235 protein-coding genes, 22 tRNA genes, 3 rRNA genes, 1 other RNA gene, 2 pseudogenes and 2 riboswitches (1 of these 265 running past the window's edge) are annotated in these 230686 nt (G+C 37.4%); of the genes and pseudogenes, 219 read left to right on the top strand and 44 right to left on the bottom strand.

The window, feature by feature from the left end; translation table 11 throughout:
* Positions 1-17: 17 nt before the first annotated feature.
* From MKY60_RS14980 to MKY60_RS14915, 14 genes are all read left to right on the top strand, one after another.
* A complete protein-coding gene (locus MKY60_RS14980) occupies positions 18-1196 on the top strand; it encodes an ATP phosphoribosyltransferase regulatory subunit (protein WP_340930418.1) in 1179 nt (392 codons plus the stop codon).
* Entirely contained in the window at positions 1189-1818 is a 630-nt protein-coding gene (hisG, locus tag MKY60_RS14975) for an ATP phosphoribosyltransferase (protein WP_090566740.1), read from the top strand. Before MKY60_RS14980 ends, hisG begins: the two co-directional genes overlap by 8 nt.
* Before the next feature lie 8 nt (positions 1819-1826).
* Positions 1827-3110 carry a histidinol dehydrogenase gene (gene hisD / locus MKY60_RS14970; protein ID WP_340930416.1) on the top strand — a complete coding sequence of 428 codons (1284 nt, stop codon included), beginning with the start codon at positions 1827-1829 and terminating at the stop codon, positions 3108-3110.
* A complete protein-coding gene (hisB, locus tag MKY60_RS14965) occupies positions 3107-3703 on the top strand; it encodes an imidazoleglycerol-phosphate dehydratase HisB (protein ID WP_241599034.1) in 597 nt (198 codons plus the stop codon). The genes hisD and hisB overlap by 4 nt, the downstream gene beginning before the upstream one ends.
* Before the next feature lie 15 nt (positions 3704-3718).
* Complete coding sequence (gene hisA, locus MKY60_RS14960; RefSeq protein WP_340930414.1) at positions 3719-4459, top strand: 1-(5-phosphoribosyl)-5-[(5-phosphoribosylamino)methylideneamino]imidazole-4-carboxamide isomerase; 741 nt, start codon at positions 3719-3721, stop codon at positions 4457-4459.
* A gap of 47 nt (positions 4460-4506) precedes the next feature.
* Positions 4507-5133, top strand: a complete 627-nt coding sequence (hisIE, locus tag MKY60_RS14955) for a bifunctional phosphoribosyl-AMP cyclohydrolase/phosphoribosyl-ATP diphosphatase HisIE (RefSeq protein WP_241599037.1) — start codon at positions 4507-4509, stop codon at positions 5131-5133.
* A 78-nt stretch (positions 5134-5211) separates the two neighbouring features.
* The gene (locus MKY60_RS14950; protein ID WP_090566753.1) at positions 5212-6738 is read left to right on the top strand and encodes a tetratricopeptide repeat protein; all 1527 of its coding nucleotides are present in this window, start codon (positions 5212-5214) and stop codon (positions 6736-6738) included.
* Positions 6739-6806: 68 nt separating this feature from the next.
* Positions 6807-7757, top strand: a complete 951-nt coding sequence (trxB, locus tag MKY60_RS14945) for a thioredoxin-disulfide reductase (RefSeq protein ID WP_093495009.1) — start codon at positions 6807-6809, stop codon at positions 7755-7757.
* Between the two features lie 196 nt (positions 7758-7953).
* Positions 7954-8424, top strand: a complete 471-nt coding sequence (locus MKY60_RS14940; RefSeq protein WP_090566759.1) for an NUDIX hydrolase — start codon at positions 7954-7956, stop codon at positions 8422-8424.
* Between the two features lie 3 nt (positions 8425-8427).
* The gene (gene rapZ, locus MKY60_RS14935) at positions 8428-9312 is read left to right on the top strand and encodes an RNase adapter RapZ (RefSeq protein ID WP_090566762.1); all 885 of its coding nucleotides are present in this window, start codon (positions 8428-8430) and stop codon (positions 9310-9312) included.
* A gap of 4 nt (positions 9313-9316) precedes the next feature.
* Entirely contained in the window at positions 9317-10288 is a 972-nt protein-coding gene (locus MKY60_RS14930) for a gluconeogenesis factor YvcK family protein (RefSeq protein WP_090567241.1), read from the top strand.
* A 28-nt stretch (positions 10289-10316) separates the two neighbouring features.
* Positions 10317-11258 (top strand): DNA-binding protein WhiA, encoded by a 942-nt coding sequence (gene whiA, locus MKY60_RS14925; protein ID WP_093495007.1) that lies wholly within the window; start codon positions 10317-10319, stop codon positions 11256-11258.
* Positions 11259-11276: 18 nt separating this feature from the next.
* Positions 11277-11534, top strand: coding sequence for an HPr family phosphocarrier protein (locus MKY60_RS14920; protein WP_090566768.1), 258 nt, complete (start codon positions 11277-11279; stop codon positions 11532-11534).
* A gap of 504 nt (positions 11535-12038) precedes the next feature.
* Positions 12039-12359, top strand: a complete 321-nt coding sequence (locus tag MKY60_RS14915; protein WP_340930412.1) for a hypothetical protein — start codon at positions 12039-12041, stop codon at positions 12357-12359.
* A 478-nt stretch (positions 12360-12837) separates the two neighbouring features.
* On the opposite strand, the gene clpP is transcribed toward MKY60_RS14915, so the two are convergent.
* Entirely contained in the window at positions 12838-13434 is a 597-nt protein-coding gene (gene clpP, locus MKY60_RS14910; RefSeq protein WP_090566771.1) for an ATP-dependent Clp endopeptidase proteolytic subunit ClpP, read from the bottom strand.
* A 165-nt stretch (positions 13435-13599) separates the two neighbouring features.
* On the opposite strand from clpP, the gene MKY60_RS14905 reads away from it, so the two are divergent.
* The 3 genes from MKY60_RS14905 to MKY60_RS14895 all read left to right on the top strand — a co-directional run bounded on the left by MKY60_RS14905 (position 13600) and on the right by MKY60_RS14895 (position 15632).
* Positions 13600-13671, top strand: a tRNA-Arg gene (locus tag MKY60_RS14905).
* Positions 13672-13861: 190 nt separating this feature from the next.
* On the top strand, positions 13862-14752 hold the full coding sequence (locus MKY60_RS14900) for a tyrosine-type recombinase/integrase (RefSeq protein WP_340930410.1): 891 nt from the start codon (positions 13862-13864) through the stop codon (positions 14750-14752).
* Positions 14753-15242: 490 nt separating this feature from the next.
* Positions 15243-15632 carry a hypothetical protein gene (locus MKY60_RS14895; protein ID WP_340930408.1) on the top strand — a complete coding sequence of 130 codons (390 nt, stop codon included), beginning with the start codon at positions 15243-15245 and terminating at the stop codon, positions 15630-15632.
* 64 nt (positions 15633-15696) lie between these two features.
* Here MKY60_RS14895 and MKY60_RS14890 read toward each other — a convergent pair whose 3' ends face one another.
* Positions 15697-15912 (bottom strand): helix-turn-helix domain-containing protein, encoded by a 216-nt coding sequence (locus MKY60_RS14890; protein ID WP_340930406.1) that lies wholly within the window; start codon positions 15910-15912, stop codon positions 15697-15699.
* A 255-nt stretch (positions 15913-16167) separates the two neighbouring features.
* On the opposite strand from MKY60_RS14890, the gene MKY60_RS14885 reads away from it, so the two are divergent.
* The 4 genes from MKY60_RS14885 to MKY60_RS14870 all read left to right on the top strand — a co-directional run bounded on the left by MKY60_RS14885 (position 16168) and on the right by MKY60_RS14870 (position 19605).
* Complete coding sequence (locus tag MKY60_RS14885; RefSeq protein ID WP_340930405.1) at positions 16168-17439, top strand: FtsK/SpoIIIE domain-containing protein; 1272 nt, start codon at positions 16168-16170, stop codon at positions 17437-17439.
* Positions 17384-17974: a replication-relaxation family protein gene (locus MKY60_RS14880; protein ID WP_340930404.1), complete on the top strand. Its 591-nt coding sequence runs from the start codon at positions 17384-17386 to the stop codon at positions 17972-17974. The genes MKY60_RS14885 and MKY60_RS14880 overlap by 56 nt, the downstream gene beginning before the upstream one ends.
* 13 nt (positions 17975-17987) lie before the next feature.
* Complete coding sequence (locus MKY60_RS14875; RefSeq protein ID WP_340930402.1) at positions 17988-18539, top strand: hypothetical protein; 552 nt, start codon at positions 17988-17990, stop codon at positions 18537-18539.
* A gap of 106 nt (positions 18540-18645) precedes the next feature.
* The gene (locus MKY60_RS14870) at positions 18646-19605 is read left to right on the top strand and encodes a tyrosine-type recombinase/integrase (protein ID WP_340930400.1); all 960 of its coding nucleotides are present in this window, start codon (positions 18646-18648) and stop codon (positions 19603-19605) included.
* A 53-nt stretch (positions 19606-19658) separates the two neighbouring features.
* Here MKY60_RS14870 and MKY60_RS14865 read toward each other — a convergent pair whose 3' ends face one another.
* Positions 19659-19883, bottom strand: coding sequence for a hypothetical protein (locus MKY60_RS14865; RefSeq protein WP_340930399.1), 225 nt, complete (start codon positions 19881-19883; stop codon positions 19659-19661).
* Between the two features lie 194 nt (positions 19884-20077).
* Here MKY60_RS14865 and MKY60_RS14860 point away from each other — a divergent pair, with 194 nt between their 5' ends.
* From MKY60_RS14860 to MKY60_RS14755, 22 genes are all read left to right on the top strand, one after another.
* Positions 20078-20377 (top strand): hypothetical protein, encoded by a 300-nt coding sequence (locus MKY60_RS14860; RefSeq protein ID WP_340930398.1) that lies wholly within the window; start codon positions 20078-20080, stop codon positions 20375-20377.
* 17 nt (positions 20378-20394) lie between these two features.
* On the top strand, positions 20395-20661 hold the full coding sequence (locus tag MKY60_RS14855; protein WP_340930396.1) for a hypothetical protein: 267 nt from the start codon (positions 20395-20397) through the stop codon (positions 20659-20661).
* A 595-nt stretch (positions 20662-21256) separates the two neighbouring features.
* A complete protein-coding gene (locus MKY60_RS14850; RefSeq protein ID WP_340930395.1) occupies positions 21257-21448 on the top strand; it encodes a hypothetical protein in 192 nt (63 codons plus the stop codon).
* Positions 21445-21921: a helix-turn-helix domain-containing protein gene (locus tag MKY60_RS14845; RefSeq protein ID WP_340930393.1), complete on the top strand. Its 477-nt coding sequence runs from the start codon at positions 21445-21447 to the stop codon at positions 21919-21921. The genes MKY60_RS14850 and MKY60_RS14845 overlap by 4 nt, the downstream gene beginning before the upstream one ends.
* Before the next feature lie 253 nt (positions 21922-22174).
* Positions 22175-23059, top strand: a complete 885-nt coding sequence (locus MKY60_RS14840; RefSeq protein ID WP_340930391.1) for a hypothetical protein — start codon at positions 22175-22177, stop codon at positions 23057-23059.
* A gap of 87 nt (positions 23060-23146) precedes the next feature.
* Positions 23147-23359 carry a helix-turn-helix domain-containing protein gene (locus MKY60_RS14835; protein WP_340930389.1) on the top strand — a complete coding sequence of 71 codons (213 nt, stop codon included), beginning with the start codon at positions 23147-23149 and terminating at the stop codon, positions 23357-23359.
* A 76-nt stretch (positions 23360-23435) separates the two neighbouring features.
* Entirely contained in the window at positions 23436-23792 is a 357-nt protein-coding gene (locus MKY60_RS14830) for a hypothetical protein (RefSeq protein ID WP_340930386.1), read from the top strand.
* A gap of 40 nt (positions 23793-23832) precedes the next feature.
* Positions 23833-24180, top strand: coding sequence for a phage tail tape measure protein (locus MKY60_RS14825; RefSeq protein WP_340930385.1), 348 nt, complete (start codon positions 23833-23835; stop codon positions 24178-24180).
* Positions 24181-24431: 251 nt separating this feature from the next.
* Positions 24432-26450: a phage tail tape measure protein gene (locus MKY60_RS14820; RefSeq protein ID WP_340930382.1), complete on the top strand. Its 2019-nt coding sequence runs from the start codon at positions 24432-24434 to the stop codon at positions 26448-26450.
* A 64-nt stretch (positions 26451-26514) separates the two neighbouring features.
* Positions 26515-28317 carry a glycosyl hydrolase family 28-related protein gene (locus tag MKY60_RS14815; RefSeq protein ID WP_340930381.1) on the top strand — a complete coding sequence of 601 codons (1803 nt, stop codon included), beginning with the start codon at positions 26515-26517 and terminating at the stop codon, positions 28315-28317.
* 183 nt (positions 28318-28500) lie between these two features.
* Entirely contained in the window at positions 28501-29007 is a 507-nt protein-coding gene (locus MKY60_RS14810) for an HNH endonuclease (protein ID WP_340930380.1), read from the top strand.
* Positions 29008-29506: 499 nt separating this feature from the next.
* On the top strand, positions 29507-29779 hold the full coding sequence (locus tag MKY60_RS14805) for a hypothetical protein (RefSeq protein WP_340930378.1): 273 nt from the start codon (positions 29507-29509) through the stop codon (positions 29777-29779).
* Positions 29745-29951, top strand: a complete 207-nt coding sequence (locus MKY60_RS14800) for a hypothetical protein (RefSeq protein WP_340930377.1) — start codon at positions 29745-29747, stop codon at positions 29949-29951. The genes MKY60_RS14805 and MKY60_RS14800 overlap by 35 nt, the downstream gene beginning before the upstream one ends.
* 399 nt (positions 29952-30350) lie before the next feature.
* Entirely contained in the window at positions 30351-31175 is an 825-nt protein-coding gene (locus MKY60_RS14795) for a hypothetical protein (RefSeq protein WP_340930375.1), read from the top strand.
* Between the two features lie 59 nt (positions 31176-31234).
* Entirely contained in the window at positions 31235-31474 is a 240-nt protein-coding gene (locus MKY60_RS14790; protein ID WP_340930373.1) for a hypothetical protein, read from the top strand.
* 96 nt (positions 31475-31570) lie between these two features.
* Entirely contained in the window at positions 31571-31939 is a 369-nt protein-coding gene (locus MKY60_RS14785) for a phBC6A51 family helix-turn-helix protein (RefSeq protein WP_340930372.1), read from the top strand.
* A 5-nt stretch (positions 31940-31944) separates the two neighbouring features.
* Positions 31945-32115 carry a hypothetical protein gene (locus MKY60_RS14780; RefSeq protein ID WP_340930371.1) on the top strand — a complete coding sequence of 57 codons (171 nt, stop codon included), beginning with the start codon at positions 31945-31947 and terminating at the stop codon, positions 32113-32115.
* Between the two features lie 27 nt (positions 32116-32142).
* A complete protein-coding gene (locus MKY60_RS14775; protein ID WP_340930369.1) occupies positions 32143-32727 on the top strand; it encodes a hypothetical protein in 585 nt (194 codons plus the stop codon).
* A gap of 131 nt (positions 32728-32858) precedes the next feature.
* A complete protein-coding gene (locus MKY60_RS14770; RefSeq protein ID WP_340930368.1) occupies positions 32859-33110 on the top strand; it encodes a hypothetical protein in 252 nt (83 codons plus the stop codon).
* Between the two features lie 592 nt (positions 33111-33702).
* The gene (locus MKY60_RS14765) at positions 33703-34287 is read left to right on the top strand and encodes a recombinase family protein (protein WP_340930367.1); all 585 of its coding nucleotides are present in this window, start codon (positions 33703-33705) and stop codon (positions 34285-34287) included.
* Between the two features lie 437 nt (positions 34288-34724).
* Positions 34725-35078: a hypothetical protein gene (locus MKY60_RS14760; protein WP_340930365.1), complete on the top strand. Its 354-nt coding sequence runs from the start codon at positions 34725-34727 to the stop codon at positions 35076-35078.
* 186 nt (positions 35079-35264) lie between these two features.
* Positions 35265-35325: transfer RNA gene (locus MKY60_RS14755), tRNA-Arg, on the top strand.
* Between the two features lie 103 nt (positions 35326-35428).
* On the opposite strand, the gene MKY60_RS14750 is transcribed toward MKY60_RS14755, so the two are convergent.
* Positions 35429-36367, bottom strand: a complete 939-nt coding sequence (locus MKY60_RS14750; protein WP_340930364.1) for a catalase — start codon at positions 36365-36367, stop codon at positions 35429-35431.
* 269 nt (positions 36368-36636) lie between these two features.
* Between MKY60_RS14750 and MKY60_RS14745 the strand changes: the two genes are divergently transcribed.
* The 4 genes from MKY60_RS14745 to MKY60_RS14730 all read left to right on the top strand — a co-directional run bounded on the left by MKY60_RS14745 (position 36637) and on the right by MKY60_RS14730 (position 39213).
* On the top strand, positions 36637-36774 hold the full coding sequence (locus MKY60_RS14745) for a hypothetical protein (protein ID WP_340930362.1): 138 nt from the start codon (positions 36637-36639) through the stop codon (positions 36772-36774).
* A gap of 86 nt (positions 36775-36860) precedes the next feature.
* Positions 36861-37439, top strand: a complete 579-nt coding sequence (locus MKY60_RS14740; protein WP_241599047.1) for a LemA family protein — start codon at positions 36861-36863, stop codon at positions 37437-37439.
* Positions 37439-38239 carry a TPM domain-containing protein gene (locus tag MKY60_RS14735; RefSeq protein ID WP_340931104.1) on the top strand — a complete coding sequence of 267 codons (801 nt, stop codon included), beginning with the start codon at positions 37439-37441 and terminating at the stop codon, positions 38237-38239. Before MKY60_RS14740 ends, MKY60_RS14735 begins: the two co-directional genes overlap by 1 nt.
* Before the next feature lie 527 nt (positions 38240-38766).
* Positions 38767-39213 (top strand): GNAT family N-acetyltransferase, encoded by a 447-nt coding sequence (locus tag MKY60_RS14730; protein ID WP_340930360.1) that lies wholly within the window; start codon positions 38767-38769, stop codon positions 39211-39213.
* Positions 39214-39341: 128 nt separating this feature from the next.
* Here MKY60_RS14730 and MKY60_RS14725 read toward each other — a convergent pair whose 3' ends face one another.
* Together MKY60_RS14725 and MKY60_RS14720 are read right to left on the bottom strand one after the other, a co-directional pair.
* The gene (locus tag MKY60_RS14725; RefSeq protein WP_340930359.1) at positions 39342-40100 is read right to left on the bottom strand and encodes a hypothetical protein; all 759 of its coding nucleotides are present in this window, start codon (positions 40098-40100) and stop codon (positions 39342-39344) included.
* Positions 40075-40599, bottom strand: a complete 525-nt coding sequence (locus tag MKY60_RS14720) for an RNA polymerase sigma factor (protein WP_340930358.1) — start codon at positions 40597-40599, stop codon at positions 40075-40077. The genes MKY60_RS14725 and MKY60_RS14720 overlap by 26 nt, the downstream gene beginning before the upstream one ends.
* 165 nt (positions 40600-40764) lie before the next feature.
* On the opposite strand from MKY60_RS14720, the gene MKY60_RS14715 reads away from it, so the two are divergent.
* The 13 genes from MKY60_RS14715 (at position 40765) to MKY60_RS14655 (ending at position 54883) form a co-directional block, all read left to right on the top strand.
* Positions 40765-40995 (top strand): glutaredoxin family protein, encoded by a 231-nt coding sequence (locus MKY60_RS14715; RefSeq protein ID WP_241599053.1) that lies wholly within the window; start codon positions 40765-40767, stop codon positions 40993-40995.
* Positions 40996-41289: 294 nt separating this feature from the next.
* Positions 41290-42327: a sugar-binding transcriptional regulator gene (locus MKY60_RS14710; protein ID WP_090566792.1), complete on the top strand. Its 1038-nt coding sequence runs from the start codon at positions 41290-41292 to the stop codon at positions 42325-42327.
* A 12-nt stretch (positions 42328-42339) separates the two neighbouring features.
* Positions 42340-43347, top strand: coding sequence for a type I glyceraldehyde-3-phosphate dehydrogenase (gap, locus tag MKY60_RS14705; protein WP_090566796.1), 1008 nt, complete (start codon positions 42340-42342; stop codon positions 43345-43347).
* 281 nt (positions 43348-43628) lie between these two features.
* On the top strand, positions 43629-44795 hold the full coding sequence (locus tag MKY60_RS14700; RefSeq protein WP_445678009.1) for a phosphoglycerate kinase: 1167 nt from the start codon (positions 43629-43631) through the stop codon (positions 44793-44795).
* Between the two features lie 15 nt (positions 44796-44810).
* Positions 44811-45572: a triose-phosphate isomerase gene (gene tpiA / locus MKY60_RS14695; RefSeq protein ID WP_340930355.1), complete on the top strand. Its 762-nt coding sequence runs from the start codon at positions 44811-44813 to the stop codon at positions 45570-45572.
* Entirely contained in the window at positions 45565-47103 is a 1539-nt protein-coding gene (gene gpmI, locus MKY60_RS14690) for a 2,3-bisphosphoglycerate-independent phosphoglycerate mutase (RefSeq protein ID WP_241599058.1), read from the top strand. The genes tpiA and gpmI overlap by 8 nt, the downstream gene beginning before the upstream one ends.
* Before the next feature lie 2 nt (positions 47104-47105).
* On the top strand, positions 47106-48401 hold the full coding sequence (gene eno, locus MKY60_RS14685; RefSeq protein ID WP_090566807.1) for a phosphopyruvate hydratase: 1296 nt from the start codon (positions 47106-47108) through the stop codon (positions 48399-48401).
* A gap of 603 nt (positions 48402-49004) precedes the next feature.
* On the top strand, positions 49005-49232 hold the full coding sequence (gene secG, locus MKY60_RS14680; RefSeq protein ID WP_090566811.1) for a preprotein translocase subunit SecG: 228 nt from the start codon (positions 49005-49007) through the stop codon (positions 49230-49232).
* 478 nt (positions 49233-49710) lie between these two features.
* Positions 49711-50457 (top strand): alpha/beta hydrolase, encoded by a 747-nt coding sequence (locus MKY60_RS14675; protein ID WP_340930353.1) that lies wholly within the window; start codon positions 49711-49713, stop codon positions 50455-50457.
* Between the two features lie 42 nt (positions 50458-50499).
* A complete protein-coding gene (rnr, locus tag MKY60_RS14670) occupies positions 50500-52812 on the top strand; it encodes a ribonuclease R (protein ID WP_090566817.1) in 2313 nt (770 codons plus the stop codon).
* Positions 52813-52861: 49 nt separating this feature from the next.
* Positions 52862-53329, top strand: coding sequence for an SsrA-binding protein SmpB (gene smpB, locus MKY60_RS14665; RefSeq protein WP_340930351.1), 468 nt, complete (start codon positions 52862-52864; stop codon positions 53327-53329).
* Positions 53330-53421: 92 nt separating this feature from the next.
* Positions 53422-53776: a transfer-messenger RNA gene (gene ssrA / locus MKY60_RS14660) on the top strand.
* Between the two features lie 126 nt (positions 53777-53902).
* Entirely contained in the window at positions 53903-54883 is a 981-nt protein-coding gene (locus tag MKY60_RS14655) for a tyrosine-type recombinase/integrase (RefSeq protein WP_340930349.1), read from the top strand.
* 774 nt (positions 54884-55657) lie between these two features.
* Here the strand turns inward: MKY60_RS14655 and MKY60_RS14650 are convergent.
* A complete protein-coding gene (locus MKY60_RS14650; RefSeq protein WP_340930347.1) occupies positions 55658-55888 on the bottom strand; it encodes a helix-turn-helix domain-containing protein in 231 nt (76 codons plus the stop codon).
* Positions 55889-56035: 147 nt separating this feature from the next.
* On the opposite strand from MKY60_RS14650, the gene MKY60_RS14645 reads away from it, so the two are divergent.
* The 22 genes from MKY60_RS14645 (at position 56036) to MKY60_RS14540 (ending at position 68607) form a co-directional block, all read left to right on the top strand.
* Positions 56036-56161, top strand: coding sequence for a hypothetical protein (locus tag MKY60_RS14645; RefSeq protein WP_340930346.1), 126 nt, complete (start codon positions 56036-56038; stop codon positions 56159-56161).
* Between the two features lie 20 nt (positions 56162-56181).
* Positions 56182-56448 carry a hypothetical protein gene (locus tag MKY60_RS14640; RefSeq protein WP_340930344.1) on the top strand — a complete coding sequence of 89 codons (267 nt, stop codon included), beginning with the start codon at positions 56182-56184 and terminating at the stop codon, positions 56446-56448.
* Positions 56445-56618 carry a hypothetical protein gene (locus MKY60_RS14635; protein WP_340930342.1) on the top strand — a complete coding sequence of 58 codons (174 nt, stop codon included), beginning with the start codon at positions 56445-56447 and terminating at the stop codon, positions 56616-56618. Before MKY60_RS14640 ends, MKY60_RS14635 begins: the two co-directional genes overlap by 4 nt.
* 184 nt (positions 56619-56802) lie before the next feature.
* Positions 56803-57144 (top strand): hypothetical protein, encoded by a 342-nt coding sequence (locus tag MKY60_RS14630; RefSeq protein WP_340930340.1) that lies wholly within the window; start codon positions 56803-56805, stop codon positions 57142-57144.
* 2246 nt (positions 57145-59390) lie between these two features.
* The gene (locus tag MKY60_RS14625; RefSeq protein ID WP_340930338.1) at positions 59391-59618 is read left to right on the top strand and encodes a helix-turn-helix domain-containing protein; all 228 of its coding nucleotides are present in this window, start codon (positions 59391-59393) and stop codon (positions 59616-59618) included.
* A 14-nt stretch (positions 59619-59632) separates the two neighbouring features.
* A complete protein-coding gene (locus MKY60_RS14620; RefSeq protein ID WP_340930336.1) occupies positions 59633-60568 on the top strand; it encodes a hypothetical protein in 936 nt (311 codons plus the stop codon).
* A gap of 81 nt (positions 60569-60649) precedes the next feature.
* Complete coding sequence (locus MKY60_RS14615; protein WP_340930335.1) at positions 60650-60898, top strand: hypothetical protein; 249 nt, start codon at positions 60650-60652, stop codon at positions 60896-60898.
* An 11-nt stretch (positions 60899-60909) separates the two neighbouring features.
* On the top strand, positions 60910-61221 hold the full coding sequence (locus MKY60_RS14610; protein WP_340930334.1) for a hypothetical protein: 312 nt from the start codon (positions 60910-60912) through the stop codon (positions 61219-61221).
* 21 nt (positions 61222-61242) lie between these two features.
* Positions 61243-61383 carry a hypothetical protein gene (locus tag MKY60_RS14605; RefSeq protein ID WP_340930332.1) on the top strand — a complete coding sequence of 47 codons (141 nt, stop codon included), beginning with the start codon at positions 61243-61245 and terminating at the stop codon, positions 61381-61383.
* Positions 61384-61975: 592 nt separating this feature from the next.
* On the top strand, positions 61976-62191 hold the full coding sequence (locus MKY60_RS14600) for a hypothetical protein (protein WP_340930330.1): 216 nt from the start codon (positions 61976-61978) through the stop codon (positions 62189-62191).
* A complete protein-coding gene (locus tag MKY60_RS14595) occupies positions 62184-62312 on the top strand; it encodes a hypothetical protein (RefSeq protein ID WP_340930328.1) in 129 nt (42 codons plus the stop codon). The genes MKY60_RS14600 and MKY60_RS14595 overlap by 8 nt, the downstream gene beginning before the upstream one ends.
* A 47-nt stretch (positions 62313-62359) precedes the next feature.
* A complete protein-coding gene (locus tag MKY60_RS14590) occupies positions 62360-62584 on the top strand; it encodes a hypothetical protein (protein ID WP_340930327.1) in 225 nt (74 codons plus the stop codon).
* A gap of 1 nt (position 62585) precedes the next feature.
* A complete protein-coding gene (locus MKY60_RS14585; protein ID WP_340930325.1) occupies positions 62586-63314 on the top strand; it encodes a hypothetical protein in 729 nt (242 codons plus the stop codon).
* Positions 63311-63514, top strand: coding sequence for a hypothetical protein (locus tag MKY60_RS14580; protein WP_340930323.1), 204 nt, complete (start codon positions 63311-63313; stop codon positions 63512-63514). Before MKY60_RS14585 ends, MKY60_RS14580 begins: the two co-directional genes overlap by 4 nt.
* Positions 63515-63587: 73 nt before the next feature.
* Positions 63588-63899 (top strand): hypothetical protein, encoded by a 312-nt coding sequence (locus MKY60_RS14575; RefSeq protein ID WP_340930322.1) that lies wholly within the window; start codon positions 63588-63590, stop codon positions 63897-63899.
* Between the two features lie 51 nt (positions 63900-63950).
* Positions 63951-64523 (top strand): hypothetical protein, encoded by a 573-nt coding sequence (locus MKY60_RS14570; protein ID WP_340930319.1) that lies wholly within the window; start codon positions 63951-63953, stop codon positions 64521-64523.
* 263 nt (positions 64524-64786) lie between these two features.
* The gene (locus tag MKY60_RS14565) at positions 64787-64984 is read left to right on the top strand and encodes a hypothetical protein (protein ID WP_340930318.1); all 198 of its coding nucleotides are present in this window, start codon (positions 64787-64789) and stop codon (positions 64982-64984) included.
* Complete coding sequence (locus MKY60_RS14560; RefSeq protein ID WP_340930317.1) at positions 64977-65426, top strand: phBC6A51 family helix-turn-helix protein; 450 nt, start codon at positions 64977-64979, stop codon at positions 65424-65426. The genes MKY60_RS14565 and MKY60_RS14560 overlap by 8 nt, the downstream gene beginning before the upstream one ends.
* Before the next feature lie 380 nt (positions 65427-65806).
* Entirely contained in the window at positions 65807-66382 is a 576-nt protein-coding gene (locus MKY60_RS14555) for a recombinase family protein (protein ID WP_340930314.1), read from the top strand.
* A 268-nt stretch (positions 66383-66650) separates the two neighbouring features.
* Positions 66651-67001, top strand: a complete 351-nt coding sequence (locus MKY60_RS14550; RefSeq protein WP_340930312.1) for a hypothetical protein — start codon at positions 66651-66653, stop codon at positions 66999-67001.
* Between the two features lie 634 nt (positions 67002-67635).
* The gene (locus tag MKY60_RS14545; protein ID WP_340930311.1) at positions 67636-67812 is read left to right on the top strand and encodes a hypothetical protein; all 177 of its coding nucleotides are present in this window, start codon (positions 67636-67638) and stop codon (positions 67810-67812) included.
* A 15-nt stretch (positions 67813-67827) separates the two neighbouring features.
* Positions 67828-68607, top strand: coding sequence for a hypothetical protein (locus tag MKY60_RS14540; protein ID WP_340930310.1), 780 nt, complete (start codon positions 67828-67830; stop codon positions 68605-68607).
* Positions 68608-68739: 132 nt separating this feature from the next.
* Here MKY60_RS14540 and MKY60_RS14535 read toward each other — a convergent pair whose 3' ends face one another.
* Entirely contained in the window at positions 68740-69966 is a 1227-nt protein-coding gene (locus tag MKY60_RS14535; protein WP_340930308.1) for an RtcB family protein, read from the bottom strand.
* A gap of 1122 nt (positions 69967-71088) precedes the next feature.
* Between MKY60_RS14535 and MKY60_RS14530 the strand changes: the two genes are divergently transcribed.
* Complete coding sequence (locus MKY60_RS14530) at positions 71089-72588, top strand: T7SS effector LXG polymorphic toxin (protein ID WP_340930307.1); 1500 nt, start codon at positions 71089-71091, stop codon at positions 72586-72588.
* Between the two features lie 18 nt (positions 72589-72606).
* The gene (locus MKY60_RS14525) at positions 72607-73077 is read left to right on the top strand and encodes an SMI1/KNR4 family protein (protein ID WP_340930305.1); all 471 of its coding nucleotides are present in this window, start codon (positions 72607-72609) and stop codon (positions 73075-73077) included.
* A 320-nt stretch (positions 73078-73397) separates the two neighbouring features.
* Here MKY60_RS14525 and MKY60_RS14520 read toward each other — a convergent pair whose 3' ends face one another.
* On the bottom strand, positions 73398-73598 hold the full coding sequence (locus tag MKY60_RS14520; RefSeq protein WP_269921749.1) for a helix-turn-helix domain-containing protein: 201 nt from the start codon (positions 73596-73598) through the stop codon (positions 73398-73400).
* Positions 73599-73764: 166 nt separating this feature from the next.
* Between MKY60_RS14520 and MKY60_RS14515 the strand changes: the two are divergent.
* The 8 genes and pseudogenes from MKY60_RS14515 to MKY60_RS14480 form a co-directional block, all read left to right on the top strand.
* Positions 73765-73971, top strand: a pseudogene (locus MKY60_RS14515) (recombinase family protein); the annotation flags it as partial.
* An 847-nt stretch (positions 73972-74818) separates the two neighbouring features.
* A complete protein-coding gene (locus MKY60_RS14510) occupies positions 74819-75352 on the top strand; it encodes an SMI1/KNR4 family protein (RefSeq protein ID WP_340930303.1) in 534 nt (177 codons plus the stop codon).
* A gap of 165 nt (positions 75353-75517) precedes the next feature.
* Positions 75518-75925, top strand: a complete 408-nt coding sequence (locus MKY60_RS14505) for a hypothetical protein (protein ID WP_340930301.1) — start codon at positions 75518-75520, stop codon at positions 75923-75925.
* A gap of 39 nt (positions 75926-75964) precedes the next feature.
* Positions 75965-76465, top strand: a pseudogene (locus MKY60_RS14500) (LXG family T7SS effector ribonuclease toxin YxiD); the annotation flags it as partial.
* Positions 76465-76905: an SMI1/KNR4 family protein gene (locus MKY60_RS14495; protein WP_340930300.1), complete on the top strand. Its 441-nt coding sequence runs from the start codon at positions 76465-76467 to the stop codon at positions 76903-76905. The pseudogene MKY60_RS14500 and the gene MKY60_RS14495, both read left to right, overlap by 1 nt.
* A gap of 341 nt (positions 76906-77246) precedes the next feature.
* Positions 77247-77669, top strand: a complete 423-nt coding sequence (locus MKY60_RS14490) for a hypothetical protein (RefSeq protein ID WP_340930297.1) — start codon at positions 77247-77249, stop codon at positions 77667-77669.
* 392 nt (positions 77670-78061) lie between these two features.
* Entirely contained in the window at positions 78062-78499 is a 438-nt protein-coding gene (locus tag MKY60_RS14485) for a GMC oxidoreductase (protein WP_340930295.1), read from the top strand.
* A 163-nt stretch (positions 78500-78662) separates the two neighbouring features.
* The gene (locus MKY60_RS14480; protein ID WP_340930293.1) at positions 78663-80759 is read left to right on the top strand and encodes a HelD family protein; all 2097 of its coding nucleotides are present in this window, start codon (positions 78663-78665) and stop codon (positions 80757-80759) included.
* Between the two features lie 312 nt (positions 80760-81071).
* On the opposite strand, the gene MKY60_RS14475 is transcribed toward MKY60_RS14480, so the two are convergent.
* Positions 81072-81656, bottom strand: coding sequence for a 2OG-Fe(II) oxygenase (locus MKY60_RS14475; RefSeq protein ID WP_340931103.1), 585 nt, complete (start codon positions 81654-81656; stop codon positions 81072-81074).
* A gap of 481 nt (positions 81657-82137) precedes the next feature.
* Between MKY60_RS14475 and MKY60_RS14470 the strand changes: the two genes are divergently transcribed.
* The 3 genes from MKY60_RS14470 to MKY60_RS14460 are packed head-to-tail and all read left to right on the top strand — an operon-like array spanning position 82138 to position 83671.
* Positions 82138-82305, top strand: coding sequence for a hypothetical protein (locus tag MKY60_RS14470; RefSeq protein ID WP_340930291.1), 168 nt, complete (start codon positions 82138-82140; stop codon positions 82303-82305).
* A gap of 59 nt (positions 82306-82364) precedes the next feature.
* Complete coding sequence (locus MKY60_RS14465) at positions 82365-82649, top strand: DUF3219 family protein (protein ID WP_241599532.1); 285 nt, start codon at positions 82365-82367, stop codon at positions 82647-82649.
* Positions 82650-82666: 17 nt separating this feature from the next.
* The gene (locus tag MKY60_RS14460) at positions 82667-83671 is read left to right on the top strand and encodes an LLM class flavin-dependent oxidoreductase (RefSeq protein WP_340930289.1); all 1005 of its coding nucleotides are present in this window, start codon (positions 82667-82669) and stop codon (positions 83669-83671) included.
* Positions 83672-83798: 127 nt separating this feature from the next.
* Here the strand turns inward: MKY60_RS14460 and MKY60_RS14455 are convergent, their stop codons facing one another.
* From MKY60_RS14455 to MKY60_RS14440, 4 genes are read right to left on the bottom strand one after another with little or no spacing between them, the layout of a single operon-like run.
* Positions 83799-84572, bottom strand: coding sequence for a PHP domain-containing protein (locus MKY60_RS14455; RefSeq protein WP_340930287.1), 774 nt, complete (start codon positions 84570-84572; stop codon positions 83799-83801).
* 12 nt (positions 84573-84584) lie between these two features.
* The gene (locus tag MKY60_RS14450) at positions 84585-85403 is read right to left on the bottom strand and encodes an energy-coupling factor transporter transmembrane component T family protein (RefSeq protein WP_340930285.1); all 819 of its coding nucleotides are present in this window, start codon (positions 85401-85403) and stop codon (positions 84585-84587) included.
* The gene (locus tag MKY60_RS14445; protein WP_340930283.1) at positions 85390-87102 is read right to left on the bottom strand and encodes an ABC transporter ATP-binding protein; all 1713 of its coding nucleotides are present in this window, start codon (positions 87100-87102) and stop codon (positions 85390-85392) included. The genes MKY60_RS14450 and MKY60_RS14445 overlap by 14 nt, the downstream gene beginning before the upstream one ends.
* Entirely contained in the window at positions 87089-87946 is an 858-nt protein-coding gene (locus MKY60_RS14440; protein WP_340930281.1) for a cell division protein FtsQ, read from the bottom strand. The genes MKY60_RS14445 and MKY60_RS14440 overlap by 14 nt, the downstream gene beginning before the upstream one ends.
* A 151-nt stretch (positions 87947-88097) precedes the next feature.
* Between MKY60_RS14440 and MKY60_RS14435 the strand changes: the two genes are divergently transcribed.
* The 19 genes from MKY60_RS14435 (at position 88098) to MKY60_RS14345 (ending at position 108492) form a co-directional block, all read left to right on the top strand.
* The gene (locus MKY60_RS14435) at positions 88098-88928 is read left to right on the top strand and encodes a MurR/RpiR family transcriptional regulator (RefSeq protein WP_340930279.1); all 831 of its coding nucleotides are present in this window, start codon (positions 88098-88100) and stop codon (positions 88926-88928) included.
* 323 nt (positions 88929-89251) lie between these two features.
* The gene (locus MKY60_RS14430; protein WP_090566900.1) at positions 89252-89599 is read left to right on the top strand and encodes a PadR family transcriptional regulator; all 348 of its coding nucleotides are present in this window, start codon (positions 89252-89254) and stop codon (positions 89597-89599) included.
* Positions 89586-90596 carry an HAAS signaling domain-containing protein gene (locus MKY60_RS14425; protein WP_340930278.1) on the top strand — a complete coding sequence of 337 codons (1011 nt, stop codon included), beginning with the start codon at positions 89586-89588 and terminating at the stop codon, positions 90594-90596. Before MKY60_RS14430 ends, MKY60_RS14425 begins: the two co-directional genes overlap by 14 nt.
* Before the next feature lie 96 nt (positions 90597-90692).
* On the top strand, positions 90693-91832 hold the full coding sequence (locus MKY60_RS14420) for a YibE/F family protein (RefSeq protein WP_340930275.1): 1140 nt from the start codon (positions 90693-90695) through the stop codon (positions 91830-91832).
* On the top strand, positions 91829-92593 hold the full coding sequence (locus tag MKY60_RS14415; protein WP_340930273.1) for a YibE/F family protein: 765 nt from the start codon (positions 91829-91831) through the stop codon (positions 92591-92593). Before MKY60_RS14420 ends, MKY60_RS14415 begins: the two co-directional genes overlap by 4 nt.
* Before the next feature lie 348 nt (positions 92594-92941).
* Positions 92942-94012: an iron-siderophore ABC transporter substrate-binding protein gene (locus MKY60_RS14410; protein WP_090566912.1), complete on the top strand. Its 1071-nt coding sequence runs from the start codon at positions 92942-92944 to the stop codon at positions 94010-94012.
* Positions 94005-95045, top strand: coding sequence for a FecCD family ABC transporter permease (locus MKY60_RS14405; protein ID WP_090566915.1), 1041 nt, complete (start codon positions 94005-94007; stop codon positions 95043-95045). Before MKY60_RS14410 ends, MKY60_RS14405 begins: the two co-directional genes overlap by 8 nt.
* Positions 95042-96079 (top strand): FecCD family ABC transporter permease, encoded by a 1038-nt coding sequence (locus MKY60_RS14400; RefSeq protein WP_340930271.1) that lies wholly within the window; start codon positions 95042-95044, stop codon positions 96077-96079. The genes MKY60_RS14405 and MKY60_RS14400 overlap by 4 nt, the downstream gene beginning before the upstream one ends.
* Positions 96079-96882: an ABC transporter ATP-binding protein gene (locus MKY60_RS14395; RefSeq protein WP_090566921.1), complete on the top strand. Its 804-nt coding sequence runs from the start codon at positions 96079-96081 to the stop codon at positions 96880-96882. Before MKY60_RS14400 ends, MKY60_RS14395 begins: the two co-directional genes overlap by 1 nt.
* 207 nt (positions 96883-97089) lie before the next feature.
* A complete protein-coding gene (locus MKY60_RS14390) occupies positions 97090-97491 on the top strand; it encodes a hypothetical protein (RefSeq protein WP_340930270.1) in 402 nt (133 codons plus the stop codon).
* A 150-nt stretch (positions 97492-97641) separates the two neighbouring features.
* Positions 97642-98022: a gamma-type small acid-soluble spore protein gene (locus tag MKY60_RS14385; protein WP_090566928.1), complete on the top strand. Its 381-nt coding sequence runs from the start codon at positions 97642-97644 to the stop codon at positions 98020-98022.
* A 224-nt stretch (positions 98023-98246) separates the two neighbouring features.
* The gene (gene sstT / locus MKY60_RS14380; protein ID WP_340930268.1) at positions 98247-99479 is read left to right on the top strand and encodes a serine/threonine transporter SstT; all 1233 of its coding nucleotides are present in this window, start codon (positions 98247-98249) and stop codon (positions 99477-99479) included.
* Between the two features lie 409 nt (positions 99480-99888).
* A complete protein-coding gene (locus MKY60_RS14375) occupies positions 99889-100683 on the top strand; it encodes an ABC transporter ATP-binding protein (protein ID WP_340930266.1) in 795 nt (264 codons plus the stop codon).
* An 82-nt stretch (positions 100684-100765) separates the two neighbouring features.
* Positions 100766-101821, top strand: coding sequence for a FecCD family ABC transporter permease (locus MKY60_RS14370; RefSeq protein ID WP_340930264.1), 1056 nt, complete (start codon positions 100766-100768; stop codon positions 101819-101821).
* 38 nt (positions 101822-101859) lie between these two features.
* Positions 101860-102855, top strand: coding sequence for a FecCD family ABC transporter permease (locus MKY60_RS14365; protein ID WP_445678008.1), 996 nt, complete (start codon positions 101860-101862; stop codon positions 102853-102855).
* Positions 102856-103221: 366 nt separating this feature from the next.
* Positions 103222-104937 carry an ABC transporter ATP-binding protein gene (locus MKY60_RS14360; protein WP_340930262.1) on the top strand — a complete coding sequence of 572 codons (1716 nt, stop codon included), beginning with the start codon at positions 103222-103224 and terminating at the stop codon, positions 104935-104937.
* A gap of 233 nt (positions 104938-105170) precedes the next feature.
* Positions 105171-106766 carry an AraC family transcriptional regulator gene (locus MKY60_RS14355; protein ID WP_340930261.1) on the top strand — a complete coding sequence of 532 codons (1596 nt, stop codon included), beginning with the start codon at positions 105171-105173 and terminating at the stop codon, positions 106764-106766.
* A gap of 104 nt (positions 106767-106870) precedes the next feature.
* Entirely contained in the window at positions 106871-107854 is a 984-nt protein-coding gene (locus MKY60_RS14350) for an ABC transporter substrate-binding protein (protein WP_340880211.1), read from the top strand.
* A 428-nt stretch (positions 107855-108282) separates the two neighbouring features.
* The gene (locus MKY60_RS14345; protein ID WP_090566947.1) at positions 108283-108492 is read left to right on the top strand and encodes a hypothetical protein; all 210 of its coding nucleotides are present in this window, start codon (positions 108283-108285) and stop codon (positions 108490-108492) included.
* A gap of 85 nt (positions 108493-108577) precedes the next feature.
* Here MKY60_RS14345 and MKY60_RS14340 read toward each other — a convergent pair whose 3' ends face one another.
* The 3 genes from MKY60_RS14340 to MKY60_RS14330 form a co-directional block, all read right to left on the bottom strand.
* Positions 108578-108871 (bottom strand): spore coat protein, encoded by a 294-nt coding sequence (locus tag MKY60_RS14340; protein ID WP_340930259.1) that lies wholly within the window; start codon positions 108869-108871, stop codon positions 108578-108580.
* A gap of 20 nt (positions 108872-108891) precedes the next feature.
* Positions 108892-109095: a hypothetical protein gene (locus MKY60_RS14335; protein ID WP_340930258.1), complete on the bottom strand. Its 204-nt coding sequence runs from the start codon at positions 109093-109095 to the stop codon at positions 108892-108894.
* A gap of 98 nt (positions 109096-109193) precedes the next feature.
* The gene (locus MKY60_RS14330; protein ID WP_340930256.1) at positions 109194-109469 is read right to left on the bottom strand and encodes a hypothetical protein; all 276 of its coding nucleotides are present in this window, start codon (positions 109467-109469) and stop codon (positions 109194-109196) included.
* 564 nt (positions 109470-110033) lie between these two features.
* Between MKY60_RS14330 and MKY60_RS14325 the strand changes: the two genes are divergently transcribed.
* From MKY60_RS14325 to MKY60_RS14215, 23 genes are all read left to right on the top strand, one after another.
* Entirely contained in the window at positions 110034-111326 is a 1293-nt protein-coding gene (locus MKY60_RS14325) for an ABC transporter substrate-binding protein (protein ID WP_090566958.1), read from the top strand.
* 76 nt (positions 111327-111402) lie between these two features.
* Positions 111403-112350, top strand: a complete 948-nt coding sequence (locus MKY60_RS14320) for a carbohydrate ABC transporter permease (protein WP_090566961.1) — start codon at positions 111403-111405, stop codon at positions 112348-112350.
* Between the two features lie 44 nt (positions 112351-112394).
* Entirely contained in the window at positions 112395-113189 is a 795-nt protein-coding gene (locus MKY60_RS14315; RefSeq protein WP_090567268.1) for a carbohydrate ABC transporter permease, read from the top strand.
* Positions 113190-113223: 34 nt separating this feature from the next.
* A complete protein-coding gene (locus MKY60_RS14310) occupies positions 113224-114258 on the top strand; it encodes a LacI family DNA-binding transcriptional regulator (RefSeq protein ID WP_340930253.1) in 1035 nt (344 codons plus the stop codon).
* A gap of 18 nt (positions 114259-114276) precedes the next feature.
* Entirely contained in the window at positions 114277-115620 is a 1344-nt protein-coding gene (locus tag MKY60_RS14305; protein ID WP_340930251.1) for a GH1 family beta-glucosidase, read from the top strand.
* 854 nt (positions 115621-116474) lie between these two features.
* Positions 116475-116951, top strand: a complete 477-nt coding sequence (locus tag MKY60_RS14300) for an MgtC/SapB family protein (protein WP_340930250.1) — start codon at positions 116475-116477, stop codon at positions 116949-116951.
* Between the two features lie 260 nt (positions 116952-117211).
* A complete protein-coding gene (locus MKY60_RS14295; RefSeq protein ID WP_340930248.1) occupies positions 117212-118480 on the top strand; it encodes an ammonium transporter in 1269 nt (422 codons plus the stop codon).
* 53 nt (positions 118481-118533) lie between these two features.
* The gene (locus MKY60_RS14290; RefSeq protein ID WP_093494938.1) at positions 118534-119502 is read left to right on the top strand and encodes a DUF294 nucleotidyltransferase-like domain-containing protein; all 969 of its coding nucleotides are present in this window, start codon (positions 118534-118536) and stop codon (positions 119500-119502) included.
* Positions 119492-120214, top strand: coding sequence for an exonuclease domain-containing protein (locus MKY60_RS14285; RefSeq protein WP_093494937.1), 723 nt, complete (start codon positions 119492-119494; stop codon positions 120212-120214). Before MKY60_RS14290 ends, MKY60_RS14285 begins: the two co-directional genes overlap by 11 nt.
* 199 nt (positions 120215-120413) lie before the next feature.
* The gene (locus tag MKY60_RS14280) at positions 120414-121106 is read left to right on the top strand and encodes a sugar transferase (RefSeq protein ID WP_241599431.1); all 693 of its coding nucleotides are present in this window, start codon (positions 120414-120416) and stop codon (positions 121104-121106) included.
* A gap of 222 nt (positions 121107-121328) precedes the next feature.
* Positions 121329-122390, top strand: coding sequence for an acyltransferase family protein (locus MKY60_RS14275; protein ID WP_241599434.1), 1062 nt, complete (start codon positions 121329-121331; stop codon positions 122388-122390).
* A 1229-nt stretch (positions 122391-123619) separates the two neighbouring features.
* The gene (locus tag MKY60_RS14270; RefSeq protein ID WP_241599436.1) at positions 123620-124390 is read left to right on the top strand and encodes a tyrosine-protein phosphatase; all 771 of its coding nucleotides are present in this window, start codon (positions 123620-123622) and stop codon (positions 124388-124390) included.
* 39 nt (positions 124391-124429) lie between these two features.
* The gene (locus MKY60_RS14265) at positions 124430-125161 is read left to right on the top strand and encodes a YveK family protein (RefSeq protein WP_276517608.1); all 732 of its coding nucleotides are present in this window, start codon (positions 124430-124432) and stop codon (positions 125159-125161) included.
* Positions 125162-125163: 2 nt separating this feature from the next.
* Entirely contained in the window at positions 125164-125859 is a 696-nt protein-coding gene (locus MKY60_RS14260; RefSeq protein WP_276517609.1) for a CpsD/CapB family tyrosine-protein kinase, read from the top strand.
* 36 nt (positions 125860-125895) lie between these two features.
* Positions 125896-127188, top strand: a complete 1293-nt coding sequence (locus MKY60_RS14255) for an O-antigen ligase family protein (RefSeq protein WP_340930241.1) — start codon at positions 125896-125898, stop codon at positions 127186-127188.
* 9 nt (positions 127189-127197) lie between these two features.
* Complete coding sequence (locus MKY60_RS14250; RefSeq protein ID WP_340931101.1) at positions 127198-128139, top strand: glycosyltransferase family 2 protein; 942 nt, start codon at positions 127198-127200, stop codon at positions 128137-128139.
* Positions 128136-129233, top strand: a complete 1098-nt coding sequence (locus MKY60_RS14245) for a glycosyltransferase (RefSeq protein ID WP_340930239.1) — start codon at positions 128136-128138, stop codon at positions 129231-129233. Before MKY60_RS14250 ends, MKY60_RS14245 begins: the two co-directional genes overlap by 4 nt.
* A 99-nt stretch (positions 129234-129332) precedes the next feature.
* The gene (gene murJ / locus MKY60_RS14240; protein WP_340880202.1) at positions 129333-130850 is read left to right on the top strand and encodes a murein biosynthesis integral membrane protein MurJ; all 1518 of its coding nucleotides are present in this window, start codon (positions 129333-129335) and stop codon (positions 130848-130850) included.
* A gap of 214 nt (positions 130851-131064) precedes the next feature.
* A complete protein-coding gene (locus MKY60_RS14235; RefSeq protein ID WP_340930238.1) occupies positions 131065-132564 on the top strand; it encodes a GNAT family N-acetyltransferase in 1500 nt (499 codons plus the stop codon).
* Positions 132565-132611: 47 nt separating this feature from the next.
* Entirely contained in the window at positions 132612-133712 is a 1101-nt protein-coding gene (locus MKY60_RS14230; RefSeq protein ID WP_340930237.1) for a glycosyltransferase family 4 protein, read from the top strand.
* On the top strand, positions 133709-134617 hold the full coding sequence (locus MKY60_RS14225; protein WP_340930235.1) for an NAD-dependent epimerase/dehydratase family protein: 909 nt from the start codon (positions 133709-133711) through the stop codon (positions 134615-134617). Before MKY60_RS14230 ends, MKY60_RS14225 begins: the two co-directional genes overlap by 4 nt.
* Before the next feature lie 15 nt (positions 134618-134632).
* Positions 134633-135256, top strand: a complete 624-nt coding sequence (locus MKY60_RS14220) for a hypothetical protein (RefSeq protein WP_340930233.1) — start codon at positions 134633-134635, stop codon at positions 135254-135256.
* Between the two features lie 169 nt (positions 135257-135425).
* Positions 135426-136382 carry a polysaccharide deacetylase family protein gene (locus MKY60_RS14215; protein ID WP_340930231.1) on the top strand — a complete coding sequence of 319 codons (957 nt, stop codon included), beginning with the start codon at positions 135426-135428 and terminating at the stop codon, positions 136380-136382.
* A gap of 144 nt (positions 136383-136526) precedes the next feature.
* Here the strand turns inward: MKY60_RS14215 and MKY60_RS14210 are convergent, their stop codons facing one another.
* The gene (locus MKY60_RS14210) at positions 136527-137741 is read right to left on the bottom strand and encodes an NAD(P)/FAD-dependent oxidoreductase (RefSeq protein ID WP_340930229.1); all 1215 of its coding nucleotides are present in this window, start codon (positions 137739-137741) and stop codon (positions 136527-136529) included.
* A 105-nt stretch (positions 137742-137846) separates the two neighbouring features.
* On the opposite strand from MKY60_RS14210, the gene MKY60_RS14205 reads away from it, so the two are divergent.
* A complete protein-coding gene (locus MKY60_RS14205) occupies positions 137847-138722 on the top strand; it encodes a 5'-3' exonuclease (RefSeq protein ID WP_093494926.1) in 876 nt (291 codons plus the stop codon).
* On the opposite strand, the gene MKY60_RS14200 is transcribed toward MKY60_RS14205, so the two are convergent.
* The gene (locus MKY60_RS14200) at positions 138723-139238 is read right to left on the bottom strand and encodes a C39 family peptidase (RefSeq protein WP_340930228.1); all 516 of its coding nucleotides are present in this window, start codon (positions 139236-139238) and stop codon (positions 138723-138725) included.
* A gap of 150 nt (positions 139239-139388) precedes the next feature.
* Here MKY60_RS14200 and MKY60_RS14195 point away from each other — a divergent pair, with 150 nt between their 5' ends.
* Positions 139389-140645, top strand: a complete 1257-nt coding sequence (locus MKY60_RS14195; RefSeq protein WP_340930227.1) for a GNAT family N-acetyltransferase — start codon at positions 139389-139391, stop codon at positions 140643-140645.
* A gap of 63 nt (positions 140646-140708) precedes the next feature.
* Here MKY60_RS14195 and MKY60_RS14190 read toward each other — a convergent pair whose 3' ends face one another.
* Complete coding sequence (locus MKY60_RS14190; protein WP_093494923.1) at positions 140709-141173, bottom strand: STAS domain-containing protein; 465 nt, start codon at positions 141171-141173, stop codon at positions 140709-140711.
* Between the two features lie 394 nt (positions 141174-141567).
* Positions 141568-141933, bottom strand: coding sequence for a thioredoxin family protein (locus tag MKY60_RS14185; protein ID WP_340931100.1), 366 nt, complete (start codon positions 141931-141933; stop codon positions 141568-141570).
* Positions 141934-142127: 194 nt separating this feature from the next.
* Here MKY60_RS14185 and MKY60_RS14180 point away from each other — a divergent pair, with 194 nt between their 5' ends.
* From MKY60_RS14180 to MKY60_RS14090, 19 genes are all read left to right on the top strand, one after another.
* Complete coding sequence (locus MKY60_RS14180) at positions 142128-144467, top strand: 3-hydroxyacyl-CoA dehydrogenase/enoyl-CoA hydratase family protein (protein WP_340931099.1); 2340 nt, start codon at positions 142128-142130, stop codon at positions 144465-144467.
* A 29-nt stretch (positions 144468-144496) separates the two neighbouring features.
* On the top strand, positions 144497-145672 hold the full coding sequence (locus tag MKY60_RS14175) for an acetyl-CoA C-acetyltransferase (protein ID WP_241599468.1): 1176 nt from the start codon (positions 144497-144499) through the stop codon (positions 145670-145672).
* Between the two features lie 25 nt (positions 145673-145697).
* Positions 145698-147479 (top strand): acyl-CoA dehydrogenase family protein, encoded by a 1782-nt coding sequence (locus MKY60_RS14170; RefSeq protein ID WP_340930226.1) that lies wholly within the window; start codon positions 145698-145700, stop codon positions 147477-147479.
* Between the two features lie 1170 nt (positions 147480-148649).
* Complete coding sequence (locus tag MKY60_RS14165; RefSeq protein WP_090567034.1) at positions 148650-149012, top strand: arsenate reductase family protein; 363 nt, start codon at positions 148650-148652, stop codon at positions 149010-149012.
* A 73-nt stretch (positions 149013-149085) separates the two neighbouring features.
* Positions 149086-149466, top strand: coding sequence for a glycine cleavage system protein GcvH (gene gcvH, locus MKY60_RS14160; RefSeq protein ID WP_090567037.1), 381 nt, complete (start codon positions 149086-149088; stop codon positions 149464-149466).
* Between the two features lie 74 nt (positions 149467-149540).
* Positions 149541-149891, top strand: coding sequence for a toprim domain-containing protein (locus MKY60_RS14155; RefSeq protein ID WP_090567040.1), 351 nt, complete (start codon positions 149541-149543; stop codon positions 149889-149891).
* Positions 149892-149902: 11 nt separating this feature from the next.
* Positions 149903-150223 (top strand): thioredoxin family protein, encoded by a 321-nt coding sequence (locus MKY60_RS14150; RefSeq protein ID WP_090567043.1) that lies wholly within the window; start codon positions 149903-149905, stop codon positions 150221-150223.
* Positions 150224-150258: 35 nt separating this feature from the next.
* A riboswitch (SAM riboswitch) is annotated at positions 150259-150363 on the top strand.
* Positions 150364-150572: 209 nt separating this feature from the next.
* A complete protein-coding gene (locus MKY60_RS14145) occupies positions 150573-151598 on the top strand; it encodes a methionine ABC transporter ATP-binding protein (protein ID WP_093494919.1) in 1026 nt (341 codons plus the stop codon).
* Positions 151591-152259, top strand: a complete 669-nt coding sequence (locus tag MKY60_RS14140) for a methionine ABC transporter permease (RefSeq protein ID WP_090567049.1) — start codon at positions 151591-151593, stop codon at positions 152257-152259. Before MKY60_RS14145 ends, MKY60_RS14140 begins: the two co-directional genes overlap by 8 nt.
* Positions 152260-152321: 62 nt before the next feature.
* Positions 152322-153128 carry a MetQ/NlpA family ABC transporter substrate-binding protein gene (locus MKY60_RS14135; protein ID WP_093494918.1) on the top strand — a complete coding sequence of 269 codons (807 nt, stop codon included), beginning with the start codon at positions 152322-152324 and terminating at the stop codon, positions 153126-153128.
* Between the two features lie 1042 nt (positions 153129-154170).
* On the top strand, positions 154171-155088 hold the full coding sequence (locus MKY60_RS14130; protein WP_340930225.1) for a nuclease-related domain-containing protein: 918 nt from the start codon (positions 154171-154173) through the stop codon (positions 155086-155088).
* Positions 155089-155193: 105 nt separating this feature from the next.
* Positions 155194-156351 (top strand): dicarboxylate/amino acid:cation symporter, encoded by a 1158-nt coding sequence (locus MKY60_RS14125; protein ID WP_340930223.1) that lies wholly within the window; start codon positions 155194-155196, stop codon positions 156349-156351.
* Between the two features lie 556 nt (positions 156352-156907).
* Complete coding sequence (gene sufC, locus MKY60_RS14120) at positions 156908-157687, top strand: Fe-S cluster assembly ATPase SufC (RefSeq protein WP_090567061.1); 780 nt, start codon at positions 156908-156910, stop codon at positions 157685-157687.
* Positions 157688-157705: 18 nt separating this feature from the next.
* A complete protein-coding gene (gene sufD / locus MKY60_RS14115) occupies positions 157706-159013 on the top strand; it encodes a Fe-S cluster assembly protein SufD (RefSeq protein WP_093494915.1) in 1308 nt (435 codons plus the stop codon).
* The gene (locus MKY60_RS14110) at positions 159013-160245 is read left to right on the top strand and encodes a cysteine desulfurase (protein WP_340880193.1); all 1233 of its coding nucleotides are present in this window, start codon (positions 159013-159015) and stop codon (positions 160243-160245) included. Before sufD ends, MKY60_RS14110 begins: the two co-directional genes overlap by 1 nt.
* On the top strand, positions 160235-160669 hold the full coding sequence (gene sufU, locus MKY60_RS14105; protein ID WP_093494913.1) for a Fe-S cluster assembly sulfur transfer protein SufU: 435 nt from the start codon (positions 160235-160237) through the stop codon (positions 160667-160669). The genes MKY60_RS14110 and sufU overlap by 11 nt, the downstream gene beginning before the upstream one ends.
* Before the next feature lie 21 nt (positions 160670-160690).
* On the top strand, positions 160691-162088 hold the full coding sequence (gene sufB / locus MKY60_RS14100; protein WP_090567075.1) for a Fe-S cluster assembly protein SufB: 1398 nt from the start codon (positions 160691-160693) through the stop codon (positions 162086-162088).
* 293 nt (positions 162089-162381) lie between these two features.
* On the top strand, positions 162382-163098 hold the full coding sequence (locus tag MKY60_RS14095) for a hypothetical protein (RefSeq protein ID WP_340930221.1): 717 nt from the start codon (positions 162382-162384) through the stop codon (positions 163096-163098).
* A 304-nt stretch (positions 163099-163402) separates the two neighbouring features.
* A complete protein-coding gene (locus MKY60_RS14090; protein ID WP_340930220.1) occupies positions 163403-164167 on the top strand; it encodes a DUF3891 family protein in 765 nt (254 codons plus the stop codon).
* A 49-nt stretch (positions 164168-164216) separates the two neighbouring features.
* On the opposite strand, the gene MKY60_RS14085 is transcribed toward MKY60_RS14090, so the two are convergent.
* Positions 164217-165296 (bottom strand): FAD-dependent monooxygenase, encoded by a 1080-nt coding sequence (locus MKY60_RS14085; RefSeq protein WP_445678007.1) that lies wholly within the window; start codon positions 165294-165296, stop codon positions 164217-164219.
* A 218-nt stretch (positions 165297-165514) separates the two neighbouring features.
* Between MKY60_RS14085 and MKY60_RS14080 the strand changes: the two genes are divergently transcribed.
* From MKY60_RS14080 to MKY60_RS14050, 7 genes are all read left to right on the top strand, one after another.
* Entirely contained in the window at positions 165515-166366 is an 852-nt protein-coding gene (locus MKY60_RS14080; RefSeq protein ID WP_090567084.1) for a DUF72 domain-containing protein, read from the top strand.
* Entirely contained in the window at positions 166367-167185 is an 819-nt protein-coding gene (locus MKY60_RS14075) for a sulfite exporter TauE/SafE family protein (RefSeq protein ID WP_093494909.1), read from the top strand.
* A gap of 176 nt (positions 167186-167361) precedes the next feature.
* Positions 167362-168735, top strand: coding sequence for a bifunctional metallophosphatase/5'-nucleotidase (locus MKY60_RS14070; protein ID WP_340930219.1), 1374 nt, complete (start codon positions 167362-167364; stop codon positions 168733-168735).
* Between the two features lie 42 nt (positions 168736-168777).
* Positions 168778-169548 (top strand): sporulation protein YunB, encoded by a 771-nt coding sequence (gene yunB / locus MKY60_RS14065; protein ID WP_093494907.1) that lies wholly within the window; start codon positions 168778-168780, stop codon positions 169546-169548.
* A gap of 48 nt (positions 169549-169596) precedes the next feature.
* A riboswitch (Lysine riboswitch) is annotated at positions 169597-169779 on the top strand.
* An 80-nt stretch (positions 169780-169859) separates the two neighbouring features.
* Positions 169860-171419 carry a Na+/H+ antiporter NhaC family protein gene (locus MKY60_RS14060; protein ID WP_340930218.1) on the top strand — a complete coding sequence of 520 codons (1560 nt, stop codon included), beginning with the start codon at positions 169860-169862 and terminating at the stop codon, positions 171417-171419.
* 109 nt (positions 171420-171528) lie between these two features.
* Complete coding sequence (gene lipA, locus MKY60_RS14055) at positions 171529-172464, top strand: lipoyl synthase (RefSeq protein WP_093494905.1); 936 nt, start codon at positions 171529-171531, stop codon at positions 172462-172464.
* Between the two features lie 14 nt (positions 172465-172478).
* Positions 172479-172820: a YutD family protein gene (locus MKY60_RS14050; RefSeq protein WP_340930217.1), complete on the top strand. Its 342-nt coding sequence runs from the start codon at positions 172479-172481 to the stop codon at positions 172818-172820.
* A gap of 148 nt (positions 172821-172968) precedes the next feature.
* On the opposite strand, the gene MKY60_RS14045 is transcribed toward MKY60_RS14050, so the two are convergent.
* Complete coding sequence (locus MKY60_RS14045; protein WP_090567105.1) at positions 172969-173235, bottom strand: DUF3055 domain-containing protein; 267 nt, start codon at positions 173233-173235, stop codon at positions 172969-172971.
* An 84-nt stretch (positions 173236-173319) separates the two neighbouring features.
* Between MKY60_RS14045 and MKY60_RS14040 the strand changes: the two genes are divergently transcribed.
* Positions 173320-173781 (top strand): DUF86 domain-containing protein, encoded by a 462-nt coding sequence (locus tag MKY60_RS14040; protein WP_241599490.1) that lies wholly within the window; start codon positions 173320-173322, stop codon positions 173779-173781.
* Entirely contained in the window at positions 173768-174532 is a 765-nt protein-coding gene (locus MKY60_RS14035) for a TIGR01457 family HAD-type hydrolase (RefSeq protein ID WP_340930215.1), read from the top strand. The genes MKY60_RS14040 and MKY60_RS14035 overlap by 14 nt, the downstream gene beginning before the upstream one ends.
* Positions 174533-174560: 28 nt before the next feature.
* Here MKY60_RS14035 and MKY60_RS14030 read toward each other — a convergent pair whose 3' ends face one another.
* Positions 174561-174797 (bottom strand): YuzB family protein, encoded by a 237-nt coding sequence (locus MKY60_RS14030; RefSeq protein ID WP_090567114.1) that lies wholly within the window; start codon positions 174795-174797, stop codon positions 174561-174563.
* Positions 174798-174924: 127 nt separating this feature from the next.
* Here MKY60_RS14030 and MKY60_RS14025 point away from each other — a divergent pair, with 127 nt between their 5' ends.
* The 4 genes from MKY60_RS14025 (at position 174925) to MKY60_RS14010 (ending at position 177538) form a co-directional block, all read left to right on the top strand.
* Complete coding sequence (locus MKY60_RS14025; RefSeq protein WP_340930213.1) at positions 174925-175992, top strand: NAD(P)/FAD-dependent oxidoreductase; 1068 nt, start codon at positions 174925-174927, stop codon at positions 175990-175992.
* 217 nt (positions 175993-176209) lie between these two features.
* A complete protein-coding gene (locus MKY60_RS14020) occupies positions 176210-176413 on the top strand; it encodes a spore coat protein (protein ID WP_093494900.1) in 204 nt (67 codons plus the stop codon).
* Between the two features lie 138 nt (positions 176414-176551).
* A complete protein-coding gene (locus tag MKY60_RS14015) occupies positions 176552-177073 on the top strand; it encodes a spore coat protein (protein WP_269915738.1) in 522 nt (173 codons plus the stop codon).
* Positions 177074-177112: 39 nt separating this feature from the next.
* On the top strand, positions 177113-177538 hold the full coding sequence (locus MKY60_RS14010) for a spore coat protein (protein WP_241599498.1): 426 nt from the start codon (positions 177113-177115) through the stop codon (positions 177536-177538).
* Positions 177539-177819: 281 nt separating this feature from the next.
* Here MKY60_RS14010 and MKY60_RS14005 read toward each other — a convergent pair whose 3' ends face one another.
* Complete coding sequence (locus MKY60_RS14005; RefSeq protein ID WP_340930211.1) at positions 177820-178143, bottom strand: YuzD family protein; 324 nt, start codon at positions 178141-178143, stop codon at positions 177820-177822.
* A gap of 82 nt (positions 178144-178225) precedes the next feature.
* On the opposite strand from MKY60_RS14005, the gene MKY60_RS14000 reads away from it, so the two are divergent.
* Complete coding sequence (locus MKY60_RS14000; RefSeq protein ID WP_090567122.1) at positions 178226-178459, top strand: NifU family protein; 234 nt, start codon at positions 178226-178228, stop codon at positions 178457-178459.
* Between the two features lie 19 nt (positions 178460-178478).
* Here the strand turns inward: MKY60_RS14000 and MKY60_RS13995 are convergent, their stop codons facing one another.
* Positions 178479-179171 carry a DUF2225 domain-containing protein gene (locus tag MKY60_RS13995; RefSeq protein WP_093494897.1) on the bottom strand — a complete coding sequence of 231 codons (693 nt, stop codon included), beginning with the start codon at positions 179169-179171 and terminating at the stop codon, positions 178479-178481.
* 146 nt (positions 179172-179317) lie between these two features.
* Between MKY60_RS13995 and MKY60_RS13990 the strand changes: the two genes are divergently transcribed.
* The 4 genes from MKY60_RS13990 (at position 179318) to MKY60_RS13975 (ending at position 182397) form a co-directional block, all read left to right on the top strand.
* A complete protein-coding gene (locus tag MKY60_RS13990; protein WP_093494896.1) occupies positions 179318-179680 on the top strand; it encodes a HesB/IscA family protein in 363 nt (120 codons plus the stop codon).
* 357 nt (positions 179681-180037) lie between these two features.
* Entirely contained in the window at positions 180038-181249 is a 1212-nt protein-coding gene (locus MKY60_RS13985) for an NAD(P)/FAD-dependent oxidoreductase (RefSeq protein WP_090567135.1), read from the top strand.
* Positions 181250-181861: 612 nt separating this feature from the next.
* Positions 181862-181978 carry a YuiA family protein gene (locus MKY60_RS13980; protein WP_416235978.1) on the top strand — a complete coding sequence of 39 codons (117 nt, stop codon included), beginning with the start codon at positions 181862-181864 and terminating at the stop codon, positions 181976-181978.
* A 95-nt stretch (positions 181979-182073) separates the two neighbouring features.
* Complete coding sequence (locus MKY60_RS13975; protein WP_090567138.1) at positions 182074-182397, top strand: YuiB family protein; 324 nt, start codon at positions 182074-182076, stop codon at positions 182395-182397.
* A gap of 34 nt (positions 182398-182431) precedes the next feature.
* Here the strand turns inward: MKY60_RS13975 and MKY60_RS13970 are convergent, their stop codons facing one another.
* The gene (locus tag MKY60_RS13970; protein WP_241599503.1) at positions 182432-182908 is read right to left on the bottom strand and encodes a divergent PAP2 family protein; all 477 of its coding nucleotides are present in this window, start codon (positions 182906-182908) and stop codon (positions 182432-182434) included.
* Positions 182909-183029: 121 nt separating this feature from the next.
* Here MKY60_RS13970 and MKY60_RS13965 point away from each other — a divergent pair, with 121 nt between their 5' ends.
* Together MKY60_RS13965 and MKY60_RS13960 are read left to right on the top strand one after the other, a co-directional pair.
* Positions 183030-184532 carry a leucyl aminopeptidase gene (locus tag MKY60_RS13965; RefSeq protein ID WP_241599505.1) on the top strand — a complete coding sequence of 501 codons (1503 nt, stop codon included), beginning with the start codon at positions 183030-183032 and terminating at the stop codon, positions 184530-184532.
* Positions 184533-184591: 59 nt separating this feature from the next.
* The gene (locus MKY60_RS13960) at positions 184592-184810 is read left to right on the top strand and encodes a hypothetical protein (protein ID WP_090567147.1); all 219 of its coding nucleotides are present in this window, start codon (positions 184592-184594) and stop codon (positions 184808-184810) included.
* Positions 184811-185308: 498 nt separating this feature from the next.
* Here MKY60_RS13960 and MKY60_RS13955 read toward each other — a convergent pair whose 3' ends face one another.
* The 8 genes from MKY60_RS13955 to MKY60_RS13920 form a co-directional block, all read right to left on the bottom strand.
* Positions 185309-186781 carry a polysaccharide deacetylase family protein gene (locus MKY60_RS13955; protein WP_269915739.1) on the bottom strand — a complete coding sequence of 491 codons (1473 nt, stop codon included), beginning with the start codon at positions 186779-186781 and terminating at the stop codon, positions 185309-185311.
* 125 nt (positions 186782-186906) lie between these two features.
* A complete protein-coding gene (gene mnhG, locus MKY60_RS13950) occupies positions 186907-187269 on the bottom strand; it encodes a monovalent cation/H(+) antiporter subunit G (protein ID WP_269923211.1) in 363 nt (120 codons plus the stop codon).
* Entirely contained in the window at positions 187253-187534 is a 282-nt protein-coding gene (locus tag MKY60_RS13945; RefSeq protein WP_093494892.1) for a Na(+)/H(+) antiporter subunit F1, read from the bottom strand. Before MKY60_RS13945 ends, mnhG begins: the two co-directional genes overlap by 17 nt.
* On the bottom strand, positions 187531-188010 hold the full coding sequence (locus MKY60_RS13940) for a Na+/H+ antiporter subunit E (RefSeq protein ID WP_093494891.1): 480 nt from the start codon (positions 188008-188010) through the stop codon (positions 187531-187533). The genes MKY60_RS13945 and MKY60_RS13940 overlap by 4 nt, the downstream gene beginning before the upstream one ends.
* 1 nt (position 188011) lies before the next feature.
* Positions 188012-189499 (bottom strand): Na+/H+ antiporter subunit D, encoded by a 1488-nt coding sequence (locus tag MKY60_RS13935; protein WP_093494890.1) that lies wholly within the window; start codon positions 189497-189499, stop codon positions 188012-188014.
* Positions 189492-189833, bottom strand: a complete 342-nt coding sequence (locus tag MKY60_RS13930) for a Na(+)/H(+) antiporter subunit C (protein ID WP_340930209.1) — start codon at positions 189831-189833, stop codon at positions 189492-189494. Before MKY60_RS13930 ends, MKY60_RS13935 begins: the two co-directional genes overlap by 8 nt.
* The gene (locus MKY60_RS13925) at positions 189833-190255 is read right to left on the bottom strand and encodes a Na(+)/H(+) antiporter subunit B (RefSeq protein WP_093494889.1); all 423 of its coding nucleotides are present in this window, start codon (positions 190253-190255) and stop codon (positions 189833-189835) included. Before MKY60_RS13925 ends, MKY60_RS13930 begins: the two co-directional genes overlap by 1 nt.
* Positions 190242-192674 (bottom strand): Na+/H+ antiporter subunit A, encoded by a 2433-nt coding sequence (locus tag MKY60_RS13920; RefSeq protein ID WP_340930208.1) that lies wholly within the window; start codon positions 192672-192674, stop codon positions 190242-190244. The genes MKY60_RS13925 and MKY60_RS13920 overlap by 14 nt, the downstream gene beginning before the upstream one ends.
* A gap of 240 nt (positions 192675-192914) precedes the next feature.
* On the opposite strand from MKY60_RS13920, the gene MKY60_RS13915 reads away from it, so the two are divergent.
* Positions 192915-193475 (top strand): DUF5366 family protein, encoded by a 561-nt coding sequence (locus tag MKY60_RS13915; RefSeq protein WP_093494887.1) that lies wholly within the window; start codon positions 192915-192917, stop codon positions 193473-193475.
* Between the two features lie 249 nt (positions 193476-193724).
* Positions 193725-194276 (top strand): AAA family ATPase, encoded by a 552-nt coding sequence (locus MKY60_RS13910; protein ID WP_093494886.1) that lies wholly within the window; start codon positions 193725-193727, stop codon positions 194274-194276.
* 575 nt (positions 194277-194851) lie between these two features.
* Here MKY60_RS13910 and MKY60_RS13905 read toward each other — a convergent pair.
* Together MKY60_RS13905 and MKY60_RS13900 are read right to left on the bottom strand one after the other, a co-directional pair.
* Positions 194852-196705: a transglycosylase domain-containing protein gene (locus tag MKY60_RS13905; protein ID WP_340930206.1), complete on the bottom strand. Its 1854-nt coding sequence runs from the start codon at positions 196703-196705 to the stop codon at positions 194852-194854.
* Positions 196706-196895: 190 nt separating this feature from the next.
* Positions 196896-198131 (bottom strand): MFS transporter, encoded by a 1236-nt coding sequence (locus MKY60_RS13900; protein ID WP_090567182.1) that lies wholly within the window; start codon positions 198129-198131, stop codon positions 196896-196898.
* 136 nt (positions 198132-198267) lie between these two features.
* Between MKY60_RS13900 and MKY60_RS13895 the strand changes: the two genes are divergently transcribed.
* Both MKY60_RS13895 and MKY60_RS13890 read left to right on the top strand, forming a co-directional pair.
* Positions 198268-199005 (top strand): peptidylprolyl isomerase, encoded by a 738-nt coding sequence (locus tag MKY60_RS13895; protein ID WP_093494883.1) that lies wholly within the window; start codon positions 198268-198270, stop codon positions 199003-199005.
* Between the two features lie 16 nt (positions 199006-199021).
* Positions 199022-199225: a hypothetical protein gene (locus tag MKY60_RS13890; RefSeq protein WP_241599515.1), complete on the top strand. Its 204-nt coding sequence runs from the start codon at positions 199022-199024 to the stop codon at positions 199223-199225.
* A gap of 260 nt (positions 199226-199485) precedes the next feature.
* On the opposite strand, the gene MKY60_RS13885 is transcribed toward MKY60_RS13890, so the two are convergent.
* On the bottom strand, positions 199486-200652 hold the full coding sequence (locus MKY60_RS13885; protein WP_340930205.1) for a MalY/PatB family protein: 1167 nt from the start codon (positions 200650-200652) through the stop codon (positions 199486-199488).
* A gap of 75 nt (positions 200653-200727) precedes the next feature.
* On the opposite strand from MKY60_RS13885, the gene MKY60_RS13880 reads away from it, so the two are divergent.
* Positions 200728-200988, top strand: a complete 261-nt coding sequence (locus tag MKY60_RS13880; RefSeq protein ID WP_090567194.1) for a DUF1871 family protein — start codon at positions 200728-200730, stop codon at positions 200986-200988.
* Between the two features lie 45 nt (positions 200989-201033).
* Here the strand turns inward: MKY60_RS13880 and MKY60_RS13875 are convergent, their stop codons facing one another.
* Positions 201034-201246, bottom strand: a complete 213-nt coding sequence (locus MKY60_RS13875; RefSeq protein ID WP_090567197.1) for a helix-turn-helix domain-containing protein — start codon at positions 201244-201246, stop codon at positions 201034-201036.
* A gap of 90 nt (positions 201247-201336) precedes the next feature.
* Positions 201337-202674: a sodium-dependent transporter gene (locus MKY60_RS13870; RefSeq protein ID WP_340930204.1), complete on the bottom strand. Its 1338-nt coding sequence runs from the start codon at positions 202672-202674 to the stop codon at positions 201337-201339.
* A 128-nt stretch (positions 202675-202802) separates the two neighbouring features.
* Here MKY60_RS13870 and MKY60_RS13865 point away from each other — a divergent pair, with 128 nt between their 5' ends.
* From MKY60_RS13865 to yugI, 3 genes are all read left to right on the top strand, one after another.
* Positions 202803-203360, top strand: coding sequence for an RNA polymerase sigma factor (locus tag MKY60_RS13865; protein WP_241599521.1), 558 nt, complete (start codon positions 202803-202805; stop codon positions 203358-203360).
* On the top strand, positions 203350-205485 hold the full coding sequence (locus MKY60_RS13860; protein WP_340930203.1) for a hypothetical protein: 2136 nt from the start codon (positions 203350-203352) through the stop codon (positions 205483-205485). Before MKY60_RS13865 ends, MKY60_RS13860 begins: the two co-directional genes overlap by 11 nt.
* A 75-nt stretch (positions 205486-205560) precedes the next feature.
* Positions 205561-205935: a S1 domain-containing post-transcriptional regulator GSP13 gene (gene yugI, locus MKY60_RS13855; protein WP_090567210.1), complete on the top strand. Its 375-nt coding sequence runs from the start codon at positions 205561-205563 to the stop codon at positions 205933-205935.
* 248 nt (positions 205936-206183) lie between these two features.
* On the opposite strand, the gene MKY60_RS13850 is transcribed toward yugI, so the two are convergent.
* Positions 206184-207491 (bottom strand): sigma 54-interacting transcriptional regulator, encoded by a 1308-nt coding sequence (locus MKY60_RS13850; RefSeq protein ID WP_340930201.1) that lies wholly within the window; start codon positions 207489-207491, stop codon positions 206184-206186.
* A gap of 137 nt (positions 207492-207628) precedes the next feature.
* On the opposite strand from MKY60_RS13850, the gene pruA reads away from it, so the two are divergent.
* The 4 genes from pruA (at position 207629) to MKY60_RS13830 (ending at position 213002) form a co-directional block, all read left to right on the top strand.
* Positions 207629-209173 (top strand): L-glutamate gamma-semialdehyde dehydrogenase, encoded by a 1545-nt coding sequence (pruA, locus tag MKY60_RS13845; protein ID WP_090567215.1) that lies wholly within the window; start codon positions 207629-207631, stop codon positions 209171-209173.
* Between the two features lie 63 nt (positions 209174-209236).
* A complete protein-coding gene (locus MKY60_RS13840) occupies positions 209237-210430 on the top strand; it encodes an ornithine--oxo-acid transaminase (protein ID WP_090567218.1) in 1194 nt (397 codons plus the stop codon).
* An 82-nt stretch (positions 210431-210512) separates the two neighbouring features.
* Positions 210513-211757 carry a Glu/Leu/Phe/Val family dehydrogenase gene (locus tag MKY60_RS13835; protein WP_269923192.1) on the top strand — a complete coding sequence of 415 codons (1245 nt, stop codon included), beginning with the start codon at positions 210513-210515 and terminating at the stop codon, positions 211755-211757.
* A gap of 81 nt (positions 211758-211838) precedes the next feature.
* Positions 211839-213002 carry an iron-containing alcohol dehydrogenase gene (locus MKY60_RS13830; protein ID WP_340930199.1) on the top strand — a complete coding sequence of 388 codons (1164 nt, stop codon included), beginning with the start codon at positions 211839-211841 and terminating at the stop codon, positions 213000-213002.
* Positions 213003-213076: 74 nt separating this feature from the next.
* Here MKY60_RS13830 and MKY60_RS13825 read toward each other — a convergent pair whose 3' ends face one another.
* Together MKY60_RS13825 and MKY60_RS13820 are read right to left on the bottom strand one after the other, a co-directional pair.
* Positions 213077-214066, bottom strand: a complete 990-nt coding sequence (locus MKY60_RS13825) for a cation diffusion facilitator family transporter (RefSeq protein ID WP_090567227.1) — start codon at positions 214064-214066, stop codon at positions 213077-213079.
* 13 nt (positions 214067-214079) lie between these two features.
* Positions 214080-214799 (bottom strand): MgtC/SapB family protein, encoded by a 720-nt coding sequence (locus MKY60_RS13820; RefSeq protein WP_093494876.1) that lies wholly within the window; start codon positions 214797-214799, stop codon positions 214080-214082.
* A 794-nt stretch (positions 214800-215593) separates the two neighbouring features.
* Here MKY60_RS13820 and MKY60_RS13815 point away from each other — a divergent pair.
* The 24 genes from MKY60_RS13815 to MKY60_RS13700 all read left to right on the top strand — a co-directional run bounded on the left by MKY60_RS13815 (position 215594) and on the right by MKY60_RS13700 (position 223520).
* Positions 215594-217148: ribosomal RNA gene (locus MKY60_RS13815) — 16S ribosomal RNA — on the top strand.
* A 234-nt stretch (positions 217149-217382) separates the two neighbouring features.
* Positions 217383-220311, top strand: a 23S ribosomal RNA gene (locus tag MKY60_RS13810).
* 121 nt (positions 220312-220432) lie between these two features.
* Positions 220433-220548: ribosomal RNA gene (gene rrf, locus MKY60_RS13805) — 5S ribosomal RNA — on the top strand.
* The 16S, 23S and 5S rRNA genes sit together here with 20 tRNA genes alongside, the layout of an rRNA operon.
* 25 nt (positions 220549-220573) lie before the next feature.
* Positions 220574-220649: transfer RNA gene (locus MKY60_RS13800), tRNA-Val, on the top strand.
* A gap of 13 nt (positions 220650-220662) precedes the next feature.
* Positions 220663-220738 (top strand) — tRNA-Thr (locus tag MKY60_RS13795).
* Positions 220739-220744: 6 nt separating this feature from the next.
* A tRNA-Lys gene (locus tag MKY60_RS13790) sits at positions 220745-220817 on the top strand.
* Between the two features lie 23 nt (positions 220818-220840).
* A tRNA-Leu gene (locus MKY60_RS13785) sits at positions 220841-220925 on the top strand.
* Between the two features lie 17 nt (positions 220926-220942).
* Positions 220943-221017 (top strand) — tRNA-Gly (locus MKY60_RS13780).
* 15 nt (positions 221018-221032) lie between these two features.
* Positions 221033-221121 (top strand) — tRNA-Leu (locus tag MKY60_RS13775).
* A gap of 18 nt (positions 221122-221139) precedes the next feature.
* Positions 221140-221216, top strand: a tRNA-Arg gene (locus tag MKY60_RS13770).
* Between the two features lie 7 nt (positions 221217-221223).
* Positions 221224-221300 (top strand) — tRNA-Pro (locus tag MKY60_RS13765).
* 12 nt (positions 221301-221312) lie between these two features.
* A tRNA-Ala gene (locus MKY60_RS13760) sits at positions 221313-221388 on the top strand.
* A 22-nt stretch (positions 221389-221410) separates the two neighbouring features.
* A tRNA-Met gene (locus MKY60_RS13755) sits at positions 221411-221484 on the top strand.
* A gap of 6 nt (positions 221485-221490) precedes the next feature.
* A tRNA-Ile gene (locus MKY60_RS13750) sits at positions 221491-221567 on the top strand.
* A 10-nt stretch (positions 221568-221577) separates the two neighbouring features.
* Positions 221578-221670: transfer RNA gene (locus tag MKY60_RS13745), tRNA-Ser, on the top strand.
* A gap of 89 nt (positions 221671-221759) precedes the next feature.
* Positions 221760-221834, top strand: a tRNA-Met gene (locus MKY60_RS13740).
* A gap of 3 nt (positions 221835-221837) precedes the next feature.
* A tRNA-Asp gene (locus MKY60_RS13735) sits at positions 221838-221913 on the top strand.
* Between the two features lie 72 nt (positions 221914-221985).
* Positions 221986-222061: transfer RNA gene (locus MKY60_RS13730), tRNA-Phe, on the top strand.
* A 6-nt stretch (positions 222062-222067) separates the two neighbouring features.
* Positions 222068-222141 (top strand) — tRNA-Gly (locus MKY60_RS13725).
* Between the two features lie 7 nt (positions 222142-222148).
* Positions 222149-222225: transfer RNA gene (locus MKY60_RS13720), tRNA-Ile, on the top strand.
* Between the two features lie 4 nt (positions 222226-222229).
* A tRNA-Asn gene (locus MKY60_RS13715) sits at positions 222230-222304 on the top strand.
* 5 nt (positions 222305-222309) lie between these two features.
* A tRNA-Ser gene (locus MKY60_RS13710) sits at positions 222310-222400 on the top strand.
* Positions 222401-222406: 6 nt separating this feature from the next.
* Positions 222407-222478, top strand: a tRNA-Glu gene (locus MKY60_RS13705).
* A gap of 202 nt (positions 222479-222680) precedes the next feature.
* Complete coding sequence (locus MKY60_RS13700; protein WP_093496162.1) at positions 222681-223520, top strand: hypothetical protein; 840 nt, start codon at positions 222681-222683, stop codon at positions 223518-223520.
* 51 nt (positions 223521-223571) lie between these two features.
* Here the strand turns inward: MKY60_RS13700 and MKY60_RS13695 are convergent, their stop codons facing one another.
* Positions 223572-224483: a 1,4-dihydroxy-2-naphthoate polyprenyltransferase gene (locus MKY60_RS13695; protein WP_093496163.1), complete on the bottom strand. Its 912-nt coding sequence runs from the start codon at positions 224481-224483 to the stop codon at positions 223572-223574.
* 152 nt (positions 224484-224635) lie between these two features.
* Here MKY60_RS13695 and MKY60_RS13690 point away from each other — a divergent pair, with 152 nt between their 5' ends.
* The 5 genes from MKY60_RS13690 to MKY60_RS13670 form a co-directional block, all read left to right on the top strand.
* Entirely contained in the window at positions 224636-225997 is a 1362-nt protein-coding gene (locus tag MKY60_RS13690) for an isochorismate synthase (RefSeq protein WP_093496164.1), read from the top strand.
* On the top strand, positions 225990-227708 hold the full coding sequence (gene menD, locus MKY60_RS13685; protein WP_093496165.1) for a 2-succinyl-5-enolpyruvyl-6-hydroxy-3-cyclohexene-1-carboxylic-acid synthase: 1719 nt from the start codon (positions 225990-225992) through the stop codon (positions 227706-227708). Before MKY60_RS13690 ends, menD begins: the two co-directional genes overlap by 8 nt.
* On the top strand, positions 227690-228517 hold the full coding sequence (gene menH / locus MKY60_RS13680) for a 2-succinyl-6-hydroxy-2,4-cyclohexadiene-1-carboxylate synthase (RefSeq protein WP_241597142.1): 828 nt from the start codon (positions 227690-227692) through the stop codon (positions 228515-228517). Before menD ends, menH begins: the two co-directional genes overlap by 19 nt.
* The gene (gene menB / locus MKY60_RS13675; protein WP_090564459.1) at positions 228514-229332 is read left to right on the top strand and encodes a 1,4-dihydroxy-2-naphthoyl-CoA synthase; all 819 of its coding nucleotides are present in this window, start codon (positions 228514-228516) and stop codon (positions 229330-229332) included. Before menH ends, menB begins: the two co-directional genes overlap by 4 nt.
* Positions 229333-229417: 85 nt before the next feature.
* Positions 229418-230686, top strand: the 5' portion of a protein-coding gene (locus MKY60_RS13670) for an o-succinylbenzoate--CoA ligase (RefSeq protein ID WP_340930198.1). The gene runs 150 nt beyond the window's last position; only the first 1269 of its 1419 coding nucleotides appear in the window; it begins with the start codon at positions 229418-229420; its stop codon lies off the right edge, out of view.

The raw sequence follows: 230686 nt of genomic DNA, 5'->3' as shown, positions 1-230686 counted from the left end.
ATGTAAGGGGTGTTCAAATGAGCAAAATTCAAATGTTCGAGAAGCCACTTGGAATGAGAGATTCATTTCCTGAAGTAAACGAACAAAAAGAATCTATACGATCGATTGCAAGGGATTTTATACGTACAAAAGGGTATGACTTTATAAAAACGCCTTCCGTGGAGTATTTTGAAACAATCGGAAAGGCTTCTGCTATTGATGAGTCTTCTTTGTTTAAATTAGTAGACAATCAAGGCGAGATGCTTGTATTGCGTCCTGATATGACGACTCCGATTGCTAGAATAGCAGCTTCTAAGTTATTAAAGGAAAAAAATCCGTTACGATTAGCGTACTATGCAGATGTATTTCGTGCACAACAACGAGAAGGTGGGAGACCGGCAGAGTTTGAGCAGCTAGGACTTGAACTTGTTGGGGATTTTAGCCCATACGCAGATAGTGAAATAATATATACTGCGATAGAACTATTGAAGGCTTTAGGGGTAGAAAGCTTCCAAATTACAATTGGACATGCTGAAATCCTAACTGCTTTCTTAACAAACAACACAGATAATACGAAACAGGTAGAAATGCTAAGACAATTATTAGTAGAGAAAAATTTAGTAGGTTTCTCACAAAAGTTAGAAAGCATGAACTTATTAGAAGAACAAAAAGAACGTCTTATGAAAATAATAGATTATACAATAGAGTCCAATACATTTAGGGATTTCCGACAGTTCCTTAATGACGACCAACAATACCTAATTGATCAGGTGGAAGAACTTCAAAATTTATTAGAATTCCAATTGAATGACTTTTCGATTGTATCGTTCGATTTTTCATTAGCGAGTCATATGAGCTATTACACTGGTATGCTGTTTGAAATTCACGCTGCAGGAAGTGGATTCTCCATTGGGAATGGTGGACGATACGATGAGCTATTTAAAAAATTCGATGAAAAAGTTGGTGCTACTGGATTTGGAATTAGAGTAGATAGATTATTGGAGGTATTACCGAAACAAATAATAAAGGAAAAACATACACTTCTTTTATTTGATAAAGGGTCCTTTTCTAAAGCGAATGTATTAGCGGAAGCTAGAAGGAATGTATCGGAATACGTGACATTGCAATACATAGAAAGTGTAAATGATCTAGAAGCGTTTAAACAAATATTCGATGAAGTGGTTATCGTGTCCGAAGGTGGTTCTTTACGTGAATGAGTTAACAATTGCAATGCCAAAAGGTCGTATTTTTGAAGAAGCATATAAATTATTTGTGCAAGCGGGATTTAACTTGCCAGCAGAGATTAGTGATTCGAGAAAGTTAATCGTTGAGGCTCCAGATGAACGCATTCAATTCATATTGGCAAAACCGATGGATGTTCCTGTATATGTTGAACATGGTGTAGCAGACATCGGCATTGCGGGAAAGGATGTTTTATTGGAGCAGCACCGCGATGTCCATGAGTTATTGGATCTACATATTAGTAATTGTTATATAGCAACTGCTGGCATACCGAACACGAAAATGAATGAGATTGCTCCGCGTGTTGCAACAAAGTATCCAAGAATTGCTACAAACTTCTACAAGGAAAAAGGAGAGCAAGTGGAAATCATTGAGTTGAATGGTTCAATTGAACTCGCACCAATGATTGGTCTTGCGGATCGTATTGTAGATATTGTTTCCACTGGACAGACACTTAAGGAAAATGGCTTAGTTGAATATGAAAAGATTGTTTCTATCTCATCTCGATTGATCGTCAATCCTGTAAGCTATCGAGTGAAAAGTGAGCGAATCAATGTTTTCGTTGCACAATTAAAAAATGAATTGAACAAAAGGTAGGGAATCCTATGAAAATAGAAAAGCTTACAGATACAATTTCATTACTGCGTTCCGTTGAACAACCAGATCCAGATTATTTAATGACTGTTCGTGAGGTAATTGCGGATGTACGCCAGAACGGAGATGAAGCCCTTCTTCGTTACACGGAAAAATGGGATGGTGCCAAACTGGAGTCACTTAAAGTATCCAAAGAAGAAGTGGATGAAGCATACGCTAAGTTTGATAAACAATTGATAGGAGATTTAGAAGAGGCTGCAGCTAATATTAGAGCATTTCATACAGAGCAGGCTCGCAGGCAAATAGACTTCCCATTAGCTAAAAACTCATATATTCAATATAAAATTTCACCACTAGATGCGGTAGGTTTATATGTACCGGGTGGAACAGCGGCTTATCCCTCTTCAGTATTAATGAACGCTATTCCTGCAATTGTAGCTGGAGTAGAAAGAGTGGTCATCGTATCACCGCCAAATTTGGAAGGGAATCTACCTGATTCTGTATTAGTGGCAGCACGTATAGCAGGCATTACAGAAATATATAAGGTTGGTGGAGCACAAGCAATTGCGGCTCTTGCCTACGGTACTAAAACAATTAAAGCGGTAGATAAAATAACAGGACCGGGTAATAGTTTTGTAGCACTTGCTAAAAGAGAAGTATTTGGCAGGGTAGCAATCGATATGATAGCGGGTCCTAGTGAAATAGCGATTATTGCAGATGATACAGCCTATGCGGATGAACTAGCGGCTGACCTTCTTGCTCAAGCCGAGCATGATCGATTTGCAAGTTCCGTATTAATCACAACGAGTACATCCCTTGCAGAGCAAGTGTCAAAAGAAGTAGAAAAACAATTAAAGCTTCTTCCTAGAGAAGAAATTGCTCGCAGTTCTATCGAAAACTTTGGGTGTATTTATATCGCTGAATCCATGGAACAAGCGGTAGCAGCAGTGAATGAGCTAGCACCGGAACATTTGGAAATTATTACAGAGCAACCCGAAGAACTAAGTAAAAAGATTAAGCATGCAGGAGCTATTTTCATTGGGAGATTCAGTAGTGAACCAGTAGGAGATTACTTTGCTGGTACGAATCATGTACTACCGACAAATAGCACGGCAAGATTTTCAAGTGGGTTATGTGTGGATGATTTCGTGAAGAAAACAAGTGTTGTGTTCTATTCCAAAGAAATGTGGGAGGAGCAATATCCTAAAATTGCCCGCTTAGCTAGACTAGAGCAATTAGAAGGACATGCTAGGTCTGTAGAGTCGAGGAGCTGGAAAAAGGAGGATTCAAAATGACAAATAAAAGAGCAGCGAAAATAGAAAGAATGACGAATGAAACAAAAGTATGGGTTGAAATAGACTTAGATGGTGAAGGAAAAGCGGAAATAGATACAGGTGTCCCTTTTATGGATCATATGCTGGACTTATTTACTAAGCATGGTTTATTTGATGCTTCTATTAAAGCTAAGGGAGATACATATATCGATGATCACCATACGACTGAAGACATCGGAATTGTTCTAGGGCAAGCAGTGAAACAAGCATTAGGAGATAAAATAGGTATTAAACGCTACGGAAATGCTTTTGTACCAATGGATGATGCACTAGCGCAAGTGGTAATAGATATTTCAAATCGTCCGCATTTAGAGTTCCGTGCTCAATTCCCAACTCAAAAAGTTGGTAGTTTTGATACTGAGCTTGTACATGAGTTCCTTTGGAAATTTGCATTGGAAGCTCGTATGAATGTCCATGTCATCGTTCATTATGGAGCAAACACACATCATATGATCGAAGCGATCTTCAAAGCGTTAGCTCGAGCGATTGATGAAGCTATTACAAAAGACGATCGAGTGAAGGGCGTTCCTTCTACAAAAGGTCTACTTACATAAGAAGGAGAGAATAATATGACGTCCATTCAAGTTTACCCAGCAATCGATATGAAAGGTGGGAAATGCGTCCGCCTGTATCAAGGGGATTATGAGCAAGAAACCGTTTATGGCGATTCTCCATTCGAGATGGCTAAAAAATTTGCGGATGAAGGGGCAACTTGGATACATCTAGTAGATTTAGACGGTGCAAAAGACGGTGAGAAAATCCATGCTGATGAAGTTATTCGTATCGCCAAGGAGCTGCCAGTTAGTGTGCAAATTGGTGGAGGAATTCGTACGAAGGATGATGTTCAATTTTATTTGAATAACGGTGTAAATCGTGTAATTATAGGAAGTCTTGCTATTTCACAACCTGAATTAGTAGTGGGGTTAATAGAAGAATTCGGCGGTGATAGAATTGTCATCGGACTTGATGCAAAGGATGGAATGGTGGCTACACATGGATGGCTAGAAACCTCCACACAATCTGCCGTCGAAGTAGGACAGTATTTTGCTTCTAAAGGTGCTAAGCACGTAATTTTCACGGACATTGCAACAGATGGAACGCTTCAAGGTCCAAACTTAGTGGCAAATAAAGAACTAGCAGAAGAAACTGGACTATCTGTTATTGTATCGGGTGGAATAAGTTCCTTAGAAGATATTACAGCAGTAGCTAAATTAGCACAAACGACGACTGTTGCTGGTGTTATTACGGGTAAAGCATTGTACAATGAACGATTTTCTCTAACTGAAGCTCTACAAGAAGCGGCCAAATAAGTACACAAGCATTCGTATACTTCGAATGAAAGAGGAGTAGGACAATTATGACTAATTTAACTTATGATGAAAAAGGCTTAATACCTGTAATCGTACAGCATGCCATTACAAGAGAAGTGTTAACACTTGCTTACATGAACGAGGTAGCCTATGCAAAAACAGTTGAAACTGGAGAAACTTGGCTTTTTAGCCGTAGTAGACAACAACTTTGGCATAAAGGGGAAACCTCAGGGAATACTCAAAAGGTAGTTTCTATTAAGTCAGATTGTGATTCGGATGCATTAGTAGTAGAGGTACTACCAACAGGACCAGCATGCCATACTGGAGAAGATACATGTTTTCATAATATTTTAGAAAAACTAGATGACACCGTAGGATATAATACAATAACAACTCTCATCAATACTATAGAAGAAAGACAGCAGTCTATGCCAGAAGGTGCATATACGACGTACCTGTTTGAGAAAGGTGTAGATAAAATTTGTAAGAAAGTTGGAGAAGAAGCATCCGAAGTTATCATCGCTTCCAAAAATAATGATGGGGAAGAGTTGAAATGGGAAGCAGCAGATCTTCTTTATCATCTGTTAGTTCTTCTACAAAACCAACAAGTAAGCTTCTATGATCTACTGCAAGTACTGCAAAAAAGACATGATGCCAAAGCAGATAAAAAGTAAATATATGTGGTATACTGAAGGATATACTAATAAGGGACGTTTTTTTAAACGTTCCTTATTATTTTTCGGAGGATTATATTGAATAAAAAAAGTAAAAAAGTTCTTAGAGAAAATATAATTTCGTTTTTACCTACGGGTGAATACTACTATAAAAAAGCTTTAGATGAACTACAAAAAGAACAATATGAAAAAGCACATAAATATTTAAAACGAGCAGCAGAACTAAGTCCAAATGATCCCATGATATTACTACAGTACGCGATATTACAAATGGAAATAGATAATTTTGAACTAGCGCATGAGCTTTTGAGAAGTGCCCATGCAATTGACCATAACGAATCAGAAATTGTATTCTTTTTGGCGGAGGTAAATGCCCATCTAGGAAATTTTGTTGAAGCGAACAAATTCGCCCAAATGTATTTGGAGATGGATATCCAAGGGGAATACACGGAAGAAGCAATGGAGATTGTAGACTTCACGGAGCAAGAGGATGTGGTATCACTTCAGGTAGATACGCCTTCTGGTGAAGCGCTGTTTTTACAAGAAAAATCGAGACGATTGATGGAGCAAGGTAAGTTTGCTGAGGCGGTAGAATTATTAGAATCCATCGTAGTGGACCATCCAGATTTTTGGGCAGCATTCAATAATTTGGCACTTGCTTATTTTTATATTGGCGAAGAAGAACAGGCAAAGGCTTTGCTACATGATGTACTCAATGAAAATAGAGGAAATATCCACGCACTATGCAATTTAGCTGTGATTCATTACTATGAAAAAAATGAAGAAGAGCTGGAAGAAATCGTAGGATTACTAACCAAGATAAACCCTTATTTTGTTGAACATCGCTATAAGTTAGGTGCGACATTTGCGTTAATAGGCAAATATGAACAAGCATTTAAGTGGCTTAGAAGTTTACAACGAAAAGGTTTTGAAGGTGATCCAGGATTTTATTTTTGGCTTTCCCATTCGGCTTATTTTTCTGGGCATGAAGAGATAGCTAAAAATGCTTGGAAAGCACTATTGAAGCTAGATCCGGAAAAAGCTGGATTTGAACCGTGGCTACCAGTAAAAAGTGAATCTGATGAAGCTGCTTCTAAAATTCAAAAGGAATATATTTTAGAAAAGATAGAGCATAAGCATGTGAGTGAACGTATTTATGGATTTTATTTATTAGGAAAGTCTAAGCATCGTCAAGAAATTATTTCCCATCCTAAATGGATTGTTGTAGATGATCTAACAACGATGGAGAAACTATTCCTTGCTAATTCTTTAGGACATGATTTTGATGAAAAGTCTCCTGCAGAGAAAGCTTTTTTACGTGTTATTGCAGCAACAGACCTATTGTATGATAAATATAAGCCTTTAGAGCATGAAGATACATTTCTATTTCAAATGTGGTTTGTTCTAGTAGAACGTGGCTTAGAGAAAGCCTATGGATTCAAAAATCCACGTGCATTAGCAGCAGCAACGGAGTATATGTTTGAATCATCTCGATCTAAAAATGTAACCAAAAAATATTATGCAGAGCAATATGGCATCACAACAAATACACTGACTAAATATATTAACGAACTGATGCAATTTTTGCCCCTTTTCGACTCCTAAGCAAAATAGTTGAAGCGTATGAAAAAATCCTATAGATTGAAGATAGTAGCAATGTAGGAGGAATCTAAATGACTGAAGATAAAATTTATGATGTAATTATAATTGGGGCTGGACCTGCAGGAATGACAGCTGCAGTATATACATCTCGTGCAAACCTTTCCACATTAATGATCGAACGTGGGATTCCAGGTGGACAAATGGCGAACACAGAGGAAGTGGAAAACTATCCTGGATTTGAAATGATCTTAGGGCCAGAGCTTTCTACTAAAATGTTTGAACATGCGAAAAAGTTCGGTGCTGAATACGCATATGGAGACGTTTCGGAAATTGTTAATGGTGAGGATTACAAAACAGTTAAAGTTAGTGGAAAAGAATATAAAGCGTTAGCAGTTATTATTTCCTCTGGTGCGGAATATAAAAAAATGGGTATTCCAGGAGAAACAGAGTTAGGTGGACGTGGAGTTAGCTACTGTGCAGTCTGTGATGGGGCATTCTTCAAACAGAAAAACCTGGTAGTTGTAGGTGGAGGAGACTCTGCTGTTGAAGAAGGTGCATTCCTAACTAAATTTGCGAACAAAGTAACCATCGTGCATCGTCGTGACGAGCTACGTGCGCAAAAAATTCTTCAAGACCGTGCGTTTGCAAATGAGAAAATTGATTTTATCTGGAATACTACATTAAAAGAGATTCATGGAAAAGATGGAAAAGTAGCAAGTGTTACTTTAGTGTCTACTGTGGACGGTACCGAAAGAGAATTTGAAACAGACGGCGTATTCGTATATGTAGGGATGCTTCCATTAACGAAACCTTTTGCGAATTTAGGTATTTTAAATGACGGTGGATATATTGTAACAAACGAGAAAATGGAAACAACTGTACCTGGGATATTCGGCGCAGGGGATGTTCGTGAGAAAATGCTTCGTCAAATTGTCACTGCTACAGGAGATGGAAGTATTGCTGCACAAGCTGCGCAACACTATATTGAAAATTTGAAAGACAAAACAATTACAAACGCTTAATTTAATTTTATCTTAACCGGATTGTAATAGTCTTGAAATAAATAAAGTGTATAGTAAAGAATATAAATTGACCCCCTTTTTATATAAGAAACATTTGGACAGGCTGTTTCGCGATTTTAATCGTGAAGCAGCCTCTTTTTATGAAATTTAATGTATAATATAATTTATGAAGATGAAAGATGCGGAGTGATGATTTGTGCAAAGAATAGCAAACCTACTCGTATGTAAAGATGATAAAGTTTTATTATTAAAAAAACCAAGAAGAAATTGGTATGTAGCACCAGGTGGTAAAATGGAGATGGGTGAATCTATTTTAGTTTCCGCGGTACGTGAATTTACAGAAGAAACGAATACAGTGCCTGTACAACCTCATTTAAAAGGAATATATACAATGGTCATAGAGGAAGATGGAAAGCGTATAGATGAATGGATGTTATTTACTTTTGTCGCTAAAGACATAAAAGGAATACCTTTCGAAGTAACAACAGAAGGTGTATTAGAATGGCATTCTGTCGAAGACTTACACCATCTTCCAATGGCTGAAGGCGATAGAACAAATCTATTATTTGCAGCTCAAGAAAAAGGTACACAATATGGAACATTTGTATATACACCTGATTTTTCTTTGATAAAGGAAACGATTCAGCAATCAACGGAGGGAGAATGAGCAATGGATAGTCTTCAAAAGCACGAAACGGAAGTTGTAATAATTACTGGAATGTCGGGTGCTGGAAAGACAGTGGCTATCCAAAGTTTTGAAGATCTTGGCTATTACTGCATTGATAATTTACCACCGGAATTATTGAGTACGTTCATCAAACTAATGATAGATTCGAATAAACAACCTCGAAATATTGCAGTTGTGATGGACTTGCGTGGTGGGGAAATGTTCCATTCTTTAGCAGACTCTGTTAATGAGCTACAGGAGACAACAACTGTTACGCCTAAATTATTGTTTTTGGATTCCGGTGATGAAGTATTGGTAAGAAGGTATAAGGAAACACGTCGTTCTCATCCGCTTGCAAACTCTGGATTACCTTTAGAAGGTATTAAAAAAGAAAGACAAATGCTATCTGATTTAAAGGGGAGAGCACAATACATTTACAACACTTCCAAGATGAAACCTCGAGAACTGAGAGAAAAAATACAAGAAGAATTTTCTTCTAAAAGCAGTCAAGTATTTACTGTAAACGTTATGTCCTTTGGATTTAAGCATGGTATTCCAATAGATGCGGATTTAGTATTTGATGTACGTTTTCTTCCTAATCCATATTATATAGAAGAGCTGCGCTTGAAATCAGGACTTAACGAAGAGGTATCCAGCTACGTATTAAAATGGGTTGACACTAAAACATTAATCGAGAAGCTAACGGATTTGTTCAATTTCATGATTCCTCAATACAAAAGAGAAGGAAAAACCCAACTAGTAATTGCATTTGGATGTACCGGAGGGCAGCATCGCTCCGTTACATTAGCAGAATACTTTGGAAAGTCATTACGAGCAGAAGACAAAACCATTATTACGCATCGTGATGTCGTCATTAGAAAGGAATGAAGGAATGGAACCTACAAAACGCCGTAAAAAACTAGTTATACTCGGTGGAGGTACGGGTCTGTCTACGTTACTTCGTGGCTTGAAAAAATTTCCACTGGATATTACGGCAATCGTAACAGTCGCAGATGACGGAGGAAGCTCTGGGCGACTTCGCGATGAATATGATATACCACCTCCTGGAGATGTTCGAAATGTATTAGCGGCTCTTTCAGATGTCGAGCCATTAGTGGAGGAAATGTTCCAGTATAGATTTTCTCATTCAGCCGAATTGGAAGGGCATTCACTGGGGAATTTGATGCTAGCTGCATTAACATCCATAACAGGTGATTTTGCCCATGCCGTAACTGAAATGAGTCGAGTACTAAATATTCGAGGGAAAGTGCTACCAGCGGCCAATCAAATTGTAACTTTAAATGCTATATTTGAAGATCAAACGACCGTAAAGGGAGAATCTAAAATCCCGTGCTATGGCAAGAAAATTGAAAGAGTATTTATTACTCCTCCAGATGTGAAACCGTTACCAGAAACTATTAATGTCATTCGACAAGCTGATGTTATTGTTATTGGTCCAGGAAGTTTATATACAAGTATTTTGCCGAATTTATTAGTGCAAGATATACAAAAAGCGATTAGAAAATCTAAAGCGAAGAAAGTTTATATTTGTAATTTAATGACACAGGCTGGTGAGACTGGTAATTATTCGGCGTATGATCATGTAAATGCATTGATCGAACATGTCGGTGAGAACTTCTTGGATGCTGTGTTAATAAGTAAGGAAGAAATTCCTGAAAATGTGAGATATTTATATAAACAAGAACAGGCATCTCCTGTTAGAATAGATATTGACCAACTAGAAAAGTTGAATATTGATATAGTAAAAAAAGACATTTCAGTCGTTCATGACGGTGCTGTTCGGCACGATGCAACGGAAGTAGCGAAATGGCTTGTAGAATACGCAGACGGGTTAAAAGTTTAACCGTCGAGGAGAAAGGGGGAAACGGAATATGTCGTTTGCTTCTGAAACTAAAAAAGAGATGACTCAGGAAGAGTCAGAACCTTGTTGTGCACGAGCAGAGCTTTCTGCACTCATACGCATGAATGGTTCACTTTCATTTAGCAACAAAATGTTAAGCTTAGACGTTCAAACAGAAAATGCAGCTATAGCTAGAAGACTATATACATTAATAAAATCGTTATACCCATATCAAGTTGAATTACTTGTTCGAAAGAAAATGAGATTGAAAAAGAACAATATATATATTTGTCGTATTCGCGAAGGGGCAAAAAACCTGTTAGAGGATCTTCAAATTTTAATGGATGGTTTTCAATTTGAATACTCCATTTCCAAAGAGCTTGTGCAAAAGAGTTGCTGTAAACGAGCTTATTTAAGAGGAGCCTTTTTAGCAGGAGGGTCGGTTAATAATCCGGAAACCTCATCTTATCACTTAGAAATTTATTCTTCATATAAAACACATAGTGATGCACTGGTAGATTTAATGAATGAATATGAACTGAATGCGAAAACAATAGAACGAAAAAAAGGGTTTGTCGCATATTTAAAGGAAGCAGAAAAGATTTCTGACTTCTTAAGTATTGTGGGAGCCCATAGAGCTTTACTGAAATTTGAGGATGTCCGTATCATTCGAGATATGCGAAATAGTGTAAACCGTCTAGTTAATTGCGAAACGGCGAATCTGAATAAAACAATCAGTGCAGCCATTCGCCAGGTAGACAATATTCGGTTTATCGAGAATTCTATCGGCTTAGATCAATTACCAGAAAAACTTCGTGAAATAGCTAGGTTACGAGTAGAGTATCAAGATGTTACACTAAAAGAACTAGGTGAAATGGTTTCTACTGGCAATGTGAGTAAATCAGGTGTAAATCACCGATTGCGAAAAATAGATGAAATAGCAGATGCGCTTCGCAATGGAGAGACAATTTAAAGAAATGGGGAGTAGACAATGGCAGAACAGCAGGTAGAAGTAAAATTATCTTCAGGACTTCAAGCAAGACAGGCTGCACTTTTTGTACAAGAAGCAAATCGTTATATCGCAGACGTCTATTTAGAAAAAGATACTAAAAAAGTAAATGCGAAGAGTATTATGGGAATTATGAGCTTGGCAATCAGCAAAGGAACAAAGGTAAGTTTAAGTGCTGATGGTTCCGATGCAAAGGAAGCAGTAGAAGCTCTAGCTAATTTCATCTCTAGTGAATCTTAAAAATGAACGGCCTCACTAGTCAATTTAGACGAAAGGGCGGTTTTTTTTATTTGAGAAAAAATGTGTCTTGAAGAGTAAAGACTATATAATATTCTGCTTATTTTCGTTTCAGGTGGCCGCTTTCCGCGGGCGAGGTCGAGCCTCCTCGGGCGGCGCTACGCTTCTTCCCTGCGGGGTCTCAACATTCTCGCTTATCCCGCTGGAGTCGCCACCTTTCACTACAATCAATTAAGTGAGTAGTATCCAAATTGAAGATTTAGTATTGCTTTGTCTTGAACTCTTAACTAAGCTGAATTATCCAATATAAAGGAATTAGAAAGTATTTGCAGAATAACTATTTACATTGGGTGAAATAAACTGCTTACCATTCATTGAAGAGCAAAATAAGGTGGTGGTTGTATAAAAAATACTAAAAAAATATTCATTCTTGTGGTAATAACTCTCTTAATCTCAATTGTGTTAGTAAGAATTCAATTATCGAATAATATACAAATAGAAAACGTATTGACTGAGGAGTTTTTCAGAAGCGAAACTAGTTTAAGCATAGAGAAAATAAATAATTTAACTTTTACAGAAATTAATATATCTGAAAAAAATCAAACGGAAATTAAGGAACTATTTAAAGAATTGAAGCTAAAAAGAACGGATGATTCTTATTCTCCACTTGATGCAAAATACAGGATAGTATCAACATCGAATCCGGATGACCAAATGTATATATTTGTTGGTGAAAATAGAATTGTATTTCCCCATAAAATTAATGCAGGGTATAGCATAAATAATAATGATGAGCTTATAGAGGAAATAGAAAAGTTATTGAATTAAGTATTTTCATAAAAAGGGTGTATCAAAATTTAGGTGAACCTTTTATGTAGAAATGGAAATATAACTTGTTTGTAAAGGAGATATGGATTGGAAAATATTAATAAACCAAATATCGCACTAATTTTAAAGTGCGCAAAGAGCACTTTTTCGTGCTATAACTAAAAATAAAAAAGTCATTTACGCAAAAATTGAAAATAATAATCTTATTTGGAAAGTATATTTTGATGAAATTCCTACAGAGGAAGAAAAAGAAATGCTTAGTATAGCTGTGACAGAAATTATATGTGATTTTCCAGAGCTGATGAACAATATATTCACCATCCAGAACCAATAAACTTTAAAGATATTAAATATTATAATTGGCCATATACACGGTATTGATTGAGGATTAGATGCTTATAGTTAGTACCTAAATGAAAAATCAAGAATTATAAAAAACTCCCAAAGGAATATACCTTTAGGAGTTTAAATCAATTTATTATGATTTTTTCATTTCGCTACGATCGATAATGTGATCGATTAAACCGTATTCTTTTGCACGTTCAGCTGTCATGAAGTTATCACGATCTGTATCACGTGAAACGACTTCAATTGGTTGACCAGTGCGCTCAGCCATGATGTTATTTAATTTATCACGTAAGAATAAGATACGTTTTGCAGCAATTTCGATTTCCGTTGCTTGCCCTTGTGCTCCACCAAGTGGTTGGTGAATCATTACTTCAGCATTTGGAAGCGCATAGCGTTTACCTTTTGTACCAGCTGTAAGTAGGAAAGCACCCATAGAAGCTGCCATACCGATACAAATTGTTTGTACATCAGGTTTGATGAACTGCATTGTATCGTAAATTGCCATACCAGCTGTGATACTTCCGCCTGGGCTATTAATATAAATAGAGATGTCTTTTTCTGGATCTTCTGCTTCTAGGAATAATAATTGAGCAACGATTGAGTTAGATACGTTATCATCAATACCACTTCCAAGCATAATAATGCGATCTTTTAATAATCGAGAGTAGATGTCATATGCACGCTCTCCACGATTAGTTTGTTCAATAACAGTAGGAATTAAATTCATCCTGATTGCCTCCTTCAAAGGTGGTTTAAATTAGTTAGTTACTGAGAAAGGTTCCCTCAGTTGTAACTTTATCATACACATTATGGTCAAGGAAGGTCAAATATTAAGCTTGAAAAAGTTCGCTTGAATTATATTCCTTCTATTTGTATAATAGATAAGTCGCTTGCCCTTGTAGTGTAATGGATAACACACAAGCCTCCGAAGCTTGGAATGTGAGTTCGATCCTCGCCGAGGGCATACTGTTCCAACGTTTGTGTTAAACGACTACGGGTTATTATTTTGTCGAAAATAACTCGTAGAAATAACACGTAGTCCTCCCGTTTATCTTGCGATAAAGCTAACGGAGGTTTTTTTATTGGTTAAGAAAAAAATAGTGGACCCGGCGATACTAGCCGAAATAAACAAAGCGACAGGACGCAAAGAGTCTTTGATAACTTATGATAATGCAGTCGCAAAGTTCTTGCAACACGGAGAAGCTAAGGCGTTATCAGAGCATACGCTATGGTCCTATGCAAAAGAATTAAAATGTTTCCGTTTATCCCTTGTCGAACAAGGCGCACCGCTAAACGACATTGAGGCGATACGGTATGAACATTACGAATATTTCGTTACAAATATGCGGAAGAATAACTACGCTGGAAGCACGATAAACCAACGGCTACTTACGATTAAGATATTCGGAAACTACTGCGTTAAGCACCGTATACTTACTGCTAATCATGCATCGGAAATTCCGCAGTTAAAAGTACGAAAGCGTATTGGAGATTCGTTTAGTAAATCGCAGTTAAATCAGTTACTAGCCACACCGAATATTAGTACATTCGAAGGTTTGCGGGATATAACGATTATGACTATGTTTGCGGATACAGGAATACGTTTATCTGAACTCCACGCAATCAACGTACAAGATGTAATGTTCGATGATAACTCGGTTTTTATTCAACGGACGAAGAATAGACAAGCCCGGCGAATTCCGTTGACTAAGCGTTTAAAAACATTGTTGATTGCTTACATTAAAGTCCGTGGCGTTGTTGAGGATACAGATGCGCTATTCGTTACGATGATGGATACTCGTTTAGCGCGAGGTTCTATCGAATATCAGATACGCAGACATGGCAGAGACTGTGGAATAATCGATGATTTAAAGTGTGCGCCACATACTTTTCGTAGAACGTTTGCTAAGTTTAAGATTAAAGCCGGCGTGGACGTATTCACGTTGCAAGCATTAATGGGACATAGCGATATAAGTGAACTGCGTAATTATGTAGCTATCTATTCAACAGACTTGGACGATGCAATCGAGAAGGGAATCGACTAAGACGCGCATTTAACTTATTTCTAGCGTTGTATTATATAAAAATGAATATGAGTGTGTCGGAGTTTAATACGACTGTATTCATCTATATTTAAGGGTATCAGAGCAACCTCTCTGCATAATTGCGGACGGGTTGTTTTTTTTATATTTAGCATAATAGTTTTTTCGTTGTGATGGACGAAACTCTCACAAAAAGTTGACGCAACCTTAACGGCTCATAATCTTTGCGGTGTATTTTAGTTATAGAGTTGTTAAACTTATGCGAGAAAACCTTAATTAGGAGTTTTACTAGCATATAATAGTAGTTGACATTTATGGGAAAATACTACACATTATAAATAAGAAATTGGAGGGATAATCTATCGAAAAGAAACCGTTTTATAAGCGCTGGTGGTTTTATGCAATCATTGCCCTCGTTATTATCGGCATCATAGGTTCGCCAACAGACGAAGAGCGAGCAGTAATAGAAGCGGAAGAGGCTGCGGCAGCTACCGTGGCTAAAGAGAAAAGTGTAGCTAAAGAAAAAGCGAAGCTTGATGAAAGGAAAGCAGAGGCTGACGCTAAGAAAGCAGAAGAAGAAGCGATAGATGCTGCTATAGTTAATTTCGCCGAAGCTACAAAACTGCTAGTTACCGATTCTAACGGCGTGATTACCGATGCCGACATCGAACATCTAGGCGCTCATTTTAAAGTAAACGTCTACGTAGATGAAGTGACCTGGGCAGCTAGTACGGAAAGTGAAAAAGAATCGTTCGCTACTACGATAGGAACTGCGGTGCAAAAGTCGTTGCCGGATACGACGATAGTTGACTTTCGTTCTGCGGCTAATGACGATGTAATTGCAGAAGGTAAGCTACTCGGTGGTTACGATATAAAACGATAATACGATCTACGAAGTCCTATGCTAATTGTGTGGGACTTTTTTCGTTGGAATTTTTCTAAATTCATTATTTACTTTCAATTTTAAAATCAATTATCTCTCGTATATCATTAATTTCTAATGCTGTTGCGATCTTACATATTGCTAACTTTGGAATCCGTTCAACTTGGTTATTAACTAACTCGGAAATAGTTCGTGTAGTTAATCCAGTCATCTCCGATAATTGATACTGTTTTATGCCTCGTTCTTTTAATATTTGTTTTAATTTTATATCAATTTCCACACTGATCCACTCCAAAATAAAATTATGTTTTGTGTAATATTTTGATTACGGTTTGCGTAATATTACATTAATCGTAATAACAGATGCACTACCATAACCACGATTAAATCGACTATCACCCTACTACTTCTACTTGTTACACTAGAATTCCTTTATTATCAATAGTTTAAGCGTGATTTTGAAATAACAGATTGCCGCAACTCTTATTACATAAGAGAACCCGTGGCGTATCAAGTTTTGAAAAGGAGATGTTGTATGATTTTTGAAATAGTGACGACTGGAATTTTTGGCGGTTTAGCATTAAAAGCCTTGTTTAAAAAGCAAGGACTTGCGACAAACGATTCGGGGCGGATTCAACGGATTATCTCATTAAGTGGTCTGAATGTCCGTGACGGTAAAGATGTATTGTCGACCGTATTAATCCGCAAAAAGCAATACGATTTTGGATGGGAATATGCGTATAAGATTCCGTTAGGGCGCTCGTTTGACGACTACCTAGCTAAACAACGTGTATTAGAGGATGGCTTGAATAATCGGCGTCAACGGATAACCTTTGCGGACATAAAGTCGTTAAAACTTGAAGGTAACATTATTGCGGATTTAAAAGCGCTATATTCTCGCAAATTGACAGAACAAAAGGAAATCGAGATACTTTTCGACGGTCTACTAAAGATTCGCGTATACAACAAGCCATTATCAAAACAAATAAATTGGGATGAAAGTTATATAAAACCAGGTACGTGGTCAGTGCCAATTGGATATATGCGAAACGGGGATATCATTCGGCATAACTTCGATAAAGATAAACATTTAATTATTGCTGGTGCAACAGGGTACGGCAAGAGTGCTATTTTAAAACTTATTACCACAACGTTAATTAAACAACAACCCGATAATACGGAATTATCTTTAATTGATTTAAAGGGTGGTAGTGCCTTCCACAGATTTAAAGACTGTAAACAAGTTAAATATTATTCGCGAGAACCTCAAGAAGCTGAAGAAGTTTTAGAGGCAATTCAGATTGATATGAACAAATCATTTAAAAATGTTGTTGATAACGGTTTTGAGGACGTAAAAGAAGCAGGAGTAAAGAAACGTCATTACATCATCATAGATGAGGCTGCCGATTTAGCTGAATACGGAAAAGCAATGGCTATTATCACGGATATCGCTCGCCGAGGGCGTTCCGCTGGCTACTACCTTATATTTTGCACACAGTATCCGACGGCACAAGTCATTCCTTCGCAAACTAAAAGAAATATTATCGCGCGCTTGTGCTACGTAGTTGACACAGATACGGCTTCCCGTGTCGTCTTAGATGAAAGTGGTGCTGATAAATTACCTGATATTCCGGGGCGTGGAATTTATAAAAACAATGTAAAGCGTTATATCGTACAATCGCCTTTTATTTCAAACGAAACGATTCAACAACTAATTACACCTCAAATTAAGAAGGAGGTAAATATCGACAGTGAAACAGTTGAGTCAACGAGAAGAACAGATATTATTACTTTTAAAAAGACTTGATTTTCTTACCCGCGATCAACTGAATACTTATTTCAATTTAGGAAAAGTTTGCAATACAAACAGAGTCCTTAGAAACATATCGGAGTATCTAATGAGTATTCGTTTAGGCTATCAGAGCATTTATTATTTGTCTAAAATTGGTCGTGATTACGTGGATTGTGACAAGATACGAAAAAAAGGAAATCATGTTCAACATACTATTATGAGGAATCAGTTTTGGTTGTTTTATAAGTGCCCTCGTGATTGGCAGAATGAAATGAAAGCAGTAATAGATTCGAAAACTACTATTGTTGTAGATGCTATGTTCACACAAAACGGATTCCAACATTTCTTAGAAGTTGATAACCTGCAAACGATGAAAGAAAATCGAGAAAAGATTAAGCGTTATAGAGTGCTTATGGATACTCTTGTTAAGCAATATGGATATTATCCGACGCTTGTTTGGATAACAAAAACGGAACATCGAAAAAAGCAATTAGAAAAGGCTTCCGAGGGTTTAAAAGTTAAGGTCTACACTTTTGACGATATCAAATAAAGGAGGAAAAAGATTGTTTAAACGTAATCAAAAAATCGAGGTAGTTCCCGAAAGTGCTTATACAGATTTTTCCCACCGTGACCCGAGCGATGCTTATGCGACTAGAAAAGACCTAGCGATTGCAGCACTAGCACCCGTAGCCCTAGGAGCACCGTTTGTCGCATACCGCTTAATAAATACACCCGATACTTATACCGCAGCAACTATCCCCGTAACCGCACCCATAGTCGAGCCAGTCAATGTTATAGCGCAAACTACTCCACCACCGACAACCCTTCCGATTGAATTATCTTCAGTAGCAACGCCCGAAATGATTCCTACAGGATTTATTGCAGATTCCTCATTAACGATGATAGCCAACATATTAGATCCATTGGTTCAAATAATGGTCGCTTTTAGTTTTCCAATAGCTTCAGTCATTATGACCGGAGCTTGCTTCTTCTTCATGTTTAATAATTCTGAAAAGGCATGGGATGTAATTATGAAAGCCGGTTTAGGATATGTTTTATTTCAATTAATGCCAATGTTCCTTGAGATACTTCGTCAAGTGGGCGAGGCAGTTTGAATAAAGAAAACCTAACGCAAGGTTAACTCAAACCTCACGGACAGTAATCTTTGCGGTGATTTTACCTCACTGGATTGGTAGAATTTGAGGTATTGGGGGGAATTTTATGACGCATAAAAAAGCAATATATACAGTTGCAGAAGATTTATCAGGTGTATTCCGTAATTCGGCGATCAATCCGGAAATGAATGTTGTAGATGCGTTGGAGATAGTTGTAAAACAAATGAAAACGACGGGTTATCGCGAAAGGACTCTCTATGATTATGAATTACACATCAGCCACTTTATTAAGATTACAGGGGTAACTAATCTTTCTGATATAACGATTCATCATATTTACGAGTGGCTAGAAAGTATGAAAGTGAGTAATGGAACAAAATTAACTCGTTTGAAGTGTCTTAAAGCGTTTTTTAGTCGATGTCACAAACTAGGATGGTTTTCAGTTCAATTTTGGAGCGTAGTCAAAATAAAAGTTGATATTCCTGTTAAAGTGGGCGCTACAGACCAGGACGTCAATGCATTGCTAGGTTTATTAGACCTAAAAGATTTTTTTCAATTACGCGATGCTGCAGCTGTTTTAACTATGTATCAAACTGGCGTCCGGGTCGGTACGGTAACGAAAATCACCGAGGAACATATCGACTTAGAGGCACAAATGTTTCGTATACCAGGGTCGATCGTAAAGAATCACGAAGAATTAATACTGCCTTTTGACAACGTTCTAGCGCAATTACTTGTGGTGCTATATAAACAGAATGCTTTAGTACGCCAGCATAACGGAGTTCGCAATAAACTAATATTCATTACGAGGCAAGGGGGCTCTTGTCAAACTACTCCGACGAATAACATTATAGGGAAACGTATTACGACATACGCGAAACAATTTAACTTGAAAAACGTAAACCCACACGCTTTAAGACGTGGTTTTGCAATGAATCTACGAAAAAAGGGTGCGCATATATCACTAATCTCAAAAGCCCTCGGACATAGTGATTTAGCAGTAACAACTCGTTATCTACACTACGATAAACTGGAGGTAGCAGAGGACTTACGTAAATTTCTTTAATTCATTAACAAATAAAAACGCCCTACCCATTTTTTTTGGTAGAGGCGTTTTTTTTATTCAATAGTGATTATCTCGTTAAAATCGGTAATTTCTAGCCCCTGCATAACTAGAAGTAAATTCTTTTTATTAATCACGTCTTTGTTATTTCTATACATATCACTTATTGTCGCCGCCCGTAATACTACTCCGGTTTGCTTTTCGATCTCTTGTGCCAGTTGTATTTGTGTATATATCCCTCTTGATTTTGCAGCTTTATCTATCGTCAATTTGATTTCCATTTAAGTCGTTCCCTTCTAGATTCCTAGTCTTATTATGTGTCATTATACAGTATTTACGCAATGCCGTAAAAAAGGTTTCAAAAATAGATTAAAAATATTTAACTTTAGGGTTTACAACTCTATATATGCGTGATATAGTAATAACAGAATTACGTAATACGGTAATAACGCAAAACAAAAAAGGAGACTCGCACATGAAACCGATAAACTTAGAACACTCGGATTACGATTCGCTTAACTTCGAAAGTTGGACTGACGTACAACCAGGTTATTTAATCACATCAAACATTGTATTAACGACGAACGACACTGGAATTTGGTTTTACTGTTTCGGCGACGCTATCGCAGAAAATGCGGAGTCCGCCATCGCAAATCAAGCTAAAATAATACAACTTCATGTAGAAGGCGCAAGCGTCGTCAACATTGAACTTTCACTCTTATCGCAAATGTCACTGATAGATTTAGCGGAAGCTTTAGCAATACAATTACAATAAAATTGGGGGAATTGAAAATGTTTACAACAACAGAACAGGTTTTAATCGAAGAAGAATTTACAGTAGTAGTCGAATCAGCGGAAATTATCCCAGGTGTTAAATTAAGCGTTTACGATGGGGTAGAGGGCGTCCTAACTATAGGAGAGCATGATGTTACATTCGCTTGGTCGAAAGAAGCGTCGGTATTATTCAGCGATATTGATACCTGCGAGCCTATCGAGTTACTGGCTTTACTCGCGAAGAATTATAACGCTATAGCGAATGAATTGCAGGTAGTAGCGTAATGGTACCCGTTAAGGTAGGTAAATGGGAAATGTTAGTGCCTCGGTCAGTCGCCAATGATCCGGCGAAGTTAGATGTAATAATTAAGATGCTGCAGAAGATTAACGAAGTATAAATTTAAAGCCGGCGCCAAACGGCTTACAATACAACTCTCACACGACGGTCCTACGACAATAGGATCGTTTTTATTTTGCGTTAAAACTCCGAGATAGGTCATCGGCTTACGTTATAAGAAGTAGGGAGATTAATAAATCTAATGCCGCAACTTCGATATGTAGCGTCCCCTTCATAAGTATGAACGTAAAAACTTTCAGTGTGAATGTCGCAATTTCCGAAAGTTTAGTCGCAGTAATTAAGTAAGGAATGTCGCAAAATAGTAATTCTAGTGTGTACAGAGTAGTAGGGCGATGTCGCAATTTCGATATGTTTACTGTGAGTAAATAGTGAAACGGAAAACTTTTCAAAACTACTTCCGATATACCTCCGCACCTTCGATTCACAAACGATATGACTAGTGAAGGTAGTAATTCCGCAGGCGCTAGGGTGTCGGCGTTCATATAGCAGTAAACAAATAAAACAACTAAAGGAGTGTTAACAATGATGGCACAGGAAACAAAGCAAAAATGTATCAGAAGTATGAGAGTAGCACGCGAATTAATGTCACGGGGATTTCTACCAATGGATGTTGAAAAGGCGAGGAAGTCGAGAGGTTATCTTGTATTTGTATTCCGCGAAACGCCGGACTTAATCGAAACACTAGATGAAATTATGGGGGGACAAATCAAATGATAAAACGCAGCCAACAGAAAGACACGCAGCCAAAACGTAATACAGTAAATAAAGTCAATCCAGGAGTCGATGGGCGTACGTTTATTCCGTTCCCTAGTAACGCACTACACTACATTCACCACGATAAAATAACGTCGGATAAATTGTACTTGTATACGTTACTAATCGACTATCTCAACGTTGATGTGGGCGCAGCTTGGCCGAGTAATGAACGTTTATCGGTTGATTACGGCAGATCGTCCAAAACTACCGGATTACACATTCGAGATTTAGAAAGAGCGGGGCTAGTCGCTATCCCGAGTAAAGGTCGATATGTACCGTTGGAGCCGTTAAGTGCTGCCGAGTTCTATGCGAAATTTCCTGTGGCATGGTCAAACTATACGGAAGCCCTTGCAAAAGCAGAACAGCGCCAAGAGGATGACCGTCAGAGATTGCGCGAATATAGAGAGCGAATAGAGGATACACGTAAATGACGTTATTTTATACACGTAATTAAGGTATAAACGTACGTCGTCAACTACGTGTTAACTAGACTTACTTAACTAGATTTAATAACTAGATTTAAAAACATTGCGCCCCAATAAGCAAAGAACGCTTATTAGTTGCAGATGTAATATACGTATATATGTATTTATCGATAAAGAACTTATTCAAAGAATAAGGAGAGATAACCGGTACACGTAATTAACGCCGTACGCAGCTAAATATTAGTAGGGGGGCTTCCAAATGACGATTAAACTTATCAAAAATGCAGAAATCAAAAAGCCGATAACACTCGCTGAATTATATCCTGGATCAATCTACGATAATACTGAAAATAAGTTACTGCGTCCTCAGCATCGCGTGATATATAGCGCTGATTTTCCGAAGCCTAAAAAGCCGTCAATTCTTGAGCAATTTGCGAATGTCGAAGATGTCCCTTTAAAACGTGCGCCTTTGACGACTTTAGAAGGACAGGCTAATAAGCTACTACTCGATGCTGAACGCATGGAACAGGCGCTTGCTCGCATATGTCCGCCAGTAACAGACCGCGCATACGTGGAAAAATCCGATTTTACCGTTACGGATTTATACAACGATATTGTATCGCGTATGGAATGGACCGCTTTACGATGTCTAGCGTTAATTTCCGTATTTGGAATCGATGCTTTATCGACATTTGAAACCGTTCTCGACTGGGACTACTATCGCGAGGAACGCAAGAAGTGGCGTGGGTGCCGTTATAAATATTGCTTGAATATGTACGCAGTCAAGGGCGGTAACATCCGAGGGGAGTCTCCGAAGCGGTCAGACAGTCGCTATTGTTCCGAAGGTTGCCGTAAAGCGGCATACGAAGCCGAAGAACGTTATAGGTTGCACGGTTCCTTTCTACCGGTCTATTACTATACGGAGCAACTGGCTGATACGGTAGGAGATAAAACAAGGACGCATGAGGTCGCCTGCCCATCGGATAAAATCGATAAACAATACGCAAAAGGGAAAGTCACATCACCTATTAAAACGCCAAGAAGAATGGAATACAAGGGCGGTAAGATTACGGAATATAAATCATTAGAGGAGGCTAAAAAAGCCTATGAAATCGGGGAAAACAAAGGGAAAATACGTATCTAGCCGTCGGAAAAATCGCTATGAATGTAAGAGGGTGGAAAAGCCCGCTATATCTTTTTATAGACAAAGTGAGAAAAAGGAGGAATAGAAATGAACTCAACATCTTTCAAGGCATTGAGGATTAGAGAAGGTAAAACGCAGGCAGCCTTTGCTGAAATGCTAGGCGTCAGCGAAAGCACTGTAGCACAAATCGAAACAAATAAAAGGCCTATTAGTGCGAGAGTAAAAGTAAAACTTGCACAGAAGTTCAAAATGGATGATGAACTGGTTAATTTTTTTGCGGAAGTAAGAAAATATCAATAGTAACCCATCTAAACAATAACATACAAATCCAACCTACGTCAATTCCGAATACCAAATATGATGAATGAGGTGCTAAATGAATACTGGAAAAGACATTTTAAGAATAATTGGAGACCTCGAAACAGTTGCAATGTATGTAGCAACAAAAGAAGAAGGTAACGTAAAACCTGAAGAACTACAAGAAGCCTATATAAATGCAGCTAATAAAGTAGCGCAAGCTGAAAGAGAATTAAAGGCGCTTAAGTTATCTAAAGACGATAGTAAACATCTGTTTTGGATACGTGACGGTCTTAAGTTAACTCGTAAAGCATTGCTAGCATCCTCCAAAGGAAAAGGGTCATTAGCGAAATTATTAATGTCGGAAGCTAATACTAAAATAGCAGAATATGCGCACAGAAAATCAAAGAGTAATAGAAGGAGTCCTAACGGATAGATCGTTAGGCTCCTTTTTTAATTGAAAAAGGGGTGTAGGAATGAATGATAGCATTATCGTACAGGTAGGAGCTAATATCAGTCAGTTTCAGAATGCTATAAACCAGGTTTCGGGTGATTTACGAAACGTTGGAAACAATATGACTACGTTTGGAACTTCCATGGCAAAAGGTTTTGGCGCAGCTACCTTAGCAGTAGGTGCAGGTCTAGGATATGTAGTAAAACAAGCATCGGAATTCGATACAGAGATGCGTAAAGCTGGAGCAATTGCCGGGGCATCCGCGAAAGAACTCGATGCCATGAAAGCATCGGCGCTAGATTTAGGTGCGTCATCAAGTGAAAGTGCTAGCTCCGTTGCAACGGCTAAACATACATGGTCCGTTACGTAGAAATACGTAATTGAAATCGCGTGAATTCGGGGAAAGCTACGGCGCAAGCTATGCCAATCCCGAGCGAAGCCATAGTGAAAGCTACGGAACGTGTAACGACTAGGCTACGGAGTCCTAACGTAAAGACGAGGACAGTAAAAGCCCACGAGCGCGCGATGCCTAAACGTGTAACGACGTAGGTAAAGAGATAGTCTGACCTTACGGGAAACCGTAAGAAATAACGGATAAAGAACCGTTATGATAACAACGTGATGACAGAAATGGCGGCAAAAGGATTTACGGCTAATCAAACGATAGCAGCAATGCCGGGCGTAATCGCAGCAGCCGAAGCGTCGGGAGAAGATTTAGCATTAGCGGCAGATACAGTAGCTTCAGCGCTTAATATCTTCGGATTAGAGGCGGCAGAGTCGTCAAGAGTTGCGGATGTACTAGCAATGACGGCGAATATGTCAGCGGCAGGAATTACCGATATGCAATATGCGCTTAAATATGCGGGTGCGCCGGCGGCAGCGTTAGGTATTTCGATGGAAGAATTATCGGCATCCATAGGAATTTTAACTAATAGTGGACTTGACGGGAGTTCGGCTGGCACAAGCCTAAGAGCGTCATTATTAGCGTTAAACAATCCAGCGAAAGCACAAGCGAAAATAATGGATGAACTAGGATTCTCGATATTAGACTCGGAGGGTAAAGCGAAAAGTTTATCGGAGATGGTCGGGGACTTAGGTAGTGCACTAGAAGGCGAGACAGATGCGCAAAGAGTAGCTACGTTGAGTAAACTCGTAGGGACTGAAGCGGTATCCGGTTTCTTAGCGTTAATGAAAGCGGGCCCGGCAGAAATCGATAAGATGACGCTATCCCTTCAAAATAGCGGAGGTGCAGCAGCAGAAACAGCGGCTCAAATGAAAGACGGTATAGGCGGGGCGATGGAAAACCTATCCGGTGCGTTTGAAACTGCATCGATATTGATAGGAACCCAATTAATACCATACGTACAGAGTGCGGCGGAAGTCATAGCGGAATTAATTAATAAATTCAACGGCTTATCGGAAGGTACGCAAGCATTTATCACGAAAGCTGCGTTAGTTACCGCGGGAATTCTAGCAGTTGGAACAGGCGTCGGTATTCTCATAGCAGGAATCGGGATGGTTATTAGCGCAGTTGCAACGATAAGTGGAGCATTAACTGTGTTAGCGACTACGCTAGGGGTAACAGGCGGAGCAATGGGTCTCTTAAGCGCTGCATTTGCCGTGATAACGGGACCAATAGGCTTAACAGTCGCAGCAGTAACCGGAGTAATTGCCGTACTAGTCCTCGCTTACAACAAGATTGACTGGTTCCGCGACATGATAAATAGCGCATGGACGAAGATTAAGGAATTAACGGTAATCGCGTTCAATGCGATTAAAGACGCGATTAAAAATGCGGTTAAGGCAGTCTTAGACTTCGCAAAACCCCAGCTAGATAAATTTAAAGCGTTTTGGGACGAGAACGGTAAGGCGATTATGGCACTTGTAAAATTGTACTTCACAAATGTTCAGACCGTCATCCAAGGCGTAATGGGCGTTATAAAAGGCGTATTCCAAACGGTCTGGCCGATAATTTCAGCGGTGGTTAAGAATGCGTGGGAAACGATTAAACTAGCGGTATCAACTGCAATTAACATCGTACTCGGCGTTATTCAAACCGTAATGAAGATTTTACAAGGCGATTGGAAAGGCGCATGGACGACGATTAAAGACACGCTCAAAAATATTTGGAGCGACATCGGTAAGTATCTAAAGGGTATTAACTTAGCGGAAACCGGTAAAGACATCATCCGCGGTTTAATCAACGGTATTAAATCGATGGGTGGCGCAGTAATTGACGCAGTTAAGGGTGTTGCGGGTAACATCAGTAAAACGATTAAGAGTATGCTCGATATTAATTCGCCATCACGTATCACTGAAAAACTCGGTATCTTTACGGGTCAAGGTCTAGCGAATGGTATCGCAAGTATGAAAGGCGCAGTCGCTAGAGCATCACAATCGTTAGCGGATGTAGCTACGCCATCACTCGCTTACAACACACCAACAGTAAGCGGAGCAAGTGGCGGAGCATTACGCAAGCTAGAATCCGAAATGCAAGCGACGTTACAAGCGGACGAAGCAAGCCGTGGTGATATCGTATTGCAAGTCGATGGTTACGAAATGGCACGCGTTCAGCAGCCGCATTTAGACCGTATGCAAGGCAGTAACAACGCGTTAAGACTTTATACGAGAGGTAGATAAAAATATGGCTTTGCGGTTAGCCCGCAAAGCTTTTTATTATTTAAAAAACAAAGGGGCTAATCAAATGAGTATTCAAAATACGTTCTATTTAGATGTTGATATAAAGCGTGATAACTACGTAGAGGAACCGCAAGTCACACAGAGCGATGACATAGCGTTTGTACTGCGTTTAACAGACGATGGATCGGATATGGCGATAGAGGACGTTTCTACGTATACACTTGCATCGTTAAGACCGGATGGACAATCGGTGGTGACAGTCGGAACATTGACGGGACCTAGCGAAGTAACATTTGAACTAGGCTCAACAGAGGTAAGCGTACCTGGACGAGTGAAAGCGGCTATACAATTGTATAACGCGGAAGGACGTGTCAGTTCGATACCCTTTACGTATGAGGTTAATAAGGATTTAGCTATAGATTATATTCCTTCTGCGAATGAACAAACGCTAATTCAACTCGTATTGGGCGAAGGTCCTGTGATACTAGCAGCGGCAGAATTGGTTACTGCGGAGGCTAACGAGTTTCTAGCGCAGAACGTCCGTAAAGGCGAATACGATAATACTGTAACATACGAAAAAGGTAACGAAGTAGGCTACGAGGGTTCTTCGTATGTGGCGTTAGGGGCAACGTTAGGAAACTTACCTACTAATACTGCGTTTTGGGCGTTGCGTGCGCGTAAGGGGCAAGGTGACGTAAATTCGGTTAATGGCGTACTGCCTGACGGAACTGGCGACGTGACAATTATGATACCTGACCCGGATTTAAGTGGACTTGCGACAAAAACGGAGTTACAGACGTTGGATGACGAGGTTTCCGCGCAGTTGGAAGATATGATTATCAACGTGAAATCATTTGGCGCTAAAGGAGATGGAGTAACTGATGATACAATATTTATCCAAAATGCCATCAATTTCGTTAATTCTAAAGACGGTGGGGTTGTACTCATACCGAAAGGCAACTACGTTGTGAGTCAGATTCTTCTCTATGAAAATGTTACTCTGATGGGAGTAGGTAGAGAAATTACAACTTTAACAGCAAAATCCACTCAAGCTGTGCTTGTGAAAAATGCAGATGAAACGATACAACGGAGAAGTATTGTTATTAGGGATTTAGGTTTTTACTTACCTAATGACGGTGTAAATTTAGCCACAACAGCAATTAGGATTACAAATATTTCATATTCAACTATCCACAATTGTAGATTTAATGCACAAGGACAAGCGAATACAATCGCTATAGAAGTCAGTGGAATGAATGGGTTGAATTCTTATTATAATGAAATAAGTAATAACCAAATTCTCAATCATGCGTTGGGTATGAAACTTCACCAAATAGCAAACTCGCAGAGAATCACAGGGAATGTTTTTCTTGCTAATGTAGATGGGATAATTATTAATGAATCAGGTCATGTCACAGTATTAAATAATAACTTTCAGGATAATACGGGAGTAAATATTAGACTGTCACACAATGGTAGCGCGGCTAGAACTTCGGTAAATATTATTGCATTCAACTACATTGAGCGAGGTACACACGGAGTTATACTAGATAGCGGTGTTAACTTTAATGTAATAATGCAAAACAAATATTCTGTTTTAACTGGTGGAACTTATTACGTAGATAACAGCGGCGCTAGCGCGAACACAATATTTGAATATGTGCTAGGAAGCTTAAATGATGTTGGTCAATTTGCTCAAATAATGAAATTGTATCGTCGTCCAACTGCATTGACTGCAAGTAAAACATTTCAACATGGTATGTATATTTTAGAAGGTGATGGGTCAACTAAACCTGACAAGCTTTATGTCTGTTTAAGAAATACAAGCGGCACATATAGTTGGGTTGAGATTGCTTCAGGAATTTGATGTGAGTGTTATTCACGAAAGTAGGCGATGTTATGTGCTAACCGTCACAACGTTAAACGGCGCTACCACGGCGCCAATCACGCATTATAAAGACGATGAAATATACGAAGAAGTGTTAGGCGACTTTACGTTGTCCTTCGCTTCTTTTTTTACGCCACAAATCATGAAACGAGGCGAGCGATTGTGAGTGAAAAATCTTGTAGCATATGCAAAGAAACGAAGCCAATCGAACTATTTGAGAAGGAAAAACGCAAAAAAGACGGGCGAGGTGCTCGATGCTTACCTTGTAAGAATATTCGTAAAGGTAATGATAAAGCATATCGCGCTTTTTCGAGATTCAAAGAGAAAGCGAATAAATATCCTACGCCAATTGAAACAACTAAGGAAGAGGTCGCTCAAATATTCGAGTTATTTGAAGGTCGTTGCGCCTATTGTTACGTCGAGGAAACGGCAGAGACGGGCACGCATCATTTAGAGCACGTAATTCCTCTTATTAAGGGCGGGCGCCATCATAAATCGAATCTAGTAATTGCGTGCGACAAGTGTAATAGAGTCAAGGGAGATAGAACTTTAACGGAGTTCTTCAATATGCACGAACCTTTCACCTTTAGTTGTTTAGAGTTCGTCGTAAAATATATCGCTCGTTTTACTGGACTATCGGAAGAAGAAGTACAAAGGACGATGCTTTAATGAGTAAAGACATAAGCAAATACATTGCGAAGAATTGCGCTAACTATTCCGGGGGCGGTATGTGTCACTTAGAAACGTCAGAAAGTGGCTCGCGCTTATGCCCGTTCTTTCACGATTTAGGGCGGAAATGCAAGTACGCAGAGCAGTCCGTTATTCCTGGCAACGCTGAAATAGAGGCGCTCTATATGGCGGATAAAAAAGGCGAAGCTACTACCGACTATTGTGAGCGATGCAAAAAGCCGTTCAGTCGGACAAGTCCTCGACAGATTCGTTGTAAATCTTGCGCCGATACCGTAAGGAAAAACAAGAAACGGGTATACAACGCAGAGTATCGAAATAAGGGGCGAGCAACCAGTGAATAAAAGAACATTTTAAAGACTAAATCTCGCGTAATTAACGTCATTTCGATTGATTCTAACGACATATAAAGTTACCGGGTGTATTCCTTAGGGATGTGCCTATTTGTGTTGTCAAAGTGTACTTTATTGGAGGTGATTGTTTGCTAAGAATCGGAGTTGAACGAACGAAGAAAGAGACATTCGTAAAAGTTAAAACAGACGTAAAAGGCGAGCAACCTTTCTATTTCGAATCGCTAAGTCCTACGATTACTCGGGAGCATTTGCGATTAATACTTCCGTTAATGGTTGCAACGGAAAGAGAAAAACGGGCAAAGAGAGCGCACCGGAGAGAAGAACTAGCGACAATAAAAGCAGAAAAATTAGCAAGGAGTGAAAAACATGGCACGAAAATCGACGAAAAGAGCGAGGTTTGATTCGCTTACTCAGCGCGAGCAGAACCGAGAGCGCAAACGAAAGCAAAACGCAGGACGTAAAGACGCTGGGCGTTGGGCTAGTAAGGTACTCGATAAACTGAAGGAGGCTGACGTAAATGAACAAGCAGAAGAAAACGTATCCGAGACAGAAAGCACCGCAAAAAACGTTTAAGCTACACGAAATCATTGGCGAGGACATAACGTCACAACTACGTAAAGCGGTTCGATAATGGAACGGCTTTTTTTCGTGGCTGTAATTAAAAAGGAAGGTCAAACGGGAATAGCGATAATCGAACATAAAGACGACGTAAGGGTAAGCGGGCGGGGGCTATACTTCGACCGAGACTTACCGTTTAAGGCAGCGTCACAGGCTTACGGTGATTTAATACTCGGAGCGCTACACGAAGGAGAGTCGGCAGTTATAGCAACGTCACGCGCAGGCGTAACAAGTAAGAGCAAATATCCGTTTACGTTCACTTGTACCGAGAACGTACAGTATTACCGCGAGGCGAAAGGCTTTGCGAGATTGACATTACTAAACAAACAAAACATACAAATGGGGGAATTATAAATGACAAACGAACAACCATACTACGAAACTAGAGACGAAGAAAATCAATATGTAGAGGTGTATATGAGTAAAACAGAGAGTAACGGAGGGCAACCATTTCACGGAGGGAATATTTACTCAATCCCGAAATGGAGAGCAGATCAGCTAAAAGGAAATGGTTCAGCAATGCCGTTAGATATAGCGCCGTTGAAAGATACAACTCAAAAAATAGATGCTATAACGGCTACATTGAAAGTAGAAACGGAGAAAATAAAAGCCGATGACCACTTATCTGATTTAGGTAAAAAAGAAAAGATTAGGTTACTTGTTCAACAGGCTGAAGTAATGGCGGAGTCAGTACAAAATCAATATGCGAATGAAATCGAGGTATTGAAGCAGTACGAAACTAAAAAGGCGGCACAATCGGTAGGTACATCGAAAATGGACCCTCACGAAGCGCGTACACAAGCCGGACTATTAAAAGCTGAAGTCGCGGTGGCGCCAACTTTAGAGAAAGCAATCGATGCAGTTAAAGCGAAAATACCACATTTAGACAGTGCGGTTACACGCGAACTCTTAGCGCAGTATGCAGACATTAAGCGCGACCTAACATCGCTGACTAAAGGAGAAAGCGCTCATACGAAAGCTAAAGAATGGTTACTCATTAGCGGACTATACAATGATTTACTTGCAGCGTCCACATCACCGGAGCAAGCACAAGCAAGCGAAAAGGTGAAGTTACTAGAAGCTATCCAACAGCAACGAGGCGACGTACGTACAATGTTCAAACAAGTGACTCGCGGATTGACTAGATACGTTGACGGCTACAACAACGGCATCCGTTAATGATTATTGACCGCTCGGAATGGTTTCCCGTACATGAAATGGCGAAGGAGCAAGCGTTTATGTCGTTCGATTCAATGGACGATGTAGCGCTTTTCTTATTGGCCAATCCGAAATATACGCACCATGCCGTACTATCGCAAAACGAAAAGGCTATCGACGTAATCTTCTACAATTACGCGCTGGCTGAAACGTCGACCGATAACTACGGCTTGCGGTATGTTATCCGGTGGCTAAACGAAGAAGAATCCGATGCGCTAGGCGGAATTCATCACTCCGACCCAACATCGTTAAGCGGTTAATATCGGGGCAGTACGTCGGTAGCGCTGACACTATCGACAAAATGGAGCGTCCTTCGGGGCGTTCTTTTTTTAATTCTAACGAAGGAGGAAACGGAATTGAGTAACCGATTAAACGAAAAACAAATAGCTGCAATCGCTATATTATCGCAGCCAAAACGCACTATGACATACGAGGAAATAGCGAAAGAGGTAGGCGTAGCGAAATCAACGTTATTCGAGTGGAAGAAGCAAGAGATATTCGAAAAGGCGCTAAACAAGGAAATTGTAAGAGTTACGAAAGACAGGCTACCGGATATGTTCGATTCAATGATTGATAACATTATGGCTACAGGAAATGCAGCGGGATTTCGCACGGTAATTCAAGCGCACGGAATGTTAACAGACAAAATCGAGATTGAGTCGAAGTCTACCAACACAAATGCGGATGATATTCGCGCAGAAATTGAACGTCTAAGAGGGGAATAACAGCAATGAACGACATAAAGGTTTACTATAACGCAGTCACAAACAGTATATACATCGATAAGGGACCGCAGATAACCGAAATTAAGATGCCGGCTAATGTATCAGCTACGGAAGTCGTACAATTTATCACATCGTCGGCATTTGCGCCTACTATCGACGGAATCATATCAAAATAATAAACTACCGAAACGGAGGAATTACAAATGACATACTTACAAAAATACGAAGAACAAATTACACAGGACGTTAAAGCACTAAAAACATACGTTTTCACAGTAGAACGTTCCCGAGGCACGCAAGCACTAAAAGACACAGAAATCGCTAAAGCATGGGACCGCCTAGACGAGAAAGTCGCTAGAGCACGCGCTCAATACACCGATATTCGCGAGAGCCGTATTGCTGAAGCTAAGAAATTGGCTGCGATAAACTTCCATAACATTACTAACGGTGATCATACTAGAGTGAAAGCGGCGGGATCTAATTTCTCCCTAGACATACTAAGCGCATCGGATGCAGCGGCACAGAACGTCATACTGGCGAAATTAGCGGATTTTATTAAACTCTTAACGGATACCGAGAAAGCGTCGTTCGGTAAGATTATTTTTCAAATCAACGACTTATTAATCGATAAGGCTGCGTCGAAAACGGCATTACAGGCGGTCATTACCGAGGTCAGAAACGTTGATAATCCGCATGAGGCTGCGCTAGCAGAAGCCGAAGCATTACCAGCGGTTATCGGTGCGGAATACGATACGGCGAAAGCTGAATACGAAGCGTCACTAGCATAGAACAAACGCCCTGCCCATTGCGGTGGGGCTATTTTTTATTATGAAACGGAGGCAATCGAATGTATAAAGAATATCGCATTACAGTAGAAAAGACCGTATTCGGCTCGACTTCGGTAACAGGTCGCCCACGTATGCCAGGATTTCGCTATGTAGTAACGGTTGAATCCGATACAAGTCACCACAAGCTATCGGAAGTCGATAACAAATCTCAATACGACGCACTAGACGAGGGTTTAGCGGAGTTATTAATGATACTGGCGGTACGTAACGAGCAAGCTATCGTTAAAGTAGAACGCTACACATCGCCACTATCGGAAGGTGCGAAGCAGGCACTTGCGAATAAGTATGCGACCGAATCACAGTTCGCTAGCTTGAAGTTATAGAATTACGCGCAGTTTTCTGCGTGATACATAGCAAGAATGACGTATCGATACCGAATTGCAATCGTAGAGCGATGATGCATTCGATAATATACCGATAGTTCGATTAACGTTATATTGCGATACTATATAGAAGAAACTCCGTAGAGCCATCGTACTAGACCGAACTAGAAAGCGTGGTTTCAAGCCATCATAACGCATCATATATCGATATCGCACCGTCGGTATAGTACGGTATAATACGCCGTTTCTTCAGGCGACGCTCCGTTCCGTGGGGCAAGGTCAAACGCTTTGAGCGTGTAACATTACGACAACGATCCGAATACTATCGCAGTATATAGAAGGAACGCTACAATTGCCGTTGTTGCAACGTTACATGAGAGCGAATCACCAGGGTTCAGCTAGCGACTTGCGCACCGTCTGAAAACCGAGGGGTTCGAAATGAGTCGTCTAGAAGTGTTAACTTATATACTACCGATATAGCCTCGTAAATTAATCGATAAATAGCGTATATTTGTAGTTGCAATAGTATATAAGTTAGTCTATAATAAGAAGTATAGAAGTTAACCTAACTATTAGACGGAGGCAATGCGATATGAGAATCGGATATGCGAGGGTATCAACGGCAGGGCAAGAGTTAGAAGCGCAAGAGGTAGCGTTACGTGAGGCAAGGTGCGAGCGCCTATACGTAGAGAAGGTAACAGGTACATCGACCGCACCACGTACACAACTAACGGCTATGATCGACCAGGTGCGCGAGGGTGACACGGTAGTAGTAACGAAGATAGACCGCCTAGCACGCAGCATCATCGACCTTAACAAGATAGTAACGGAGTTAATCGACAAGGGTGTGAGCGTACAGTTCTTACGTGATAACATAACGTTTGAAGCGGGTAAGGGCGCAAGTAGTATCAATACGTTGTTGTTCAATATGCTCGGATCATTCGCACAGTTTGAGCGTGACATAATCGTGGAACGTACCACGGAAGGACGCGAGAGAGCGAAGGCAGCTGGCAAACATATGGGACGCAAGGGACAACCGGATAAGAATGTACAACAAGCGCTAGACTTGATGGCTAATCGACAATCGAATGGCATGAGTGTGAGCGACATCGTTAAAGTAACTGGAGTTCCGAAGCCAACTATCTACGCAAAGATAAAAGAACAAACGAAGGCGTGAGCGAATTTGCTTTCGTCTTTTTTATTTCGCGTGAAAATTTCAAACCCGGGGGCAGGGGTCAAAAGAAAAATCAGTTGCAAGGGGGTTCTTCTTTACGACCAATCTTCAAACACTCGGTAGTCACGTCTAAAATTTTTCCGCCAAAAATTATAACCTAGGGACTCCACGCAGAACACTTCGATATAAAACCACTATTCCGAAAAAGTCGTTTCATCCCGGTAAAAAATCGCGAATTTTAAAAATCACTTTGGTAATACGGTCGTACTATGGAATCCAGTTTACATAATACCGTTGTAATACAAGAAGTGGCGATGACATTGCGATTCTAAGCGTTTTAATTAACGTTATACGGAGACTTACCCGTTAAAAGTTGCGTATCTCCACGCTATACATACGAACATATATTCGCTATAATGATTCGTAAAGGGGGCTTGTAAATGCCGACTATAACTACGGAAGATTATCGTTATTTTGAATTCGGTATATATTTACCGATGCTCATTGCGGTAATTGAGCGTGATATCGAAATAATTAATAAGCAGCCGTTTAAATTACGTAGGCCATACCTTGCGATAGTGGAAAAAGCGCTAGGGTTGATTCGCAAGGACTTAAAACAAACGGAAGTCTATTTGCTACGTAGGAATATGCGATTAGTTATCGGAAAACCCGACGCAAATAAAATAACGGAATGTACGTTCATTAGTGGCGGTATTGAGGAACGTCGTAAATACTCAAGTGAAGAATTGCGTAGTAAATCCGAGGAATTGATAACGGAGTATTTTTCGAGGTAATAACTAAAAACGCCACCGCTCATATTTCGAGTTGGTTGCGTTTTTATTTGCGTATTTACGAATACCTACTATATACTAAGCATACGCAAGACTAACGGCTAACTACGGTATAACTCGCAGCCCTCCCGTGATATCTTACGTTTAAAGCTACGGAGAGTAAGCGTTGAAGCGAATAGCCGAGCGCAAAGTGTAATGGATAACACACAAGCCTCCGAAGCTTGGAATGTGAGTTCGATCCTCGCCGAGGGCATAAAGTAAAACTACCAACAGTGCGGATTTTTCATCCCCCACCTACTTTTCTCATAAAAGTGACGGTAGGTATAACAAGTTATGTAAAGCACCCTATATGCTTAGGGTGTTTTTTTGTTTTCTTTATTTCTTCTATCGTACGATACTGCATAAGACTCATGTCTAAAATGGAGAATTGGATCATCGGGTAATTCAATGCCTTTTCCAACGATAGTAGGGTCGAACAATAGGCTTTCTGTAGGAAATATTTTTTTATTAATTGTTAATTGACCGATTAAAATCTTTTGTCTGTCTGTTGGCCAAGTATCGGTAGGATCATCTGTTGCGTCTGTATCCTCTGCTAAACGTATAAATAACTCGAATGATACAGTTCCTTTATCGAGTCGTTTCTCTAAATCCTCACTTAAATAATTAGTGGACAAATTTATGCTGCTAAGGAAGGAAGATGATTTTTTCTCCTTTAAGGGACGCCACTCGTATTTTATGGCTTGCCGCTTACCTTCAGCATCAACAAGATAGAAAGCATGTATAGGATAATAATGCAGGGCAGCGTAACTAATAGGGGGCTGCTTTAGCTGTTCTTTTAGTGCGAGTAATGTTTTTTTGTGCTCCGGGAAGGTAGTGAGAAGTTGTACAATTCCTAGACCTAGATCAATTGAATGAACCCCCGTTTTATGAGAGCCTAAAATTTTCAGCATTTCAATAAAAGTTTTTGGATCTTTTGTTATGAACATCGGAATGGTGGTACATACTTGATGACTAGTAGAACCATCTGGTTGATGAAAATGAATAGACATTCCTTTTGCCGGAGATAGGAAATCTGCTGCAGTAGGATCTGGTGGGCTATTAGAAAAACGGACTGTAGCGGGCACTGGTTCTGATTGAAGATGGGGTGCTGTTGTATAAGGAATCGCTTTACCGTTTGGAGTAAAAACGGCTTCATAAAATTCACCTTTTGCATGTGCACGACGATGGCCAGGGAATTTCCCTTGAAGTTGTTCCAATGTATTAATAGCATCTTGTGGTAATGTATTGCTCATCAAAATCACCTCATTTTTTAGAATGCAAAGAAAGATATCATTTAATAATCATTACCACTGAATAAATTAACTAAACAATGAAGTACTGAAAAGTAGTCATTTCCAGCAAAAAGAATGCTCAGTTTGGAAAATCCAAACCTTTTTTATATCCAATAATGTATTTACTTGCGGAAGATGTTGGCTTACTTGCGCTTAAGAAAGAGTTACTTGCACTTTTTATCGGATACTTGCGTTCTGCCGATGTTTACTTGCTTTCAAGAGGAGTTTACTTGCTAAACGGAAATTTCATCCAATTGGTATTCCCTCTTAACGATGACCACTCGTTTATTAAAGAAATAAAAGAATGGATCCAATATTTAAAAGTAGTAATACATCAATTGAACATCATTACGGTAATTGAAACTTAAATTTCCTTATTCCGTAAATAATATTAGGTTTTGTATTTTCGAATTAAAGGTACAATAATACTATATTTACTGAAGAGGTGAGAGAGATGAAAAAGTTACTAGTGCCAATTATTATTGTCATTGTAATTATTGCTATTATTGCGGGCGTATTTATGGCAAGCTATAACGGATTTGTTGACAAAGAAGAAAATGTTAATAATGCGTATGCACAAGTGGAGAATCAGCTACAACGAAGAATGGATCTAATCCCAAACTTAGTTAATACTGTTAAAGGTTTTGCAGCACATGAAGAGGAAGTGCTTGGGAATATCGCAGACGCACGAACTAAGTTGGCAGGGGCTGGGACACCAGAAGAACAAGCGGAGGCGAATGATGAATTATCAGGAGCTTTGAGCAGATTATTAGTAGTTGTAGAGAATTATCCAGATCTTAAGGCGGACGCTAACTTTAGACAATTGATGGACGAGCTTGCTGGGACAGAAAATAGACTATCTGTAGCTAGACAAGATTATAATACAGTTGTTTCGGATTACAATAAAAAAGTAAAGCGTATGCCAGGGAGTATAGTAGCTTCTATGTTTGGCTTTGATGAGAAAGAATACTTCCAATCAGCCGAGGGAGCGGAGGAAGCACCTGTAGTCGATTTTGAAGGAGATGGAGAGTGATGAAGAAAAGTGCTCGTGTCCTATCATTTGCACTTCTCCTCACTTTATTATTCCCATTATTAACACTCGCTGAATCTAATTATCCAGCTGCTATACCTGGGGAACTATATGTCCAGGATTTCTATGATGTTCTATCAGAAGAGCAGGAGCAGGAGATTGAAGCACTTGGACAAAACTTAGAAAATGCTACTGGTTCTCAAATTGTTGTAATGACAGTCGAGTCTTTAGATGGACAGGATGTTGCGACCTATGCAGTAGATGTAATGCGTGGATATGGTATTGGTGATGAGGAAAAAGATAATGGGGTCCTATTAATCCTGGAAATGGATCCAAATAAAAGCGGTAATCGTGATGTTTATATTGGCGTTGGCTACGGTTTAGAGGGTGCCTTACCTGATGGAAAAGTTGGAAGAATAATAAATGAGTATACATTACCATTTTTAGAGCAAGGAAATGCACCGGGAGCTATTTTATCTACATATCAACTTTTATATAACCAGGTAGCTACTGAGTATGGTTGGGATGGCGAGTTGGCGAGTCCCCAGGAACCTTCCCCACTTGCAGGTTCTTCTGGTGGTGGATTCTCATTTCCTATGATTATCGTCGGCATAGTTGTTATTTATTTGATTATGCAGATGATGTCTGGAGGCGGTGGTGGTACCGGTTCAGGTAGAAGACGGGTATTCGGTCCAGGAGGCTTCGGTGGAGGTTTTGGCGGAGGAGGAAGAAGTTCTGGTGGTGGCTTTGGAGGTTTCGGCGGCGGTAGCTCCGGAGGTGGAGGAGCAGGTCGTAAGTGGTGAATTTAATGAAAAAAGACTGAGACATAATTAGTTTCAGGCTTCATTTGGAATATTTTTGGCCAAACGGTGAATGAAAAAAGCAATATCATTTTTGTAATTTCAGATTTAAAAACTAGCGTTAAAATTAGTTGATTCATGTTAAAAGTCTTTAAACAATAGGGCACTTCTTTCGTTTAGAATTTGGTAGTAGGATACTTAAATTTAAACAGAAGGTGTCCTTTTTTGATACTTGAAATTATGCAGGGATTTTCTTGATATAGAAGGGATAATAGTTGTCTGGAGTGAAGGCGGCTACTCCTAGGGGGCAAGCGCGTGGGAGAGACTACAAGCTCGACCCGTGCCCCCAGGAAAGCGTCCGCCGTAACTGAAAACAATGGCTAAGAAGTATAAATAAAAATAAAGCAATTCAAATTTTGTGGGTTTTGTACCAACCTCTTTTCTTATTTTGGATCTCCGATTTATGTGATTACTTAAACTATTGTGATAAAGTAATATAATAGTAAAAAGTAATGTGTGGGGGATGTAGGATGAAACTAGTAGAGATCAACAAGGATAATTGGCTAAAAACGGTTCTTTTGACGACTAATGAAGATGGGAAGGCTACTGTAGTAGAAAAATTTGTAGCTTCCAATGCGCTGTCTATTGTGCAATCGATTTATGAAACTGGTTGGAATGTTAGAGGTATTCAGTTAGATGGTAAGATTATTGGCTTCACCATGTATGGATTAGATGAAGATACTAAGAATTACTGGATATGTCGATTAATGATTGATTACACCCAGCAGGGGAAAGGCTATGGTAGAAAAGTCATTCAATTGATCTTAGACGAAATGAAACAACTACATGATTGTAGATCAATTTATCTATCAACAGAGCCAGACAATGAAGTAGCCATAAAACTATACGAAAGCTTTGGTTTCCAAAAAACAGGCAAGATGAATGAAGGAGAGGCAGAGTTTGTATTGAATTTATGAGTAGGATACATATCGATAAGAAAAACAAAAAACCAACAAATAAATGTTGGTTTTTTATTTGAAACCGAAATCCGATGCCGATTAACAGCACCACACAGCCATTGGAGTAGGCGTCGATTAATCGCGTATTACTTCCCATTATCTCCAACAAATGCATTAAAGTTCTCTATTTTCTCTCGAAGTTCTAAGCCCCCACCATCTTTAATTCCATTATAGCTGCCTAATTTTCCAGGCTCTGATGTAGAAAATATAAATTCTTCTCTTAATGTATGAAAAATTTTCTCTCCTTGGCTATTTGTTAGGGAGACCTCTATCGTGGGGCGATAGATATTGGGATGTTCTTTCTCCTGTGCCATTTTGACGTTTTCTAGATGCATTTCTATATCATTATCTATTAAGGAATAGTTGTATTTAAACACCAAATTCGAACTGATTGCATTTGTTAGCATGTTCTCCGTGAAGTACTCACCAAAAGTGGTTGGATAATAATTCATTAAATCTTTATATTCCTTTGATTCTAGAAGTTGATTGTACTCTTCTTGGCTATCTGTTTTAGTTGTACTTTGAAGATTCCACCAATCGTCCATTAAGCGAGAAATCTCCATATTTGGACCATTGTATTCTCTTTCTAGCACTGCTGTAATAACTTCTTCATTGGATAGAGGCTGAGCTGTTTGTTCTGTCTCGGAGGGATTAGTAAAAGTAATGAATAGAAAGGAGGCAATGGCTACAATTGCCAATGAAATAAAAGCTGGAATGATATTGCGTTTTTTCTTTGTTTCAATTCTACCCTTTAAGGCTATCCATGTATTATGCTTTGCTTCCGTTGAGCGCTCTACATCTTTCATTTCCTTAAAAAGCTTATCGAATTCGTTTGATGGTTCCATTTTCACGTCCTCCTTCCTGATGAAATTCCTTTTTAAGTGCCTCAAGTGCTCGTGTCATTTTCATCTTTACTTTTGCCTCTGTCCAGCCCAAAATATAGGATGTTTCTTGAATCGAACATTCTTGTATCTTGCGTAACAGCAGTACTTCCTGATAATCTTTTTTTAGTTTAAGTAGTGAGTCGTACATTTTAATAAGCTGTTCCTTTTGTTCATATCGATTCTCTGGTGATAGTAGCTTAGTTTCTATATCATGTTCTTTTTCGAAGGTGAAAAAATGTACCACCCTTTTCCTCCGAAAATAGTCGTAAGTGACATTACGTGCAATTTTTAATAGCCAGGTAGCAGTTGAAGCTTGCTTGTTAAAAGTGTCTAGTCCTTTATATGCTTTATAAAATGTTTCTTGCGTAAGATCTTCAGCACTTTCTCTATGCCGGACAAGAAAGTAAATATAGCTATAAACTCTATCGCTATGCTCTTTGTATAGCTGTTCCATTTCCATCTTCTGACCTCCCCTTATTGCTATAGACGAACGGATGACTGAAAAGTATCGCTATTACTGTATGTTAAAAACTAATTTGTATTAGAGTAATCATAACAAACGAATTTCTTTGTCAAAAAGACTATAATAAGATGTATAAAATGTTTTTTTGGGAGGGATAGTAAAATGATTGTCCATTTTTACACAAGACCAGGCTGTCATTTATGTGATGATGCAAGACTAATGTTGAAGCTTGTAAGGGAAGATGTTGTATTTGATATAAATGAAGTAAATATTGAAGAAGATGATGCACTGCATGAAAAATATATGCTGATGATTCCTGTCATCGTATTGGAAGACAAAGTTATACAATATGGACAAGTAGATTACGCGACTATTCTGGAAGCATTACTTTGACGGTAGTTAACAAGCTCAATCGCAAGATCTATTTTTCAAATCGCAATAAAGGAACTTATAATCACAATATCCAAGGTGGAAACCGCAATATACGATAGTAGTATCGCAACAAAAGCCATTCATATAGATATACTAAAAGAATTTTTGGGAAAATTGAGCATTTTTAAGTTTCAAAATCTTGCTATTGGGAATATAATACTGTATTCTTAATTTAGAAATTAATTTTTTTTAAGTACATGGGACAAAAAAAGTAGTGGTGGGACAAAAACGTCACAGGTAGTTGGGATGTGAAAAATGGATTCGTTATTACAGGCTCAGTTAAAGTTAATGCCTGAGATGAGTATCTTGTTACAGAAAAGATATCGAATACTTCAAATGATTCAATTATCTGCTGGGTCCGGCCGTCGAGTAATCGGTGAACTTTTAGGGTTGTCGGAAAGAGAAACTAGAAAAGAATTAGACTTTTTGCGCAATCAAGGATTCATTGAAATATCGAGAGATGGAGCTAGTATAACTTCTTCTGGAAATGATTTATTGATAGAGCTTAAAGAAGTTGTACGAGAATGGTCTGGTAGATTGCAGCTCGAACAATCACTTGCAAGTTATTTAAATATAAAAGAAGTGATAATTGTTCCGGGAAATGTAGATACTAATACGAATACTGCGTTGCTCCAGTCAAAAGAAGCAGCAAAATATTTGGAAAGTATATTATCAGATGAGTCCATCATTGCTGTTACTGGCGGAACAACGATTGCTTCCATTTCGAACTATGTTCATCAAACTGACAAGTGGAAGCAACTATTATTTATAGCTGCAAGAGGTGGGGTTGGTAAGGATGTTCGACTTCAAGCTAACACAATAGCCTCACTATTTGCGAACAAAATGAATGGTTCTTATCGAACATTATACATGCCAGATAGCTTAAGTGAAGAAGCTTATTCTACGATGAAAAATGAACCATTTATAAAAGAAATGATGGATTTATACGAACGAACTAATATCATCATTCATGGTATTGGGGACGCACTTGAGATGGCTCACCGAAGAAATTCTAGTGTAGAAGAAATGCAACGCTTGAAAGAAATTGGTGCAGTTAGTGAAGCTTTTGGGTATTACTTTAATAACCAAGGGGAAGCTGTACACAGAATTCGCACGATTGGTGTACAACTCAAGCAATTAGAAAATATGGAGCATCTTCTGGCAGTAGCTGGGGGCACAAAAAAAGCAAATGCTCTACTTTCATATTTTAAGCAAGCACCAGCCCAAACGGTTTTAGTAACCGATGAAGGTGCCGCACAAGAAATGATGCAAATAATTGAACAAAACAACTAGGAGGAATTTAAAATGACAGTAAAATTAGCGATTAATGGTTTTGGACGTATTGGACGTAAAGTATTCAGAGAAGCTTTAGAACAAACAGAGATTGAAGTAGTAGCGATCAATGACTTAACGGATGCTGCAATGCTTGCTCATTTACTGAAATATGATTCAGTTCACGGAATCTTCAATGCAGAAGTTTCTTCTGAAGGAGATTACCTTGTAGTAAATGGCAAAAACATTCGCGTATTCGCTGAAAAAGATCCTGCAGCATTACCGTGGAAAGAACAACAAGTAGATATCGTTATTGAGTGTACAGGAATTTTCAGTACAACTGATAAAGCTAGCAAGCATATTGAAGCTGGAGCTAAAAAAGTAATTTTATCACAACCTGCTAAAGACGATATGCCTACATTCGTTATGGGTGTAAATGCTGATCAATACAACCCAGCAACTGACCATGTAATTTCAAACGCTTCTTGTACGACTAACTGTTTATCACCAATTGCAAAAGTTTTACAAGATCAATTTGGTATCAAACGTGGAATGATGACAACAATCCATTCATACACAAATGACCAACGTATTTTAGACTTACCGCATAGCGATTACCGTCGTGCTCGTGCAGCAGCAGAATCTATGATTCCTACAACAACAGGAGCAGCTGCAGCAGTAGCTAAAGTACTTCCTGAGTTGAAAGGGAAATTAGATGGTATGGCAGTTCGTGTACCAACTCCAAACGTATCAATCGTAGACTTTGTTGCTGAATTAGATAAAAACGTTACAGTAGAAGAATTGAATGCAGCTTTAAAACAAGCTTCTGACAATGAGTTAAAAGGAATCTTGGATTATAATGAACTTCCATTAGTTTCTAGAGACTATAACGGAAATACAGCTTCATCTACAGTTGATGGACTTTCTACTATGGTACTTGAAGATAATTTAGTAAAAGTATTAGCATGGTATGACAATGAATCAGGATATTCTGCACGTTGTATCGACCTAGCACTACTTATGGCTAATAAAGGACTATAAGATTTTCGTATTTGACTAGGAAAGACACATAAGATGAATGTGATTTTACGTGGCGAATCGATAGAATTACCTCTATAATAAAAGAGGGTAAAGGAGCCAGGGATTACCCCTAGCTCCTTTTTTTAACAGAATATCTGTCTAGCTACAGCGCCTAGCCCACAAGATGTGGGGCAGTTAGTCATTGCGACACGATGTCACGAACATAAATTGACGTCTAAAACGTAGGCGCTTGCGCTTTTCAGAAATATAAGGAGGCTTATCTCATGAAGGTAAAACAAACAATGAGCGATGTAGCTTTACAAGGAAAACGTGTATTTTGTCGTGTAGACTTCAATGTACCAATGGAAGATGGAGCAATCACAGATGATACGAGAATTCGTGCAGCATTACCAACGATTAATAATTTAATCGAACAGGGTGCTAAAGTAATTCTTGCTAGTCATATGGGACGTCCTAAAGGTGAAGTAAAGGAAGATTTACGTTTGACTAAAGTTGGAGAGCATTTAGCAAAACTTTTGGATAAGCCAGTAAAAAAACTAGATGAATCTATTGGAGGAACTGTAGAGAATGCAGTTTCAGCTATGAATGATGGAGACATCTTATTATTAGAAAATGTTCGCTTTCATGCAGGTGAAGAGAAGAATGATGCGGAACTAGCAAAGTCCTTTGCAAAGCTTGCTGATGTTTATGTTAATGATGCATTTGGTGCAGCACATCGTGCACATGCTACGACAGAAGGTATCGCAAAATTACTTCCTGCGGTTTCAGGGCTATTGATGCAAAAAGAGTTGGATGTATTAGGCAAAGCTTTAGCAGATCCTGAGCGTCCTTTTACTGCCATTATTGGTGGTGCAAAAGTAAAAGATAAAATCGGTGTAATTGATCATCTATTGGACAAGGTTGATAATATTTTAATAGGTGGCGGCCTTTCTTATACATTTACAAAGGCACAAGGGCATGAGATTGGTACATCTCTTCTAGAAGAAGATAAACTGGACCTTGCAAGAGGCTTCCTTGAAAAAGCAAAAGAAAAAGGTGTTTCTTTCTATTTGCCAGTAGATGTAGTAGTTGCAGATGAATTTTCAAAGGATGCTAAAACAAAAGTAGTAAATATCGATCAAATTCCTTCTGATTGGATGGGATTAGATATTGGTCCAAAAACAAGAGAGCTTTATGCGGACGTTATTAAAAATAGTAACCTAATTATTTGGAATGGACCTATGGGAGTATTCGAAATGGAAGCATTTGCAGAAGGTACAAAAGCGGTAGCAAATGCAATGACTGAAACAGCAGGTTATACGATTATCGGAGGCGGCGATTCTGCGGCAGCTGTAGAAAAGTTCGAAGTCGGCGAGAAAATGGATCATATTTCGACTGGTGGAGGAGCTTCCTTAGAGTTTATGGAAGGTAAGGACTTACCAGGAGTTACTGCTTTAAACGATAAGTAATGGAGGAGATGTCATATGCGTAAACCAGTAATAGCAGGGAATTGGAAGATGTATAAAACACTTGGTGAGGCAAAGGAATTCGCGCTTAAGTTAAAAGAACTACAAGTGGATAGCACAAAAGTTGATGCAGTAATCTGTGCTCCAGCGCTATTTTTAGATCAGCTTGTTCAAGCGACAAAAGGTTCATTCATTTCTATCGGTGCTCAAACAATGCACGAGGAAAAAGAGGGAGCCTTCACTGGCGAAGTTAGTGGTCATCAGCTGAAAGATTTAGGAGTAGACTATGTAGTGATTGGTCACTCTGAACGTCGCCAGTATTTCAATGAAACAGATGAATCGGTCAATAAAAAAGTAAAATCTGCATTTGAAAATAGCTTAACACCAATCATTTGTGTAGGTGAAACATTAGAGCAACGTGAACAAAATGAAACAGAAACTATTGTTTCCAACCAAGTAATGGCAGCAATTGAAGGATTAACAGAAGAGCAACTGATCCAGTCCATTATTGCTTATGAACCTATTTGGGCGATTGGAACTGGGAAAACGGCTACTGCAGAAGATGCAAATGACGTATGCCAAGCAATTCGTGAAACTATTTTAGATGGTTTTGGAGAAGAAGTGGCAAGTAAAGTTCGCATCCAATATGGTGGTAGTGTGAAACCTGAAAATATTGAAGAACTTCTTTCAAAGGAGCATATTGACGGTGCGTTAGTAGGAGGAGCAAGCCTGCAAGCAGATTCTTTTGTAAAACTATTGGAGGCTGGTGCAAATGCCTAAAAGTCCAGTAGCATTAATCATTCTTGATGGCTTCGGATTGCGTCATGAAACCTTTGGAAATGCAGTTGCTCAAGCAAACAAACCCAATTTCGATCGATATTGGAAAAGCTTTCCGAATGCAACACTTACAGCTTCTGGAGAAGCAGTTGGCTTACCAGAAGGTCAAATGGGTAACTCAGAGGTTGGTCATTTAAATATTGGTGCAGGTAGAGTAGTATACCAAAACCTAACTCGAATTCATAAATCAATTCGAGAAGGTGAATTTTTCTTAGAACCTAAGCTTTTAGCAGCTATTGAGCATGTGAAGCAAACAGGTGGGAAATTACACTTGATGGGCTTACTGTCAGATGGTGGCGTTCATAGTCACTATACGCATTTATTTGCTTTATTGAAGCTTGCAAAAGAACAAGGACTAGAGGACGTATTTGTCCATGGCTTTTTGGATGGTCGCGATGTAGGACCTCGAACTGCGGTTGGTTATGTAGCAGAAACAGAGAAACAAATGAAGGATATCGGTATCGGAAGGTTTGCTTCCATTAGTGGTAGATACTATGCAATGGATCGGGATCGACGCTGGGAAAGAGTTTTAATAGCATATAAAGCAATTGTAGACGGGTTAGGTAGAACAGCAGAATCAGCAACAGCTGGTATTTTAGCTTCTTATGAAGAGGATATTGTAGATGAATTTGTTGTTCCTTTCGTTATTGAAGAAGATGCGAAGCCTGCTGTTACGATTGATACAAATGATGCTGTTATTTTCTTTAATTTCCGTCCTGACCGCGCTATTCAATTATCGATGGCATTGAACACGCCATCCTTTGATAGTCTTCCTTTAAGTGACAAGCATCCAACGAATTTAAAATTTGTTACATTTACACATTATAGTGATGATGTTGTGGCAGATGTGGTATTCGAGAAAGCAGATCTCTACAACACAGTAGGAGAAGTTCTTTCAAAGCATGACAAAACACAATTACGTATTGCTGAAACAGAGAAGTATCCACATGTAACATTCTTTATGAGTGGTGGTAGAGAAGCAACCTTCCCAGGAGAAGAGCGTATACTGATCAACTCTCCAAAGGTCGCAACATATGATTTACAGCCTGAAATGAGCGCATATGAAGTAACAGATGCGCTGTTAGATGCAATTGCCAATGATCGCTTTGATGCAATTATCTTAAATTTTGCTAACCCCGATATGGTGGGACATAGTGGAATGCTAGAACCGACGATTAAAGCTATTGAAGCAGTAGACGATTGTTTAGGTAAAGTTGTCGATGCCATTTTAGCTAAGGGCGGACATGCAATTATTACAGCAGATCATGGTAATTCTGATGAAGTAACAACGATGGAAGGGCAACCAATGACAGCCCATACGACAAATCCTGTTCCTGTAGTTGTTACTGTTAAAAATGAAACACTAAGAAGTGATGGAATTTTAGCCGATTTGGCTCCAACCATGTTACACTTATTAGGGATAGAAACACCGCCTGAAATGACAGGTAAAACACTAATCGAAACGGAGAGTTAAAAATGCCAATTATTACACAAATTCAAGCACGTGAAGTATTAGATTCACGCGGTAACCCAACAGTAGAAGTGGAAGTATTTACAGAAAGCGGTGGATTTGGACGCGCAATCGTTCCGTCTGGTGCATCTACTGGTGAATATGAAGCAGTAGAACTTCGTGATGGTGACAAGTCAAGATATCTAGGCAAAGGTGTTTTAAAAGCAGTTGAAAATGTGAATAACATTATTGCAGCTGAATTAGAAGAGAATTACTCCGTGTTGGATCAGGTAGAAATTGACCATGCAATGATCGAACTAGACGGAACTGAAAATAAAGGGAATTTAGGTGCAAACGCTATTCTTGGTGTATCTATCGCTGTTGCACATGCAGCTGCAGATTACTTAGATATTCCACTTTATCAATACTTAGGTGGATTCAACTCGAAACAATTACCAGTTCCAATGATGAATATCGTAAACGGTGGAGAACATGCGGATAACAACGTAGATATCCAAGAATTTATGGTAATGCCAGTAGGCGCAGAATCTTTCCGTCATGCATTACGTATGGGCGCTGAAATTTTCCATAGCCTAAAATCAGTATTAAAAGAAGCAGGACTAAACACAGCAGTTGGGGATGAGGGCGGATTTGCTCCGAACTTAAAATCTAACGAAGAAGCTCTTTCTACTATCGTAACTGCGATTGAAAAAGCTGGATATAAACCAGGAGAAGAAGTACTTCTTGCAATGGACGTTGCCGCTTCTGAGCTATTCAACAAAGAAGATGGCAAATACCACTTATCTGGTGAAGGCGTTGTAAAAACTTCTGAGGAAATGGTTGCTTGGTATGAAGAGCTTTGCGAAAAATACCCAATCATTTCAATCGAAGACGGCTTAGACGAAAACGACTGGGATGGTCATAAACTATTAACAGAGCGTTTAGGTAACAAAGTACAATTGGTTGGAGATGATTTATTCGTAACAAATACGAAAAAATTAGCGCAAGGAATTGAACAAGGTGTAGCTAACTCAATTCTTGTAAAAGTAAACCAAATTGGTACACTTACAGAAACATTTGATGCAATTGAAATGGCAAAACGTGCTGGTTATACAGCAGTTATCTCTCACCGTTCTGGTGAATCAGAGGATGTAACAATTGCAGATATCGCAGTTGCAACAAACGCTGGCCAAATCAAAACTGGTGCACCATCTCGTTCAGACCGTGTAGCAAAATACAACCAATTACTACGTATTGAAGATCAGTTATATGAAACTGCTCAGTACCTAGGCAAAGAAACATTCTACAACTTAAAAAAATAATAAAACGAAGCAGTTAGCGAAAGTTGCTAACTGCTTTTTTTAATGCTAAAGAAAGTATAAAATTTCCTGAATTCAATGCTACTGCTGATTTCCGTTTCGGGTGGAAGCTTTCCACGGGCGTTGCCTCAGCCTCCTCGCTGCGCTGCGGGGTCTTCGCCTAACGCTTTTCCCGTTGGAGTCCCCACCTTTCACTTCAATCTATGTAGTGAGTATTTCTTAACGATAAGATTTAGCACAGGCTATCGTTAAGGTGAATGGATTACATTAAGTCTATGTAGGAAAATACAAACTTGTAATCGTTATTGTCTTCTATACTTGTTGAAGGAGTGAAAGAAAAAAAGTGGAAAGATTTCCCGTTTCGCAAGTAAAGTGCACAGGAGAGCAAGTATTTAAACTGTGAGCGCAAGTAAGTTATGGATGAAGGTAAGTAAACTTCTTGTGAACGCAAGTAACGGTCATATAAGAGCAAGTAAATAAGCTTCTAGCAACAACATAGAGGAGTCAGATTTTTTTAACTAAATATTTTGGCGATAGGTTGTCAATGTTCCTGTTTTTTGGTAAAATTATTTATGTTGTGAACGTTCTTATCAGGAGGTGGAATAAATGCACGCATTATTAATGACTTTACTTGTCATCGTTGCGATCGCATTAATCGTTGTTGTATTGTTACAATCAGGGAAAAGTGCTGGTCTCTCAGGAGCCATCTCTGGTGGGGCTGAACAACTTTTTGGAAAACAAAAAGCTCGAGGTATGGACTTAGTCTTACATAGAGTAACGATTGTACTTGCAGTTCTATTTTTTATATTGACTATTGCCGTAACTAAATTTTAATCCTAATCTTTTGATAGGATAATTTATTCTGGCGAGTGTATTATAGACCAAAGCCTTTTTGAATATAAAACAGATGCGAACCGCCTGACCGACTTCTGATTGGTTAGGCGTTTTCTTTTAAGTAAAATTATTTAAACATATATCAATTTAATTTTAAAACAAGTATTCCGTTGATTTTCGCTTCAGGCGCACGCTTTCCGCGGGCACGGCTTCAATCTCCTCGTCACTACGAAAACATATGCTCTTGCGGGGCTTTCAGCTCGCGCTATTCCCGCTGGAGTCGTCGCCTTACGCTTCAACCAACGAGAGCCGCTTAATAACGGAAGATTACATAAATATTTGTGTTTTATTCTTAAAATAAGTATTAATTACATTACATATGAAATATAAGACATTATTCGGGCATATTAAACTAATTAATGAAATAATTAGTATGGTGAATAATGCGAAAAGCTTATTATTGATGGAGGTTTTACATATGCGAATTTCAACTCCTAAGCCATTTTTCTTTGAAGCTGGAAAACGTGCCGTATTGCTGTTACACGGTTTTACTGGAAATTCCTCAGATGTTCGTATGCTTGGACGTTTTTTAGAAAAAAACGGATACACATCATTGGCTCCACACTACAAAGGACATGGTGTGCCACCGGAAGAGCTGTTGGAAACAGGACCACAAGACTGGTGGAAAGATGTCATGAAAGGATATGACCGACTAAAAGCAGCAGGCTATGAGGAAATTGCTGTTGCTGGATTATCACTTGGAGGAGTATTTTCACTGAAGTTAGGGTATACAGTACCTGTAAAAGGTATTGTCACGATGTGCTCCCCGATGACGATGAAAACGACGGATATTATGTTTGAAGGTGTACTAAAATACGCAAAAGAATATAAGAAATATGAAGGAAAATCCGAACAGCAAATAGAAGAAGAAGTAGAGGCTATTAGAAAAACACCGATGGAGACATTGGCTGAGCTAAGAGAATTTGTTTACAACGTCCGTGATCATGTAGATCATGTATACGCACCGCTTTTAGTAACTCAAGGGAATGAAGATAAGGTCATCGATATTACTTCTGCCAATTATATCTTTGAACAGGCAGAGTCCTTTGAGAAAAAACTAAATTGGTATGAGAACTCCGGGCATGTAATCACACTTGGCCCAGAAAAAGAACAATTACACGAAGATATATTAAACTTTTTAGAGTCGCTCGATTGGAATGTGTAAAACAGTTCAAATGTGCACACGCTGAAAAAGGAGGGATGTTAGATGGAAAACATGAAAGAACAATTACTCGAATTACTAAACACAGAAGAATATAAACCATTAACAACAAAAGAGTTAGAACAGCATTTTAATCTGGTAGATGCAGATGATTTTAAAGAACTAGTGAAAACGCTTGTTCAAATGGAGGAGCACGGTTTAGTCGTACGCTCTAGATCCAACAGATATGGGATTCCTTCCCGTATGAATCTAATAGTCGGGAAATTCATAGGACATGCAAAAGGATTCGGTTTCGTTACCCCTGAAGAGAGTGGAATGGATGATATATTCATCCCCCCAACGGAAGTAAACGGAGCAGTCAACGGAGACAAAGTACTTGTACGAGTTTCCAAGGATTCATCGGGAGACCGCAGAGAAGGTTCTATTATTAAAATTACCCAACGTGGCATGACGCAAGTTGTTGGAACATTCCAAGACAATAAAGGCTTTGGATTTGTTATACCAGACGATAAGAAGGTCCCTATGGATGTATTTATCGCTAAAGGAGATACATTAGGAGCGATTGAGGGGCATAAGGTAGTCGTAGAAATTACGGAATGGCCGAATGAAAGAAAATCCGCTACTGGGATGGTAACGCAAATCCTAGGTCACAAAAATGATCCAGGCGTCGATATACTTTCTATTATTTATAAGCATGGAATTACGATCGATTTCCCAGAAGAAGTGATTAACCAAGCAGAAGCTGTTCCAGATCAAATTGATGAGAAAGACTTAAACGATCGTAGAGATCTTCGAAATGAAGTAATCGTAACAATCGACGGAGCAGATGCTAAAGACTTGGATGATGCAGTAACTGTTACAAAAAATTCTGATGGTACATATAAACTTGGCGTCCACATTGCTGACGTAAGTCATTATGTAACGGAAGGATCTCCATTGGACCGTGAAGCATATGACCGTGGAACAAGTGTATATTTAGCTGACCGAGTTATTCCAATGATTCCTCATCGTCTGTCCAACGGAATTTGTTCATTAAATCCGCAAGTAGATCGTTTAACATTATCCTGTGAAATGATTATTGATGGTTCAGGTATGGTTACCTCTCATGAAATTTTCCAAAGTGTTATCCGAACGACAGAAAGAATGACGTATTCGGATGTATATAAGATTGTAGAGGAGAAGGACGAAGCGTTAATAGAACGTTATAAGGACTTAGTGCCAATGTTCGAATTAATGGCTGAACTTGCAGAAGTTCTTCGTACGAAACGTGAGAGACGTGGAGCAATTGACTTTGATTTCCCGGAAGCGAAAATTATTGTCGATGAAGATGGCTGGCCAACAGATATTGCAACAAGAGAACGTACAGTTGCAGAGCGTCTGATTGAGGAGTTTATGCTTGCTGCCAATGAAACAGTCGCTGAGCATTTTAAATGGATGGATGTACCTTTCATCTACCGTATTCATGAAGATCCAAAGCCTGAAAAACTAGAACGATTCTTTAATTTCTTAACGAACTTTGGAATAGTTGTTAAAGGTACCGGAAATGAAGTTCATCCAAAAGCGTTACAGGAAATTATCGAAAACATTGAAGGAATGCCAGAAGAACCGGTTATTTCTACAATGCTTTTACGTTCATTACAGCAAGCGAAATACTATGCTGAATGTCTAGGACATTTTGGTTTATCAACCGAATTTTATACACACTTCACGTCACCAATTCGTCGTTATCCGGATTTAATCGTCCATCGTTTAATACGTACTTACTTGGTAAATGAAGACGTGTCACAGCCTACCATTAATCATTGGGGAGCTATAATGGACGATATTGCAGAGCATACGTCTAAACGTGAACGTCGCGCAGTAGATGCAGAGCGTGATACTGATGCCCTTAAAAAAGCGCAGTATATGGCTGACAAGATCGGTGAAGAGTTTGAAGGTATTGTTAGTTCCGTAACGAACTTTGGTCTATTTATCGAGCTTCCGAATACAATTGAAGGTCTAGTACATGTCACGAATATGACCGATGATTATTATCGTTTTGACGATCGTCAAATGATGATGATTGGGGAGCGTGCTGGCAAGCAGTTCCGTATCGGTGATGAGGTGACGGTACGAGTATCTGCCGTAAAACCAGAAGAAGCTTCGATTGATTTTGAAATCGTAGGGATGAAAAAAGCATTCCAACGTACTAGAAAAGAAACTCCAAAAGTTATACACGCATCCAAAAAGGGCAGCGGTGGTTCTGGAAAAAGAGAACAATCTCAGCCAGGCCCGAAAAAAGGACCAAAACAGAAACAAAAGTTTTACGAGTCCGTTGCGAAAAAATCACAACGCCGTAAACGTCCAAAGAAAAAATAAAAGAGCGATAATCAAATCGCTCTTTCTCAGTTTTTGAGGGGTGAATGAAATGGCTAAAAAGCATGACGACAAGGTACTTGCACAGAACAAAAAAGCAAACCATGATTATTATATTGAAGAAACGATCGAAGCAGGGATAGTTCTCCAAGGTACAGAGATAAAATCTATTCGTAATGGGAAGGTGCAATTGAAGGATGCTTTCATACGTATTCGCAATAACGAAGCATGGATCTCCAACATGCATATCAGTCCGTATGAGCAAGGAAATCGATTTAACCACGACCCGTTAAGAACAAGAAAACTATTGTTACACAAAAAACAAATCAGTACGTTAATCGGCGAAACAAAAAGAGATGGCTATACGATCGTGCCGCTGAAGATGTACTTGAAAAGTGGCTATGCCAAAGTATTGATTGGTTTAGGTAAAGGGAAGAAAGATTACGATAAACGGGATGTCTTGAAGAAAAAAGAGGCAAAACGTGATATCGAAAGAGCGTTTAAAGAACGTAATCAGTAAGACTGTAACCATAACTGGTAGAATGTCTCACTTGAATTTTGACCATATTTGATGTATAGTAAGCTATGTAACTAAGCTTACATTCCATAAACGGGGACGTTATGGATTCGACAGGGATAGTCTGAGCTTGAGTTGCGCGTCGGAGGCTCGGCTCCGTAAAAACGGAACTTATAACAACAGGCAAAACAAACAACAACTTAGCATTCGCAGCGTAAGCTCGGATCTGCTTTATCTATCCATCGTCCATGTGGCTAGGTAGAGCTCAACTTTAGTGGGATACGGTAGCCAGTGCAACTTGAGCTGTCTGCAAGAGATTTCCAAGTTAGCGTACAGGACGCCCGCTTATCGGCATAATGCTACGCGAAACTTTAAATAGGTAAGATACACGCGTAGAAGCTTAAGTGTTAGAGTTTCTGGACGCGGGTTCAAATCCCGCCGTCTCCATATTTTTCCAGTCGTTGAAACACACGATTGGTACGGTAATTTAATAGTATTCGGAGTGATAACGCTTGCTATACGCAGGTTCTTATCGCTACACAACCGACCTTCTAATCTAAACGATTGGAGGGTTTTTTGTTGTCTAAAAATAATCGGAGACATGGCGTATTCGCGGTAGAACAGCGTTTTGACGAGATTACATTACAAAGTACGAACAATAAACGCGATGTACTCGCTATAGCTGATGCGCTAAAAATCGTATTTAAACAGATGGAAATAGGCGGAAGTAGACCGCGTACCATTCAAAGCTACGAATATGTATTCAACGATTTTATTAAGCGGACAGGCTTACGCTACGTGGACGAAATCGACGCAAATAGTATTTACGATTATCTCAACGAGTTGCAAGTCGCTAACACTACGAAGCTACTACGACTGAAATCAGTCAAGGCGGTATTAAGCCGTTTCTTTGATAATCGGTGGATAGAGTATAAGTTTTGGCGGACGATTCAAATAAAAATAGATAAGAAAGTTAAGAAGGGCGCCAGCGAGAACGATATAGAAATACTACTTTCGTTAATCGACAAGTCTACGTTTATAGGATTCCGAGATACGGTCGCTATTATGCTTATGTATAAGACAGGTATAAGGATTCGGACGTTAGGAGAATTACGGGAGCGTCACGTAGATTTCGATAAACTCGTTTTAGATATGGACGGCGCGATATTAAAGAATCACGAATTTTTAAAGCTACCGATAGACGAGCAAATGGCGGGCTTGTTTCAGACACTTATCGAACTGAATAAAAAGATTCGCAAGCAATATAAGCAGCAGAATGACTTTATATTTATTACGCAGAACGGTCTAGGAATCAACGCAAGCGATCGTTCTAATAATGCCATATCGAAGCAATTAACGAAGTATTCAAGGACTTACGGATTTAAGAACATTAACGCCCATTCTATACGCCGTGCCTATGCGAAGAATTTACTGGAGAAGGGCGCAAACGTTGCTTTAATTAGTAAGGCGCTAGGTCATGCAAGTTTAGAAACGACTACGCAGTATTTAGATTTATCGAAGGAGGAAGTAGCACAAAGTTTACGAGATTATTTATAGACAAAAAAAGAAGGCAAGGTGTTGACGCACCCGACCTTCTAACTGAATATGAATACTTCGAAAAAGTATTTAATGTAATCTCATTTTATCAAAAAAAGTGAGAAAGGGCAAGGCTTATTTAAGTGTGCCTATTTTCGGAGTTGTTCTGTCGTGGTCGCCCAATAACACGACATTAATCGAAACTGGAAAGGTTGCCGGACCGTCGCAAATAACCGGATATATCGCTGTCAGACCGATTCCTTGTTTACGGTGCGATGAAATAGGTGAGCGCTACCTTTAAAGGCGCGGTATGGATCAACGGCTAGCTACGGCTAGGGTAATCATATTCAAGCGGACAAGCAACACGACTACCGCACATAACGGACGATGATGTTATGAGGATATGACAGACGAAAGTCTACAACTAAACAAGGGCGACTAGAAACTTCGGACATCACTATGACGCCTATCGCAGTTGTTACTTTATATCTCGCTTACTTTCGTAGTTTGCTAGATGTAAGGTAACACCTCTACGCCCATTTCTTGGAGCAAGCATCTAATCTGCCAAAATAGGGCGTTATAGTCAAGCGTAATACATATGAAAATCGTAATATATTTATAGAAATAACGGTAAAAATGACGTCCCGATTGATGACCACCCCGTCCATTGATCAGGACCATTGCCGAACCATACACCGCAAGGCTTCAAGACCGTTTTAAAATGTCCCGTTTGCTGCAACTTATACTACGTATAATAACCGTGGCGATATAAAAAAGACCCAACGCTATTACACGTCAAGCCTTCGTTTCTTCTTCAACAAGCGTTAGAATATCGTTAATATCAATGATGTTTAATACTTCCGCGATCCGCTCAATAGCATCTTTGGGATAGCGTTTCATCTTACCGTTTACCAGTTCGCTAATGGTGCGTTCTGTAAGTCCTGTTTCATCCGCAAGCCTTTTCTGATCATAGCCCTTAGATTGTAAGACATTCCGTAAATTTACTTTAATAATTCTTTTAGGCATCTAATAACCCTCGCTTCCTATTTCAGTATACAACAAAATATAATTACGGTAAATGTAATTTAGTTGTTGACAATTACGTTAAACGGAATTATAGTATAAATATAGGTTACGTTAAACGTAATTATAAAAATAGATAGGGGTAATGAAATGAGGTTGATACGAAAATTTGATAATTACTTTTTAGGTGCAAACGAAGGAAACTGGACGGATAGATTATATTTTTACGGGACCTATGCAGCTTGTATAACAATCGTAACTATTATCGCAATATAACTTAAAAGGGGCGGGATAAAATGAACGCAGTTACTCAATACGATATAGACGGAACGGCACTAGGGGTAAGTACAACGGTTACACTTACGGAAGGTATCACGGTCACATACTTCACGGAACTAGGAGCAAGCAAGCCACACGAAGTAGCTTTACGGATCGGGGATAGCGATTGTATTGAAATGAATTATTCCGAGGAACTGGCGGACTTATTCGCAAGAGTGGACGAAGTGCCTGCCGTTGAATTCCTTGCAACTTGCTACGCTAACTTATGGAGGCTGAAACAATGAAGGTAACGTTTGAAATATGGGGCGACAAGCTAGAGCGCTTTAAAGCACTAAAGGTAGCGATGGAAAAGGAAAGCAACAACGACTGGAAGCTAGACGAGGTTGTAATGGTCAGCGCGTTAGAAGGCTTATCGAAGTTAGAATCGCTATATCTTAATACATCAGACAAGTAAACAATACGCTTTAACGAACTAAAATAATAACGACTACGCCAATAGTCGAAGCTGATTCGTACCACAAGCCGCCATTTATATAGAACGATTAAGGACGTCTAGCCAGCGTTCTTTTTTGCATTATTAGGTATTTGGAATAATGTTCAAGGAATTTATTGTAAAATAGTAGGGAAAGAATTATAATTTGCGTATATACAAACAAAGGGGTGTAAGGGGAATGGAACTAGCGACATTAACGGTACAAAGGAAGAAAGACGGGCTAGGCGGAATCATCGGACGAGCAATCTCGCTAATGGTAGGCGGTACATTAACGCTGATAGGCGCGCTAGTATTTATTACGATCATCGGAATATTACCGGGGTTAGGCTTAATGATGATCGGCATACTAATGCTAGGCGCTGCAATAAAGAACTCGCAGACAGTCGTATGTCCCGAATGTAAAAAGAAAGCGAACGTACAGAAGGATAGTGAGGAATATAAATGCCTACGTTGCGAGAAAGTGATCATACTTAATTGGCAACGCTAAAGGCACCGCCTAACTGAATACGAAATAATCTGAAGCCCTACGCTTATTAGCCACAGGGCTTTTTTAATTTCCGAAAAGAATCTGCGAATTGCCTCCGAGTTAGGTGATTTCAAACGATATAACTTGGGTAGGGCGAAGTTTGTCCGCAGACACTACGTAGGGCGCCTATAGGTAACGGATGTATAAGAGAAAAGTAATTCCGCTACTTCGGCTATCGCCTTCGTATCGGGGATGTTTGTTATTGTTATTCAACGCTGGCACTTAAAGAATACGATACAAGATTGTATTAACGTATCCGCACTAGCTTTAGCTAGGGCAATGTCTTAGGTTGTTTACAACAAACGTTGATAGCGCTATATCTTTATATGTATTCTTCGATGGCACTTAAACAAAGTGATTAGACTGATATAGATACATAGGAAACGCCTAAAATCGCTGTAACCGTTGGGGGAGTAAGGCTAGAGGTTGTTTTGAAAGCGGACCTCAAGGGCTTGTAATTTTAAGATAAACGGACCTCAAGGGCTTATAATTTTTTGATAATTATATCACATTTTTAATATCACCTTATAGAATGGTGAAAAACACCTCGTTTGAAGGCTATACATATAGAGAGGTACATTCAAGTTTTACCATCTTTTGTGCCTTTACATTATGAGGGTACAAAGAATCAATTTTAACTAAGTGACCTCCTTTTTGGGGCGTCAGTTGGACTAGTATTATGTAAAGAAGTATTTTACGAAGCAACGTCATTAAAAGAGCAAAACGTCGGTACTAGTATATAGATGGTGTTAGTATATTTAATCGGTTTTAACGGCTATACATATAAAGATACATTCAAGTTTTACCGCTTCAGCTGGCTATACATACGTATCCAGCCTTATATGAGAAGTACTTACGTTTTACATCATTTTGCGCCTTACCTTATAGGAGCACCCTACATTTATAACGGTTAGTTATCTATGCTTATAGAGAGGTACTATCCATACTTTACGACGTTTGAAGGCTATACATTATAAGAAAGAATTTATTTTTAGTAGATGGTTGTTTTTTAACCGTTTAGTTACCTATAGGTGTGGAAAAGAATCGCACTTGTACAATGCACGAAATTGTATCAGGATAAGTGGAAAGTAATAACCGAACTTTTGCCTCGTTAGTTACCTATATAGGTGTGGTAAGGTACTTACGTTTTACGTAGTAGGTTGTAAAACGACTGTTTAGTCCGCTTAAGGTGTGAGAAGTACTTGTATTTTACGTCGTCAGTTGGCTATATGTTATAGAAGGAAGTTAAACGCCACTTTTTAGCGCTACAAACACCTATAGTATGAGAGGCTATCCATACTTTACCTCGTCAGCTACCTATACATTATAAGAAGAGAATTTATTTTTCGTATATCCCATATTTTAACCGTTTAGCTACCTATAGAGGTGAGGAAAGGTACTTGTTATTTTTTCGCTACCTATGCTTACTTTTAGGGCGCCAGTTGGACTAGTATATGAGAAGGTATCGTACAATTTACGATGACTATTGCATATTGCCGGTTTAGTTACCTATAGGTGTGGGAAGAGTACTTACGTTTTACGCCGTCAGCTGTGCTATACGTTATAGATAGCCGTACTTTTTAGGACGTCAGTTACCTATAAGGTTAGGAAAAGCCGTACAAATATAACGCTCTCACGTTTATATAAGCGTAGGATATACCAAAACATAGCGCCAGTTGTCTATACATTATAGGAAAGCTTTTTCACGTAGTTAAGTAGGTAATAAAGCCGTTCTCGACACCTATAGAATGAGAAGGTACTTACCTTTTCGCTTAAACGTCTGTACTAGTATATATATAGGAACATTATTGCTTTTTACCTCGTCAGCTGGCTATACATATAGAGAGGTTGCTTTTTCGTCTAAACGTCTGTACTAGTATATGAGGGACATTAGTATATTTTACCTCTTCAGTTGGCTATACATTATGAGGAATGGTGAAAAACGCCGCCTTTTGTGCCTATACATTATAGAAGCACCCCATATTATTCTAAAAACGTATCTAGCCTACTATGAGGGCGTACCCATAAAAGTACCGAGTTTCTAGTTTAGTGTATGAGGAAGTAAAAACCCTACATTACATACGAGTTTCTATCTTAGTTATTGAAGAACTAAATAATATAAACAAGGAGCGTCCATTTGGGCGTTCTTTTTATTTCACCTAGTAGTTGAGTAATTTACACAACAAATATTAAAAGGAGGGCTAAGCATGAAACTTACACCGGAATCACTACAGAAAATCCGCACTAACTTAGGAATTACGCAAGGCGAACTCGCTCGTCAAGTAGGCGTATCTAGTTCCTTTCTAAGCGCCATCGAGCGCAATGAAAGACGATTAACGCCGAGGCTTGAATTCGAGATACTGGAAGAGTTCAGAGCGGTATCCGCCGAATTAAAAGTAATAATCGACGAGTTCGACCAATTAAACGAAAAATAAGAGGAGGAAAAGCGATGGTGAGCAGAATGACTAAACAACAATGGGCGAATTTACACCCGAATGTAAAACGAGGAGTATACGCAGCACAAGAGAACATGAAGGTAGTAGACGGCAAGGCATTTAACGCAGAAGGTCGCGATATAACGCATATGGTCGAGGTTGTGCCGAAAACAACGGACAAGCAGATACGAGGACTACAGGCAATCGACGACCTATCCGCACATGAAATAGATAACGGCGGCTTCGTATTCGCCTTCTTCAAGCAGTCGCGTACAATCGTAGAGCGTTTCCCTACATTAACGCAACAAGATACAGCGCGCTTAATGTTCATCGGAACTTACGTAGCGTGGGAGAATGGTCGATTACAATACGAAAACGGTCGCTATATCAATAAAAAAGCGCTAGAGAAAATGGTTGATATGAGTACGAAGCATTTTAACCTATTCTTTAAACGCCTAGAAGCCGAGGACATTATTCGTGAGGATGTAGAAACGGGCGACATTACGATAAATCCTTCCGTATTCTATCGCGGATCAATCAAAGAAATCGGCTTCGATGTCAGTCACCTTACGTATTCAAGGTTATTCCGTGATACTGTACGTAAGTTATATTCGCAATTTAAAGGACGTACGCTCGGACAACTAGCGCTAATCTACTCGGTAATGCCGTTCCTTAGTTTCAATACGAATATCGTCTGCTATAATCCCGAAGAAAAAGACGGCGAGCGTATTCGACCGATGGATTTAGATAAACTTTCGGTGCTACTAGGCTACGAGAATCCGCAGAAACTAAAAAGAGCGCTGAATTCGGTAAAAGTGGAAGATAAGCCGGTATTCGGATTCTTTGAAAACGTAAACGACCGTAGAAAGTTACGTGTCACTGTAAATCCTAGAGTAATCTATAACGGAAACGGTAAAGGGTTAGACGTACTACTAGCGCAATTTAATTAACGAACTAAGGAACTTAATAAATAGTTATGTCAGCGGCGAAGTCAGTCGGTGGCTTATTTGCATTTTAGGGAGGTGAGAGAAATGTATTACGGAGAAGATGACGTCCACCTGTATTTATCAGATACTGCGGATTATATAAGAAAGACCACGGTGTTAAAGAACTACAGAGCAATGACCGAAGAAACAAAGCTTCGTTACGTCGAGAGAGTAGTAATTGACATATGCAAGCAGACAAGCCCTAGACGGAATTACGGCATTACAAAAGATTTATTGCGGCGATACGTTAGGGATGTACTAGGCGACATGGTAGAAGAAGAAAACAACAAATAGGGGGAAATAAAATGCAAAAGCACATTGATATGCAAATCACTCGTAAGGACAGCGCTATTTATATTGTAGACGCGAAAATAACGGATGAAGAAGGAAACGCAAAAGAATATAGCCGTACTTATGAAAACTCGAATAGTATCTATCCGATGTACCGCACGCTAAAAGTTTTATTAAGCGGCTATAAAGGATGCACGGTGACTATAACGACGAATTCCAAACAGTTTAACGAGGAAATAGCTTCATTGTCATATATAAACGGCACGCTTGCAAATATGCTAAGCGACACGATTACACGTAACGAAATCACTTTAATTCAAGCGTAAAAAAGAGAGGGAGCGAATGAAATGCAAATGCAACTACTACGGGAAGAAGTAGAAATATTACTATCGGAGATAAATACTATCAACGCGCAAACTTTAGCAACTATCGAAAAGATGGAAGCTAACGGAAATGAACTACAACACTACGAAAAAGGGGCTAACTAAAATGAAAACTAATAAAAGTCTACGGGTCGCGCCGGTATATACGCAGATGGGATTGTTCAACAAATGGATAAACGCAAACGCGACACTTTAAGGAACAAGCTAGCACGAACGGCAAGAAATAACTGCGCTAACTATCAAGGTTGTAATGAATGTCCGCTATTCGCGGCGGGTTGCATCGTACAAATTCCTACCGATACTATGCGCGGTAACGTATGCCCTTACTTCATGCGTTACGTACTGCCAGTCGATCCGGAATTAATGGACGACTATCTACAATACTTTCCCGACGATTACCCACTAAAGAAAGCGAAAGGTGCTAAGCGTTGCGATCGTTGCAAGCAGTCATATACGCCAACGAGTAACCGTCAAAAGTATTGCAAAGGCTGCGGAACAATTAACGAGAAGGAACAGGCATTGATAAGACAACGTAAGAAGCGTTTGAACGACGCCATTAATGCTACGGTTTAGATACTCGTAAACGTAGTAATAGCAAGGGTTTTAATATGCGAGAATGGCGGGTTAATACGATTGCCCACATATGTCATTTTCGCACATTATAAACGTGACATACTGAAACGGAGGCAATACAAATATGGCTAGGAAATCGACTAAGCAAGCACGTTTTGACGCACTAACACAAAGACAACAACGGAAGCAATTAAAGAAAAAACAATATACGAAGAAAGAGGACGGAGGCAACCGCTGGGGCGATAAGATGCTAACACGGTTGCACGCCTTAAAAGCGGAGGATGAAACGGATGTATCAACAAGTGAAGAAGAATTGAAAGGGATTGATACAAATGAGTGAATATAAAAGACGCAATGAACGACCAAAAACAGAAAGAAAGCCAGTTGAAAAGAATAAGAACGGTATTTCTATTCAGGTACCACGACCGGAAAAATTAACATGGGTAAAAGAAAAAGACTAATACTCACTAACAAGCAATATCAAAAAACAGACAGGGGCGATTTAACAATGACAGAAATTAACTTTAGAAATCCGAAAGAAGTAGCAGAGGCTTTTAAAAGTATTGGAAAACAAGAGGCTGCACATGAACAAGAGGCATTTATATCAAAGATTGAAAAAGGTTTATTTGAGCAATTCACGCCGGACTTTATAGAAACGATTAAGTTAATAGCACGGGGCGACGAGAGCGGAATAACAAAACTAAATGACTTTATGAAATCGGAGGAACTATAAAATGAGCGAATACAAAGAGATTTACGTAACAAAAACAACGCAAGAAGGCGGAAACCTAACAGCCGGCAGCGCATACTTATTACCGGAAGAAGTAGCCGATAAATTAATCGAAGGTGGAAAAGCGGAAGCAATCAGCTTCACGGCGATAGATACGATTAAACAAGAAGCGGACGCAATCGCAGATAGTTATAAAAAGCAACTCGACGAATTGAAAACATCGCCTCGCTTTGTAGATAACGAAGCCGAACGTCGCTATCAAATCGAGCAGCTAGAACAAGAAACGGCGTTCAAAATTGCAGAACACGAACGCAGCATAAAAGCGGAAATACAGGCGATCCGAATTGACGCAGCCTCTAAGGCATTATCGCCAGTAGGTACGCCGGAAGAAGTCGCAACCGCTAAGCAAGAAGTAGACGCAATTGTAACACAGGTACTTATAGCGAGTAACCCTTCCGACGTTTACGGCTTACTAGAACTTAAGTTAAATACGATGACGGCTGCGGAGAAAGTAGAAACATTGAAGCGCTTCGGGGAAATTAAAGCACGGGCTAAAAGTGACGATAAAACGGTACTAGAGCGAATTGAAAGTGGGCTACGTACTATTGATAACGAACACCTTCGAGCGCTTCGCCATGTTAAAGCGTTAGAACATAGCGGAGTAAGCGCATCGCAAAAATACAAGACGACTAAGCTAGTGCAACAGCACGCAAAAGGCGGTGGTATCTTATGACCGAGGAAGAAAAGGAAGAACAACGGTTATTTGACGCAGAGGTAAAGAAACGCCTTGACCAAAAGCAAGGCAATACGCAGCCAGTGGATCCGTCTACTGGTTGGGGCTTCCGCACAAAACCTTCAATCAAAGATGGCACGGAGTTAGGGCGTGAGATGTTTAGGCGGCTAGTTAAACAAGGTTATATCAAAAAGAACTAAAACAACGCGGGCTGCAAACTGCAATCCGCTAACAATAATACAAAACTATAAAACTAAAAGGGGACTACTAACCATGAAACAAACAATTACAATCACAACTATCAAGCACAACTACGAGCAACGCGAATTAACAACGGCTGCAACAGGTTACGCAACAACAATCGAAAATAACAACGGTACAAGACTAGCCTTCGGATTCCGCAAGCCATTCCTCGAAGTATTAGACGTAGCATTAGCGAAGCAACTCGATATTTTGGCCATTGCTTACAATACTGCGGACATTACGATTAATACGGCACCTTATGTATTATCAGCAGCGCAACAGACGGCTATCAAGGATAAATACGAATTAGAATCACAATTTGAAAGTATCACATTCGCATAAAACAATAGCGCGGGCGCAAGTCCGCAATTATTTCAAAAGGAGGTTACGAGGATGCACAACGTTAGTACCGAAAAGGTTAAAGCGCAAATTGCCGAATGGAAACAACAGGATGTTATCGAAGGAAGATCCGGCAAAGAATACGAGGTACATCAAGAACTATCGCCAGTCGCACCTTATCGGCTTAGATTACGATGTTATAGCGAAATAATTCCACTATACGAATTTCTCGTAGGCTATGCGCAGAAGTGCGCTCATTCAGGGCAACCGGTCGAGTTTGACATAAAACTATTTGACCGCTTCGAGCGTTATCTAAGAGTAATTCAGAGTTTACGGCAAGTAGATACGATGGGTATGGACGCAATGCAAATCGCTATCATGGTCGATAGAGTTAAAAGGATGCTAAGCAGTGAAACGCCATTTCATTATACGATGGAGCGCCTAGTCAAAGAATTAGACTGGGGATATTCGCAATTTCCTTCATCGCATATCAGCCGAAAAAAGCAATACAACGGAAAGCACTTCGAGGCATTAGTAGACCGCTACTGCGAAAGAATCGACGCACACATAGAGGAAAGAAAACGAATAGCCGAAGAGAACGTTAGAAAGCGAGGTCTAGCGGAATGAAGGAGATGCAACGAGAAATAGACGAGGCAATAGCGAGAGGACTACCGGACATACCGCCTAGAATAGTCGAAGATACACACGCCTTGCGCTTGTTTGAGGACGTACAGCCATTACATCGCTTTGTTATCGGCTATTTGGAATTACTATCTAAAGCGGGCGTTTCTGTACCTTATGATACTTCGGAGTACGACCGTTACAAGCCGTTATTGCACGTACTAAGCAACGCCAAGAACTTCTATATTCACATATACGGGCTATGCCTAATGAGCACGCTAGATTGTATCGAAGAATTACAACGGGGCGAAATCGGATACGAGGAAGCCTTACGAGGCATATACGGAGTTGCTCGCATGATGGCAGACGAAAGAGGTATTTCGTTGCAAGGTCCGGCATATGCAGGCGATGACTTCGACGAGGTTATACGAGATTACGAGAAAAGGATAGGTGGAGAAAATGAGTAATACGCGATCATTGCAACAACTAACAAGCGAACTTACACCGCAACAATTAAAGGCGGCGGAATTGATTGTAGAGAATCAGTTTGATACGGCGCTAGGCGGTACTAAGCGCACACTAGAAGAAATAGGCGAAGAATTGGGAGTAAGTCGCCAGTCAATCAGTAAGTGGAAGAAACTGCCCGCCTTTGTCGAGTATAGTTCGTATATTTCCTCACAACATACTGCAAGCCTACGACCACTAGCCGATAGCGCCCTCGCTAAGATGATTTCGGGGACAAGTAACAATGGACTAATTTCCGTTAAGAGCCTGGAACTTTATTACAAGATAACGGGTATCCTAGTCGAGAAGCGCGAGCAAGTCTACGTTGACGGTAACAAGCCGCAACTCTCACCGGAACAAATAGCGACCGGCATAGACGAACTAGCAGCGAAATTAAAGAGGTAATAACGGCGCTTGTAGGCTTAACGGCTTACAGGCGTCTTTTTTGCGTTGTAGTGCTGAGGTTGACCATAAGAGAGCGCTAAGAATGACGAGATGCTGCGACTGGCACAACGTACACACATACGAATAATAGCAATAAATACATACGATTTAATCAGGCGCGCGTGTCCCGAGCGTACGCCTCGCTGAAACTCCGACGTTCAACTAATCGCCTCTAAACGCCTACACTTTAACGATTTAGCGTGATAAAGGATATATAACGAAGTAGTAGCGTGTAAACTTGTAGCGTAATCACAACTGTTAAGTATTGACTACGATGTACCGACGTGATAAGATAGGGTTATAAACGTACTCATAACTCATAATCATAGGAGGACATCAGAATGACACGATACGGATACGCTAGGGTCAGCGGTACATCGCAAGACTTAACGGAACAGATAGCACGACTACAAGACGCAGGCTGCACCGACATACTAAGCGAGAAGCACACCGGTACTAAGAAGGATCGCCCCGAGTTCCAACGACTGCTATCGCTACTAACGGAAGGTGATACGCTAGTGGTGACTAAGCTAGACCGGTTCGCTAGGTCAGCAGAGGACGGCATAACGATCATCAAGGCGCTTATACGACGTGGTGTTAGCGTGCATATACTCAACATGGGCGTAGTAGAGGATACGGCAACAGGACGCCTACTGCTTACGATACTAAGTGGATTCGCTGAATTCGAACGGGATATGATCGTGGAGAGATTAGCGGAAGGTAAGGCACAAGCGAAGCTGAAGGACGACTATCGCGAAGGACGTAAGCCGACATACTCGAAGAAGCAACTCGACCACGCTATGACGCTATTAGAAACGAATAGTTATACGGAGGTAGAGCGTATGACTGGCATAAGTAAAGCGACACTAACGAGGTATAAACGAAAAGTTAAATTGAAAGAAATCGAAAAGGCATGACGGAAATAAATCGTCGTGTCTTTTTTTTGATGGCGGGGGGCATGAGCGAAATTCAAACTTCGGACAAGGCCAACAATATACGCAAAAGCCTACTTTCAACCTCCTGGGTAAAAATACCGCAAACTATTTTTAGAATCTACGGGGTACAGTGTCGCCTATTGCGATTCTAAGCGCGATAACTTTACTTATGCGGATAGTTGGTCGTAACTTAATCGCTATACATACGAACGTATATTCGATATAATAGACGTAAAAAGGAGCGTTTACTATGCCGTCGATAAGTAAGGACGATTACCGTTATTATGAAATGAAGGCGTACTTGCCGATGCTAATTACGATACTTGAACGTGACTTAGTAACGATCGCTAAGCTGCCGATTAAATTAAAGCGTCCTTACATTACGATAATGGAGAGCGCGCTAAAACGGATTCGAGCGGACTTGAAGGCTACTAACGTCTATTTACTTCGTCGCAATATGCGGCTGGTTATAGAGAAATCTACGAAGGAATCAACGACATACGTTTTTATTAGTACGGGATACGAGGAACGCCATACATTTACGAGTGAAGAATTACGTAATAAGTGCGAGGAATTAATGACGGAATTTTTAACGAAGTAGTTTCCATAATTTGCTTTACAATCTACGTTTATTAACGTATCATTATTCGTAATAGAATTGTCGGTTGTGCCGAGTACGGAAATGGTACAACGTTGAATCGTTAAATTACCGAGGAAACTAACGCCCGCTTATCGGCATAATGCTACGCGAAACTTTAAATAGGTAAGATACACGCGTAGAAGCTTAAGTGTTAGAGTTTCTGGACGCGGGTTCAAATCCCGCCGTCTCCATACTACGAAATCATATGATTTAAGACATTGTCTGTGACGTAAAGCATAAAGTTTCCTTTTGGAAACTTTATGCTTTATTTTATTTTAGGAAATTTTATGTTTAATTTTTTTGATAAGGAAGCTAGAGACACTCTTATGAATTCGTCCTCTTTAGGTTGTCTATAGATTCAATGATGGAAATACCGACAACCAGAGAGAAAGAGCATATGAATAACAATCAACGCTTACAGATGGGAGCTTGGGGATTGAGTTAGATCGCAGGAAATCATCTACTTACAGGAGAATGGACTAAAAGGGGTATTATAAATTCATTAGACAAGAAGAAAGCCATATAACAAACTGGATTATCTTTAATGGAAACAATAACAGATAATCCTAGACAATAGGCAAGGGGGTTGAAGAAAATGGAATATTTAAATATAAACACTAGGACAATGAAACTAGAAATTGATATAATGGCACTACCTACAAGTTATGTAATTGATATTTGCGACTGCAAAGGGGGACTAAGAGAATTTCAGACACATGGGGAATATAAAATTTGTGAGGCGTTAAGGGAAAGTGAAGAGGATTCAGACTGAGCTGGGGGAAGAATTTTGAACAGAATAATAGAGTTTTTATATTTTAAAGAATTGAATTGTAGTGATTATAGATTTTGTGTCTTACTAATAATACTTCCAGTAATTATAACAACAATACCACTGAATCCAACATTGAGAATTATAACATTGTTGTTAATTCTTTATGGAGTCTGTCTACTTGCTAATCATTTGATTTTGAATATTAGTCAGGAACGTTATGACAGTTTACCTATAGATTATAAATACTACGTATGTTTAATTGTTTTTACACTTTTTGGCATCTTAATATTTTTAATAGGTTTAGTAAATAATTTAAACGAAACAAGTCAGTATTTTTATTTAGTAGTAGTGGTGTTTGCATTTACTATAATTGCATATTTATTGTGTCTGGGAATAATAGTTAAAGCAATAATTACATACATATATTATTTCGCATTAAAAAAATTTTTTTTGAATGAGAGTTCAACTGAAGAGCCCTTTATCTCAAGAGATGAGCTATCGAAATACATAACTATCAATGATCAAGTAAAATTCTTTAATACAGTGATTGTAAATTTGGTTTTTTATTTTGGTTTAGTTGGTTATATGTTTTTATGGGTTTTGACGCTTATTAAAAGTCACGAACCTATAATAAAAGCACTCGTAAACTTCGCTGAAAAATACAGTATTGCAAGCTTTGGAAATACTGTAGGATTAATATCATTAGTAATTACAATTTATACGGTAACATATTCATCACAGAATAAAATTTATGATAAGGCTGTGGAGATGTACAAAGAAAAAACTGGTAATTAAAATTTAAGACGGTCATCAATGATTTTTCAAATAATTTAATATCCAAAGGAAGATTTGAACCAGTTCGAGATTAAAGAAAATTCTATTAGTAAGCTTAATTAAAAGGAGCAGGGATTAATTTCCCCGCTCCTTTTAATCTGTTGTATCTACTATTTTTCTATAACCGATATACTCCGAAGACTTAAAATTGTAAATAGGTTTTAGAATATGCTTCACTTCAATAGTTTCCTTAGTGTTTTCAATAATTTCATTCATTGTTTTGTAAGCAAATGGAGATTCATCGATCGTGTCAATATCAACAGAAGTGGTGAATACATCTTTCATGGTTTCCTTAAAGTCTTCCATATTGAGAGTAGCTCTAGCTTTTGTTCTACTAAATATCCGCCCCGCTCCGTGAGGGCCCGAGTAATTCCAGTCTTCGTTTCCTTTCCCTTCGGCCAATAAAGAACCATCTCGCATATTGATGGGAATCAATACAAGTTCACCTTTTTGAGCAGATATTGCCCCTTTTCTTAATATCATATTGTCTAGGTCTACATAGTTATGAACTGTATCTATTCTGCCGACTTCTACGAAATTCATATTTTCTAAGATAACCTGTGCCATTGCTGCGCGATTCCACTTAGCATAATCCTGTGCTATTTTTAAATCGTGAAAGTATTCTTCCATTTGTAACCCTTCCAGATAAGATAGCTCTGCAGGAACAACTACTTCTTTTGTTTTAAAAGATTGAATGGCCTTTTGTATTTCGTTTTGTTTTCCTTCTTTTTTCAAGTTCTCTATCATTTCTTTTAATTCTTCTTTATTGAATCTTAAAGTATCTATTGCTCGTTTTTGGTGAAATCTTGCTACTTTAGCTCCTAAATGTCTAGAACCAGAGTGGATAACTAAAAATAGTCTTCCATCTTCTGTTTGATTTACTTCGATAAAGTGGTTGCCACCACCAAGTGTACCTAGCGAAAGGATAGCAGTATCAAGTGAGAAGGGAGCAATTACCTTAGAAAGTTCAATATCGGATGTAAATGAGTGAGGGTTCTGTCTAATATCTTGACCTGCTGGTACAAAGAGACGAATTACTCGATCAAGTTTTTCAAAATCTATATCACTTTTCTGAATCTCCATACATAACATGCCGCAACCAATATCGACTCCTACTAGATTAGGAACGATTTTGTCTTTTATTTTCATTGTAGTACCAATAACTGCCCCTTTTCCTGCATGGCAGTCTGGCATAATACGAACATTACCACCAGCCACAAACTGCTGATCTAAGAAGGTGCTAATTTGTTCAATTGTCACATCATCAATATTTTCTGTAAATACTTTTGCATTATCAAATTTACCTTTAATTATTTTCATCGCTTCAAAACTCCTCCTTTTAAACTCCTATGTAACCATTCGGGTTCGGAGCAGGAATCCCTTTTTCTTTTTTGCTACTTTAAAAAATAATAAAAAAGCGTAGGGGGAAAAGTACTTGCCTCCGCAATGTAAATTTTATCAAACGTACACAATTTTATGTTAGCTAAAAACCTTCTAATCCAAAGCGAGAATTAGAAGGTTTTAGAAGTATAATAGTAAATGGTATGCTCTACAAGAATAACTATTCCGATGTAACATTTCACTATAGTATACTACAACAGATTAATTGAATTAAAAAAAAGAATATACGTGTGGTGTAATGAGAAGATAATAGCAGGTGACTCAAAAGGTGGTTGGCTCACTCCCATTTCGTGTTAGAAAAGGGCGGATTAAGTGCACCACATCCTGTGGCAACATCCGCATGACCCGCATCGTGCGGGCCTGTGGTGCCGGTGACAGTATTTGAAGCATTAATGTTCGTAGTAACATTCGCAGCATTGATTGTATCAATTCTTTCATTTAACCATAAAAAATAACCCATCCTTGAGTTGAGTGCACTGATGGGTTATTACCTAATCAATAGTCAATCCCCTTGAAGGGAACCTGCTCCTGCGATTACTCGTCGCAAAAAGAATTTTGCTATTTTACTTGGCCGATTGATGCGCAAACATCAATTGGTCTTTTTTATTGTACTCTGATGTTAATGTTAGTATACGTTTTTATTTCACCTTTTCAAGTGTGATGGGTGCCAGGTACTCAAACAAGACTTTTGCAACTTTACTTTATAAAGGTACTTTACAAGTTTCTGTTCTAGACTCAGTTTTGTCTTTTCGGGGATGGGCGAAGAAAGTACTTATTGAATTCATTTAAATCGTTCCAATTTAACCACTATTTCCCTTGGAATATAGTGTAAGAGTCACAGGTGATTTTATTATATTAATCCGTAAGGTTTATTTTTGTAAATATTGTAACTTTTCCCTTTACCTTCGTGAGTATAAATGGAATATTATAACTATTAATAGTTTGCTAGAGGGGGAGAAGAATGTTCACCTGTGGGGTAATATTGTATAATATAGAATATTGTGAAGTGGCTATCTCTATATGCTTGATGAGGCAAAGTCTATGAAAATATTAGATGTAGATTTATTTCAAGATGGGTTAAAGCTCAACATAACTATGTTAGACAGGCTAAGCAGTGAAATGAAAGCAATCCACCATGCAGTGGAGGGTCTAGTTCAGATGGAGGATCAATTAAAGGGAGCGGGAGGTAATGCCATCCGCTCTTTTTACCAGGAATGCCATTTACCGTTTCTTCACTTTTTCCAGTTGTTTTCTGAACAGTTTAAACAAGTGCTTAATCAGATGGAAGCAGCACTTCATTCACTGGAACCTGATTCCTCCGGTTACATACTCGAAACATTCCTTGATGGAGAGCTAGAACAGGGACTTACGCTTATTGGTGAACTCACTGCTAGCTTAACAGATGAGGCAAATAGTATCATGGATCAAGTGAGTGATATTGTTGCCCTGCCTCATTTAGACGATAGTGGAGTGCAGGAGGGCGTTATTAGTTCTAAAAGAAAACGTGATGATACCTTAATGCAACTTTATGAATTTGATGCTCTCCAGACATATGCACTAAATCCAATTGAACAAGGCTTGCAGACGATGGACACGTGGCTGACGGATATAGAAGGACTGTTTACGGACGGAGTCACAGACATAGATTTTCGATCGAACCAATGGGCTGCGATATCAATGAATAGTGGATTGAAGACGGCTATTGAACAACAGACCTCTCGGATTAATGGAGGCCTAGAGTCCAGCAATCAGGAAAATCTGATAGGTACGGAAATCACGCCAGGAACGTTTCGGGCACTCGAGGGTAAAAAGACCAAGACAATCCATAGAGGTGCTTATGGAAGCTTTAACCTGTTAAAATTCCACCTGTACGAAAATGGTCTGATCATCAAAGAATACCAGCTTGGGACAAGCAAGCCAATTCAATATGAAGTGGTCAACGAAGTAGAAGAGGAATTCGAAGACGGTGGTGTCCGAGAGCTCGATGGGTACTTTGAAGGTACAAAACTTGCATTTGTTGATTATCTAAGACCGCATGCGATTGTCAAAAAAGGCTTCAAGCTCGCTTTCATCTCCGGAGCCAAGATATCTAAATATAAAGGGGATCTTTCTGTAAAGAAGACTCCTACAGTTGAAAACAAGTCTAAGGGTAGTGTGAATGGTAGTAAAGAGGCGGGAAATCCTAATAAGGGTATAGGAAATGGTTATCACTACTGGAATAAAACCACCCAATTTAAAAACGTGAAAGTTTACCAAAGAGATGATATTATAAATCCAAATATGAAAGACGCACGAGGTAGAACTAACCTTGAAAGGATGCAGAAGGGATTAGCCCCACTTGGTCCAGATGGAAAGTCTATAAACCTTCATCACATGACACAAAGAAATGAAAGTTCGATAGCAGAGGTTACACAGACGTTTCATAAAGATAACAGTTCTGTAATTCACATCAATCCTAATACTATACCTTCAGGTATAAATAGGTCTGAGTTTAATAAATGGCGAACTGATTACTGGAAAAATAGAGCCAATGACTTTTAATGTTAAAGGGGAATGGAAATGAGTGTAGAAAATTATCAAAAAGCAAAGGAAATTATTGTGAGTGAAGAAGAGATTGCAGACTTTGTGGGTGGTCATACAGATGAATTAATTAGTTTGGCTGAAGAAAAATTAGGGTTAAAGTTTACTGGTTTATATCTTGATTATTTAAAGACATTTGGAGCAGGTAATTTCGGAGCACAAGAAATATACGGAATTATTAATGCTGATTTTGAAAATTCATCAGTTCCAGACGCTATATGGTACACTTTAACAGAACGAAGAGAAATTAATCTACCTAATAATCTACTGGTTATATATGATACAGGGAGTGACGAAATTTTTTGTTTAGACTATAATCAACTTGATGATGATGGTGAACCAAAAGTAGTATCTTTTGTACCTGGAGTTGACTTAGAGAGTCAAACATATGAAATAATAGCTAATGACTTTGGTGATTTTTTATTAGACTTAGTTAAGCTAGAAGTATAGATTTGAAAAACCTTGATTGGCTATATGCCTTTCAAGGTTTCTTTTTTATTGGGGGGCTATCCAGTGACGAATAGTTCACTTTTTATTCAGAGAATATGAGTAACTCTTGTAAGCCCTATAGTATGTTCTTACAAATTATAAAGTACGTACAACACCTATAAAACGTATAACCTATTTAATGTATCCTAGCTATTAGAAGTAATCACAAAACCATCAGTTACCACCATCTATATTCTCCAATACTATACCTTTGCTTTCCCCCTGCCTTTTAAATTTTTCGCAACTTTTACGTACAAAAGAACGATTACTATGGCGAGAGGCTACTCCACCTCGATTAACTCCTGAATGTCGATGTCTAACACTTTGCATACTCTTTCTAATGTTGAGAGGTAAACTCTGTCCACATTGTCTGAACAAAGATGGCTTATTGTATTAGGGCGTAGCCCTGTCATTCGTGCCAATTCACGCTGTGAAAGGTCTCGTTCTTTAAGGATTTCCTTTAGCTTGATTGTAATAGGCATGGTACTTCCCTTCCTCTTATTCATGTTACCTTTTACGATACATCACAAACTTGTATCGGTAAAGGGGTTGATTGTATCGCTAAAGACGCATACAATGAATTTATATTAATTATAGCGGCTAAGCGTTACGTTAATTGAGATTAGCGTAACGGAGGGGGAAAATACCATGAAAGTTATCGGATATATTCGAGTATCTACACAAGGACAAGCAAGAGATGGATACAGTCTTGCTTACCAAGAAGATGAAATCAAGACTTACTGTCAGACTCATGGATACACGCTTTTACGCTTGTTTAAGGACGAAGGTATCAGTGGGGCTAAGGTGGACGAAGAAGCGTTAGAAGTTGACAGATTAGGCTTTCAGGAGATGGTAAAGAGTGAAAATGACGAAATTCTTTATTATGAAGGTGGTATACCGACTAACTCTGCTTATATTTCAGAAATGAAAAAAGATTGGTCGAATGTTCCAGAATCAATTATGGAGTTCTACGAAAAGTTACATAATGGGTTTTATTATCTACCAAGTAGAGCTATGGGACTTGTACAAGTGGAACGCATTACTCATTTTGAGGGTCATGAATGGGGAATACTTGAAGAATTAGATGAACCATTAGGAATTAATATGTCTACAACATATGGATTTTTTGAAAATGGCATGGGGGATATGTTGCTATAGATTTAAACAACTGTATTGGTGATGTAGCGACATTATGGTTTACCAATGATAAGCCTGAATATAATTTGAATTTCTGGGATATTGTCGATGAATGGATTGTAATAGGGCTTCAAGATAATTAAAAAATAATTTGGAAATGGCAATATTTTTTAGTTTACTACTCACAAAGTAATCTAACTCAGGTTATTCAAAATCAATAACTCATGAAGATTGTACCAAAGAATACTTTGTTTATGAAATGAAAAATAAGTATGATAACTGGGCGATACGACATTTTAAACTTACGAAATATTGTTACAGGGAACAAGCCAAAAACTTACGAAATTAAAAAGGCTCATGGGTTTACAGATAGAAATAGTAATGAGTTGCTTTGTATAGCTAACCATAAAGCACTTGGTTGATAGAGGTGAAGATGTAAGATATCTATCAATTCCAATTTATGAGGCAATACTTTAATGCCAAAAGTGTTACATTAAAAGCAAGGGGAACAAATGGCTTTTCTTTAGATGTAACAATATTAAATAAAAAGTAGGAGTGTATATATTTGAAAGAATTAATTAAAATTCTTCCTCCCCCAGAATTCCCACAAAAAACTGGAGATAAAGAACAATGGCGAAATTTTTTTGATACACTTGGTACGGAATTGCCTTCAGATTATGTGGAATTTATCGAAACTTATGGTACTGGTGGTATTGACCGATTTTTGTGGATATTAACTCCATTTGTAAATGATGATAATGTAAATTATCTTGGTAGGCAGAAGGAAATGACGGATGCTTATATTAAATCTAAAAAAAGTTATCCTCAATATTATAAACATGATGTTTACCCTTCAAACGGTGGCTTACTTCCTTGGGGATACACAGATAACGGTGATGAATTATACTGGTTAACCAATGGAGAGCCTGACGAGTGGGAAATTGTGGTGTATGAATCAAGATCACCTGAGAACTATACTTATTCAATTACAATGGTAGAGTTTTTATATCAAATACTAACGAAAGAATTAGTATGCAATGCTTTTCCAGATGACTTTCCAAGTGATGAAACTGCTTTTATTTCAGTAAAAGTTGAATAGTTTACTTTAACCTTGATTGGCTTATGCCTTTCGAGGTTTTTTTACTTTAAAAAAGACTAATATAGAAGTAGAAGTATGAGAAAGGTTGCATTGTTATTTATATTTATATTACAGTGCATGTATTGTTATCAAAAATTTCGGAAATACTAAACGTCGCCTATTGGATTGAAAACAGCCATTGAACAACAGACCTCTCTGGTTAATGGAGGCCTAGAGTCCAGCCATCAGGAAAATCTGATAGGTACGGAAATCACGCCAGGAACGTTTCGGGCACTCGAGGGGAAAAGGACCAAGACCATCAATAGAGAAGCATATGGAAGCTTTAACCTGTTAAAATTCCACCTGTACGAAAATGGTCTGATCATCAAAGAATACCAGATTGGGATAAGCAATCTACTTCAATATGAAGTGGTCAACGAAGTAGAAGAGGAATTCGTTGACGGTGGTGTCCGAGTGCTCGATGGGTACTTTGAAGAGACACCCCTTGCCTCTCTTGATTATCTAAGACCGCATGCACTTCTCAAAAAAGGCTTAAAGAGCGCTTTTGTCACCTTGACCAAGCCATCTAAGTAAAAAGGGGATCTTTCTGTACAGAAGACTCCTACGGTTGAAAACAAGTCTAAGGGTAGTGTGAATGGTAGTAAAGAGGCGGGAAATCCTAATAAGGGTACGGGTAAAAAGATAGATTCTGATACAATAAAAAAATATATTAGAGATATTGAAGGGCGTACTGGCAGAGAGTTACCTAAAAACCAAATAGAAAAGTTGAAGGAAGCTTTAAGAGATAAAGAATATAAAAAAATGTCACCAATAGAAACAGCTAAGCATAGGGCAGAATTTGATAAAGTGAAAAATAAAGTAATCAAAGAGTGGGAAGAAAATACTGGGCAAAAGTGGCCCGTGTATAATGAAAATGTTATTTCAGAAAAAACAGGTAAAATAATTAGGAAACACGGAGATAAGTATGATGCGCATCATATAATTGAAAATACTATTGGAGGAGAACATGAATGGTGGAATATGCATCCTGCAAAATTCCCAAATGAGCATCAAGCTGGTATTCATGGAACAGGATCACCAGCAAATACACTATTTAAAGGGGGTAAAAAATAATGGGTTATGAACTTATTAAGGCAAACGAAGAAAACAGTTTTTATCCAGTGACTGAAAACGAAATAAAAGTAGTTGAGAAGGAACTCGATTTAAAATTTCCTAAGGAGTTAGTTAATTTTTATATAGAGGTTGGCTACGGGTTTATTAAAGGTTCAGAGTTTAATATTAATCGTATTATGGACCCTTATTCCGTAAGAGATTTTCGGTTAAGAGTTAATGATTTTGAGTTTTACCCCGACATAGAAATTTATGATGAATTTGAAAATAACAAACTAATATTTTTTGAAGGTAGTGAATCAGCTTTAATGTCAATCGACTTGAAAGGAAAGAATAGCAGTCCGGTTTACTATTATGATATTCAAATTGCGACTTCTCTTGAAGAATTTTTAAGAAAAATAGAAGAAAATGATAAATATTACTTGGAGTTACTAGTTGATTAAAAAACATAATAATATTCATACCTTGATTGGCTATATGCCTATTAAGGTTTTTTTACTTTAATTTATAGAAAGTCAGATGACGACCAGGCTTCAAACATTTTTAGCTGGAGCATGTCCATGAGGGTGCAAAATATGAATTTATACTTGCCGATGGACAAAAGGCTATTATTCGATGGCATTCTCCAGACCCTGTAGCGGCAAGCAAATATCCAGGATCAGCATCAGGTTCAAAATGGATTGCACAGATAAAAATCGGAAATAAACAGCTAAAATCTGACGGAACATGGACAAAAAATCAATCTTTAAATGAGGTTCATATTCCAATAGAAGGGAAATAAAATATGGATATAAATGAAATTAAGAATCTACCTGATAGAATACCAACTGGAACCCTAATATCAATGTTTCAAAATGCATTAGATCAATTTAGAAATAATAAAATTGAAAAAGCTGGTTTTTTAGTAATACTTAGTCAACTAACAGACCGGCAAGTTATGACATACGAGTTATTAAGAAGTGATATAAGATATGATATTGATAGAACTCTCTCTAGATTATGGAATACAGAGTCCTATGATGAAGTAGATATTATTCTTTCTATCGTAGTAAATCTTGGTCTAGAAATTTGCTTTAATAAAATAAAAGAATCACTGGAACAGTATAAGGGTATAGATAAATCAATCCTAGATGAAATACAGGAAACAATAGATGAAGTAGGCGAGAATATCTCTAATCCGTATTATAGTTTGGAAAAATTTAAATAGTCTGTTACTAGTGTGGAATGCCAAACAACAAATTTACAATGGTTAAAATGGATCTTTAATTACTATCTTCCCTAAATTTAAAGAGAAGTATACAATTGCTGAGGAATACATTGATTAAATTTAGGGTATCAGAGTTTTGAATCCTAAAGTTTCTTTAGAAGATACAAATAATGAATTTTTATAGCAAGTGTAATTAACCCTGACTCGAAGCAAACCTTGATTTGCTAGATGCCTTTCAAGGTTTTTTTATTATACTGAAAACTGATAGAATGTATAATTTATTGAATTAATAATTATTAATTAATGGTGGACAGCAATGACACTTGAAAATGCTTTCTGTTAGAAAAGACTAAGATGACATTTAAGGGCGTAAAAGATAGTGGGACAAAGCTATGATGCCGAACCGCTACAACTACTTAAGCTTAGACCCAATCTATAAAGATGAATATGGGATGCCTTTACTTCGTATGACGGTTAATTACGCTCAAACAGATCATAATGCTCATAAATTCATGACTCGAAAATGTTTAGAAATTATGGAGAATTTGGGTGCTGATCAAACGATGGCATTTGATCAAATGGGTGATTATAATATCGGTGCGTTTGTTCCAGAGCATAGCGGTGGAGGAACAATTATGGGGGCAGATCCAGAAACCTCTGTAGTGAATAATTACTCGCAGGTTTGGGATGTGAATAACATATTTGTATTAGGAGCATCTACTTTCGCAAACCAATCCGGTGTTAATCCAACAGGTACTCTAGGTGCTCTTGCTTATCGTGCTGCTGAAGGCATTGAAAAATATTTTAAAGAAGGTAACTTATTAGTTTAGTTTTTACAATATATAAAAAGGGGATCAGGTACAGCCTGATCCTTTTTTTGTCTTTTGTTAATTGTTCCTGACACAGGGACCGAATTTTATTGACTTTGTATATACATATTTTATACAATTGTAATTCGACTGAAATTTTAGAAATTTTAGGGGGAGTATCATAATGAGCAATATATATGAAGAGGAATTAAAGAGATTGCAGGAAGTTTTATCTACACTGGATGACCGAATACACAAGCTAGAAAGTATTCCAGTTTATCACGGGGATAACTATACTGAGCAAGTACTTGAAAGTATGAGGGAGTTAAATCGGCAAAACTTACGAATTGGTGTACAAGAGCCATACTTTGGTCGGTTAGATTTTAAGGAGGATGGCCATTTAGAGCCAAATCCATTATATATTGGGAAAGTCGGTGTTTCGGATGAGGAAGCGAAGAAGCCAATAGTTATTGATTGGCGTGCACCAGTTGCCAGTATGTTTTACTCCTTCAATGGCGGAGAAGAGCTGGCTTATTATCAATCGCCTGATGGATTGGTAGAGGGAGAAGTGTATTTAAAAAGAAACATAGCCATTCGTAAACGAGACCTAGAGCGTGTTGTTGATACGTATGTAAAGGGGAGTGAAGATGTATCCCTGACAGACGAATTTCTCTTATACCGATTAGGTGAAAATAAAGATAATAAATTAAAAGATATCGTTTCAACAATACAATCTGAGCAAAATGAAATTATCCGAGCTGAGAAAAATATACCGTTATTGATCCAAGGGGTTGCAGGGAGTGGGAAAACAACTGTCGCTTTACATCGCCTTGCTTTTTTGATATATGAATATCGTGAACAGCTACAAGCAGATAGAATGATCATTTTCGCTCCAAACAGTTTGTTTTTAGACTATATTTCTGGTGTACTTCCTGAACTGGGAGTAGGAAATATTAAACAAACAACTTTTCCAGAGTGGGCGTTAAGTCTTTTAGATAATACGGTGAAATTAAAACATCCAGAAGAAAAGTTAAATGAAGCTTTTTCCATGAATCGAGACAATCATAAAGTTATGCAGGGTAAATTAAAGGGGTCAATCAAGTTTAAGTCATTTATTGAAAGAAGTCTCATTCAATTTGAAGAAAATCTAGTACCAACAACTAATCTCGAACTATGGGATCAAGCTGTGATAATAGTAGATGAAATTAAGAAGTGGTTATTGGTTGAATATAAGCATTATCCATTAACAAAGCGCAGGGAACGATTAGTTGCACGAATCAAGCGTTGGATAGAGATAGAACTTAAAAAGGTCGAAGGAACCGATGAGAAGAAGCTATTGAAAAAAGAAGCGAACAATAGATTGAATGTATATATGAAGTTTTGGCCAAAAATGAGTGCATTATCATTTTATACATCTTTGATGAATCAAAAAGAAATAATAGAATTATTACCTGAAGCACTTGTCCAAGAAACAGCGAAGAATTGCCAAAAGAAAGAAGTAAATGTAGAAGATTTAGCACCACTCGTCTATATTTATCATCAGCTAACAGGAATAGAAGGCAAACAAAAATTTCATCATGTTGTGATTGATGAAGCACAAGACTTTTCGCCGTTTCAAATTTCTATACTGAAAGAGATTACACAAGGTAATTCTTTTACTATTTTAGGTGATTTATCTCAGGCAATCTATAATTATCAGGGAATAGAGGACTGGAATGACTTTAAAGAAGTGTTTCAAGAAACGGGTTATTATGAACTGACGAGAAGCTACCGTTCTACAAAGGAAATTATCGAATTTGCCAATGAGGTCATTAAGCATGCCGAAGTTCCCGTGGGACTTGCAACACCAGTTTTCCGTAGCGGTGAAAAAGTGAAAGTGATTGCTACAGATGATCAAATTACCGAAATCATTAAGGTACTACAAGATTTACAAAAAGAAAATCTCAAGACGATTGCGATTATTGGTAGAACAGAAGCTGAATGCCGTTCCATACATAAGCAGTTACAAATAGCAGGGATTGACGTGAACGTCATTGAAGCAAATCAAAAGAAATACGAAGGTGGTATTTCTGTAGTTCCTGTGTATTTAGCTAAGGGATTGGAATTTGATGCAGTGTTACTTATAGATGTGGACGCAAGTCACTATAAAGATTCAAAGTATGATGCCAAATTATTATACGTAGGCTGCACGAGGTCACTCCACGATTTACTTATTTTCTATACTGGTGAACCATCACCATTAATTCAAGGAATACCAAAAGAATTTTACGAAAGTAATTAATAGATCTTTGAAGAAGATTACTCAGTGATATGTTAGAGGACCTATTGAATTCAACTCAACAACGAACCTTGTTGACGCTAACGGAAACGCAGTAAAACAAGGCATTGTTTCTAAATAAGGATTAATGGAACAGGTACCTTGTGCGGTTGATAATAGATAACAAGGTATTTACACATTTTAAAAACCTCTAATTCAAATGATGAATTAGAGGTTTTTTCTATTTGAGCTAATACTAACCTGGTTTAGGATAAAGTTTTAAAACTATCTCTTGCATACTAATCTTTTATTTAATTAGTCGAACTAGGGCATCTTTTATCTTACTTTTTGCTTTCTCATCCACTGTGTTGCAACCCATTTTTCACCAGTTATAACTGGTGCTCCACCATGTAAAGTTAAATCGTTTAGGTTTTGCTCGTTATAGAAATACTCGAAATAAACGGCCATACCTTTTTTGGGTGTTACTGAAAAGTTCAGTTTAGGGAAAAAAGTTTCCCCGCCTTGTTCTACGTCGTTTAAGTACATTACGAGTGTACTAATTCTATTATTGCTTGCTACTTTACTTGTTGATGAAAAGAAATCATGATGAGCTTTATATTCCTGACCAGGGGTATACCGAAGAATTTGAAGACCTTCTCCATGTTCAATTGGGATATTCATAATAGATGAGACCCTTTTTTCGACTCTAGCTATAATTTCATTTTCACTTTCTTCCAAAAACATACTACTACTTGTTCTCAGTTCATTTTCTTCTCGTGTCGTTCCAATTTTTGAACGTTTCATTTTGTCCTTAGACAATCTGACTAGTTCATCGCATTCCTCGTTACTTAAAACATTGCCTAAAATCACTATCAGTGGCTCCTCTAATCTAGTGACTATGTCAATCTCTCTATCTGTCATTATTTTGTTCCCAGCGTGATCAAATATAGTTTGCTCTTTTTTCTTCGTTATCAACTTGAAACCACCCTAAACTATTAAATTTTCAAAACTAGTACGTTTACTTGTCGTAATATTTTATGTGAAAATGATTTTTCTTTTACTTCAATTACTTGAATAAAAAGGTAAATTGTTATGATTTAATTTGGAATTAATTTCAATTTATTTTATCATACTATTTTTATAAATCTAAAATATGAGAATATTATAACAATATATTTTACAGCAATAGTTGTTGGTTGAGGATGAAAATAGCTATAAATAAATTCGCTTCATTGGTTCTAATAAAATACTTCATGTATGCTTAAGATAGAGAATTAACAAACCTTGTCTGGTATCGTACGGTATAGAAGAATGGTCACAAATAAGAGAAAGGTGTGCCAAATATAACCTCCCTTTTATTTAATGTCATACTACAGAAATCTGTTTAATGAGGAGGATGCTCATGAAATGCGGAGCGAAATGCTTTATAGTTGAGGCTGAAATTAACGGTAAAGTGCAAACAATACCCGTGACAGCGAGAACTACAATACAAGCTAGAAAAGTTGTATCCCTCGAGTATAGTGATCAATTAAAGATTATTGGCGTGAAGGTTAACAAAGATACACTGTGACCTATATCCAGTATATAAATCAGGAGGTGTTAGGGATGAGCGAAAACGTAGAAGATAATATGGTGAAGGAAATAATTTTAGATAATACATTAATCAAAGTGAATCACTATGAAGAAGAAAAAGTAAATGGTTTACACCAAATTTCAGTCGTATTTGATGTAACAAGTGAAGATTATCATGATATTGCTACTTTACTGTATAGAGGTACTTTTGAAGTTACTGTTCCGGACGCTGTTTTATTTTTCCGAGGAACGATTATTAATTACTCTACATCCATTACTAACTTATATGAGGAAGGGCAAGTTGGAGAATATAAGCTGAGTTTGCTGGAGACGGAGATATAAGAAGGGGGAATGGACAGTTGAAGTTAAGTATTCTAGATCAATCACCGATCTCTTCAAATCAAACAGCCAAAGAGGCTCTGGATGAATCGTTGAAGTTAGCACAGGCCGGAGAGGCCCTAGGTTATACTCGCTATTGGGTTACGGAACATCATGACTTACCTGGATTAGCAAGTTCAGTTCCTGAGGTGATTTTAAGTTATATCGGGGCAAATACAAAAACAATTCGCATTGGTTCGGGAGCTGTTTTATTGCCTCATTATAAACCGTTTAAAGTTGCAGAAATTTATAATACACTTGCTACTTTATTTCCTAATCGTATTGATGTGGGTATAGGACGTGCTTCAGGAGGATCAGCTGAAGTAACGAATGCTTTATCGGATAACTTTTTACAGAACGTCTATAAAATGCCTAGCTTAGTGAAAGATTTACTCCATTTTCTAGATGATGATTTTCCAGCTGAACAGGAGTACTCTAAAATTTCTGCTACACCAATTCCAGAGGTGTCACCGCTACCCTGGCTGCTTGGGACTAGTAAAAAAAGTGCTTTACTTGCTGCGGAAAATGGGATTGCTTATGCATTCGGTCAATTTATGAGTAACAATGATGGGATTTCTATTATTCAGGATTACCTAGATGCTTTTACTCCTAGAAAACAAGGACAAACAGCTCAAGTTATCATAACCGTTTCAGTCATTTGTGCAGAAACAACTGAAAAAGCAAATGAAATATCATTAAGTGCACTCATCTGGGAACTGCAAAAAGCTAAAGGTGAAGGTGGTAGGGGAATTCCTTCTATAAAAGAAGCAATGCAATATAAGTTGGACGATCGAGAGAAAGATACATTCGATAAAATGAAAAAGAACATAATCATCGGTAATCCGCAGGTAGTAAAACAGAAATTAATCGAGTTGCAAGCTACATACAAAGCAGATGAAATCATGCTAAGTACCATTACATATTCTGCTGAGGATCGAAGAAATTCATATAAGCTAATAGCAAATGAATTACTTATGGAAGATTAATCAGGTTAGTGCAGTTACCCAGTATGTATTAAGTGAACTACAATCAAGGTAAGCGCCAAAAATGCTCGTGAAGTTAATACTTCACAAGCCTTTTATTTATGTTCAATGAAGGTACAGGGGTTTCTTATTACTTTCCGCTTTGTGTAAGAATCATCTCATTTTTGGCAATGTCCTTTAAGCGGACAGCTTCGGCAACGTGAATTGGTAGGTTTTCGTCAATATTGATTGTGAAAGCTTGGTCGATAATTTGTTTTTTTAGCTGTGCCACTGTTTCACATGTTGTGTGGAAGGTATTATATACGACCCCATATTGCATATAGTGATGGGTGTCGCTACCTGCGACTACCGGTTTATTTATTTGTTTGCTGAGCGCTTCTAAATCGGCGCAATTTTGTTTGATGCCACGGCTATATAAATCCTTGCCATTTAAATCGATAGCGTCGAGCTGACCAAGAAGTGCAGGGTCTAGATCTATTAAAGGTGTGCTTTCTCTAAACGGATGTGCTCCAATTACCAGCATGTCAGGATAAATCGCAGTTAACTGCAAAAGTGCAGCAAAGGGAATGAATTGTCGCTTGGTCTCATGACTATTCAGTGCCTCACGTAGTGCACGAATTTGTCCAAGCTCTCCTATGCACAATATATGACCGATCTCTCCGATATCAACCTCCATACCTGGAAATACCTTTAAGCCCTCCATTTCATAATAGTGACCATTATAATGATAGTGCTCATCTAATGTACGATAAACGTCTGCAAAGTTTTTCGTATTAAAATGCTCTGTAATAGCAATCGCGTCCAATCCGCGCTGTACGGCAACCTTCACCATTTCCTGAAAATATGCTAAAGAAAAATCAACCTTTTTAGATAACTTTGCATGCGTATGAAGATCTATATTCATCGTTTTCTCTCCTTAAAGTATAAGTTGTAGGCTGTGTACTATCACTACATAGCACACTGTTAATAGTAGGAACAGCCAGTCCATTTGTGATGTTTGTAAGTAATTTGTTTTCATCTTTAATACACGCTTATCCTTTGCAGCATAGCTAAAGCCTTTAATTTCTAACGCTTCCACTGTTGTGCGGGAGCGTTTAGCGCTGTTTAAAATGAGCGGATAAAACGATTTAATAAGCATCGTGATATAATAATAAATTTTCCGAAAGTAGAGCACACCATTCTTACTTGGTGCTAATCCACGTAGGCGATATGAAAGTATAATCTGCTGAAATTCCTCTAGTAATGTAGGTAAAATTCGATAGGCATACGCTACACTAAATGAAAATTGAGCTGGTGCACCAAGACGGAGGAGTGCATCGCTAAATTTCTCCGGATTAATGCTTGAAAATACAGTCACGCTTGCTAAAGATATAACAGCAAGTTTAATGGAGAGCCAAAACATTGGTGCAACAATACTTAAATCTCCACCAAATAGGAGCGCAATAAAGCCGAGGAGTAGTATTTCACCAGCTAGACCAACTGCAAGAACAGTCAAGATTAAAGGACTTACCCGAGCGATAACCGTTAAAATGACCATGAATAGCAAGTAACCAACTAGTGTAACATGCTCATAAATAAACCAAGGCACAATCGCAAAGTAGCCATACCATGCCAATAAAATGCGTGGGTCGAGCTGGGTGAAGAAACTTTTTTCGGTACTAAAAGCCGTACGGAGCAATTCCTGTTTGATATATTCTAGTGAAAGCTTATCCTCTAGTTTTTTAACCCATTCCAACGTGCACACCTCGCTCTAATTGCTGTAAATAGCCGGCTATAAATTGGCTAACCGATGAACAATAAGGTAGATTAAGCGCCGTTGTAAGCTCTACAACTTGAGGGGCTCTAATATGACCAGCAGCCATAATGCCGTGGTTTTGGAAAATGCGCTCGCTCGTATCATCAGCAAGTATACAGCCATTCGATAGCACAACGACACGGCTTGACCATTCTGCTACTAGCTCCATATCATGTGTTGCAATGACAATTGTCTGCACATATTTCTTCAACTCCAGTAGCATGGTAAGAACGTGCTGCTTCGTAGCGATATCGAGATTTGCAGTAGGCTCATCCAACAATAAAATTTTAGGGCGCATTGCAGCACCTATAGCTAACGAAACACGACGCTGCTGTCCACCGCTCAAAAGCCGAGCATCTTGATCCTGTAAATCAACTAGCTCAAATGTTTCCAATAATTCATCCACATAGGTTTCATAATCATTAACTTTGCGTGATTTTAAATAGAAGCTAATTTCCTTTCGCACACTATCCTCAATAAACATTTCTTCTGGGTTTTGAAAAATAAAACCCACATCTTGAGCTAGTCTTTCAGGCATTGCGCGTGCAATTAATTGCTCCTGAATGTACATTTCTCCACTTGTCGGTCGAACAATACCTGCAATGACCTTCAACAAAGTGGATTTCCCTGCGCCGTTATTGCCGACGAGTGCGATATGCTCATGCGTAGAAAGCTCTAAAGAGATATTTTGTAACACGAGTTTATTGTTCTCAAGCCTTTGGTTATAGGCTAACTCAATATTGTTGAGCTGTACCATTGGCTTTGTATGCTGGGCTATATGATGCACAGTAGCCTGCTGCTTCCACGGACTAGCTTCAAATTTTTGGATTGACTGCTTTAAGGTAACAGGGTATGGCTGCTTTAGCTGTAGGGAATGAGCGATTTGCGTAACCTGTGGTGGGAAAATATTCCGTTCCAATAATTCCTCTACGCAATTGAGAGCAGCAACTGTTTCTTTCTTCCATAGAACCTGACCCTTATCAAGTAGCATCACATGACTACAATACTCTGCAATAAAGTCAGTATGATGCTCGATTACAACAATTGTCATACCGTAGTCTGTATGAAGTTTTTTTAACACTTCATAAATTTGCTCTGCATGATGTGGGTCGAGCTGTGCAATCGGTTCGTCAATAACTAATAGTTTTGGTCGCATTGCAATTGCACCGGCAAGTGCTAATAAGTGCTGCTGACCGCCACTTAGGCGCCAAATGAATTCGTTCTTTACATCGAGAAGGCCAGTAACTTCGAGAGCCCATAAACCACGCTCTTTATAATCGTCCAGTCCATAGTTCAAGGGCATAAAGCAAGCATCTTCTAAAGCGGTAGGACGTAGCAATTGGTTTTGAAAATCCTGATACACATAGCCAATTGACTGGGAAAGGGTGGCGACATCAGTTGTAGTAGTACAAACTCCGTCTAAAGTCACTTGTCCCGTATAATCGCCAACGTAAAAGTGTGGGATTAGCCCATTGAATGCCTTACATAATGTCGATTTTCCAGATCCATTGCCACCGATAATCGCTAGAAATTCCCCTTCATTAATTGTGCATGTGAGATCCTTTAATATAAATTTTTCTTCCCCAGGATAGCGAAAGGTCAAGTCTTGGCATTCAATTAGTGGTTTAAGAGAGTTCATGTGAATCTTCCCGTCCTTTTTTCATCATTAACCAAAGCGTTATACACACACATATAACAGCGACGCAAATAACTCCCCAAATAACCCCAATGCCATAAGTATCTACAAACTCTGGCTCCCAACTCCCTATGTTGAAGTCCATTTCAGATAACAAAGCAATACCAAATGCTAACAGGGAAAGAAGGGCACTCATGACTAAAAATTTTGGTGTAATTACATCACTCACTCGGAAATTGGTAGCAGTTCGTGGCTTTAATCCGAGCAATGGCTCCACTTTACCGTAAAGACGTGGCACTAAGTAAAGGGCAGGTAAAACTGTAAATAAAGTACCTGTTAATAAAAGATCCGTTAAAAACTCGACACCCTCCACAATGAAAATACTTTCTGCAAGACCAGATACAGCCTCGAATTCTTCTACCCCAATGACAACCTTTAAAATATCTACAATTGTGCTTAGAACAAGGAATAGTCCATAGCCTAAAATCGCCCCAACAGCGACCTGTGCTTTGCTTTTCGGATTTCGAACAAGCAAGCCGCCTACAATCATCCCAACTGAGAATAAGATGAATTTCTCGATTTCTCCGATTCCACCAAACTGTCCAAGCATAAGTTCACCAAAAATAATTTCTCCAGTTGCAGCACCGATTGCTGCGTAGAATGGGTGGAACAACATACAAAGTGCTAATGGAATAAATGCAAAACAATCAATTTGGAGTTCAATCGGACCGAGCTGAACAGATGGTATCAATTCTGTAAACATGTTACTTAATCCATAAAGCGACATAGACAAAATAAAGATCATCATTTTTTGAGACTGTGTAAAAGTTGCTTGTTCTTTTAACATATAAATCCTCCTCTAATATTTTTGAATTTATAGTCAGTATGAAGGTGCAATGTAAATGATTGATTACTAGAATATTTTTGATTTGTAAATTTTCAAAAAAATCATAAATGAAAAATATTTTTCATTTATACTATATAAAGAGGTGATCGATATGAATAATCAACAAAACTTTTCTGATTTTACGAAAAGTGAGCGAAAAATAGCCGACTTCATTGAAAAAAATAAGAATGCTGTCATGTATTTAAACGAAACGGAGCTAGCGTCCACTCTAGGGAGCAGCAATGCCACACTCTCCCGATTTTGGCGTAAAATTGGATACCGAAATTTTAAGGAATTCAAGAAAAGATATTTAGAGCAACAGGTGATCACTCCGAAAACAAAATTTGAACGTATTTTGGCAAAGGTAGAAGACAATGGCAAGTCACTTCAGCAATCGATATTCGATTTTGTACAATACCAGCTAACAGATACACTTGAACATATCGACGAAACGCAAAGTCAAATTTGTGTTAAGCGTATCGCTACATGTCGCAAGCTCTTTATATATGCACCAACCTCATCAACGGGGTTAGGCTTTTTACTGAAACATCGGCTAATGCGTTTCGGAATTGATGTAGTAATATTAGCGAGCTATGATCAGGAGCTTTTTGAGCAAATTCTACATTTACAAGAAAATGATTGTGTATTCGTATTTGGCTTTGTGAAGCTGACGAGGGAAGCGGCGATTTTACTGGATCATGCGAAAGAAATCCAGAGCCATAGCATAGTTCTTACCGATAACCTCGTGCATGAATTTCAAACACGTTGTACGCAAACTTTCTATGTGAACCGCGGCGATTTAGAGGAATTCCACTCTATGGTAGCAGCTACCTTTTTTATCGAACATTTAATCGTCTCATTAGGTCAAATGAAAAGTGAGAAAGCATTGGGCAATCTAGAGTATTTGAATAATTTACGTGAAAAATATAAAAATGGGAGGTAAGGGGAAGAATACGCTTGTCTTAATGTACTAAGTGAACAACACCCATGATTAAATTAAATGTAAGCCACGTATGAAAATGCTCAGGAAGTTATTAACTTCACGGGCATTTTTTCGTTCGTTAATTAGTTTCATAATTACTTAATCCAATTAATACTTTTTAGTCTTTTTTAGAGAGGTCGATCCAGTTGATTGGAGGGGGAGGAGGCGGCTCCAGCCTCCAGCGGAAACACTGTAATTAAAATATTGTTTTAAATTAAACAATAGTGTATTATACACAGTATAAGATAGTGTACGACGCATAGTATAAAGTAGTGAGGTGAAATATGGAAAAATTGCTAGGTTCATTAATAACTGAGTTACGCAGAGGAACATTGACGCTTGCTGTATTGAGTCAGCTCCGAACACCGCAATATGGATATTCATTAGTGCAATTACTAGAAGAATCGAGTGTTACCATCGAGCAAAGTACCTTATATCCTTTGCTTCGCCGATTAGAAAAACAAGAATTAGTTGAGAGCAGCTGGGATACAACGGAGAGCAGACCAAGAAAATATTACGTATTAAGCGAATATGGTGTTGAGATTTTGGAGCAGCTAAAAGCCGAGTGGGAAAAATCAACGAAGGAACTTCAAAATTTATTAAAAGGAGATGTGGGGAATGCAACTGATTGATATTTATATACAGGAAGTGACGAGAAGACTTCCGGAAAAAAGTCGTGGTGACATCGCTCTTGAATTAAGGTCAACTATTGAAGATATACTCCCAGAAAATTATTCGGAGAAAGAAGTGAAAGAGGTTCTCAAAAATCTAGGAAATCCAGCATCACTTGCTAGTGAATACTCGGAACGACCGATGCATTTAATAGGTCCTAGATATTTTGATATGTATACGACTCTTTTGAAAATAGTTACACCAATCGTGGCGATACTAACATTTTTTGTTTTTATTGTGGAAAATATCATAACTTATGGTGGAGAAGAAGACATTGTTAGCGGTAGTATTAACGTAATCATACTGATTCTAGGGCATGGTACTTGGAGTATAATCAGTGCAGTGATTCAGACTTTCTTTTGGATTACGCTCGTTTTTGCTATTTTGGAGCGCACGGATACTTCGAAGGAAAAATCACCGCTTACACCGGGTTGGACAGAATGGACACCTGATGACTTAAAAAGTCTTCCACTTATTTCAAAAGAGAAAAAAATTACCACTTTAGATATTTTTGGCAGCCTGTTGTGGATTGCCATTTTTATCGGAGTCTATTTTAATGCTAGTCATTTAATAGGTATTTATGAAAAAGTACAAGGCAAAATACAGCTAATTATCCCTACATTCAATCAGGAAGTATTACAATCCTTTTGGCTAATCATAATAGTTGCTTTAATAATAGAAATTGCTTTTGTATTTTATAAACTAATCGCTCGTCAATGGACATCTAAATTGGCAATTATGAATACGGTTAGAAATATAGTCTCTACCATTGTATTTATCGTTATTATTAGTACTGATCAGCTTATAAATGATGAGTTTTATATGTATTTAGAGGATTTGCTGAATCTATCATTTGAACTGAAAAACTCTGTCATCATCATTAGTATTGTGCTGTGGTTATTCATTAGCATTCTCGATATTGTGCAAGGATTTAGAAAAGGTAAGACGAAATTGTAATCTCCCCTGTGTAAGAAACATTCATGTTAATTCAAACAAACGTGAATGTTGTAATTTTCACGTTTGTTTCTTACACAGGGAACCGGAGGTCTATTCATGTATTTCTTTAGAAGCATATTTAAAAAGGTGAGCTTCAAGCAGAAAATCTTTTTTACTTTACTCCTATGTTGTTTTATAGGTTCAGTTATTTTTGTTTTTAATAACCACTCTTTCTATGAACGCCCACTAGCAAAGGTAGTAAAAACCACTATAGAAGATGTGTCGAAAGTAAATAGTGTAAATGGTATTGAAGATAAATTATATACACAGCATATTATTGCTGAATTAAGAAATGGTGAGAATAAAGGCAAGGAGATTCACTTGATAAATGAATACTCCCAATCTAAAGCCTATGACCATGAGTTTCAAATTGGAAATGAATTATTTATTAAAATAGATGAGCAGATGGAAAAAGATGCGGAATTAACTGGGACCATTCTGGAAGTTAAGCGTGATAAATATTTGTTGCTAGTTGGATGGTTATTTATTTTTATATTGTTGATAGTAGGTAAAAGGCAGGGGCTATTTTCATTCATTAGTTTAGCTTTTAATGCTGTAATATTATCATTTGCATTGGATATCTACATCCAAACCTCCAATCAAAGTCTATTATGGATTTGCGGGATTAGTGTAATTATATTTACGGTTGTTTCTCTGTTACTAGCTAACGGCTTAAACGATAAAACCTATGCAGCGATTATAGCTACTTTGCTAGGAACTTTTATTTCACTGTTGATTACATACCTGGTTCTATTAATAACAGGAGAAAAGGGGCTTCGATATGAGGAAATGCAGTTTATCACCCGCCCATATCGGCTAGTTTTTATGGCAGGGCTGTTCCTCGGCTCTTTAGGGGCTGTGATGGATGTAGCTATTACCATGTCTTCTTCAATTTTCGGATTGTATGAGAAAAATAATGACATCACAGTAAGAGCACTTATAACTTCAGGAATGGAAATTGGAAAAGATATTATGGGAACGATGACTAATATTTTGTTTTTTGCCTATGTAAGTGGTTCGATTCCCACTCTTGTTTTGTATTTTAAGAACGCCGCTCCGTTTGGTTATACGCTTTCCCTAACTCTTTCGTTGGAATTGGCTCGTGCGTTAGCTGGAGGAATTGGAATTGTGTTAACCATTCCTATTGGTCTCTATACGACATTATTTTTCGTGAATAGAAAGAGGGCAAGACAATGAATGTATTAGTGCTACTGGCAGGGATACTACTCTTCTTGATGACCATTATTGGAGGGAGAAAAGGAGTACGATCTTTTTTCGCTATATTTTTCAACTTTGGTGTCATCATGATCACGGTCGTTTTGATGAACGATCCGACTATTGATCCAGTGATATTAACAATAATTGCTTGTGTAGTAATTAGCTGCATCAATCTTTTCTATATTAATGGAGTGAACAGCAAAACAAAAACAGCTTTTCTCTCAACGATTATCTGTACCGTTATCTTACTTTTGTTTATTATCTTTATCACTAACAAGGCAATGATCCAAGGATTCGGGGAAGAAGAAATAGGGGAACTTGGAATGTTCTCTTTATTAGTAGAAGTAGATTTTGTGAAAATTACTGTATCTGTAATTATTATGAGTACGATTGGTGCTATAACCGATACAGCCATAGCCGTTTCATCTCCTATGCGGGAAATCCATTTTCATCATCCGAACATTACCCGAAAAGATTTGTTTCTTTCGGGATTAAGTATTGGTAGAGATATATTAGGAACAAGTGCAAATACATTGTTTTTTGCCTTCTTTGGAGGTTATTTAGCATTACTTATATGGTTTAAAGATTTATCTTACTCTATAGGGGAAGTTGTGAATTCCAAGATCTTTAGTTCCGAAATGATTACAATCCTTTGTGCTGGAATTGGAGTAACACTGGTTATCCCAATTACCACGTGGATTACTGCGTACTTTTTTGTGAGGAACAAAGAAAATAGCTAAGGATATTAGGTGAAAGTACCCTTATAAAGGGTATGCATTAAAATACCACACGTTTAACCTTCAAAATTTTTAGTTTGGAGGTTTTCTTTGTAGTCTACCCTGTGTAATAAACATTCATGTTAATTCAAACAAACGTGAATGTTGTAATTTTCACGTTTGTTTCTTACACAGGGAACATTAAGTTTAAATTTTTCTAAAAGAATATATTGACATGTTAACCAAAAAACATTAAATTTAAATGAGAATGATAATCAATATTATTTCATTGTATATGAGTATATTTAAGCATTAATAGAAATTATACATTTTAATATAGTTGATAATTTTATAGAAGAGGAAGGGTTACATATGCAAAACAAAAAATCTTTTATACTAATGCTTGCAATGGCTATTTTCGCTATTTTAGTACTAGTAGGATGTTCAGATGAGTCATCAACTAAAGAGGTAGATAGCAAAGAGAAAGATACTTCAACTGAAACTGAAAAAGCAACTGAAACAGAATCACAATATCCGATCACTATTAAACACGCTTTAGGGGAAGCAGTGCTTGAAAGTAAACCAGAGCGTGTTGTAACGATACAATGGGCAAACCACGATATCGCTTTAGCACTTGGTGTTGTTCCTGTTGGTTTTTCAGCAGCAAACTTCGGTGTTCAAGATGATAGTGGTTTATTACCATGGACGAAAGAAAAGTTAGATGAACTTAAAGTTACAGAACCAAACGTTTTTCAAGATACGGATGGCCTAGATTTTGAAGCCATTTCAGATGCAAATCCAGACGTAATTCTTGCTGCATACTCAGGTATTACTCCAGAAGATTATGAAACATTAACACAAATTGCACCAGTTGTAGCTTATCCAACTTCACCATGGACAACTACTTGGCGTGAACAGGTTGAATTTAATGCAGCAGGAATGGGAATGAAAGAAGAAGGCGAACAATTAATTAAAGACACAGAAAACTTAGTTGCTGAAAAATTAAAAGCTTATCCACAAATCGAAGGCAAAAAAGTAGTATGGGTTAACTTCTCAGCGCAAGACTTATCACAATTACACATTTATACACCAGTTGATTCACGTGTAGCGTTTTTAGAGGAATTAGGGCTAACAATTCCTGAAAGCATTTCATCATTAATTACGGATCCAAAAAGCTACTCATTAAATTTAAGTACAGAAAATGTGGAAGCTTTGTTTGATGCAGATATCATCGTTGGATATGGTGATGAGGAATTATACAATACAATTAAAGCGGATCCTTTACTTGGGAAAATTCCTGCAGTTGAAAGAGGTTCTGTAGCGTTTATTACTAGTGATACTCCATTGGTAGCAGCTGGAACTCCAAATCCACTTTCTATCGCATATACAATTGACGAGTATCTAGAACTAATCGGAGGAGCTATAGACAAAATCAATGAATAGCACCACTGATTCCAAGAAGAAGCGATTAGATTTACATTTTCCAAAGCATTTTACGATAATTTTGGTAATTGCGATTATATTGCTAGTTGTTAGTATCATTACCTCGCTAATGTTAGGGGCACGGGTTGTAAGTTACCAAGAGTTAATGGATGGCTTATTTTATACAAACCAAGATTCATATGGCGCAAACGTAGTGCGCAAACGAATTTCCCGTACTATTTTTAGCTTATGTTGCGGTGTTGCCTTAGGAATTGCAGGAGTGCTGATGCAAGCAGTTACGCGCAACCCATTAGCTGACCCTAGTATTCTAGGGGTAAATACAGGGGCAACCTTATTCGTAGTATGTGGTATAACATTTTTCAATATCACAACAGCGGGGGAGTATATTTGGTTAGCTTTAATCGGAGCGAGCATTACAGCAGTTTTCGTTTTTGGAATAGGTTCAATGGGGCGTGGTGGTGCTACACCTATAAAGTTACTATTAGCAGGGGCTGCAACAAGTGCAGCTCTTTCTTCACTTGTAACCGCAATTATCATTCCAAGCGCCTATGCCCAAGATCAGTTTAGATTTTGGCAAGTGGGAAGTGTTGGGTCAGGAAACTGGGATTCCATCAAGATTTTTATCCCGTTTTTAATCGTTGGACTCTTCATCGCGTTTCTTTCAGCACCTGCTTTGAATGCTTTAGCCTTAGGGGACGATGTGGCAACTAGTTTAGGTATACGACCTGGTGTACTTCGTTTTTTTGCGATTGTTGCTGGTGTTGTTTTATGTGGGACTGCTACTGCATTAGCAGGTCCAATCGGATTTATAGGTCTCTTGGCAACTCATGCTATGCGTTTTGTCATCGGGCCGGATTTACGCTTCTTAATACCTATGTCCGCACTAGCAGGAGCAATTATTTTAACGTTCTCTGATGTTGTTGGTCGACTTATAGCTAGTCCCGGAGAGCTCGAAGTTGGTATTCTTACAGCGTTTATTGGTGCACCAATACTCATCATTTTAGCTAAGAAATCGAAAGTGCGGTCATTATGAAAAATCAATCTGTTGAAGTTAATTTTATTATGGAAGGTATGCGTCGGAGAAAACGACGATGGCTTTTTGTTACGACGCTCCTCGTCATTTTAGCAGGAGTACTTTGCTGTGCAATGTTGTTGCTTGGCAATACAATTTATCCAATACATATTGTTGTTCGCTCCCTATTAGGAGAAGAGATTTCGGGAGCCAATTTTGCGGTGAATACTATTCGTCTTCCTAGAATGTTAGCAGGGGTATTTGCTGGGTTTGCTTTCGGTGTTGCAGGATATGTTTTTCAAACGATGCTGCGAAATCCTTTGGCAAATCCAAATATTTTAGGGATTACTTCTGGTTCTAGTGTAGCAGCGGTATTTTGTATTACTGTTCTTCATTCGAGTAATTCAGTGATATCTATTGCAGCAGTTATAGGCGGTTTACTTACTGTTATTGCTATGTATTTATTAGCACGTGGTGGAGCATTTTCTATTGGTCGTATAATCATTATTGGGATTGGTATTCAAGCGATGTTAGATGCCGTCATTTCTTTTTTATTGCTTAAGAGTGCTCAACAAGATATTGCAGGAGCTATTAGATGGCTCGGTGGTAGTTTGAATGGCTCTAAAATGAGCGAGTTACCTCCATTAATATTAGTTGTCTTGCTTTTCACACCTGTAATTATTATATTTGGGAAGCAATTAAGTATTCTAGAGCTCGGTGAGCAAATGGCTTCTTCTCTTGGAGTTTCAACCGATAGAATGCGTATTATTTTAATAGTAAGTTCAGTTTTTATGATTGCTATTGCAACAGCAACAACGGGACCAATTGCCTTTGTATCATTTTTAACGGGACCAATCGCAAATCGACTAGTTGGTGTTAGCTCATCTAATATTCTTCCAGCAGGGTTAGTAGGGGTCAATCTTGTCTTATTTGCGGATCTTATTGGGCAATTTGCATTTGAATATAGATTTCCTGTAGGTGTTATAACTGGATTGCTAGGGGCTCCGTATTTAATATATTTACTAATCCGTATGAACCGAAAAGGGGAATTGTAATGGGGAACACACACAGTTTTCGAGCCGATAAATTGTTTTCGGGCTATGACAATAAAACAATTATTCAAGGAATTGACCTTGAAATACCTAAAAATAAAATTAGTGTAATTATTGGTGCAAATGGTTGTGGAAAATCTACTCTTCTTAAAACGGTGGCTAAGCTAATTAAGCCTTCAGAAGGTGATGTTACGCTCGATGGTAAAGCTATAAACAAATATCCACCTAAGCAATTAGCGCGTATTTTAGGTATACTTCCACAATCACCTGTTGTTCCAGAAGGGATTACTGTAGCCGATTTAGTTGGAAGAGGACGGTTTCCACATCAATCCTTGTTTAGTGGGTGGTCGAAGAAGGATTATGAGGCAGTAGAGGAAGCAATGGAGTTTATGAATATTACTGAGTTTGCTAATCATGACATCGATGAGCTATCCGGTGGTCAAAGGCAGCGAGTTTGGATTGCCATGGCTCTTGCACAGCAAACGGATATTTTACTCCTTGATGAACCAACCACGTTTCTAGATATCACATATCAAGTAGAAATTTTAGATTTACTTACTAGTCTTAATCGGAAGTATGGTACAACCATAGTTATGGTACTTCATGATATCAATCTATCTGCTCGTTATGCAGATTATATATTTGCACTTCATAAAGGTGAGCTTGTTGCTGAGGGAAAACCATCAGACGTCATAACAACTGACTTGGTAAAATCGATTTTTGACTTGAATTGTGTTGTGATACAAGATCCAATCTCAGATACACCTCTAGTTATACCAAAAGGTCGCTATCATGTGAAAAGTTAATAAAAGTAAGAAGACCAGTTGAACTAACTACTGGTCTTTTTTTATATGCAGGAATGAACTAGTGTAAAAAACAATTATTTAGTAAGTAAAACTAAATTGAATTGACGCTTTTAATGGTTGTCATATACAATAGTAAATGAAAGTGATAATCATTATCATTTGTTTGTTTGCAAACAGAGAAAACCAAAAATGAGGGAGGAACCTCTAGTGAATGAAAATTTTATAATACTAGAATTGTTTAAACAAGAAGTATTCTGTTGCTGTCCGGGACAGAAACACCAACATATCATTGAGTTCCATCAAGGTGATGTTTGGACAATAACAAATGAACAGAAGTACGATGATGTTCTAGGATGGCATTTTCTAGTGGCCGTTAATAGAGAGTTTCAATTTCTAATTCAAGTGGATGATATCGAGAAACTGTTTAGCGAAGGTAGAATTTGCTCCATCTTGGACTTGGAACTAAAAATTATTCATTTGAATCATCAAGTGAATAAAGCGCTCGATGAACATGATAAGGAGTCCTTTAGTTTATATGCAAATGAACTCAGCAACGCTAAGAAAGTCATTGATAATGGATATTTCTCTGTAGGTATACAAGCTTTTTAAATAAAAGAATCAATGAATATTCGTCTAAATATTATGAGTAAAATATATAATAGTATGTACTTTCAAAATAACTAAATCCGAACGTCTCCAACAATTGCTAATAATAATTATCTCCATTTTGGCAATCATAATTCTTGGAGGTGAAGGAAAATGGCAAATAACAATAACAACAAGCTTCCAAATGAAGCTCAAACAAATGCACAAGAAGTTAGAAAACAAAACGCACAATCTGCTCAAAAAGCTCAACAAAACGGACAAGGTGCGTCGCAAAACATGTTTAATGAATTTGGTTCGGAATTTGGCGTATCAATTGAACGTCAAACAAATGTCCAAGAAGTTAAACAACAAAATGCTCAAGCAAATCAAAAAGCACAACAAAATGGACAAGGTGCATCACAAAACTTGTCTAGTGAATTTGGTTCAGAATTTGGCGTATCAATTGAACGTCAAACAAATGCTCAAGAAGTGAAACAACAAAATGCTCAAGCTAATCGTAAAGCACAACAAAACGCAAACAACTTTAAGAAATAACAATTAGAGTTTAAAAACGCTGGGAGTTAAAATCCCCAGTGTTTTTTTATTTGGACTGGTAATAAGAATGCTAAATTATTTCTAACAAAAAATAACAATGCAAAATTCTAAAAATTTGTGCTAAAATAAAATATCAGTTTAATTAAAGTTAAAATAAGTATATATTATTTGACTGGGAGAAATTGATATTTTCATTTTTTATCAAAAATTTGGGGGAAAGTATCATGAAAAACTTATTAGTTAAATGGAATCAAGTAAGCCTTGTAAAAAGGATTGTTATCGGTATTATTATCGGTGCGATCTTAGCTTTAACTGTTCCAAGTGGTGCAAGTTGGATTTCCATTTTGGGGTCTTTGTTTGTAGGTGCATTAAAGGCAGTTGCGCCAGTATTAGTATTATTTATAGTAATGCATGCGATTGCTGTACATAAAAGTGGTAAGAAGACGAATATGAAATCTATTCTTGGGCTTTATGCTCTAGGGACATTCCTTGCTGGAGCTGTCGCTGTAGTTGCAAGTTTTCTGTTTCCAATTACTCTAACACTGACAACCGGTGTAGATAATCTAACTCCACCTGAAGGTATTGCTGAAGTTATTGAAACGCTGCTATTTAATCTAGTTGCGAATCCAATTGATGCAATAGTTAATGCTAATTATCTAGGTATATTAATATGGGCAGTCGTTCTTGGACTTGCGTTAAAAAATGCAAATCAACAGACAAAAGACATGTTGGGTAATTTTTCAGATGCAATCACAAAAGTGGTACAATGGGTGATTAATTTAGCGCCGCTTGGTATTATGGGGCTTGTATTCGATGCTATTGTAACTAGCGGTCTTTCTGCTTTGCTTGATTATGGTAGGTTAATATTAATATTAGTAGGGTGTATGCTGTTTATCGCACTTGTAGTGAATCCATTAATCGTATTCATCTATACACGAAAAAATCCTTATCCAATTGTTTTTATGGTTTTAAGAGAAAGTGGTATTACGGCATTCTTTACACGTAGTTCCGCTGCAAACATTCCAGTAAATATGAAAATATGTGAAAAACTTGGCTTAGATGAGGATACTTATGGAGTTTCAATTCCTCTTGGTGCTACTATTAATATGGCTGGTGCAGCAGTTACTATTGCAGTGCTGACTCTTGCAACAGTAAACACGCTAGGTATTGAAGTTGACTTCTTTACTTCACTGATTCTTGTAGTTGTTGCAGCTGTCTCAGCAGCAGGTGCATCGGGTGTTGCAGGTGGATCACTTTTACTTATCCCATTAGCATGTAATTTATTTGGTGTTCCAAATGATATTGCGATGCAGGTAGTTGGTGTTGGTTTTATCATTGGTGTGATTCAAGATTCTTGTGAAACTGCATTGAATTCATCTTCTGACGTATTGTTCACGGCTACCGCGGAGTATGCTAAAGAGCGTAAAGAAGGTAAAGTAGTTACGATGAATTCTTAGGATCTACAAAACTAGTAGGAAAACGATAAAATCTAATTATTTGTCCTAATGTCCATAAAACTATTAATTTGATTGATTGTGATACATTAAATTTTAAAGCCACGATTACCGAAGATTATTCGGTAATCGTGGCTTTTTTGGTGTAATAATATATCCGTCTGGTTGATGACGTTGTTTAGATAATGAAATATATTCTTATATTGACATTTCCTCCTAAAATAACTAATATTAGAAAGTGATATTGATAATCATTATCAATTATTTTTTGATCTTTTTTTCCTATTTCCTGATACATATTATTTTTATTTAACAGGATATATACGAATAGAAATTATTGAGTAGAGGTGACAGTAAGTTCCAGATATAACTAAAAATTAGTTGAGTAAGTCAGAGAAAGGAAGATCTATATATGACAGTATTGAATATAGACCATGTAGCTATTGGTTATTCAAACTCACTTATTGTTGAGGATTTAAGTGTAACTATTCCTAAAGGAAAAATAACAACTATTATTGGACCAAATGGATGTGGCAAATCCACATTATTAAAAGCTATTTCCAGGTTGTTAAAAACCCAAGGCGGTAATGTATACCTTGATGGGCGAGCGATTCATCAGCTTCCAACGAAGGAGGTGGCAAAACGAATGGCGATTTTGCCACAATCCGCTAATGCACCAGGTGGTTTAACAGTATTTGAATTGGTTTCATATGGTAGGTTCCCACATCAAAACGGCCTTGGCAATTTTAAAAAAGAAGACTATGAGCATATTCATTGGGCAATAGGTGTAACGGGGTTGGATGAGTTTAAGGATCGTCCTGTTGAAGCATTATCAGGTGGACAAAGGCAGCGAGTTTGGATTGCGATGGCCCTTGCACAGGGGACTGAAATACTCATTCTTGATGAGCCGACAACCTATTTGGACTTAGCGCATCAGCTAGATGTTTTGTTGCTTTTACAAAAACTAAATGAAGAGGAGGGCCGAACAATTGTAATGGTCCTTCATGACTTAAATCACGCTTCACGTTTCTCAGACTATATGATTGCAATGAAGAAAGGCTCATTAATAGAGGAGGGAAGACCTGAAGAAGTCATGACTCGCCTAAATTTACAGCGTGTGTTTAATATCGATGCAAGCATGGAGACATGTCCTTTTAGTAATAATCCTATATGTCTATCCTACCAACTCTATCAGAAGAGTGAATGAATGCTTATTCCGTTAAGAGGAATAGAAGAAGGTATCATGTCATAAAACAAAAAGTTATTTTTTAGGATAAAGGAGGGAAAGTATGACTACCTTAACAGAAGGATCTGCAGATATAGAAAAATTAGAAGAAATTAAAAAACATTCACATCCCCTAATAGCAATTTTTATTTTATTTGGAGGTATGGCTGCTTTAATAATTGCAATTGCCCTATCTATATCTTTTGGTGCAGCTGATATTAAATTAGTTACTGTCTGGACGGCCGTGTTTAATTTCAATCCAGAAATTACGGCACATCAAATTATAAGAGATATACGTATGCCACGTGTTCTGGGTGCTGCGATAGTTGGATCGTCCTTTGCGGTAGCAGGTGCATTAATGCAAGGAATGACGAGAAATCCACTAGCTGACTCGGGTCTTTTAGGTTTAAATGCAGGAGCTTCATTTATGCTTGCTCTGTGTTTTGCATTTCTTCCGGGTCTTCCTTTTATGTATTTAATCATGTACTCCTTTTTAGGTGCTGGTCTAGGTGTTCTCATTGTTTACGGTGTAGGTTCCTTGTCACGTGGAGGTTTAACACCTATGCGTCTGGTACTTGCTGGAGCAGCTGTTAGCGCATTGTTAGGTGCTCTTAGTGAAGGCATTGCTCTGCATTTTCAAATTGGTCAAGATCTAGCATTTTGGTATGCAGGAGGGGTATCAGGAACTAAGTGGATCAATCTTCAAATTATGTCCCCATGGATTATTGTTGCGATGCTCGGTGCTGTGATGTTATCTCGATCTATTACTTTGTTAAGTCTTGGCGAAGAGGTGGCTATAGGTCTCGGTCAGCGAATAAAAACTATTAAGGTGCTTGGTATGATTATAGTTTTAGTTTTGGCTGGAGCTGCTGTATCAGTAGTAGGTGCAGTAGGTTTTGTAGGATTAATAGTACCTCACCTTACCCGATCTTTAATAGGTCATGATTACCGCTGGATTATTCCTTGCTCGATTGTCCTTGGAGGTCTTTTAGTTGTATTAGCAGATTTAGCAGCAAGAATGATTAATCCTCCTTATGAGACACCGATTGGTGCATTGATAGCATTAATCGGAGTTCCATTCTTCCTTTATCTTGCTAGAAAAGGAGGTAAAGAACTTTGAAAGAACGGACATATATGACAGATAGCCAGCGGAAAACAATGAAGAAAAACCTTTTTATAATCAGTCTTCTTTTTATCCTTATAGTTATAGCTTTTATAATTAGTATGAATACAGGGTTTATACGATTATCCCCTATTGAAGTCATCCAAACTTTGTTTGGATATGGAAATGAGAAACAGCATCTTATTCTTTTTGAATTTCGATTGCCGAGAATAATAATCTCTGTACTGGTTGGTATGGGACTAGCTGTATCTGGATGTGTTTTACAAGGAATCTCTCGTAATTCCTTGGCTGATCCTGGAATATTAGGGATTAATGCAGGGGCGGGGCTAACTGTTATACTTTTTATCTCTTTCTTTCCATCTACTGCTGCTGCACCAGTTTTTTTACTTCCAGTCTTGGCATTCTTAGGTGCAGGAATAACAGCAACCATTATTTATACACTAGCATATAAACGTAATGAAGGAATTTCACCTATGAGGCTAATACTCACCGGAGTAGCGGTTGCCGCAGGGATAAGTTCTGCAATGATAGTTTTAACACTTCGTCTAAGCCCAGAGAATTATCATTTTGTAGCAACTTGGTTAGCAGGCAGTATTTGGGGATCAAATTGGATGTATGTCCTTTCTGTGCTGCCATGGATTATAGTTTTAATCCCATTTGTATTTTCAAAGGCAAGAGTACTAAATGTATTGAATTTAGGAGATTTAGCTGCTACTGGGCTAGGAGCATCCATTGAAAAAGAGCGACGTATATTGCTAGCTTCAGCAGTTGGATTAGCAGGAGCAAGTGTTTCCATCAGTGGGGGAATAGGATTCGTCGGATTAATAGGACCGCATCTGGCCCGTCAATTAGTTGGATCTAGACATCAATATTTAATACCCGCTTCAGCGTTGACTGGAGGTCTTTTGGTTCTTATTGCTGATACTATAGGACGGTGGATATTGCAACCTTCCGAGATTCCAGCAGGAATTATAGTTGCAGTTATAGGGGCACCTTATTTCCTTTATTTACTCTCCAAATTAAAAGATTAAAGAACAGAATTGAATAACTTAGTTTTATTTTTTGTTATAAACAGATTGGAATTATTTGTATTGACTTCCGCTATCACAGTTGATAATATTGAAAATGAAAATCATTATCAATTAGAAAGGGGATATATAAATAAAATATAGTAATTGTTGGATGCTCGTGATAGTATCTGCCATTTTATTATTGAGCGAAAAACCTGTCGGTGCTACGAAGGCAGACCTCTAGAATATACATAATTATTAATTTAAAACTTAAATTAGAGGCTGACTCTGCGACTACATAGATGTCAGAAATAGTCTCTTTTTTTGTAGACTGACTTATCAAAATATCAATTTCAAAATAAATTTCATAGAGGAATGTGATAGACATTGTTAAAACGTTTTTTTTCTTACTATCAACCATATAAAAGTCTATTCATTCTAGACTTTTCCTGTGCAATCATCGCTGCTGTTTTGGAGCTTGCTTTTCCGCTTGCTGTTAACCGCGTAGTGGATGATCTATTGCCAAGTTCAAATTGGAATTGGATTCTGTGGGGATGTATTTCGTTATTTGGGATATATATTATTAGTGCGGTACTTCATTATGTTGTCACTTATTGGGGACACAAACTGGGGATTAATATTGAGACTGATATGCGTAAAGAGCTATTTACACATGTCCAGAGATTGTCGTTCGGTTTTTTTGATAACAATAAAACAGGTCATTTAGTTTCTAGAATGACGAATGATTTAATGGATATCGGTGAAATTGCGCACCATGGACCTGAAGATTTATTTATCGCAATTATGACACTTACAGGTGCATTTGCTTTAATGTTCTCCATAAACTCGCAATTAGCCGTCCTTACATTCGTTATTGTTCCACTAATTATTTGTTTATCCTTATATTTCAGTAAAAAGATGACTGTAGCATTCAAACGCTTTTTTGCTGATATAGCTAATTTTAATGCACGTGTAGAAAATAATGTTAGTGGAATGCGAGTTGTTCAAGCCTTTGCTAATGAAGAGCATGAAATTGCTCAGTTTAATGAAAGCAATAGTCGTTTTCGTAAGTCTAAATTAGTAGCCTATAGAATTATGGCATGGAATTCATCCGTTAGCTATATTCTTATGAAAGTTGTCACTTTGTTCGTTTTACTATGTGGGACTTGGTTCGTTATTAATAAGCAAATGACATACGGAGAGTTTATTGCATTTGTTCTCTTATCAAATGTATTTTTAGGACCTATTCAACAAATTAATGCTGTAATTGAAATGTATCCAAAAGGAATTGCTGGATTTAAGCGTTATGTTGAAATGCTTGAAACAGAACCAGATGTAGCGGATGCCCCAGACGCAAGTGATGTTAAGCATTTAAAAGGAAATATAAAGTACAGAGATGTGTCGTTTAGCTATGAAGGGAAAGAGAATGTCTTAGATAACATCAACTTAACGATTCGTGCAGGTGAAACAATAGCTCTTGTTGGACCGTCTGGTGCAGGAAAAACTACTATTTGTAGCCTGTTACCCCGCTTTTATGATATTAACAGCGGTTCGTTAACAATTGATGGTATTGAAATTAAACAAATGACACTTAAATCTCTTCGGTCTCAAATTGGAATTGTGCAACAGGATGTTTATCTCTTTGATGGAACCATTCGAGAAAATATTGCTTATGGTAATTTGGATGCTTCTGAAGATGAGATATGGGAAGCAGCAAAAAGAGCCCAGTTAGAAGACATTATTCTTTCTCAAACAGAGGGGATGAATACATTGATCGGAGAGCGCGGAGTTAAACTGTCTGGAGGACAAAAACAACGCCTTTCAATTGCTCGTATGTTTCTTAAAAATCCATCTATTCTTATTTTAGATGAAGCGACATCTGCACTTGATACTGAAACAGAGGTAGCGATTCAACATGCTTTATCTGAATTATCTCAAGGGCGTACAACACTTGTTATAGCACATCGTTTAGCAACGATTAAAAATGCAGATCGCATAGTGGTTGTAACTGAGAATGGGATTGTGGAACAAGGGAATCATGATGAGTTATTAGCAGTGAAAGGAGCTTATAAAAGACTTCACCTAGCTCAGTTTGGGGTTTAATAGGAAAAAGAAATAGAGAGTAAGGGAAAAATACAATGGAAGAGTATGACTGTTTGTTGGACTCGTTAGTGTGGCTAATGGGAGATATAAGGCACAGGAACGATACATTATTAACTCGCTATAGTAATAATCCAAATTAAAAAATAGGTCACTATCCATATGTTAGTGGTAGTGACCTATTTTATACTTTTAAATTCCTAATAATCTATTACAAAGCTGAGAGGAGTATAACCATGATCAATAACACATTAGAAAAAATACCTTTACTACCCCATACATTTTATATACCTATAAGTTTAAACAGTATAAATGAATTCATGGACAGCAATTTGGAAGAAATCGATCCACACCCTAAAATTCTAATCGTATTTGGTGGGAGCGGAATAGTTAGTCTAAATGAAAAACAACATGCAGTATCACGTGGAAGTATATTACTTTGTGATTCCTTCTCGGTACTAGAGTATCAACAAAAGTCCTGTACTACATCTCCTCTTCAGGCTATTTTAATAGGTTATCGTTGCATAACTACAGATGGTTCCCAACCTCAGACAATAGAGAGTGATCAGCCATTTAAACAGACAGCCAAAATCATTAGGCTGGCAAAAGAATTTGAAAACGCCTGGAAGTACCGAAGTAGTAGAGGACCATTCTATATACAACAGATGTTCATTGAACTCTTAACCGAAATACATGGAGAGCTAATAGAAAATAAACAGTCCATTAGTACATGGATGGATCAAGTAATAAGTTACATTGATACTCACTATGAAGAGGATTTGAGTCGAGAAGAGATGGCTACCCTTGTACAGGTAAGCCCAGAGCATTTATCCCGTGCTTTTCGTAAGAGCACAGGTCGAACGTTTAGTGAATATCTCTCCTTAATAAGAATTCGGGAATCTCAAAAAAGACTATTATATGAGATGCCTAAATTAGATGATTTAGCACAGCAGGTCGGCTACAAAGAAGGCACCTATTTAAGTAGAAAATTCAAGCAAGTGGTCGGTCTTTCTCCGACTTCTTATCACAAAAAGCGCAAGAGAGTAGTAACGCTTAATACCAATCATACTGCAAGTTTATTAGCGTTAGGTATTACACCTGAACTTGGTGTGTACTCCACCTGGATGGAGAGTGTTAATCCAGTGAAAACGGAGCAAAAGTTAAATATATGGAAAAATAGTGAAGCATTAATATATGAGAAAATCGCTGCTGTTAATCCTGATTTAATTCTCGATTATAAAACAACAAAAGAAAACAAATCTTTGTTATCATTGGCTCCAATGGTTACCCTTCCTTTTATGGAAATGAGCTGGCGAGAACAATTTCGGCTTATAGCTGATATTGTGGAAAGACAGCAGCAAGCGGAGGAATGGCTTAGGGATTACGATAGAATGGTATGGAATTTTAATCAGAAACTAGATTGTCAGCTTGGAGAACGAGGGACAGCTGTTGTATGGGAAATTGGGACAAACTCGGCTTTCTGTATTAATAGTAGCCATGGTAGAGGTAGTCAAATCATATATGAAGATTTAGGATTTAGTTTACCGATCACACTACTAAATCACGGTATAGGAAATCGGGGCTACATTGAGGTGGAAATCGAAGCTATTAAAGATTATCCCGCTGATTACGTTTTTATCACAGGAATGCCTCTAAATATAGAGGGAATAGAGCGTATGAACCGCCTATTTCAGTCATACTCATGGATGAGCATGGAAGCATTCAAACAAAATCATGTTTATTTGATAGATAAATCAGATATATTCTTCGGCTATGACCCGTTATCCTCCCGTGCACAGATACACGAATTGATGAGATTATTGACATCATAAAAATGTATGGCAAGAGATTACTTTAGTGCATAGACACTATTGTAAAGACAACTTACAATTATGAATGAGAATGATTATCAATAATAGATGTGGAGGTTTTGAAGTTGAGTTTAAATAAAGACGTTTATAAAAAGAAAAAGATAGGGTTAATTTCTATTTTTCTACTTTTAGTATTACTTCTTTCCGCTTGCGGAAAGACGACAACAGCTGTAGATATTAATAAAGAAGAAACTACCGAGAATACAGGTACTACCAAGGATGACAAAATGAAAAAGATTTCCACAGTAAATGGAGAGATTGAAATTCCTGTTAACCCCCAACGTATAGTAGCAGAAGAATACTTAGGTAGTCTAATTGCATTAGATGTTATTCCGGTGGGTGCACCTGAACTTACGATCAACAATTATTATTTCAAAGATGATCTTACAGGTGTTTCGGATACTGGGGTGTATGGAAAACCGTCCGTTGAAAATATCCTTGCCCTTAGTCCAGACCTTATTATTACAGCGAATGGTGACAACTACGAAATGCTAAGTAAAATAGCACCTACTATAGTTATACCGTATGGTGATTTAAAAGGAGTTCATGAAGAGCTAACTTATTTCGGAAACTTATTCGACAAACAAGAGGAAGCGGAAGCATGGCTACTAGATTACGATGACCAAATAGCGGATGCCAAGGCAAAAGTTGATGCTGCAATACCAGTAGATGCAAGCTTTTCTATTATGGAGGATGGCGGTAAGACAACATGGGTATATGGTGATAACTTCGGACGGGGTGGACAGCCAGTATATCAGGCTCTAGGACGTAAGCCACCTGCTAAGGTTGCGGATGAAATAATGGAGAAACAGTGGGCGGAAATTTCGGAGGAAATTATACCAGATTACTCTGGTGATTATATTATTATGACTTCTAACAATCGTACAGTTGAAGACTTTAAGGCAGATCCTGTCTGGGGAAGTCTTCCAGCAATTAAAAATAATCATTTCTATGTTTGGCCAGAAGAACGTTCATGGTATTATGATCCAATTGCGGTCCTTGCTCAGTTGGAAGAACTAACTACTTGGCTTACAAATCTTGAGAAATAGAGATGTAGTAACTCTTGCATAGTATCAAAAGCTTTTTACTATTCCTGCTACTGATAGTAAATCTCTGTGTGCGAGTAAGATATAATGAAATCAAATTCATATAAAAAAGCATTATCTCCAAAGAGATAATGCTTTTTTTCTAAAGAATTCTTTGTTCCTAAAGAACTCTTGCGGGTTTGGCACCCATTGATGTCGACTAATATAGTAATCAATAGTATGGATGTCAAATCGTATTTGTTGTTAGTAATCTAGTATAGCACAGATATTTACTATAAACAATATTTCTTTGGAAAGATTGTACAAGGATACTCCAAGTGATGGTATAATAACACATTAAGGTGGATTTAAAATTCATAAATCTAATTGAACGGGAAGACTCTTAATGTTTCTTCCAGTACTTAAATAATTACACCATCGGAGGTGTCGAGTTGAATAAAAAATGGACGATAGATCAAATACGAGACTATGTTAGTAAAAATTCAGAATGTACTTTGCTTTCAAAAGAATATGTAGGGTATTCACAAAAGCTGCTATTCAAATGTTCATGTGGAACTAATTTTGAAAAAACATTAACGAAGTTTAAAGGCAGCAATCAGAAAAAATGTTCTAATTGTTTAGAACCAAGACCATCCCGTTAAATTTTGTGAGGGATAAAAAAGTCGCTCCACATTTGAGAAATCAGAGGTGGGGCGACTTTATATTTTCTGCGCTTTTAGGTAATTTCTATAACTGGTTATCGGGATGTAAGTTATTTTGCATAAGTTCCTGTACTTTGCCAACCTGTTCTTTAGAGGCAAGTTCGGTCTTGTACCATCCTTTATTTTCCATTATCTCAAAAAGTAGATAATGGTTTGAGCTCGCATTATCAAAAACTTGCTTATAAATTTCCCTTAGCTGCGGATGTTTAGTCTCTAATAAGGTGTTGCTGATGCTTCGGCAGCGTCCCTTCTCTAACTCCAAACAGAGCTGGAGCATTTCTCGGTCTGTTAAACCGCGTTCTGCGATATTATTTGGCATACTATATCCACCTTTTGCAATTATTGAATGTTGTTTGTTCGGTTAAAGTATTGGGATAGGTCCGCTATTTTTAACTGGTGTTTTTCTGCTATTTCTTCGAGTGTTGTTCTTAACTCCTGGTCTGTACATTGTGCTGCACACCAGTTCAACGTTTTTGCGGTTATCACCTCTGAACGGATTTCATCCTCCATAAATGCCAATTCTTTCATCGTTAGAACGGTCATCTTAATTCACCTCCAACCAGCATAATGTAAAGTTAGTATTGTTTGTATTGAGTTATTTTAACCTTTTACTATTCTGTTATTAGGAAAAAATAGAGAGATTAAGTTAGTCCATCCCTACATTGAAACTCATCATACTTCTTCATTTCAGCAATCGTTCCTTCCATTTCATCTAAATAATCAGCAAATTGCTGATCCTTATCCACTTCAATGAAACTTTGTTTATCAATAGAGTTAAGTAAAGCAATAATTGCTTTAAATTTTAGGTCATCTAAAGATGGTATTTCTGGTTTTCCTTGAATTTGACCGCTGACGACTAGCTCTTTATTGTCATTTTCCAAAATAAATCTAAATGTTTCTATAGGGTTCATCTCCAACTCAAATCCCTCCTTATATTATTAATATTTCCAAAATAGCTTTTTTTTACTCAAATAATGTTCTATTACTACTAGAGGTGGCACAGCTATTCAATCAAAAGGAGGTAGTTAAAATAGGTTCACAACTAGCATAGGAAAATAGTTTTTCACAAGAGTATAAAAAACAATGGACTTGGTTGTACATCTTCAAATTAAAAAATGCTTCAAGCACAGTGTCGAGTAATTGAGGAAATAGGTTAACAATAATTGGTCTTATGGAATACAACATTACATATAGTAAAATAAAATAGAAACCGGTTTATAAGAATTTTCTAAAAATTCATTGATTTTATTTTTAAAACGATTATAATGATAATTGAAAGCGCTTCATATTTTGGAAAACCTGGTTTATTACTTATTTTTTTTACTTTTATGGAAACCGGTTTCTATAAAAATATGAAGCAATACGACACCGAAGATGCAGATACTTGATGGACTAAATTAAAGATTGGAGGGCGTTTGGAGATAGGGTGGTTTTACTGGTATAAAAACTATTAAACTATTAAATTTCAGGGGGAAATCATAATGAAATTAAAAAAACTGCTAATCGCTTCACTATCCATTTTGTTCATATTTATCGTTGCAGCGTGTTCTTCTGATAATTCATCTGATGATTCAGATGAAGCGGGAGGAGATGGAGAAAAAATCACTTTAGATTTTTGGCTGTTTGGTGCTACCGGGTATGAGGAACTTGTCAAAGAGTATGAGAAACAAAATGAAAATATAAAAATTAAAATAAAAACTTCAGAAACAGCAGATCACCATAACAATTTATTTACAGCACTTTCTGCTGGTAGTGGTGCGCCGGATATAGCTGCACTTGAGCTTGACCAACTCGATCGCTTCCGCGATGCACAAGACCGCTTTGTCAATCTATATGATATGGGCGCGGATGATGTAAAAGGTGAATATTTGGACTGGAAATGGGAAATTGCAGAGAATGATGATGGCAAGTTCCTAATGGGTCTTCCAACTGATATCGGTCCTAAGGGTCTTTACTACAGACTAGATGTATTTGAAGAAGCAGGTTTACCAACAACTCCCGAAGAGGTTTCTGCTTTAATCGCAACTCCTGAAGATTTTAAGGAAGCTGCCATTCAAATAAAAGAAAAAACTGGTAAACCTATGGTTGCTAGTATGGAAATGATGTACCGAGCGCAGTTAGATGCGTTAGAGGAAAGTTATTTTGATAAGGAAGGTAACCTATTGATAGAAGAAAGTGGTAATGGAGTTAAAGAAGCGTATGACTTAGCTATCGAAATGAACGAACTTGGTTTGGTCGGAAATTATGCAATGTGGTCCGCTGAATGGGCAAGTGGAGTTGACAATGGAGACTTTGCAGTGGAATTAGGAGCTGCTTGGTTCAAAGGGTGGATGGAATCGAATGCTCCTGAAGCTACTGGAGAATTTAATATAGCTACATTACCGACTGAGTACAGCGGAAACTGGGGTGGCTCTTACATTTCTATCCCTAAAGAAACAAAACATGCAGAAGAAGCATATGAGTTTGTAAAATGGTTGGTTTCACCTGAAAACCAATTGGAATCCTTTAAGAGTAATGGTCTTTTCCCTTCTGCACCTGCTGTATATGATATGGCTGAATTTAAAGAAGCAAGCGATGATTATTTTGGTGGGCAGTCGACACAAACAGTATTTGCTGAATCTGCACAAAAGATTGGAAAGGTATACAAAGGGAAGGATTATACAAGCGTACACGATGAAATTCTTGCTGCTTTAGTTAACTCACAGGACGGAGCAGATGCAGAGAAAGAATGGACTGAAGCTATCAAACGTATTAAAACTAAACTAGATCGCTAAAGTTGAGAAAGTGAATGACATATTCGGCGGTTTTACCCGCCGAATATACTCTGTATGTAGGTAGGAGGACGAGTGTATGGTTTCTTTAGATGAAAAACAGCAAAAAGGACGAAGGAAAGGTTTTTCATCGCAAGAGATGAAGGAGATGCTTTCGGGGTATTTATATATATCACCTTTTTTTATCATATTTGCGATTATTGGTCTCTATCCGGCAATATTTAGTTTAATCCTAGCATTTCAAAAATGGAATGGCATGGGAGAAATGGAGTTTGTCGGGTTAAGTAATTTTCAAGTAATACTTAGTGATCCGTTATTTTGGAAATCTGTTTACAATACAATTATTCTTGGGTTAATGGGGACTGCTCCTCAACTTGTCATTGGGCTAATCTTGGCTTTTTTATTGAATTTGTCTTACTTACGTTTCAAAGCTTTTTTTAGGGTAACTATCTTTATGCCATATATTACTTCAATGGTAGCGGTTGCTTTAGTATTTAGTGTATTTTTTAGTAACAATGAAACGGCTTTAGTGAACTATATTATTGGTCTATTTGGATTTGACCCGGTCAGCTGGAAGACCTCTGAATGGGGAGCTAAAATAGCGATTTCGACAATGGTTTTTTGGCGCTGGCTTGGTTACAACACGATCATTTATTTAGCCGGTATGCAAAGCATTCCGAACGAACTATATGAAGCATCTAGAATTGATGGAGCTAGTATTTTCCAACAGCTTCGATATATTACGATTCCGTTACTGAAACCATTTATTATACTGACGGTATTCTTTTCGACAGTTGGAGCGATGCAATTATTTACGGAGCCAACTGTGTTTCTAGGTAATACTGCTTTTGCAAGAGATGAAGCAATGACAGTTGTTATGTATTTATATCGCGATGCGTTTAGGTTATCTTCCTTCGGGACGGCATCTGCAGCTGCTATTGTTCTGCTGTTATTCATCGTAGTTGCCTCTGCTTTTAATATGATGCTCACTAAAAGACTCGGTAAGGATGGGGGGAAACATGTGTGAAAAGTGATGTAGGAAGTAAAAAGTGGGGCATTGGACGTATTGGAATGTACTTGTTTTTAACGGTAATATCGCTCTTTTCGTTATTCCCTTTTTACTGGATGTTCGTTATGTCCACGAGTCATAGCTCTGCATACAATTCGATTCCCCCGGCGATGGTTCCAGGTGATCAGTTGAAAGAGAACTTCCAAAAAGTATTGGATATGATTCCGTTTTTTCAGTCCATGTTTAATACATTGATCGTCTGTCTTACTGTAACTATTGTTGTATTATTTATAAGTTCGTTAGCTGGATTTGCATTTTCAAAACTAAAGTTTCCAGGGAAGAATATTCTCTTCTTCGCTATATTATTCACTATTATAATACCGCCTCAATTAGGATTAATACCGCAGTATTTATTAGTTGCAAAAGCGGGATTATTGGATCATTTATTTGCAGCGATGGTCTTGTTTTTCTTAAATCCTTTAGGAATATTTTTAATGAGACAATATGTAAGTGAATCTGTGCCTGAAGAATTGATAGAAGCAGCAAGACTTGATGGTTGTTCTATATTCAGGATATATCGCAGTATTGTACTGCCTATCATTTTACCTGCTTTTGCAACGCTTGGAATTATTGTGTTTACCTCTGTTTGGGGAGAGTTCTTATGGCAATTTACGGTGCTTCGAGATCCTGAATCCTACACAATACAAGTTGCATTAGCATCATTGAATAATACATTTAAAGTAGATTTTGGTATGCTGCTGTCCGGTGTGTTCTGGGCTACGATACCATTGCTTATAGTGTTCTTACTGTTCAACAAATTGTTTATATCGAGTATTGCCGAGGGATCGGTTAAATAATAGTAATCAGTACATGGAATATGAGGGATGTAAAATGACTTTAACTATACGTGATATTGCTCAAATGGCGGGTGTCTCAAGAGGCACTGTCTCTAAGGTAATCAACAACTATGATGGTGTAAGTGAACAAACAAAGCGTAAAGTACTAGAAGTTATCGACAAAACTAATTATCAACCTACTTTTTCCGCAAAGTCCCTAGCGACGAAGAAATCTAGTCTAATTGGGCTGATATACGCGGGGAAGATAAACGTAGAGTTTAACCATCCCTTTTTCAATGAGGTTATATCATCTTTTCAAAAAACACTTGGTGCAATGGGTTATGATATTATCATTTTCTCCAATGAGATGTTTGATAAAGAAAATGTCGATTACTTAGCGAGAACAAGACATTTTCGTTTAGATGGCTGTCTAATAATCGCGGGTGAAGAAGTAGAGGATGCAGTGTCGAAGTTGGATGAAAGTGATGTCCCTTGTATGGGGATTGACCTTGAACTGACCGGGCAAAATTCTAGCTACGTTATGACAGATAACTATAAGGTATCTCAGCTTGCAGTAGAATACTTGTACTTAAACTCCGTTAGAGATGTTGGTTATATTGCTGGGAAAGAAAGTTCTGAAATATCAAACCAACGATTAGAGGGATTCCTACAGACGATGAATCAATTCGGTATGCCGGCTAACCATATATGGATTAAGCATGGAAACTTTTTTGAATCTAGTGGATACGAAGCAATGGAAGAAATTCTACAGGGTGAATCTTTGCCAAAAGCAATTATAGCTGCTTCTGATATGATGGCGCTGGGCGCAATGAGAGCGATAAAGGACTATGGACTTCGAATTCCGCAAGATATTCAAGTGATAGGATGTGATGATGTTGAGGCTTGTCGATATATGGAGCCTGCTCTCACAACTATTAAACAAGATAAACAGAAAATTGGTAGATTGGCAGCCATTAAGTTAAACGATTTGATAAATGGAGTAACTGGCTTAAGACCGTCACTCGTTGATCCGGAGTTGGTATTGAGAAATTCTTCCGGTGTTATAGGCGAAGCGTCGAAAGAACGATAAATGAAGGGTGGATTACAAATGGCGATTATAAAGTTTCCAAAGGATTTTAAATGGGGGGCGGCAACAGCATCTTATCAAATTGAAGGTGCAGCAAACGAAGATGGCAGAGGTGTCTCGATATGGGATACTTTTTCTAAAACACCGGGGAAGGTACATAATGGAGACACTGGTGATATTGCCTGTGATAGCTACCACCGATATGAAGAGGATGTAGATTTAATACATGACCTAGGTGCTGATGTGTACCGCTTTTCAGTTGCTTGGCCAAGGATCTTTCCAACTGGTACAGGAGAAGTGAATCAAAAAGGAGTCGACTATTATCACAAATTAGTAGACTCGATGTTAGCTAAAGGCATTGAACCGATGTGTACGTTGTATCATTGGGATTTACCACAGGTGTTACAGGATAAAGGTGGTTGGGATAATCGGGAAACAATCGAGGCATTTGTCCAATATGCGGACTTTATGTTTAAGGAATTTAATGGGAAGATAAAAAAGTGGATAACTATTAACGAGCCTTGGTGCTCATCTTTCCTATCCAATTATATTGGAGAACATGCTCCTGGCAATCAGGATCTACAGCTAGCTACCGATGTTGGCCATCACTTATTAGTTGCACACGGTCTTGCAGTGAAACGTTTTAGAGAAAGTAATGTAGAGGGTGAAATTGGATACGCTCCAAATGTTACATGGTTTGAACCATACAGTACAAAAGAGCAAGACGTAGATGCGTGTAATCGAGGAAACGCTTGGAATTTAGAGTGGTTCTTTGATCCAGTATTTAAAGGGAGCTACCCTCAATTCATGTTAGATTGGTTTAAAGAAAAAGGTGCTGTTCCAACTATTTTAAAAGGGGATTTGGAAATAATATCGCAACCTATTGATTTTTTAGGGGTAAATTATTACACTGGCAATGTAGGGCGCTACAAGGAAAATGAAGGATTATTCGATTTAGAAAGTATAGATATGGGATATGATAAAACAGATATTGACTGGTTTATCTATCCAGAAGGCTTCTATAAAGTTCTAGTTAAAATTAAAGATCTTTATGGTAGTGTGCCAATCTATATTACAGAGAATGGTGCTTGCTATAATGATGAACCAGAGAATGGTAAAGTCGCCGATCATAAACGAATTGACTATATAAAGACACACCTGACAGCTTTAAAACGAAGTATGGATTCTGGTGTTAATATAAAAGGGTTCTTATACTGGTCCCTATTGGATAACTTTGAATGGGCATTAGGGTATAGTATGCGTTTCGGTATTGTACATGTGAATTACGAAACATTAGAAAGAACAAAAAAGGATAGCTATCATTGGTATAATGAAACGATTAAAAAAGGTGAATTTGAATTATAATCTTATAATGAAGAGGCAAACACTAGGCAGACTAAGTGTTTGCCTTTTTTGGTGAGAGCAAGTAGAAGAAGCGACCGCAAGTAAAAGAAGCGACCGCAAGTAAATATGGAGCTAGAGCAAGTAAAAAAAACGACCGCAAGTAAATATGGACCTAGAGCAAGTAAATCCATTGCGTCCGCAAGTAAATCCCGGATGGAAGCAAGTAAACGATAGGTGAGAGCAAGTAAAAAAAACGACCGCAAGTAAATATGTGGCTAGAGCAAGTAAATCCTTTGCTTCCGCAAGTAAATCCCGGATGGAAGCAAGTAAACGATAGGTGAGAGCAAGTAAAAGAAGTGGTCGCAAGTAAAAATGGACCAAGAGCAAGTAAATCCTTTTCGTCCGCAAGTAAATCCCGGTTAGAAGCAAGTAAACGAGGGGTGAGAGCAAGTAAAAAAAGCGACCGCAAGTAAATATGTGGCTAGAGCAAGTAAATCCATTTCGTCCGCAAGTAAATCCCGGTTAGAAGCAAGTAAACGATAGGCGAGAGCAAGTAAAAGAAGCGACCGCAAGTAAATATGGACCTAGAGCAAGTAAATATGGACCAAGAGCAAGTAAATCCTTTACGTCCGCAAGTAAACTCCGGTTAGAGGCAAGTAAACGATGAACGAGAGCAAGTAAAAAAATGCAAGTCTGTGTCCGAAGGAACTTCACACATGATAGTCATAGGTTTGACTTCAAAGAGGCTTCCTGCGCCTTCCATATGAGAATTGTATTTAATAAAGTTTCCAGTGTATGATAGCAATTACCGTTGAAGGATTTTAGGAAGTTTTATAGAATGTTATCGGAATAGGAATTTAAGGAGGTTTTGCAAAATGGATTTCATCGCTACATTATTTAATTCGCATTATGACTTATATTTTCGTTTAGGTGTAGCAACTTTTATAGGGTTTTTTATTGGTCTAGAGCGAGCGATAAAAAATAAACCAGCTGGTATTAGAACGCATATTTTAGTATGTTTAGGATCGACCTTAGCTATGGCATTGTCGTCACTAAATCAAGGGGCGTATATGGATCCGATGCGTTTAGCTGCACAAGTAATCAGCGGTATTGGTTTTCTTGGAGCAGGTGTAATATGGTTAGATAAGGATAATGTAAAACGAGGACTTACAACGGCAGCGAACCTTTGGATTACTGCTTGTGTAGGATTAACCATTGGGTATGGTGCGTACGATTTAGCACTCATAACGGTTGTATTAATGTTCATTGCGATGAACTTACCAAAAGTAGCGGTTAAAATGGGCATTCTTCCTGTTCGAGGAACAGAAGAAGAGGATAGCGATGGGGAATAAAATTAGATAAATACATGATAGAAAAACTGTCATCACGCTGAAGAGCTGTGTAGGCAGTTTTTTTATGTGTAAATATAATTTTTGTAAGAAAAGTGCTTTAAATAAGGGGAAGTGAAGACTACTAAACTAAAAATAAAATATATTCAGAAAATTGTGTTGACAAATTTTCAGATTTGAATAGAATAAATAATATAAACGATGTTACTTTTTCTAACATAGAAAGATAGAAAATGTAACATCTCAAAAAAGGAGAGATGACAATGGAGGATGTAATGTATTTAATGAACAGCTTGTGGACAATGATAGCTGCAATTTTAGTTATATTTATGATTGGTGGATTTATATTACTGGAAGCTGGTTCGACTAGAATGAAAAATGCTGGTCATGTTGCCGGTAAAACCATATTCACATTTGGTTTAGCATCAATGGTGTTCTGGGCAGTAGGTTATGGATTTATCTTCGGGGGAGATGCGAACTTCTTCGTAGGTATGACAGATTTTTTCTATAGTGGAGAAATTATTGAGGGAGCAGGTCTTGCAACAACCGTTTTCTTTGTTTTCCAACTAGCATTTGCTGGTATTGCTGTAACTATCGCATTAGGTGGATTTGCTGAACGTGCAAAATTATCGGCATACGTAATTTTCACAATACTTTTTGGAATAATTGTTTACCCTGTAATTGCCCACTGGATTTGGGGTGGAGGTTGGTTAGCTGAACATGGCAAACAGGATTTTGCAGGATCAACGGTAGTTCATTTAACTGGTGCGATGGCTGCACTTGCTGCAACAATAATTCTTAAACCAAGAATTGGGAAGTTCAATAAAGACGGTTCATTAAACAATCTTGCTGGACATAACCAAGTTTATACAGCTTTAGGAGTACTCATCCTTTGGGTAGGTTGGTTTGGGTTTAATGCTGGAAGTACGGTATCTGTAGATGCTGCTTTTTTTGGATTTGTAGCATTAAATACAACACTTGCCGCTGGAGCAGGAGCTGTTGCAGCCACCCTTATTTCATGGGTTGTATTAGGTAAATCAGATATCCCAACGATTTTAAATGGAGCTTTAGCTGGATTAGTTGCCATTACTGCTTCCTGTGCATTCGTAGACGTTTGGGCATCTGTTGTCATTGGTTTAATCGCTGGAGTATTAGTTTTCTATAGCGCTAGATTTTTTGAAAAGAGAAAAGTCGATGATCCAATTTATGCGTTATCTGTTCATGGAGCTGCTGGAGTATGGGGAACATTATCTACTGGTTTCTTTGCTACACCAGAGCTTGCATCCGTTGGTAAAGCAGGATTATTTTATGGAGGCGGACTAGATCAATTAGGTGTTCAGCTAATGGGTGTTGTGTCTTGTGGTTTATTTGCTTTCGTAGTTTCCTATGCTATCCTTTTTACAATGAAAAAAGCTATGGGTGGTATTCGTGTAACGGAAGAAGAGGAACTAATGGGTCTAGATATGAGTGAACACGGCAACTATGGTTATCCCGAACAAATGGTTTTAGAGGAATCAAAATCACTTAATTAAATAAAAAAAGCCTCTGAAATTGGGAGGCTTTTTACATAAAAGGGCGTGTACTTGTGGAAACGTATGAATCTATTCGGAACTGGAAGGAACTAAATATTACAAACTTCCTAGATGACATCGTTTCTCTCAATGATTTTCATGATCAGGTGATGATTAAAGTTTTGGAAGAAGCGATTAAGAAAATAGGTTCACCTCCATGTGACTTTTCTTGGTTTATAACAGGCAGTGGGGGGCGATTAGAACAAGGATTAATAAGTGATCAAGATCATGGAATTGCCTATGAAATAGCTAATGATGAAAATGATGTGTATTTTCAGGTGTTTGGAACAGAAATTTCTAATGGTCTTTATGAAGTGGGCTATCCTTATTGCGAAGGTAAAGTTATGAGTTCTAATCCAGAGTGGTGTAAATCCTATGAAGGTTGGAACAAACAACTTCATGATTGGATGGTTGACGAAAGCTGGGAGTCCATGCGTTTTCTTCAAATCTTTTATGATGCCAGAGTGCTTCATGGAAAGGTAGGAATTATCCATCAGTTGAAAACATCCATATATGATTACCAATTACAACATCAAATTTTACTAAGTCGATTTACTGCTAATGTAGAACATATAAAAAATGTAATTGGTCCAGTTGGTCAGTTATTGTTGGAAAGACATGGTTTATACCAAGGTTGCGTAAACTTAAAATACTCTGGATTCCTACCATATGTAAATGCTGTTCGACTCCTTTCAATAAGAGAGGGAATAGTAGAAACTTCAACTCTAGTTCGGATGAGTTATCTGATTCAAATGAAAGAGTATACATGCTTACTAAAAAATAGTGAAAGAAATTTTTCGGATCTATTAAAATATCGTTTGTCATTAACTCAAGTGAAAAGCTACTCAGATACTCATTATTTACAGTTTGATAAACTGAGCAAAATCGAACAGAAAGATATTAAACGTATTATTAAAGGCGGAATTAACTTACATCGTGAAGTGATTGCTTTGATGAAAAAAGGTGTTCGCCATGGCATTTGAACCGTTCATGCAAATACTCAGAGGCATTCAAGGAAAACGTACGAATGTTGGCATAGGTGATATTCAAAGCGCCCAGCAAATGGCTTTTTTAAGAAACCTGCAAAAAGAATTGAAAAAAGAGGATTCACTAGAAATTCCCTTAGATGAGCTTAAAATTGTCGTGTTCGATATTGAGACAACTGGCTTTAATCCAGAGCAAGGAGATGAAATTATCTCCATTGGTGCCATTAAAATGCATGGCTCTTCTATACGAGAGGATGATACTTTCTACTCGCTTATATACTCAGAGAAAGAAATTCCTTTGGATATTGTAGAACTGACAGGCATTACAAATGAACAATTGGAGGATGCTAGTCTAGTTGGGGATGTACTAATTGAATTTCTTCAATATACAAAAGACTGTACACTTGTAGCACATCACGCTAATCACGAAAGAAATTTTATGCAATTCACTAGCAACAAAGTATTCCGCACACCTTTTAGAAATCGGATAGTTGATACATCTTTTCTTTATAAAATTGCTGAGCCCAAAATACAACTAAGTTCGTTAGAAGACTTGTGTGAACATAACAGCATTCCAATAGTAGGCCGACATAATGCATTAGAGGACGCAAGAATGGCGGCTAAGCTTTGGAGTATTTATATAGAAAAAGTTAAAATGCTTGGCTGTGAAACATTGCAGGATGTATACGAAAAGTTTGCAAGAATTTAAAAAGCACTACAGGTTAAATTTTCCTGTTGTGTTTTTTTGTTTGTGGAGAATTTTTTCTGTAGTTAATATACTAGCGCACAATCTTCATGAATAATATGCTCTACCCCATAAACTGTAAAAAACAGTTAGAATAACTTGTCCTAAGTACATAGAATTTAGTTCTTTTTTAAGGGGTATACTGAATATACTTTTTAGTACCTTGCTTTCTACAATATTATTAAAAGGAGAACAGCCCCTGGAGAGTATAGATCATACATTAACTCAATTACATGACACGCCTTTTTTTTATCGACGTTTTGCCAAACGAGCTTTAGACGTATTAGCTAGTTCCTTATTACTTTTTTTATTGTTTCCAGCTCTTATTTGTTTGTCCATAATTTTATTCATCTTTACAGGTGGTCCCGTTTTCTACAAGCAAAACAGGGCAGGGTTATATGATCGACCTTTTATCATCTGGAAGTTTCGAACAATGCAGACAGAGGATATGGAGTCAAGCTCACACCAATACGAATGGAAAGACGAAGTCCCGCAAGATTTTTCCTTTACAACACCGCCAACATTAACGATCACTAAGCTTGGGAAAATATATCGAAAATATAGTATAGATGAGATCCCACAGCTTTGGAATGTCTTAAAAGGTGAAATGAGTTTTGTAGGTCCAAGGCCAGAAATGATTGAAATTACTAATCATTATTCTCCTATCCAAAAGAAGCGTTTATTAGTAAAGCCTGGCATCACGGGGTATGCCCAGGTCCATGGTCGATCAGCAATCACCCATGGGGAAAAAGTTAACTATGATTTATATTATGTTAAGCATTGCTCTCTGTTTCTTGACCTGAAGATAGTGATACGAACGATATTTATAGTGATTATGGGAAAAGGGGCTTGGTGAGAGCTGGAGAGCCATGTCATTTTGACTTCTAAAAAAAGAACCCATATATATAAATTCCACCAGCACAATAAAGATTAAAATTGTGACATTTACACTCTGCTATTAAAAATTCCTTGTCTCTAACTTCTTAGAAATCTTATTCTACAAGCATTTGCATTATTAAAACGTATCAGTAGGGGCTAAGTCTTGCTAATATGTGGATTTAGGAAGGGGTGTAAATGATTGATTGTTAATGAAAGGCTTCGGGAAATTGATATTGTGAGAGGGATCACTATATTCTTGGTAGTTCTAGGGCATACTGGGGCTGCCGAGGTTTCGGAAGGATTAGTATCAGAAATACTAAGAGGTTTTAGAATGCCGTTATTTTTTATGGTTTCTGGCTATCTATTTAGTTCTTCAAAATATCTTGGAAATACTAAAAAACTAGTAATCGACAAAACCCGAACCTTGATTATACCTTATATCTCCTTCTGTTTCTTGTCAGCAGGAATATGGATTTTGTTACTAATTTTAAATAAACAAGAAATAGCATGGGGGCAACCCTTAATAGGGATGCTTTATGGAAATGGTAATTGGATAGTTGAAAATACTCCAATCTGGTTTTTGGTTTGTTTGTTTAGTGCTTTTATCATTTTTAATATTATTTTAAAGATTTCCATAAGATTATCTTTATTAAGTAAGACAGTTCTATTTATTGTTCTAGGTGTAATCGGTTATGGAGTGAGTAGAATAATCTGGATGCCCTGGAGCTTTGATATTGCTTTGGTAGCACTGTTATTTATGTATATTGGAAATATCCTAAAGGAGAAGCGCATTTTATATAATCATAAAATGATGTTAACACTTACTAGTATTTCTTTATGTATGTTTATTGCTGTGTTAATTTTTAATGTGCCTGCGGATATGAATAATAGAGTATATGGAAACGTCTTCTTGTTTTATATAGGAGGTATTTCTGGTAGTTTATTAATTTTGTTTATTTCCAAATATCTACTAACCAAAGTAAAACTAATTTACTCCGTACTCTCGTATTTGGGAAGACAATCTATACTAATTTTGGGTTTGCATTTCAGTGTAGGTTTTTATTTTGCTGATTGGCTAGCATATTTAACGAGGTTAAATAGTTCTTTGTTTATAGCGTCTATTGCGATTTCAATTTCTCTTTTGATGGGATTGGCAATAGATAGGATACCAATTTTCTCATTTTTATTTAAAGGAACGACTATATCAGTTGTAAAAATCTCTCCAATTTCACAACAAAGTATGTTAAAACAGGTAAAATGACTTAATAAAGGAATATTAAATAATTATAATGAGAAGAAAGTCTTGAAAAAGGCGTTCTTTTTTTTTGCGTCAGGTATGGCGACTATCTAGGTGGTGATAGTCCAAAGTGGAGGTACACTTATGTTTATTATCTACTGCAGCTTACAAATTAATATAAATTTCAAATTTCCCATTATTCTTCATGAATTGCCGTCTGGATCAGTTAAACAGATTTGTTTTATATTATTATCCTCTTTAAGTTTTTCCTTTATCGTATTTAATTGAATTCGTTCTATTGGGTTCCGTGATCTGGGCAACTTTACGAATTGAACCCTAAGCTCAATGCTTCGTTTAGCCTCAGTTTCGATAGCGCGGGACGAACGAATTCTATTCATTTAACAATAAATGTAAAAATGCTTCTTATAGATTTTTTGATCAGCCTTATTTCCAGAATATACTACAAATCCTAGTTCTTCTAAATCTAGACTATCAATATATGGATCAATTACTCTCACAGGATTCTCTTCATTTACAAAGTCATCCAAGTGTTGGGTTGAAGGTTTATTCGATAACGATATTCACCTCCACTAAATGCCATCTAATCAGCTCCCTTAAATTTATAAAAATTGTTAGACAGACTCACGTACGTTTGTATGAGAGGGGCGGAAAGTTATTAACTTTCCCTTCTACTCGATTGATATTTGTACTTAATCATATCAAGGATCGAAACTAAAACGAAGGAACTTATAGTGTAGCGCTTATTTTTGAAACGATTAACTTGTCCCAAAACAAAATTATTAGTTCTTTTTTAGTATAGTCCGTGAATATACTCTTTTAGTAGCTTTAATTAAAGGAGTCTGCTATGTGGAAAGTGTAAAGGAATTTGAGTTGCAGCAATATAATCAGTACCTAAATCACCGTGTTGGTAAGTGAATTCGGGATATATTATAGAAATATATTATGGAGACCCCGACCTGAAATAGTAGAAATTAAGAATCATAATTCAATTAAACGCAAGAGAAGTTTACTTGTAGGACCTGGAATCAGGAGTATGCTCAGATTTATGGGAGGGATTAGGCATGGAGAAAAAATCGTACATGATTTGTACTACTTACAACACTACTCGTTTTTAATTAGATTTAAAAACTGTAATTCGAACCACTTTACTAGTTCTACTAGGAAAAGGAATCTATTAAATATATAAATAATGTAGGAAGAAGAGATGATGATTATGGGGGGAGAAGGAGTGAATGATTGTTGATATTCATAATCATGTCTTACCAGGACTAGATGATGGCCCAGAGTCTTTGGAAGAGGCAATTCTACTTGCTGCTAACGCGGTTGCTAATGGTGTAACACATATTATAGCCACTCCTCATCATAGAAATGGTAGATTTACTAATTCATCAAACGTAATAAAAGAGAATGTTGTTAATTTATACAGAGAGCTTTCCCAAAAAAATATTCGTGTAAAAATACTTCCAGGGCAAGAAATATATTTATATAAGAACATTCTCGATGATATAGACGTAGACCTTATAACTTTAGCTAACAGTAGAAAATATCTATTAATAGAGCTACCAAGAAATTACCTCCCTACAGATACATTTGAGGTTCTTTATAAAATACAGCTTAGAGGATATATTCCAATCATTGCGCACCCAGAAAAAAACTCCGTACTTAGAAAGGACAATCAAAAGCTTTACGAATTGGTAAGTAAAGGTGCTCTTATTCAAATAACAGCAGCAAGTTTGGTTGGTGTCCATGGAAGATGTTTAAAGAGGTACACCAAGATTTTAATAAAACACAATTTGGTACACTTCATCTCTTCGGATGCGCACCATTATAAAAAGCGTCCATTTTTATTAAAAGATGCTTATCAATATGTCGGGAAAAAGTATTCGGAAAATCTTGTTGCTTATTTTATTGAAAATGCAAAACATGTAGTTTTCGGTACAGATATTCAAGCGTTGCAACCAATAAGTTTTAATAAAGATTATAAGTTAATAAGCTATAGTTAATACTTTTTGGTATGTCGAACAGAAAGGATCATGACTCTTATGGAGGAAACATTTAGTCTACAGGAACTATTAAAAATAATGAAGAAACGTTTTGTACTCATAATAAGTATCTTCGTTCTAGCAGTATCGATTACAGGAGTGATTAGTTACTTCTTTTGGACACCAATTTACGAAGCATCAACACAAATTCTTATTAATCAGAAAGAACTCGATCAAAATCTATATAGCAGTCAAGACATAGAAACGAATCTTCAATTAATAAACACATATAATGTCATTATTAAAAGCCCAGTTATTCTTTCAAAAGTGATCGATAATTTGGATCTAAGTATTACTCCAGAATTACTAAATAAGAAAATAACCGTGAGTAATGAGCAAAATTCACAAGTTATTAACGTTAGTGTAGAAGATCCAGAATTACAAAAAGCAATAGATATCGCCAATATGACTGCCGAAGTCTTTCAAGAGGATATTAGGACATTGATGAACGTAGATAATGTCAATATTCTTTCCATGGCAGCAAAATCAAAAAATGGTCTTCCTGTTAAACCGATTCCACTACTTAACATGGCAATAGCTGCAGGAATTGGATTAATACTTGGTATTGGAATAACCTTTCTAATAGAGTATTTGGATACTACTGTAAAAACAGAGCAGGATATTGATGATTTATTAGAGTTACCTATTCTCGGACTCATAAGTCCAATCTCCTACAAGCAATTAAAAAGAAAAGAAAAAATTATTAATCTCAATAGAAAGAGGGAGATCTAAGTTTGTTTAAAAAGAAAAAAAAAATGAAACAAATAGCAACAAGAAAGCTAGTTACATCTGTTGCTCCGACCTCAATTATTTCCGAGCAATTCCGAAAAGTTCGTACGAACATCAATTTCTCGATGGTAGAAAATGAGCTTCAGACGCTTCTTTTTACTTCTACATCCATTGGAGAAGGAAAGTCTACAATAGCAGCAAATGTTGGAATTGTTTTTGCACAAGAAGGAAAAAAAGTGCTTCTCGTCGATGCAGATTTGAGAAAACCGACAATGCATTATACTTTCCATAAGCCAAACTCACCAGGTTTAACTAACTTATTGTCAAGTCATTGCAGTCTTGATCAAGTAGTTAAAGAATCAGGGATTGATGGATTATATCTAATTACCTGTGGTCCGATACCTTTCAATCCTGCAGAACTTCTGAGCTCGACTTCTATGGATATTTTTATAAAGGAAGTAAGAGCAAAGTACGACATAATAATTTTCGATGCCCCACCAACCCTTTCAGTTTCAGATGCGCAGATTCTTTCAAATAAATGTGATGGCACTATTCTAGTTATTAGCTCAGGGGAAGCGGAAAAAATTGATGTTTTAAAAGCTAAAGAAGCTTTGCTAAGTTCAAAAGCAAATATAATCGGGACAATCTTAAATAACTATAAAATTGACAAGAATCATTACTATTATCAATATTACGGTTAGTGGAGAGTATTCTATCAAAGAAAGGGAATATTTATTTTGAATATTAATAGTAAAAAAGTGAAGCAAATTTCATTTCAACTACTATTTATTACTATCTATGTACTTTTTCTTTTTATTCAAGATAAAACTTTTTTCTTTTTGCCGATAAGTATTATCTTCTTCATGACTGTATATAAAATATATCGTTCTAGATTTAATACAATAAGTGAAATTTTCGTTGTATTGCTAATATATTCTATTCCAATATCATTTTTTAATATCTTTGGTATGTCATATGGTTCGTTTCCCTTATCTTGGTTTAATCTCTTTTTTCTTCTATTTCTATTTTCATTCATTGTAAATAAGTCTATATCAAGCATTATGTTGAATAGACTTTCATTAGTTTCTATTATGTATAGTTTATATTTATGCTTATTGATTTTAATATCTTTCGACAAAATAGATGCGATCCACCAATTAATAAATTTAATAATGTTTATTGTAACAATTACTTTAGTAAACAATAAAAATATTTCTATAAATAGTAGAGATTTCTTAACAATTTTTAGTGATGTAACCTTTTTTGTATCTGTGGCAGTGATTTTCCAATATGGATATTTTTTATTTTCTGGAAACATTATTGGAAACATAATGTTCTTTTCGTCAAGGCTTGCTATTGGTTATTTATTTAGTGATTTCAGCTTTTTGTCTATATATTTAGCATCTGGTTTATTAATAATTATTTTAACGAACAAGAGATACTATTTACATTATTATTTTCCAGTTATATTTATAGCTTGTATTATTACATCCGCAAGAACAGGAATCGTAGCCCTTGCAATCATTTATGTTGTGATTCTTATTATTAAATCTTTAAAACATTTAACTAGTAATCCTTTAAAATACTTTTTCTCATTATTAATAACACCGGCTATTTTATTATTTCTATTATTTATCATCAAGCAATTTAGACCTAATGATTTTAATCTTTCCTCTGGCAGATTTGAAAGCTATATTTCTAGTTTTCACCTATTAAAGGAGAACTGGGCTTTAGGATTGGGACTAGGAGTCGGTTCCTACTCGATAAATACAGGACAAGTTATTCCACATAATATTTTTATTCAATTTTTAGTTCAAACAGGTGTTTTAGGTGTTACTTTCCTAATTATCATTCTTTCATTGATAACTATTAATATTTATCAAAGCAATAGAAAATATCTTTGGATATGGTTTTTAATTTTATTAGGCGCTCAATTTATTCCAGATATATTCCATTCAAGATTTATTATTGTTGTTGCAATTATTTTATTGTCAAACAATACTTCTACCATAAAGGGAAAGGATGACTAGTTGGAATTGGTGACCGTTATTATAACTGTTTTTAATAAAGAGAAGGATTTAAGTAGTTCAATAAAAAGTGTTTTGAATCAAAGTTATCAAAACTTAGAGATAGTAATTATCAATGATGGTTCAACTGATCGTAGTGAGGAGATAATCCTAAACTTTCAAGTAAAAGATTCTAGAATCAAATATATCAAACAAAAAAATCAAGGAGTATCCGCTGCAAGAAATACCGGAATTGAGCTTGCGCAAGGAAAGTATCTTAGTTTTCTAGATGCGGATGATTATTTTGATCCATTCTTTATAGAAAAAATGGTTGGGAAAATAGGGAAATGCACCGCTTGTTATTGTGGTCATTATTTTGTCTATCCAGATAATAGAAAAAAAAAGAGTTGGCAAAATTTTTTGAAAGGGGATGTTTTAGAAGAATATCTACTAAATAAATGTAGTCCTCATACAAATTCTTGGCTAATTAGCAGGGATTTTTTAATGTTAAATAACCTCTTTTTTGAGGTGGTTCTGGACTGGGGAGAAGACATGCTGTTCTTCGCCAAGCTAATGGCATTAAATACAGAACTACAATGTGTAGAAGAATACTTGACGTTTTATCGACTAGGCGTTAGTGATTCCTTAAGTACTACTGATATTAACAAGATTAATAAAGATATATTATGGCTAAATATGTATATGAAGTTTTTAAATGAGACAGATATAGATATATCTAGAAAGCAGAGGGTTTTAGAGTCAATTAATAATTATAGACTACCAGCTTTAGTAGTTTATCAATTATGGTCAAATAGAAACTTACTTAATAACGATGATTTCTCACTTGTTCACAATGAAATGGAGCGGTACATTCATAATATTAAATTAAACAATGGGCTAAGAAGTATTAAATTATACATCTACAGCTTATTTTTGAAGTTTCATATAATTAAGTTGAAAGGACGTTTGATGTGAGAATTCTTCATATAATTCCTCATCTTGATAGCGGGGGAGCAGAGAAAATGCTAGTTGATATTGTAGAAGAAATGAAAAAACTGGATTTATCAATTGAAGTCCTTGTTCTTTCTGATAAAGATGATATTTATAGTGAAAAAATAAGGAGTTTGGATATTCCTGTTCATTTTAGTCCTGTTAATATAGTCTATCATCCTCTGCAATTCTTTATAGTAAGAAAGTTTTTAAAGAAAAACTTCGACATTGTGCACACTCACCTGTATGCACCACAGCTTTATGCAGCACTTGTTCAAAGATTTATAAATGTTAATACGAGTTTCATAACAACTGAGCATAATACTCATAATAGGAGAAGGGAAGCAAAGGTATTCAAGTTATTGGATAACTGGATGTATAAAAAATACACCAAAATAATAGCAATTTCTGAAGGAACAAAAATAGAATTAAACAATTATCTTTCAAATACGTATGATAAAACACTCATTGTTTCAAATGGAATTCGTTTAGAACATTATATAAATGCGGTACCTTTAAAACGTGAAAGTCTTATTACAAATTATCTTGAAAATGATAAATGGATTATTATGGTTGCTGCAATGAGGGACCAAAAAGATCATGAAACATTAATTAGGGCATCAAAGCTTCTACCCCCAAATTATCATATCCTTTTAGTTGGCGAGGGAGAAAGATTTAGCAAAGTTAAAGAATATGCAAAGAAATATGAAGATAATAAAATTCATTTTCTAGGTAGGCGTTTAGACGTTCCTTCAATATTAAAGACTTGTGATATTTTTGTCTTAAGTTCCAAATGGGAAGGATTCGGATTAGTCGCAGTAGAAGCAATGGCTGCTGGCTTACCACTAATTGTAACAAATGTTCCCGGTCTTAGAGAAGTAGTAGACGGAGTAGGAAGATTTTTTGAAGTAGGTGATGAAGAGGAACTCGCGAAACAAATTTTAAATACAGCAAACGAAACGATTGATGAGAGTAAAATTAGCAACATAAGGAAAGAAAAGTTTCATTTATATAGTATAGAAAATACGGTTTCTAATTACTTAGATGTTTACTTAGAAGCAACAGGTAATGAAGGGTAAAATAAAATCTGCGTTTAAATCTCTATTTAATTACTTCAAAAGAAGTTTACTAATATAGCTCTATAAATATAAAGAAAAGAAGGACAAACCATTGAAACCATGAAAAAGACAGCCGTTCTTTTGATGATTATCGCTGTTTTATCAAAAGTATCCGGATTTCTGCGCGATATAACACTATCCTTTTTTTACGGTGCTACTTCTACTAGTGATGCTTATATCATTTCAATTACAATTACATCCGTATTATTCAATCTTATCATTTCAGGGATATCAACTGCATATATCCCAATGTTTAAACAAATTGAGCATGAAAAAGGTCATCAATCGGCATCCATTTTTACAAATAATCTAATTAATATTGTGTTGTTAGTTACAACAGCTGTCATTGTAATGGGATTTCTTTTTTCAAATATATTAGTAAAATTATTCGCTTTAGGTTTTGACGGGGAGACACTAAAAACTACAGTACTCTTCACTCGTATTGGATTAGTAGGTATATATTTTACAAGTCTAACCCAATTCTTCACAAGTTATCTACAACTGCATGGAAAATTCACCATACCCGCTATGATTGGTTTTCCTTTCAATATCATTATTATCCTTTCAATTGTTATAAGTTCTTCTCAATCGAATATTATGATTTTGGCGATTGGGAGTGTTTTAGCAGCTGTGATTCAAATGTTTTTTTTAGTTCCTTCATTAAGCAAAACAAACTATCGATATACTCCAATTTTACAGTTTACAGATAAGAATATAAAGAAAATGGCTGGGATCGTTTTTCCCATTATGATCGGTATATCCATCGACCAAATAAACTTGATGGTTGATAAAACACTTGCATCCAAGTTAGTGGAAGGGGGAATTTCCGCTTTGACGTATGCCAGTAGACTGAATGATTTTGTTCAAGGTATTTTTGTACTTTCATTCGTAACGGTAATGTTTCCTCTTATTTCGAACATGGCAGCTAAAAAAAATACAGAAGACTTTAAGGCATCTATTAGTGAAGTTATTTCTAGTGTGATCCTCATTGTTGTACCTGCAAGCATTGGAATAATGATTTTAGCAGAACCTATTATTAGAATGCTTTTTGGACATGGACATTTTGACGACCGAGCAATTGATATGACCTCTCATGCGCTGTTTTTTTATTCTATCGGGATGATTGGTTATGGTTTTCGTGAAATTTTAAATCGAACATTTTATTCCCTTCAAGATACGAAAACACCTATGTATAATGCATCTTTGTCAGTAGTCTTAAATATTGTTTTAAATTTCATATTATCTTCTTATATGGGAATCAGTGGACTTGCACTTGCAACGAGCATTTCTGCACTTTTTTGTTCTACTCTTTTAGTTATCAAGCTTCGAAAAAAAATTGGATCGTTCGGTTTAAAAGGAAACTTTATCACTTTTATGAAAGTAATTTTTGCTGCAACTGTAATGGGGATTATTGTATATGTAATGAATGAATATGTATTAACCGGTTGGAATGCTTTATTTAAGATGACGGTAGTCATCTTTACTGGAAGTGTTATCTACTTCATTCTAATTATTCTACTAAAAGTGAAGGAGTCAAAATTATTTCTAAACTATTTGCGGAAGATAATTCATTTATAAAAAGTTAAATAAATTATTTATTGGAATGGGGAGAGCTTCTGAAAACATGGAATTAATAACGATATCATCGCTAGAACAACTGAATCAATTTCGGGAAGATTGGTCCTTTATTTTGGAGGAGAACCAAAATACAAATCCATTTATCGAATTTGACTGGGTATATGAATGGTGGAGACATTTAGGAAGAGAGAGTAATGTGGAGATTATTACCGTTTTGGATAATGAAGAAATAATTGCTTTTTTCCCATTTATGTATGATAAAAAGGGATGGTTATACAAATATAGTTTTATCGGGTTTGGTCAGGCAAATTATATGAATTTTATCGGATACGATCATTCATTGGGGCTTGCAATCGAATTTGTTATAGATGGCATTATTAGTAAAAGAAAGCACGTTCTATTTAATATGCATGGGTTATTAACTAGTTGCGCGACACCTGGAACTCTTGAAGCATATTTACGCAAGAAAAGTATATCCTTTTCAACCCATTGCGTTATTACACCATTTATAAATTTAGATAAAATACAAATGGATGAATATTTAAAGAAAAGACAAAAGTTGCATCGCCTTAATAGAGGGGAAAAAAAGTTGCTGGAAAACGCGGATATGGAAGTGTTGAAAATCGGAGCTGAAAAAATGGATGCAATTTTTCAACTCCATGAAAAGAGATGGAAGAAAAAACACGACACTAGTGGTTTTACCAATCAGAAGGAGAAGAACTTCTTTAGAAGTTTAACACAACTTCAAGGTGGACCAGTCAATATAGAATTAGATGGACTATATATTGATGATAGAATGATTGCGTTTAACTACGGTTTCAGATGTCGAGAAAGATATGTGAGTTATGTATTAGGATTTGATGATGACTTTGAAATTTTTAGCCCTGGTAAAATTCTTGAAAAGGAAAAAATTCTTCAATGTAGTAAGAAAAAAAATAGTATCTTTGATTTGAGTATCGGATATGAGGCATATAAGTTTGAATTGAATACAGATGTCGATTTCACAATCAAAATGATATTTTCGTCTAGAACTCTTTTAGCTAGGACAGCTCGTACTGTGATCTCAATGAAAGAAAGGGTAATTCATCGTATAAAACAGAACCAAAAAATAGTTTTGTATAAACGAAATAAAATAGGGAAAATGTTATTTGTTCTGAAAAACATTTTGAAAGCAGAAAAGTCCAAAGAGGCATGGAATGAAATATCTTATTTCCTATTAAAAATTAAAAAGTTTTTATTTGAATGGGAGCGATACAGAATTTATGAGATGCCAAGAAAGAATGGTCCCGAAATAGAAAATGATAGTTTTGTAGCATTATCTTTAAAGAATGCTATTCAAAACGATGAAATAGGAAAATATCATATGAAAAAGATATGTACGAAAATATACGGTGCCTACAAAGGATATTATAAGTCAAATAATTTACCTTTTGAGTCGGTGTTCTGGATAAATGAAAGAGTCATTCGAATAAATGAAATCTCCTTTTTAAAAAACTTTAAAAAAAAGTCAGTGTTTATAGAAAATTGGAAACCTGAAAATCTTAGGGAGATTTGTTCTTTTGTAAAAAAGCAAAATAAAGCCAATACAATGTTTGTATGCGTGAAGGAAAACTCTAAAAAAAAGATAATTGCGGTTGAAAGTTTAGGATTCACTATAGATGAAAGGGTTTTCAAAAGGACAATTTTTGGTTTTAGCAAGACAATTATCTACTAGGTTTGAACTTTTGTAGTTTCTCTAATATAGAAAATGAGGGATAGTGGATGAGAATTGTTCAACTAATCACACATATGAATGAATTAGGTGGAGCTCAAGTGCATGTCCGTGATTTGGCTAGACAACTTGCAAAGGATGGTCATACGGTGACTATTGTTTCTGGTGGGGAAAAGAAAGTTCCGAAGGATTTAGTTGTACCTTCCATCACTTATGTGCATAGTAAGTTTTTAATACGTAATATTCATCCGATAAAAGACTTTATAGCATTATTAGATATAAGGAAAAAAATAAAAAAATTGCGCCCAGAAATTGTAGCCATCCATTCTTCAAAAGCCGGAATACTAGGAAGGATTGCTTGTTGGTCGCTGCGTATTCCTTTTGTATTTACTGCGCACGGTTGGTCATTTACAGAGGGTGTGGAAAAAAAGCAGCAACGCTTTTATAGGAAAGTTGAAAGGTGTATCGGAAAAATAAGCTCAACCGTAATTACTGTTTGTGATCATGATAGAAATTTAGCATTAAAACATCAAGTGCTTCCATTTGCAAAGATAAAAACAATTCATAATGGTGTAATTGATACGAAAAATGCAGGGCTAGAAAAAGGGAACAGGGAATTTGTGAATATTTTGATGGTTGCTCGTTTTGAAAAACCTAAAAAACAACAAGAACTGTTAGAGGCGCTTATATCACTAAAGGACTTGAATTGGCATATGATTTTTGCTGGTGATGGGAGCTTGAAACAGAAAACTGCTCAATTTGTACTGGAAAATAATCTAGGTCATAAAGTAACTTTTCTAGGTAATCATTCAAACCTTTCGGAGTTATTAAACGAGGCGGATATTTTTGTTCTAAACTCTTCTTGGGAAGGCCTTCCTTTAAGTATTTTAGAAGCTATGGCACAGGGAGTTCCCATTATTGCGTCCAATGTCGGTGGAGTGAAAGAGGCTGTTAGAAATGGGGAAAATGGATTTTTAATACATGAAAACTTACAAGAGCAACTATCCCTATTAATAGAAGGGGAGTTACTTCGCAAAAAAATGGGAGAGAAAAGCCGAGAAATCTATGAGGGTATTTTCACGTTTGAAAAAATGTATCAAAAAACACTAAATACTTACTACAACTTAACTGTAATGGGGGAGAAAAATTGAAAGTATTAGTAACTGGAGCAGCTGGATTTATCGGTTCCTACGTAGTACAGGCATTATTAGAACAACGATTTACTGTCGTTGCTGTAGATGATTTGTCAACGGGTAAGCAAAGTAATCTTTCATATGATACACAGTTTTATGAAATAGATATAACAAATAATGACATAGAGCGTATATTTGAATATGAGCGACCAGATTATGTCATTCATTTAGCTGCCCAATCCTCCGTATTTGAATCAATGATAAAACCAATGGAAGATTGCCAATCAAACTTAGTTGGTACACTTAATATTCTGCGTTTCTCCAAACAGTATAATGTGAAAAAGTGCATATTTGCATCGACAGCTGCAGTATACGGAAACCCCACTACTTTACCTATTAAGGAAGATTCAAAACTCGCTCCTTTATCTTTTTATGCTTTGTCCAAGCTCTCTGCAGAAAAATATGTTCAATTATATGAAAAGTTATTTGGTCTAAAAAGTTGTATATTACGATTTTCAAATGTATATGGTCCGCTGCAAGCAGGCGGGGTAATTACAAAATTTCTTGACTGTATAATTAATAGAAAGAATCCAGTCATATTCGGTGGCAATCAAACAAGAGATTTTATATATGTAAAAGACGTTGCAGCCGCTTGCGTTCAATCATTAATAGCAGATCAAACAGGTGTATTTAATATTAGTTCCTCCACCGAAATATCTATTCAACAAGTTTACGAGCAATTATCAGAACTTACTGATGTGAAATCAAAGCCAAGCTATGATTCTTTAGGAGAAGGAGAGATTGTAAGAAGTATTCTCTCAAATAAGAAGGCTATTTTCACCTTTGAGTGGGAGCCATCGTATAGTTTTGTAGCAGGCTTAGAAGAAACTATTCATCACTATACTCAGTTAAAACAAATCTAGTCGAAAGGGGATTGTGTGGAGCATATTCTGATTAACACCTACAAGCATTTTAGTTTACACGAAAAAGAATGGTCAGCTATTTTGGAAGCGAATGAAAATATAAACCCGTTTTTAGAATATGAATATGTTTATAATTGGTGGACTTCTTTAGAAGTAGGTAGAAAGGTAGAAATACATGCAGTTAAAGATAATAACAGAGTCATTGCGTTTTTCCCGTTCGAAGTGAAGAAAACAGGGGGTGTGCATGTTTTTTTCTTTTTGACACTTTTTGAAAATCAAGTAATGGATTTGATTGTTAAAAAAAGTGATGCCAGTCGAACTATAATGTTCTTATTTGATTCCATTATAAATGAACGTAAGCAAATTGTATTTCAGTTAAATGAATTAAAAGAAAGAGGAAAAACATTTTTAAAACTCTCTGAGTATTTAGTAGCGAGGAATATCAAAGCTAAAGATGTTAACAAAAAATTAAAGATGATATATGATGAGTTACCTAATTTAGAAACACCTGGAGACAATCAAAGTTATAGTTATAAGCATGATGGTATATCATTAATTTTTTCAACGAATACGGTCCGTTCTCTTCTATATAGAAATTTTTTATGGGTAAAAGAAGTGTATTTTTCAAGAAAGAGTTAAAAGAATGAAATTCTAATCATATAATTTACGATATGCGATGTCTTACACGGTGATTTTAATTGTAGGTTAGCTTGTCCATCGTTAAGGTCAATTAAAATGAAGGAAGGGTGAGGTACTGGGAGCTCTAATTGTTTCTTTAGATATGGAGCTAAACTGGGGAGTACATGATGTGTTTACACTTGAAGAGTATGGAGGAAATATACTTGGGGCTCGTCTAGCCATCCCAGGGATTCTGCAGCTGTTTCTCAAGTATGATATTCACGCTACTTGGGCAATTGTTGGAATGCTTTATTGCGAAAGTAAGAGAGAACTTTTGACCAAACTAGAGGATTTAGATTTTCCATATGAAAAGGATGCATTTTCTCCAAAGTCTAACTTATGGCAAGTTGGAGAAGATGAATTACAGGATCCTTATCATTATGGGCTCTCACTTATTGAAGCGATTAAAGCAGTACCCAATCAGGAAATTGGAACACATACGTTTTCTCATTATTATTGCTTAGAAGATGGGCAACAAATAGGGAATTTTGAAAAGGATTTAAAAACGGTTGTTCAACTAAAGGAAAAGATTTCATCTTTAGTTTTCCCACGAAATCAAACGAATATCGATTATTTAAACGTATGCAAGAAGTATGGAATCACTGCTTATCGCGGCAATGAAGAAAGTTGGATTTATGGAGCATACACAAGTAAAACAAACACAATGACCAAAAGAATTCTGAGATTAATAGATGCATATGTGAATATATCAGGGGAACATACTTATAGCTTGAAGAATATCGAGACAGATCCAATTGTCAATATCCCTTCTAGTCGCTTTTTAAGACCTTATAGTAGCAAATTTTCTTTTTTAGAGAAACTTCGTCTTCGCCGAATTAAAAAGGGATTGACTAAGGCTGCAAAGAAAAATGAACTCTATCACTTATGGTGGCATCCACATAATTTTGGGAGAAATACAAAGGAAAATCTACAGTTTTTAGAGGAAATCTTAAAGCATGTAGATTACCTGAAGCATAAGTATAACTTTCAAAGTATGCATATGAGGGATGTTACAGAAGTTTTAAAAATTATTGCGTCAAAAGTAGTTGAAAAAAGCTATTACTTCCCGTTTATTGTTGTTTTTTAATATCTATAGTTTTAGCTTTAAAACTAATAAAATTTAGGGGAATTATTCATTAGAGTCGATAATTTTATATCAAGATGAATAGAGGATCATGTGTGCAACGTGATCCTCTATAAGATTTCCTATGATATATCTAAACAAAACAAGTTACTTCACCCCATATTTCCGTTCAAGTTGAAAAAGATCGGCATCTTCGTTTCGATTACCTGTTATTAAATCTTTTAAAATATGTGAACCTAGCATGCTATATACAGTACCATTTCCGCCATATCCAAGTAAGTAAAACTGATTTTTTTTAGTCGGGTGCTCACCAATGAATGGAATATTATCAATAGATTCGCCAAAGCTTGCGGCATATGCATAATCTATCTGAATATCATAGTCAGGGAAAAGCTCTTTCGCTTGCTGTAATAAATTTTCGGTTCGTTGCTGAATTAGTTCATCTGATTGAGGTGCTTCAGGCTTATCCTCATCCAAACCCCCAACAATTAGTCTTCCGTCAACTGCTGTGCGAATATATAAATAAGGACGCTTTGTCTCCCATATTAACGCTTGTTCGTACCAATCACTAAATTCTGCGATTCGATTGCTGACAAATGCATAAGAGCGGTTAATATCAGCTCCGACCCGCTCACCCACGGGAGTAGTTTCATAACCAGTTGTGTATATGATATTGCTAGCATACAAAGGGTGTCTGTTAGTACGGATATCTAAAGAATCGTTATCCTCAAATACATCTATTACCTCCGTGTATGGAAATAAATGTACACCTAACTCCTCTAATTTAGAAAGTATCCCGTGGACAAACTTGAGTGGATTAATCTCCGCATCACCATAAGTTACTAAGGCACCATGTTTGGTAAAAGGCATTTTTTCTGCCATTTCATTTCTTCCCCAATAATCACATGGAAACCCATAATTTATTAATGTATCATATTCAGCTTTTATTTTTTCTACATCGTTTTCGTCGCTCGCATAACATATACTTGGTCTTCGTATGAAGTCTACTTCAATTGGTAATTTCCTTGCAATTCGTTCAAGATCATCCATTGCTTCATAACAGAGCTGATAAAAGCGAACAGCATCTTTTTCTCCGATTTGGCCGATGAGTTCGTGCAGCATAATATCATTGGAGTATTGTAGAAGGCCAGTATTCGCACTTGAACTTCCTGTTGCCAACTCACGCTTATCGACTATAGCAACCTTAAGTCCACTTTCTGCTAATGCAAGTGCAGTAAGCGTTCCAGATATTCCTGAACCAACTATTACAACATCGTATATATCTAGTTTTTCATAAGTAGTTTTAGGGGTGAAGGGTATTGTAGTAGTTGGCCAATAAAGAGAACCATTATGTATATTCATCTATTCATACTCCATTCTATTAGTTTCCAATTTATATACCCCCTATTTAATAGATTGAATCTACTCATGTTATAATAAGTTAACTTTAAAAAAAGGGTGTTTAAAATGACTCAGGAAAAACCACATGTATTAGTAATAGATGGAATGGCATTATTATTTAGATCGTTTTTTGCAACAGCAATGTCTGGCAATTTTTTTAAAAATGACAAAGGAATTCCAACAAATGCCGTGCAAGGGTTTGCTCGCCATGTATTGGCAGCACAAACTTTAATGCAACCGACCCATATGGCAGTTTGCTGGGATAAAGGGATGCTTACATTTAGAAATGAGCTATATGATGGCTATAAAGCAAACCGTCCCAAGCCAGCCGAAGAGCTTATTCCTCAATTTGATATGGCGCAGGAATTATCAGAGCATTTGGGATGGATGAACTTTGGGATAGCTGGAATGGAAGCGGATGATACGATTGCATCCATTACGCATAAATGGAAGGAAGACGCGAGGTTTACAATAGTTAGTGGAGATAAGGATCTTCTGCAATTACTAGAGCCTTCTACGGAAATTGCATTCACTAAAAAAGGGTTCACCATATATGATGTATACAATGAAGCTCGTTTTCTTGAAGAATACGGCATTTCTCCATTACTTTTCCCAGATGTAAAGGCATTTATGGGAGATTCTAGTGATGGCTATGCAGGTGTGAAAGGAATAGGTCCGAAAACCGCACTACAGCTTGTCCAAACTTATGGAACAGTCGATAAAGTATTGGAGGCACTGCCACTTTTGAAAGCAGGTCAGCGAACGAAAATCGAGACCGATTTGGAGATGTTAAAACTCTCCAAAGAGCTAGCTACGATTCGAAGAGATGTACCGATTGGAGCAGAGCTAGAACATTTATTAATTAAAGATATACCATCGGCGAAGCATGATTTTTTATATGAACATGGTTACACTATCTTAGCAAGACAGCTTCAAAAATAGTTATTCTCCGATCGGAGTAATTTGAATAAACGTAAGAATCGAAGCATTTTCTGAATAGTGAACTCTTCTAATTTGACTGGGACGGTTTCTACCTCCATTGTCATGGAGGATTAGGACCAGTTCACTATTTACGATTTCATAGCCAATAAGCGGGACCCAGTGGTAGGAGAAAGTGAAACTTTTATTCCACTGTAGCGAAAAGTATTTGTCAAACTTTAATGCGACGGGTCTTCCATTTTTCAACTCGCTTAATGCTACTTGGAGTGTGCATTTATTTACTTTCCAATTTGGTCCGAGCAATTTACGCATGTTACGAATAAAACGGTAGGTAAATAACCCAATGCGTGTTCCTCCCAATTTTTTATATAATTCATTAGGCTGATAAGGACTTGCATTAGTGAACAAAAAATTTAACAAAACATAAGCAGTAACTGGACCACAAGCAGAAGCTCGATAATTTGCTTGAATCGACGTGTCATATTGAGAGTAACCTTGAACTGGCAGTTGTGTTTTCATATCAGACCTCCGGGTACAAAGAGTTTTTCCTATTTAAATATGGGAAAAACGTTTTTTGTTTTTTGGAAATAATTTGTATTTGTATTTTCAAAATTGTTTACCTAATCTATAATACAATTTATCACAATCGTTAAAAAAAGGGGAAATCGTATGATTCGTTTACTTCAAATAGAAGATTTTAAACAGGCAGCAGAAATAGCAGCACTTGCATATCCCGGGATGCTAATACAGTCAGATGAAAAGAAAAATGAATTCATAGAGCGATTAGCAACTGAACAAAAAGAAGATAATGGTATAGAGTTTTTCGGCTGTTTTGATGAACAGGGTGAGCTTCTAGGGATATTTCGTGTAAATGATTTTGAATGTAATATAAATGGAAAGTTTCAACGCATATTTGGTATTGGAATGGTTGCTGTCCACTTATTACATAAAAAAGAAAAAGTGGCGTTTCAACTCTTATCTTATTTTCATAACTACGCTAGACAAGAAAATGTGGCGCTTGTCTCACTCTATCCCTTTAATCCTAGTTTCTATCGGAAAATGGGCTATGGCTATGGACCATTAAGATATGAATTTAAGTTTAAACCAGGCGAAATGATTGCGGACGGCAATAAAAGTAAGGTGAAATTTTTAACACCATCGGATGAAGAGGCCATCGTTTCTTTATACAATGAATACGCTCAAAATAATCATGGAATGTTAAAAAGGACTTGGAAGGAAAAGGAGTATATTAAAACAAGAAAAACATATTATGTTGGTGTAGAAGAAGAAAACTGTTTAGTTGGGGCACTAGCTTTCACTTTGGATCCAGTAAAGGACAGTCATTTTCTACATCAACATATGATTATCCACGAATGGATTTGGAGTAATCCAAGTGCCTATAAGCAACTTGCTTCTTGGGTAAGTTCACAACAGGATCAAGTAGATCGAGTTATTTTCCGTACGAATGATCAATCATTTGTATACAGTCTTTTTAATCCATTAAATGATTCAAATCATGTAATTCCGAGCGTTTATCATGAAGTGGCTACTACCGGTTCAGGGATTATGTATCGAATAACAAATATACAATCATTTGTTAATGGAACTAATTTTAATGGACTAGGAAGACCGCAGGAAAATACACAGATTTTGTTGGAAATAGAGGATTCATTTATTACTGAGCAGCACGGGGTATATAAATTATCATACAGTAGAGAACGATGGGAAATTCAAAAAGTTGAAAAAACGCATGAACAAGCGGGTATTACAATTGGAATACATGATTTAAGTTCTTGGTGGATGGGTTCAGTAACCTTAGAGTCACTATATAACTATGGGGAAGCAAAAGTGCATCAATTGGAACCTAAAATGTTAGATGAGTGGTTTAAACCGAGGAATGGACCTATTTGTTTTACAGCTTTTTGAGCTATTCATAATGGTTAAGGGATAACGGAGAGTCGCTATAGTATATGCGGCTCTCCGTTATATTTATTTAATACCGATGAACTGATTTGATTCAACTAAAATTTTGTTTAATGCCTCACGGAAGCTTTTATATGTCTCAATATCCACTTGAATACTAGCATGAACAATTTCACGGATAAAACGCGGATTAAAACCAACATAAATTGGTCGAATTCCCATTAATCGAAGTGAGCTGTTCAAATTTGTAATAGACATGGCAAGTTCATTGTAATCGAAAGCTTCTACATCCTCTACATTAACCCCAGTAAAATCAAAAACTGCTTGTTCAATTTCTTTATGATCTCCTATGTACTGGAGTGTTTTCGTCTGAATATTTTCAAAGCGCTCCCTAAACATATAGCCTGCAATAGGAATTAAGATGGTTTTAGGAACGATAGATGGAATAATAGGAGTAGAAATTGTCTTAATAATTCGCTCATAATAAGCGAGTTTTTCTTTTAATGCAATCATTTCTTGTTCGTGTGACATATAAATAAGCACCTCTGTTTTTTTCTTATTATAACGATTACAAATACTTGGCCCCATTTAAAAAAGAAAAGGCTGCTTCCGAAAGAAACAGCCATTCTATACTATTAGTTTTGTGCATCTAAAAATTTAGTTACAGTGCTCCTGCGCACAGCTCGTCGCAGTATAACATTTAGATGCTTTGACTTATAGATACTATCTTACTTAGTTTTGTGCATCTAAAATTTAGTTACAGTGCTCCTGCGCACAGCTCGTCGCAGTATAACATTTAGATACTTTGACTAATAGATACTATCTTACTTAGTTTTGTGCATCTAAAAATTCAGTTACAGTGCTCCTGCGCACAGCTCGTCGCAGTGTAACATTTAGATACTTTGACTAATAGATACTATCTTACTTAGTTTTGTGCATCTAAAAAATCTGTTACTTGCTCAGGAGATTTTGCATTTGCACTATGAAGGTGAGCTTTTTTCTCGCCGTTTTGGTAAATAAGAAGACTTGGAATTCCCATTACCTCATATTTTTCCGCAACTTCCGGAAGTTCATCACGGTTTACTTCGTACCAAGTATATTGGTTATATTTTTCGACTATTGGATCAATGAACATTTCCATACGACGACAATCAGGGCACCAACCAGCTTCAAATTTTACTAATACTTCTTTGTCACCAGAAATAATCTCGTTGAATTGTTCAGTAGTTGTAATTTTTTGCATGTTTTTATACCTCCTATGACTTTGTTTACAGTTTACACTGTTTCTTATGTTGGAGAAAGAAAAAAGAATTATTTATTCATTTTATTATTGCGAAAATTTAAATATTGTTCTAAACTAATAGACATAGAGATTGCTTCTATTTTTTTTGTTATCAAAATGAATGAGTATTCATTCAAGACGAAGGGGAGGCTGTGCACGTGACATATCAAATTAAAAAGGCAGCTGTTTTAGGTTCCGGAGTAATGGGCTCAGGAATTGCTGCTCACTTAGCGAATATTGGTATACCTACATTATTATTAGATATCGTACCTAAAGAAGTTAGTAAAGATGAAGAAGCAAAGGGAATAACTTTAGAGCATCCAGCAGTAAGAAATAAATTTGCAGAGACAGCTATTCAAAAATTGTTGAAGCAAAAACCGGCACCACTTACTGCTAAGAAAAACCTACAGTTAATAACTGCTGGAAACTTAGAGGACGATCTTGAAAAATTAAAAGACGTGGACTGGATTATCGAAGTTGTTGTTGAAAACTTAGAAGTTAAAAAAAGCTTATACGAAAAAATAGATGCAGTTCGTAAGCCTGGAACAATCATTAGCTCTAATACATCGGGAATTAGTATTAATGCAATGGTGGAAGGGCTCTCAGAGGACTTTGGAAAGCATTTCTTAGGAACACATTTCTTCAATCCTCCACGTTATTTGAAGCTATTAGAAGTAATTCCTGCAACAACTACTGCTCCTGAAGTTGTAGAGTTCATGAAGCAATTTGGGGAAGATGTGTTAGGAAAAGGTGTTGTAATTGCAAAGGATACTCCGAACTTCATAGCAAACCGTATAGGGACATATGGTTTACTTGTAACATTGCGTGAAATGCAAGCTAGAGGTTATTCCGTTGGAGAAGTAGATTCTGTTACAGGGCCACTAATCGGTCGACCGAAGTCAGCCACGTTCCGTACATTAGATGTCGTTGGTTTAGACACATTTGCACATGTTGCGAAAAACGTATATGACCAAACATCTGGTGAGGAACAAAAAGTATTTGAAGTGCCTGCATTTATGCAAAAAATGCTTGAAAACAAATGGCTAGGAGCTAAATCTGGGCAAGGTTTCTTCTTAAAAGAAGGTAAAGAAATCAAAGAACTAAATCCTGAAACACTTGAATATGAGGCAATGAAGAAGTTGAAAACGCCTTCAATGGAAATGGCGAAGCAACAAAAAGGTCTTGCAGCAAAAGTGAAAACATTAACTTATGCAAAAGATAGAACTGGTGAATTACTTTGGAGTATTTTAAGTCCTACATTAATCTATTCAGCTCAGCTTCATGGGGAAATTGCAGATGATATAGTTGCGATTGACCAAGCGATGAAATGGGGATTCGGTTGGCAACAAGGTCCATTTGAAATATGGGATGCAATCGGTGTAAATGAATCAGTTGAAAAAATGACAGCAGAAGGCTTGGAAGTTCCTGCATTCGTCCAATCATTATTGGATAAAGGATTTACATCTTTCTATAAAGAAGAAAATGGTGATCAATACTATTTCGATGGATCTGATTATTCATTAGTTTCCGTAAACGAAAAGGTAATTGACTTAAAAAGGTATAAGAAGAAACATGGTGTTATTAAATCTAATTCTGGTGCAAGCTTAATAGATTTAGGTGATGGAGTTGCATTGCTTGAATTCCATTCGAAATCGAACTCTATTGGTTTAGATATCCTTCAAATGATTAGCTTTGCCGTAGATGAAGTAGAAAAGAACTTCAAGGGCCTTGTCATAGGTAACCAAGGTAAAAACTTCAGTGTTGGGGCAAACCTAGGAATGATTTTAATGGAAGCACAGGACGATAATATTTTCGAATTAGATTTTGTTGTTCGTCAATTCCAAAATGCAATGTTGAAGATTAAATACTCTGCTAAACCAGTAGTAGTTGCTCCATTTGGAATGACATTAGGTGGTGGAGCAGAAACTTGCTTACCTGCTGCTCATATCCAAGCATCTTCTGAGACATATATGGGATTAGTAGAAGCTGGGGTTGGTCTTATCCCTGGTGGAGGAGGTAACAAAGAGCTTTATATTAAGCACTTGAAGGGACTTCCAAACGGTGTTGAGATAGATTATCTTACAGTTGCAAGCAAAGTATTTGAAACAATTGCAATGGCAAAAGTTTCAACCTCGGGTGAAGAAGCGCGTGAAAATAACTTCTTGAATTTTGCAGATGGAATTAGTGTAAATCCTGATCATTTAATATACGATGCGAAACAAGTGGTATTAGCTCTTGCAGAAGGCGGATATAAAGCACCGATTCGTGAAAAAGTACCTGTTTCTGGATCTCCAGGATATGCAGCACTTATTTTAGGAGCAGAAGGTATGCTTTTATCTGGATTTATTAGTGAGCATGATTTGAAAATTGCTAAAAAGCTTGCTTATGTTATTGCAGGTGGAGAAGTTCCATACGGTACTTTAGTCGACGAGCAATATTTACTGAACTTGGAGCGAGAAGCTTTCTTAAGCTTAGTTGCTGATCCAAAATCTCAAGCAAGAATGCAACACATGCTAGTGAAAGGCAAACCATTACGCAACTAATCTTGCATAAAGGTAAAGGAGGAAAACTCATGCGTGAAGCAGTCATAGTAGCAGGGGCAAGAACACCAGTAGGTAAAGCGAAAAAAGGATCACTAGCAACAGTGCGTCCAGATGATTTTGGGGCACTAGTTGTAAAAGAAACATTACTAAGAGCTGGCGGTTATGATGGTCCGATAGATGATTTTATATTAGGATGTGCAATGCCAGAAGCAGAGCAAGGGATGAACGTTGCTCGTAATATTGGTGCATTAGCAGGTCTACCAGATACAACACCAGCGATTACAGTAAACCGTTTCTGTTCATCTGGTCTACAATCAATTGCATACGGAGCAGAACGTATTATGTTAGGTCACGCCGAAGCGATAATCGCTGGTGGGGTGGAGTCAATGAGTATGGTTCCAATGATGGGTAATACGATTCGTCCGAACGCACATCTAGCACAAACAGCCCCTCAATACTACATGGGAATGGGCCACACAGCTGAACAAGTGGCAACTAAGTATAGTATTAGTCGTGAAGATCAGGATGCATTTGCAGTAAGATCACATGAACGAGCAGCAGCCGCAATTGCAGCAGGAAAGTTCAATGATGATATTGTCCCAGTAGAAGTTATAAAGCATTTTGTTGACGAAAACAATAAAGCACAGCAGAAGAAATTCATGTTTGAAATGGATGAAGGTGTACGTGTAGGAACTACAGTAGAAACACTTGCTAAATTACGTCCTGCATTCAATGTTCGCGGATCAGTAACAGCAGGAAATGCTTCACAAACTTCAGATGGAGCAGGTGCTGTATTAATCATGGATCGAGAAGTTGCAGAAGCACAGGGATTAAAGCCGCTTGCGAAATTCCGTTCATTTGCAGTTGGGGGAGTACCACCAGAGGTAATGGGAATCGGACCAATTGTAGCGGTACCAAAAGCATTAAAACTTGCAGGATTATCAATCGAAGACATTGATCTTTGGGAAATCAATGAAGCATTTGCTTCTCAATCTATTCAAGTTGTTCGTCACTTAGGTATAGATATGGAAAAGGTGAATGTAAACGGTGGGGCAATTGCATTAGGCCATCCACTTGGAGCTACGGGAACTATCTTATCATTGAAAATGATGAGTGAATTGAGACGTCAAGGAAAGCAATTTGGAGTTGTTACAATGTGTATCGGTGGTGGAATGGGAGCTGCTGGAGTGTTCGAATTACTTTAAAAAAAATAAACTAGGGGGAATATACATGAACGAATTAAAAGATGCAATTAAAGGCGGAGCATTTTTAGTTGAAGACTTAGACGCAAACCGCATATTTACACCAGAGGATTTTAATGATGAGCAAAAGATGATTGCGAAAACGACGGAAGAGTATGTTAAAAATTCGGTACTTCCAGTAGTAGAAAACTTGGAACATCATGAATTTGACCACTCTGTACGTTTATTAAAAGAAGCGGGAGACCTTGGCTTACTTGCAGCTGATATTCCTGAAGAGTACGGCGGAATTGGCTTAGACAAAGTTTCCTCTGCACTGATTGCAGAAAAAATGTCTGTAGCTGGTGGTTTTTCTATAACACACGGTGCTCATGTAGGAATTGGTACATTACCAATCGTTCTTTTTGGTAATGAAGAGCAGAAACAAAAATATCTTCCAAACTCAGCATCAGGTGAAAAAATTTCTGCCTATGCATTAACTGAGCCAGGTTCAGGGTCAGATGCATTAGGAGCAAAAACTACTGCAAAATTAAATGCAGAAGGTACACACTATGTATTAAACGGTGAAAAACAATGGATTACAAATGCTGGATTTGCAGATGTATTTGTTGTTTACGCTAAAGTAGATGGAGACAAATTCACTGCATTTATCGTAGAAAAAACATTCCCTGGAGTTTCTGTTGGGGCAGAAGAGAAGAAAATGGGGATTAAGTCTTCTTCTACTCGTACACTAATCCTAGAGGACGCTCAAGTTCCTGTAGAAAACCTATTAGGGGAAATCGGTCGCGGTCATATTATCGCATTCAATATTTTAAATATTGGTCGTTATAAATTAGGGGTAGGTACAATTGGTGGATCTAAACGAGCATTAGAATTAGCAATTTCTTATACAAATCAACGTCAACAATTTAAGACACCGATCTCTTCCTTTAATTTAACGAAAAACAAACTGGCTACTATGGCATCTAAATTGTATGCAACTGAAAGTTTAATATACCGTACTGTTGGATATTTTGAAGAGCGTATGAGTCAATTGAGTGCAGAAGAACAAAAAGACGGCAAAGCAATTGCTGCTTCAATCGCTGAATATGCAATTGAATGTTCTATCAACAAAGTAGTAGGATCTGAGGTTCTAGATTATATCGTTGATGAAGCTGTTCAATTACATGGTGGTTATGGATTTATGCAAGAGTATGAAGTAGAGCGTATTTACCGAGATTCGCGTATTAACCGTATTTTCGAAGGAACAAATGAAATTAACCGCCTAATCGTTCCAGGAACATTCCTGAAAAAAGCGATGAAAGGTGAATTACCACTCCTTCAAAAGGCTCAAGGCTTACAAGAAGAGCTATTAATGATGATGCCAGAAGAGGTTGGTACGGAAGCTCTTGCACAAGAAAAGGTATTAGTAGCTAATGCGAAGAAAATTGGTATTCTAGTTGCTGGTCTTGCTGCACAACGATTTGGTACAAAACTAGAGGCAGAACAAGAAGTACTAGTGAACATCGCTAACATAGCAAATAACTTATTTGCAATGGAATCAGCAGTTCTACGTACAGAAAAAGCAATTGGGCGTGATGGAGAAGAAAAAGCAGCACAAAAACTTCTTTATACACAAATCTTCACACAAGAAGCTTTTATTGAAATCGAACAGGCAGCAAAAGAGACACTTATTGCATCTGTAGATGGAGATAATCAACGTATGATGATTTCCGCTTTACGTAAATTAACACGCTACACACCATACAATGTTATTGAGAAAAAACGAGAAGCATCCGTTAAACTAATCGAAGCAGAAAAATACGTTCTTTAATCAAATAAACGAAAAAGCCGATTCTAGTAGATCGGCTTTTTTATTTATCCCTAATAATAATAATAATACAGTTGATTTTCGTTGCAAGCGGACGCTTTCCGCAGGCGAGGCCGAGCCTCCTCGGGACAATGGGATTCCGTTCACAAATTAACGACACACGATGTATTAAATCTTTCGTATTTATGAATCCTCCCTGTGGGTCTCGACTTTCTCGCTTATCCTGCTGGAGTCGCCGCTTTCCACTACAATCAATTAAGTGTGTAGTCATTATTCATCAATTAAAATCAAGCCTTTATGAAAAACACGTTAAATATGCAGGGGCATCTAAAGACACTATCAATTGCAGTCGACAAATTGAGTGGAAAGCAACTATTAGTCATTCAATTCTACAAATTTTGGCTGTGAATGAGTAATGAAATTTAGTAAAATTATCCACTCCGCGTGTAAAAGGTAAAAGTCCGCAAGTAAATATAGGCCTAGAGCAAGTAAATCGTTTACGACCGCAAGTAAGCCACAGAAATGAGCGAGTAAACAATAGGTGAGAGCAAGTAAAGATAAATTAAGACCAAATCATTCATTAGATATAAGGATATTTATGCATCTTGAGTATATAAAATCAGTCTTCCTGTTGATATAGAATACAGAGGATTGCATGCAATGTAGAGGCTCTGGATTTGTTATCAAAAATTTTTAATTAGGGCATTTCTTATGGATTTCTTCAACTAATAAAAAAGTATACGACATAAAAATAGACGGTATCTATCGTATAGAGTAGCGTTAGAGCCCCCGAAATTGTATCTTCGGGGGCCTGCTCCATGAATAGGAAAGTAGCTTTTCTCTAGTTATCCAAAAATGCACTAACGTGTTTCTAGAAGTTGTAGAAGAGCGACGGACAGATAAGCGCCATAAAATTACCAAAAAAATGATGCTGGTTGGTTGTGACGGACGTCACAACCAACCAGCATCACTAAAAATTCAATCGGCAATAATATAGCAACAAGTTAGTCCAGAGCATTTCGGAAACGTTGGAAACAGGTTTTGAATTTAAAGGGTGGGCATTTTTTTTGAGTCTTAATTTCTTAATTCGAGGTTGAATCCTTAGTCACCGTTCAAAATGATTGCTCATCTCTTACAATATTATGTATGATAAAAAGAAAAAGGTGGTACAACATGACTATTCAATATTATGGCTATCCTAAATGTACAACGTGTAGAAAAGCGAGCAAATGGTTAAAGGACAATGATATAGAATACATAGACAACCATATAGCTGAAAATCCTCCAACTAAAGATTTGCTTCAAAAAATGTTCGAAGTAAGTGGCTTAGAACTCAAAAAATTCTTTAATACTTCTGGTATGAAATATCGAGAACTTGGTCTAAAAGACAAGCTTCCAACGATGTCAGAAGATGAGCAATTAGCCTTGCTTGCTTCTGATGGAATGCTTATTAAACGTCCAGTTGTTTTTGATGGTGAAAAATTAACGCTAGGCTTCAAGGAACAACAGTTTGAGGATGTTTGGAAGACTTCTTAAAGTCACTTGTTTTTACTATAAAAATATGTGAATATAGTAGATGAATGTATTATTAATGGAGAGGGGTATATATATGAACGCACCTAAAGATTTAAAATACTCAGCAGAGCACGAATGGGTAAAGACTGAAGGCGGAAATATCCGTATCGGTATTACTGAATTTGCACAATCAGAGCTTGGAGATATCGTGTTTGTCGAGCTTCCACAAGTCGGAGATGATATTAAAGCAGGAGATCCATTTGGTAGTGTAGAGTCTGTAAAAACTGTCTCTGAACTGTATGCACCAATAAGCGGTAAAGTAGTAGATGTAAATACAGAATTAGAAGATAACCCTGAATATGTAAACGAATCCCCTTATGAAAATGCATGGATGATTGTTGTAGAGCCAGCTGATGTAACGGAAGTCGATGGTTTACTTTCTCCAGAAAAATACGAAGAATTAATTTCAGAATAATTATGAAAACGCCGCTTAATGTCGGCGTTTTTTTCATATAATATTGGAAAGGGCATAGTTGGGAGAGATGCTGAATGGCTATTGTCTTTAGTGAAAAAATAATTATAGTTGAGGGAAGATCAGATAAATTAAAGCTTTTAAAATTACTTGATGAATCAACAGAAATTATTTGTACAAACGGAACGATATCCAATGTAAAGCTAGAAGAGATTTTAAGTCCTTACGACGGTATTCCTATTTATGCGTTTTTAGATGCGGATAGATCAGGCGAGCAAATTCGCTCCATCGTCAGGAAAGAATACCCTGAAGCTATTCATCTATATACCAATCCAATGTATTGTGAAGTGGCGACTACACCGTTCAAAGTTTTGGCATCCATATTAAAAAGTGTTAATATAAAAGTGAAAAGACAATATTTACTTTAGGATGATGTAATGTGAATGAATGGACACTTGAACAGTGGAACGACCATAAGAACAGTGGTCAGCTTACAATGTTCTATATTTATACACCCTTATGTGGAACATGCCAAGTTGCAAGTAAGATGATGCAAGTTGTACAAGAGATGATGCCTTTTTCAATTGGCCAAGCAAATATTAACTATCTAGAGAATTTTGCAATGGATTATCATATTGAAAGCGTGCCATGCCTGATAATCGCTAAAGGTGGAACTGTATATAAAAAGATATATGCATTTCAATCAGTTCCATTTATATTAGAGACAATAAAAAGTATTGACGAGCAAGTAGTCGTGTGATAACATTCGATATACCAACAAATTAAATAGTGTTACTCTTATTAAGAGTGGTGGAGGGAAGTGCCCTATGAAGCCCGGCAACCGTCATGTAAATGAAATGGTGCCAAATCACGCAAAGCTGTTGCTTTGGGAAATGAGAGAATGGATGAACGTTATTAAAATAAATAACTTAAAACCCTTCTGCTCTTTTGCAGGAGGGTTTTTTTAGATAGAAATGGGAAGTATATGTATTTACATAGTAACTGTTGACGCATTGAGTAGTTTTAAAATGCAGGATTAAAAATTCATACAATATTTCTTGAAGATAGATAGACAATTGAGCATTTCGTAGAAAGGTGGCAAGTTTCCCATGATTAGTTTAAATAATGTTTCGAAAAAATTTAGCACGAAACAAGGTACAATCGTTGCAGTTGAAGAGGTGAATCTTGACATAAAGAAAGGTGAAATTTTCGGCATCATTGGATACAGTGGTGCAGGAAAGAGTACACTTATTCGATTATTGAATGGATTAGAAAAGCCAACTTCGGGTCAAATTATCGTCAACAATCAAGATATTACTAAGATAAATGAAGTGAAGCTTCGTCAAGTAAGACAAAAGGTAAGTATGATTTTCCAACACTTTAATCTGTTATGGTCAAGAACGGTTGCGGAAAATATTGCTTTTCCATTAGAAATTGCTGGTGTTCCACAAGCACAACGTTCTTCGAGAGTAGAGGAACTAATTGATTTAGTTGGTTTAGAAGGTCGCGGACATTATTATCCTTCACAGTTATCAGGAGGACAAAAACAACGTGTCGGAATTGCGCGGGCATTAGCCAATCGTCCAGAAGTGCTTCTCTGTGATGAAGCAACCTCTGCGTTAGACCCAGAAACTACAGACTCAATTTTAGACTTATTAGTTAGTATCAATGAAAAATTAGGGCTGACAATTGTATTGATTACCCACGAGATGCAGGTTATTCAAAAGATTTGCGGTCGTGTTGCAGTAATGGAAAAAGGTCATGTAGTAGAAGAAGGAAAAGTACTAGATGTATTCCAAAACCCGCAACAACCTATTACGAAACGTTTTGTCTCGCAAGTAAGTGATTCCAATAAAGCAATACAAACAATACAGCATTTAAAAGAGCTATATCCAAATGGCAAGCTGATAAAGCTAGTATTTGTTGGAGAGCAAACAGAACAACCAATATTGTCGAGACTTATTAAGCAATTTGATTTAGAAGTCAATATTGTCCAAGGTAATATTTCGCATACACAAAATGGCGCATTTGGTACCTTAATCCTTCAACTAGAAGGAGATGCATTATTGGTGGATGAGGCCATCCGCTATATACATGAACAAAAAGTAAATACAGAGGTGATCAACAATGATTAATGATTTATTTCCTAATGTTGATTGGCCAAAAATGTGGGAAGCAACCGTTGAAACATTATATATGACTGCAGTATCTACTATACTGACAGCAATTATTGGGCTAGTGCTCGGTCTTTTACTTTTCTTAACTAGTCCTCATCAAGCATGGGCGAACAAGTTAGCGAACTGGTTAACAGGAGCTTTCGTTAATATATTCCGTTCCATTCCATTTATTATTTTGATTATTTTATTAATCCCATTAACGAAGTTTTTAGTTGGAACAATGCGTGGGCCAAATGCTGCATTCCCAGCTTTAGTTATTGGAGCTGCTCCATTTTACGCTCGTATGGTGTTGATAGCTCTACGAGAAATTGATAAAGGAGTACTAGAAGCAGCTAAATCGATGGGCGCTAAAACTTCTACTGTTATTTGGAAGGTTCTATTGCCAGAATCTATGCCCGCATTAGTATCAGGTATTACGGTTACGGGGATTTCACTAGTTGGTTATACAGCTATGGCCGGTATTATCGGTGCTGGGGGACTAGGAACGCTAGCATTCTTAGATGGATTCCAAAGAGGTAGAACAGATGTAACACTTGTTGCCACAATACTAATATTAATCATGGTATTTATAATTCAGTGGATAGGCGATTTAATTACTACAAAAATAGATAAACGATAATAGGTGTAAACGAGAGTACTCGATCACATAGAAAACATAGGTAAAAAGGGAGAGATTTGAAAATGAAGAAGTTATTAGCTGGAGCTTTATTATCAGTGAGTGCATTAACACTTGCAGCGTGCGGAGAAGAAGAGGGTAGTAAACTTGTAATAGGTGCATCGAACGTACCTCATGCAGTTATATTAGAAGAAGTTAAACCAATTCTTGAAGAACAAGGAATTGAACTTGTTGTAGAATCGTATCAAGATTATGTATTACCAAACAAAGATTTAGATTCAGGTGACTTGGATGCGAATTATTTCCAACATATCCCTTACTTTGAGTCACAAAAAGCTGATTTTGGATATGATTTTGCTAACGCTGGTGAAATACATATTGAACCAATCGGTTTATATTCTAAAAAATACGGTTCTATTGAAGAGCTTCCAGAAGGTGCAACAATTCTAATGAGTAACTCTGTTGCAGATCACGGTCGTATTCTTGCTATGTTAGAAGCAAAAGGACTAATTAAATTAGCAGATGGTGTTGACAAAACAAAAGCTGAAGTGAAAGACATCGTTGATAATCCTAAAAATCTTGAATTTGACGCTAACTATGAATCAGCACTGATGGTTCAGTTATATGAAAACGAAGAAGGCGATGCAGTATTGATCAACTCTAACTACGCAATAGACGCTGGTATCAATCCATTAGAAGATTCTATTGCAATTGAAGAATCTAATGAATCTCCATATGTGAATATCATTGCTGTAAACTCAGGTGATGAAGACAATAAAGAGATTAAAGCTTTAGTAGAAGCATTGAAATCTGAAGAAATTCAAGACTTCATCCTAAGCGAGTGGGGCGGATCTGTAGTACCAGTAAAATAATAATATTATTTGAGGAAACAGACATCTTCGGGTGTCTGTTTTTTTTGTGCAGGCGAATGGCGAAAGCCCAAAAGGAAGTCGCAACCGCCCGCTCGAGTATTTTAAGCGCCCGAACCAACCTGCTATCCGCCCGGGGGGAGGACGAACGCCTGAGAGGAAGTCGCAACCGCCCGTTCGAGTATTCTAAGCGCCCAGGCCAACCTGCTATCCGCCCGGGGGTAGGACGAACGCCCAAGAGGAAGTCGCAACCGCCCGCTCGACTATTTTAAGCGCCCGAACCAACCTGCTATCCGCCCGGGGTAGGACGAACGCCCGAGAAGAAGTCGCAACCGCCCGTTCGAGTATTCTAAGTGCCCAGGCTAACCTGCTATCCGCCCGGGGGTAGGACGAACGCCCGAGAGGAAGTCGCAACCGCCCGTTCGAGTATTCTAAGTTCCCAGGCTAACCTGCTATCCGCCCGGGGTAGGACGAACGCCCGAGAAGAAGTCGCAACCGCCCGATCGACTACTTTAAGCGCCCGAACCAACCTGCTATCCGCCCGGGGGGAGGACGAACGCCCGAGAAGAAGTCGCAATCGCCCGATCGAGTATTCTAAGTGCCCAGGCTAACCTGCTATCCGCCCGGGGGTAGGACGAACGCCCGAGAAGAAGTCGCAACCGCCCGATCGAGTATTCTAAGTGCCCAGGCTAACCTGCTATCCGCCCGGGGGTAGGACGAACGCCCGAGAGGAAGTCGGAACCGCCCGTTCGAGTATTCTAAGTTCCCAGGCTAACCTGCTATCCGCCCGGGGTAGGACGAACGCCCGAGAAGAAGTCGCAATCGCCCGATTGAGTAGTCAAAGTGCTCGAGCCAGTCTGGTATCCGTCCAGCAGAAACTGAGCACTAAAAAGAGTCAATACCGCTTTTCAAGCATTCTTTATTCACCAATCTGCACAATAAAAAAATTTAGTCTAGAAAAGACTAACTATTCGTGATATTGTGTTGAAGAGGTGATGATAATTTGATAATTAAACCGTATTCCCCTTCAAAATATGTAGCAAGAATGTCTGATTTAATAGAAAGACTTTCTCCGCAACATCCACAATATACAAGAATTTCTAAAGAGATAGGTGCTATTAAAGCAGGAGATTATGGTGAAGAGGTTATTTACAAAGTGCTAGAGCAAATGAAAATTCCATATAGATGTTATATTTTTCACAAGGTGTTTCTCTTTGCGGAATTTGCATTTGAATTAGACTTCCTGATAATAACCCCATATGGAGTAGTAATTCTTGAAGTAAAAAACATCATTGGGGAATTAGAGTTTTCGACTAATCCATCACAACTTATCCAACGAAAAGAGGATGGAAGAATAACTAAATATCCTTGCCCCGCAAATCAGTTGAATGAATATAAATATCAACTTTCTCAGTTCTTCCTCCAGTATAATATTTCAGTCCCAATTCATGGTGTAGTAATCTTTGCGTCTCGTAATAGTTTTGTTAAACATTCAGTCAGCGGCGTTAAAATAATGTATAGGAATGAAATGCGTTCCTTCCTACGACATTTCCCCGAAAATAGTTCAACCCTAAGTCAAAAAGAAATGGAGAAAATAAAAGAAGTAATTCTAAGAAGTACCTATTCGCCTCCATCCATTCCTCTTATCGAACATTTCTCAATTTCACTTAAAGATTTAAAGCTCGGAGTAAAATGTGAAAGCTGCGGATTTATTGGAATGCAGAAAATAGCCCGAACTTGGTATTGTCCTACTTGTAAAGAAAACAATTCATATGCACACAAAAAAGCAGTTTCCACTTATTTTTCGCTCTGTAAAGAAACTATTACTAATAAAGAATGTAGAGAGTTTCTACTTTTAAACAACAGGTATGAAGCAAAAAGAATTCTATCAAGCTCTGACTTAGTAAAATACGGAAAAGGCTCTAATACTTACTACACGAACTACAGTTCAAAAAAATGTTAATAGAATATTATGTATACTACTAATCCTATTCACTTTAATAAGTGACTGTGCTAAAGTGTATAAATGTTATTAATAATACATTTGTGCATATGAGGAGGACATCGTATGAAGAGGTTTGGGTTATTGCCGCGAATAGTGATAGCGATAGTATTTGGTGTTTTATTGGGACTAGTTGTCCCTAAAATAGTGGTAGAGATAATGGCTACTTTTAATAGTATTTTTAGTGCCTTTTTAGGGTTTATTGTTCCTTTCATTATTATTGGGTTTATTGTTCCAGGGATAGCTAAGCTTGGAAAGGGTTCTGGTAGATTACTTGGTATTTCTACGGGAATTGCCTATTTATCTACCATTGTAGCAGGCTTGATAGCATTTTTTGTCGCATCAAATTTACTGCCTAAGTTTATAGGTGGTAAAGAGAGTGTTAAGTTAGAGAATCCGGAAGAATTTTTAATTGGGGGCTTATTTGAAATGCCGATACCTCCGATGATGGATATAATGACAGCATTAGTTTTCTCATTCATTATGGGGATTGGGATTTCCAAACTAAAAGGAAACATGTTACAAAATGCATTTGAAGAGTTTAGCGAGATTATTGAGAAGGTAATCTCTTATGTTATTATCCCATTATTACCGATACATATTTTTGGAATCTTTATGAATATGGCGTACGGTGGACAAGTGGCTAAGGTTTTATCGGTTTTTGGAGTCGTGTTTGTCATGATTATTGTGCTGCATCTTGTCATGCTTTTATTACAATATACAGCAGCTGGTACGGTAACTGGGAAAAACCCTTTGAAACTCTTAAAAACAATGTCCCCAGCTTATTTTACAGCTTTAGGTACACAGTCATCAGCTGCAACAATTCCGGTGACGCTAAAGCAGGCTCAGCAAACTGGTGCTTCAGCTAAAGTGACAAACTTTACGATTCCTCTATTTGCAACAATCCACTTGTCAGGGAGTACGATTACACTTGTCTCTTGTTCAATCGGTGTATTGCTTATAAATGGACAGGATATTATGCTATCTTCATTTGCACCTTTTATATTTATGCTTGGTGTAACGATGATTGCAGCTCCTGGAGTTCCAGGTGGAGCAGTTATGGCGGCACTGGGATTATTGGAAACAATGCTTGGATTCAACGGGGCAATGATTGGATTAATGATTGCACTATACATTGCACAGGACAGCTTTGGAACGGCGACAAATGTAACTGGTGATGGAGCACTTGCGATTATCGTAGACAAATTTTCAAAAACTGCATAAGTTATTAAAGAAATATGTTTAAGACCCAAATAGTTGGGTATATAAATGATGAACTTAAAAACAGAGAGGGATGATTCATTATCAGTTCGGAAGACTTACCTTATACAGAACAGATGGACCACGCATTTAGAGGAGTACATGGTTTTGGATATGATGAATTGAGACAAAGTCAAGAACTAAGATTGCAAGTTGAAAACAAACGGCAAGAGGATCATGAAAAATGTATGCAATTAGCGGCTAAACTTGATGCCCAAGCATTTAGGGGATAATATACAAGAGTCCACGGAGAATTTCTTCGTGGATTCTTTTTGTTTTCACTAGCTTCATAGTGAAATCGATTCTCATTTAGACTATTCTTAATGAAAATAAAGAAAGATTACTATTTACCTAATAATTTCGTTGTAAAGTCAAGAGAAAACAGGAAATCTGTATATTCTACAATATTAAATAGAATATGCTCCAAAAGATTTGCAAGGTACTTCAGTTTGGGTTAAGATTAGAATGATAATAAATTAGAATGGTTATACATTCATATTTACTTAATGGAGGTTATTAAATGTCGACTTTAGTTATTAAAGATTTACACGTTGAAATAGACGGTAAAGAGATTTTAAAAGGTGTTAATTTAACAATTAATACGAACGAAATTCACGCAGTAATGGGTCCTAATGGTACAGGTAAATCTACTTTAGCTTCTGCTATTATGGGTCATCCAAAATATGAAGTTACATCTGGTTCAATTGAATTGGACGGAGAAGATGTTTTAGCAATGGAAGTAGACGAACGTGCTCAAGCTGGTCTATTCCTGGCGATGCAATATCCAAGTGAAATTACTGGAGTTACAAATGCTGATTTCCTACGTTCAGCGATTAATTCACGTCGTGAAGAAGGCGATGAAATCTCTTTAATGAAATTCATTCGCGAGCTTGATAGCAAAATGGAATTTTTAGAAATGGATTTAGATATGGCACAACGTTATTTAAATGAAGGATTCTCAGGCGGGGAGAAAAAACGTAATGAGATTCTTCAATTAATGATGTTGCAACCCAAATTTGCTATTTTAGATGAAATTGACTCTGGTCTTGATATCGATGCATTAAAAGTTGTTTCTAAAGGTATCAACGAAATGCGTGGAGAAGGATTCGGAAGCTTAGTAATCACTCACTATCAACGTCTTCTTAACTACATCACGCCAGACCATGTACATGTAATGATGCAAGGACGTGTAGTTAAATCCGGTGGTCCTGAACTTGCTCAAAGATTAGAAGCAGAAGGATACGAATGGGTAAAAGAAGAGTTAGGAATTGAAGACGAAACAGTTGGACAAGAAGCATAAGAAAGGGGACGAATCAGCATGACGGTTGAAACAAAATTGGCATTAACCGAGCAAGATATTCGCTCCTTTTCAGAAGGTAAGCAAGAACCAAGCTGGATGACAGAACTTCGTCTGAAAGCATTTGGTGAACTTGAAACACTTCCGATGCCAACACCAGACAAAACAAAAATTACTAATTGGAATTTCACAGAGTTTCCAGTTCATACTGTAGATAGCAGTAAATTTACTTCTTTAAACGAACTACCTGATGAAGTGAAAGCAGTTGTAAATGCGGATGAACAAAAAAATATTTACATCCAACATAACAATACACCTGCATTTCTTTCATTATCAGAAGATCTAAAAGCTAAAGGTGTTATCTTAACTGATATATACACTGCAATTCGTGAGCATTCTGATCTTGTTCAACAATACTTTATGACCGACGGTGTCAAAGTAACAGAACATAAATTAACTGCACTTCATGCTGCATTATTAAACGGTGGTGTATTCTTATACGTGCCTAAGAATGTTGTAGTAGAAGAACCAATTCAAGTTATTTATTTACATGACGATAAAGCAGCTTCACTTTTCAATCATACTTTACTAGTAGCGGATGAAAATAGTTCTGTAACTTATGTAGAGAACTATTTGTCCACTGTTGAACATGCAGAAGGTTTAGCTAATATCGTGACGGAAGTTATTGCTAAAGACAATTCAAAAGTTACATTTGGAACTGTTGATGTTCTAGCAGAAGGATTTACAACATACGTTAATCGTCGCGGTGTAACAAGTCGTGATGCGGTTCTTGAATGGGCACTTGGTATGATGAATGACAGTGATACTATTTCTGAAAATACAACACATTTAGTTGGAGATAACTCAGAAGGTCATGTGAAAATGGTTGTTGTAGGTCGCGGTAAACAAAAACAAAACTTTACAACAAAAGTAATTCATTGGGGCAAACATACAGAAGGTCAAATCCTTAAGCACGGAGTTATGAAAGAAGAAGCATCATCTATATTCAATGGTATTGGTAAAATTGAATACGGTGCGACTAAGTCTAATGCTGAGCAAACATCTCGTGTATTAATGCTTAGCGAAAAAGCACGTGGAGATGCAAACCCAATTCTTTTAATCGATGAAGATGATGTAACAGCAGGTCACGCAGCATCAGTTGGCCGAGTAGATCCACTTCAGTTGTACTATTTAATGAGCCGTGGTATTTCTCAACATGAAGCAGAGCGTCTAGTAATTCATGGATTCCTTGCTCCTGTAGTTAACGAATTACCTATTGAAGGCGTGAAGAAACAGCTGACGGAGGTTATTGAAAGGAAAGTTCGCTAATGCTCAATACTAAAGAGATTCGAAGCTATTTTCCGATTTTAGATCAAGAGATCAATGGTCATCCATTAGTCTATTTAGATAATGGTGCTACTTCTCAAAAACCTATTCAAGTGATAGAGGCTATTAAAAAGTATTATGAATTTGAAAACTCGAACGTGCATCGTGGAGTTCATACGCTTGGTAACAGAGCAACGGACAGTTACGAAGGAGCACGTGAAAAGGTACGTAAATTCATAAATGCGAAGTCTACTAAAGAAGTTATTTTTACACGTGGTACAACAACCGCTATTAATACGGTGGCGCAGAGCTATGGCCTTGCTAACCTAAAAGAGGGCGACGAAATTGTTATTACACATATGGAGCACCATTCCAACATTATCCCTTGGCAACAATTAGCTAAGAAAACTGGTGCTGTATTAAAATATATTGATTTAGAAGCAGATGGTACACTTTCTTTAGAAAAGGTTAGAGAAACAATTACTAATCAAACAAAAATAGTGTCTATCGTTTATGTATCGAACGTATTAGGGACAATGAATCCAATAAAAGAAATTACGCAGATTGCACATGAGCATGGAGCAGTAATGGTAGTTGATGGAGCGCAAGCTGCACCTCATCTAAAATTAGATGTTCAAGCTCTTGATTGTGATTTCCTTGCATTCTCTGGACACAAAATGTGTGGACCTACCGGTATAGGGGTACTATACGGGAAAGAAGCATTACTGGATAAAATGGAGCCAATCGAATTTGGTGGGGAAATGATTGACTTCGTAGGATTGTATGATTCTACATGGAAAGAGCTTCCTTGGAAATTCGAAGGCGGTACTCCAATAATTGCTGGTGCCATTGGTCTTGGAGCTGCAATTGATTTCTTAGAAGAAATTGGCCTAGATGAAATTGAAAAGCATGAACATGAGTTAGCTGCTTACGCTATGGAAAAAATGTCTACTATTGATGGTTTATCCATCTATGGACCCGTTGATGCTGCTAAGCGCGCTGGAATTGTTACATTCAATTTAGATGATGTGCATCCACATGATGTTGCAACAGTATTAGATATGAGTGGAATTGCAGTTCGTGCAGGACATCATTGTGCGCAACCGTTGATGAAATGGTTGCAATGCGTGGCAACTGCTCGTGCTAGTTTCTATATATACAATTCAGAAGAGGATATAGATCGTCTAGTTACTGGATTGCTTTCAGCAAAGGAGTATTTTAACGATGTCTTCTAATTTAGATCAACTTTATCGCCGTGTCATTATGGATCACTATAAAAATCCTCGTAACAAAGGAAGTATTGAGGATGGAGCTTTGACAATTGATATGAATAACCCTACTTGTGGAGACCGCATTCATTTAACACTTCAAGTGGAAGATGGCAAAATTCAGAATGCGAAATTTGATGGAGAAGGATGTTCCATCTCGATGGCATCTGCATCTATGATGACACAAGCAGTTAAAGGAAAGACTGTAGAGGAAGCTTTACAGCTTTCTACAACTTTTTCAGAAATGATGCTTGGGAAAGATTACGATGATTCTATTGAACTTGAAGATATAGAAGCATTAAGTGGTGTTTCTCAGTTTCCAGCGCGTATCAAGTGTGCAACACTAGCGTGGAAAGCAATGGAAAAAGGCGTCTCAGAAGAAACAGAATAACAGACGAACGGAGGAAATACGATGGCTAAAAAAATGCCTGAAATTGGTGATTATAAATATGGTTTCCACGATAAAGACGTATCCATTTTCCGTTCTAAACGTGGATTAACGAAAGAAATCGTGGAAGAAATATCACGAATGAAATCAGAACCACAATGGATGCTAGATTATCGCTTAAAAGCTTTAGAAATTTTTTACTCAAAACCAATGCCTCAATGGGGTGGAGATTTAGGGTCATTAAACTTTGATGAAATTACTTATTATGTTAAGCCTTCAGAACAAACAGAAACTTCATGGGATGAAGTGCCAGATGAAATCAAAGCTACATTTGATAAATTAGGTATTCCAGAAGCGGAACAAAAATATCTTGCAGGTGTTTCTGCACAGTATGAATCAGAAGTTGTATACCACAATATGAAGCAAGAGCTTCAAGATTTAGGGATTGTATTTAAAGATACTGATTCTGCACTTCGTGAAAATGAAGATATTTTCAAAAAGCATTGGGGTACAGTAATTCCTTCATCAGACAACAAGTTTTCTGCACTTAACTCAGCAGTATGGTCGGGTGGATCATTTATCTATGTACCACCAGGCGTTAAAGTGGAAACACCACTACAAGCATACTTCCGAATTAACTCTGAAAATATGGGTCAATTCGAACGTACGTTAATTATTGTAGACGAAGGCGCTTCTGTACATTATGTTGAAGGATGTACTGCTCCTGTTTACACAACAAACTCACTTCATAGTGCGGTTGTTGAAATTATCATTAAAAAAGATGCTTATTGCCGTTATACAACAATCCAAAACTGGGCAAACAACGTTTATAACTTAGTTACTAAACGTGCAGTTTGTGATGCAAATGCAACGATGGAATGGATTGATGGAAATATCGGATCAAAATTAACGATGAAATATCCAGCAGTTATCCTAAAAGGTGAAGGCGCTCGTGGTATGACTCTTTCTATCGCTATTGCTGGTAAAGGTCAACATCAAGACGCTGGTGCGAAAATGATGCACTTAGCTCCGAATACTTCATCCACTATTGTTTCTAAATCTATTTCGAAGCAAGGCGGTAAGGTAACATACCGTGGTATCGTTCATTTTGGACGTAAAGCTACTGGTGCTCGAGCAAACATCGAATGTGATACATTGATCATGGATAATCAGTCTACTTCTGATACAATTCCTTACAACGAAATCCTAAACGATAATATTTCTTTAGAGCATGAAGCGAAAGTTTCTAAAGTATCTGAAGAACAATTATTCTACTTGATGAGTCGTGGTCTTAGCGAAGAAGAAGCAACAGAAATGATCGTAATGGGCTTCATCGAACCATTTACAAAAGAACTTCCAATGGAATATGCTGTAGAAATGAACCGTCTTATCAAGTTCGAGATGGAAGGCTCTATCGGTTAATATTCCTTGAACGTTAGTGCAACAAGGTTTTGGTATTAATTTTATAAATTTGAAAATCAGTCGTGCCGATTTTGTGCCGATACGGTTTTCCGAGAAGTGGAGGAGGCGAACTTTTTAAGTTCGTCTTCTTCTATTTTTTCTATTATATCGGTTAAGTGTAAGTAATTGTTTTTTGACCTTATGGTTTCACTTATCTAAATTAATTTTATATTCGACACAGTGATAGATGTTTTTATATTTTTATTTGTACATTAGTATAATATGGTAATATATACTAATAAAGGGGTGTTGAATTGAAAAAATACATAATCATTTTTAACTTGTTACTACTATTAATAATTGCTGGATGTGGAGATGAAAATCTTATACAGGATGATTTTGAAAAAGATATTGACCAAGCAATACTACTGTTGGATAACGCTTATGAAGAGAAAAGAGCATTAACTGAGGAAGAAACTACTGTGTTAGACAAATTTAATGATAAATATATATTGGGTAAATTTCTATTAGATGACGGTACAGAGTATGAAATGAATGAATTAGAAAAAGAAATAGCCATCGACATAGAAGGCTTGAAAAATTTTACAGAACCATCGGAAATTAGAGTGGGTGAAGAGGATCTTTACACAACTTTTAAAAAAGGTGTAGATGAAAACCTAAAAGCAACCGAAATTCCTGCAGAAATTAAAGGTCAGTATCCAACTTATGAAAGCTATTCTGGAATACATCCACAATTTAAAGAAGAGGCAAACGAAATTATTGATGTTTTTAATCCTATTGTTAATGGTACGGTTGATAACATAGATCAATCATCGTTAGATATACTGGATATTTTTGTGAGTAAATATCAGGAAATGAGTTTTCAAATAGAAGAGAAACACTACCTATTGAATGATGAAAGTTGGGATGTTCTTTATACTTTTGTGGAGTTGAAAAAAGCAATAGAAAACGATGCATTAGAAAGCCCAGTGAAAGTTTTGTTTAACAATACTAAAGAAAAATTAAAATAAGAAAATAAAAGACTATATAAATGTCACCATAAGAAGTGGAAAAAATAATAGACCGAAAAAGTAGCAAGGTGTACATTTCGCCTTGCTACTTTTTAACTATATTTATATATCTTGCGAGCACTGGGTTTATGATATTTAAAGAATGGTTGATGTTGGTGATTTGCATTTCAGACAAAGAAGCAAAGGTTTTTACCTAATTTGTTTAACTTCGAATTGAATAGAATTAGGTTTGAATTAGTTCTTTAAGTGGTACCTTAAAATAAGGCAAAGTGAAGTGCAGTTCTGTAGAGAAAGGATTTTAAAAATGATTATATTCGAACGAGAAAAGAGCTATATTATGGTTGCTCAAAATGATCATGCAAAAGTTTCAAAAGATATTGCCCAAAATTGTAAAGAGGAGTACTTTTTTTCTCCAAATCGAAAAAAAGATGTGTTACTTGCAGTTGGAGAACATGACAGAGGTTGGATTGAGCCAGATACTTCTCCGATTTGGAATGATAAAAAGGAAATGCCTTACTCTTTTATTGATTATCCTACCGATCTCAAAATTTCTTTTTATAAAAAAGGACTGGATGAGGTGGAGGAAATGAGTAATTACGCTGGCCTGTTATGCAGTTTACATTATTCCTCCTTCATTCAGGATGCTGGTGAATCAGTAGTGAAAGAATTTTGGGAAGAAGAAAAGCAAAGACAGAATCGACTTTCAGATGAATTGGGTATAATAGAAGACGAAGATATGAAGGAAACGATGATGTATCATTTAGATTTATTGAAGTTTTCGGATTTCATTTCCCTTTATATTTGTTTGCATGAACCAGGAGACAACAAGAACAAACATTCCTTCTTCCAAAACGGCTTTCCACAGCTATTTCTTTTTGCCACAGATAAACCCATCATTGCTCATTGGGAAAGTAAAGAAGCTGTGTCGCTTTCGTTTTCCCCTCTAAATGGTGAAACAGAAGTGGAGCTGCCTTATAAGGAAGTAATGAAAGAGCAAATAGAAAAAGATGGTATCCTACAGGCATATAAAGATACCCTTTTTTCTACAAGAAAAGTGATGTTTAAATGAGATGAATAACACAAAAAAACCAGTCATTTGACTGGTTTAACAAAAAAAATTAAATCATGACAACAAATTGAGAAGCAAAAGATTGTTCTTTTTCAATTTGGATTGCTTGAATTTTAGCCACTTCTTTTTTTCTAGTCGTTGCACAATCAGCTAAATTGAGCTGATCAATTGTATTTTTATCAATTAAATTTGCTAGAAAATCGGCATCCTTTAATGCACTATTTAATCCAAAAGCTCCTGTTGGTGTCATTGTATGAACTGCATCACCGATTAATGCGAGGCCTTTTTTACCCCAATTTTCACTAGTGCTACTATACACATCTAATACAACGAAATCCTTCCAGGATTGGATATTTTCACGAACGGTTTGTTCAAGTTCTGGAAACGCAAGTATCAGTTGTTCGATAAATGGCGTAAAGGGCTGTTTTCTTAGAGAAACAAAGGAGCCTTCTTCAATATTCCAACCGATCTGAATGTATCCATTTACTTGTGTAAATAATGATATTTGTTTATCTTCAATCAGCGCCATTTTAATAGTCGGTTCCCAATTTTTTGGTGCAGGAATTCTTGCCCAAAGCAAATCGAAGCCATGTTTACGGATAGTTACATCTAGATCTGCTTGTTTTCGAACGGTCGAATTACGACCATCTGCACCAATAACAAGTTCACTTTCAATGATTATTATTTCTTCATTGCGTGAAGCTTTGACGCCGGTGTATGTTCCTTCTTCATCTTGTAGTAGTTTATCTACTTTCGTGCTCAGCATTAAATGGAAGGTTGGGTATTGCTCCGCTGCTGTTATTAGTACTTGTAACAAATGTGCTTGTGGTACATGAATGCCGAGATGTCCTATAGCTGAATCTGCTAAAATTGTTTTATATAACTCACCATTCTGCCAATACTCAAGTTTCTCCATTCTCAAAAGCCCTAGCTTCTCGACTTCGTCAAATAAATTATATTTTTTTAAAATCGCTTCGCCTTCTTCATTTAAATGCTCTCCACGAAACGTCTTACCAATTTGATTTGTTCGCTCTATTAATACAACGGAAACATTCTTTCTAGCCAACAAATAAGCAAGAAGTGCTCCCCCTGGACCTGCACCTACGATACATACATCAACTTTCACGATATTAATTCCTCTCTTTGTTTCTAATTAAATAAGCAAAATGGGTCATTCATATTATCATATGTATATTTTAGCGAAACAAAAGCTTATAATCCATCTTTTCAAGGCTAAATACAATGTTCGTCAGTGAATATCCGACTAAAATAAGAAAATAAGGGTATTTATATATCTGAAGTAAACTGAATGGTATGATATTATTGAATAAATAGCGAGGTGATGAAATGATTCAAATCGGCCTAACTGGTTGGGGAGATCATCCGGACTTGTACGTGTCATCTGGTAAGGAAAGATTACAAGATTATAGTTCACACTTTCCCATTGTGGAATTGGATGCGGCATTTTACGCAATTCAACCAATAAAAAATAGCTTAAAGTGGATTAAAGAAACACCTGATAATTTTCAATTTGTGGTGAAGTGTTATCAGGGAATAACTGGTCATTTGCGTGGAGATTTTCCTTTTAGTTCGCTCGAGGAAATGTTTGAATTGTATCGACAGTCGATTTTGCCATTTAAAGAAGCAGGGAAATTATCGATGATACTTGCTCAATTTCCACCTTGGTTCCAATGCAATAAGGAAAGCGTACAATATATACGGAAAGTTAGAGAAGAGTTAAAGGATTTCGATGTGGTTGTTGAGTTTCGACATCAATCCTGGTATGCTCCTGAATACAAAGCTTCCACACTCCAGTTTTTGAGGGAGAATCATCTTCATCATAGTGTTTGCGATGAACCACAGGCTGGTGAGGGGAGTATACCTTTAGTTCCTATTGCAACAACAAACAAGGTACTCGTAAGACTGCATGGCAGAAATACATATGGATGGGTGAATCCAGGCAATAACGTTAAGTGGAGAGAAGTAAGGTACTTATATGATTATAATAATGAAGAACTTTCTTCTATTAAAAATGTTTGTGAGGATTTAGAGAAACAAGCAACTGAGGTTATTGTCTTATTTAATAATAACTCTGGTGGCCATGCGGCAAGCAATGCAAAAACATTCCAGCACATGCTAGGAATAGATTTTGAAGGGCTTGCTCCAAAACAATTAGATTTATTTGAAGGAGATTTTTAAATGGAATGGCTTATACTTGCAGTTAGTGGTCTTTTCTCAGGAATTGTCGGTGCTTTGGTTGGTCTTGGTGGAGGGGTTATTCTAGTACCTGCTACACTGTTTTTTGGAGCGACTCTTGGCTTGATACCAAATATTACACCTCAGAGTGTTGTGGGCTTATCTGTTATTATGATGATATTCACAGGATTGTCCTCTACACTATCTTATATGAAGAACAAAACGGTCGACTTTAGAAGTGGGTTTATTTTCTTTATTGGTAGTATTCCTGGGACAATATTAGGGGCGTTTGTGAATAAGGGCTTGGATTTACCTTCTTTTAACTTATATTTTGGTATTTTACTTGTTATCTTATCCACTTTGTTATTAGTTCGAGATCGTTTAAAGCCAGTTCGATGGTTTGTGGAAAATGGGAAAAAGAAAACCTTTAATGATGGAAATAATTCATATGTTTACGGATATCCAATTTGGTTTGCATTATTATTAACTTTTGGCGTTGGATTTGCATCAGGTCTATTTGGTATAGGCGGAGGTTCTATTATCGTACCAGCAATGATTTTATTATTCCTATTCCCCCCACATGTAGCAGTTGGTACATCTATGTTTATGGTATTCTTATCAGCAATGGTAAACTCTGTTACGCATATATCATTAGGCAATGTACCTTGGTTGTATACTATTCCAGTAATTCCTGCTGCATATATTGGAGCAAAAATAGGAGCAAAGCTAAACAAAAAGCTGAATTCTGATACACTTGTTTTGGCTTTACGTATTGTACTTCTATTATTAGGTATACGTTCTATTTTAGATGGACTACTTTAACTTTATTCATCTCTATAAGTAGTGAGATGTATGCAAAGTATATACAAGTGACAGTGATGGTTCACAAACTAATGGTCTTTGGCGGATGTAACTATTTTTAAAGAAATTATCGAGCGAGCTCAATAAAAATCTGGACGCAAATATGCCAATTCTTATTTGATTAAGGTGGGTGAAGAATGAGAGAGACGATTTATATATACCATACAAATGACTTACATAGTCATCTAGAAAATTGGCCAATTATTCATCAATTTCTCAATGATAGACGGAAAAACCATAGTTCAGAAGCTTCCTATTTAACGTTAGATATTGGGGATCATTTGGATCGGTCTAATATATTTACAGAAGGTACTCTTGGTAAGGGAAATGTACAACTGTTAAATGACGCTCAATATGATTATGTAACGATTGGGAACAACGAGGGAATCACCTTAAGTCATAATGACTTGGAAGCGTTATACATAGATGCTAATTTTGAAGTGATCGTATCCAATTTTACTGATTTGGAAGGGAATATTCCTACATGGGTATTACCATATAAAATACATGTGACACCAACAGGCATTAAAATAGGAATTGTTGCGGCAACTGCAGATTATGGCATTTATTATGAAAAGTTAGGTTGGCATGTTCAAGATCCGATTCCACGTCTGAAAGAGGTATGTACTATACTTCGTCCACAAGTGGATGTACTTATTTGTATGTCTCACTTAGGCATGTCACAGGATGAAATAATTTCTTTGGAAATTCCACAAGTAGACTTAGTTTTGGGGTCACATACACATCACGCCTTTGAAGAAGGTAAGGTAATAGGGAATTCGTTGCAAGCAGCGACAGGTAAATTTGGTATGAATGTTGGACTTGTAACGTTGGAGTTTGATCATGTGAAAAGGGTTATCCAATCTAAGAAAGCGGTATTAATTCGAACAGAAACACTGCCAGTTCCCTCTAACGCAAATGATACGCAGTTAGCTTGGGAAAATGAAGGAATAGCTGAAATGTCTAGTATTGCTTTCTACAATCCTTCCAGATTAAAGAAGGAATGGTTTATGGAATCCGATTTATCTCATTTTTTTGGAAAAGCATTACTTTCCTTTACTAATGCAAACTGTGCAATGTTTCCGGCGGGTATCTTCTTAAAGGATCTTCATCAAGGGTCAATTACTGCAAGTGACTTACACCAATGTTTGCCTCACCCGATTAATCCGTGTGTTATTACATTAACTGGAGCAGAGCTACTCGAGGTTATTCGTACGGGAAAAAATGAAAAATGGCCAAAGCTTGAAGTAAAGGGGCTAGGGTTCAGAGGCAACTATCTTGGAGCAATCCTATATGAACAGCTTCAAGAGCTGGAAGATGGAACAGTGTTAGTCAATGAAATACCTCTTGAAATCGAGAAAATCTATACATTGGCAACTTTAGATATGTTTACTTTCGGTTACTTTTTTCCTTCATTAAAGTTTGCTCCAAAACAATACTTTATGCCGGAGATGATTCGTGATATCGTGAAATGGTATGGACAGCAAGAAAAAAATGAATATAAGTCATGAAAGTCCTCCTCCTTACATATGTAGTAATTAGGAGGATTGTTTTTGTTCTATAGAAAGAAAAAAAAACGATTTGCTTTCTTTACTAATCAGCGTAAAATAGCTATTTTTTTAACTGCTTTCTTGTTATCAGTTGGAGGTCTCATCTATTATATTAATGAGCAGTTGACTACTACCTATCTACAATATGCAGAAGTTCAAACGAATAAAATAGCATCTATGGTAATCAATAAAGCGATTAACTCAAGAATTTCCAATACGCTCGATGTAAATGACATAATCGAAGAGGTTCCTTCAGATAGTACCACAATGGTAACTACACGATTTAATACAGAAATAATTAATCGTGTATTGGCTGATACAAATCAATTAGTTCAGGCCCATTTGGAGCAGGCTGAGCAGGGGGACTTTTCAAGCCTACCTTACTTAGATGACATCGAGTACGATAAACAAACGATGGAGGATCAAGGTGGAGTCGTATTTTTCGTGCCAATGGGGCAAGCGACGAATATTCCCCTTATCGGTAATTTAGGCCCGAAAATTCCAATACGCTTTCACGTCATCGGTAATGTACAATCGAATGTAGTACCTTCGATTACAAAATTTGGTATTAATAATGCGTATGTAGAAGTCAATATTCACATTAAAGTAAATGTACAAATAATCGTTCCTCTAGCAAGTAAAATGAGTACAGTTGAACAGAGTATACCTGTTGCAATGGGGATTGTACAAGGCCAGGTTCCTTATATATACACAGGTGGCGATGGTGATGCAGCTCCATCAATAGAAGTTCCATTACCATTACCAGAAAAATAAAAAACCTTAAAATTATAGTATTTACTGATATACTAGTGGAAATGAATAAGAATAGGTAGAGGCCGCATGACTTAAGAGTAGTTTACAGGAGAATGACAACTGTGATTGTAAACGGAAGGAAGTTATGCCGAAATTAGATGCTGATCGTCGAGACAAATCTAGTTGGGGTTATTTTGAACAAAAATAACACTGTCATTTATACACCAGTATAAATGGAGAGCTACAGAGTATAAAATTTATGCTTAAAATTTTAACTAAAAGCCAACCTATATATACATTAGGTTGGCTTTTTATATTTAGGAGGATTTGTTTTGGAAAATACGATATTTTCGATTTTACCGCCATTACTAGCGATTGTAATGGTGCTTGTTACGAAGAGAGTTTTGCTATCATTAGGGGCCGGAATCGTTTCGGCAGCTTTATTAGTAGAAAGTTTTTCGCCAATTGACTCATTAAATATTCTTTGGGATTCCTTTATCACATCGTTTTGGGAAAATGGATTAAATGTGTACAATATCTTTATATTATCTTTCATATTGATGCTAGGCGTAATTACCGCCATTGTCAGCTTATCTGGTGGAAGTACTGCCTTTGCAGCATGGGCTGTTAAACGTATTAAAACAAATCGTGGATCTAAGCTATTAACAGTCTTCTTAGGAATTATTATTTTTGTAGATGATTATTTTAATGCACTTGCTGTTGGACAGATTGCACGTCCAATTACAGATTCTCATCGAGTATCACGTGCAAAGTTAGCTTATTTTATAGACTCTACATCAGCACCAGTTTGTGTAGTTTCTCCAGTTTCTAGCTGGGGAGCATTTCTAATAAGTCAGTTAGGTGTTATTTTCGCTACTTATGCAGTAACAGACTATACACCACTTCAGGCATTTCTGATAATGGCCCCGATGAATTTCTATGTTATTGCTGCTCTTGCAATGGTATTTTTTATAGCATGGACAGACAATGATTTAGGTGAGATGAAAAAACATGAAAAACGTGCAAAAGAAACAGGAGTGCTTTTTGATCCAAATAAATCTAATCCAGGTGATTTACAAGGTAATTTCCCGGAAAATAATTATGGAAAAGTGAATGATTTAATTTTACCGATTGTATCATTAATAGCTGTTACACTAGCTTCAATGTTTTGGACAGGGTACCAGGCTTCAGGAAAAGTGATGAACTTATTTGTTATTTTTGAGAACACAGATGTACCACTTTCATTATTTATAGGTGGAATTGTATCGAGTATATTAGCAATACTATTATACACTCGTCAATTCAAACAAAATCCAGAAGCGAATGTTGGATTGCTAGGGAAAGCAGTTATTTCTGGTATTAATTCAATGTTACCGGCTATTTGTATTTTAATATTTGCTTGGGCACTTTCATTTTTAATCAATGCACTGGGAACTGGTGAGTTTTTGGCTAAAATCGTTACAGAAAATAATATTCCAGTAGGGATAATCCCATTCTTACTATTTGTTTTAACAGCATTTATGGCTTTCGCAACTGGTTCCTCATGGGGGTCGTTTGGGATTTTACTGCCAATAGGTGCAAGCATCATTATGGTAGTAGAGCCAGAATTACTACTACCTGTTTTAGCAGCAGTTTTAGCAGGTGCAGTTTTTGGAGACCATTGTTCACCTATTTCTGATACAACCATTATGTCTGCAACTGGTGCAGGCGTTAACGTAATTGACCATGTAATGACCCAGTTACCTTATGCGATTGTTAGTGCAGTCATTGCTGCAATTGGATATTTAGTACTAGGTCTTACTGGTTCCGTTATCTTTGGATTTATAACGGTAGTCATCATCCTTATCTTATTTTTCTCTATATGGAGTCTCAAAAGTAAAAGAGTAGTTTAGCTAATCTTAAAATTGGAAGTCTCTGTTATTTGTATGGTTGTTTGCAATTAAATAATATGTTACATTGACAACAGTGTAGTTAGTTTATTTAGAATGGGGTCGAGATGAAATGACATCGTGTAAACCAACGAAAACAGAGTACCAAAGAAAACCAGAGTGGCTAAAAATCAAGTTAAATACGAATGATGAATACAAAGGTCTTAAAAAGTTAATGCGTGAAAATAATCTAAATACAGTATGTGAGGAAGCAAAATGTCCAAATATACATGAGTGTTGGGGTTCACGTAGAACTGCTACATTTATGATTTTAGGAGCTATTTGTACACGTGCATGCCGTTTTTGTGCAGTGAAAACCGGACTACCTAATGAGTTGGATTTGGCAGAACCAGAAAGAGTTGCTGATTCGGTTGTTATTATGAATCTAAAACATGTTGTTGTTACAGCAGTTGCTCGAGATGATTTAAAAGATGGTGGATCTGAGGTTTTTGCTGAAACTATCCGTGCGATTCGACGAAAAAATCCTTTCACTTCAATTGAAGTTTTACCTTCTGATATGGGTGGGATTGAGCAGAATATCCGTAATATTATGGATGCAAAACCAGATATTCTTAACCATAATATTGAAACGGTTCGTAGACTTACTCCTAGAGTTCGTGCAAGAGCAAAATACGATCGTTCCCTTGAATTACTGCGTCGAGCAAAAGAAATGCAACCAAGTATTCCGACAAAATCATCGTTAATGCTAGGTTTAGGGGAAACACATGAAGAGATAATAGAAGTGATGGATGACCTTCGTGCTAACAACGTAGATATAATGACGATAGGTCAATACTTACAACCTAGCAAAAAGCATTTACCAGTTCTTAAATACTATACCCCAGCCGAATTTGGAGAATTGCGCAAAATTGCCATGAGCAAAGGATTCTCACATTGTGAAGCTGGTCCACTTGTTAGAAGTAGTTATCACGCAGATGAACAGGTTAACGCTGCGGCTAAGCAAAGACAATTGCAAGGTGAGGAACTTCTAGCTACTCCAAATAGCTAATGGATGGTGATTAAATGATAGTTGCAGAAGGCTTTACTTATGAGATTATAGAAGATTTTCGTGAGGCATTTAAAGAAGAAGCCTTTTTAGATCGTTATAGTGAAATATTAACTAAATACGATTATATTATGGGCGATTGGGGTTATGGTCAGCTTCGTCTTAAAGGTTTTTTTGAGGATCGTAGTCACAAAGCTACATTTGATACGAAAATAGGGACGATGAAAGATTATTTATATGAATACTGTAATTTTGGCTGTGCCTATTTTGTCGTGAAGAAAATAGGAGTAGCACCAAAAGTAGTTTCTGTAGAAGCAATAAAAGAAGTAAACGAAAACCTTGAGCAAGATCAATTATGATCTGCTTAAGGTTTTTTTGTTGTTGGAAGATGTATGGGCGCTTATCTCACATTTATGGGTTATAGCACGAGGCTTAAGGGCCAATATAGTAAGTTTATGGGCTATCAGCAAGTCCGAAGTGTAAGGAAACACAACTAGCCTCCTCATATTAACTTAATAACTCGCGTAAATAATCTCTTAATTCCAGCGCTTCTTCTTCTGATCTATTAAATACATGCTCCAGATAGCCTGGTTCGTCCACATCATCGGGACCGATTATAGCTGCCCGTCCATATTGTATATCCATCACAAGTACTTTTCCAAAAAAACGAGAGCTTTGGGAAATAGCTAAATCATATCTTTGGGATTCCCCTGTAAAACCTACAAATCGTGTTTTGGTATCCTCTACATCATCGTACAAATAAAATCGTTCCACTAGTGACACTCCTTCCTACCATAGAATTATGGTACTATAGAATAGGAGTATATATCAACTGAGCAACTATTAGGAGGCTTTTCAATGTATTTTGTAGATAGAAAAAAAATTGCTTTAACATTGGCACATATGAACCAGTTGTTAAACATTATAGAGACAAAAAAAGATTGGCAAGCAGATGAAGTATCCAAATTAGCGTTCGAGCGAATTGGTCAAAATATTATTGAATCTGTTATCGATGTAGGGAATTCGATGATCGACGGATTTATTATGCGTGATCCAGGTGGGTACGATGATATTATCGATATTTTAACAGATGAAAAAGTTATCACCGTTGAAATGGACGGCCCTTTAAAAGAAGTTATAAATTTTAGAAAAGTACTTGTTCGTCAATTTTATGCGGTAGATCACAAGCAATTAGAAGGAATTCTCGTAAAGAATTTACAATACTTAAAGGAATTTCCTAAAGCTGTAGAAACATATCTAATAGACGAATTAGGACCAGTTTCAGCTTTTTTACCTGAGGATTCTAATGTTAAATTATAAAGCATATTTTATTGATTTAGATGGAACTGTCTATAGAGGTAAAACGCCAATTCATGAAGCTGTGGAATTTATACATTATTTACAAAGCAATGAGATCCAGCCTTTTTTTGTTACAAATAACTCTTCTATGACGCAAAAGCAGCTGCAAGAAAAACTAGCTATTATGGATATTCATGTAGATACTGAACATATTATTTCATCTTCTATTGCTGCAGCAAATTATATTAGCGAGTATATACCGCACAAAGAAGTTTTTATGATTGGTGAACTTGGATTAGAAGATGCTCTTAAATCGAGAGGTATTTCGATTACTAAAGGTATGGCAGATGTTGTCGTTCTTGGAATTGATCGTGACATTAATTATGAAAAGCTGGCTACTGCCTGTCTTTCAGTTAGAGCTGGAGCAGCGTTTCTATCAACAAATAGTGATCATGCTTTCCCTACAGAAATAGGGTTTTTGCCAGGTAATGGGGCTTTTACAAAGTTAGTCGAGTATTCTACTGGAGTCGAGCCTTTGTATATGGGAAAACCTCAGTCATTTATGTTAGAGTTCATACAAAAACAGTATGGCTTCGACAAAGAAGAGATGGTTATGATCGGAGATAATTATCAAACAGATATTTTAACTGGAATTCATATGGGGATTGATACAGTGCACGTGAATAGTGGGGTAAATAGTACAGCAGAAGTAAAGGTTCAAGCGGAGCAACCTACCTATTATTTGGAATCATTAAGTGAATGGACAAAATAAAAAGACTGTAGCACAAAGCCTCAGTCTTTTAAAATAGAGGATTGTCCTCTATATATTGATAAATGTTTGCAACAAGTTCGCTTGGGGTATTTGCTTCTACAACCTCTCCATTTACAATGGCAAATAAAGTTTCAGAACAGAGGGAGCAATAACTCAAGCAACCATACTCTAACACATCTAAATTAGAGTCCTGTTCTAATATATCAAAAGCTTCTTGGGACCCGTTTGCAAGGTTGCTTATACAAAATTCAACCATAGGATTCACAGCTGTTCACCTCACTACATGGTCATGCTACTCTTTTTTAAAGAAAACGTCAATTAAGATGTTCTATTGTGAAATGTATCACAATCTATTATAATTTGAGATGACATTAAATTTAAGGGAGAATATTATGCGAAAATTAGTATTGTTAGGTGGGGGATATGGAAATATGCGAATATTACTTCGCTTATTACCAAATAATATTCCTGATGATGTAGAAATTACTTTAATAGACAGAACACCATTTCATAGTTTAAAGACTGAATTTTATGCTCTAGCTGCTGGAACATCTCCGGATAGTGGTATTCGAGTAGCCTTCCCAGAAAACGAAAAATTAAAAGTTACCTACGGAGAAATTATAGAAATTGATGTAGAAAGCAAACAAGTCTTACTAGCTGATGGACAAGCGATTTCTTATGATGATTTAGTAATTGGACTTGGATGTGAGGACAAATATCATAACGTACCTGGAGCAGATGAGTTTACTTATAGTATTCAAACGATAGGGCGTTCAAGAGATACTTACAATAAAATTGGGGGACTAACTTCTGGTTCTGTTGTAGGTATTGTGGGAGCGGGACTTAGCGGAATAGAACTTGCAAGTGAACTTCGTGAAAGCCGTCCAGACTTGTCAATCAAGTTATTTGACCGCAGTCCGCGTGTTTTAAGAGACTTCCCAGAAAGATTAAGTAATTATGTACAAAAATGGTTTGATAATAACAATGTAGACGTAGTTAGTAATTCTAACATTACAAAAGTAGAGCCGAACAAATTATACAATCACGAAGAAGTAATTCCTGTAGATGTAGTTGTTTGGACTGCAGGTATTCAACCAGCAGCGCCTGTAAGAGCACTACCAGGTGAAAAAGATAAAACAGGTCGTGTTATTTTGACACAATATCATGATTTACCAAGCTATCCGAATGTATATGTCGTTGGGGATGCTGCATCTCTACCATTAGCGCCAAGTGCACAATTAGCGGAAGAACAAGCTGAGCAAATCGTCAAAGTACTTCAAGCACGCTGGAAAGATGCACCGCTTCCAGAAAAGATGCCCGAAATCAAACTAAAAGGGTTCATGGGCTCTCTAGGGAAAAAACAAGGATTTGCATACTTGGCAGACATCTCAGTTACTGGAAGGATCGCACGTTTGATGAAATCTGGCTTACTTTGGATGTATAAGCGTCACAACGGGTAAAATATAATGTAATTATGTAGGTATCATTTATACCTATAGTTTAAGGACCTTCTCTTAATTGAGAGGGTCTTTTTTTATTTGGATAAATTTGCTTCTTGATAAAATAAGACTGAAATTCTGTATCTATTAAAAATAGTGCGTGATTCGAGCAGTTTCCCCTTTGCGGATTGTTGCATATGCTGATATGAAATAGTTTTTAAGTAAAGGAGGTATATATATGAGTAATTTACCTGAGAAACCAGAGAAAATTTCTAATAAAGTCGTTGATTTGCTAGTAAACAATGCTTTCCGAAAAAATGGTGTCGATATCGAGAGTGTAAAGGGAAATTTGTTAGATGAACAAAAACAAGAAATTAAAGAGTTGTTAGAAGAGTTGACCCAGCAAGTGGAAGCATTTGTTAAACAAAAACCAAACAAGTAATAGAGTTGAAATGAATATTCTTTTATTCTAAGACGCCTAAGATTAGGCGTCTTTCTATTTGAAAAAATTAACTTTGCCGTTCCTCATAGATTAGGAAATGCATATCTTGCAATATAGAAAAGAAAAGGGGGTGTAGATATGTCAAGTTATAATTGTGGAAATCCAGATTGTAGGAAATGTAAGCAAAGAAATAACCAAGAGTCTGCAGAAGATATGAGATATAGAAATGAAGAAAATGTTCAAGATACTTCCGAAAATAATGATGCGGTAACTAGGGAAAGTCTAGATGCAACAGTTGGGCAAGGGGCCGATCAAATTTCAATCTTAGATCAAGAATCTGATGAATTAATATGGATTAAAGATTCATGCAACGTCGTAGTACAAACGACAGATACTCAAGCAGCAGTTTCATTACAAGTAGGCTTGCAGTTAGCTATTGCATTAGTAATCAGTATTACAATCGGTGATAGTGACCGTGGACAAACGATAACACAAGAATTATTTCAACAATTCAATTCAGAACAAACAAATAGACAGAGAATCTATATTGATAATTCAAAAGATGTAAATATCACAACTACTGATATCGACTTAGCTGTAAATATTGAGGCTATGCTTCAGATATTACTTGCATTAGTTGTCAAATTAGATGTTCTTTAATCGATGTTCTTAACTTTAAAACGAATAGAGGTGAATGATATGGAGAATAGAGAAAGATGGAGAGCACTGGATTATTGTGATAATAATAACAATGCGGTCGATCCGCAAGAGAGTGTTCAAGATGCTGAAATTGAGCAAAATTCATTTGAAGTAATTATCATTAGGGATTCAGAGGGTGTTAATGTAAACACGACAGATACACAAGTGGCTGTTTCTTTACAAATAGCGATTCAAGCAGCTATAGTGGCAGTTATCATTGCAACTATCGGAGATTCTGAACAAAGTAGAGCTGTGGTTCAAGACATTAAGCAATTTACAAAGAGTAGACAACGAAACACTCAAAGAACTATTGTTGAAGGATCCAGAAATGTGACAGTTACTACGACTGACATTGATGTGGCGGTTAACATTCAAGCTTCACTTCAAATCCTTGTAGCAATAATTGCAAAATTAGATATTTTATAATGGAATAGACAGAAACAATGATAATGGATATATATTTTTTGTGAGAAATAAACTATACAATCCTCGGAGAAGTTATGCGTAAAGATAATAAACATTACTTTAAGAAGTAGGGAAACACTTTGAAAAAGTTCGAAATGCTCTAGACCGAGCGTTTCGAACTTTTTTGTGCATTAGGAAACAATAAAATCAGTAGCATGTGGATGGATTTCTATTCAAAAGTGAATCGATTCTACGTCCAATCATGTCTACTGGAAAAAGCTGCTAGAACGTTTGATATTGAATCATTCTGTATAGCCATATTTCTCAAGTGCAGCATAGACTGGTTTTAATTGAATATAGCCTTCTCCAATCATTTCATCATTAACTATCACAAGTGGATAAAAGAACTCATCGTCGGCAATTCGATTGGCAATAAGTTGTTGTCGCTCATTCTCAATTGGCTTTTCGATATCGATATAGCTGAAAGTAACTTGGTGATTTGGAAATTTACGGTCGATGGCTGCTTGTAGCCATTCATATGTATCCTTAGAAGATGGTGCATTTACGCAACTTGCGCATACGACATCTGCTCCATAAACTTCTAAATTTAAAGATTGAAACGACATAATGGTGACCTCCTTAGAATTCTTTATTGGATTTTTTCCTTCCTTCACATTATAATGATTATAGCGAAAGGAGTCGATAGAAATGACTGATACAATGAATGAACAAGTTCAAGAAGTTTTAGATAAATTGCGTCCATTTTTACTTAGAGATGGTGGAGACTGCGAGCTTGTCGATATTGAAGATGGTATTGTAAAACTACGCCTTCTAGGGGCTTGTGGCAGTTGCCCAAGTTCAACAATTACACTTAAAGCTGGTATTGAGCGTGCACTTTTGGAAGAGGTTCCAGGAGTAGTGGAAGTAGAACAAGTATTTTAAATTATAAAAAAGAAGCCTTTTATAGGGCTTCTTTTTCTTTTTGAGCACGAATCTCTTGCCAACGATCTTTTGCCATTTCAATAATGGTTGGTTCTATGGACGTATTTTGTTTCTCAATTACTTTAGAGAAGTAACGAGTAGCATATTCAATATCACCGATTTTTCTTGATAACTCCGCTATTAAATATAGCATTCGAGTTTCGGACATTTGTGTGCCATTGTAGTCATCATTTGAATAGGAATCAGCATAACGATCCCTAGCGATTTCCATGAATCGAATTTCGTCTTCGTGCTTACCCTGTATGCGGTATAACCAGGCTATACGGATTGCAAAACCTGCCATAGTTACAAATTTTTCTTTTTTCAGTGTTCCAGAAAGAATTCCTAGTTTATATCCCATAATTCCCTCTTCAATCGTTCGTTCATTGCCAAGAGATCGAGTTGTCCATTTATTGGAAATTTGTTCTTGGATTATTTCCTTTGCCCCAGGCGCAAAATATTTTGTGAAGTCATCTGTAAATGAAAATCCACAATGCTCACAAACAAAAATGTTGTATAACAAAGGGTTTACTTCTTTGTTTTCATATATAGGCTGAAAATCCGAATTGTGAGATACAACTTTTATGAATTTTGAACGAACCTTTGTTGTTTTGAACTTTTGTTTGCAATGTAAGCATTCAATGTCTTTTTGATAATAGGGAGTCAGTTCCATCTTTAGTCCTCTTTTCACTCAACCACGTTATAGTTCTATTATACTTGATAAATGTCTTGAAAGCTAAGTAAATATTCAAGCGGTTTTCCTTGTCTAGATAGTAAAAACATTGATATGATATAAATAAGAAAGGAAAGGTGATTCAGATGACCGAAGTAGTTATTTTATCTGAAGCGGCAGCTTACCGTGTAAAAGAAATGATGACGCATAACGGAGAAGAAGGCTCTGCCCTTCGTGTTTCAGTAAATGGTGGTGGATGCAGCGGTCTTTCTTATGGAATGGGATTTGAAAAAGAAAAACAGCAAGAAGATATAGAGCTTCATCAGCACGGAATAGATATCGTAGTTTCAACCGAAGATGCCTCGATACTCAATGGAACCACAATCGATTATAAGGAGTCATTAATGGGGGGCGGGTTTACAATAGAAAACCCAAATGCTATTGCTTCTTGTGGTTGTGGAACATCATTCAGAACAGCTAAAAAAGAGGGTACGCCTGAAAGTTGTTAATATATGAAAGAACATTTTCTGTTATAGGAAATGTTCTTTTTTAACGAAATTATATGAAATTCCTGCTGCTATATCAGTGATTATAGTAATTTAAGAAGTAAAAAATATCGCTTATTTTGGTTTTTGTTTTATTTTTTGTAAGAATTTGATCAGTTGAATTATAAGTCTATTGAGGCTCAATCACAGTATTTTCAGACCTTTACAATAAAATAACATTGTATTGAAATCATATGAGAAAAGGTCTAATATAGGAAGTAAGAGTTTTTGTCGAACACTAGACAAAGATGAAGAGTTTAATGATGTATATTATGTGTCATAACTTTTCTCAAAAAATATAAAAAGGTGGTTGCGATCTTCGTGAAAAGACCAACAATTCTAGTATTAGGTGCAGGATATGGTGGATTATCTACAGTAGTAAACCTTCAAAAATTAGTAGGTGCAAATGAAGCCGATATTACATTAATCAATAAAAATGATTATCATTACGAATCTACTTGGTTACATGAAGCTTCAGCTGGTACATTACGTCCAGATCAAGTTCGTTATGATGTGAAAAGTGTAATCAATTCTAGTAAAGTAAACTTTGTGAAAGCTACAGTCGATGCTATTGACGTGAATACTAAAAAAGTTACAACGAGTGCTGGTGAGTATACATATGACTACTTAGTTATTGGTTTAGGCTTTGAAGGTGAAACATTCGGTATCCCTGGCTTAGATAAATATGCACTTTCAATTGCTAATGTAAATGCTGCACGTCAAATTCGTGATCATATTGAATATCAATTTGCAACATGGTCAACAGAAGAAGTACAAGATGATACTCGTCTAACAATCGTAGTAGGCGGAGCTGGATTCTCAGGTATTGAATTCTTAGGTGAATTAGGTAATCGTGTTCCCGAACTTTGTAAAGAATACGATGTGCCAAAAGATAAAGTTCGTGTAGTTTGTGTAGAGGCAGCTCCAATGGTATTACCAGGATTTGATCCGGAGTTAGTTGAATATGCAGTTAGACAATTAGAAGCTAAAGGAATTGAATTCTCTATTGGAACTCCAGTAGTTGAGGCAACTCCAGAAGGCGTTAAAATTAAAAAAGGCGAAGAAGAATTCGAATTCATTAAAGCTGGTACTGTAGTATGGGCTGCTGGGGTTCGTGGTAATCGCTTAATCGAATCATCAGGTATTGAGAATATGCGTGCACGTGTTAAAGTAGAAAAAGATATGAGAGCTCCTGGATTCCCAGATGTCTTCATCGTTGGGGATTGTGCTCTAATGATCAATGAAGCTGTTAACCGTCCATACCCACCAACAGCTCAAATTGCAATGCAACAAGCAGTGACTGTCGCAAAAAATATTGTAGCGCTTATGAATGATACTCCGACAGAAGAATTTATTCCAAGTTTAAAAGGAACTGTTTGTTCTCTTGGAGAACATGATGCAATTGGAGATGTAATGGGAAGAAAACTTACAGGTACAAAAGCATCAATCATGAAAAAAGTAATCGATAATCGTGCACTTTACATGATCGGCGGAATTCCTCTAGTAGTGAAAAAAGGTAAATTCAGTTTATAATTAGAAGAAACTATTGTAGCCCTCACTTTTTTAAAAGTGGGGGCTTTTCTATGAAATGAAAATATAAAATTTTCCATTCTATAAATTCAGTTTTCAAGGTTTTGAGGAATAGGATCTTCCCAAAATACGACTGATTTCCGTTATAGGTGGAGTACAAAGGCTAAGTGCGCCACGTCATGTGACAACGCCTTCGTGACCAACATCCTGTGGCCTCTACAGGGTTAGCGATGAACCACCACCGACGCTCCGCGTTCGTTTGTGATGTTTCATCCTGTCTCACTTATCCTGCTGGAGTATCCACCTTTCTCTACAATCAATTAGTGTAGTACTCCACTAATTGATTTATAATTTTATCGCTTGGATAATAAAATGGGGCAAAATTTAGAGAAATGCATTTATCCAATAATAGATGAAGAAGTAGATTCTCTTGTATACTAGTGGAAGTATAAAGGAATAGTAAGTATTTACAAAATAAAGAAGCATTCTCACAGTTGAACTTAAATTATCGTATATTTGTGTTAAGCATATTAACTCTTTACAAATTATTTTGTATGTGATATATTATCTGAATATTACAAAAAGGTGTAAAAGGAGACGATTAATATGACAAGAATGAAAACTGAGACAAAAAGTGCACATTGCCCATATTGCAAAGGGGAGGGCTACTTTCAACTTCGATTAGGTGGATCTGAAACATGTAATTGCTGTAATGGATCAGGAAGAAAGTGAACAAGATATGACAAAAAAGTGAAAACAAATATGTTGATTGAATACTAACCTCCGTTAAGGTAAACTATTTACAGATGTTACGGAGGTTATATAATATGGAGTTTATGTTAGTTCAAATGATACTTTCAGTTGTTATATTTTTTGTCATGTTTTTTGGAATCGCCTTCCTACTGAATATGTTACTACGTATGACATGGTTTATGGCAATTCTTTATCCGATTGTTGTGGTGCTAATCATAGATGAAGTTGGATTTTTTGATTATTTTACAAAGCCAGGGTCTGCTTTTTCTGCTTTAGGGGAAAAAATTGTTTCTCTTCATGCTGCTGATATTATTATTTTAGCTGGCGGGCTTGTTGGTTCAATTGCTGCAGGATTTGTCATAAAATATTTAAGAAAAAATGGATATCAAATGTTTTAATAGAAAAGGATAGCTCAATTGAGCCATCCTTTTCTTATTGTATAAAGTTATAAATTACAATGGAAATTAGTATACCAGTTATGGCACCCATGAAAACTTCAATAGGTTTATGACCAAGTAAGGTCTTAAGTTCTTCCATCTTTTCTTCATTTTTCTTATGTGACCAATCTTTTGTTTGCTCTACAAATAATTGGAAGTCTAGTCGCATTTGATTGATCATAATTGCTTGCTGACCTGCCTGAAAACGAACACCTGTTGCATCGAACATAACAATTACTGCAAAAACTGTAGCTACTGCAAACAAGGGGGAACCAAGCCCGGTTTCAAAAGCAATAGCGGTACACAGAGATGTAACAGCAGCAGAGTGAGAACTAGGCATTCCACCAGTTGAAGTGAATAAAGACCAATCCAATTTTCTCGTCACTAAAAAGTGAATAGGAATTTTGACGAATTGTGCAAATATAATAGAAAAAAGAGCAGCCATAAGTGGAGTATTTTGGAGGATTGCCAAAGTAGACACCGCCTTTCATTTGTACTTATATTATAGATAGTATAACATACTCCTACTAGTCGAAAAATAAGTAAGGTTCCTATATAATAAAATTATATCGAAAATAGTAGGGGGAAAAATGATGATTATCCATACAAATGAAGTATTATTTGAAGAAGTACAATCTGAAACACTTGTAGTTGGGGTTTCTAAGCATGTAGAAAATACACCAAAATGGGATACTTTTTTAAATAGCTTTGGAGAGCATATTGGGGACTGGGTAAAAAGTGGGGATATATCTACAGAGTTAAAGAAAATCGTCAAAATTCCAGTTTCAAACCATGAGTCAGTAAAAAGAGTTTTATTTGTTGGGATCGGTGATCGAAAACAATTAACACAAGAGAAAGTACGAGAAGCATTTGGTCTTGTGGGGAAAGAATTACTAACTAGTAAACCAGAGTCACTAGCAATATGGCTACCTTCATTTACTTCTGAAGCTATAGTTGTAGCAGATGTAGCTTATTTAGCAGCTGAAGGAATTGGGATGGGTTCATTTACATATGAAGGATATAAAACTACTTCGAATGTTCCGGACTATTATTTACCTTCTATCGAGCTCTTAATGGATGAAGAAGATGATGAAGTCGTTTCATATTTTGAAGTAGGTACTATATATGCAGATGCTGTAAATGAGGCAAGAATTCTTGTTAACACACCTGGTAATGTATTAACTTCGACACAATTAGGTGAATATGCAAGAGAGCTTGGTGAAACATACGGATTTGAAACCGAAATCCTTGGGAAGAAAGAGATTGAAGAGCTTGGTATGGGCGCACTTCTTGCTGTAAATCAAGGCTCTGTTGAGGAACCAAGACTTATTGCTTTAAAATATCAAGCAACAGATGATTGGACTGATGTTGTAGGGTTAGTAGGGAAAGGTATCACATTTGACACAGGTGGTTACTCTATTAAAACTAAAACTGGAATAGTTGGAATGAAAGGCGATATGGGGGGAGCAGCAGCTGTTTTAGGTGCAATGCAAATTATTGGAGAGCTTCGTCCAAATAAAAATGTCATTGCTATTATTGCTTCTACAGACAATATGATCTCAGGCAATGCTTTTAAACCAGATGATGTTATTACATCAATGAGTGGGAAAACTATTGAAATTTTAAATACAGATGCAGAAGGACGCTTAGTTTTAGCAGATGCTGTAACATATGCTAAGCAACAAGGAGCTAACTATATTGTGGATGTTGCAACGTTAACAGGCGGTGTTATTACAGCATTAGGATACGATAAAACAGGTGCTTTAACGAATAATGAAGAATTTTTCGAAACCTTCATGGAATCATCACTAGAAACAGGAGAGTTCGTTTGGAGACTGCCACTAACTGAAAACGATAAAAAACGTATTCGCAAAAGTGATGTAGCAGATTTAAACAATTCACCTGGTGGAGATGGTCATATGATTTTCGGTGGTGGATTTGTAGGGGAATTTGTAGAGGAAACTCCTTGGATTCACCTGGACATTGCAGGTACATCCGATACAAAAGCAGCTCATGACTTTGGTCCAAAAGGCGGTACGGGAGTTATGGTACGTACGCTTGCTACTTTAGTAGAAAGAATGGCTGACGAAGAATAGGCGAAACACTTATAGGTTGCTTCCCTAAACGCATACACTGTGTTGAAAGGGGGAGCAACATGCCAAGAAGATATAATAGAGGTAATTATTGGGGAGGTCCTTTTATAGGTTCGTTTGGGGGACCATTGTTAGGTAGTTTTGTGGGAGGTCTTTTAGGTTCTTCTCTTGGAAATTATGGAGGGTATAGACAGCCGTTTCCATTTTACCCGAATCCATATCCAAACTATTATCCATATACGCCATTTCCTTACCAACCATTTTACGGTGGTTTTTACTAGGAAAAGTGGTATCTAAAAAAGCTGTTGTGTCCACGGTTATTTCGTGGATACAGCAGCTTTTTAAAAGAATAAAAGTGTACATAGAAATGCTCCGTGAGCACTGAGTTCAGAGAACATTAAATTATGAATTACAGCTGATTTCCGTTACAACGCATTTTCATGCTTCGCAGTTTCTCTTTTATACTGTGAACACTTACTACTTCTTTTTATTTCTACTCCTTTTCAAAAGTTGCAGGAGTGGGATGGATAGACAAACGCCATAAGATTACCGAAAAAGGATGCTGATTAGTTTTGTCGGAGGTCACAACCAACTGGCATCCCTGAAAGTTCAATGGAATCTTATATAGCAACAAGTCGGTATTAAGCATACTAAAAGCGCTAGAAACAGCTTTTGACCTTAAAGGACAGGGTGCCCTTTTCCGGTCTTTTCTTTTTTATTATGGCTGGTCAAATAGTAGAAACCAGTACAAGCTCTGATTTTTAGTCACTTTCTATTAGTCAATCAAGTTCAGAAACAGTTACAAATGTATAACCTTCACTAGTCAAATATGCAAGCACACTTTCTAAACCTTGGGCAGTTGATAAATGAATATCGTGCATTAAAACGGTGCTTCCATCATGGACACTACTCTTCACAGATGTTAATAGATGATTGGCATCACGGTACTTCCAATCTAGTGTATCGACATCCCATAGCACAACGGGTAGGCTCAAAATGTTCATTAAGTCATCATTAAAAGCACCGTAGGGAGGACGGAAAACAGTAGGTTCTTGTCCAGTGGCCTGTTCGATAATGTTATTAGTTCTAGAGACTTCTTCCGTGATTAGGTTCGTCGTCATATTGGTCAAATTTGCGTGAGTCCAAGTGTGGTTGCCTAGCTCATGACCAGCTTCCAATACATCTACAGCTATTTCTGGATAGAATTCAACTCTACTGCCAAGCATGAAGAAGGTTGCTTTAGCATCATACTTTGCTAAAGTTGCAAGAATCTTAGGTGTAACTTTAGGATCTGGGCCATCATCAAAAGTCAAAGCTACTTGTTTCGTCTTTGCATTTCCAATTTGTACGTCAACTTGAGTAGAAGTCTCATCATTACTGTTTTGTTCTACTTCAACTTCTTCAGAATCTTCTTCAACAGAAGGTTTCGGCAATACATCTTTTGTGTCAATTGGTTTAAAAGGTGCTACTAGTTGTTCAGACAGCTCGGCAAGAGGAACGGCAATAATAGGTGCGCCTGCAGAGCCATTTGCTATCTCGTACTCTTCAAAATACATAACAAGTGTATCCTCTATTAACGCAAATTCCTTAAAGTTACTCCATTTTGGTTCGGTAGCCAGCATCATTTCTTCTTCCAGTATTTTATCTTTAAGGCTAGGGTCTTTCTTAATATTGTCTCGTACAAGTGATGATAGTTTGATAAGTTTAGATTCATCATGACCAAATAAATCATCAATCTCTATAACTTCCCCGGAAGCTGTACGGAGATGCGTGGTGTGAAAACTTGTGTATCCATTCGCTCCCCCTATATATGTACCTGTAACCATTACAAATGAATAAGAACCTGATGTGTGTGGGAATATTTCAAATGCGATGTTCAACTCTCCTGGAGCTTTACTACCAATTCGTTTATTTTCTTGCATGGCGATTAAATAAGTATCTAGTTGTTCATCTATGTAATTTTTTATCTGTGTATTAAATGATTCTACCTTACTATGTGGATATTGTATTGAATAAGGGGAATATTCATCATTGGACACCTCCGTTTTAATAAGTATTCCTGGAAAAGCCGATTCTATAGTCGATTCCTCTTTTGTTATTTCTGGAGATTTTTTGTTGTCGGTTGTAGATTGTTTTGCATTACTCTTTGTTGAGTAACTGAGGAAGATGAGGCTTATGCTTAGAAGTGCAATCATACTAATAAAAGCAGCATCAATCCATGGTTTTCGATGTTTGTAACGTGATTTTTTCATAATTAGATCTCCTTTCATTAATTAGACGTGTAGCTTGATATAAAAGTTTGCTAAAACAATCAAATAAAAGCATGTTTTGAAATAAAATTCAAAACATGCTCTTTAGATTTGTTTTTTATCGTTACCTATTTAAGTTTTTCTCTTTTCTTTTTAATCACTTCGGCTAAATCGTCTCGTACTGTTTTATCGGATAATTTTACACCAGACAGGTAAGCTGCACGACCCATCATATGACCTCCAACAGGCCCCGTTATGAATATAAAAACAATCCCTAGTAAAATACGGGAATTGAAATGGCCTTCAATTAACCAAAAATGAAGAAATACCCCTAGTAATATACTCATAACCCCTAAAGTTGCGCTTTTTGAAGCAGCATGGGCTCGAGAGAATGCATCTGGTAGGCGTATTAAACCAATAGCAGTAACTAAGATGAATATGGTCCCAAAAGTAATGGTAGCAATAATAAGTGTATTAGCTATTACGGTCACGTTGAATGATTTCTCCCTTCTCCGTGAATTTAGAAAAAGCTACAGTTCCAATAAAGGATAGAACTGCTAGTAACAAGATAACCTCTAAGAAAAAGACTGTATCAAACAGAATGGATATAAGCCCAATCAGCGTTATAAGTCCTACTCCTATAGCATCCAGTGCAATAACACGGTCTGGAGTAGAGGGACCTTTCACTAAGCGATAAACAAAGGCTAAGATAGATAAACTAATTAACACTACTATTATCCATAGAAAGGTTATCATGATCTACTCACCTCCAAAATGGCTTTTTCAAATGTATTACGAATGGAATCTACTGCTTCATCGATATCTTCAAAATCTAATGAGTGGATATAGAGTGTTTTATTGTCATCTGAAATATCAATAACTACTGTACCGGGTGTTAAAGTGATCAAACTAGATAAAAGGGTAATTTCCCAATCTTGTTCGAGTACAGTCGGCATAGCAAAGATTGCTGGACGAATAGGCATTGTTGGTTGCACGATTAACTTCAAAACAGAGAGGTTGGACAACAAAAGTTCCTTTAGAAAAAGGCTAGCTAACTTTATGACAGCCCATATCCGATCCATATAAAATCTAGAGCTAAAGGATTTACGAAGCATGAAGAGCATTAGTAAACCAAGTAAATAACCGACAATAAATGTCGTAGGCTTAAAAGAAACTGATAAGAACATCCAAGTAAGCCCGATTAATACATTCAATAAAATTTGGAAAGCCATATTATTTCACCCCTTCGAATACAGCATCAATATATATAGAGGGATCGAGGAGTACATTTGTCGCATCAGTCATAAAAGGCACTAAATACTCTGCACCAACACCATACAGGACAGTAAGACTTGCTAATGTGATGGCTGGAGCTAATAAATGACGGTACTTTTCCTTACTAATAAGATGTTGTCCTTTTTCTTCACCCCAGAATGCGTAAATGAAAATACGAATTGCTGAGAGGAGAACTAGAAGACTGGAAGCTAGAATGAAGATGCTTTGCCACAAAAGATCTCCTTCAAATCCACCTTGTACGATTAATAGTTTCCCTATGAAACCACTTAGGGGAGGAATACCGGCCAGTCCAAATGCAACAATTAAGTAGACCCAAGCGAGCAAGGGATAACGCTTCATAAGACCGCCCATTTTACGTAAATCCGAGGTTCCTGTTATCTTAATAATAATTCCTATTAGCAGGAACAGTGCGCCTTTAATAAGAATATCATGGATTAAATAAAAGACAGACCCCATCATTCCACTTTCATTCATCACAGAGGCTCCAAACAATATAACACCTACAGCTATGACGATGTTGTATATAATAATTTGCTTAACATTAAAATAGGCTAAAGCTCCAATACAACCTACTACGATAGTTAAAATGGATAGTATCATTAACAAGTTATGCGTATACCCAACATCAGTTGTGAAAAACAGTGTATAAGTCCGCATAATTGCATACACACCTACTTTAGTAAGCAATGCACCAAATAATGCAAGCACTGGGATAGGCGGTGCTCCATACGATCCTGGCAACCAGAAAAATAAAGGAAATATACCACCTTTAATCCCAAATACGATGAGAAAAAGTACCGCTATAACTGTTACAATTCCAGATGGTCCTATCTCTGCTAGCTTCACAGAAATGTCTGCCATATTTAGCGTTCCAACTACTGAATATAAATAACCTACTGTTATAACAAACAACGAGGAAGATACAATATTAACGATTATGTATTTAATTGATTCTTTTAACTGAATCTTTTCTCCTCCTAAAACGATTAAAACGTAAGAGGACATTAATAACACTTCAAAGAATACAAACATATTGAAAATATCGCCGGTAGTAAATGCACCATTTACACCTGTAAGCATGAATAATATAGCAGGATAATAGAATGCTTTTTCACGTTCCTCTTCTATAGAAGTGAAGCTATACCACACAACAAATAGTGCGATGAGTAGGGAAGAAGTAACCAATAGTGCAGAAAACATATCAGAAACCATTGTAATTCCAAATGGAGGTGCCCAGCTACCTAATGTAAGCGCTTGTACACCATTTACTTTTACTTTATAAAGTAAGGCAATAGAAGAAGCTAAAGCAAAGGCCAAACCTATCATCGTTACAACTCGCTGAGCTTTCACTTTTTTAGGGAAAAGTAGTAGAACAGCAGCAAACAGAAAAGGAATTAGGACAGGGAGTAATAATAAGTTAATCATTGTCTTCATTTCCTTTCATCAAATCCATATTGTCAGTACCAACAACTTTGTATGCACGATAAGCTAACACAAGCGAAAATGCAGTTACTCCAAAGCTAATTACAATTGCGGTTAAAATAAGAGCCTGTGGTAATGGATCTGCATAATTGGTAATTCCTTCTGCTAAGACTGGAGCAGATTCCCCGCCTAATCCACCCATTGTCAGTAACAGTAAATGTGTACCATGACTTAGCAAACCAGTGCCAATAATTATACGTAACAAGCTTCTAGAAAGTATTAAATAGACGGCAGCCATAAATAGAAAGCCGATTAAAATGGACATGAGGATCTCCATTATTCATCTCCTCCTATCATTTGGATGATGTTCATCGTAACTCCTACCACTACTAGGTATACGCCTGTATCAAAAAACATAGCAGTGTGGATGGAGGTTTCCCCAAGTAATGGTAAGTTAAAGTAATCATATACATGAGTGAAGAATGGAACATTAAAGAAAATAGAACCTGCTGCAGTCAACAATGAAATTATTAATCCGATAGCAGTAATTACTGTGTAATTGACCGGTAACATGTCCTGTACCGTTTTCAAATCAAAAGCTAGCATTAGCAAAACAATCGCGCTAGACATGACTAATCCGCCTACAAATCCTCCGCCAGGTGTATAGTGACCTGCAAAAAAGATATGGATGGAGAATAGAAAGATGATGAAAAACACTACTTTTGTAGTCGTTTGAATAATTAGATCATTTGTCTTCAACTTTTCTATCTCCTTTCTTTTTTGCTAGTTGCACCGTAATCATCCCGATAATCCCAAGTGACGCGATAGTAAGTACACCAATTTCAAATAATGTATCAAAGCCACGGTAATCTACTAGAATTACATTTACGATATTTCCACCACCAGCTTCTGAATATACAGTTTCCTTGTAGTATCCAGATATGGACTCGACTAACTTTTGTGAATGAGAAGCGATTGCTATTAACGTAACCATGATCCCTACACCTAAAGCAATTAGAAAATTATTCAATCGGAAACGGCGATCTTCTTTCCCTTTTTCATACTTGTTCATCTTAGGAAGATGATAAAAAGCACCTAAAAATAGTGCAACTGATACAGTTTCAATGACTAACTGAGTTAATGCTAAATCTGGTGCCTTAAATATGATATAAAATAAAGCGACTGTATATCCAACTGCTCCAAGAGCAATTATTGCTGTTAATCTTGACTTGGTTACCAAAATAGTAACAGTGCTAATTATCAATATAAGAGAAATTAACACTTCAAAAAATTTAATTGGCGCCAAATTAGTTAAATCCATTACGAATGCATTTTTTATCCACATTGTAAGTGCTAATAAAATGATTAACGCTGCGAACATATAGATTAAATACGACCGAATAGATCCAGTCATATAACTGGAAGATAGTCGGTTTGCGCCTTTGTCTGAAAGATTCATCAGGCCATTGTAAAATCTATTAAGTGATATTTTAGCAGGTATTCTTTCATATACTGGAGCCCATTTGTCAATCGTTTTATATAAGATGAAACCGATTAAAAAGACGCCTAATGTCATATACAATGCCGGTGAGTCAAAACCATGCCATGCTTTAATCTTAAATCCAATATCTGCTGGAACTTGATATGCAAGTGGCTGAATGGCAGCTACAGCTGGCTTGATAAACAAACTACTGAAGTAGTTAGGAACAAAGAATATTACTATCACAAGTATTGCTAATATACTTGGAGACACAAGCATCCCCCAAGGGGCTTCGTGTGCTTTTTTAGGTAAAAGCTCAGGCTTATGCTTTCCTCGGAATGTATGGAATACGAAGTACAAGCTATACACAAAAGTGAAAACGCTAGCAATCCAAGCAACAATAGGAAACAGAATCCACCAAGATTCCAAAGAATGAACGTTAAAATGCTGCAAGGAAAGAGTAGCATCTAAAAACATTTCTTTACTTAAGAAACCATTAAATAGTGGAATTCCAGCCATAGAAAAGCTGCCAATCATAGCTATAGTAAAGCTAATAGGCATCAAGCTCATCAATCCGCCGAGTTTACGAATATCTCGTGTACCCGTTTCATGATCAACAATACCTGCAATCATAAACAAGCTACCTTTAAACGTTGCATGGTTCATTAAGTGGAATATTGCTGCAAAAGTAGCGATCGTAAAGGTAGTGACTAGAGTTCCGGTAACGTGATAGGAGATAGAACCAATACCAAGCAAGGACATGATTAACCCAAGCTGACTTACTGTTGAGAAAGCTAGTATGGCCTTTAAATCTGTTTGTTTTACAGCAAAGACAGAACCCCAAAATAATGTAAGTAATCCTACACCAGTTACGAGCCAAACCCAAACTTCTGATAAAGCAAATATTGGTGTGAATCTTGCAACTAAGTATAAGCCTGCTTTAACCATTGTTGCAGAATGCAAATATGCACTAACCGGAGTTGGTGCTTCCATTGCATCCGGTAACCAAATGTAAAAAGGAAACTGAGCTGACTTTGTAAATGCTCCAATTAATACGAGAACAAGTGCCCAAACAAAGAACTCATGGCCAACAAGAATTGGAGCCTGATCGATTAATTCACGAATTGAGAACGTTTCTCCCATAATTCCAAGTAATACGAATCCACCCAACATCATTAAACCACCGAATACAGTGATCATCATCGATTTTAAAGCTCCAAATCGAGAACGATCCTTTGTATACCAATATCCGATAAGTAGGAAGGATGAAATAGAAGTTAATTCCCAGAAGAAATATAAACTTATGAGATGATCTGATTGAACAACTCCTAGCATTGCACTCATAAACAATAATAGGTAAACGTAGAAATTACCTAGTTTCTCCTTCTCTTTATCCAAATAAAAGATAGAGTAAAGAACAACTAGTGCACCTATTCCAGTAATGAGCAATGAAAAAAGCAAACTTAGCCCATCTATGTATGAAACTAATGAAATATCCAATGATGGAACCCAAGATAACTCTTCTATGTATGTGTAGCCATCCATAACAGTTGGTATATAGGTGCCGTAAAAGAATACTAAAACAAGTGGAACAAGTAGTACAAACCAACCTGTATGAATATTAGAAACTTTCTTGAACAAAAAAGGAATCACTAGCGCTATTATTATGGGCAAAAAAATTGCGAAAATTAGGGACAAGGAAATCCTCCTCTCGATTAAATAAGGTTTAATGTACCCTAAAATTATAACCCAAATAAGCAATGATTGCATGGAAAGTAATACAGGCTATTGCATATAGTCTCTTTCTTTCGTTATGATATTTAGGATTAGTTAAATAAGTAGAACATCGTATTTTTAATTGTCATAAAGAATTCACTTGCTTCAACAATTGTCGAACAAAAAAGAAAATATAACAGTAAGCAAATTAAAGGAGCATTTATGAAAAACCCTTATGTTTTTGGCTTTTTACCACTAATAACAATAGTATTATTTAGTTTATCTTTCGCTACATTTACGATGAATAAAGTTATAGATCTTTTTAAGGTAATTGGTGTTTACGGGGGAATGAGAGAATTTCTGTCTGATCTGGAACTAAAACTGTTTTTGCTGATCATACTGGTATTAATTTATTTTATGGTTTTTTCTGCATTGAAACTAATTGCAGAGACAATTCATGAAATTGGTATGTTATTTTTCTCCAAGGATTATGAAGGGAAAACTATGTCGCAGGCTCGGGGAGGCTTTGTAATCTTTTTTGTTGGAGCTGTTATCTCTCTAGTTGGATTTCAATCAATACAACTATTACTAATTGTATTTTTGTTAACTACTTTTATCTACTTTGTTTATGTAGTTTATAAATTAAGCAGTTCGATGAGTCTTGTCGGTACTCTTGGTATAGTCATGTTTGAAATCATTATTTGGAGTCTCTTCATCGCGCTTGTTATTTATATAATTATCAAGTTATATAATGGGATAGTTGCGAGTCTACCATTTCTTTAAGTTTTTTGAAAATTCGCCATAGGGAGAAGAGTCATCAACGCATAGCGGTTGTGAGGTCTCATCTATGTCACTCATCCTGCGAGCGTCACCATGCTTAATGTGAATTGTATTAAAAACTCCACCTCAAGACTTAAGTGTGGTGTCTACCTTGATTTATGTAAATGCGATAGTAACTACCTTTTATCATAGCTTTATATCTATTTTAGTATTGGAGGGTAATCTTGAAGTTTAGAATGGGGGAGGGGTCTAGTGAACAGATTAGCAATTATAACTGTAGGAAAAACGCATAGTGGCAAAACGACATTTGCGAAAGCGCTAGAAAAAGAGCTTCTCAACTCAGTTGTGATTGATCAAGATAATCATGCGGAATTCCTGCATACATATTACCAATCATTATTGCCCCAGCAAGGGAGTAATACGATTAAATATGCACTTACACAGACGATTGTTCATCATGCAGTTTATGAGACTAATTGCCATCTAATTCTTTGCAATTCCAATAGAAATCGTAAAGGCCGTATAAGCCTAATTGATTATTATCAAAGCAAAGGTTTTACTTGTATTCTTGTGAATTTTGAAATACCAGATCATATTTTGGAAGAGAGAATCTCTGAAAGTATGCGTAGTACAAGTATATTAAGGACCGCCTCTACTTTTGACGAAGTACTTTCTAGGCAGCAGGCAGAGACCAATACAGGTGATATAATAGCACCAAGTGAACATGAAGCAGACCATTTATTTGTTATTAAAATGCCTGATGAAGTTCAGTTTGTTATTCGAGAAATTGTAGGATTTGCTTAAGATTAAAATTAGTGGGTGTCAGAAATAGTTAGCATTCATTAAATAAGCAGTGAAAACATATTAACATTAGTAGCACAAACCAAGGCCATGGTTTGTGCTACTATTTCTTTATAGTAGAAGTGAAGAAAAGCCGACCAAGGAGAAACCTTTATTAAATAATGGATATTTAATAAAATTGATTGGAATGGAGGGGCGGCTCCTACGGGAATAGCGTGACGCCTGAGACTACAGGCTCAGGCCACGCCCATGGAAAGCGTCCCTGGAATGGAAATCAATTTTGTTCACAGCAAAAAAACAGCATTTTTCTCACAGAGAAAAATGCTGTTTTGGGGTTCTGTCCCAGCCTCTTTCTTTTCATTAAGAGTGGCTTTTTTTCTTTTCATTAAGAGTGGCTTTTTTTCTTTTCACTAATTTCCCAAAAAGACACTAATCTTTTTCCTAAAGTTGTAGGATGGCGAAGATAAAATTACCGAGAAATGAAAGTCAGTCACGACCAACTTGCAAAAAACAAGTTGGTAAGAAGATAGCAACAAGTCTATCCCAAGCCCTTCGAAAACGATAGAAACAGGTTTTTCTTAATTCATTATTTGGTTAAATATTTTATGGTGAATCTTTTTAGATTCTATTGGCTTCATATTTTGCGGCATATCATAGCCAATCCATACTGCTGCTGTATAAGTATCGGTAAGACCTGTAATCCAGTAGTCATAAAAGTCATTTGTTGTACCTGTTTTAGCCCCAACATAAGATGACCTAACGTTAATCCCTTTGCCAGTTCCGTTAACTACAACATCTGAAAGTAAATCTCTCATTATATTTACAGTTTTAGGGGACCATACTTCTATCTTTTCTTCTTTCCATTCATATAAAGTATCGCCATTCTTATTCGTAACTTTGCGAATAGCATGAGCGGGTTTATACATTCCGTCAATAAAACTTGTGTAAGCATCCGCCATCTCAAGTGTGGTTACTCCATTTGTTAAACCACCTAGAGCTGCAGGGTAAGTACGGTCACCCTCTATTAAATGGTTGAATTGGAATTGGTCTAGCTTCGCAAATGCTTCCTCAATTCCAACAGTTTGTAATAGACGCACTGCTGGGGTGTTATGACTAAAACGAAAAGCTTGTTTTAAGGAGACATTTCCATATACGGCCCCCCCATAATTTTGCGGACAATAACTCGCAATACATAATTTACCGCCACTTATTTCATTGTTTGGAGTTAAAGATGTCATTTCAAAAACAGGACCATAAACTAGTAATGGTTTTAAAGCAGAACCAGGTTGTCGTACAGCTTGATTAGCCCGGTTAAAATCAAACTTTCGATAATCTCTACCACCAAACATGCTAACAATTTCTCTTGTTTCATTATTAATAACAACAGAAGCAGCCTGTAAGTCTTTAGTGTTTTTTAAAAGGTTATCAATATATGAGACATCCTCTTTTTGTTTGTTAGGGTCTAATGCGGTATGAACGACTAGCCCTTGAGAAATTACTTCATTCACGCGAGTTTGTAATTCATTTTTATGAAACACTGCTTGCTGCTCATTGGAAGCCGATTTGATTTTCTCTTGAAATCCCTCGCTAATACTGATCAAGGACTTTAGTTCGTCTAATACGTACGTACTATAGACAGGGTACAATTGTGTCTTTGTTTTTGTTTGAAGAACAATAGGCTCATTTTTTAACATATTCCCATGCTCTGTAGAAATTTTATCGTTTTTCACTAAAATATCAATCAACAATTCTTGCCGCTTTTTAGTAGCTTCAAAATTTTTCAATGGGTTATATACACTGGGGTTATTTGGAATAGCACTTATAAATACTTGCTGCGCTTCAGTTAATGCATTTAACGGTTTTCCAAAATAATAGGTTGCGGCTGCGCCAATTCCATAAACCTTGTTGCTAAAGTATATTTCGTTTAAATAATTTTCTAGTATTTCCTCTTTGTTAGATTGTTTTTCCATCTCGTAGGCGTAGACTAGTTCAGTGACTTTACGTTCATATGTTTTTTCTGTTGACAAGTAACGTAACCTTACTAATTGCTGAGTGATTGTACTCGCACCCTGGTCGCTTGAATTCGCTGCTGCATTTGCAAAAACAGCACGAAAAATCGCACTAAAATCAAAGCCAATATGATTATAAAATTCTACATCTTCACTTTGAATCAGTACCTCTTGAACGAAGAGGGGGATGGATTCTAATGGCAAGGGATCTCGCCACTCGACATAATCCTCCGAAAAAATTACCTTATCTTTATCTAAAAGAACGATAGGCGAAGTAATTGCTGGTGGATTAAGTGGAATAGCCCCTTTCAAATCTTCTTTAAACTCAGAGGCAGTTAAAATCTCACTATGGATAAACGAATATAAAATCCAAATGAGAGGAAAGCAAAGAAGAACGATAATATATCCGATTGCTTGACGCATAAACTTGCACTCCAATTCCAATAATCTTATAAGAAAAGCGCAAGCACCTAAGTTTGTCTTGGATTAAGGGACACCACAAGTTGGAAGCCATCCAATGGTCTAGGGGCTGGGGCTGGACAGTAGTAAAAAGAATATTATTCTTTTCTAATAAAAAGAATAGCACACTTTCGGTATTGAAAGTGTGCTATCTTCACGATAATTTTGCATGCATTTCTTCTTCTATCAATACATCCTCAAAATCTTTTCGAGGTTTCTTTCTAGCAAAGTAGATGATTGTAAATGCGATTAAGAACAATGCACCGGTAACAAAAAAGACTGATGAAATACCGATATACCCACTTATAAAGCCTCCAAACATTGGCCCGATTATATTACCTAAAAAGCGGAAACTTGTATTATAGCCCATTAGTTCACCTTGAACCTCAATCGGGGCTTCTCTTCGTATTAAAGCCGTAGTAATCGGTATTAATCCACCTGAGGCAATGCCGAATAAGAACCGTAGAATTATTAGTTGCCATAGTTCTGACACGAATGCCTGAGGAATGATAAACACAAAGGCAAGAATTAGAAGGAAGGATAATATCTTCTCATATCCAATCGAATCACCGAGCTTCCCCCAAGTTCTAGCAAACAATAGACTTCCGACTCCGGTCGCACTAAAGGTTACACCAGCGAGAAGTGCAACTTCCTTAGAGTCAGTTAATTGAGAAACATATAAGGATAAGAGAGGTTGAATACTAAACAGTCCAATTTGTATCAACGAAGAAATCATTAGAACATTTAGGACGAGACGGTGATGAAATATACTTGAAATAACAGTCTTTCTAGAATATTCGTGGTCACCAGCTTTTTTCTCTTTTCGAATCTCATGTATACCAAAAAGTACGATTAACGCCGCAATAGAAACAGCTGTTGCTGTAATAATGAATGTGTATTGGAAACCGAATGTATCTGCTAGAAATCCACCAATAATAGGACCGAAAAGAGTACCAGAAACACTTCCCATCTGTAATGTACCCATCGTTTTTCCAGCGATATTCTTTGGAGTTTGGGAGCTTATAAAGGCCAAGGAGGTTGGGATAAATCCAGTAACGATTCCCATAAATAAACGGAGGACAAAGAAGGCTTCAACAGAATTAACAAACCCCATTAGCAAGACACTTAGAGCAATCCCAAATCCATTAATGATAAGAATTGGTTTATACCCGTATTTATCTGCGATTCTTCCCCAGATAGGTGACATTAAAAATGCAGACACAAATGTAGCACCGAACACTAGTCCAGACCACTTTTGTACATAAGCCTCGGAGAAATCTCCCATCGTATTTATATATAATGATAAAAATGGCATTATCATCGTCATAGTGGCAGAAACTAGAAAGATAGAAAACCACATGATCGTAAAATTTCGTTTTTGTACGCTCATTGAAATCCCTTCTTTCTATGGTAGCGTAACTGTTCTATTTCTATTATAGAACATTTAGTGGGTCGAAGAAAGTTAGATACTTTGTCACTGAATTATGGTGTATTGTTATGGTAAACTAATTTGGGGTGAATAATTCATGAAAAAAATATTATTACTAATAGGTATAGCAACAACTATTTGCTTTTTAAGTGCGTGTGGAACAGATGATTCTAACGCACAGAAGGAAGAGGTAGAAAAAGAGGATTCTACTGTAAATTCTGATACCCAACAAGAAGGAGAGAAAATAATGTATCCACAACTTTCAAAAGAGATTGCTTCAAACGAAGCTTTAGTAACAATGAATACATCAATGGGACCAATTAAGATAAAATTATTCCCTGAACTAGCACCAAAAACAGTGGAGAATTTCTTAACACATGCAGAAAACGGTTATTATGATGGAATGATATTTCACCGAATTATTCAAGATTTCATGATTCAAGGTGGAGATCCAACTGGTACTGGTATGGGTGGAGAAAGTATCTACGGAGCAGAATTTGAAGATGAGTTTTCCATGAATCTTTTTAATTTAAGAGGGGCTCTTTCAATGGCAAACGCAGGACCAAATACAAATGGTAGTCAATTCTTTATCGTTCAAGCTTCTGAACCACCTGCAACAGCACAGCAAATGATCGATGGTGGATGGCCAAAGGAAATTGCTGAAGCATACGAAAAAATGGGTGGTACGCCTCATCTTGATCAAAAACATACAGTATTTGGACAAGTAATTGAAGGTTTAGATATAGTAGACCAGATGGCAGCAGTTGAGACTGATGCAAATGATAAGCCAGTTGTTGATATTACTATAGATTCAATCGAAGTTGTTCAGAAATAATTAGAGGAGTGTAAATATGTTCTCGTTTTTACATCTAGCTTTTTTATATTTTCCAGAAGATAAATCGGAATATATACCTGTAGTAATAGAATTAGTTGTTTTAATGATTATTTGCGTACTCGTTTTTAGATGGCTGCTAAAAAAATCTAAAAAAGATGCAGAAAAAGCAAAAGTTTTAGAAGAAAGAATTATGCAAGCAAAACAAGATAAACCTAAATGAAAGTTTCCAATATGATAATAGAAATACTAAAAGACCTTTCGTGATGGAGGGTCTTTTAGTGTTTTAATAGATAAGCTCCACAAGATTACCGAAAAAAGAGAGGTTGATCGTGGTATTCATCCCGACCAACCTCTTGAAATCCCCCGAAAAGATGTAACAATGCCAGTCTGAAGCACTCCGGAGACAGTAAAAAATAAGTTTAATTCTTTTAAAGAGCACTTACGCTTTTCTTAAAGTAGATATTGTTATTCAAATTATGTCTATTGCAGTGATTTTACGAAGCGGGAAACTCCATCTTCCACAGTAGAGAGTGGACAGGCCACATTCATTCGTAAGAATCCATTTCCAGCTTCTCCGTACTTAGAGCCAGGCTCTAGAGCGAGCTTTCCAACCGTTAATAGTCGATCCATCATTTCTTTTTCTGAAAGGCCAGTCCCACGATAATCGATCCAAAGTAAATATGTACCCTCTGGTTTGGAAACCTTTATGCCATCTAATTTCGAGAGGTTTTCTACCACGTAATCCATGTTTATTGTCAATACTTCTAACAGTTCCTCCAGCCAAGGATTACCTTGTTCGTATGCTGTTTGGAGTGCTGTAAGAGAAAATATATTTAATCCCATATATCCACGGTTCATCTCAAGATTTTCTAAAACCTTCCGTTTTTTCTCATCGGGAACAACCATAGTAGCAGCTTGAATTCCTGCTAGGTTAAATGTTTTTGTTGGTGCTAAAAAAGTTATGATGTTATTTGGATCTTCCGCCACTTTAAGCATTGGTATATGCTTATTTGGTTCGAAGATGAGATCCGAGTGAATTTCATCTGACAAGATTAAAACATTATATTGTTGACAAAGTGTAGCTATCTTCGTTAAGTCTTTTTCGCTCCATACCTTTCCACCAGGATTATGTGGATTACATAAGATAAAAGCCTTCACATCATTTTTTAAACAGTCCTCAAATGATTCCCAGTCCATCTCGTAGGAATTATTTTTTTCTAATAACTGACTAGTGACTACTTTTCTACCTAAATTTGTAGGTACACTCATAAATGGAGGATATACCGGCGTATGGATAAGAACTTTATCCCCAACTTCAGTGAATGCTTCAATAGCTTCTGCTATTCCAGGAATGACCCCATGAAGAAACAGAATCCATTCATTTTTTATAGTAAGTTGATGCTTTTCAGCTACCCAATTAGTAAGGGATGATTTTGTTTCTTCAGGCGCCATGGAATAACCAAATACTGGATGTTCCATTCGTTTATGTAGCGCATCGATAATAACGGATGGGATGGCAAAATCCATATCCGCTACCCACATAGGTAGTACCTCCGAAGCATCGTTGATAGAATATACTTGCTCTAACATATCCCATTTGGCTGAATATGTATTTCGGCGATTAAAAACAGTAGAAAAAATAGACAAAGTAATTTCCCCTTTCAATTTGTATTTATTATGTTATTATAACCCTATCTAATAAAACTAGTAAGGTGAAAATTAATGGACACAATTGAGATGAATAGAAGAGCAGTTTGGACATTGCAACAATGGGACCCATTTCACATTGGAGAAAATGCCTATGAAACAGAAACTGCAGACGTAGTCGCATATTTGCAAAATATTGATCACCCATCTGAATTGGCAAAACGAATTCAGGAAATTTATGAACATTCTTTTGAAGAATGGATTCCTTTAGAAAAATGTGTGGATATATCTTATAAACTAATAGCGTTAAAGTATGAAATGAAATGTATTATATAAAACGAAAAAGCTTTCGGTTTTTAAACCGAAAGCTTTTTTTATAAATTAAACTTCTTGAAGACCGTCTAATAAGTTAGAAGCTGGAACTTCAAGTGCATTCGACAATTTCAATATTGTTTGTACTGATGGAGTTTCTGCGCCTGATTCATAGGCTTCTAACTTTCCAGTACCAATTCTTGTTTTTAATGCAAGAGTTTCTAGCGTAATGTTACGCTCTTCTCTTAATTGACGTAATTGCTCATGTAAATCTTTCTTCATGATTCCATCCACTCCTGTCTTAATTATTATTATATTATAACACAATTCTTCGTAGAACTTTTGATATTATTGTCAGAAAAAGTACAATTTTTACATTAATAACTTCAAAACACCTTGAATAAAAACGATGATTATTGCAAGCGGAGCGACAAAACGTACAATAATATACCAAGAATTTAATAAAAAATTATTCATTCTAAGCTCATGGATTAGCATGGACTTAGAAAAATGGAAACCAGCAAATAATGAAATAAATAATGCTCCTAACGGTAATCCGATACTACTTGTAAGGAAGTCAGCGAAGTCAAAGATGGACATACCTAGGATATCGACGTCTGATAGTACACCAAAAGATAAGGCACTTGGAATTCCAACTAAGAAGATGAGGAATCCGTATACCCAGGCTGCTCGTTTCCTTCTATCATATTTAGATTTGATCCCAATTGATACAATTATTTCTAACATGCTGATAGAAGAAGTTAGTGTAGCAAATAAAAGTAATATGAAAAATAAAATTAAGAAAAATTGACCAAAAATAATCTGCTCGAATACTGCTGGAATTATTATAAATGCTAAGCCAGGTCCTGCGTCGGGGGAAAAGCCTAATGCAAACACTGCCGGAAAAATAACAAGCCCTGCCATAATAGATATTCCGATATTCAAGACAGATACACTCATTGCCGACGATGCCAGTTTAGTTTCTTTCGGTAAATAAGATGCATAAGTAATCATTCCAGAAACACCAACACTTAAAGAGAAGAAAGCCTGACCTAAAGCAAGTAAAGCAGTTTCCCATGTGAAGTATGACCAATCTGGTACGAATAAAAACTTAATTCCTTCGATAGCGCCATCTAAAGTAAGAGACCGAATTGCTAAAATAACAAAGAAAATGAGCAGGATTGGCATCATCCATTTACTGGCTTTCTCAATTCCACCCTTGATCCCACCCGCTACAATCCAAATAGTGAGTAGAATGAAAGTGGCCTGAGCAATTACAACCTCCCATGGATTTGAGATAACTGTATTAAACAAGTCATTAAAGAATGTTTCATTATTCCCATTTAAACTAAATGTAACAGCGCGGAACAAATAAGATAAGATCCAACCACCAACAACACTATAGAATGATAATATGATAAAAGAAAATGCAAAACCTGCCCAACCGATCAAAAACCAAGGTTTTCCAGGTGCCAGTTTTTTAAAGCCACTAACAGCATCTGCTTGGCCTTTTCTTCCAATTACAAATTCAGCAAGCAATATAGGTAGACCAATAAGAAAGGTACATAGAATAAACAAAATTACGAATACACTACCTCCATTTGTACCCGCCATATATGGAAATTTCCAAATCGCACCTAGTCCAATTGCACTTCCGGCTGCCGCTAATATAAATCCAATTTTAGATCCAAAATGATCTCGGTTTGTCACGATAATTCCTCCTTTAATAGGACTGTCTTATTGTACACGAGGATTTATAGAAAATGTAAACTGATTTGTGAAACAATCTAGAACAATCTTTCGTATCATCAGTAGAGTAAAGAGAAAGAGGGAGGATTATGTTAGAGCTTGAGTTAATAGAACGAGCACAACAGGGGGACAAAGCAGCATATACAGAACTTATACATATACATCACAGGACCGTTGAAAAGTTTGCATTTCAGTGTGGCGTTCTGGTTCATGACATTCCGGATGTAACTCAAGAAGTTTTCGTGAAGCTATACCGATTTCTACATCAATTTCAGCGTGATCGGTTTACCACGTGGTTATACAAAATCACATTAAACACAGCTAGAGATTATTACAGAAAAGAAACAAAGGAAAAAGAAAAGAGTCATAAGCTAAATACAGGAATAAAAGAAACTTATATGTCTAAATCCGCAGAAGATCGAGTTTTAGTATTTGAAGAAGACCGCGAACTCCATAAAGCCATTCAATCACTCGATGAAAAATATCGTCATCCTATCATTATGTTTTACTTTCATGAATTATCCTATGAACAAATTGCAGAAGTATTAAATGTACCCCTATCGACGATAAAAATACGTCAATTGAGAGCTAAGGCATTATTAAAATCAGCGTTACAGTTGAATGGAGGAGTTAGACATGGACGATAAACAATTAGAAGAACGCCTAAATCTTTTAAAATCATCCTATGATCGATTACCTTCATCTTTAGATACTGATGAAATTCTACAGAAAATAGTAAATGAAAATAATATAGCTCCAGTTGAAAAGAAAAGTAAAGGATCCAAATGGCAACGAATTACTGTGTGGGCAGTAAGCATAGCTAGTGTGTTTGTCATTGGGATATTGGGAACGACTTACCTAAATGACTCAGATGATTCAATTACTAGGAATGAAAATTATAGTGATAAAGAGATTGAGAAACTTAAAAAACGATATAATGACGAACGATTAAAACGTCAAAAAATTCTACATATGAATGAGGTAGAATTTAATACTTTAGGATTTGTGCAGTACGCTGATAATATTTTCACGTCACAAATAGACCCAGGTACTTTAGAAGGGGAAAATGATAATATATCTATTAGTGAAGCTTATGATTTAGCTATTGAGGGATTAAATCTACCTTCAGAAATGATAGAGATAGCTAAAAAATCAGGTAAAGTTAATAGTAAAGAAAGCTCCTATTTTGTGGATGATTTTGTCACTAAAACGGAGCATTTGATCTTCTACTATGAAGAAATCATTCGAAACAATGAAGAAGTACTTCATAATATTGCAAAACATGATGGAAGACTAAGTGAGCATATTATGATTGCCAATCGTTATAATCTCCCAAAAGAAATACAAAGCATGATTGAAGTATTACCTAAGGAAGGATTAAAATTAGCAGTTAATGTAGATGGAACAAAATTTCAAATTTTACCTGACTGGGTATTATTTACAAGAGATCTTTTCGCAGTTTTAGATGAGAATGAAGCAAGGTATTTAGCGCTTTACAACTCAATTCCTGCCTCTGATGGATTATCCAAGCTAATGGAGGAAAAGGAGTTATCTCTACTAGGATATTATTTAGCAGATATTGAATTTACTTTACTAAATACAAGTGAAAATACGGCTATGCATTCGCTCTTTGAAAATTATTACTTTGAACTTGCTCAAATGATTGTATTCCCATCGGATGAAGGTGATATCTTAAATGAAAACAGTAAAATTAATATGGATATCCGGAAGGCCTGGGAGTCGTTAGTAAATATTCCTGGTGCATCACCATTAGCTGCTTTGATGGAGCCAGTCGTCGCTTCAATGAAATCAAATGATTGGACATATAATGAGATTTATAAACAGTTAGACATAGAGCAACTGCGAGATTTTTACCTCTTAGCTTTAGATAATAAATTAGAAACCAACAAATTAGACTGGATTGCTATATTACCTGACGAAGTAGAGAAAAGCTTAGTTACTCCCTATTCAAGGTATGGAATACATGAGTTATATAAAAAATTTAATGAGAACCTGAATCCGTTAATCTTACACGGAGTAGGACCAGTAGATATCATACTCCTATATCACTATGCTGATGAGCAAGATAACCATGAAATGATGTGGGAGTTGATGACTAGTGCTTTTAAAAATCAGTATGATAAAGAAGAATTTTTAGAAAATCCAGTGCTTCAAAATATTATTCGTGAAAGCTCTAAAAATCTCTACTTTAATAAAGACTATTTAATCCAAGATGATGAATATATAAAGACTTATATTGGACAGGAAAAAGAAAATCAAATCAGCTACGATTTACTTCTCCGCCTTGAAAGTGATGATATTTGGAGGATTCAAGGGATAGAGGATTATTTTGTAACAAACGCAACTCTAGTGGACGATGAATTTGTTCAGCGAGTGCATGCATTATATAAGTCGTTTGCAGGAACACATGATCAAACAGCATTAAAGGAGGCCACACCTGAGGAAATTGTGGGATTGTATTACTACTCAATTCAGCTAAAGGATTACGAAACGCAATACGAGTTGTATATAAAAGATGATACACAAATACAAATTCCAAAAGATGAATATCTAAATGGAAAGCATCAGGTTATTGATAATATTAAACTTGAATTTAAAGAGCTGGAGTTTATACAAAATGCTGCGGACTATGGAGTAGTAATCTTAACGAAACAATCCGATAGACGGAGTTCTGATGAGAATGAGGTAATTGGATTTCAACTCATCAAAACGGAAAATGGATGGCGACCGCCCTTTATGCCCATACAGTGATTTTTGCCGTCATACTTCCTACTATGTTATAATTTAACATGACTATAACGTATATAAGAAAGTAGGAACGAAATTATGACTCAAAATTATAAGGTAGGAGATGTTGTCACGGGTAAAGTTACAGGGATTCAGCCATACGGAGCCTTTGTTAGTTTAGATGAGCAAACACAAGGCTTAGTGCATATTTCAGAAATAACATACGGGTATGTAAAAGAAGTGGAAGAATTTTTAACTGTAGGGCAAGAGGTAGAGGTGAAAATTCTAGAAATTGACGATGAAGCAGGGAAAATTAGCTTATCAATGCGAGTACTTCAAGAAAAGCCAACACTACCAAAACGTGATGATAGACCTCGGAAATCACTTCAAGATCGAGTAGATGAACATGATGAGGAAGGATTTAATACATTGAAAGAAAAATTAGCCGACTGGATTAAAAAATCGGCACTATAAAAGGATTTATACAGTGATGAAAACCACTGTATAAATCCTTTTTTGCTTTTAGATAATTGGGGAATTTATCCGTTTAGCAAGTATATGCTACTCATGAGCAAGTATTAGAAGTTAGAGAGCAAGTATTTTAACCATTAGTGCAAGTAAACTAGAGTGGAGAGCAAGTAAATAACAAGTGGAAGCAAGTAAACGTAAATTTGGGTTAGCGGTAAGAGCAAATCACGACCAACCCTTAAAAAGTCCAAGCCTTACTTCTTCATCTTACGTATCCTGTATTGCAAATTTTGTCTGCTCATTCCGAGGGCTTCGGCAGCTTTGGTAATATTCCCATCAAATTTATCTAAAGCTTTTTGCAGATAATACATTTCTGCAGAACGTAAATACTCATCAAGTGGAACTAATTCCTTATCAGAAGTAATAACAAAATCCTCTGCTTTTCCTAGAGTCTCGTTAAAATCCTGAACCTTCATCTTAAAGTGGAGAGGCAACATATCAAACTTCAAAATTTGCTCAGTAGTTACCATTGAGCTTATTTCATCCAAAAGTAATTCCAATTCTTTTAGATTTCCTGGCCATTCATACATTAAAAAAGCTTGGATAACATCGTCATCAATTTCATTAATAGTGGAGCCATAGCGATTTAAATATCGATTAAAGTAATCATACGTAAAGGGTAAAATATCCTCAGTTCGTTTACGTAAAGGAGGAATGCTTATTGTTACCTGGGCAAAATAATAATATAATTCCTTGCTTAACTTATTAGTGGATATAAGATCTACCGGATCATCGCCAATACTTGCAATGTATAAATTTTGTCGTGATTCGTTTGAAGTAAGAATTTGCAACAGTTCATTTTGTAAATCGAGGGATAATAAATCAATTCTTTCACAAAATATTGTACAGTGCGAGATATCAGAAAGCTCTTTTTGAAATTTGTTTATTAAAAAACTATCTGAGCTATGGCAAAAAAGAGAGATAAACTGTTTATTTACAGGCGAAAGCTGATTGTGAATACCTTCAGCTATTAAATCCTTGCCAGTACCAGCTTCTCCAACTAAGAGAACTGGCATTCTTACATGTGCTGCTTTAACCGAGCGTTCTAATACTTCCTGCATATCCGTCGAAACAGCAGTAATGCTAGAAAGGGTGATTGCCTCATTGTATCGTTTTAAAGGCTGATAAATTAGCCTTTCTAAAGCAGTTATATCACGAGAAAATTCAACTGCCCCTATAAGTTTTTCATCTTGCCATATAGGGTATGTATCATTAATAGTGGTTATTTCCTGACCATTTCGATTCCAGTAGGTCTGTTTAGCACGTAATACTGGTTCCCCACTATGTAAAACTTTTAATAATGTACTCTCTTGTTGTTCAAATTGGAATAGTTCAAATATGGAACGGTCGACAACATCTGTTAAATTTAGCCCTTCAATTTCTTTCATTTTTTCGTTGTAAATAATCGTTTTGCCGGATAAGTCGACAGCGTGAATGCCTACTGCTACTTGCTCAGTTGCAAATTTATAAAACGGCAGAAAATCTTTTATTTGTTCGTCCAAATGGCTCACCTCAAAAAAATATTTCACATTTTAGAATTTTTTACTTGAAATACGCAACAATCTTTTGCATTATTATATATGTAAACTAAAAGAAACTGCAAATTTTTTTTGCGCCCAAATTAAAGGAGGATATACATTTGATACCTTACAAACATGAAGCATTCACAGATTTTTCGAAAGAAGAAAATAAAAAAGCAATTCAAGAAGGCTACAAAGTAGTTGATGCATACCTAGGAAATGATTTTCCGTTAATCGTTGGTGGGGAACGTATTACTACAGAAGCTAAAATAAAATCTTATAATCCAGCAAAAAAAGAAGAACTTGTTGGTGCTGTTTCAAAAGCATCAAAAGAAATTGCTTCTAAAGCTATGGATATTGCAGATGAAACATTCAAAACTTGGAAAAAAGTAAAACCTGAAATACGTGCAGACGTACTTTTCAAAGCTGCAGCAATCATTCGTCGCCGCAAATTTGAATTCAGCGCTTTATTGTCAAGAGAAGCAGGGAAAACTTGGGTTGAAGCTGACGTAGAAGTTGCTGAAGGAATTGACTTCTTAGAATACTATGGTCGCGAAATGTTGCGTATAAAAAATGGTGCACCAGTTGAAAGCCGCCCAGGTGAGTATAACCAATATAACTATATTCCACTAGGTGTTGCTGTTGTTATCTCACCTTGGAACTTCCCATTTGCAATCATGGCTGGTACTACTGTTGCTGCTATGGTAGCAGGTAACACTGTACTATTAAAGCCAGCTTCTACAACTCCAGTTGTTTCTTATAAATTTGTAGAGGTATTAGAAGAAGCAGGTATGCTTCCAGGAGTAGTTAACTTCATCCCAGGTTCTGGTGCTGAAATTGGTGACTTCATGGTAGAACACCCACGTACGCGTTTAATCAGTTTCACTGGTTCACGTGATGTAGGTCTTGGAATCGTTGAAAAATCTTCTAAATTAGCTCCAGGGCAAATTTGGATTAAGCGTTCTATTCTTGAAATGGGTGGTAAAGATACAATCATAGTGGATAAAGAAGCTGATTTAGAATTAGCAGCCCAATCTATCGTGAAATCCGCGTTTGGATTCAGTGGTCAAAAATGTTCTGCATGTTCACGTGCAGTAATCGTAGAAGATGTTTACGATACTGTATTAAACCGTGTAGAAGAATTAACAAACGCTTTAACAGTTGGTATCCCAGATAAGGATGAGCATTTCGTTGGTCCAGTTATTGATGGTGCGTCATTCAAAAAAATTATGAGTTATATCGAAATTGGTAAAGAAGAAGGTCGTCTAATTACTGGTGGTACTGGTGATGATTCTAAAGGATTCTTTATCCAACCAACTGTAATTGCTGATCTATCTCCAACAGCACGTATTATGCAAGAAGAAATATTCGGACCAGTTGTCGGTATTTCTAAAGCAAAAGATTTCGATGAGGCGCTTGAAATTGCTAATAATACTGAATATGGTTTAACAGGTGCTGTTATTACAAACAACCGTTTAAACCAAGAAAAAGCGCGTGAAGACTTCCATGTTGGTAACTTATACTTTAACCGTGGATGTACTGGTGCTATTGTTGGGTACCAACCATTCGGTGGATTCAATATGTCTGGTACAGATTCAAAAGCTGGCGGACCAGATTATGTACAACTTCATATGCAAGCAAAAACAACATCTGAAATGCTTTAAGATTTTCAAGGCAGACTTGATTTAAAGTCTGCCTTCATTATAAATAAAAGGGGTAATGAGTGAATGACTATTTCATCACAAGTGATTGAGCAAACGAACAAATTTGGTGCAAACAACTATAACCCACTTCCAATCGTAGTATCAGAAGCTGAAGGGGTTTGGGTAAAAGATCCTGAAGGCAACAAATACATGGATATGCTATCAGCATATTCGGCAGTAAACCAAGGGCATCGCCATCCAAAAATTATTCAAGCGTTAAAAGACCAAGCTGATCGTGTAACTTTAACTTCTCGTGCCTTCCACAATGATCAATTAGGTCCTTGGTATGAAAAAGTTAGTGAGTTAACAGGAAAAGATATGGTATTACCAATGAATACTGGTGCAGAAGCAGTTGAAACTGCATTTAAAGCAGCTCGTAGATGGGCATATGATGTTAAAGGCGTTGAAGCTGACCAAGCAGAAGTAATTGCTTGTAATGGAAACTTCCACGGCCGTACTATGGGAGCAGTTTCACTTTCGTCTGACCCTGAGTACAAACGAGGATTCGGACCATTGCTTCCTGGTATTAAATTAATTCCGTACGGTGATTTAGAAGCATTAAAAGCTGCAATTACACCAAATACAGCTGCTTTCTTAATCGAACCGATTCAAGGGGAAGCTGGAATTATTATTCCTCCTGCTGGTTTCATGAAAGCTGCACGTGAATTATGTCGTGAGAATAATGTGTTATTTATCGCAGACGAAATCCAAGCTGGTTTATGCCGTACTGGTAAAATGTTTGCATGTGAGTGGGAAGAAGTAGACCCAGACATGTATATTTTAGGAAAAGCATTAGGTGGTGGAGTATTCCCAATCTCATGTATCGTTGCAAATAAAGAAATTTTAAGTGTATTTAACCCTGGCTCTCATGGATCTACATTTGGTGGTAACCCTATGGCATGCGCTGTTTCTTTAGCAGCTTTAGATGTCCTAGTGGATGAAAAATTAGCTGATCGTTCTCTTGAATTAGGTAATTATTTTATGGATGCATTGAGAGATATTAAACATCCTTCTATTAAAGACGTTCGTGGTCGCGGTTTATTTATCGGAATGGAATTAACAGTTGAAGCACGTCCATTCTGTGAGGAGTTAAAAGAACTAGGATTATTATGTAAAGAAACTCATGATACAGTAATTCGTTTTGCTCCTCCTCTAATCATTTCAAAAGAAGAGTTAGATTGGGCTATCGAAAGAATTCAAAAAGTATTCAATAAATAATAATTCTTAGACAAATTTCAACAATTCTATGTTACAATTATTCCGAAGAAATAATATTAAATTAAAGAGGCGAAAAATTAAAATGGCTGAAAATTTAAACCTGTTCACATCAACCCAGGCTGTCATTAAAGAGGCTCTGAACAAACTTGGTTATGACGAAGCAATGTATGACTTATTAAAAGAACCACTACGTATGTTAGAAGTTCGAATTCCTGTACGTATGGATGACAACACAGTGAAAGTATTTACTGGATACCGTTCACAACATAATGATGCTGTTGGACCTACAAAAGGAGGAGTTCGTTTTCATCCGGGTGTAACACCAGATGAAATGAAAGCCCTATCTATGTGGATGACTTTAAAAGCTGGTATTGTTGATCTTCCTTATGGTGGAGGTAAAGGTGGAGTTGTTTGTGATCCACGTGAGATGTCAATGGGAGAAATCGAACGTCTAAGCCGTGGATATGTACGTGCAGTTGGACAAATCGTTGGACCGACAAAAGATATCCCTGCTCCAGACGTATTTACAAATGCTCAAATCATGGCATGGATGATGGATGAATATAGTCGTATGGACCAATTCAATTCCCCTGGCTTCATCACTGGGAAACCACTTGTACTTGGTGGTTCGCAAGGTCGTGATCGTGCAACTGCTCAGGGTGTTACTATTGTTATCAATGAAGCAGCGAAAAGACGCAACATTGACATGCAAGGTGCACGTGTAGTTATCCAAGGTTTTGGTAATGCAGGAAGCTTCCTAGCTAAGTTTTTGAGTGATCAAGGTGCAAAGGTAATTGCTATTTCTGATGCATACGGAGCTTTACATGATCCAAATGGTTTAGACATTGACTATCTATTAGATCGTCGTGATAGCTTTGGAACCGTAACAACTCTGTTTGAAAATACGATTTCTAACCAAGAGTTATTAGAATTAGATTGTGATATTTTAGTTCCTGCTGCTATTGAAAACCAAATTACTGCAGAGAACGCTCATAATATTAAAGCTAATATCGTAGTAGAGGCAGCAAATGGGCCAACTACAACAGAAGGTACTAAAATTCTTTATGATAGAGGAATTCTATTAGTCCCTGACGTTTTAGCTAGTGCTGGTGGAGTAACTGTTTCTTACTTTGAGTGGGTTCAGAATAACCAAGGTTACTACTGGACTGAAGAAGAAGTAGACGAAAAACTAGTAAAGAAAATGGTTGAAGCATTCCAAAACATTTATGAAGTTGCAACGACTCGTAATATTGATATGCGTTTAGCTGCTTATATGGTTGGAGTACGTAAAACTGCAGAAGCATCCCGTTTCCGTGGTTGGGTTTAAACATAATAGTAAGGTGATCCGCTTGTATTTTACAAGCGGGTTTTTTATTATTAAGAAAGTATGGAAAGAGGAGGATGTTAGATGAACGCTTTTTCATTTTATAACCCAGTGAAATTGATTTTTGGTAAAGATCAAATAAGTAAGCTTAAAGTGGAGTTATCTCCCTACGGAAAGAAAGTTCTTGTCGTTTACGGTGGAGGTAGTATAAAGAAAAATGGATTATACGACCAGGTAATGGTCGAATTAAAAGAAGCTGGTTTGGAAATATTTGAATTAGCGGGTGTGGAACCAAATCCTAGATTGGCAACTGCAAAACGGGGTGCTGATATTTGTAAAAAGGAGGGTGTTGATGTAATACTCGCAGTTGGTGGAGGCTCAGTGATAGATTGTACTAAGCTTATTGCTGCTGCGGCTAAATACGAAGGAGATCCTTGGGATTTTGTTACACGCAAAGCGATTCCACAAGAAGCACTGCCTTTTGGTACAATATTAACTCTTGCAGCAACTGGTTCAGAGATGAATTCTGGGTCTGTTATTACTAATGAAGATACATTAGAAAAGTATGGCTGGGGAAGCCCTTTAGTTTATCCTAAATTTTCTATTTTAGATCCGGTAAACACGTTCACAGTTCCTCTTGATCAAACAGTTTACGGAATAGTAGATATGATGTCCCATATGTTTGAGCAATACTACAACAACGCAACAAATACTCCTGTTCAAGACGAAATGATAGAAGGAACTCTACGTTCAGTTATAGAAGTAGGGCCAAAACTTATCAATGACCTTACAAACTATGAGTATCGGGAAACAATATTATTTGCAGGCACAATAGGTTTAAATGGCTTCTTGCAAATGGGTTATAACGGTGACTGGGCAAGTCATAATCTAGAACATGCAATCTCAGCTGTTTATGATATTCCACATGGCGGTGGATTGGCTATCGTTTTTCCTAGATGGATGCGTCATAACGTAAAAGTAAATCCACAACGTTTTGCTAAGCTTGCAACAAATGTTTTTAAAGTGAATCCTGAAGGTAAATCTGTAGAAGAAGTAGCATTTGAAGGAATCGATCGCTTAGAGGAATTTTGGAATTCTTTAAACGCGCCATCTACATTAGCTGATTATAATATAGATGATAGCAAAATTGACCTTATGGTTGAAAAAGCAATGGTTTATGGTGAGTATGGTAATTTCCAAAAGCTTAATGCAGAAGACACTAAAACAATTTTAACAGCTTGTCTTTAAAAGTATGAATCCAAAAACCACATGACAACTCGTCATGTGGTTTTTTGTTACTATTTGTAAATGCTCTCCAAACTTTAATCACGTGTTTTTAAAACAGTACGTTCATCCTTATGTTGAGTCCATGTTCTGATTCCATCGTCCTCATCAAATGAGATTGTAATATCCGTTACTCCTTGTTGAGTTAATATCAATTCTTTTATAGTGTCGCTAATATCGTCTACCTCTGCAAATGTATATTTAGGATCTATCTCTATAATTATTTCAACATGGAGATATTCACCTTCTTTAATAACCTCAAGCTTTTGTATATCTTTTACATGTTCATTTTCAGATACTATATGAGCAATATGAACAAGCATTTGCTCATCGGTTTCCCCTAGTGCACCTCTAGCGTTATCTAGGAATACTTTTCCTACTACATAGAACATCATTATACCGATCATAATAGATGCAATACCTTCTGCTTGTAAGAATCCAGTGAAGTGGGAAATTAGCACAGCCACAAATGCTAAGATACCTCCTGATGTTGCAACTAAATCCTCCATAAAAACAAGCTTTGTTGCAGGTTTAGCTCTGCTTAAGTTAGCAAAACTTGTTGTTAGTGGCGAAAGGAGTGTACCTTTTACACCTACTTCGTGCAATATTTCTTTCCCTGCTTTGTAAAGAACTACAAACTCTAACACAATGGCAATTGCAAGTACGCTGAGGGTTATTGCTACACCTGTAGATTCGGTTGGATGTTGAATATGATGCCAACCCTCAATAATAGTCTCATAAGATAATATTCCAACAATAATTACAGCGCCTAAACAAACAAGGTTTACTAAACGTCCAAAACCATTTGGAAATCTTGGCGTGGGTGCTTTTTTAGACAATGATGAACCGATGTAAACAAAGAATTGGTTTGCTGCATCTCCAATGGAGTGCATCATTTCCGCAAACATTGCTACATTTCCAGTAAAGAAAAATGCCCCACCTTTTAATAAAGCAATAATAGTATTTACAATTGCTGCTAATAAAGAAGGCTTGTTCCCATCTTTTAATAACTTGAATAATTCTCCCATATGATAGCTCCTTTTAAATCGATTCTACGTCTACCGTTTCAATAAATTTTTGTTTTTTTATTGTTGCGTAGAATTCAGCCGTATTTTTATTAGTAATTATGGACAATCGCATATCCATTTCATGTTTAACAGTATTATTGTCTAAAGTAACGTCTTTAATGCGGATGCTTTCTATATAAACACCGCTTCCTTGCAAAAAGTCATATACTTTAGTAATACTTTCTGGATTTCCTACTAAAACTGTTAGTGATAACTCCTTCGATCTTAATCGTTTTGGACCAATTTTAGTAAGAAGGGGTGGTATCAATTCAATACCCACTATTACAATAATTACACTAATAGCCGATTCAACATAAAATCCTGCACCAACAGCTATTCCAATTCCCCCGGCTCCCCATATCATTGCGGCAGTAGTTAAGCCAGTTATACTATCATTGCCTTTGCGCAATATAACCCCTGCTCCGAGAAAACCTATACCACTTACTATTTGTGCTGCTAAACGCAAAGGATCCATCGTAATATTTATTGTGTCATTGGGAATGGCTTTATAAGCTGCTTCAATGGATATGTAGGTTAGAAGACAGCTAAATGTAGCGATTACTATACTCGTCTTTAAACCAATCGGTTTCTTTTTTAGTTCCCTCTCTATACCAATGATTAAACTTAATAATGCAGCAAAAATTAATTTAAATATAATTTCATTATAATTACTAAGGTGGTTTAGCCATTCCATCAATAATTCCCCCCTTGATTTCATTATAGAGTTTGAGGATTTTTATGTACTTTCTACTATTAACTGCTATTATTTTGGAAAGGATATATTGGTAGATTTCTTGTTTCTTTATTATAAGTATAGAATGAGTTAAAATAAAGCGCTGTAGTTCTTCGGTATATGATTCAGCCCTCAATTCATTTTATTGATTCAGGAGTTTTCTATTACTCAAACTAATATTTATTAAAGTCTAGAATATATTCATATTTTAGTTAGACAAGTTATAGAAGAGCTATAAGTAGGGAAAAACCCGTAATTAATTACAATGAGTAATCTAGTTTTGATATATGTAGAGGGGCAGGAGTGCAATAGTTTATAAGTTATTTAAGGTTTTTTTATAAAAAGGGTTGCTTTTTATTTCTATACGATGTATATTAATACTTGTCCTTCGGAACGAGATACAAACAACTTGAAAAACTTCAAAAAAATGTTTGACATCAAATCTGAAAAAAGTTATACTAATAAAGTCGCCAAAACGACTTGAACAATATGAACATTGAAAACTGAACATGCAAAACGTTAAGACATACAGCTTATCAACTAACTTAGTTAGTATGATAGCAAAACAATTTTGACATCATTTAATGATGATGCCAGCAAAACAAAATGAGCTTTTAAACTAGTTCTATTTGTTGGGTTTCGAGATGCAAGTAGTTCAAGGAAACAAGTGAGTGAAAGAGGGAGCGTACTAACGTACGTGACCGACTGAACGAACGAAGTTGACGAAGAAATGCGCCGCATATCGAAAGCCAACTATTATGGAGAGTTTGATCCTGGCTCAGGACGAACGCTGGCGGCATGCCTAATACATGCAAGTCGAGCGAATGACGAAGAAGCTTGCTTCTTCTGATTTAGCGGCGGACGGGTGAGTAACACGTGGGCAACCTGCCCTGTAGATTGGGATAACTCCGGGAAACCGGGGCTAATACCGAATAATCCATTTCCTCACATGGGGAGATGTTAAAAGACGGCATCTCGCTGTCACTACAGGATGGGCCCGCGGCGCATTAGCTAGTTGGTGAGGTAACGGCTCACCAAGGCGACGATGCGTAGCCGACCTGAGAGGGTGATCGGCCACACTGGGACTGAGACACGGCCCAGACTCCTACGGGAGGCAGCAGTAGGGAATCTTCCACAATGGACGAAAGTCTGATGGAGCAATGCCGCGTGAGTGAAGAAGGTTTTCGGATCGTAAAACTCTGTTGTGAGGGAAGAACAAGTACGAGAGTAACTGCTCGTACCTTGACGGTACCTCATTAGAAAGCCACGGCTAACTACGTGCCAGCAGCCGCGGTAATACGTAGGTGGCAAGCGTTGTCCGGAATTATTGGGCGTAAAGCGCGCGCAGGCGGTCCTTTAAGTCTGATGTGAAATCCCACGGCTCAACCGTGGAAGGTCATTGGAAACTGGGGGACTTGAGTACAGAAGAGGAAAGCGGAATTCCAAGTGTAGCGGTGAAATGCGTAGAGATTTGGAGGAACACCAGTGGCGAAGGCGGCTTTCTGGTCTGTAACTGACGCTGAGGCGCGAAAGCGTGGGGAGCAAACAGGATTAGATACCCTGGTAGTCCACGCCGTAAACGATGAGTGCTAAGTGTTAGGGGGTTTCCGCCCCTTAGTGCTGCAGCTAACGCATTAAGCACTCCGCCTGGGGAGTACGGTCGCAAGACTGAAACTCAAAGGAATTGACGGGGGCCCGCACAAGCGGTGGAGCATGTGGTTTAATTCGAAGCAACGCGAAGAACCTTACCAGGTCTTGACATCCCGCTGACCGGCCTAGAGATAGGCTTTTCCCTTCGGGGACAGCGGTGACAGGTGGTGCATGGTTGTCGTCAGCTCGTGTCGTGAGATGTTGGGTTAAGTCCCGCAACGAGCGCAACCCTTGATCTTAGTTGCCAGCATTCAGTTGGGCACTCTAAGGTGACTGCCGGTGATAAACCGGAGGAAGGTGGGGATGACGTCAAATCATCATGCCCCTTATGACCTGGGCTACACACGTGCTACAATGGACGGTACAGAGGGTCGCAACCCCGCGAGGGTGAGCAAATCCCATAAAACCGTTCTCAGTTCGGATTGTAGGCTGCAACTCGCCTACATGAAGCCGGAATCGCTAGTAATCGTGGATCAGCATGCCACGGTGAATACGTTCCCGGGCCTTGTACACACCGCCCGTCACACCACGAGAGTTTGTAACACCCGAAGTCGGTGGGGTAACCCTTACGGGAGCCAGCCGCCGAAGGTGGGACAGATGATTGGGGTGAAGTCGTAACAAGGTAGCCGTATCGGAAGGTGCGGCTGGATCACCTCCTTTCTAAGGATAATATCGGAATACGAATCTTTATTCGTATCTTAACGTTTTGCAGTTCAGTTTTGAATGTTCATTTTTATATGAAGATTCAACTCTTGCTCCTGCGATTACTCGTCGCAAAGTGAGCAAACCTTTGTTCTTTGAAAACTGGATAAAACGACATTGAAACAATAAACAACAAGAAATTCTGTTGTGATTATTTACGTAATCACAACGTGTAAGACTTTTTAACTTTTAGGTTAAGTTAATAAGGGCGCACGGTGAATGCCTTGGCACTAGGAGTCGACGAAGGACGGCACTAACACCGATATGCTTCGGGGAGCTGTAAGTGAGCTTTGATCCGGAGATTTCCGAATGGGGAAACCCACTGTTCGTAATGGAGCAGTACATTTGCGTGAATACATAGCGCATCTGAGACACACCCAGGGAACTGAAACATCTAAGTACCTGGAGGAAGAGAAAGAAAAATCGATTCCCTGAGTAGCGGCGAGCGAAACGGGAATAGCCCAAACCAAGAGGCTTGCCTCTTGGGGTTGTAGGACACTCTACATAGAGTTACAAAGGAATGAGTTAGACGAAGCGATCTGGAAAGGTCCGCAGGATAGGGTAAAAGCCCCGTAGTCCAAAATTCATTCTCTCTTGAGTGTATCCTGAGTACGGCGGAACACGTGAAATTCCGTCGGAATCCGGGAGGACCATCTCCCAAGGCTAAATACTACCTAGTGACCGATAGTGAACCAGTACCGTGAGGGAAAGGTGAAAAGCACCCCGGAAGGGGAGTGAAATAGATCCTGAAACCGTGTGCCTACAAGTAGTTAGAGCCCGTTAATGGGTGATAGCGTGCCTTTTGTAGAATGAACCGGCGAGTTACGATTACATGCAAGGTTAAGTTGAGAAGACGGAGCCGCAGCGAAAGCGAGTCTGAATAGGGCGAATGAGTATGTGGTCGTAGACCCGAAACCAGGTGATCTACCCATGTCCAGGATGAAGGTAAGGTAACACTTACTGGAGGTCCGAACCCACGCACGTTGAAAAGTGCGGGGATGAGGTGTGGGTAGCGGAGAAATTCCAATCGAACCTGGAGATAGCTGGTTCTCTCCGAAATAGCTTTAGGGCTAGCCTCAAACGTTAGAATCTTGGAGGTAGAGCACTGTTTGGACTAGGGGCCCATCCCGGGTTACCGAATTCAGACAAACTCCGAATGCCAATGATTTATGTTTGGGAGTCAGACTGCGAGTGATAAGATCCGTAGTCAAGAGGGAAACAGCCCAGACCACCAGCTAAGGTCCCAAAGTATTTGTTAAGTGGAAAAGGATGTGGCGTTGCTTAGACAACCAGGATGTTGGCTTAGAAGCAGCCATCATTTAAAGAGTGCGTAATAGCTCACTGGTCGAGTGACGCTGCGCCGAAAATGTATCGGGGCTAAACAAATCACCGAAGCTGTGGATTGATACCTTTGGTATCAGTGGTAGGAGAGCGTTCTAAGGGCGTTGAAGTCAGACCGGAAGGACTGGTGGAGCGCTTAGAAGTGAGAATGCCGGTATGAGTAGCGAAAGACGGGTGAGAATCCCGTCCACCGTATGACTAAGGTTTCCTGAGGAAGGCTCGTCCGCTCAGGGTTAGTCGGGACCTAAGCCGAGGCCGATAGGCGTAGGCGATGGATAACAGGTTGATATTCCTGTACCACCAAACCACCGTTTGAGTAATGGGGGGACGCAGAAGGATAGGGTAAGCATGCTGTTGGTTATGCATGTCCAAGCAGTAAGGTGTGAATGTAGGCAAATCCGCATTCTATAACATTGAGCTGTGATGGCGAGGACGTATGTCCGGAGTTCCTGATTTCACACTGCCAAGAAAAGCCTCTAGCGAGGTGATAGGTGCCCGTACCGCAAACCGACACAGGTAGTCGAGGAGAGAATCCTAAGGTGAGCGAGAGAACTCTCGTTAAGGAACTCGGCAAAATGACCCCGTAACTTCGGGAGAAGGGGTGCTCTTTTGGGTGCATAGCCTAGAAGAGCCGCAGTGAATAGGCCCAGGCGACTGTTTAGCAAAAACACAGGTCTCTGCAAAACCGTAAGGTGAAGTATAGGGGCTGACGCCTGCCCGGTGCTGGAAGGTTAAGAGGAGTGCTTAGCGCAAGCGAAGGTGCGAATTGAAGCCCCAGTAAACGGCGGCCGTAACTATAACGGTCCTAAGGTAGCGAAATTCCTTGTCGGGTAAGTTCCGACCCGCACGAAAGGCGTAACGATCTGGGCACTGTCTCAACGAGAGACTCGGTGAAATTATAGTACCTGTGAAGATGCAGGTTACCCGCGACAGGACGGAAAGACCCCGTGGAGCTTTACTATAGCTTGATATTGAATTTTGGTGCAACTTGTACAGGATAGGCAGGAGCCTTAGAGCCCGGAGCGCCAGCTTCGGAGGAGGCGTCGGTGGGATACTGCCCTGGTTGTATTGAAATTCTAACCCATACCCGTAACCCGGGTAGGAGACAGTGTCAGGCGGGTAGTTTGACTGGGGCGGTCGCCTCCTAAAGTGTAACGGAGGCGCCCAAAGGTTCCCTCAGAATGGTTGGAAATCATTCGAAGAGTGTAAAGGCAGAAGGGAGCTTGACTGCGAGACCTACAAGTCGAGCAGGGTCGAAAGACGGGCTTAGTGATCCGGTGGTTCCGCATGGAAGGGCCATCGCTCAACGGATAAAAGCTACCCCGGGGATAACAGGCTTATCTCCCCCAAGAGTCCACATCGACGGGGAGGTTTGGCACCTCGATGTCGGCTCATCGCATCCTGGGGCTGTAGTCGGTCCCAAGGGTTGGGCTGTTCGCCCATTAAAGCGGTACGCGAGCTGGGTTCAGAACGTCGTGAGACAGTTCGGTCCCTATCCGTCGTGGGCGTAGGAAATTTGAGAGGAGCTGTCCTTAGTACGAGAGGACCGGGATGGACACACCGCTGGTGTACCAGTTGTTCTGCCAAGAGCATCGCTGGGTAGCTATGTGTGGACGGGATAAGTGCTGAAAGCATCTAAGCACGAAGCCCCCCTCAAGATGAGATTTCCCATTACGCAAGTAAGTAAGATCCCTCAAAGACGATGAGGTAGATAGGTTCGGGGTGGAAGCGTGGCGACACGTGCAGCTGACGAATACTAATCGATCGAGGACTTAACCAAATTTTGTTTAATGTAACAATGTCGTTTATCCAGTTTTGAAAGAATAAATTTTTTATTAAATAACCCTTGAAAAATTCTGCAGAGTTGTTATAATAAAGCATGTCTTTCAAAAGTATTCAAGTCTAGTGATGATGGCGAAGAGGTCACACCCGTTCCCATACCGAACACGGAAGTTAAGCTCTTCAGCGCCGATGGTAGTTGGGGGTCTCCCCCTGTGAGAGTAGGACGTCGCTGGGCTTGCAATAAATACATAATTTACCCAGGAGGATTAGCTCAGCTGGGAGAGCATCTGCCTTACAAGCAGAGGGTCGGCGGTTCGAGCCCGTCATCCTCCACCATATATTTACTCCTGCCGGAGTAGCTCAACTGGTAGAGCAACTGACTTGTAATCAGTAGGTTGAGGGTTCAAGTCCTTTCTCCGGCACCATTTTTAGAGCCATTAGCTCAGTTGGTAGAGCATCTGACTTTTAATCAGAGGGTCGTAGGTTCGAATCCTACATGGCTCATCACTTTATAGTGAATAATGTATGCGGGTGTGGCGGAACTGGCAGACGCACTAGACTTAGGATCTAGCGCCGCAAGGCGTGGGGGTTCGACTCCCTTCACCCGCACCATTTAATTTAATAACCGAGCGGAAGTAGTTCAGTGGTAGAACACCACCTTGCCAAGGTGGGGGTCGCGAGTTCGAACCTCGTCTTCCGCTCCAAAGATTCACTAAAGTGCCGGGGTGGCGGAACTGGCAGACGCACAGGACTTAAAATCCTGCGGTAGGTGACTACCGTACCGGTTCGATTCCGGTCCTCGGCACCACTTTTATGAAAAACATATGCGCTCGTAGCTCAATTGGATAGAGCACTTGACTACGAATCAAGAGGTTGCAGGTTCGAGTCCTGCCGAGCGCACCATATTTGACGGGAAGTAGCTCAGCTTGGTAGAGCACTTGGTTTGGGACCAAGGGGTCGCAGGTTCGAATCCTGTCTTCCCGACCAGTTATTATTTTCGGGGCCTTAGCTCAGCTGGGAGAGCGCCTGCCTTGCACGCAGGAGGTCAGCGGTTCGATCCCGCTAGGCTCCACCATTTAAAAAAAGTTTGAAATCTTGGCGGTGTAGCTCAGTTGGCTAGAGCACTCGGTTCATACCCGAAAGGTCGTGGGTTCGACTCCCTCTGCCGCCATCTTAAGGACCTTTAGCTCAGTTGGTTAGAGCAGACGGCTCATAACCGTCCGGTCGCAGGTTCGAGTCCTGCAAGGTCCACCATCAATATCTTGGAGGAATACCCAAGTCTGGCTGAAGGGATCGGTCTTGAAAACCGACAGGCGGGTCATACCGCGCGGGGGTTCGAATCCCTCTTCCTCCTCCATTTTAATCTAATTGATGCAGGTGTAAGCCGAAGAATGTGTCTCACTATTTTTAAGCAATGTACCATCGATTTTGTAAATATATTAACGTCGCGGGGTGGAGCAGTGGTAGCTCGTCGGGCTCATAACCCGAAGGTCGCAGGTTCAAATCCTGTCCCCGCAACCAAATGGTCCCGTGGTGTAGCGGTTAACATGCCTGCCTGTCACGCAGGAGATCGCCGGTTCGATCCCGGTCGGGACCGCCATTTATATATGAATGTTAATACATATCAATTGGAAATTTGGCTTGAATAATTAGCTTAATTTAAAATTGAAGAGGCTCAGTAGCTCAGTCGGTAGAGCAAAGGACTGAAAATCCTTGTGTCGGCGGTTCGATTCCGTCCTGAGCCACCATTTAATGCGGGTGTAGTTTAGTGGTAAAACCTCAGCCTTCCAAGCTGATGATGAGAGTTCGATTCTCTTCACCCGCTCCAAAATAATGGGCCTATAGCTCAGCTGGTTAGAGCGCACGCCTGATAAGCGTGAGGTCGATGGTTCGAGTCCATTTAGGCCCACCATTATTCCGAAGTAGCTCAGTGGTAGAGCAATCGACTGTTAATCGATCGGTCGTAGGTTCGAGTCCTACCTTCGGAGCCATATATGGGGAAGTACTCAAGTGGCTGAAGAGGCGCCCCTGCTAAGGGTGTAGGTCGGGCAACCGGCGCGAGGGTTCAAATCCCTCCTTCTCCGCCATATATTGGCCCCTTGGTCAAGCGGTTAAGACACCGCCCTTTCACGGCGGTAACACGGGTTCGAATCCCGTAGGGGTCATACTCAAAAAAAGGTAACCAATCATTGGTTACCTTTTTTTATTTTATTCCTTTCTCTTTTTCTATGTCGATGTATGGAACGGTCAGTCAATAGAATGCATACAACATAATGACCAGTGATAACGCATAAATAATGAACCCTAGGTTATATATAGAGTGAATTTAAAATATGATATCATTGCTATTGAAGGGAGAGGTTATAGTTGTTTCAAAAATTTAGTAAAGTTATGCTCATACTTGTACTAGCGTTAGGCTTCACAAGCTTAGGTCACATGCAAGCAGACGCAGCTACAAACAAAGTTATGTGGGGAAAAACAGAGTTAAAACAAGGGCAAATAGGTAAAGTAACAATTCTTGCAGACACGAATTTAGTTAAAGTTGGCTCCAATGGATCACTTAATAAAGTACGCACACTAAAAAAAGGTGATGAATATAGAGTCTATACGTATAAGGGAACAAATGGTGGCTTATATGGAGTAGGGGCAAGTAGTTTCATACAAAAAGGTTCTAAAGTGAAATATGAAACTCCATCTAAAAGTAAGCTAGCTTTGCTTAATAAAGAAGTAATAGGTGGGCTAACACCAAAAGCAGGGATGAAGCTTGTTTATTCTCCTAGCTTTACTGAAAATACACAAAATGAATTTACTGTTAGTGATTCCTATAATTCTGAATACGATATGACGGAAGCTTTTTTAAAGAAGAAAGGTGATATCCTAAATAATTTTACTTATATTGAACGTAAAGATCGTTTAATATTTGGGGTAAGTCATACAGATTGGGCCATACTTGATCTCGCTTTTCCATTGATTGAAGGAAAAACAACGAGAGAATATTATCTAACAGAGGACAACAATCAAGCTTTTTATAATGTATTTGTGGAAAGTACTACTAGTACGGTTAAAGTAAAAGCCGGAACATTCCAAAACGTGGTAGTTGTTCGTACAAACTATGGCTACACGTTCTATATCGCACCCGGAATCGGAATTATCAAGCTTGTCGATAAAAAAGGTGTACTTAAAGCAGAGTTATTATCATATAAATAAGAAAAAAACCAGAGTGCTAGCTTTTTAATAGCATTCTGGTTTTTTAAAATATTATACATAATAGCCAATCAATAGACCTAAGCCTAAAAGGAATACAAAAATCGTATTCGTAAGTGCGGTGTCTTTCATAGCAGGCGCAACCTGAACTGGATTTTCTGTTTGTTTAAATAGTTTTATCGCATGTATAGGTTTTTTCATACTTAACAAAACCAATAAACTCCATGGAGTGATTATTTGCAAAACAACTAAAGCAATAATCCAAAGATAAGACAAAATAAAATAAGAAGCTAAAATAGTAATGGCGTTCTTCCTACCAACTAATATAGCCATCGTTTTTCGTCCACCTATGGTGTCTTCGACTAAATCGCGAATATTATTAGAAAGCATTATTGCAGCAACTAACAGGGCACTTGGTACAGATAACCAAACAGCAAATAGTGGTACTGAACCAACTTGAATATATACTGCAATTAAAACAATGAGCATTCCCATGAACAATCCACTGAATAACTCTCCAAATGGAGTACTAGAAATAGGGTAAGGTCCACCAGTATAGAAGTATCCAACGGCCATAGAAATTGCACCAACTACTAATAATAGCCAAGAGCTTTCATAACAAATATAAATTCCTAAAATAGCTGCTATTAAATATAGTAATAGAGCTAGTTGCATAACGGTTTTGGGTTTTACACCATTACGTACTATTGCTCCTCCTATACCTACCGATTCCTCACTATCAAGTCCTCGTACAAAATCATAATACTCGTTAAACATATTTGTAGCAGCTTGTATAAGAAGGCAAGCTAATAACATAGCAATAAATAATAGCCAGTCAATATTTGCCTCGTATAGGGCAATCATTGTACCTAAAAAAACAGGTGCAAATGAAGCAGTAAGGGTATGTGGCCTTGTTAATTTCCACCAAACGCGCCAACCTTTGTCTGCTTGAAATTCATGTGACATAATTTTTCTCTCCTTTAAAAGAATCCAATCTCAATTTTAGCATAAATTTATGGCTAAATGTGTGCTGAAATGTGTAGAAAGATGTATGATTAAGGGTAGAGTAATTTAATTAACCTAGATAAAAGAGTAGTTATTAAACGGAGGTCATATTTATGCCGAAAACCACCGGTACCATTGATACAAAATACCGTTTTTATACGGAAACAATAGAAGTCTCAAGATTGTCTGCCCAGGCATTCTTTGAAGCAGGGGATGAATTATATAGAGGGAAACGTTATTTTTGGCAAAACAAAGAGAAGACGTTAACTTTAGTAGGATTGGGACATGCTCATATTATTGCAAATAATTTAGAAGATAATAGATACAAGGATATTGATACGAAGTGGAAGGAACTATGCCAGTCTTCATTAAAGGAAAAGGCAGATGTATCTCCAATTCTATTTGGTGGATTTTCATTTGATCCTAAAAACAAGGTTTCATCGGAATGGGATACGTTCCCTTCTGCCTTCTTTGTCGTATCTAAATTTCAATTAGTTATTCAGCATGACCAAGCATTCGTTAATATTCATTATATAACGGATGAAGTGAAAAGCATGGAACCTTTTGAACAACTACGTATAGAAAGAGATGCGTTAATACACACTGCTCAGGTAAAAGAGTTAAAGGTACATGCTAAACCAACACTAATCAAACGAGAAGATCGCTTGAAAGATGAATATTTGCACGCTGTAGAGGATGTAACGAAGAGAATCCGAGAAGATGAGATACAAAAAGTAGTAATTGCCCGATCTCTAAAACTAACATTTAATGATACTTTTTCTCCTGCAACTGCAATATATAATGCATCGATGGAGCAACCAGAAAGTTATTTATTTGGTCTAGAGAATGATGAAAAAATCTTCTTTGGCGCAACTCCTGAGCGACTTGTAAAAGTGGAGAATAATAAAGCTCAATCTGCAGGGCTTGCGGGTTCCATTAGAAGAGGGAAGAATTCTCTCGAGGACAAAGAGTTAGGAGATTCATTATTAACAGATTCCAAAAACTTAGGTGAGCATAAATATGTTGTAGAAATGATTAAGAAGGTATTTATGCAATATTGTGAGGATATTAAAGTACCAACTAGACCAAAGCTTATGAAGATTAGAGATATCCAACATCTATATTCTCCAATTGAAGGAGACCTTAAAAAGGAGTCTTCATTATTTGAATTAGTACAAGCTTTACACCCAACACCTGCATTAGGAGGAGAGCCTCGTCAGGATGCGATTAAAATTATTCGTGAATCCGAACAGATGAATCGTGGATATTATGCTGCTCCAATCGGTTGGATAAATGCTGAAGGAGACGGGGAGTTCGCAGTTGGGATACGTTCTGCTTTAGTGGAAAATGAACATGCCTACTTATATGCAGGTGGCGGAATTGTTGCTGAATCATCCTCTTTAGAAGAATTTGAAGAAACACGAGTGAAGTTCCGTCCGATGCTTCGAACTCTTGGAGGAAACATGAATGACTAACATCGAGTATTTAACTTCTTATGTAAATCACTTAGTAGAAACGATTAAACAGGCAGGAGTTCAGGATATAGTAATGTGTCCTGGCTCAAGGTCTACTCCACTTGCGTATGCATTTGCTAAACATGAAGGATTTCAATTTTATCGACAAATAGATGAGCGCTCGGCTGGTTACTTTGCGCTTGGTATTGCGAAAGCTAAAAAAAATCCTGTTGTTCTTTTATGTACTTCAGGAACAGCAGCAGCAAATTTTTTCCCAGCGATAGTGGAAGCATATTACGCACGTGTACCTTTGTTGGTCATTACAGCTGATCGGCCTCATGAACTCAGAGAGGTAGGAGCTCCACAAGCAATCGATCAACTTCATTTGTACGGAAAGCATGTGAAGTGGAGTGTAGATTTCCCACTACCCGAACAAAATGAAGAGAGTCTTGCTTTTGTAGAGCGTCATATTCAGCGCGCAGTGTCTACATCTAGAGTTTTTCCGATGGGACCAGTCCATATAAATGTACCATTCCGTGAACCGTTATTACTTGATATGGAACAAACAACATCAAATGTGAACATGCAAGTTTCGGAAATAGGAAAGTTAGTGCCAAGTGCAGAGTTTCTAGAATGGTATAAAGATATACTACAAAATGAGGAGAGAGGATTATTTATAGTAGGAGATTCACTTCAAACTACTGATGGTTTTTGGGAATTTGCAAAACAAGTACGGTGGCCAGTTCTAGTGGACCCTTTATCTAATTTACGGGCATCCATACCTGACGAATGTATGGATTTATGTATAGATCAATATGATGCAATTCTAAAAAATGATGCTTTTAAAAAAGTGGCTGTTCCTAATGTAGTCGTTCGTTTTGGGGCACAGCCTGTTTCCAAGCCATTAATGCTGTTTTTAAAGTCTTGTAAGCCTTCAGTATTTATCGTTGTAGATGAAAGTCCTATTTTTCGTGATTCACTTCATATCGCTACACATCATGTTCAGGTTGAGGCAGGGGCATTATGGATAAAAACACTTGAAAAAGCTTCCTCTAAATATGCCGATTCCTGGTCTCAAGCAAATGAAATTGCTACTAATCATGTGAACAGCTATATTCAAAATGAAACAGATGAAGGTGCATTGGCAGGCATGTTGTTTGAAACACTACAAGATAATTCCTATTTATTTGCTAGTAGCAGTATGCCAATACGAGACCTTGATACTTTTTTCAATAAAACGTCCAAAGATATTCAGCTCTATGCAAACAGAGGAACTAATGGAATCGACGGAGTAGTTTCTACAGCAATCGGAGCTCAAGCAGCTTTAAATCGTCCAGGGTATTTGCTAATAGGGGACTTAGCGTTCTTACATGATTTGAATGGTTTGATTGTGACTCGATTCCACCGTACCGATATGACAATTATCGTTATGAATAATGATGGCGGTGGTATTTTCTCTTATTTACCTCAGTCTACAGAAACCAATTATTTTGAGCATTTATTTGGTACTCCGACAGGATTAGAGTTTTCGCATATAGCAGGTATGTATAATGCACAATACTCTGCCGTTCATTCGAAGGAAGATTTTAAAGCAGCCCTTACTGGGGAGAAGTTAAAGGATATTCGTATTATCGAGGTATTTACGAATAGACAAGTTAATACAGAAACACATCGCAAATTATGGGATGAAATTTCGAAGGAGCTGGACTCGGTTTGGAAAGTACAACTGTAAATGTCCGAGGGATTGATATCCATTTCAACAGATATAATAATGGGGCTAAGGAAAGAATAGTGTTATTGCATGGTTTTACAGGTTCTACAAATACATGGAATGAAGTAATTTCTTTTCTACCCAATACATTTGATATTTTAACCATTGATCTTATCGGTCACGGAGTAACTTCGAAGCCTATGGATTCAACCCGTTACGCTGTAGAGGAGCAGATAGCAGACTTACATGCATTGTTTCATCAGCTTAAGTGGAGTAACTTTACGCTAGTTGGTTATTCAATGGGTGGTCGATTAGCTCTATCCTATGCAAGCCGATATCCTGTTGATAGGTTAATCCTTGAAAGTAGTTCCCCTGGTATTACTGAGATAGAACAACGTTTAAATAGAAAACAATCAGATGAGCTCCTTGCTGATCGAATATTGAATAAAGGGCTCACATCCTTTGTGCATTTTTGGGAAGGGATTCCTTTATTTCATACTCAACGCCAATTGTCTTTGGAGACACAGCAGCAGATACGAGAGGAACGACTTGCGGGGTCTGAAATTGGCCTAGCTAATAGCTTACGTGGATTTGGTACAGGGGTGCAACCTTCCTATTGGCACAAGCTCGAAGAAATTAACACACCGACATTTTTGTTAACAGGAGAGCTAGATGAAAAATTTAGCAAGCTTGCGAAAAAGATGAAAAAATACCTTCCAGATGTTGCACATATAGAAATAAGAGATGTAGGACATGCAATTCATGTGGAAAATCCTGAATTGTTTGCTACAATAGTAAAGGATATTATTTTAAAGGAGGATGTAAAATGACTCGCGAATGGACAACATTACATACATATGAAGACATTAAGTATGAGTTCTACAACGGGATTGCTAAGGTAACAATTAACCGTCCGGAGGTGCGTAACGCATTTCGCCCTAAAACAGTAATGGAAATGATAGATGCATTTTCTCGTGCTCGTGACGATCAAAATGTAGGTGTCATTATTTTAACTGGTGAAGGTGAGCATGCATTCTGTTCAGGTGGAGACCAAAAAGTACGTGGCCATGGTGGATATGTAGGAGAAGACGAAATTCCACGTTTAAACGTACTAGATTTACAACGTCTTATACGTGTAATCCCTAAACCAGTAGTAGCAATGGTAGCTGGTTATGCAATTGGAGGCGGACATGTTTTACATGTAGTATGTGATTTAACAATTGCTGCTGATAATGCGAGATTTGGACAAACTGGACCTAAGGTTGGATCGTTTGATGCCGGCTACGGTTCTGGTTATTTAGCACGTATTATCGGACATAAAAAAGCGCGTGAAATTTGGTACTTATGCCGTCAATATGATGCACAGCAAGCACTTGATATGGGATTAGTCAATACGGTAGTTCCATACGCGCAATTAGAGGATGAAACTGTTCAATGGTGTGAGGAAATGCTAGAAATGAGTCCAACAGCACTACGTTTCTTAAAAGCTGCGATGAATGCAGATACGGATGGTTTAGCAGGTCTTCAACAATTAGCAGGTGACGCAACTCTGCTTTACTATACAACGGATGAGGCAAAAGAAGGCCGCGATTCTTTTAAAGAAAAACGCAAACCAGATTTTGGTCAATTCCCACGTTTTCCGTGATGCATAGCATCCTGCAAGTAAAAAGCTGTCCTTTATAGGATGGCTTTTTTACATAGGATGTAAATTATAATAAAAGGAGTAAAAAATGTTTCCTAATTTACTATTAAAACGTGCCCACTTAACACCAGATCGCATTGCGTTACGCTTTATGGGAGAGGTGTGGACATTCGGGCAACTTTATAACGAAGCAAATGAATTTGCAGAGAGACTTCATGCTAAAGGAATTCAACCTGGCATGAGAATAGCTATTTTATCAAGCTCTAATGCAGAACTAGTAATTGCCATACATGGTTGCCTTCAACTTAGCTGTGAATTAGTTATGCTAAATGAACGTTTAAGTGAAGTAGAATTAAATTATCAGCTCCATGATAGTAAACCAGATATTTTACTTTTAGATAATCATGAAAGAATAATTAGCTATAGTCAAAGGTTTTCATTTAATGATATTTATAGTCATGAAAGAAAAGCTTATCCTATAGACAGGGATTGGCCTAAAGAACGAACTATTTCCATTATGTATACATCAGGTACTACAGGAAGACCAAAAGGAGTACGCCAATCGCTAGAAAATCATGTGATGAATGCAACTGGTTCAGCACTCCATTTAGGTATTCATCCAGACGATTGCTGGCTATGTATAGTACCATTGTTTCATATAAGTGGATTTTCTATTCTTATGCGATCTGTGTTATATGGAATGAAGGTAAGTCTACATACTAAATTTGATCCAGAAAAAGTAGTAGATGAAATATTAGATGGAGCAGCTACTAGAATGTCTTTAGTTTCGGTTATGCTTCAACGCATTGTATCCGTTCTAGAAAATAGAAATCAGCATTTTCCTGATTCATTTCAATCGATGTTAGTTGGTGGGGGTCCCGTTCCTTTATCTTATTTAGAACGAGCGATTGAACGAAATATTCCAGTACTGCAAACGTATGGAATGACCGAAACCTCCTCACAAACGACGACCTTATCGAGTGAGGATGCTATTCGTAAACTAGGATCAGCCGGAAAGCCACTTTTCTTTGCAGATGTTCGCATAGATGGGGAAGAAAAAATGGGAGAAATTTGTATTAAGGGACCCCATGTGACAACAGGATATATTGGAGCAGCTGAGTCCAAAAAACCACTAATAGACAGCTGGCTTCATACCGGAGATATTGGTTATTTGGATGAGGAAGGATATTTGTTCGTTGTTGATCGACGCTCAGATTTAATCATATCTGGTGGTGAAAATATTTATCCGGCAGAATTGGAGCAAGCTCTAGTAAAACATCCATCAGTTGTTGAAGCAGGGGTTACAGGTCGACAGGATGACAAATGGGGACATGTTCCAATAGCATTTGTTGTAGTA

Origin of the sequence: Psychrobacillus sp. FSL K6-1415 (genome assembly GCF_038003185.1) — a bacterium.
Classification (GTDB): Bacteria; Bacillota; Bacilli; order Bacillales_A; family Planococcaceae; genus Psychrobacillus; species Psychrobacillus psychrodurans.
The sequence above is the reverse complement of the archived record's forward strand: the minus strand, read 5'-3'. Positions and strand labels throughout refer to the sequence as shown.

Coding starts and splice junctions, on each gene's coding strand:
- MKY60_RS14340 (WP_340930259.1), bottom strand. CDS start 108,871: ATGCCAAATAATATCGCAGAACGCGGTTTAACAGACCGAGAAATGCTC.
- hisA (WP_340930414.1), top strand. CDS start 3,719: ATGACGTCCATTCAAGTTTACCCAGCAATCGATATGAAAGGTGGGAAA.
- MKY60_RS13890 (WP_241599515.1), top strand. CDS start 199,022: ATGTTCTCGTTTTTACATCTAGCTTTTTTATATTTTCCAGAAGATAAA.
- MKY60_RS13835 (WP_269923192.1), top strand. CDS start 210,513: ATGGCTGAAAATTTAAACCTGTTCACATCAACCCAGGCTGTCATTAAA.
- MKY60_RS14400 (WP_340930271.1), top strand. CDS start 95,042: ATGAAAAATCAATCTGTTGAAGTTAATTTTATTATGGAAGGTATGCGT.
- MKY60_RS14760 (WP_340930365.1), top strand. CDS start 34,725: ATGCCGACTATAACTACGGAAGATTATCGTTATTTTGAATTCGGTATA.
- MKY60_RS14885 (WP_340930405.1), top strand. CDS start 16,168: ATGATTTTTGAAATAGTGACGACTGGAATTTTTGGCGGTTTAGCATTA.
- hisB (WP_241599034.1), top strand. CDS start 3,107: ATGACAAATAAAAGAGCAGCGAAAATAGAAAGAATGACGAATGAAACA.
- sufU (WP_093494913.1), top strand. CDS start 160,235: ATGTCTTCTAATTTAGATCAACTTTATCGCCGTGTCATTATGGATCAC.
- MKY60_RS14435 (WP_340930279.1), top strand. CDS start 88,098: ATGAATAATCAACAAAACTTTTCTGATTTTACGAAAAGTGAGCGAAAA.
- MKY60_RS14270 (WP_241599436.1), top strand. CDS start 123,620: ATGATTGTTGATATTCATAATCATGTCTTACCAGGACTAGATGATGGC.
- MKY60_RS14470 (WP_340930291.1), top strand. CDS start 82,138: ATGAAATGCGGAGCGAAATGCTTTATAGTTGAGGCTGAAATTAACGGT.
- MKY60_RS14000 (WP_090567122.1), top strand. CDS start 178,226: ATGACTGATACAATGAATGAACAAGTTCAAGAAGTTTTAGATAAATTG.
- MKY60_RS14795 (WP_340930375.1), top strand. CDS start 30,351: ATGACAAACGAACAACCATACTACGAAACTAGAGACGAAGAAAATCAA.
- MKY60_RS14315 (WP_090567268.1), top strand. CDS start 112,395: ATGTACTTGTTTTTAACGGTAATATCGCTCTTTTCGTTATTCCCTTTT.
- MKY60_RS14525 (WP_340930305.1), top strand. CDS start 72,607: ATGAGTGTAGAAAATTATCAAAAAGCAAAGGAAATTATTGTGAGTGAA.
- MKY60_RS14125 (WP_340930223.1), top strand. CDS start 155,194: ATGAAGAGGTTTGGGTTATTGCCGCGAATAGTGATAGCGATAGTATTT.
- MKY60_RS14535 (WP_340930308.1), bottom strand. CDS start 69,966: ATGAAAATAATTAAAGGTAAATTTGATAATGCAAAAGTATTTACAGAA.
- clpP (WP_090566771.1), bottom strand. CDS start 13,434: ATGAATTTAATTCCTACTGTTATTGAACAAACTAATCGTGGAGAGCGT.
- MKY60_RS14025 (WP_340930213.1), top strand. CDS start 174,925: ATGCGAAAATTAGTATTGTTAGGTGGGGGATATGGAAATATGCGAATA.
- MKY60_RS14640 (WP_340930344.1), top strand. CDS start 56,182: ATGAACGCAGTTACTCAATACGATATAGACGGAACGGCACTAGGGGTA.
- MKY60_RS13820 (WP_093494876.1), bottom strand. CDS start 214,799: ATGGAATGGCTAAACCACCTTAGTAATTATAATGAAATTATATTTAAA.
- MKY60_RS13840 (WP_090567218.1), top strand. CDS start 209,237: ATGACTATTTCATCACAAGTGATTGAGCAAACGAACAAATTTGGTGCA.
- MKY60_RS14420 (WP_340930275.1), top strand. CDS start 90,693: ATGTATTTCTTTAGAAGCATATTTAAAAAGGTGAGCTTCAAGCAGAAA.
- MKY60_RS14765 (WP_340930367.1), top strand. CDS start 33,703: ATGAGAATCGGATATGCGAGGGTATCAACGGCAGGGCAAGAGTTAGAA.
- MKY60_RS14305 (WP_340930251.1), top strand. CDS start 114,277: ATGGCGATTATAAAGTTTCCAAAGGATTTTAAATGGGGGGCGGCAACA.
- MKY60_RS14735 (WP_340931104.1), top strand. CDS start 37,439: ATGAAGAAAAGTGCTCGTGTCCTATCATTTGCACTTCTCCTCACTTTA.
- tpiA (WP_340930355.1), top strand. CDS start 44,811: ATGCGTAAACCAGTAATAGCAGGGAATTGGAAGATGTATAAAACACTT.
- MKY60_RS14430 (WP_090566900.1), top strand. CDS start 89,252: ATGGAAAAATTGCTAGGTTCATTAATAACTGAGTTACGCAGAGGAACA.
- MKY60_RS14325 (WP_090566958.1), top strand. CDS start 110,034: ATGAAATTAAAAAAACTGCTAATCGCTTCACTATCCATTTTGTTCATA.
- MKY60_RS14365 (WP_445678008.1), top strand. CDS start 101,860: ATGAAGAAAAACCTTTTTATAATCAGTCTTCTTTTTATCCTTATAGTT.
- MKY60_RS14800 (WP_340930377.1), top strand. CDS start 29,745: ATGGCACGAAAATCGACGAAAAGAGCGAGGTTTGATTCGCTTACTCAG.
- MKY60_RS14010 (WP_241599498.1), top strand. CDS start 177,113: ATGGAGAATAGAGAAAGATGGAGAGCACTGGATTATTGTGATAATAAT.
- gpmI (WP_241599058.1), top strand. CDS start 45,565: ATGCCTAAAAGTCCAGTAGCATTAATCATTCTTGATGGCTTCGGATTG.
- MKY60_RS14375 (WP_340930266.1), top strand. CDS start 99,889: ATGACAGTATTGAATATAGACCATGTAGCTATTGGTTATTCAAACTCA.
- MKY60_RS14555 (WP_340930314.1), top strand. CDS start 65,807: ATGACACGATACGGATACGCTAGGGTCAGCGGTACATCGCAAGACTTA.
- secG (WP_090566811.1), top strand. CDS start 49,005: ATGCACGCATTATTAATGACTTTACTTGTCATCGTTGCGATCGCATTA.
- MKY60_RS13945 (WP_093494892.1), bottom strand. CDS start 187,534: ATGATAACCTTTCTATGGATAATAGTAGTGTTAATTAGTTTATCTATC.
- MKY60_RS14405 (WP_090566915.1), top strand. CDS start 94,005: ATGAATAGCACCACTGATTCCAAGAAGAAGCGATTAGATTTACATTTT.
- MKY60_RS14130 (WP_340930225.1), top strand. CDS start 154,171: ATGTCTGATTTAATAGAAAGACTTTCTCCGCAACATCCACAATATACA.
- MKY60_RS14210 (WP_340930229.1), bottom strand. CDS start 137,741: ATGAATATACATAATGGTTCTCTTTATTGGCCAACTACTACAATACCC.
- MKY60_RS14635 (WP_340930342.1), top strand. CDS start 56,445: ATGAAGGTAACGTTTGAAATATGGGGCGACAAGCTAGAGCGCTTTAAA.
- menD (WP_093496165.1), top strand. CDS start 225,990: ATGACTAACATCGAGTATTTAACTTCTTATGTAAATCACTTAGTAGAA.
- MKY60_RS14600 (WP_340930330.1), top strand. CDS start 61,976: ATGGCTAGGAAATCGACTAAGCAAGCACGTTTTGACGCACTAACACAA.
- MKY60_RS14850 (WP_340930395.1), top strand. CDS start 21,257: ATGATGGCACAGGAAACAAAGCAAAAATGTATCAGAAGTATGAGAGTA.
- trxB (WP_093495009.1), top strand. CDS start 6,807: ATGACTGAAGATAAAATTTATGATGTAATTATAATTGGGGCTGGACCT.
- MKY60_RS13860 (WP_340930203.1), top strand. CDS start 203,350: ATGGACGATAAACAATTAGAAGAACGCCTAAATCTTTTAAAATCATCC.
- smpB (WP_340930351.1), top strand. CDS start 52,862: ATGGCTAAAAAGCATGACGACAAGGTACTTGCACAGAACAAAAAAGCA.
- MKY60_RS14285 (WP_093494937.1), top strand. CDS start 119,492: ATGGCATTTGAACCGTTCATGCAAATACTCAGAGGCATTCAAGGAAAA.
- MKY60_RS14490 (WP_340930297.1), top strand. CDS start 77,247: ATGGATATAAATGAAATTAAGAATCTACCTGATAGAATACCAACTGGA.
- yugI (WP_090567210.1), top strand. CDS start 205,561: ATGACTCAAAATTATAAGGTAGGAGATGTTGTCACGGGTAAAGTTACA.
- MKY60_RS14145 (WP_093494919.1), top strand. CDS start 150,573: ATGATTAGTTTAAATAATGTTTCGAAAAAATTTAGCACGAAACAAGGT.
- MKY60_RS14715 (WP_241599053.1), top strand. CDS start 40,765: ATGATTGTCCATTTTTACACAAGACCAGGCTGTCATTTATGTGATGAT.
- sufB (WP_090567075.1), top strand. CDS start 160,691: ATGGCTAAAAAAATGCCTGAAATTGGTGATTATAAATATGGTTTCCAC.
- MKY60_RS14465 (WP_241599532.1), top strand. CDS start 82,365: ATGGTGAAGGAAATAATTTTAGATAATACATTAATCAAAGTGAATCAC.
- MKY60_RS14645 (WP_340930346.1), top strand. CDS start 56,036: ATGAGGTTGATACGAAAATTTGATAATTACTTTTTAGGTGCAAACGAA.
- MKY60_RS13690 (WP_093496164.1), top strand. CDS start 224,636: ATGCCGAAAACCACCGGTACCATTGATACAAAATACCGTTTTTATACG.
- MKY60_RS14495 (WP_340930300.1), top strand. CDS start 76,465: ATGGGTTATGAACTTATTAAGGCAAACGAAGAAAACAGTTTTTATCCA.
- MKY60_RS14565 (WP_340930318.1), top strand. CDS start 64,787: ATGAGCACGCTAGATTGTATCGAAGAATTACAACGGGGCGAAATCGGA.
- MKY60_RS13905 (WP_340930206.1), bottom strand. CDS start 196,705: ATGCGTCAAGCAATCGGATATATTATCGTTCTTCTTTGCTTTCCTCTC.
- MKY60_RS14320 (WP_090566961.1), top strand. CDS start 111,403: ATGGTTTCTTTAGATGAAAAACAGCAAAAAGGACGAAGGAAAGGTTTT.
- MKY60_RS14730 (WP_340930360.1), top strand. CDS start 38,767: ATGAAACTAGTAGAGATCAACAAGGATAATTGGCTAAAAACGGTTCTT.
- MKY60_RS14575 (WP_340930322.1), top strand. CDS start 63,588: ATGAAACAAACAATTACAATCACAACTATCAAGCACAACTACGAGCAA.
- hisD (WP_340930416.1), top strand. CDS start 1,827: ATGAAAATAGAAAAGCTTACAGATACAATTTCATTACTGCGTTCCGTT.
- MKY60_RS13940 (WP_093494891.1), bottom strand. CDS start 188,010: ATGGCTTTCCAAATTTTATTGAATGTATTAATCGGGCTTACTTGGATG.
- rnr (WP_090566817.1), top strand. CDS start 50,500: ATGGAAAACATGAAAGAACAATTACTCGAATTACTAAACACAGAAGAA.
- sstT (WP_340930268.1), top strand. CDS start 98,247: ATGAAAAACTTATTAGTTAAATGGAATCAAGTAAGCCTTGTAAAAAGG.
- gcvH (WP_090567037.1), top strand. CDS start 149,086: ATGAACGCACCTAAAGATTTAAAATACTCAGCAGAGCACGAATGGGTA.
- MKY60_RS14585 (WP_340930325.1), top strand. CDS start 62,586: ATGAGCGAATACAAAGAGATTTACGTAACAAAAACAACGCAAGAAGGC.
- sufD (WP_093494915.1), top strand. CDS start 157,706: ATGACGGTTGAAACAAAATTGGCATTAACCGAGCAAGATATTCGCTCC.
- MKY60_RS14570 (WP_340930319.1), top strand. CDS start 63,951: ATGCACAACGTTAGTACCGAAAAGGTTAAAGCGCAAATTGCCGAATGG.
- MKY60_RS14040 (WP_241599490.1), top strand. CDS start 173,320: ATGTATTTTGTAGATAGAAAAAAAATTGCTTTAACATTGGCACATATG.
- MKY60_RS14820 (WP_340930382.1), top strand. CDS start 24,432: ATGACAGAAATGGCGGCAAAAGGATTTACGGCTAATCAAACGATAGCA.
- MKY60_RS14625 (WP_340930338.1), top strand. CDS start 59,391: ATGAAACTTACACCGGAATCACTACAGAAAATCCGCACTAACTTAGGA.
- MKY60_RS14005 (WP_340930211.1), bottom strand. CDS start 178,143: ATGTCGTTTCAATCTTTAAATTTAGAAGTTTATGGAGCAGATGTCGTA.
- MKY60_RS14265 (WP_276517608.1), top strand. CDS start 124,430: ATGGAGGAAACATTTAGTCTACAGGAACTATTAAAAATAATGAAGAAA.
- hisIE (WP_241599037.1), top strand. CDS start 4,507: ATGACTAATTTAACTTATGATGAAAAAGGCTTAATACCTGTAATCGTA.
- MKY60_RS14335 (WP_340930258.1), bottom strand. CDS start 109,095: ATGACCGTTCTAACGATGAAAGAATTGGCATTTATGGAGGATGAAATC.
- MKY60_RS13955 (WP_269915739.1), bottom strand. CDS start 186,781: ATGAAAAAATCACGTTACAAACATCGAAAACCATGGATTGATGCTGCT.
- MKY60_RS13825 (WP_090567227.1), bottom strand. CDS start 214,066: ATGGGAGAATTATTCAAGTTATTAAAAGATGGGAACAAGCCTTCTTTA.
- MKY60_RS14845 (WP_340930393.1), top strand. CDS start 21,445: ATGATAAAACGCAGCCAACAGAAAGACACGCAGCCAAAACGTAATACA.
- MKY60_RS14870 (WP_340930400.1), top strand. CDS start 18,646: ATGACGCATAAAAAAGCAATATATACAGTTGCAGAAGATTTATCAGGT.
- MKY60_RS14790 (WP_340930373.1), top strand. CDS start 31,235: ATGTCGTTCGATTCAATGGACGATGTAGCGCTTTTCTTATTGGCCAAT.
- MKY60_RS13915 (WP_093494887.1), top strand. CDS start 192,915: ATGAAAAACCCTTATGTTTTTGGCTTTTTACCACTAATAACAATAGTA.
- MKY60_RS14590 (WP_340930327.1), top strand. CDS start 62,360: ATGACAGAAATTAACTTTAGAAATCCGAAAGAAGTAGCAGAGGCTTTT.
- MKY60_RS13695 (WP_093496163.1), bottom strand. CDS start 224,483: ATGTCACATGAATTTCAAGCAGACAAAGGTTGGCGCGTTTGGTGGAAA.
- MKY60_RS14355 (WP_340930261.1), top strand. CDS start 105,171: ATGATCAATAACACATTAGAAAAAATACCTTTACTACCCCATACATTT.
- MKY60_RS14310 (WP_340930253.1), top strand. CDS start 113,224: ATGACTTTAACTATACGTGATATTGCTCAAATGGCGGGTGTCTCAAGA.
- MKY60_RS14770 (WP_340930368.1), top strand. CDS start 32,859: ATGCCAGGATTTCGCTATGTAGTAACGGTTGAATCCGATACAAGTCAC.
- MKY60_RS13995 (WP_093494897.1), bottom strand. CDS start 179,171: ATGGAACTGACTCCCTATTATCAAAAAGACATTGAATGCTTACATTGC.
- murJ (WP_340880202.1), top strand. CDS start 129,333: ATGAAAAAGACAGCCGTTCTTTTGATGATTATCGCTGTTTTATCAAAA.
- MKY60_RS13895 (WP_093494883.1), top strand. CDS start 198,268: ATGAAAAAAATATTATTACTAATAGGTATAGCAACAACTATTTGCTTT.
- MKY60_RS13935 (WP_093494890.1), bottom strand. CDS start 189,499: ATGATTAACTTATTATTACTCCCTGTCCTAATTCCTTTTCTGTTTGCT.
- MKY60_RS14830 (WP_340930386.1), top strand. CDS start 23,436: ATGAATACTGGAAAAGACATTTTAAGAATAATTGGAGACCTCGAAACA.
- MKY60_RS14980 (WP_340930418.1), top strand. CDS start 18: ATGAGCAAAATTCAAATGTTCGAGAAGCCACTTGGAATGAGAGATTCA.
- MKY60_RS14545 (WP_340930311.1), top strand. CDS start 67,636: ATGGAATATTTAAATATAAACACTAGGACAATGAAACTAGAAATTGAT.
- MKY60_RS14035 (WP_340930215.1), top strand. CDS start 173,768: ATGTTAAATTATAAAGCATATTTTATTGATTTAGATGGAACTGTCTAT.
- MKY60_RS14110 (WP_340880193.1), top strand. CDS start 159,013: ATGCTCAATACTAAAGAGATTCGAAGCTATTTTCCGATTTTAGATCAA.
- MKY60_RS14675 (WP_340930353.1), top strand. CDS start 49,711: ATGCGAATTTCAACTCCTAAGCCATTTTTCTTTGAAGCTGGAAAACGT.
- MKY60_RS14190 (WP_093494923.1), bottom strand. CDS start 141,173: ATGTCACACGAACAAGAAATGATTGCATTAAAAGAAAAACTCGCTTAT.
- MKY60_RS14410 (WP_090566912.1), top strand. CDS start 92,942: ATGCAAAACAAAAAATCTTTTATACTAATGCTTGCAATGGCTATTTTC.
- rapZ (WP_090566762.1), top strand. CDS start 8,428: ATGGATAGTCTTCAAAAGCACGAAACGGAAGTTGTAATAATTACTGGA.
- gap (WP_090566796.1), top strand. CDS start 42,340: ATGACAGTAAAATTAGCGATTAATGGTTTTGGACGTATTGGACGTAAA.
- MKY60_RS13975 (WP_090567138.1), top strand. CDS start 182,074: ATGGAGTTTATGTTAGTTCAAATGATACTTTCAGTTGTTATATTTTTT.
- MKY60_RS14135 (WP_093494918.1), top strand. CDS start 152,322: ATGAAGAAGTTATTAGCTGGAGCTTTATTATCAGTGAGTGCATTAACA.
- MKY60_RS14080 (WP_090567084.1), top strand. CDS start 165,515: ATGATTCAAATCGGCCTAACTGGTTGGGGAGATCATCCGGACTTGTAC.
- MKY60_RS14920 (WP_090566768.1), top strand. CDS start 11,277: ATGGCAGAACAGCAGGTAGAAGTAAAATTATCTTCAGGACTTCAAGCA.
- MKY60_RS14710 (WP_090566792.1), top strand. CDS start 41,290: ATGGATTCGTTATTACAGGCTCAGTTAAAGTTAATGCCTGAGATGAGT.
- MKY60_RS14520 (WP_269921749.1), bottom strand. CDS start 73,598: ATGCCTATTACAATCAAGCTAAAGGAAATCCTTAAAGAACGAGACCTT.
- MKY60_RS14860 (WP_340930398.1), top strand. CDS start 20,078: ATGAAACCGATAAACTTAGAACACTCGGATTACGATTCGCTTAACTTC.
- MKY60_RS14580 (WP_340930323.1), top strand. CDS start 63,311: ATGACCGAGGAAGAAAAGGAAGAACAACGGTTATTTGACGCAGAGGTA.
- MKY60_RS14605 (WP_340930332.1), top strand. CDS start 61,243: ATGCAAATGCAACTACTACGGGAAGAAGTAGAAATATTACTATCGGAG.
- MKY60_RS14615 (WP_340930335.1), top strand. CDS start 60,650: ATGTATTACGGAGAAGATGACGTCCACCTGTATTTATCAGATACTGCG.
- lipA (WP_093494905.1), top strand. CDS start 171,529: ATGACATCGTGTAAACCAACGAAAACAGAGTACCAAAGAAAACCAGAG.
- MKY60_RS13880 (WP_090567194.1), top strand. CDS start 200,728: ATGGACACAATTGAGATGAATAGAAGAGCAGTTTGGACATTGCAACAA.
- MKY60_RS14050 (WP_340930217.1), top strand. CDS start 172,479: ATGATAGTTGCAGAAGGCTTTACTTATGAGATTATAGAAGATTTTCGT.
- MKY60_RS14020 (WP_093494900.1), top strand. CDS start 176,210: ATGAGTAATTTACCTGAGAAACCAGAGAAAATTTCTAATAAAGTCGTT.
- MKY60_RS13965 (WP_241599505.1), top strand. CDS start 183,030: ATGATTATCCATACAAATGAAGTATTATTTGAAGAAGTACAATCTGAA.
- MKY60_RS14650 (WP_340930347.1), bottom strand. CDS start 55,888: ATGCCTAAAAGAATTATTAAAGTAAATTTACGGAATGTCTTACAATCT.
- MKY60_RS14140 (WP_090567049.1), top strand. CDS start 151,591: ATGATTAATGATTTATTTCCTAATGTTGATTGGCCAAAAATGTGGGAA.
- MKY60_RS14855 (WP_340930396.1), top strand. CDS start 20,395: ATGTTTACAACAACAGAACAGGTTTTAATCGAAGAAGAATTTACAGTA.
- MKY60_RS14825 (WP_340930385.1), top strand. CDS start 23,833: ATGAATGATAGCATTATCGTACAGGTAGGAGCTAATATCAGTCAGTTT.
- MKY60_RS14750 (WP_340930364.1), bottom strand. CDS start 36,367: ATGAGCAATACATTACCACAAGATGCTATTAATACATTGGAACAACTT.
- MKY60_RS13875 (WP_090567197.1), bottom strand. CDS start 201,246: ATGAAGAAAGATTTACATGAGCAATTACGTCAATTAAGAGAAGAGCGT.
- MKY60_RS13930 (WP_340930209.1), bottom strand. CDS start 189,833: ATGGAGATCCTCATGTCCATTTTAATCGGCTTTCTATTTATGGCTGCC.
- MKY60_RS14560 (WP_340930317.1), top strand. CDS start 64,977: ATGAGTAATACGCGATCATTGCAACAACTAACAAGCGAACTTACACCG.
- MKY60_RS14070 (WP_340930219.1), top strand. CDS start 167,362: ATGAGAGAGACGATTTATATATACCATACAAATGACTTACATAGTCAT.
- MKY60_RS14385 (WP_090566928.1), top strand. CDS start 97,642: ATGGCAAATAACAATAACAACAAGCTTCCAAATGAAGCTCAAACAAAT.
- MKY60_RS14170 (WP_340930226.1), top strand. CDS start 145,698: ATGAACGAATTAAAAGATGCAATTAAAGGCGGAGCATTTTTAGTTGAA.
- MKY60_RS14300 (WP_340930250.1), top strand. CDS start 116,475: ATGGATTTCATCGCTACATTATTTAATTCGCATTATGACTTATATTTT.
- MKY60_RS14415 (WP_340930273.1), top strand. CDS start 91,829: ATGAATGTATTAGTGCTACTGGCAGGGATACTACTCTTCTTGATGACC.
- MKY60_RS14530 (WP_340930307.1), top strand. CDS start 71,089: ATGAAAATATTAGATGTAGATTTATTTCAAGATGGGTTAAAGCTCAAC.
- MKY60_RS14015 (WP_269915738.1), top strand. CDS start 176,552: ATGTCAAGTTATAATTGTGGAAATCCAGATTGTAGGAAATGTAAGCAA.
- MKY60_RS14195 (WP_340930227.1), top strand. CDS start 139,389: ATGATTCGTTTACTTCAAATAGAAGATTTTAAACAGGCAGCAGAAATA.
- MKY60_RS14370 (WP_340930264.1), top strand. CDS start 100,766: ATGACTACCTTAACAGAAGGATCTGCAGATATAGAAAAATTAGAAGAA.
- MKY60_RS14610 (WP_340930334.1), top strand. CDS start 60,910: ATGCAAAAGCACATTGATATGCAAATCACTCGTAAGGACAGCGCTATT.
- MKY60_RS14485 (WP_340930295.1), top strand. CDS start 78,062: ATGATGCCGAACCGCTACAACTACTTAAGCTTAGACCCAATCTATAAA.
- MKY60_RS14620 (WP_340930336.1), top strand. CDS start 59,633: ATGGTGAGCAGAATGACTAAACAACAATGGGCGAATTTACACCCGAAT.
- MKY60_RS14455 (WP_340930287.1), bottom strand. CDS start 84,572: ATGAATATAGATCTTCATACGCATGCAAAGTTATCTAAAAAGGTTGAT.
- MKY60_RS14930 (WP_090567241.1), top strand. CDS start 9,317: ATGGAACCTACAAAACGCCGTAAAAAACTAGTTATACTCGGTGGAGGT.
- MKY60_RS14865 (WP_340930399.1), bottom strand. CDS start 19,883: ATGGAAATCAAATTGACGATAGATAAAGCTGCAAAATCAAGAGGGATA.
- eno (WP_090566807.1), top strand. CDS start 47,106: ATGCCAATTATTACACAAATTCAAGCACGTGAAGTATTAGATTCACGC.
- MKY60_RS14550 (WP_340930312.1), top strand. CDS start 66,651: ATGCCGTCGATAAGTAAGGACGATTACCGTTATTATGAAATGAAGGCG.
- MKY60_RS13960 (WP_090567147.1), top strand. CDS start 184,592: ATGCCAAGAAGATATAATAGAGGTAATTATTGGGGAGGTCCTTTTATA.
- MKY60_RS14230 (WP_340930237.1), top strand. CDS start 132,612: ATGAGAATTGTTCAACTAATCACACATATGAATGAATTAGGTGGAGCT.
- MKY60_RS14725 (WP_340930359.1), bottom strand. CDS start 40,100: ATGGAACCATCAAACGAATTCGATAAGCTTTTTAAGGAAATGAAAGAT.
- MKY60_RS14395 (WP_090566921.1), top strand. CDS start 96,079: ATGGGGAACACACACAGTTTTCGAGCCGATAAATTGTTTTCGGGCTAT.
- MKY60_RS14155 (WP_090567040.1), top strand. CDS start 149,541: ATGGCTATTGTCTTTAGTGAAAAAATAATTATAGTTGAGGGAAGATCA.
- MKY60_RS14700 (WP_445678009.1), top strand. CDS start 43,629: ATGAGCGATGTAGCTTTACAAGGAAAACGTGTATTTTGTCGTGTAGAC.
- MKY60_RS14205 (WP_093494926.1), top strand. CDS start 137,847: ATGACTCAGGAAAAACCACATGTATTAGTAATAGATGGAATGGCATTA.
- menB (WP_090564459.1), top strand. CDS start 228,514: ATGACTCGCGAATGGACAACATTACATACATATGAAGACATTAAGTAT.
- MKY60_RS13980 (WP_416235978.1), top strand. CDS start 181,862: ATGAAAACTGAGACAAAAAGTGCACATTGCCCATATTGCAAAGGGGAG.
- MKY60_RS14740 (WP_241599047.1), top strand. CDS start 36,861: ATGAAAAAGTTACTAGTGCCAATTATTATTGTCATTGTAATTATTGCT.
- MKY60_RS14180 (WP_340931099.1), top strand. CDS start 142,128: ATGGGCTCAGGAATTGCTGCTCACTTAGCGAATATTGGTATACCTACA.
- MKY60_RS14075 (WP_093494909.1), top strand. CDS start 166,367: ATGGAATGGCTTATACTTGCAGTTAGTGGTCTTTTCTCAGGAATTGTC.
- MKY60_RS13900 (WP_090567182.1), bottom strand. CDS start 198,131: ATGAGCGTACAAAAACGAAATTTTACGATCATGTGGTTTTCTATCTTT.
- sufC (WP_090567061.1), top strand. CDS start 156,908: ATGTCGACTTTAGTTATTAAAGATTTACACGTTGAAATAGACGGTAAA.
- MKY60_RS14840 (WP_340930391.1), top strand. CDS start 22,175: ATGACGATTAAACTTATCAAAAATGCAGAAATCAAAAAGCCGATAACA.
- MKY60_RS14595 (WP_340930328.1), top strand. CDS start 62,184: ATGAGTGAATATAAAAGACGCAATGAACGACCAAAAACAGAAAGAAAG.
- MKY60_RS14175 (WP_241599468.1), top strand. CDS start 144,497: ATGCGTGAAGCAGTCATAGTAGCAGGGGCAAGAACACCAGTAGGTAAA.
- MKY60_RS14775 (WP_340930369.1), top strand. CDS start 32,143: ATGACATACTTACAAAAATACGAAGAACAAATTACACAGGACGTTAAA.
- MKY60_RS14480 (WP_340930293.1), top strand. CDS start 78,663: ATGAGCAATATATATGAAGAGGAATTAAAGAGATTGCAGGAAGTTTTA.
- MKY60_RS14200 (WP_340930228.1), bottom strand. CDS start 139,238: ATGAAAACACAACTGCCAGTTCAAGGTTACTCTCAATATGACACGTCG.
- MKY60_RS14090 (WP_340930220.1), top strand. CDS start 163,403: ATGATTATATTCGAACGAGAAAAGAGCTATATTATGGTTGCTCAAAAT.
- MKY60_RS14440 (WP_340930281.1), bottom strand. CDS start 87,946: ATGTTAAAAGAACAAGCAACTTTTACACAGTCTCAAAAAATGATGATC.
- MKY60_RS13865 (WP_241599521.1), top strand. CDS start 202,803: ATGTTAGAGCTTGAGTTAATAGAACGAGCACAACAGGGGGACAAAGCA.
- MKY60_RS14475 (WP_340931103.1), bottom strand. CDS start 81,656: ATGACAGATAGAGAGATTGACATAGTCACTAGATTAGAGGAGCCACTG.
- MKY60_RS14425 (WP_340930278.1), top strand. CDS start 89,586: ATGCAACTGATTGATATTTATATACAGGAAGTGACGAGAAGACTTCCG.
- MKY60_RS14295 (WP_340930248.1), top strand. CDS start 117,212: ATGGAGGATGTAATGTATTTAATGAACAGCTTGTGGACAATGATAGCT.
- whiA (WP_093495007.1), top strand. CDS start 10,317: ATGTCGTTTGCTTCTGAAACTAAAAAAGAGATGACTCAGGAAGAGTCA.
- MKY60_RS13830 (WP_340930199.1), top strand. CDS start 211,839: ATGAACGCTTTTTCATTTTATAACCCAGTGAAATTGATTTTTGGTAAA.
- MKY60_RS13990 (WP_093494896.1), top strand. CDS start 179,318: ATGACCGAAGTAGTTATTTTATCTGAAGCGGCAGCTTACCGTGTAAAA.
- MKY60_RS14815 (WP_340930381.1), top strand. CDS start 26,515: ATGAGTATTCAAAATACGTTCTATTTAGATGTTGATATAAAGCGTGAT.
- MKY60_RS14835 (WP_340930389.1), top strand. CDS start 23,147: ATGAACTCAACATCTTTCAAGGCATTGAGGATTAGAGAAGGTAAAACG.
- MKY60_RS14445 (WP_340930283.1), bottom strand. CDS start 87,102: ATGAACTCTCTTAAACCACTAATTGAATGCCAAGACTTGACCTTTCGC.
- MKY60_RS14165 (WP_090567034.1), top strand. CDS start 148,650: ATGACTATTCAATATTATGGCTATCCTAAATGTACAACGTGTAGAAAA.
- MKY60_RS14720 (WP_340930358.1), bottom strand. CDS start 40,599: ATGGAAATGGAACAGCTATACAAAGAGCATAGCGATAGAGTTTATAGC.
- MKY60_RS14780 (WP_340930371.1), top strand. CDS start 31,945: ATGAACGACATAAAGGTTTACTATAACGCAGTCACAAACAGTATATAC.